218 protein-coding genes, 1 pseudogene, 2 riboswitches and 1 other annotated feature (2 of these 222 running past the window's edge) are annotated in these 230,686 nt (G+C 43.5%); of the genes and pseudogenes, 184 read left to right on the forward strand and 35 right to left on the reverse strand.

The features are described 5' to 3' along the window. Nucleotides 1–1,590, forward strand: the 3' portion of a protein-coding gene (locus MKY52_RS18230; RefSeq protein WP_341052686.1) for a collagen binding domain-containing protein. It extends 1,854 nt beyond the left edge of the window; 1,590 of the gene's 3,444 nt are visible here — the last part of the coding sequence; its start codon lies off the left edge, out of view; it ends in the stop codon at nucleotides 1,588–1,590. 81 nt (nucleotides 1,591–1,671) lie between these two features. Here the strand turns inward: MKY52_RS18230 and MKY52_RS18235 are convergent, their stop codons facing one another. Then, nucleotides 1,672–2,775 (reverse strand): sensor histidine kinase, encoded by a 1,104-nt coding sequence (locus MKY52_RS18235; RefSeq protein WP_341052688.1) that lies wholly within the window; start codon nucleotides 2,773–2,775, stop codon nucleotides 1,672–1,674. Beyond that, a pseudogene (locus MKY52_RS18240) lies at nucleotides 2,772–2,939 on the reverse strand (winged helix-turn-helix domain-containing protein); the annotation flags it as partial. The pseudogene MKY52_RS18240 and the gene MKY52_RS18235, both read right to left, overlap by 4 nt. A 316-nt stretch (nucleotides 2,940–3,255) precedes the next feature. Between MKY52_RS18240 and mscL the strand changes: the two are divergent. From mscL to MKY52_RS18345, 21 genes are all read left to right on the forward strand, one after another. After that, complete coding sequence (mscL, locus tag MKY52_RS18245) at nucleotides 3,256–3,660, forward strand: large-conductance mechanosensitive channel protein MscL (RefSeq protein WP_076299560.1); 405 nt, start codon at nucleotides 3,256–3,258, stop codon at nucleotides 3,658–3,660. Between the two features lie 244 nt (nucleotides 3,661–3,904). Then, nucleotides 3,905–4,080: riboswitch (FMN riboswitch) on the forward strand. A gap of 216 nt (nucleotides 4,081–4,296) precedes the next feature. After that, nucleotides 4,297–5,397 carry a bifunctional diaminohydroxyphosphoribosylaminopyrimidine deaminase/5-amino-6-(5-phosphoribosylamino)uracil reductase RibD gene (ribD, locus tag MKY52_RS18250; RefSeq protein WP_341052690.1) on the forward strand — a complete coding sequence of 367 codons (1,101 nt, stop codon included), beginning with the start codon at nucleotides 4,297–4,299 and terminating at the stop codon, nucleotides 5,395–5,397. A gap of 100 nt (nucleotides 5,398–5,497) precedes the next feature. Continuing rightward, entirely contained in the window at nucleotides 5,498–6,166 is a 669-nt protein-coding gene (gene ribE, locus MKY52_RS18255; protein WP_149646793.1) for a riboflavin synthase, read from the forward strand. Between the two features lie 62 nt (nucleotides 6,167–6,228). Then, nucleotides 6,229–7,482, forward strand: a complete 1,254-nt coding sequence (locus MKY52_RS18260) for a bifunctional 3,4-dihydroxy-2-butanone-4-phosphate synthase/GTP cyclohydrolase II (protein WP_076284543.1) — start codon at nucleotides 6,229–6,231, stop codon at nucleotides 7,480–7,482. Between the two features lie 36 nt (nucleotides 7,483–7,518). Further along, a complete protein-coding gene (gene ribH, locus MKY52_RS18265) occupies nucleotides 7,519–7,986 on the forward strand; it encodes a 6,7-dimethyl-8-ribityllumazine synthase (RefSeq protein ID WP_042194286.1) in 468 nt (155 codons plus the stop codon). Between the two features lie 135 nt (nucleotides 7,987–8,121). Next, the gene (locus tag MKY52_RS18270; protein ID WP_149646795.1) at nucleotides 8,122–8,913 is read left to right on the forward strand and encodes a segregation and condensation protein A; all 792 of its coding nucleotides are present in this window, start codon (nucleotides 8,122–8,124) and stop codon (nucleotides 8,911–8,913) included. Continuing rightward, nucleotides 8,882–9,484 (forward strand): SMC-Scp complex subunit ScpB, encoded by a 603-nt coding sequence (gene scpB / locus MKY52_RS18275; protein WP_042190273.1) that lies wholly within the window; start codon nucleotides 8,882–8,884, stop codon nucleotides 9,482–9,484. The genes MKY52_RS18270 and scpB overlap by 32 nt, the downstream gene beginning before the upstream one ends. 186 nt (nucleotides 9,485–9,670) lie before the next feature. After that, nucleotides 9,671–10,384, forward strand: coding sequence for a DUF2953 domain-containing protein (locus MKY52_RS18280; protein ID WP_341052693.1), 714 nt, complete (start codon nucleotides 9,671–9,673; stop codon nucleotides 10,382–10,384). An 84-nt stretch (nucleotides 10,385–10,468) separates the two neighbouring features. Continuing rightward, nucleotides 10,469–10,972 (forward strand): GerW family sporulation protein, encoded by a 504-nt coding sequence (gene ytfJ / locus MKY52_RS18285; RefSeq protein WP_076284545.1) that lies wholly within the window; start codon nucleotides 10,469–10,471, stop codon nucleotides 10,970–10,972. Between the two features lie 166 nt (nucleotides 10,973–11,138). Next, nucleotides 11,139–12,338 (forward strand): D-alanyl-D-alanine carboxypeptidase family protein, encoded by a 1,200-nt coding sequence (locus MKY52_RS18290; protein ID WP_341052694.1) that lies wholly within the window; start codon nucleotides 11,139–11,141, stop codon nucleotides 12,336–12,338. Nucleotides 12,339–12,373: 35 nt separating this feature from the next. After that, the gene (locus MKY52_RS18295) at nucleotides 12,374–13,039 is read left to right on the forward strand and encodes a nucleoside recognition domain-containing protein (RefSeq protein WP_076284546.1); all 666 of its coding nucleotides are present in this window, start codon (nucleotides 12,374–12,376) and stop codon (nucleotides 13,037–13,039) included. A 52-nt stretch (nucleotides 13,040–13,091) separates the two neighbouring features. Further along, on the forward strand, nucleotides 13,092–13,580 hold the full coding sequence (locus MKY52_RS18300; protein WP_042190265.1) for a spore maturation protein: 489 nt from the start codon (nucleotides 13,092–13,094) through the stop codon (nucleotides 13,578–13,580). A 66-nt stretch (nucleotides 13,581–13,646) separates the two neighbouring features. Next, nucleotides 13,647–13,991, forward strand: coding sequence for a peptidoglycan recognition protein family protein (locus MKY52_RS18305; protein ID WP_341052695.1), 345 nt, complete (start codon nucleotides 13,647–13,649; stop codon nucleotides 13,989–13,991). A 20-nt stretch (nucleotides 13,992–14,011) separates the two neighbouring features. Continuing rightward, entirely contained in the window at nucleotides 14,012–14,770 is a 759-nt protein-coding gene (locus MKY52_RS18310; RefSeq protein ID WP_036676166.1) for a pseudouridine synthase, read from the forward strand. Between the two features lie 120 nt (nucleotides 14,771–14,890). After that, nucleotides 14,891–15,412 (forward strand): redoxin domain-containing protein, encoded by a 522-nt coding sequence (locus tag MKY52_RS18315; protein WP_042190261.1) that lies wholly within the window; start codon nucleotides 14,891–14,893, stop codon nucleotides 15,410–15,412. Beyond that, a complete protein-coding gene (gene resB / locus MKY52_RS18320; protein ID WP_341052700.1) occupies nucleotides 15,412–17,097 on the forward strand; it encodes a cytochrome c biogenesis protein ResB in 1,686 nt (561 codons plus the stop codon). The genes MKY52_RS18315 and resB overlap by 1 nt, the downstream gene beginning before the upstream one ends. After that, the gene (ccsA, locus tag MKY52_RS18325) at nucleotides 17,094–18,356 is read left to right on the forward strand and encodes a cytochrome c biogenesis protein CcsA (RefSeq protein ID WP_341052701.1); all 1,263 of its coding nucleotides are present in this window, start codon (nucleotides 17,094–17,096) and stop codon (nucleotides 18,354–18,356) included. Before resB ends, ccsA begins: the two co-directional genes overlap by 4 nt. 77 nt (nucleotides 18,357–18,433) lie before the next feature. Continuing rightward, nucleotides 18,434–19,150 (forward strand): response regulator transcription factor, encoded by a 717-nt coding sequence (locus MKY52_RS18330; protein WP_036676174.1) that lies wholly within the window; start codon nucleotides 18,434–18,436, stop codon nucleotides 19,148–19,150. Further along, nucleotides 19,151–20,587 carry an ATP-binding protein gene (locus MKY52_RS18335; protein WP_341052702.1) on the forward strand — a complete coding sequence of 479 codons (1,437 nt, stop codon included), beginning with the start codon at nucleotides 19,151–19,153 and terminating at the stop codon, nucleotides 20,585–20,587. A gap of 118 nt (nucleotides 20,588–20,705) precedes the next feature. Further along, complete coding sequence (gene glpK / locus MKY52_RS18340; protein WP_341052705.1) at nucleotides 20,706–22,199, forward strand: glycerol kinase GlpK; 1,494 nt, start codon at nucleotides 20,706–20,708, stop codon at nucleotides 22,197–22,199. A gap of 14 nt (nucleotides 22,200–22,213) precedes the next feature. After that, nucleotides 22,214–22,429, forward strand: a complete 216-nt coding sequence (locus MKY52_RS18345) for a DNA-binding protein (RefSeq protein ID WP_341052707.1) — start codon at nucleotides 22,214–22,216, stop codon at nucleotides 22,427–22,429. A 70-nt stretch (nucleotides 22,430–22,499) separates the two neighbouring features. On the opposite strand, the gene MKY52_RS18350 is transcribed toward MKY52_RS18345, so the two are convergent. The 6 genes from MKY52_RS18350 to MKY52_RS18375 form a co-directional block, all read right to left on the reverse strand. Continuing rightward, nucleotides 22,500–23,492 carry a 3-oxoacyl-[acyl-carrier-protein] synthase III C-terminal domain-containing protein gene (locus MKY52_RS18350; protein WP_042190247.1) on the reverse strand — a complete coding sequence of 331 codons (993 nt, stop codon included), beginning with the start codon at nucleotides 23,490–23,492 and terminating at the stop codon, nucleotides 22,500–22,502. A 51-nt stretch (nucleotides 23,493–23,543) separates the two neighbouring features. Further along, entirely contained in the window at nucleotides 23,544–23,894 is a 351-nt protein-coding gene (locus MKY52_RS18355) for a hypothetical protein (RefSeq protein ID WP_042190245.1), read from the reverse strand. Nucleotides 23,895–23,932: 38 nt separating this feature from the next. Further along, complete coding sequence (locus MKY52_RS18360; protein WP_042129622.1) at nucleotides 23,933–24,301, reverse strand: carboxymuconolactone decarboxylase family protein; 369 nt, start codon at nucleotides 24,299–24,301, stop codon at nucleotides 23,933–23,935. 13 nt (nucleotides 24,302–24,314) lie between these two features. Continuing rightward, entirely contained in the window at nucleotides 24,315–25,958 is a 1,644-nt protein-coding gene (locus MKY52_RS18365) for a thiamine pyrophosphate-binding protein (protein ID WP_052404378.1), read from the reverse strand. A 118-nt stretch (nucleotides 25,959–26,076) separates the two neighbouring features. Next, nucleotides 26,077–26,174: riboswitch (cyclic di-GMP riboswitch) on the reverse strand. A gap of 190 nt (nucleotides 26,175–26,364) precedes the next feature. Continuing rightward, nucleotides 26,365–27,615, reverse strand: a complete 1,251-nt coding sequence (locus MKY52_RS18370; RefSeq protein ID WP_042190241.1) for a methyl-accepting chemotaxis protein — start codon at nucleotides 27,613–27,615, stop codon at nucleotides 26,365–26,367. Between the two features lie 122 nt (nucleotides 27,616–27,737). Next, nucleotides 27,738–28,694 carry a helix-turn-helix transcriptional regulator gene (locus MKY52_RS18375; protein WP_341052710.1) on the reverse strand — a complete coding sequence of 319 codons (957 nt, stop codon included), beginning with the start codon at nucleotides 28,692–28,694 and terminating at the stop codon, nucleotides 27,738–27,740. Between the two features lie 173 nt (nucleotides 28,695–28,867). Between MKY52_RS18375 and MKY52_RS18380 the strand changes: the two genes are divergently transcribed. Continuing rightward, nucleotides 28,868–29,701, forward strand: coding sequence for an SDR family NAD(P)-dependent oxidoreductase (locus MKY52_RS18380; RefSeq protein ID WP_341052711.1), 834 nt, complete (start codon nucleotides 28,868–28,870; stop codon nucleotides 29,699–29,701). A 73-nt stretch (nucleotides 29,702–29,774) separates the two neighbouring features. Here MKY52_RS18380 and serA read toward each other — a convergent pair whose 3' ends face one another. Continuing rightward, nucleotides 29,775–31,367, reverse strand: coding sequence for a phosphoglycerate dehydrogenase (serA, locus tag MKY52_RS18385; protein ID WP_076284555.1), 1,593 nt, complete (start codon nucleotides 31,365–31,367; stop codon nucleotides 29,775–29,777). Between the two features lie 245 nt (nucleotides 31,368–31,612). Continuing rightward, nucleotides 31,613–31,843, reverse strand: a binding site (T-box leader). 110 nt (nucleotides 31,844–31,953) lie between these two features. Then, nucleotides 31,954–32,865: a hypothetical protein gene (locus MKY52_RS18390; RefSeq protein WP_341052713.1), complete on the reverse strand. Its 912-nt coding sequence runs from the start codon at nucleotides 32,863–32,865 to the stop codon at nucleotides 31,954–31,956. A 115-nt stretch (nucleotides 32,866–32,980) separates the two neighbouring features. Between MKY52_RS18390 and MKY52_RS18395 the strand changes: the two genes are divergently transcribed. From MKY52_RS18395 to MKY52_RS18405, 3 genes are read left to right on the forward strand one after another with little or no spacing between them, the layout of a single operon-like run. Continuing rightward, nucleotides 32,981–33,574 carry a CPBP family intramembrane glutamic endopeptidase gene (locus tag MKY52_RS18395; RefSeq protein ID WP_339242740.1) on the forward strand — a complete coding sequence of 198 codons (594 nt, stop codon included), beginning with the start codon at nucleotides 32,981–32,983 and terminating at the stop codon, nucleotides 33,572–33,574. Continuing rightward, nucleotides 33,571–33,939: a hypothetical protein gene (locus MKY52_RS18400; protein WP_341052717.1), complete on the forward strand. Its 369-nt coding sequence runs from the start codon at nucleotides 33,571–33,573 to the stop codon at nucleotides 33,937–33,939. Before MKY52_RS18395 ends, MKY52_RS18400 begins: the two co-directional genes overlap by 4 nt. Continuing rightward, nucleotides 33,933–34,778: a metallophosphoesterase gene (locus tag MKY52_RS18405; RefSeq protein WP_341052719.1), complete on the forward strand. Its 846-nt coding sequence runs from the start codon at nucleotides 33,933–33,935 to the stop codon at nucleotides 34,776–34,778. Before MKY52_RS18400 ends, MKY52_RS18405 begins: the two co-directional genes overlap by 7 nt. Nucleotides 34,779–34,875: 97 nt before the next feature. On the opposite strand, the gene MKY52_RS18410 is transcribed toward MKY52_RS18405, so the two are convergent. Further along, nucleotides 34,876–35,784 carry a polysaccharide deacetylase family protein gene (locus MKY52_RS18410; protein ID WP_445667127.1) on the reverse strand — a complete coding sequence of 303 codons (909 nt, stop codon included), beginning with the start codon at nucleotides 35,782–35,784 and terminating at the stop codon, nucleotides 34,876–34,878. A gap of 85 nt (nucleotides 35,785–35,869) precedes the next feature. Between MKY52_RS18410 and MKY52_RS18415 the strand changes: the two genes are divergently transcribed. The 51 genes from MKY52_RS18415 (at nucleotide 35,870) to MKY52_RS18665 (ending at nucleotide 81,774) form a co-directional block, all read left to right on the forward strand. Next, a complete protein-coding gene (locus tag MKY52_RS18415) occupies nucleotides 35,870–36,241 on the forward strand; it encodes a hypothetical protein (protein WP_341052721.1) in 372 nt (123 codons plus the stop codon). Nucleotides 36,242–36,504: 263 nt separating this feature from the next. Further along, nucleotides 36,505–37,119 (forward strand): genetic competence negative regulator, encoded by a 615-nt coding sequence (locus MKY52_RS18420; RefSeq protein WP_042190227.1) that lies wholly within the window; start codon nucleotides 36,505–36,507, stop codon nucleotides 37,117–37,119. Between the two features lie 152 nt (nucleotides 37,120–37,271). Beyond that, complete coding sequence (gene prsW, locus MKY52_RS18425; RefSeq protein WP_042129603.1) at nucleotides 37,272–37,967, forward strand: glutamic-type intramembrane protease PrsW; 696 nt, start codon at nucleotides 37,272–37,274, stop codon at nucleotides 37,965–37,967. A 360-nt stretch (nucleotides 37,968–38,327) separates the two neighbouring features. After that, complete coding sequence (ypeB, locus tag MKY52_RS18430; RefSeq protein ID WP_341052723.1) at nucleotides 38,328–39,686, forward strand: germination protein YpeB; 1,359 nt, start codon at nucleotides 38,328–38,330, stop codon at nucleotides 39,684–39,686. 129 nt (nucleotides 39,687–39,815) lie between these two features. Beyond that, complete coding sequence (locus MKY52_RS18435) at nucleotides 39,816–40,469, forward strand: flagellar brake protein (RefSeq protein ID WP_042190221.1); 654 nt, start codon at nucleotides 39,816–39,818, stop codon at nucleotides 40,467–40,469. 207 nt (nucleotides 40,470–40,676) lie between these two features. Next, entirely contained in the window at nucleotides 40,677–41,387 is a 711-nt protein-coding gene (cmk, locus tag MKY52_RS18440; protein ID WP_231573321.1) for a (d)CMP kinase, read from the forward strand. Beyond that, nucleotides 41,384–41,971 carry a lysophospholipid acyltransferase family protein gene (locus tag MKY52_RS18445; protein ID WP_042190219.1) on the forward strand — a complete coding sequence of 196 codons (588 nt, stop codon included), beginning with the start codon at nucleotides 41,384–41,386 and terminating at the stop codon, nucleotides 41,969–41,971. The genes cmk and MKY52_RS18445 overlap by 4 nt, the downstream gene beginning before the upstream one ends. Before the next feature lie 175 nt (nucleotides 41,972–42,146). Beyond that, a complete protein-coding gene (gene rpsA / locus MKY52_RS18450) occupies nucleotides 42,147–43,469 on the forward strand; it encodes a 30S ribosomal protein S1 (protein WP_256716304.1) in 1,323 nt (440 codons plus the stop codon). 169 nt (nucleotides 43,470–43,638) lie between these two features. After that, the gene (der, locus tag MKY52_RS18455; protein WP_042190218.1) at nucleotides 43,639–44,964 is read left to right on the forward strand and encodes a ribosome biogenesis GTPase Der; all 1,326 of its coding nucleotides are present in this window, start codon (nucleotides 43,639–43,641) and stop codon (nucleotides 44,962–44,964) included. 12 nt (nucleotides 44,965–44,976) lie between these two features. Then, the gene (gene plsY / locus MKY52_RS18460) at nucleotides 44,977–45,594 is read left to right on the forward strand and encodes a glycerol-3-phosphate 1-O-acyltransferase PlsY (RefSeq protein ID WP_042129592.1); all 618 of its coding nucleotides are present in this window, start codon (nucleotides 44,977–44,979) and stop codon (nucleotides 45,592–45,594) included. Beyond that, nucleotides 45,587–46,627, forward strand: a complete 1,041-nt coding sequence (locus MKY52_RS18465; protein ID WP_042190215.1) for an NAD(P)H-dependent glycerol-3-phosphate dehydrogenase — start codon at nucleotides 45,587–45,589, stop codon at nucleotides 46,625–46,627. The genes plsY and MKY52_RS18465 overlap by 8 nt, the downstream gene beginning before the upstream one ends. A 66-nt stretch (nucleotides 46,628–46,693) precedes the next feature. Then, nucleotides 46,694–46,969 (forward strand): stage VI sporulation protein F, encoded by a 276-nt coding sequence (locus MKY52_RS18470; protein ID WP_042190213.1) that lies wholly within the window; start codon nucleotides 46,694–46,696, stop codon nucleotides 46,967–46,969. A gap of 195 nt (nucleotides 46,970–47,164) precedes the next feature. Next, nucleotides 47,165–47,344 carry a DUF2768 family protein gene (locus MKY52_RS18475; RefSeq protein WP_042129589.1) on the forward strand — a complete coding sequence of 60 codons (180 nt, stop codon included), beginning with the start codon at nucleotides 47,165–47,167 and terminating at the stop codon, nucleotides 47,342–47,344. Between the two features lie 34 nt (nucleotides 47,345–47,378). Then, entirely contained in the window at nucleotides 47,379–47,747 is a 369-nt protein-coding gene (locus MKY52_RS18480) for a 2Fe-2S iron-sulfur cluster-binding protein (RefSeq protein WP_341052725.1), read from the forward strand. 30 nt (nucleotides 47,748–47,777) lie between these two features. After that, the gene (locus tag MKY52_RS18485) at nucleotides 47,778–48,524 is read left to right on the forward strand and encodes a hypothetical protein (RefSeq protein ID WP_341052726.1); all 747 of its coding nucleotides are present in this window, start codon (nucleotides 47,778–47,780) and stop codon (nucleotides 48,522–48,524) included. A gap of 256 nt (nucleotides 48,525–48,780) precedes the next feature. Next, nucleotides 48,781–50,832 (forward strand): serine hydrolase domain-containing protein, encoded by a 2,052-nt coding sequence (locus tag MKY52_RS18490; protein ID WP_341052728.1) that lies wholly within the window; start codon nucleotides 48,781–48,783, stop codon nucleotides 50,830–50,832. Between the two features lie 396 nt (nucleotides 50,833–51,228). Further along, nucleotides 51,229–52,707, forward strand: coding sequence for a stage IV sporulation protein A (spoIVA, locus tag MKY52_RS18495; protein ID WP_042129583.1), 1,479 nt, complete (start codon nucleotides 51,229–51,231; stop codon nucleotides 52,705–52,707). A gap of 376 nt (nucleotides 52,708–53,083) precedes the next feature. Further along, a complete protein-coding gene (locus tag MKY52_RS18500; RefSeq protein WP_036676223.1) occupies nucleotides 53,084–53,356 on the forward strand; it encodes an HU family DNA-binding protein in 273 nt (90 codons plus the stop codon). A gap of 117 nt (nucleotides 53,357–53,473) precedes the next feature. Beyond that, the gene (mtrB, locus tag MKY52_RS18505; RefSeq protein WP_042190204.1) at nucleotides 53,474–53,722 is read left to right on the forward strand and encodes a trp RNA-binding attenuation protein MtrB; all 249 of its coding nucleotides are present in this window, start codon (nucleotides 53,474–53,476) and stop codon (nucleotides 53,720–53,722) included. Nucleotides 53,723–53,816: 94 nt separating this feature from the next. After that, the gene (locus MKY52_RS18510) at nucleotides 53,817–54,359 is read left to right on the forward strand and encodes a hypothetical protein (RefSeq protein WP_341052729.1); all 543 of its coding nucleotides are present in this window, start codon (nucleotides 53,817–53,819) and stop codon (nucleotides 54,357–54,359) included. A gap of 30 nt (nucleotides 54,360–54,389) precedes the next feature. Next, the gene (locus MKY52_RS18515; RefSeq protein WP_231573320.1) at nucleotides 54,390–55,343 is read left to right on the forward strand and encodes a heptaprenyl diphosphate synthase component 1; all 954 of its coding nucleotides are present in this window, start codon (nucleotides 54,390–54,392) and stop codon (nucleotides 55,341–55,343) included. A 3-nt stretch (nucleotides 55,344–55,346) separates the two neighbouring features. Beyond that, the gene (locus tag MKY52_RS18520) at nucleotides 55,347–56,099 is read left to right on the forward strand and encodes a demethylmenaquinone methyltransferase (protein ID WP_341052730.1); all 753 of its coding nucleotides are present in this window, start codon (nucleotides 55,347–55,349) and stop codon (nucleotides 56,097–56,099) included. Further along, nucleotides 56,092–56,967: a UbiA-like polyprenyltransferase gene (locus MKY52_RS18525; protein WP_042190197.1), complete on the forward strand. Its 876-nt coding sequence runs from the start codon at nucleotides 56,092–56,094 to the stop codon at nucleotides 56,965–56,967. Before MKY52_RS18520 ends, MKY52_RS18525 begins: the two co-directional genes overlap by 8 nt. After that, on the forward strand, nucleotides 56,964–57,566 hold the full coding sequence (locus tag MKY52_RS18530) for a UbiX family flavin prenyltransferase (protein ID WP_042190195.1): 603 nt from the start codon (nucleotides 56,964–56,966) through the stop codon (nucleotides 57,564–57,566). Before MKY52_RS18525 ends, MKY52_RS18530 begins: the two co-directional genes overlap by 4 nt. A gap of 4 nt (nucleotides 57,567–57,570) precedes the next feature. Continuing rightward, nucleotides 57,571–58,431, forward strand: a complete 861-nt coding sequence (locus MKY52_RS18535) for a menaquinone biosynthetic enzyme MqnA/MqnD family protein (protein WP_341052732.1) — start codon at nucleotides 57,571–57,573, stop codon at nucleotides 58,429–58,431. Next, the gene (locus MKY52_RS18540; RefSeq protein ID WP_340971565.1) at nucleotides 58,428–59,396 is read left to right on the forward strand and encodes a polyprenyl synthetase family protein; all 969 of its coding nucleotides are present in this window, start codon (nucleotides 58,428–58,430) and stop codon (nucleotides 59,394–59,396) included. The genes MKY52_RS18535 and MKY52_RS18540 overlap by 4 nt, the downstream gene beginning before the upstream one ends. Nucleotides 59,397–59,495: 99 nt before the next feature. Beyond that, nucleotides 59,496–59,939 carry a nucleoside-diphosphate kinase gene (ndk, locus tag MKY52_RS18545; protein ID WP_339242717.1) on the forward strand — a complete coding sequence of 148 codons (444 nt, stop codon included), beginning with the start codon at nucleotides 59,496–59,498 and terminating at the stop codon, nucleotides 59,937–59,939. 27 nt (nucleotides 59,940–59,966) lie between these two features. Further along, nucleotides 59,967–60,770 (forward strand): CheR family methyltransferase, encoded by an 804-nt coding sequence (locus tag MKY52_RS18550; protein WP_341052733.1) that lies wholly within the window; start codon nucleotides 59,967–59,969, stop codon nucleotides 60,768–60,770. Between the two features lie 107 nt (nucleotides 60,771–60,877). Then, nucleotides 60,878–61,039, forward strand: coding sequence for a hypothetical protein (locus MKY52_RS18555; protein WP_170880309.1), 162 nt, complete (start codon nucleotides 60,878–60,880; stop codon nucleotides 61,037–61,039). A 213-nt stretch (nucleotides 61,040–61,252) separates the two neighbouring features. Next, a complete protein-coding gene (gene aroC, locus MKY52_RS18560) occupies nucleotides 61,253–62,422 on the forward strand; it encodes a chorismate synthase (RefSeq protein ID WP_042190184.1) in 1,170 nt (389 codons plus the stop codon). Nucleotides 62,423–62,424: 2 nt separating this feature from the next. Then, nucleotides 62,425–63,519 (forward strand): 3-dehydroquinate synthase, encoded by a 1,095-nt coding sequence (gene aroB, locus MKY52_RS18565; protein ID WP_341052737.1) that lies wholly within the window; start codon nucleotides 62,425–62,427, stop codon nucleotides 63,517–63,519. A gap of 2 nt (nucleotides 63,520–63,521) precedes the next feature. Further along, nucleotides 63,522–63,896, forward strand: a complete 375-nt coding sequence (gene aroH / locus MKY52_RS18570; protein ID WP_042190180.1) for a chorismate mutase — start codon at nucleotides 63,522–63,524, stop codon at nucleotides 63,894–63,896. A 332-nt stretch (nucleotides 63,897–64,228) separates the two neighbouring features. After that, on the forward strand, nucleotides 64,229–65,794 hold the full coding sequence (gene trpE / locus MKY52_RS18575; protein WP_341052739.1) for an anthranilate synthase component I: 1,566 nt from the start codon (nucleotides 64,229–64,231) through the stop codon (nucleotides 65,792–65,794). Between the two features lie 39 nt (nucleotides 65,795–65,833). Next, nucleotides 65,834–66,874, forward strand: coding sequence for an anthranilate phosphoribosyltransferase (gene trpD, locus MKY52_RS18580; RefSeq protein ID WP_341052741.1), 1,041 nt, complete (start codon nucleotides 65,834–65,836; stop codon nucleotides 66,872–66,874). After that, complete coding sequence (gene trpC, locus MKY52_RS18585; protein WP_341052743.1) at nucleotides 66,864–67,694, forward strand: indole-3-glycerol phosphate synthase TrpC; 831 nt, start codon at nucleotides 66,864–66,866, stop codon at nucleotides 67,692–67,694. Before trpD ends, trpC begins: the two co-directional genes overlap by 11 nt. Beyond that, complete coding sequence (locus MKY52_RS18590; protein WP_341052746.1) at nucleotides 67,687–68,364, forward strand: phosphoribosylanthranilate isomerase; 678 nt, start codon at nucleotides 67,687–67,689, stop codon at nucleotides 68,362–68,364. Before trpC ends, MKY52_RS18590 begins: the two co-directional genes overlap by 8 nt. After that, nucleotides 68,361–69,560: a tryptophan synthase subunit beta gene (trpB, locus tag MKY52_RS18595; protein WP_042190170.1), complete on the forward strand. Its 1,200-nt coding sequence runs from the start codon at nucleotides 68,361–68,363 to the stop codon at nucleotides 69,558–69,560. The genes MKY52_RS18590 and trpB overlap by 4 nt, the downstream gene beginning before the upstream one ends. Beyond that, nucleotides 69,557–70,381, forward strand: coding sequence for a tryptophan synthase subunit alpha (trpA, locus tag MKY52_RS18600; RefSeq protein ID WP_042190168.1), 825 nt, complete (start codon nucleotides 69,557–69,559; stop codon nucleotides 70,379–70,381). Before trpB ends, trpA begins: the two co-directional genes overlap by 4 nt. 59 nt (nucleotides 70,382–70,440) lie before the next feature. Then, nucleotides 70,441–71,538 carry a histidinol-phosphate transaminase gene (hisC, locus tag MKY52_RS18605; protein WP_341052752.1) on the forward strand — a complete coding sequence of 366 codons (1,098 nt, stop codon included), beginning with the start codon at nucleotides 70,441–70,443 and terminating at the stop codon, nucleotides 71,536–71,538. A gap of 47 nt (nucleotides 71,539–71,585) precedes the next feature. Beyond that, nucleotides 71,586–72,680 carry a prephenate dehydrogenase gene (locus MKY52_RS18610; RefSeq protein ID WP_341052754.1) on the forward strand — a complete coding sequence of 365 codons (1,095 nt, stop codon included), beginning with the start codon at nucleotides 71,586–71,588 and terminating at the stop codon, nucleotides 72,678–72,680. Nucleotides 72,681–73,441: 761 nt separating this feature from the next. Beyond that, the gene (locus tag MKY52_RS18615) at nucleotides 73,442–74,029 is read left to right on the forward strand and encodes an RNA polymerase sigma factor (RefSeq protein WP_042190156.1); all 588 of its coding nucleotides are present in this window, start codon (nucleotides 73,442–73,444) and stop codon (nucleotides 74,027–74,029) included. A 5-nt stretch (nucleotides 74,030–74,034) separates the two neighbouring features. After that, nucleotides 74,035–74,625, forward strand: a complete 591-nt coding sequence (locus MKY52_RS18620; protein ID WP_042190154.1) for an anti-sigma factor family protein — start codon at nucleotides 74,035–74,037, stop codon at nucleotides 74,623–74,625. Between the two features lie 179 nt (nucleotides 74,626–74,804). Further along, on the forward strand, nucleotides 74,805–75,392 hold the full coding sequence (locus tag MKY52_RS18625) for a histidine phosphatase family protein (RefSeq protein WP_042190151.1): 588 nt from the start codon (nucleotides 74,805–74,807) through the stop codon (nucleotides 75,390–75,392). Nucleotides 75,393–75,481: 89 nt separating this feature from the next. Further along, on the forward strand, nucleotides 75,482–76,564 hold the full coding sequence (locus tag MKY52_RS18630; protein ID WP_341052755.1) for a hypothetical protein: 1,083 nt from the start codon (nucleotides 75,482–75,484) through the stop codon (nucleotides 76,562–76,564). A gap of 245 nt (nucleotides 76,565–76,809) precedes the next feature. Then, nucleotides 76,810–76,989, forward strand: a complete 180-nt coding sequence (locus MKY52_RS18635) for an IDEAL domain-containing protein (RefSeq protein ID WP_042129535.1) — start codon at nucleotides 76,810–76,812, stop codon at nucleotides 76,987–76,989. 204 nt (nucleotides 76,990–77,193) lie between these two features. Beyond that, nucleotides 77,194–77,613 (forward strand): DUF2487 family protein, encoded by a 420-nt coding sequence (locus MKY52_RS18640; RefSeq protein WP_149646826.1) that lies wholly within the window; start codon nucleotides 77,194–77,196, stop codon nucleotides 77,611–77,613. A 239-nt stretch (nucleotides 77,614–77,852) separates the two neighbouring features. Then, a complete protein-coding gene (locus MKY52_RS18645) occupies nucleotides 77,853–78,407 on the forward strand; it encodes a QcrA and Rieske domain-containing protein (protein WP_042190144.1) in 555 nt (184 codons plus the stop codon). Between the two features lie 6 nt (nucleotides 78,408–78,413). Further along, a complete protein-coding gene (gene qcrB / locus MKY52_RS18650; protein ID WP_042129529.1) occupies nucleotides 78,414–79,085 on the forward strand; it encodes a menaquinol-cytochrome c reductase cytochrome b subunit in 672 nt (223 codons plus the stop codon). 26 nt (nucleotides 79,086–79,111) lie between these two features. After that, the gene (locus tag MKY52_RS18655; protein ID WP_042190142.1) at nucleotides 79,112–79,984 is read left to right on the forward strand and encodes a menaquinol-cytochrome c reductase cytochrome b/c subunit; all 873 of its coding nucleotides are present in this window, start codon (nucleotides 79,112–79,114) and stop codon (nucleotides 79,982–79,984) included. A 93-nt stretch (nucleotides 79,985–80,077) separates the two neighbouring features. Next, nucleotides 80,078–80,719, forward strand: a complete 642-nt coding sequence (locus MKY52_RS18660) for a DUF1405 domain-containing protein (protein ID WP_256716306.1) — start codon at nucleotides 80,078–80,080, stop codon at nucleotides 80,717–80,719. Nucleotides 80,720–80,874: 155 nt separating this feature from the next. Then, a complete protein-coding gene (locus tag MKY52_RS18665) occupies nucleotides 80,875–81,774 on the forward strand; it encodes a sporulation protein YpjB (RefSeq protein WP_341052757.1) in 900 nt (299 codons plus the stop codon). Nucleotides 81,775–81,914: 140 nt separating this feature from the next. Here MKY52_RS18665 and MKY52_RS18670 read toward each other — a convergent pair whose 3' ends face one another. Further along, nucleotides 81,915–82,784 carry a YitT family protein gene (locus tag MKY52_RS18670; protein WP_042190138.1) on the reverse strand — a complete coding sequence of 290 codons (870 nt, stop codon included), beginning with the start codon at nucleotides 82,782–82,784 and terminating at the stop codon, nucleotides 81,915–81,917. Nucleotides 82,785–82,952: 168 nt separating this feature from the next. Between MKY52_RS18670 and MKY52_RS18675 the strand changes: the two genes are divergently transcribed. The 27 genes from MKY52_RS18675 to MKY52_RS18805 all read left to right on the forward strand — a co-directional run bounded on the left by MKY52_RS18675 (nucleotide 82,953) and on the right by MKY52_RS18805 (nucleotide 107,930). Beyond that, nucleotides 82,953–83,282 carry a nucleotide pyrophosphohydrolase gene (locus tag MKY52_RS18675; protein WP_036676271.1) on the forward strand — a complete coding sequence of 110 codons (330 nt, stop codon included), beginning with the start codon at nucleotides 82,953–82,955 and terminating at the stop codon, nucleotides 83,280–83,282. Nucleotides 83,283–83,341: 59 nt separating this feature from the next. Further along, nucleotides 83,342–83,863, forward strand: coding sequence for a tetratricopeptide repeat protein (locus MKY52_RS18680; protein WP_076284574.1), 522 nt, complete (start codon nucleotides 83,342–83,344; stop codon nucleotides 83,861–83,863). A gap of 33 nt (nucleotides 83,864–83,896) precedes the next feature. Beyond that, a complete protein-coding gene (gene dapB / locus MKY52_RS18685) occupies nucleotides 83,897–84,700 on the forward strand; it encodes a 4-hydroxy-tetrahydrodipicolinate reductase (protein ID WP_042190132.1) in 804 nt (267 codons plus the stop codon). A 15-nt stretch (nucleotides 84,701–84,715) separates the two neighbouring features. Next, nucleotides 84,716–85,138: a methylglyoxal synthase gene (locus tag MKY52_RS18690; protein ID WP_042129517.1), complete on the forward strand. Its 423-nt coding sequence runs from the start codon at nucleotides 84,716–84,718 to the stop codon at nucleotides 85,136–85,138. Further along, entirely contained in the window at nucleotides 85,135–85,845 is a 711-nt protein-coding gene (gene bshB1, locus MKY52_RS18695) for a bacillithiol biosynthesis deacetylase BshB1 (RefSeq protein WP_042190130.1), read from the forward strand. The genes MKY52_RS18690 and bshB1 overlap by 4 nt, the downstream gene beginning before the upstream one ends. A gap of 20 nt (nucleotides 85,846–85,865) precedes the next feature. Continuing rightward, nucleotides 85,866–87,023 carry an N-acetyl-alpha-D-glucosaminyl L-malate synthase BshA gene (gene bshA, locus MKY52_RS18700; protein WP_341052760.1) on the forward strand — a complete coding sequence of 386 codons (1,158 nt, stop codon included), beginning with the start codon at nucleotides 85,866–85,868 and terminating at the stop codon, nucleotides 87,021–87,023. Nucleotides 87,024–87,033: 10 nt separating this feature from the next. Beyond that, entirely contained in the window at nucleotides 87,034–87,774 is a 741-nt protein-coding gene (locus tag MKY52_RS18705; RefSeq protein WP_341052762.1) for a CCA tRNA nucleotidyltransferase, read from the forward strand. A 239-nt stretch (nucleotides 87,775–88,013) separates the two neighbouring features. Next, a complete protein-coding gene (locus MKY52_RS18710; RefSeq protein ID WP_341052763.1) occupies nucleotides 88,014–88,397 on the forward strand; it encodes a hypothetical protein in 384 nt (127 codons plus the stop codon). Then, the gene (locus MKY52_RS18715; RefSeq protein ID WP_341052765.1) at nucleotides 88,387–89,187 is read left to right on the forward strand and encodes a biotin--[acetyl-CoA-carboxylase] ligase; all 801 of its coding nucleotides are present in this window, start codon (nucleotides 88,387–88,389) and stop codon (nucleotides 89,185–89,187) included. The genes MKY52_RS18710 and MKY52_RS18715 overlap by 11 nt, the downstream gene beginning before the upstream one ends. A gap of 335 nt (nucleotides 89,188–89,522) precedes the next feature. Further along, the gene (gene panB / locus MKY52_RS18720) at nucleotides 89,523–90,389 is read left to right on the forward strand and encodes a 3-methyl-2-oxobutanoate hydroxymethyltransferase (protein WP_042190123.1); all 867 of its coding nucleotides are present in this window, start codon (nucleotides 89,523–89,525) and stop codon (nucleotides 90,387–90,389) included. Nucleotide 90,390: 1 nt separating this feature from the next. Then, nucleotides 90,391–91,281: a pantoate--beta-alanine ligase gene (gene panC, locus MKY52_RS18725; protein WP_341052767.1), complete on the forward strand. Its 891-nt coding sequence runs from the start codon at nucleotides 90,391–90,393 to the stop codon at nucleotides 91,279–91,281. Beyond that, on the forward strand, nucleotides 91,274–91,657 hold the full coding sequence (panD, locus tag MKY52_RS18730) for an aspartate 1-decarboxylase (protein ID WP_042129504.1): 384 nt from the start codon (nucleotides 91,274–91,276) through the stop codon (nucleotides 91,655–91,657). Before panC ends, panD begins: the two co-directional genes overlap by 8 nt. A gap of 111 nt (nucleotides 91,658–91,768) precedes the next feature. Further along, nucleotides 91,769–92,410 carry a tetratricopeptide repeat protein gene (locus MKY52_RS18735; protein WP_341052769.1) on the forward strand — a complete coding sequence of 214 codons (642 nt, stop codon included), beginning with the start codon at nucleotides 91,769–91,771 and terminating at the stop codon, nucleotides 92,408–92,410. 136 nt (nucleotides 92,411–92,546) lie between these two features. Continuing rightward, the gene (dinG, locus tag MKY52_RS18740) at nucleotides 92,547–95,408 is read left to right on the forward strand and encodes an ATP-dependent DNA helicase DinG (RefSeq protein WP_341052770.1); all 2,862 of its coding nucleotides are present in this window, start codon (nucleotides 92,547–92,549) and stop codon (nucleotides 95,406–95,408) included. A 131-nt stretch (nucleotides 95,409–95,539) separates the two neighbouring features. Next, nucleotides 95,540–96,193 carry a redox-sensing transcriptional repressor Rex gene (locus MKY52_RS18745; RefSeq protein WP_341052772.1) on the forward strand — a complete coding sequence of 218 codons (654 nt, stop codon included), beginning with the start codon at nucleotides 95,540–95,542 and terminating at the stop codon, nucleotides 96,191–96,193. Continuing rightward, entirely contained in the window at nucleotides 96,180–97,481 is a 1,302-nt protein-coding gene (locus MKY52_RS18750; RefSeq protein WP_042190113.1) for an amidohydrolase, read from the forward strand. Before MKY52_RS18745 ends, MKY52_RS18750 begins: the two co-directional genes overlap by 14 nt. Before the next feature lie 169 nt (nucleotides 97,482–97,650). Further along, complete coding sequence (locus MKY52_RS18755) at nucleotides 97,651–98,169, forward strand: cell wall elongation regulator TseB-like domain-containing protein (protein ID WP_149646834.1); 519 nt, start codon at nucleotides 97,651–97,653, stop codon at nucleotides 98,167–98,169. 409 nt (nucleotides 98,170–98,578) lie between these two features. Next, a complete protein-coding gene (locus MKY52_RS18760; protein ID WP_042190109.1) occupies nucleotides 98,579–99,121 on the forward strand; it encodes a hypothetical protein in 543 nt (180 codons plus the stop codon). Further along, complete coding sequence (locus tag MKY52_RS18765; protein WP_076284584.1) at nucleotides 99,114–100,616, forward strand: AAA family ATPase; 1,503 nt, start codon at nucleotides 99,114–99,116, stop codon at nucleotides 100,614–100,616. The genes MKY52_RS18760 and MKY52_RS18765 overlap by 8 nt, the downstream gene beginning before the upstream one ends. 133 nt (nucleotides 100,617–100,749) lie before the next feature. Continuing rightward, nucleotides 100,750–101,622: a 3-hydroxyacyl-CoA dehydrogenase family protein gene (locus MKY52_RS18770; protein WP_042129488.1), complete on the forward strand. Its 873-nt coding sequence runs from the start codon at nucleotides 100,750–100,752 to the stop codon at nucleotides 101,620–101,622. Then, entirely contained in the window at nucleotides 101,619–102,827 is a 1,209-nt protein-coding gene (locus MKY52_RS18775) for an acetate/propionate family kinase (RefSeq protein WP_042190106.1), read from the forward strand. The genes MKY52_RS18770 and MKY52_RS18775 overlap by 4 nt, the downstream gene beginning before the upstream one ends. 21 nt (nucleotides 102,828–102,848) lie before the next feature. Next, on the forward strand, nucleotides 102,849–104,147 hold the full coding sequence (gene asnS / locus MKY52_RS18780) for an asparagine--tRNA ligase (protein WP_036676308.1): 1,299 nt from the start codon (nucleotides 102,849–102,851) through the stop codon (nucleotides 104,145–104,147). A 26-nt stretch (nucleotides 104,148–104,173) separates the two neighbouring features. Then, complete coding sequence (locus tag MKY52_RS18785; protein WP_339242672.1) at nucleotides 104,174–104,926, forward strand: DnaD domain-containing protein; 753 nt, start codon at nucleotides 104,174–104,176, stop codon at nucleotides 104,924–104,926. A 42-nt stretch (nucleotides 104,927–104,968) separates the two neighbouring features. After that, a complete protein-coding gene (locus MKY52_RS18790; RefSeq protein WP_256721643.1) occupies nucleotides 104,969–105,604 on the forward strand; it encodes an RNA polymerase sigma factor in 636 nt (211 codons plus the stop codon). Further along, nucleotides 105,601–106,086, forward strand: a complete 486-nt coding sequence (locus tag MKY52_RS18795) for a hypothetical protein (RefSeq protein ID WP_341052774.1) — start codon at nucleotides 105,601–105,603, stop codon at nucleotides 106,084–106,086. Before MKY52_RS18790 ends, MKY52_RS18795 begins: the two co-directional genes overlap by 4 nt. Before the next feature lie 18 nt (nucleotides 106,087–106,104). After that, nucleotides 106,105–107,208 carry a hypothetical protein gene (locus tag MKY52_RS18800; protein WP_341052776.1) on the forward strand — a complete coding sequence of 368 codons (1,104 nt, stop codon included), beginning with the start codon at nucleotides 106,105–106,107 and terminating at the stop codon, nucleotides 107,206–107,208. Further along, nucleotides 107,205–107,930 carry a hypothetical protein gene (locus MKY52_RS18805; RefSeq protein WP_341052778.1) on the forward strand — a complete coding sequence of 242 codons (726 nt, stop codon included), beginning with the start codon at nucleotides 107,205–107,207 and terminating at the stop codon, nucleotides 107,928–107,930. The genes MKY52_RS18800 and MKY52_RS18805 overlap by 4 nt, the downstream gene beginning before the upstream one ends. 68 nt (nucleotides 107,931–107,998) lie before the next feature. Here the strand turns inward: MKY52_RS18805 and proC are convergent, their stop codons facing one another. Genes proC through proB form a run of 3 tightly spaced genes read right to left on the reverse strand, consistent with a single transcriptional unit; the run spans nucleotide 107,999 to nucleotide 111,305 of the window. After that, nucleotides 107,999–108,868: a pyrroline-5-carboxylate reductase gene (proC, locus tag MKY52_RS18810; protein ID WP_341052780.1), complete on the reverse strand. Its 870-nt coding sequence runs from the start codon at nucleotides 108,866–108,868 to the stop codon at nucleotides 107,999–108,001. Nucleotides 108,869–108,918: 50 nt separating this feature from the next. Continuing rightward, entirely contained in the window at nucleotides 108,919–110,166 is a 1,248-nt protein-coding gene (locus MKY52_RS18815) for a glutamate-5-semialdehyde dehydrogenase (protein WP_341052782.1), read from the reverse strand. Nucleotides 110,167–110,201: 35 nt separating this feature from the next. Further along, nucleotides 110,202–111,305 carry a glutamate 5-kinase gene (gene proB, locus MKY52_RS18820; RefSeq protein WP_042190091.1) on the reverse strand — a complete coding sequence of 368 codons (1,104 nt, stop codon included), beginning with the start codon at nucleotides 111,303–111,305 and terminating at the stop codon, nucleotides 110,202–110,204. 432 nt (nucleotides 111,306–111,737) lie between these two features. On the opposite strand from proB, the gene MKY52_RS18825 reads away from it, so the two are divergent. Beyond that, nucleotides 111,738–111,944, forward strand: coding sequence for a hypothetical protein (locus tag MKY52_RS18825; RefSeq protein WP_341052783.1), 207 nt, complete (start codon nucleotides 111,738–111,740; stop codon nucleotides 111,942–111,944). On the opposite strand, the gene MKY52_RS18830 is transcribed toward MKY52_RS18825, so the two are convergent. Further along, nucleotides 111,916–112,827, reverse strand: a complete 912-nt coding sequence (locus MKY52_RS18830) for a LysR family transcriptional regulator (RefSeq protein ID WP_076284590.1) — start codon at nucleotides 112,825–112,827, stop codon at nucleotides 111,916–111,918. The two genes, MKY52_RS18825 and MKY52_RS18830, sit on opposite strands and share 29 nt — an antisense overlap. A gap of 189 nt (nucleotides 112,828–113,016) precedes the next feature. Further along, nucleotides 113,017–114,366 carry an FAD-binding oxidoreductase gene (locus tag MKY52_RS18835; protein ID WP_341052785.1) on the reverse strand — a complete coding sequence of 450 codons (1,350 nt, stop codon included), beginning with the start codon at nucleotides 114,364–114,366 and terminating at the stop codon, nucleotides 113,017–113,019. 257 nt (nucleotides 114,367–114,623) lie between these two features. On the opposite strand from MKY52_RS18835, the gene leuC reads away from it, so the two are divergent. The 17 genes from leuC (at nucleotide 114,624) to mglC (ending at nucleotide 139,429) form a co-directional block, all read left to right on the forward strand. After that, nucleotides 114,624–116,048: a 3-isopropylmalate dehydratase large subunit gene (gene leuC, locus MKY52_RS18840; RefSeq protein ID WP_042190084.1), complete on the forward strand. Its 1,425-nt coding sequence runs from the start codon at nucleotides 114,624–114,626 to the stop codon at nucleotides 116,046–116,048. Nucleotides 116,049–116,077: 29 nt separating this feature from the next. Beyond that, nucleotides 116,078–116,680 carry a 3-isopropylmalate dehydratase small subunit gene (gene leuD / locus MKY52_RS18845; RefSeq protein WP_042190082.1) on the forward strand — a complete coding sequence of 201 codons (603 nt, stop codon included), beginning with the start codon at nucleotides 116,078–116,080 and terminating at the stop codon, nucleotides 116,678–116,680. A gap of 186 nt (nucleotides 116,681–116,866) precedes the next feature. Continuing rightward, a complete protein-coding gene (locus tag MKY52_RS18850) occupies nucleotides 116,867–118,435 on the forward strand; it encodes an N-acetylmuramoyl-L-alanine amidase family protein (protein ID WP_341052788.1) in 1,569 nt (522 codons plus the stop codon). Nucleotides 118,436–118,582: 147 nt separating this feature from the next. Next, nucleotides 118,583–120,022: an N-acetylmuramoyl-L-alanine amidase family protein gene (locus tag MKY52_RS18855; RefSeq protein WP_076284593.1), complete on the forward strand. Its 1,440-nt coding sequence runs from the start codon at nucleotides 118,583–118,585 to the stop codon at nucleotides 120,020–120,022. Nucleotides 120,023–120,136: 114 nt separating this feature from the next. After that, the gene (locus tag MKY52_RS18860; protein WP_341052791.1) at nucleotides 120,137–120,796 is read left to right on the forward strand and encodes a GerMN domain-containing protein; all 660 of its coding nucleotides are present in this window, start codon (nucleotides 120,137–120,139) and stop codon (nucleotides 120,794–120,796) included. 87 nt (nucleotides 120,797–120,883) lie between these two features. Beyond that, nucleotides 120,884–123,616, forward strand: coding sequence for an S-layer homology domain-containing protein (locus MKY52_RS18865; protein WP_341052793.1), 2,733 nt, complete (start codon nucleotides 120,884–120,886; stop codon nucleotides 123,614–123,616). Nucleotides 123,617–123,833: 217 nt separating this feature from the next. After that, entirely contained in the window at nucleotides 123,834–124,514 is a 681-nt protein-coding gene (gene nth / locus MKY52_RS18870; protein WP_042190074.1) for an endonuclease III, read from the forward strand. Between the two features lie 25 nt (nucleotides 124,515–124,539). Beyond that, complete coding sequence (locus MKY52_RS18875; RefSeq protein ID WP_042129455.1) at nucleotides 124,540–124,806, forward strand: hypothetical protein; 267 nt, start codon at nucleotides 124,540–124,542, stop codon at nucleotides 124,804–124,806. A gap of 404 nt (nucleotides 124,807–125,210) precedes the next feature. Further along, entirely contained in the window at nucleotides 125,211–128,897 is a 3,687-nt protein-coding gene (locus tag MKY52_RS18880; RefSeq protein WP_341052794.1) for a dynamin family protein, read from the forward strand. Between the two features lie 149 nt (nucleotides 128,898–129,046). Further along, nucleotides 129,047–130,237 (forward strand): formate-dependent phosphoribosylglycinamide formyltransferase, encoded by a 1,191-nt coding sequence (purT, locus tag MKY52_RS18885; RefSeq protein ID WP_339271732.1) that lies wholly within the window; start codon nucleotides 129,047–129,049, stop codon nucleotides 130,235–130,237. After that, on the forward strand, nucleotides 130,227–130,691 hold the full coding sequence (locus MKY52_RS18890; protein WP_231573317.1) for a GNAT family N-acetyltransferase: 465 nt from the start codon (nucleotides 130,227–130,229) through the stop codon (nucleotides 130,689–130,691). Before purT ends, MKY52_RS18890 begins: the two co-directional genes overlap by 11 nt. Before the next feature lie 158 nt (nucleotides 130,692–130,849). Then, the gene (locus tag MKY52_RS18895) at nucleotides 130,850–132,502 is read left to right on the forward strand and encodes a response regulator (protein ID WP_339266128.1); all 1,653 of its coding nucleotides are present in this window, start codon (nucleotides 130,850–130,852) and stop codon (nucleotides 132,500–132,502) included. A gap of 2 nt (nucleotides 132,503–132,504) precedes the next feature. Beyond that, complete coding sequence (locus tag MKY52_RS18900; protein WP_341052796.1) at nucleotides 132,505–134,334, forward strand: sensor histidine kinase; 1,830 nt, start codon at nucleotides 132,505–132,507, stop codon at nucleotides 134,332–134,334. Further along, nucleotides 134,331–135,353: a substrate-binding domain-containing protein gene (locus MKY52_RS18905; RefSeq protein WP_076284597.1), complete on the forward strand. Its 1,023-nt coding sequence runs from the start codon at nucleotides 134,331–134,333 to the stop codon at nucleotides 135,351–135,353. Before MKY52_RS18900 ends, MKY52_RS18905 begins: the two co-directional genes overlap by 4 nt. A gap of 282 nt (nucleotides 135,354–135,635) precedes the next feature. Next, nucleotides 135,636–136,712, forward strand: a complete 1,077-nt coding sequence (locus MKY52_RS18910; RefSeq protein ID WP_143764073.1) for a galactose ABC transporter substrate-binding protein — start codon at nucleotides 135,636–135,638, stop codon at nucleotides 136,710–136,712. Nucleotides 136,713–136,857: 145 nt separating this feature from the next. Further along, complete coding sequence (locus tag MKY52_RS18915) at nucleotides 136,858–138,369, forward strand: sugar ABC transporter ATP-binding protein (RefSeq protein ID WP_341052798.1); 1,512 nt, start codon at nucleotides 136,858–136,860, stop codon at nucleotides 138,367–138,369. A 52-nt stretch (nucleotides 138,370–138,421) separates the two neighbouring features. Further along, entirely contained in the window at nucleotides 138,422–139,429 is a 1,008-nt protein-coding gene (gene mglC / locus MKY52_RS18920) for a galactose/methyl galactoside ABC transporter permease MglC (RefSeq protein WP_076284599.1), read from the forward strand. An 873-nt stretch (nucleotides 139,430–140,302) separates the two neighbouring features. Here the strand turns inward: mglC and MKY52_RS18925 are convergent. Then, the gene (locus tag MKY52_RS18925) at nucleotides 140,303–140,572 is read right to left on the reverse strand and encodes a hypothetical protein (protein ID WP_341052799.1); all 270 of its coding nucleotides are present in this window, start codon (nucleotides 140,570–140,572) and stop codon (nucleotides 140,303–140,305) included. 237 nt (nucleotides 140,573–140,809) lie between these two features. Between MKY52_RS18925 and MKY52_RS18930 the strand changes: the two genes are divergently transcribed. The 8 genes from MKY52_RS18930 to MKY52_RS18965 all read left to right on the forward strand — a co-directional run bounded on the left by MKY52_RS18930 (nucleotide 140,810) and on the right by MKY52_RS18965 (nucleotide 152,427). Next, complete coding sequence (locus tag MKY52_RS18930; RefSeq protein WP_341052801.1) at nucleotides 140,810–142,774, forward strand: WG repeat-containing protein; 1,965 nt, start codon at nucleotides 140,810–140,812, stop codon at nucleotides 142,772–142,774. 258 nt (nucleotides 142,775–143,032) lie between these two features. After that, the gene (locus MKY52_RS18935) at nucleotides 143,033–143,788 is read left to right on the forward strand and encodes a CAP domain-containing protein (protein WP_341052803.1); all 756 of its coding nucleotides are present in this window, start codon (nucleotides 143,033–143,035) and stop codon (nucleotides 143,786–143,788) included. A gap of 248 nt (nucleotides 143,789–144,036) precedes the next feature. Beyond that, nucleotides 144,037–144,873, forward strand: a complete 837-nt coding sequence (locus MKY52_RS18940) for a GDSL-type esterase/lipase family protein (RefSeq protein ID WP_341053459.1) — start codon at nucleotides 144,037–144,039, stop codon at nucleotides 144,871–144,873. 108 nt (nucleotides 144,874–144,981) lie between these two features. Next, nucleotides 144,982–145,962 (forward strand): ABC transporter ATP-binding protein, encoded by a 981-nt coding sequence (locus MKY52_RS18945; RefSeq protein ID WP_341052804.1) that lies wholly within the window; start codon nucleotides 144,982–144,984, stop codon nucleotides 145,960–145,962. Further along, the gene (locus MKY52_RS18950; protein WP_042190048.1) at nucleotides 145,955–146,944 is read left to right on the forward strand and encodes an ABC transporter permease; all 990 of its coding nucleotides are present in this window, start codon (nucleotides 145,955–145,957) and stop codon (nucleotides 146,942–146,944) included. The genes MKY52_RS18945 and MKY52_RS18950 overlap by 8 nt, the downstream gene beginning before the upstream one ends. Before the next feature lie 168 nt (nucleotides 146,945–147,112). Continuing rightward, nucleotides 147,113–149,095 carry a DNA topoisomerase IV subunit B gene (parE, locus tag MKY52_RS18955; protein WP_042190046.1) on the forward strand — a complete coding sequence of 661 codons (1,983 nt, stop codon included), beginning with the start codon at nucleotides 147,113–147,115 and terminating at the stop codon, nucleotides 149,093–149,095. Nucleotides 149,096–149,349: 254 nt separating this feature from the next. Next, nucleotides 149,350–151,791: a DNA gyrase subunit A gene (gene gyrA, locus MKY52_RS18960; RefSeq protein WP_042190043.1), complete on the forward strand. Its 2,442-nt coding sequence runs from the start codon at nucleotides 149,350–149,352 to the stop codon at nucleotides 151,789–151,791. A gap of 204 nt (nucleotides 151,792–151,995) precedes the next feature. Beyond that, a complete protein-coding gene (locus MKY52_RS18965) occupies nucleotides 151,996–152,427 on the forward strand; it encodes a MarR family winged helix-turn-helix transcriptional regulator (protein WP_076284605.1) in 432 nt (143 codons plus the stop codon). A 43-nt stretch (nucleotides 152,428–152,470) separates the two neighbouring features. Here the strand turns inward: MKY52_RS18965 and MKY52_RS18970 are convergent, their stop codons facing one another. Next, nucleotides 152,471–153,217, reverse strand: a complete 747-nt coding sequence (locus MKY52_RS18970) for an RluA family pseudouridine synthase (protein ID WP_341052805.1) — start codon at nucleotides 153,215–153,217, stop codon at nucleotides 152,471–152,473. Nucleotides 153,218–153,220: 3 nt separating this feature from the next. Beyond that, nucleotides 153,221–154,084: a class I SAM-dependent methyltransferase gene (locus MKY52_RS18975; RefSeq protein WP_042190039.1), complete on the reverse strand. Its 864-nt coding sequence runs from the start codon at nucleotides 154,082–154,084 to the stop codon at nucleotides 153,221–153,223. Nucleotides 154,085–154,312: 228 nt separating this feature from the next. Here MKY52_RS18975 and MKY52_RS18980 point away from each other — a divergent pair, with 228 nt between their 5' ends. From MKY52_RS18980 to MKY52_RS18995, 4 genes are all read left to right on the forward strand, one after another. Next, on the forward strand, nucleotides 154,313–155,173 hold the full coding sequence (locus MKY52_RS18980; RefSeq protein ID WP_341052806.1) for a helix-turn-helix domain-containing protein: 861 nt from the start codon (nucleotides 154,313–154,315) through the stop codon (nucleotides 155,171–155,173). Between the two features lie 92 nt (nucleotides 155,174–155,265). Further along, nucleotides 155,266–155,631: a VOC family protein gene (locus MKY52_RS18985; RefSeq protein ID WP_341052808.1), complete on the forward strand. Its 366-nt coding sequence runs from the start codon at nucleotides 155,266–155,268 to the stop codon at nucleotides 155,629–155,631. 169 nt (nucleotides 155,632–155,800) lie between these two features. Beyond that, the gene (locus MKY52_RS18990; protein WP_042190032.1) at nucleotides 155,801–156,253 is read left to right on the forward strand and encodes a flavodoxin; all 453 of its coding nucleotides are present in this window, start codon (nucleotides 155,801–155,803) and stop codon (nucleotides 156,251–156,253) included. A gap of 25 nt (nucleotides 156,254–156,278) precedes the next feature. Then, nucleotides 156,279–157,034: a hypothetical protein gene (locus MKY52_RS18995; RefSeq protein ID WP_156113157.1), complete on the forward strand. Its 756-nt coding sequence runs from the start codon at nucleotides 156,279–156,281 to the stop codon at nucleotides 157,032–157,034. A gap of 78 nt (nucleotides 157,035–157,112) precedes the next feature. Here MKY52_RS18995 and MKY52_RS19000 read toward each other — a convergent pair whose 3' ends face one another. Together MKY52_RS19000 and MKY52_RS19005 are read right to left on the reverse strand one after the other, a co-directional pair. Beyond that, nucleotides 157,113–157,958: a GNAT family N-acetyltransferase gene (locus tag MKY52_RS19000; protein ID WP_076284608.1), complete on the reverse strand. Its 846-nt coding sequence runs from the start codon at nucleotides 157,956–157,958 to the stop codon at nucleotides 157,113–157,115. An 83-nt stretch (nucleotides 157,959–158,041) separates the two neighbouring features. After that, a complete protein-coding gene (locus MKY52_RS19005) occupies nucleotides 158,042–158,335 on the reverse strand; it encodes a GNAT family N-acetyltransferase (protein WP_042190028.1) in 294 nt (97 codons plus the stop codon). An 883-nt stretch (nucleotides 158,336–159,218) separates the two neighbouring features. Between MKY52_RS19005 and MKY52_RS19010 the strand changes: the two genes are divergently transcribed. The 20 genes from MKY52_RS19010 (at nucleotide 159,219) to MKY52_RS19105 (ending at nucleotide 183,262) form a co-directional block, all read left to right on the forward strand. After that, nucleotides 159,219–160,121, forward strand: coding sequence for an ArsR/SmtB family transcription factor (locus MKY52_RS19010; RefSeq protein WP_341052810.1), 903 nt, complete (start codon nucleotides 159,219–159,221; stop codon nucleotides 160,119–160,121). 234 nt (nucleotides 160,122–160,355) lie between these two features. After that, nucleotides 160,356–162,104 carry an ABC transporter substrate-binding protein gene (locus tag MKY52_RS19015; protein ID WP_341052811.1) on the forward strand — a complete coding sequence of 583 codons (1,749 nt, stop codon included), beginning with the start codon at nucleotides 160,356–160,358 and terminating at the stop codon, nucleotides 162,102–162,104. 55 nt (nucleotides 162,105–162,159) lie between these two features. Beyond that, entirely contained in the window at nucleotides 162,160–163,113 is a 954-nt protein-coding gene (locus tag MKY52_RS19020; protein ID WP_339242616.1) for an ABC transporter permease, read from the forward strand. 16 nt (nucleotides 163,114–163,129) lie between these two features. Further along, complete coding sequence (opp4C, locus tag MKY52_RS19025) at nucleotides 163,130–164,053, forward strand: oligopeptide ABC transporter permease (protein WP_341052812.1); 924 nt, start codon at nucleotides 163,130–163,132, stop codon at nucleotides 164,051–164,053. Nucleotides 164,054–164,064: 11 nt separating this feature from the next. Next, nucleotides 164,065–165,048, forward strand: a complete 984-nt coding sequence (locus tag MKY52_RS19030; protein WP_341052813.1) for an ABC transporter ATP-binding protein — start codon at nucleotides 164,065–164,067, stop codon at nucleotides 165,046–165,048. Then, nucleotides 165,041–166,006 carry an ABC transporter ATP-binding protein gene (locus tag MKY52_RS19035; RefSeq protein ID WP_341052814.1) on the forward strand — a complete coding sequence of 322 codons (966 nt, stop codon included), beginning with the start codon at nucleotides 165,041–165,043 and terminating at the stop codon, nucleotides 166,004–166,006. Before MKY52_RS19030 ends, MKY52_RS19035 begins: the two co-directional genes overlap by 8 nt. Nucleotides 166,007–166,216: 210 nt before the next feature. Continuing rightward, complete coding sequence (locus MKY52_RS19040) at nucleotides 166,217–166,825, forward strand: 50S ribosomal protein L25 (protein WP_052404365.1); 609 nt, start codon at nucleotides 166,217–166,219, stop codon at nucleotides 166,823–166,825. A gap of 322 nt (nucleotides 166,826–167,147) precedes the next feature. Continuing rightward, complete coding sequence (locus tag MKY52_RS19045) at nucleotides 167,148–168,995, forward strand: fibronectin type III domain-containing protein (RefSeq protein WP_341052815.1); 1,848 nt, start codon at nucleotides 167,148–167,150, stop codon at nucleotides 168,993–168,995. Nucleotides 168,996–169,414: 419 nt separating this feature from the next. Next, complete coding sequence (locus tag MKY52_RS19050) at nucleotides 169,415–169,960, forward strand: hypothetical protein (RefSeq protein WP_341052816.1); 546 nt, start codon at nucleotides 169,415–169,417, stop codon at nucleotides 169,958–169,960. Between the two features lie 18 nt (nucleotides 169,961–169,978). Beyond that, on the forward strand, nucleotides 169,979–170,407 hold the full coding sequence (locus tag MKY52_RS19055) for an HIT family protein (RefSeq protein WP_149646869.1): 429 nt from the start codon (nucleotides 169,979–169,981) through the stop codon (nucleotides 170,405–170,407). A 236-nt stretch (nucleotides 170,408–170,643) separates the two neighbouring features. Further along, on the forward strand, nucleotides 170,644–171,288 hold the full coding sequence (locus MKY52_RS19060; RefSeq protein WP_341052817.1) for a YhbD family protein: 645 nt from the start codon (nucleotides 170,644–170,646) through the stop codon (nucleotides 171,286–171,288). Nucleotides 171,289–171,299: 11 nt separating this feature from the next. Next, nucleotides 171,300–171,983 carry a hypothetical protein gene (locus MKY52_RS19065; protein ID WP_042190007.1) on the forward strand — a complete coding sequence of 228 codons (684 nt, stop codon included), beginning with the start codon at nucleotides 171,300–171,302 and terminating at the stop codon, nucleotides 171,981–171,983. Further along, nucleotides 171,980–172,636 carry a hypothetical protein gene (locus MKY52_RS19070; protein WP_341052818.1) on the forward strand — a complete coding sequence of 219 codons (657 nt, stop codon included), beginning with the start codon at nucleotides 171,980–171,982 and terminating at the stop codon, nucleotides 172,634–172,636. Before MKY52_RS19065 ends, MKY52_RS19070 begins: the two co-directional genes overlap by 4 nt. Nucleotides 172,637–172,681: 45 nt before the next feature. Next, nucleotides 172,682–174,220, forward strand: coding sequence for an MDR family MFS transporter (locus MKY52_RS19075; protein ID WP_076284618.1), 1,539 nt, complete (start codon nucleotides 172,682–172,684; stop codon nucleotides 174,218–174,220). Nucleotides 174,221–174,510: 290 nt separating this feature from the next. Further along, nucleotides 174,511–175,470 carry an ABC transporter permease gene (locus MKY52_RS19080; protein ID WP_341052819.1) on the forward strand — a complete coding sequence of 320 codons (960 nt, stop codon included), beginning with the start codon at nucleotides 174,511–174,513 and terminating at the stop codon, nucleotides 175,468–175,470. A 17-nt stretch (nucleotides 175,471–175,487) separates the two neighbouring features. Beyond that, a complete protein-coding gene (locus tag MKY52_RS19085; RefSeq protein ID WP_042190000.1) occupies nucleotides 175,488–176,384 on the forward strand; it encodes a carbohydrate ABC transporter permease in 897 nt (298 codons plus the stop codon). Nucleotides 176,385–176,476: 92 nt separating this feature from the next. Then, nucleotides 176,477–178,312 carry an ABC transporter substrate-binding protein gene (locus tag MKY52_RS19090; protein ID WP_341052821.1) on the forward strand — a complete coding sequence of 612 codons (1,836 nt, stop codon included), beginning with the start codon at nucleotides 176,477–176,479 and terminating at the stop codon, nucleotides 178,310–178,312. 141 nt (nucleotides 178,313–178,453) lie between these two features. Beyond that, nucleotides 178,454–180,199: a sensor histidine kinase gene (locus tag MKY52_RS19095; protein WP_341052822.1), complete on the forward strand. Its 1,746-nt coding sequence runs from the start codon at nucleotides 178,454–178,456 to the stop codon at nucleotides 180,197–180,199. Then, complete coding sequence (locus MKY52_RS19100; protein ID WP_341052824.1) at nucleotides 180,192–181,595, forward strand: response regulator transcription factor; 1,404 nt, start codon at nucleotides 180,192–180,194, stop codon at nucleotides 181,593–181,595. Before MKY52_RS19095 ends, MKY52_RS19100 begins: the two co-directional genes overlap by 8 nt. After that, nucleotides 181,592–183,262 (forward strand): extracellular solute-binding protein, encoded by a 1,671-nt coding sequence (locus MKY52_RS19105; protein WP_341052825.1) that lies wholly within the window; start codon nucleotides 181,592–181,594, stop codon nucleotides 183,260–183,262. Before MKY52_RS19100 ends, MKY52_RS19105 begins: the two co-directional genes overlap by 4 nt. A gap of 357 nt (nucleotides 183,263–183,619) precedes the next feature. Here the strand turns inward: MKY52_RS19105 and MKY52_RS19110 are convergent, their stop codons facing one another. Next, nucleotides 183,620–184,039, reverse strand: coding sequence for a MarR family winged helix-turn-helix transcriptional regulator (locus tag MKY52_RS19110; RefSeq protein ID WP_341052826.1), 420 nt, complete (start codon nucleotides 184,037–184,039; stop codon nucleotides 183,620–183,622). Nucleotides 184,040–184,203: 164 nt separating this feature from the next. Between MKY52_RS19110 and MKY52_RS19115 the strand changes: the two genes are divergently transcribed. Next, nucleotides 184,204–185,667: an MFS transporter gene (locus tag MKY52_RS19115; protein WP_339266085.1), complete on the forward strand. Its 1,464-nt coding sequence runs from the start codon at nucleotides 184,204–184,206 to the stop codon at nucleotides 185,665–185,667. Between the two features lie 28 nt (nucleotides 185,668–185,695). Here MKY52_RS19115 and MKY52_RS19120 read toward each other — a convergent pair whose 3' ends face one another. Both MKY52_RS19120 and MKY52_RS19125 read right to left on the reverse strand, forming a co-directional pair. Further along, entirely contained in the window at nucleotides 185,696–186,769 is a 1,074-nt protein-coding gene (locus MKY52_RS19120; protein WP_341052827.1) for a glycosyltransferase WbsX family protein, read from the reverse strand. Nucleotides 186,770–186,782: 13 nt separating this feature from the next. Next, nucleotides 186,783–187,820, reverse strand: a complete 1,038-nt coding sequence (locus MKY52_RS19125) for a glycosyltransferase family protein (RefSeq protein WP_341052828.1) — start codon at nucleotides 187,818–187,820, stop codon at nucleotides 186,783–186,785. A 206-nt stretch (nucleotides 187,821–188,026) separates the two neighbouring features. On the opposite strand from MKY52_RS19125, the gene MKY52_RS19130 reads away from it, so the two are divergent. Continuing rightward, nucleotides 188,027–188,437, forward strand: a complete 411-nt coding sequence (locus tag MKY52_RS19130) for a hypothetical protein (RefSeq protein WP_341052829.1) — start codon at nucleotides 188,027–188,029, stop codon at nucleotides 188,435–188,437. Between the two features lie 90 nt (nucleotides 188,438–188,527). On the opposite strand, the gene MKY52_RS19135 is transcribed toward MKY52_RS19130, so the two are convergent. Continuing rightward, nucleotides 188,528–189,883, reverse strand: a complete 1,356-nt coding sequence (locus MKY52_RS19135; protein WP_256716384.1) for a PFL family protein — start codon at nucleotides 189,881–189,883, stop codon at nucleotides 188,528–188,530. A 13-nt stretch (nucleotides 189,884–189,896) separates the two neighbouring features. Beyond that, nucleotides 189,897–190,166, reverse strand: a complete 270-nt coding sequence (locus MKY52_RS19140) for an ACT domain-containing protein (protein ID WP_341052830.1) — start codon at nucleotides 190,164–190,166, stop codon at nucleotides 189,897–189,899. Nucleotides 190,167–190,383: 217 nt separating this feature from the next. Here MKY52_RS19140 and MKY52_RS19145 point away from each other — a divergent pair, with 217 nt between their 5' ends. The 6 genes from MKY52_RS19145 to map all read left to right on the forward strand — a co-directional run bounded on the left by MKY52_RS19145 (nucleotide 190,384) and on the right by map (nucleotide 200,557). After that, nucleotides 190,384–192,015, forward strand: a complete 1,632-nt coding sequence (locus MKY52_RS19145) for a diguanylate cyclase (RefSeq protein ID WP_341052832.1) — start codon at nucleotides 190,384–190,386, stop codon at nucleotides 192,013–192,015. Between the two features lie 21 nt (nucleotides 192,016–192,036). Then, nucleotides 192,037–192,411: a response regulator transcription factor gene (locus MKY52_RS19150; RefSeq protein WP_341052833.1), complete on the forward strand. Its 375-nt coding sequence runs from the start codon at nucleotides 192,037–192,039 to the stop codon at nucleotides 192,409–192,411. Further along, nucleotides 192,398–195,655 (forward strand): ATP-binding protein, encoded by a 3,258-nt coding sequence (locus MKY52_RS19155; protein WP_341052834.1) that lies wholly within the window; start codon nucleotides 192,398–192,400, stop codon nucleotides 195,653–195,655. Before MKY52_RS19150 ends, MKY52_RS19155 begins: the two co-directional genes overlap by 14 nt. A 267-nt stretch (nucleotides 195,656–195,922) precedes the next feature. Next, the gene (locus MKY52_RS19160; RefSeq protein ID WP_341053461.1) at nucleotides 195,923–197,785 is read left to right on the forward strand and encodes an assimilatory sulfite reductase (NADPH) flavoprotein subunit; all 1,863 of its coding nucleotides are present in this window, start codon (nucleotides 195,923–195,925) and stop codon (nucleotides 197,783–197,785) included. Between the two features lie 45 nt (nucleotides 197,786–197,830). Next, the gene (cysI, locus tag MKY52_RS19165) at nucleotides 197,831–199,555 is read left to right on the forward strand and encodes an assimilatory sulfite reductase (NADPH) hemoprotein subunit (RefSeq protein ID WP_341052835.1); all 1,725 of its coding nucleotides are present in this window, start codon (nucleotides 197,831–197,833) and stop codon (nucleotides 199,553–199,555) included. A 255-nt stretch (nucleotides 199,556–199,810) separates the two neighbouring features. Beyond that, nucleotides 199,811–200,557, forward strand: coding sequence for a type I methionyl aminopeptidase (gene map, locus MKY52_RS19170; RefSeq protein WP_042129378.1), 747 nt, complete (start codon nucleotides 199,811–199,813; stop codon nucleotides 200,555–200,557). Between the two features lie 81 nt (nucleotides 200,558–200,638). Here the strand turns inward: map and MKY52_RS19175 are convergent, their stop codons facing one another. Continuing rightward, nucleotides 200,639–201,043 carry a CBS domain-containing protein gene (locus tag MKY52_RS19175; RefSeq protein ID WP_042189973.1) on the reverse strand — a complete coding sequence of 135 codons (405 nt, stop codon included), beginning with the start codon at nucleotides 201,041–201,043 and terminating at the stop codon, nucleotides 200,639–200,641. Between the two features lie 181 nt (nucleotides 201,044–201,224). Here MKY52_RS19175 and MKY52_RS19180 point away from each other — a divergent pair, with 181 nt between their 5' ends. The 5 genes from MKY52_RS19180 (at nucleotide 201,225) to MKY52_RS19200 (ending at nucleotide 205,993) form a co-directional block, all read left to right on the forward strand. Next, nucleotides 201,225–203,333 (forward strand): methyl-accepting chemotaxis protein, encoded by a 2,109-nt coding sequence (locus tag MKY52_RS19180; RefSeq protein ID WP_076300542.1) that lies wholly within the window; start codon nucleotides 201,225–201,227, stop codon nucleotides 203,331–203,333. A gap of 284 nt (nucleotides 203,334–203,617) precedes the next feature. Next, entirely contained in the window at nucleotides 203,618–203,818 is a 201-nt protein-coding gene (locus tag MKY52_RS19185) for a cold-shock protein (RefSeq protein ID WP_036685790.1), read from the forward strand. A 121-nt stretch (nucleotides 203,819–203,939) separates the two neighbouring features. Further along, nucleotides 203,940–204,167 carry a helix-turn-helix domain-containing protein gene (locus tag MKY52_RS19190; protein WP_042189969.1) on the forward strand — a complete coding sequence of 76 codons (228 nt, stop codon included), beginning with the start codon at nucleotides 203,940–203,942 and terminating at the stop codon, nucleotides 204,165–204,167. A gap of 204 nt (nucleotides 204,168–204,371) precedes the next feature. Next, nucleotides 204,372–205,463 (forward strand): LCP family protein, encoded by a 1,092-nt coding sequence (locus MKY52_RS19195; RefSeq protein WP_341052836.1) that lies wholly within the window; start codon nucleotides 204,372–204,374, stop codon nucleotides 205,461–205,463. A gap of 44 nt (nucleotides 205,464–205,507) precedes the next feature. Beyond that, the gene (locus MKY52_RS19200; protein WP_341052837.1) at nucleotides 205,508–205,993 is read left to right on the forward strand and encodes a DinB family protein; all 486 of its coding nucleotides are present in this window, start codon (nucleotides 205,508–205,510) and stop codon (nucleotides 205,991–205,993) included. 18 nt (nucleotides 205,994–206,011) lie between these two features. On the opposite strand, the gene MKY52_RS19205 is transcribed toward MKY52_RS19200, so the two are convergent. Next, entirely contained in the window at nucleotides 206,012–206,221 is a 210-nt protein-coding gene (locus tag MKY52_RS19205; RefSeq protein WP_341052838.1) for a hypothetical protein, read from the reverse strand. Nucleotides 206,222–206,344: 123 nt separating this feature from the next. On the opposite strand from MKY52_RS19205, the gene MKY52_RS19210 reads away from it, so the two are divergent. Both MKY52_RS19210 and MKY52_RS19215 read left to right on the forward strand, forming a co-directional pair. Beyond that, nucleotides 206,345–207,496, forward strand: coding sequence for a GntR family transcriptional regulator (locus MKY52_RS19210; protein ID WP_341052840.1), 1,152 nt, complete (start codon nucleotides 206,345–206,347; stop codon nucleotides 207,494–207,496). Nucleotides 207,497–207,722: 226 nt separating this feature from the next. Further along, nucleotides 207,723–209,831, forward strand: a complete 2,109-nt coding sequence (locus MKY52_RS19215) for a DUF5054 domain-containing protein (RefSeq protein WP_341052841.1) — start codon at nucleotides 207,723–207,725, stop codon at nucleotides 209,829–209,831. Between the two features lie 77 nt (nucleotides 209,832–209,908). Here the strand turns inward: MKY52_RS19215 and MKY52_RS19220 are convergent, their stop codons facing one another. Next, the gene (locus MKY52_RS19220; protein WP_341052842.1) at nucleotides 209,909–211,216 is read right to left on the reverse strand and encodes an ATP-binding protein; all 1,308 of its coding nucleotides are present in this window, start codon (nucleotides 211,214–211,216) and stop codon (nucleotides 209,909–209,911) included. Continuing rightward, nucleotides 211,209–211,946, reverse strand: a complete 738-nt coding sequence (locus MKY52_RS19225) for a LytR/AlgR family response regulator transcription factor (RefSeq protein ID WP_052404359.1) — start codon at nucleotides 211,944–211,946, stop codon at nucleotides 211,209–211,211. The genes MKY52_RS19220 and MKY52_RS19225 overlap by 8 nt, the downstream gene beginning before the upstream one ends. A gap of 194 nt (nucleotides 211,947–212,140) precedes the next feature. On the opposite strand from MKY52_RS19225, the gene MKY52_RS19230 reads away from it, so the two are divergent. The 8 genes from MKY52_RS19230 (at nucleotide 212,141) to MKY52_RS19265 (ending at nucleotide 219,336) form a co-directional block, all read left to right on the forward strand. After that, nucleotides 212,141–213,052, forward strand: a complete 912-nt coding sequence (locus tag MKY52_RS19230; protein WP_076284638.1) for an ABC transporter ATP-binding protein — start codon at nucleotides 212,141–212,143, stop codon at nucleotides 213,050–213,052. A gap of 3 nt (nucleotides 213,053–213,055) precedes the next feature. Continuing rightward, the gene (locus MKY52_RS19235) at nucleotides 213,056–213,853 is read left to right on the forward strand and encodes an ABC transporter permease (RefSeq protein WP_341052843.1); all 798 of its coding nucleotides are present in this window, start codon (nucleotides 213,056–213,058) and stop codon (nucleotides 213,851–213,853) included. 157 nt (nucleotides 213,854–214,010) lie between these two features. After that, entirely contained in the window at nucleotides 214,011–215,798 is a 1,788-nt protein-coding gene (locus tag MKY52_RS19240; protein WP_341052845.1) for an ABC transporter ATP-binding protein, read from the forward strand. Then, complete coding sequence (locus tag MKY52_RS19245; protein ID WP_341052846.1) at nucleotides 215,749–217,167, forward strand: radical SAM/SPASM domain-containing protein; 1,419 nt, start codon at nucleotides 215,749–215,751, stop codon at nucleotides 217,165–217,167. The genes MKY52_RS19240 and MKY52_RS19245 overlap by 50 nt, the downstream gene beginning before the upstream one ends. Beyond that, on the forward strand, nucleotides 217,164–218,225 hold the full coding sequence (locus MKY52_RS19250) for a TIGR04066 family peptide maturation system protein (RefSeq protein WP_341052847.1): 1,062 nt from the start codon (nucleotides 217,164–217,166) through the stop codon (nucleotides 218,223–218,225). The genes MKY52_RS19245 and MKY52_RS19250 overlap by 4 nt, the downstream gene beginning before the upstream one ends. A 14-nt stretch (nucleotides 218,226–218,239) precedes the next feature. Beyond that, on the forward strand, nucleotides 218,240–218,467 hold the full coding sequence (locus MKY52_RS19255) for a hypothetical protein (RefSeq protein ID WP_341052848.1): 228 nt from the start codon (nucleotides 218,240–218,242) through the stop codon (nucleotides 218,465–218,467). Nucleotides 218,468–218,561: 94 nt separating this feature from the next. Beyond that, nucleotides 218,562–218,705: a hypothetical protein gene (locus MKY52_RS19260; protein WP_280786537.1), complete on the forward strand. Its 144-nt coding sequence runs from the start codon at nucleotides 218,562–218,564 to the stop codon at nucleotides 218,703–218,705. Nucleotides 218,706–218,976: 271 nt separating this feature from the next. Further along, nucleotides 218,977–219,336, forward strand: coding sequence for a hypothetical protein (locus MKY52_RS19265; RefSeq protein ID WP_341052849.1), 360 nt, complete (start codon nucleotides 218,977–218,979; stop codon nucleotides 219,334–219,336). Nucleotides 219,337–219,369: 33 nt separating this feature from the next. On the opposite strand, the gene MKY52_RS19270 is transcribed toward MKY52_RS19265, so the two are convergent. Further along, nucleotides 219,370–220,632, reverse strand: a complete 1,263-nt coding sequence (locus tag MKY52_RS19270) for a serine hydrolase domain-containing protein (RefSeq protein WP_341052851.1) — start codon at nucleotides 220,630–220,632, stop codon at nucleotides 219,370–219,372. A 66-nt stretch (nucleotides 220,633–220,698) separates the two neighbouring features. Between MKY52_RS19270 and MKY52_RS19275 the strand changes: the two genes are divergently transcribed. From MKY52_RS19275 to MKY52_RS19290, 4 genes are all read left to right on the forward strand, one after another. Next, nucleotides 220,699–221,382: a response regulator transcription factor gene (locus MKY52_RS19275; RefSeq protein ID WP_076300532.1), complete on the forward strand. Its 684-nt coding sequence runs from the start codon at nucleotides 220,699–220,701 to the stop codon at nucleotides 221,380–221,382. A 2-nt stretch (nucleotides 221,383–221,384) separates the two neighbouring features. Next, nucleotides 221,385–222,653, forward strand: coding sequence for a HAMP domain-containing sensor histidine kinase (locus MKY52_RS19280; RefSeq protein WP_341052853.1), 1,269 nt, complete (start codon nucleotides 221,385–221,387; stop codon nucleotides 222,651–222,653). Between the two features lie 165 nt (nucleotides 222,654–222,818). Then, a complete protein-coding gene (locus tag MKY52_RS19285; RefSeq protein WP_042189939.1) occupies nucleotides 222,819–223,592 on the forward strand; it encodes an ABC transporter ATP-binding protein in 774 nt (257 codons plus the stop codon). 2 nt (nucleotides 223,593–223,594) lie between these two features. Beyond that, the gene (locus MKY52_RS19290) at nucleotides 223,595–225,937 is read left to right on the forward strand and encodes an ABC transporter permease (protein WP_341052855.1); all 2,343 of its coding nucleotides are present in this window, start codon (nucleotides 223,595–223,597) and stop codon (nucleotides 225,935–225,937) included. A gap of 87 nt (nucleotides 225,938–226,024) precedes the next feature. Here MKY52_RS19290 and MKY52_RS19295 read toward each other — a convergent pair whose 3' ends face one another. Both MKY52_RS19295 and MKY52_RS19300 read right to left on the reverse strand, forming a co-directional pair. Continuing rightward, entirely contained in the window at nucleotides 226,025–226,453 is a 429-nt protein-coding gene (locus MKY52_RS19295; RefSeq protein ID WP_042189935.1) for a VOC family protein, read from the reverse strand. Between the two features lie 189 nt (nucleotides 226,454–226,642). Then, on the reverse strand, nucleotides 226,643–227,041 hold the full coding sequence (locus MKY52_RS19300) for a DUF2871 domain-containing protein (protein ID WP_042189934.1): 399 nt from the start codon (nucleotides 227,039–227,041) through the stop codon (nucleotides 226,643–226,645). Nucleotides 227,042–227,390: 349 nt separating this feature from the next. Here MKY52_RS19300 and MKY52_RS19305 point away from each other — a divergent pair, with 349 nt between their 5' ends. After that, nucleotides 227,391–227,606 (forward strand): hypothetical protein, encoded by a 216-nt coding sequence (locus MKY52_RS19305; protein ID WP_234532155.1) that lies wholly within the window; start codon nucleotides 227,391–227,393, stop codon nucleotides 227,604–227,606. Between the two features lie 116 nt (nucleotides 227,607–227,722). Here the strand turns inward: MKY52_RS19305 and MKY52_RS19310 are convergent, their stop codons facing one another. After that, a complete protein-coding gene (locus MKY52_RS19310) occupies nucleotides 227,723–228,688 on the reverse strand; it encodes an NAD(P)H-dependent flavin oxidoreductase (RefSeq protein ID WP_339242522.1) in 966 nt (321 codons plus the stop codon). A gap of 208 nt (nucleotides 228,689–228,896) precedes the next feature. Here MKY52_RS19310 and MKY52_RS19315 point away from each other — a divergent pair, with 208 nt between their 5' ends. Both MKY52_RS19315 and MKY52_RS19320 read left to right on the forward strand, forming a co-directional pair. Then, a complete protein-coding gene (locus MKY52_RS19315; protein ID WP_341052856.1) occupies nucleotides 228,897–229,559 on the forward strand; it encodes an MgtC/SapB family protein in 663 nt (220 codons plus the stop codon). A gap of 505 nt (nucleotides 229,560–230,064) precedes the next feature. After that, nucleotides 230,065–230,686 carry the 5' portion of an ROK family transcriptional regulator gene (locus MKY52_RS19320; RefSeq protein WP_341044248.1) on the forward strand. Its footprint extends 542 nt past the window's final position, so 622 of the gene's 1,164 nt are visible here — the first part of the coding sequence; its start codon is at nucleotides 230,065–230,067; its stop codon lies beyond the right edge, outside the window.

A 230,686-nucleotide genomic window follows, 5' to 3' on the forward strand; every position in this document is an offset into this window, starting at 1 on the left:
TGGACATTAGGGGTCAATTATAATAGCAAAACGGTTGCAGAGCCAGAAGTCGTGGATATTTTGAAATCGGGTCAAACCCTGGTTCCTGGATCGCTGAAAGTATACACCATGAATGTTGCTAAGAATGGAGACCCAACGAAAGGTGTCGAGGTAAACAGTAGCAAATACACTTACAGTGTTAATGGTAATAATGAGCTGAAGCTCTCTTTTACAGATGCTATTCAATCCGCTTATTATATAGAATTTCATACAAGTCTTGAAGGCAAAGTGATTGGCACTTCTATTGATAATAAAGCCAGTCTCTATGATGGGGCAAAAAAGGTATCCAAGGATTTGAACGCTACCGTAAAGATTCCTTATGGAGACGAATATCTCTTGAAAAATGGTGTTCAGAATGGCGAAAAAATCGATTGGAGCATTCAAATTAATCGTAGTCAGTCTACTGTGAAGAATGCGTTAATCAACGATACTCCTAGCGCTAATCAGATTCTGCTGCAGGATTCATTCCACCTGTATCCTACAATCGTAGCTGAAAACGGGGATGTAACAAAAAGCGGACCTGAATTGATTCAGGGTATCGATTACAGCTTAGAAATAAAAACGGATGTAGACGGCAAGCAGTCGTTTGATTTAAGCTTCGCCAAGGAGATTAGTAAACCTTATATTCTCGACTATCAATCCCTGATTATGGCGAATACAGGAGACAAAGTTATTAATACTGTTCGTTTCAGTGGATTTAATGTTATCGAAATAAGCAAAGATTCTTCTAAAGAAATTATCGTCGGTGTGTCGAGTGGATCAGGATCAGGCAGCGGGGTTAGAGGTTCCTTGATGATCAAGAAGCTGGATGCAGAGGACAACTTGAAGACGCTGGCAAATGCAACTTTTGCACTCTATCGCCTTAACGGCTCAGACCGGGTATTTATTAATAGCTTAACCACAGATTCCGCTGGTACAGCAACATTCAATAAATTATGGTTGGGTAACTACGTATTGATTGAGACGACAGCTCCTAGTGGCTATGTACTTGATCCTAAAGAGCATCCAGTGTCCATTCATTCTTCATCAACGAATCAACTCGTAATTACGAATCAAAAAGCAGTGGAGCCTACACCTACTGCAACGCCAGAACCAACTATAGTCCCAACCGCAACACCATCAGCTTCATCGGAACCGACGGCTACTCCGTCAACAGAGCCGACATCAGGACCTGCGTCTACACCAACCTCAGGAACCCCAGGAGGTCCATTGATACCTACACCTACGAGTTCGCTGGTGCCAGGAGTAATCATCAATGATCCGGCAGTACCTGCTGGCCCTGGGAATACGAGCGATCTGGAATCCGCGACATCAGAAGAAGTAGGAACTCCTGATTTAGTTATTACAGATGAAAATGTTCCTTTGGGTGAAGTCGACATTGTTGATGAGGAAGTTCCGAAAGGTACAGTCAACAACAGCACTTCAAGTGCCCCTCAGCTTCCAAAGACGGGAGAAAGTAGCCCTGCGCCGCTCTACATGACAGGTATTGGATTAATAGCCATAGGATATATTCTAAACCGTGTGTTTAGACGTGGAGGAAACTTAAAGTAAGTGAATAAGTATGATTTGAAATTGAACTGAAAGAAGCACCCGGCGTGATTATAGTCGGGTGCTTTTGTTTATGTTCAGAACCTATTCACTTGCAGGGAAGGAAGTCTCAAATTCGGTTTGTTTACGTGAGCTTTTGGCTGAAATCGTTCCACCGTGGAGCTCTGTGATGCTCTTGGCAATCGCGAGTCCTAAGCCGCTTCCGCCAGTCTCTCTGGAAAGTGACTTATCTACACGATAAAATCGCTTGAATAAGTGGGGGAGATCCGTGGCAGGGATCGGGTTACCGTAATTCGTGCATGTAGCAATCACTCTGCCGTCTTTTCTATAAACGGAAATATCTAGAATCTTACCTTCTTTACCGTATCTAACCGCATTGGTAAATAGATTCTCATATAATCGTACTAACTCGTCCGCATCACCATGGATAATCAAAGGGCTCATATCCGTATGAATACGGCAGGTCATATCCGCTTGCTCCAATACGGGAGCGAATTCCTCGACAAGCTTTTCGAGCAGCTTGCCGAGATCTACAGGCTCCATATTAAGGGGAAGCCCGTTGCTGCTAACACGTGTATAATCAAATAAATCGTCGATTAGCTTTTTAAGAGTCAGGGATTTCTCATAGGCGATATTCACATAATAACGCAGCTCAACCTCGTTCTTATAACGATCCTTCTCTACATATTCCAGGAATCCCAGTACAGAAGTTAGAGGGGTTCGAAGATCATGGGATACACCAGTGATTAGGTCGTTTTTGGCTTTTGCTGCTGCTCGTTCTTCATCTATAGCGGATTTTAGCTTGCCCGCCATGAGGTTCATATTTTCCGCGAGTTTACCGAGTTCATCCGTTCCTGTTACTGGTATCTTGAAAGATAAATTGCCGTCAGCAATCGCTTGAACCCCGCTTGAAATGTTATGAAGATGGCTTGTTGTATTTCTGGATAGCTTCAGGATGAAAAAAATAAATAAAGGAACCCCAATAAGAATCACTATAGGAGTAGAACCAATGTTATTGGTCACCCAGCGGATGAGTTTAACGCCCCAGAAGGAATGAGAAGGATTGAGCCATAGCAAAAGGGATGTCCCATAATAGCAAACCAATAAAATTGCTGCTGTAAGAGCTAGACTTGTTAGGCTAAAGCCAACTATTTTCCAAGATAAGGCATCGAATCTTTTAAAGTTCATCTAGAACAACCTCCTTTTTCCAGTTTGTAGCCAACGCCCCATACGGTCTTTAAATACTGTGGTTTTCTCGGATTAGCTTTAATTTTTTCTCTGATTTTTCGAATGTGTACGATGAGTGTATTACTGAGTCCAGTGATTTTATCTAGTTCCTGACCCTTGGCAGATCGGGAATTTTTGTGTTTCTCGAATTTTTATACAGGCCTCTATACCGTCCGTACTACAAGAAGTATACAATATTCTCGATTGAAATCCTTATTTGAAAGCCGGCGAGGATCGATGGGAAACAGTTTGTTTAGCTCTTTGAAAAACTTAAAGCTATCATAAAGCCGTCCACATACCAAAGATGAGACAGGCGAATCTCCCAATGGCGGCATGTAAAAGTAAAAAGTAAACTTAATAGTTTCTTAACAAGCCTTAAGATTTGGGAAGCGGCTATGCTATAATAATTTCAAATTCAATAGGTTGGAGGAGAATTGGAAGATGTGGAAAGAGTTTAAAGCTTTTGCCCTGAAAGGAAATGTACTAGATTTAGCCATTGCTGTAGTTATCGGAGCAGCTTTTGGTAAGATTGTGACTTCATTAGTATCTGACATCATTATGCCAATTGTTGGCTTGATAACAGGTGGTATAGATCTGAAGGATCGGGCTCTAAGTGTTATGGTTATGCATAATGAACTGCTTATCCCTTATGGGCAATTTTTGCAGGCGGTAGTTGATTTCTTTATTATTTCCTTCTCAATCTTTATGGTTATTAAACTGGCTAATAAATTCCAGCGCAAAGAAGCCGTTAAAGTTGAAGTGGTGGAGACGCCAGCACCCGCAGAAGATATCGTGTTGCTAACGGAAATTCGTGATTTGTTGAAACAACAAGAACGCGGATTGTAAAAAGAAAAAGCGCCTGGAGATACAGTCCAGACGCTTTTTCTTTTTTTTTATGTAAATGTATGGAATGGGTTTTAACTGTACATTTGCAGACTATATATAACCATGTCATTTCTTCTAGTAATCACCATACCTCTCAGAATTAAGTTACAAATTTTAAGTAAATATATAAAACGCACTTGCATTTCGAAGGTGTAAGTGATAATTTTGTTAGTAAGGAAAACTTGAACCTCAATTAAATAAAGGATCAATCCTTCAGGGCAGGGTGCAATTCCCTACCGGCGGTGATGTTGTTGTAGAGTGCTTATTTATTAAGTTTATCTACCACACTTAGTCCGCTACCCGGCTCGCGTTGTTGACGCGAACGGTGGACCCGGTGAAATTCCGGGACCGACAGTATAGTCTGGATGGAAGAAGGAGAGGTTAACCGCTTGTCTGTAATAGACAGGTGGACTGCAGTGTTTTCATTTATTATGTGCGATATTTCACAATTGCCGTCGATTGACGGTTATTTACGCACACTTTTATTTGGACTGCCGATAAACTCTCGCATAACCCATCTTTACTCCTCCTGGAGAATGAGATGGGTTTTTCTGTTTTTACGCATCAGATAGACAGTAAGTGGATAGGAGGAACGAGATGGATAATATGAATGACGAGTTTTATATGTCGTTAGCGCTGGATATGGCAGAACGGGCCCAAGGACAGACAGGAATTAATCCTGTTGTTGGCTGTGTTGTTGTAAAGAATGGAGCGATGATTGGACTTGGGACTCATTTGCAGCGCGGAACAGGTCATGCTGAGGTTCATGCCTTGAATATGGCGGCTGGCCAAGCACAGGGCAGCACTGCCTACGTAACACTGGAACCATGCAGTCACTATGGCAAGACTCCGCCCTGCAGCCAAAGGCTGATCGACGAGGGAGTAGCCAGAGTGGTAGTCGCTTGTGAAGATCCTAACCCTCAGGTTGCGGGTCGCGGCGTTCAAATGCTGCGTGAGCATGGCATTGAAGTAGAAGTAGGGTTGCTGCGTGAACGTGCGCTGCGGTTGAATGAGCGTTTTATCAAGTATATTTTGACAAAACAGCCTTTTGTTACGCTCAAGAGTGCCAGCACGCTGGATGGTAACCTAGCTACCAAATCTGGTGACAGTAAATGGATTTCAAATGGTGTAGCGCGGGAGATCGTACATACGCTGCGGCATCGGCATCAGGGAATAATGGTCGGTGTGAACACAGTGATTGCAGATAATCCTTCACTAACTACAAGAACGGAAGTGCCGGGTATTCATCCGATACGGATTGTGATTGATTCTGGACTACGTATTCCTTTGGATTCAGCAGTTGTAAGTGACGGTCTAGCGCCTACTATCATCGTGACAACTGAAGCCGCAGATGATGAAAAGAAAGCAGCACTTCTTCAAGCAGGTGTGCAAATCATTGTTAGCGGAGCAGGACCACGGGTGGATTTGAAGGCTGCTATGGTAACACTCGGTGAAATGGAAATCGGATCAATTTTACTTGAAGGCGGAGGCACGCTAAATGGTGCGATGCTGGAGAGTGGGCTAGTTGACCGAGTGATTCTCTTTTTCGCTCCAAAGATTGTTGGCGGTGGTGCTGAAGCGAAAGGGACGTTCGTATTTCCTGGTATAGAGCTAATGAAGGATGCGATTTCTCTGGAGGGATTGGAAGTAAAAGTGCTCGGAGATAATGTATGTATCAGCGGTACTCCGGTACGCTAAAGTGAATGGTTACAAAACTTAATCGTGTGCTTCCGGAGCAGTTTTGTTCGGAGAGATAGCGGAGAAGTGTTACTCACATAAAACTCCTAGGAGGGAAAGCATGTTCACTGGATTAGTCGAAGAAGTTGGCACTCTGAGAAGTGTCTCCACCGGTGGAGAAATGATGGTGCTGAACATTGCCGCTTCCGTCATCATGGATGATTTGAAGATTGGTGATAGCGTATCGGTTAATGGCGTCTGTCTTACAGCGACAACTTTAGGCGAGAACTATTTTACAGTGGATGTCATGCCTCAGACCTATCGAAACAGTAATCTGAAGGAGCTACGTCCTGGCAGTCGGATGAATCTGGAGCGAGCAATGGCAGCCGGTGGTCGATTTGGAGGTCATATTGTTCAGGGACATGTAGATGGCACTGCTGTCATCAAAAGCGTAAAACGTGATCAAAATGCAGTAGTCTATGAGATTGCGCCGGATCGTAAATCGCTGTTTAAATATATCATCCCTAAAGGGTCGATCACGATTGATGGCATTAGCTTAACAGTAGTAAAAACGACGGCTTCATCGCTTACTGTATCCATTATTCCGCATACGTTAGGGGAAACTGTGCTAACTTATAAGCGGGCAGGAGATAGTGTGAATATTGAGTGTGATGTCCTGGGCAAATATGTAGATCATCTTCTTCATTATGGCTCAGCTGCACAGGATGAAGAAAGTGATAGCAGTTCCGGGATTAGCCGCGATTTCTTGGCGGCAAACGGATTTGTTTAAATAATGAGTAAGCTTACGAAGAAGGGAATAATCCTTCGTAAAGCTATTAGGAGGATAGGATCATGAGCGAACAATCGAAGAAGGATAGTGTCTTGGATCCGATTGAAGAAGCGATATATGATTTAATGCGCGGCAAAGTCATCATCGTGGTGGATGATGAAGATCGTGAGAATGAAGGGGATTTTATAGCTCTTGCTGAACGGGCGACACCAGAAGTCATCAATTTTATGATCACTGAGGGACGTGGTTTGGTCTGTATGCCAATTACCGCTGAGCGTGCGGAAGAGCTTGAACTACAGGCTATGGTCAGTCACAATACAGATAATCACGGCACAGCCTTTACTGTATCGGTTGACCATATAGATACAACTACTGGTATATCAGCAGGGGAAAGATCCTTGACTGTAAAGGCCATGATTGACCCTAAAGCGAAGCCGTCTGATTTCCGTAGACCTGGCCATATGTTCCCGCTGATTGCGAAAAAAGGTGGCGTACTGCGCCGTTCCGGACATACAGAGGCTGCTGTTGATTTAGCCCGTATGTGTGGTGCATATCCAGCCAGTGTGATTTGTGAAATTATCAAAGAAGATGGCTCGATGGCCCGGTTGCCTGATCTGGTTGAGATTGCTAAGAAGCATGATCTTAAGTTGATCAGCATCAAAGACCTCATTCACTATCGGAACGAGAAGGAACAGCTCGTCAATCGCGAGGTGTCTGTACGTCTGCCTACCGATTTCGGTGAGTTTCAGACCATTGCCTATACAAATGAAGTGGATGATAAAGAACATGTAGCATTGGTGAAGGGCGATATTTCCGGTGATGAGCCAGTGTTAGTACGAGTACATTCCGAATGCTTGACGGGTGACGTATTCCACTCCCATCGCTGCGATTGTGGTCCCCAGTTTGAAGCAGCGCTTCGGCAGATCGAAGCTGCTGGTAGAGGCGTATTGCTCTATATGCGTCAAGAAGGCAGGGGCATTGGTCTTATTAATAAGCTTAAAGCCTACAAGCTTCAAGAAGAAGGACTCGATACTGTAGATGCCAATCTAAAGCTTGGTTTTCCAGCAGATTTGCGTGATTACGGGATTGGAGCACAAATTCTGAAGGATCTAGGTATAAGTCAAATTCGTCTCTTAACGAACAATCCTAGAAAGATCAAAGGGTTGGAAGGTTATGGATTGGAAGTTGTTGAGCGAGTGCCAATTCAAATGCCGGAGAATAAGGATAATACTAATTATCTCCATACGAAGCAGGCGAAACTTGGGCATTTGCTGTCTTTTGACGACATTGAACAAAATGAGGATTCGAAAGTATAATCACACACAATAAAAAACGAAGGGTAGATGAATGATATGCCGAAATATTTAGAAGGACATTTAGTTTCCGAGGGGTTAAAATACGGAGTTGTAGTAGGACGTTTTAATGAATTTATTACAAGCAAGCTTTTGTCAGGTGCACTTGATGCATTTAAACGCCATGGTGCTAACGATGATGAAGTAGATGTTGCTTGGGTTCCAGGCGTGTTTGAAATTCCGTTAATCGCTCAAAAAATGGCGGAAAGCGGTAAATACGACGCTGTAATCACTTTAGGAACTGTTATCCGTGGCTCTACAACGCACTATGATTATGTATGTAATGAAGTTGCAAAAGGGGTAGCTGCAATCAATCTTAAAACCGGCGTGCCGACGATTTTTGGTGTAGTAACTACTGAGAATATTGAACAGGCCATTGAGCGTTCAGGAACCAAAGCAGGGAATAAAGGCTGGGATGCTGCGACTGCTGCGATTGAAATGGCGAATCTTAACAAACTGTTTAAGTAAGACAGCTATTGACGAATCAGTCGAATTCGTGCTTATTTATAGTATAAGAAGAAAGCATGGATTATAGAGCCCTTTCTACTTGTGTAGCGTCCTTTAGGGCGCTGCACTTTACTTTTTTTGGCGGGAGGATGCTTCGTGACTGTATTGTACAAGCTGGAAACGTTTGAAGGTCCGCTGGATCTGCTTTTGCATTTAATTGATAAGGCGGAAATCGACATCCAGGACATTCCGGTCGCCGAGATCACCGAACAGTATATGGAATACCTGCGAAGTATGCAGGAGCTTGAACTGGATATTACGAGTGAATTTCTCGTGATGGCCGCAACCCTATTATCTATAAAGAGCAAGCTATTGCTGCCCAAACCACCGGTCATTGAGATCGATGATTTTGAATATTACGAAGAAGATGAATTTGATCCACGAGCTGAACTCGTTCAGCGACTGATTGAGTATCGTAAATTCAAGAGTATTGCTGTTCATTTAATGGATATGGAGAGCGAGCGGAGCTTGATTTTTACGAAGGAGCCGGAGGATCTGGGTCCATACGTGCCTGAAGAGATTGACCATACGCTAAAAGGACTACATACTTCCGACCTTATAGCTGCTTTCCGTAAAGCACTTAGTAAGGCGGCAAGAAGGTCATCTTACCAGCGGATCACCCGGGACGAAATATCGGTAAAAGATCGTATACGTGATGTATCGGATGCGCTGCAGCGCAGAGGAAAAGGTGGAAGGCTCCATTTCTCAGCACTGCTTCACGATGAAATGGCGCGACACGAAATCGTAGTTACTTTTCTTGCGATTCTGGAACTGATGAAAATGAAGGCGATTTTTTGCTATCAAGAGAAATTGTTTGATGACATCGTAATGGAGTGGAGAGGAGGAGAACACTTCAATGGATTACAAAACGCTGAAATCGATTATTGAGGGCCTGTTGTTTCTATCAGGTGATGAAGGGATCTCCGTACGGCAAGTCGCCGAGATTACAGAGCAGCGGCCAGAGCTTGCAGCTGGGGCATTAGAAGAACTGAAAGAGGATTATGTAACACAGGAGCGGGGATTGCAGGTAGTCCAAATTGCCGGAAACTATCGGCTGGCTACATTACCTGAGCATGCCCATTATTTTGAACGCTTGGCTTATTCCCCATCCAGATCAACCTTGTCTCAGGCCGCATTAGAGACATTGGCGATCGTGGCCTATCGTCAGCCCATTACACGGGTGGAGATCGAAGAGATTCGAGGCGTGAAATCCGAACGTGCTATTCATACGCTGAATAACAAGGATTTGATCCATGAGGTAGGTCGTGCGGAGGCCGTAGGGCGTCCAATCTTATATGGGACGACTAAATCATTCTTGGAGAGCTTTGGCCTAGCAAGTCTGAATGAGCTGCCAGAACCATCTAACTTCGAATCCACTGATAATTTGGAAGAGGAGACACAGCTATTGTTCAATAAGCTGGATACTCAAATGACGTTCGAGGATATAGAGCAACCTTAGTTTTTTTTGTTATTCCGCAATGATTTGTATTGCTGGGACTGCCCATAAACCATTCGTAATGGTTTATGGGCAGTCCCTATTTTTTTGTAGAGCCACATTTTTTAGCCAAACCCCGAATTTTTTCCAGATTAAATTGCCATACTAAACCAAAGGTTCCCATTATTAAGGTTTCTTGGAGGTAAATACGTGACGTTATGGCTTGGAATACCCCTCGGATTGCTGGTACTGGCAATGATCCTGGTTCTGTCTTCATCTATCGATTTCCGCATCCGGTGCTATAAACATGACAAAAATGATCTGATCGAGTTAGATGTTAAGACACTTTTTGGTCTGATCAAACTCCACTATGAACTGCCTCGATTGGTCTTTAAGGGATTGGAGCAAGGCGTGCTTGGGAAGTTTAAAGAGACGGGTACCGCGACTATAGGTGTTGACACTGTAAAGGAAGAGCAATTCGATAAAGAAAGAATTGAGCGCTGGCGGGACAATATACAGCTAGCAGTGCAATCCACACGTGGATTGAAGAAGTGGTTCAAGGAAACTGTATCACATGTCAAAATATCAAAGCTCGACTGGTCCACAGACTTCTCACTAGGTGATGCGGCAGACACTGCCATAGTATCAGGAGCCGTCTGGGGATTGAAATGGAGCATTGTTGGATTTATTTCGCAGAGGGTCAAATTGAAACACAATCCACGAGTGTTTGTGAAGCCTGTTTTTCAAGATGAGCATTCTTTTTCAATGGAGTTCGTATGTGAGGGTAAATTGTCCGTTTCCTATGCCGTATACGCATCATTGCAGCTTATTCTTCGTGTCTTGAGGGAGGCGGGGGGAATCAGTAAGTGGAGAAAAATACTAAAACGGATGCGTAGGGAGTCTCATGGGCAAAGTTTAGAATGAAAGTTACATACAAATGCGTGGATGTGGGGATGATAAGCGCTGTAGAAGCAAGAGAAATCGTACTCAATTAAAGGAGGAAACAATATGAGCGACCATCCTATTCAGGGTCTAATGCAAACAGCGATGGAAAATATCAAGGGTATGGTAGATGTTAATACGATTGTTGGAGATCCAGTACAAACACCTGACGGAAGTATTATTCTGCCGATTAGTAAGGTGGCCTTTGGGTTTGCTGCAGGGGGTAGTGATTATCGAGTAGAGGATTCTATAAGTGGATCAAGCTCCCAAGGCGGTGTCAAAATGCTTCCTTTTGGTGGCGGTAGTGGGGGCGGTGTCTCCATCAGACCGATCGCTTTTCTAGTGGTTGGTAAGGATGGGGTAAACATTGTGCCACTCGACAATCAAACGCATTTGTTCGAAAAAATTATCGATGCCACGCCTGGGCTTATCGACAAAATCCAGACCATGTTCCAAAGCAGCAGTTCTTCAGGTCAAGCTGGGTCAACTGCTACACAAGCACCACAAGCACAAGCACCACAAGCACCTGCTAAACCCGATCCAAGTACATCCCAATCTTCAACACATTAGGTACACATAATTCAACAAATAGCCTCGGGGATATCGCCTTACATCAGGCGGTGTCCCTTTTTGTGTAGAGAGGACATACCCTAAGGCTGGTCCGCATACACTTGTACAACATAAGCATGAAATGAATGACTTTACTTAAGAACCGATAAGAATCCGGAGGATAAATATGAAGACAATAACCCGTAAATTTCCAATCGCCTTATTACTGAGCATTTTGCTGCTGTTTCTGACACCGCTAACTTTGATTCATGCGGAGAACAGCTCCATATCTACGCATGCAAGGGCAGCGGCGCTGATTGATGTGGAATCCGGGCGTATTTTGTATAGCAGTCGAGGAGATGAGCCGATGCTTATTGCCAGCCTGACTAAAATAATGACCGCCCTCGTCGCAATTGAGAATGGTGATTTAGCATCCAAAGTCAAAGTTGGTAAAAATGCTTTCGCCAAAGAAGGCTCCTCTATTTATTTACAGCAAGGTGAAGAGATGACGCTGGAAAATATGCTGTATGGTCTAATGCTGCGCTCTGGGAATGATGCGGCAACAGCGATCGCTGAACATATCGGCGGTTCTGAAGAAGGGTTTGTATACCTGATGAACAATAAGGCTGAAGAGCTCGGATTAAAAAATACTCATTTTGCTAATCCGCATGGTCTAGATGCTGAAGGTCATTATTCGAGTGCTAACGACTTAGCTGAACTGACGGCGTATGCTCTTCATAATCCTGTATTTAAACAAATTGTGAAGACACAGGAGAAAACTGCGGACAATCCAAATGAGAAATGGGATTACAAGTGGAGAAACAAGAATAAAATGCTGTACTTATATGAGGGCGCAGATGGTGTGAAGACAGGATATACCAAAAAAGCGCTACGCTGCCTGGTCAGCTCAGCGACCAGAAACGGCCAGCAGCTTGTCGCAGTGACTATAAATGATGGGGATGACTGGAATGATCATGCCTCACTGCTAAACTTCGGGTTTAATCATTATCCACTAAAAACAATGATCGAACGCGGGGATCCCGTTAGTGGTTATGACTTCGTGACAGCCAAAAAATTTGCCTATCCGCTTGGACAAGGCGAGCAGGATAGAGTGACCACTAAACTTGTCTTGAATCAGATCCCTGCGGCGTCAGTCAAAGCTGCAAGATCAAACTTTGGATTGCAAGGGGTTCTCGTTCTAGATCTAGGTGGCAAGGAGATAGGCCGGGTTCCAGTGTATACACGAGAGTCCTTACCTCCTGAGGAATCCGCTTATACTAAAAAATATAGTACAACGCAAGCACACACTTATCCTGCTGATAATTGGTTTCAGGCTATAGGGAGTGCACTGAAGGCGTTATTTAAATTGGGTGAAAGTTCCAAGTAAGCAGATAGCTGAATAATGAAGAGGGAGGCGTATCCATGATTAACGGGATCTGGCTAGGAATGATCATCATCGGTTTTCTGTTCGCCGCCGTTAACGGCAGAATGGATGAATTTACAGCCGCCGTATTCGACGGAGCCAAGAGTGGGGTTACAGTAAGTTTCGGCTTAATAAGTGTGCTTGTATTCTGGCTAGGAATCATGCGGATCGCAGAGGATGCGGGTTTGCTTAAAAAAATAGCCAAAATTCTTGGACCAATCGTAGCCTTCCTCTTTCCAGATGTGCCGAAGGGCCATCCTGCAATCGGATATATTCTCTCCAACATGAGCGCTAATTTGCTTGGACTTGGCAATGCGGCTACACCTATGGGGATCAAGGCGATGCAGGAGCTGCAGAAGCTCAACCCGGATAAAGAAACGGCCACACCAGCCATGTGTACCTTACTGGCGCTTAACACAGCAAGCATTACGCTAATTCCCGCGACGCTAATTGCGATCCGATTGAATTACAATTCGGCAGATCCTGCGGGAATAGTAGGCACAACCCTCGCCGCAACGGCTGTGGCGACTCTTGCGGCTATAGTGGCTGACCGGTTTTTCCGAAGGATGACGTTGCTGCGCAAACCTCCAAAGCCGCCGTCAGCAAAGTCTGGTTCTGCTCCATTGGCCAAGACGTCGCTGCCTAATTCTTCATTGAAAGGGTGAGCATGACTTGTACCAGTTAATCAGTCTCCTATCGGCATGGGCGATTCCGGTCATGATTACGTTCATCCCGCTCTATGCTTTTACGCGTAAAGTCCCGGTGTATGAGTCATTTGTCGAAGGGGCGAAGGATGGATTTGGAACGGCAATCGCGATTATTCCTCATCTTGTGGGAATGCTTGTGGCGATCAGCGTCTTTCGCGCATCGGGCGCACTCGACTTCCTTATGGGATTCATATCTCCTGCTCTGCGGGGACTTGGCGTACCTCCAGAAGTACTGCCGCTCGGCCTTCTGCGGCCCCTCACTGGGACAGGCTCGCTTGCTTATACCACGGATCTGATTCGCGTTCATGGTCCGGATTCTCTAATCGGCATGATTGCCTCCACCATACAAGGCAGCACGGACACAACGCTCTATGTATTAACGGTTTATTTTGGAGCCGTTGGTGTGCGTAACGGACGTTATGCACTTAAGGTAGGTTTATTCTCCGATGTTGTTGGCTTCGTCGCCGCGATCGCGGTCTGCCTCCTGCTTTTTGGGTAGGAGGCGTCACCCCCTTTCCTTCCTCGACATATGCTATTGCAGCAATGTGGAGGGAGGCAATCCGCTATGAACTACAAAGGTTTTATTCTGCATCAGTCTCGCTGTACTTCCATCAATGGCAAAGGCTTTGATTTCTGGGTTGGTGTGGACGGAGCCATTTATGCAGCACCGCTGCTGACCGATCCGGAGTATATTCACATTTGCTTGGAAGGTGATTTCAGCTGGGAAGATGGTATTCCTCCATTATCTGGAAGGAAGGATCAGCTATTTGCCACAGGTAAACTCATTTTAGAACTGGTAGAGCGATACCAAATCTCTCCTTTAATCATCGAACCCCACAATAATTACTGCCCAGGCGCATTTTTTCCATGGAATGAACTTGTGATTTATCCCTCTGATGGTTATCATTAATCTGAGGTGACTAGTCGAAAATGGAAAGATTACAGAAAATTTTGGCGCAGGCAGGTGTGGCGTCCAGACGTAAGTGTGAAGAAATGATTTTGGCCGGTAAAGTGGAAGTCAACGGGGAACTCGTAACTACGCTTGGCACGAAGGTGGACCCCGCAACAGATATTATTAAAGTCTCCGGTAGACTGATCCGGGGCGAGAACAAAATCTATATTATGTTCAACAAACCTAAAGGAGTCATTACAAGTGCTTCCGATCCAAAGGGTCGCAAGGTTGTAACAGACTACCTTAAAGGAATTACAGAACGGGTTTACCCTGTAGGCCGTCTGGATTATGATACGGAAGGACTGCTGCTGTTAACGAATGATGGAGATTTCGCTAACTTGCTTACCCATCCTAAGCATCATGTACCTAAGACGTATCACGCTACGGTCAAGGGTATCCCGCACGGTACTGCACTGGACAAGCTAAAGGCTGGGATCAAGCTGGAAGATGGTATGACAGCGCCTGCCGAAGTAGAGTACAAAGATATTGATGAAGCGAATAAAGAAGCAGTAATCAGCATTACGATTCACGAGGGACGTAACCGTCAGGTACGACGCATGTTTGATGCGATTTCACACCCCGTTCTCCGTCTGAAGCGGATTTCATTCGGGGATATTATGCTGCAAAATCTTAAACGTGGATCCTACCGTCATTTGACAAAAGATGAAATTAACCATCTGCAGCAAATTGCCAAAGCAGGATTACTCAAAGAAAGAACTCCACGTAAAGAGTCATAAAGACACACAATATTCACAATTAAACCCCCTAATACTGTGACGAAATTCGCTATAATGTTCATAGGATGTTCACACCTTACAACATAAGTATGAGTTGCGTCACAGAAGGGGGCTTTACATGTGGGTAAAGCGAGAAAACCAATTCAAATCGTAATTCTGTTTCTAATCGTTCTAGTGGGTGGTTATGCAATTGGTTCCTCTGTATTTGGTGGAAGCGGAAAACCAGAGGAAGGTAGTAAAGCGCCTGCCATTGATTTGCTGGGTCTTGATGGACTTGGGCATACGTTAGACGAGTATAAGGGTAAGGCTATTGTGCTGAATTTCTGGGGCTCATGGTGCACGCCATGTGTAAAAGAAATGCCGGCTCTCCAAGCACAATGGGAAAAATGGAAGGACAAAGATGTAGTCGTTATTGGAATCAACGTAGGTGAAGATCAGATGACTGTCGAGAATTTTGTGAAGCAAGTCAATATTGATTTTCCGATTTTGATGGACACGGGACGAGACGCTGTACGAAGTTATGGTATTTCTCCACTCCCCACTACTTTTTTTATTAATGCAAAGGGTAAAATTGACAGCATTCATATTGGCCAGCTTGATTTAGATTCACTAGATGATCAAATTGGGAAGCTGGTGGATTGATGAGTGAACGCGAGGCTTTTATAACCAATACCAAATGTGAATGTGGCCATCAGAACCCTGTAGGCACTGTTCTATGTGAAGCATGCGGAAAGCCGCTTGGCAAAGAATCGGACTGGGGCGAGAATCTGGAAATGCGTTATGATGGTGTAGCCCGTCGTTCGCAGCGTGTTAATCCAAGCATTATTGATCGAGTTTGGAACTTTTTTTCATCTGTCAAAATAGCGATATATCTAATCGTTTTGACACTGTTAGGCTCTATGCTGGGAACCATTTTCCCTCAGGAGAGTACTTTCCTTAATATTGATGCATCGAGTTATTATAAGCAGGAGTACGGAACAGCTGGGGACATCTACTATAAGCTTGGACTTTCACATACATACGAATCCTGGTGGTTTGTGACTCTACTCGTAATGATTGGTGCTTCATTAGTCATTTGTAGTTTGGACAGAGTACTTCCGCTATATAAGGCATTAACTAGGCAGAAGATTCGGAAACATCGTCAGTTCTTAACTCGGCAAAAGGCTGTGCTAGTTACTGAAGTGCAAGAAGAACCAGAAGCTTGGGTTGCTCGGGTGGTTCAGCCTATGCGTAAAAAGGGCTACCGAGTCAAGACGGATGGAGGAGCTCTGCTGGCAGAGAAACACCGCTTCAGCCGCTGGGGGCCTTACGTAATACATATTGGTTTGATTATTTTTTTACTTGCTGTACTGGCAAGAGGATTGCCTGGTCTCAACATGGATCAGCATCTTGCTTTCCCGCAAGGGGAGATTACACAGATTCCGGATACTACCTATTATTTAAAAAACGAGAAATTCACCGTAGAGTTCTACACAGATGAAGAGATGCCTGAGGAGTTTCGAGGCAAAAAGATCCTTCCAAAATTATTCCAAACTAAAGCAGTGCTATATAAATGTACCGCGGATTGCGCAGATCCTACTAAGGAACCGCAGCTTACCGAGGTGACAACGCATAATATCCAAGTAAACTCACCTTTGGATTATAAAGGATTGAAAGCGTATCAGTTTGATTATGATCTAACGCCTGTGCTGCGTTCTGTACAGCCAGTGCTTAAGAATTCCACCACTGGGGAGTCGTACGGTAAATTCAAACTGGATATGAAGAATCCGCAGCGTACAATTACAGTGGGACCCTATACGATGACTTTAAAAGAGAAGTATATGGATTTTGGACTGAATGAGGATGGTCAGCCGATATCTAAGTCGCCTTATCCGAATGCACCAGCATTCTTATTCTTGATTCAAGGACCAAATTTGCCTGCGGAAGGGCAGCAGTACTTCTATTTTCCTAAGCAGGTAGATAAGTCTCAGTTTCAGCAGGTGGCTATTAACGATAAGCTTGGTGGCAGTAATAGATTTCTTGAGCTTGAAGTGGACAACATGAGCGATGTTGATTTTTCGGAATCGACTACATACTTGAATATACGTATTGATCGTGCAATGCCTTTTGTATGGTTAGGTTCAGCAATCGTGATGCTGGGTTTAATCCTTGGATTTTACTGGCAGCATAGACGCATCTGGCTTACCGTTGTAAACGGAGAGCTAATACTCGGAGGACATACGAACAAGAATTGGTTCGGTTTCCGTCGTGAGATCGTTTCTATTTTAGAAAAAGTAGATATGGTAGTCGATGAAAAATCAATAGATAATGGAGGAGGCCTTACATGAGCTTGCTCGATATCAGCAGTGCCGTCTTTATTGCCGCATTCTTATTATACAGCGGGTCGTTTATGTTATTCACTATCGCTATCATGGGTCGCAAGTGGTCGGGCCGCAAGCCAGAGGAACATACTGCTCGATGGGGTAAAATAGCTTTTATTGTTTCTTCTATAGGTCTTATCTTTCATCTTATTTATTTCTTTACACGTTGGTTTGGTGCAGGACATATTCCGGTCAGCAATATGTATGAGTTCATGACTTTCTTATCCATGATGGTTATGGTAGCCTTTACAGTGATGTACGCGATCTATCGCAAAGTTATTCTCGGTCTGTTTGCAGTTCCAATTAGCATTATTTTGATGGCGTACGCAGCTGTATTTCCACAGGAGGTTCAGCCGTTAATTCCATCCCTGCAATCGAACTATCTCAAGATTCACGTAACACTGGCAGCACTAGGTGAATCCTTTTTCGCGGTAGGTTTTGCGGCAGGGCTGATGTATCTGCTACGGACTGTTAATTTTTCCAGTAAAGAGAAGGCGGATCGTAAGCAACAGAGACTGATTGAATTTACTCTCTTTTCAATCATTGTTATAATTGGGTTTCTGGGTTCAGTTTTTGCTTTCCGCGGAGCAGGTTATGAGACTGTTTTTGTCCGTCCCAACGTTACGATTGACAGCGCAGGGCAGGAAAATAGTACAATAGAGAAAGTGAGTTATCGAATGCCGCCGATTGTGGCTCCTCACAATAGCGAAATTGAAAGCTTCCAGTCGTTTCTTGGCATGAAAGAACCTCTCTTTGAAGCTCCTTCATGGATGAATGGTGTGAATGCTGGCCGGAAGTTTAATACTGTAATCTGGTCGATTCTTTCCGGATTACTCCTTTACGGAATTCTTCGCTTGATCGTACGCAAGCCACTAGGCGCAGCGATTCACCCGGTTATGGAGGGGATTGATGAAGTCGATCTAGATGAGATAACGTATAGGGCGATAGCCATTGGCTTTCCTATTTTCACATTAGGCGCTTTGATTTTTGCAATGATATGGGCGCAAATAGCCTGGGGAAGATTCTGGGGATGGGACCCCAAAGAAGTCTGGGCACTCGTTACTTGGCTCTTCTATAGTGCTTATCTTCATTTACGATTGGCTCGTGGATGGCAAGGGCGAAAATCTGCCTGGCTTGCCGTTCTAGGCTTTTTGGTCGTAATGTTTACCTTAGTTGGCGTTAATCTAGTCATCGCCGGACTTCATTCTTATGCGGGGACGGACTGAGCATAGTTTACCTGCTAACACAGCACAATGGATTTAAGGTTACGTTCTACTGTATTTGATGAAGGGGTTGTTGTGAAATGGCAGATCATTTAAACAGAATTCTGGTAGTGGATGATGAGGAACGCATTCGCCGCCTGCTAAAGATGTATCTTGAAAAAGAAGGTTATGAAATCGACGAGGCTGAAGATGGCGAAATCGCTCTTCGCAAAGCAACAGCAAATGACTACGGTCTAATTTTGCTGGATGTTATGCTGCCTGGCATTGATGGAATGGAAGTGCTGACCCGACTCAGAGGGGTCAAATCGACACCTGTCTTAATGCTTACAGCTAAAGGCGAAGAGATTAATCGTGTACAGGGCTTTGAAATGGGCGCGGATGATTATGTCGTGAAGCCATTTAGTCCTCGCGAAGTGATTTATCGCGTGAAGGCCATTATGCGCCGTTCTTCAGCAACAGCATTTTTGTCCAAAGAGAGCAACTCCAGTAATAACATTGTATTCACTCATCTTATTATTGAGCATGACGCACACCGAGTAACTGCTGGTGGTGAAGAAGTGAGTCTGACACCGAAAGAATACGAACTGCTGCATTATTTGGCGATTTCACCGGATAAAGTGTTCTCTCGTGAAGAACTACTTAAAGATGTTTGGAATTATGAGTTTTTCGGAGATTTGCGTACAGTCGATACCCATGTTAAGCGTCTTCGTGAAAAACTGAATAAAGTATCACCGGAATCCGCGGCGATGATTACAACTGTATGGGGTGTAGGCTACAAACTTGAGGTACCTAAATAAGTGAACTTCTGGAGAAGTCTTGTCGGCAAGCTGTGGGTCACGATCATCTGCCTGGTCGCTGTCGTGCTTATTACACTCGGGTTGTTTCTACTTCCCTATATCGACAGCAACTTTGCTAATTCCGGCGATATCAAACGTTTATTTATGTATACGTGCATGATCGGATTTTCTTTGACGACATTCTTCGCGTTGTTCTTGTTTACCAAGATCACTCAACCGATGCAACGTGTCATCGAGGCTGCAAACAACATTCGACGTGGTGAATACGGAACAAGGCTGACGCTGGTCACAAGTGACGAGATTGGCCAATTGGCGACTTCCTTCAACCATATGGCTGAGGAGTTGGAAGAGAATATTCGCAGTCTGCACCATGAGAAGGGCCATCTATCCAGTGTATTACGCAGCATGAGTGATGCTGTAATCACCTTTGACATCGAAGGTCAGATTATTCTGACCAATCCGCATGGTCAATCGCTACTTGAGAGCTGGAGCGATTTAGAGTGGGAGCAAGAGAGTGACATTGAACCTCATACGGAAACGGCTGAGAGTAATGTTCCACCTCCCCTGCGTCCTTTATTTTTGAGCACGTTGAAACAAGGCGGCGATGAGCGTTCTAATGTACATGTCCGGCAGGGCGTGTGGTCCGTCCATATGGCACCTTTATATTCTGAGGGTAGTATTCGTGGAGTGGTTGCTGTTCTGCGTGATGTGACTGAAGAAGTACGACTCGAAAAAATGCGCCGTGACTTCGTGGCAAACGTCTCTCATGAGATTCGGACGCCATTATCGATGATGCAAGGTTATAGTGAGGCTTTACTTGACGGCATGGCTTCTTCACCAGAGGAAAGCAGTGAACTGATTCAAGTCATTCATGATGAATCGCTCCGTATGGGACGTCTTGTAAAGGATCTGCTCGACCTTGCACGAATGGAAGCTGGACATACGGATATGTTGAAGGCAGAAGTAGATATGAACGAACTGCTGGAACGAGTGTATCGCAAATTTTCCGTACGTGCGAAAGAGCGTGATATTCATCTGCAGCTAAATAAAGAGAGCGATGTCCTTGTTCTTAAGGCGGCGGATGAAGATAAGCTTGAGCAGGTCTTAACCAATTTGCTCGATAATGCTTTTCGTCATACGCAGGGTGGCAAGAAGATTACAGTTCATACAGGAACTTGTGTCTTAGAAGGGCGTCGCTATTTTGAAATTAAAATTCAGGATGAAGGCGTCGGCATTCCGCAGGAAGATCTGCCTTATATATTTGATCGTTTCTACAAAGCCGATAAGGCACGTGTACGGGGAGAATCAGGTGGAACGGGACTCGGGCTTGCGATTGTTAAAAATATTGTTGAGTCGCATCACGGAACCATTTCAGCTTCCAGTAAGTTAGGCGAAAGTACAACCTTTACGCTAAGACTTCCTGTCGAAAAACAGTAATTCCAAACACAATGTGTGATAGCGCCTCTGACAGCAGAGGTGCTTTTTGTTGAAACAAACACATTAATCTTGTTCATCGTGGAACATATCTCATTGTTTATGCTTGGGAGGCCATCAAATGATTTTATCTTTAGACCAAGGGACTACCAGTTCACGAGCCATAGTGTTCGATGAGGACGCTAGAATCGTCTCACAAGGGCAATATGAGGTTGAACAATCTTTCCCACACCCTGGCTGGGTGGAGCATGACCCAGAGCAAATTTGGGCGTCACAGCTTGCAGCAGCAAGAGATGCGATTACTCAGGGCGGGATAACGAATCAGGAAATATATTCCATTGGAATTACAAATCAGAGGGAAACGGCCCTGATCTGGGATAGAGCAACAGGCAAGCCGATTTATCCTGCGATTGTGTGGCAGGACAGACGTACTGCAGAGCTGTGTGAAGAGATCAAGAGTAAGGGCTTAGAGGGACTCATTGCTAGCAAGACGGGACTCGTTGTGGATGCTTATTTTTCTGCAACAAAATTCTCCTGGATTCTCGATCATGTAGACGGCGCACGAGAGCGGGCGAATAATGGCGAGCTACTAGCTGGGACAGTAGACAGCTGGCTAATCTGGAAGCTTACTGGCGGGGCTGTACATGCTACTGATGTAACTAATGCATCGCGTACGATGCTATATAATCTACATGAGCGCTGCTGGGACGAAGAGCTAATGGAGGAGCTTCGTGTACCACGCACCATCCTGCCAGAAGTGAGGATGTCCGGTAGTGAATTTGGAGTAGCAGACGCGCAGTGGTTCGGGACAGAAATACCTATTCACTCTGTATTGGGGGATCAACAAGCTGCTTTGTTTGGACATACTTGTCTTGAACCCGGCAGTGCCAAAAACACATATGGAACTGGATGCTTTATTCTGATGAATACAGGTACAGAAGCTGTAGTCTCCAGTCATGGGCTGTTGACCACTGTAGCTTGGGGAATGGGGGATGAACTCTATTATGCACTCGAGGGCAGTGTGTTTGTAGCCGGAGCGGCTGTACAATGGCTTCAGGAGGGGTTAGGACTCATAACGGAGCCGGCAGGCTCGGAAGACAAAGCACGGGAAGTAGAGGACAGTGAAGGGGTTGTCGTCGTACCTGCTTTTACTGGACTAGGTGCCCCTTATTGGGATATGTATGCACGTGGAGCAGTCTTCGGTCTAACTAGAGGAACCACCTCGGGGCATTTGGTAAGAGCAACGTTAGAGTCATTAGCATTTCAGTCTAGAGATGTAATTGGGGCGATGGAAAAAGATGCAGGCATGCCATTGACAGGACTTCGTGTAGATGGTGGAGCGGTTCGCAATGATTTGCTGATGCAGTTCCAGTCTGATATCCTCGGTAGTGAAGTTACTCGAACTACATATGCGGAGACGACTGCGCTGGGAGCAGCACTTCTGGCTGGATTAACCTCAGGAGTCTGGACAAGAGAGCAGCTAGAAAGCTTTAACAAAGCTGAGAGGGTCTTTTCACCTGTAATGGGTATAGATGAGCGTGAACGACGTTACAACGCCTGGAAAGACGCTGTAGCGCGTACCATGGGCTGGGAAAAACATGAAAGATATCAGTGATCAGGGAGATGCATATGTCTATGTTTAATGGAACAGAATCTGATCTACCGAGTGGACTATCTAAGCCTGCACTTCGAGCGCTTCATGGTGCTGGGTATACACAGATTCACCAAATCAGTAAGCTCACTGAGTCAGAGCTTCTGCAGCTCCATGGGATGGGACCAAAAGGGATTGATGTACTACGGCGTGCGCTCACTGCAAAGGGGTTATCCTTTGCCAGCGAGTCCTAAAGAACAGATCAACCTAAAAAGCGGCAAGCTAAGGATAATCCTTGGCCTGCCGCTTTTTAGGTTGTAACGCTTAATATTCAATAACAAATGCAACGTTTTGCCATCCAGCGCCCACTGTCCAGAACAGAACTTTATCTCCGCGTTCGATCTTTCCTGTAGTAATAGCTTTGTGTAGAGCGATAAACGGGCTACTGGTTGAGGTGTACCCGAATTCATCACCTATGTAAACCGCAACTTCACGGTCAATACCCACTTTTTCACAAACACCAACGATATTAGGCAGTGAAAGCTGTGAGAAACAGGCCGCTTTAATAGATTCAGGCGCTATGTTGTTATCAGATAGAAGCGTGCGAATCGATTCAGAAGCAGCATCTACGCAAATGGAATCATCAAATGGAATGAACTTCACATTGAATTCTCCAGCCGCTACGCCTTTTCTACCCAGATTAGCCAAGCCTTCAGCCGGGAACATGGAGTTGCCATAAACGCATGTGTCTGTTTGATAGACAGAATCAATGAAGCCTACCGCATTATCATCGCGCACAAGAAGGACTGCCGCAGCTGCATCACCGAAGTTAGCATAATAGACAGGATCATTCTTATCTGCATGAGGTGCTACATAATCGGATCCGATGACCAAAGCACGTTTAATTCTAGGATTGGCTTGCATTTGACGGCTCACCTGTTCTACGGAAGCAGTCATACCTGCACAGTTAGCGTTGCTATCAATACAAATTGTATGGGATGCGCCGTTAATTAAACGGTGAATCATTAAAGAGTTAGTAGGAAAGATATATTCAGGAGTTTGACTTGCATAGGCAATAAGATCGATATCAGCGCCAGTGAGACCATTTTTATCCAACACATTACTGGCAGCCTCAAAAGCCATCGTAAGAGAATTTTCTTCCTCATTCTTAATGCTATAGCGCGTATCACGACCTAAAGTGGTCAGTAGACCTCGGATATCAATACCCTTTTCGTCAAAATGCTTAATAAAAAAGTCGTTACCAACTTTATTACTAGGATGATAGATATCAATGTCTTGAATACGAATTCCGGTCATAAGAATGAATCCTCCTGAAAAACTCTATAGTTTTTTTAGTTATAAGAAGAATTAAGCTGTAACGGTGGAAATGATCTCGATGTTATCTAGTCCTGCTTTACGACCCAGACGAGCAAGCTGCATTTTAAGAATTGGGTTATTCTCAAGGGTTAGATTTACTTTTACAAATCCATCATTCTTAAACATTACGAAGCAACCTTCCAAAAGAGGCACAACATCAGGAGCAGTTACGTTTAGCTTTCTGCAGTCGATTTGTAATTCATAGTCAGCTGGAGTGATAGGATTAATAGTTTGTTGATAAGCTTGGATAGATTTCAGACCATCTTCTTCAGAAAATGTTCCTTCCAGCTCAATATTGATCACTTTTTTAGTAGTGTCTGTCTTTAAAATAAACTGTCCCACGTTAACATCTCCCGATATTTTAATTTTACTGAAAATAGTTACTTTATTTCTTCAATCGTTTCGAGAAGGATATTAAAAGCGGTGATGATTCTAGGTGCCCCTATAGCGGGTACTAAGTGTAATAGAATACCTTTGAGTTGTTCTACAGTAACACCCACACGAAGAGCCATGACATAATGGACACCCAGTTGATCAAACTGACCCATCGAAATCAGGGCAGAGATAACTGCGATTTCCTTCCAGTCAGCTTCGATTGTGTTGCGTTGAAAAATATCGCCGTAGGCATTCCCCATAATAAATTCAGCCAAATCGGGGAAATGTTCTTTAATCGGAGCCAGTGCTTTAGCTCCGTAGTCTCCTGAGAGATTCGTGAAGTGGTTCAGACCACTGTTTACATTGTCTTTCATAAGTGGTGACCTCCTAATTTAGGTTCAAAGTACGGTGAGCAGTCGGAGGGACCTCATCACGATCTGTTAGCAGTTCAATGACGGCAACACGGTTGATGGCAACAGCGTCCTTGATGGCTGTTTCGAACTCCTCCGCTGTCTCACATTTGTAACCCTTAGCACCTAGTGATTCTGCGAATTTCACAGCGTCCATAGGGACTTCGTAGATAGTTCCGTCAATACGTCCTGTAGTTTTTTCCATACCTTTTAGAGCCATATCTAGCTGTTTATTATTCACAACAATGAATATGACAGGAATATCCTTGCAGACAGCAGCGTTAATCTCTGCGCCTAGCATCATAAAGCAGCCATCTCCTGTAATGCAGAAAATCGTTTCTTCTGGAGCAGCAACCTTTGCACCAATCGCCATCCCGATGGAATTACCCATGCAAGCAAAGTAAGCATCGAAAACAAAACTGCCCGGTTTCTTAACCTTGTACCATTTCGCAGCATGGAAACCGTGACTTCCATCATCAACAAAGACTGTGCTGTTATAAGGAATCAAATCACTCATCGTACTCAAGACCGATGCAAGTGAAAGGTTTGGTAAAATCGGAGGCTCTTCGGTATAATCGGAATTTGTCGGTGCTTCGCGTTTTGTGATATTGTTCGTGTCAATATTATTGAGATAGTAAACTAGATTGTCGCGTAGATCTCCAGTCACTGGAATCGTTTTAGAGAACAATATTTTTCCGACAAAAGTCGGATCGCTATCAAACTGAATTAATGTTGCAGGATGATTTTCCCTTTTAAGATTACAAATAGTCATATCACTTAAACGTGACCCGAGAACGATAAATAGATCACTTTGATTCAGCAAGTCATCCCCATGGGTACAACCGCCTACTCCAATTGGACCGTGATAGAGTGGATGATCCCAAGCTATAGCCCCTTTACCACCTGGAGATGTAACTACAGGAATATTAAATGTTTCCGCTAATTGAATTAGCTCACTATGTGCTCCTGAGCGGTTAACGCCCTTACCTGCGATAATTATTGGATTCTTAGAGTTATTTATAGCATCAAGTACACGGTCGATATTAGCATGGCTAACCAGTGATTCGCGTTCAGGGATTACAATATTACATTCCTCTAGCAATTCCGTTTGTACATCAAAAGGAATACAAAGGTGAACTGGACCACGATTACCGCTCAAAGCAATGGATATGGCATGATTAAAGATTGTGTTAAAGTGATCTCCACGTTCAATAAGCTTGCTATATAAGGTGGCAGGTCTAAACATATCAGCTAAATCAGCTAGAAAAGAGGTAGAGTCCTGACATTGGGGAATTCCAAGCTCTTTAATAGATTGATGGCCAGTAATAAATAGGACAGGTAGGTTGTTAGCCTTAGCATGTGCTGCTGCAGTTAATAGGTTTGTTCCACCAGGACCTGAAGTACCAAAAGCTACACCTAGTTTTCCAGTTTTAAGCGCATACCCGGCTGCTTCGAAGCCGGAACTGGACTCATGTCTCCCAGGAATAAATTCAATACCGTAATCTACCATTTTAAGAACAATAGGACAAATGGATTTCCCGATAATACCAAAGGAATGGGTAACACCTAGGTTCCGTAGTGCTTCCGACATGTAATCTGCGACTGTCTTCAAAAAATACACCTCACAAGTTGATTGTTATTTTAAAATCAAACATTAGAAAACCTGTGCTCTGAATTAGGGCACAGGTTGGTGGCATAAATCGCCATAGAGACTGAACAATTGTTCAGTCGTTTTGGTTTTCTGCAACCTGGCAGTCATGGCCTCTGATTAAAAAAATGAGGCTGTAGATCCATGGTTTTGCGTCATCCTCTTTCGAAGATTTTGCCAATATTAATTTTAAAATTTATAAGAAGAATTTTCCTTTACAATATATTCCTAGAGAACCTTTGTCAATATATTTTCGCAAATTAACTCGAATTTTGACGAAAGTATTGTCCAACCTATGAAATAATAGATATAAAAAAACTCCCCCTAAGTCAAAACTTAGGAGGAGTTTTTGGACTTGTTTATATGATTTGCAAGTGACTTAAAACTTGAAAATATGGATAGTCTTCTGTAGATTAAACACAGCCTGTGTCATTTTCTCAGTTTCTTCAGCAACAGACTGCAGGGCATTAATTTGTTCATTCATAGCGGCGGATACTTCCTCGGTGCCGGCAGCGGTTTGCTGTGTGATCGCAGAGATATTCTCTATTGCACTTGAGATTTTCAAGGCACTTTCCAACATCAGATCACTTTCAGCAGAGAAGGAAGAGATTTGCTCGGTAATATACTGCACACTTTGCACAATTTGAGCAAAGATATGAGCAGATTGAGTGATCATCTCATTCTGTACCTGTACGACTTCTTCGTTGATAGCGATATTGTCAATCGCTTGTTTGATATCAGTTTCGATGCTCCGAACTAAGCCAAAGACTTCCTTCGTTGAAGCCGTTGATTCCTCGGCAAGTTTACGAACCTCCTGTGCGACTACAGCAAATCCTCGACCATGCTCTCCGGCGCGTGCTGCTTCGATGGAGGCATTCAGCGATAAGAGGTTGGTCTGCTCAGCGATCTCTGTGATGGTTTTTGTAATCATCGTAATTCCGCGAGCATTATGAGACAGGGCTTCGATAGTATCAGCTACTTTTTGAGTAGCCTGGATGTTTTTGCGCATGCCTTCAGCTTGAGTATCAACGGACTGCCGTCCTTGTTCAACTAGTTCTAATGTATGTATTGAACGTCTGTTCATTTCTTTCGTTGAGTTCGTATAATTGGATACTTTATTCTCAATATCTTTAATAGATTCTGTCATTTCAGCGATATCCGTAGATATTTCATTTGCACCAAGAGCTAGCTCGTTAGACGAAGAGGCTACCTGTGCCATGACAATTTTCAAATTCTGATTCTTATCTTCGATTCCACGGCTTGCATCCATAACTTGACGAGTGATTTGTGATGCTTCTGTCAAAATCTTCTTGAGCTTGTCAATCATAGTATTAAAGGAACGACTTACGTCCCCCATAGACCCGTTCTCATCGGCTCTACTAGTAAAATCCCCTTTTGAAATACTATGAGATACATTCGCGATGTCATCAAAAGAAGATGTAAGCGTTCTCTCGATAAAGCGGGCCACTGGGAAGGTTAGAGCAGCAAGAACAACGATTAGAACAATACCCAAAATAATGTTGCCTAAGATCATAAAAGTAACTAAAACAGGAATGGCAAATAGTGCGGCAACGAGGTAACATCCGGCAACAATTCTTTGTTTTAACGGAAGTTTATGCATCCAGTTCATTGGTATAATGTCCTCCTTATTAATATTATGTATTGGTGTTATTATATGGGATTTAAAGGTGATTGGTCTATAGTAAGAACTGACATAAATCTTCTTTTCGGAGTAGTTCTTTAGATTTCGTGTCAAAAATCCTCATAAATAGCGGAAATTTTTGCGATAGCAGACTTTACCATCTCTAAAAGTTCTTGCGGTGAAAGTACAATAACTGAGGGACTAAAAGAAAGGATTATCCGGCAGGCCGACTCGATCGTATTAAATTCGGCATCTACGTTCACCCACTCTGCATTGCTAGTTGGCTCTATCAATTGGACAGAGACGAATCTTTCTCGCTGTAATTCTTTTAAGACAGATGCTCTAACCCTTAGCTTTACTTGATACTTCGGCAGTGCTGCTTTAAAGGCCGTGGTGGACTCTTCCCAGTACTGTTTTAAATCAAAGTCATCAGGTCTTTTAAACCACTCATGTGTCTCCTCAACGTTAACTAATCTGGACACACGAAAGGTCCGTAGTTCATCTTTGCTTTTGGCTACGACATACCATACTCCACGTTTTGCAACTAACCCAAGAGGTTCAATGAAACGGACCGTTGTCTCGTTGCTCCGGAGATAAGTGATTTTTACTTTACGGTCCTCCCAAAGTGCTCTCTGCAGTACAGAAAGGAACGGATAAGTCTCATCCGAAGGATGCCAACTGGCGCCATCAATATGAATACGCTCGCTTAGGTAATTTGCTGGGTTACTAAGTCGATGTGAGGATGCAGCCTCTAGTTTGAGAAGAGCGGAAGAGTAGTCGTCTTGTATCCCCAGATCCTTCATTATAGATGCGTCAGCGGACAGAAGCAGTGAACCAATCTCTTGTGGCTTCATTCCCGTTAGGGAGGTTCGGTACCCTTCAGTAAGCATCCAGCCTCCTTCACGACCACGTTCAGCTAAAATGGGTATTCCTGAAGCACTTAATGCTTCCATATCACGAAATACAGTTCGTTCTGATACCTCGAGTGTTTGGGCCAATTCTCTAGAAGTCATTTTTCCACGATTTTGCAACAGAAGTAATATTGATAACAAACGGTCGGCTCTCATTAGGCTATTGTACCTCCTCGAATTAATGATTGGACGATCACCATTAATCATTTCTAAATTATGATTATATTATATATGTCAGTTGATGTCATATATACGGGCTATACTTATAAAACGTAAGGAATATTCACAGAATATTGAAATCCGAATTCATGTGGAAAGGGTTGAGGGCTATGACATTGAAAGGGAAAGTCGCATTGGTTACCGGGAGCAGCAGAGGTGCTGGGAGGGGGATCGCTTTAGAATTAGCGAGAAGAGGAGCTTTTGTCTATATTACAGGGAGGACCACAGATGTATCCGTCACAGAACATATTAAGGGGAGTATAGATAGCGTACTTAGAGAAATAAAAGAGAGTGGAGGTTCTGGTGCGGTAATACGATGTGACCATACGAAGGATCAAGAAACAGAAGCAGTGATCCGCCAGATCGCTGAAGAGCAAGGTCGGCTCGATATCTTAGTTAACAACGTATGGGGAGGCAATGATTTAGCTATCGAGCAGAAGCCTTTTTGGGAGCTGCCTACAGCTCATTGGGACAATATGTTTAATGCCGGTGTGAGAGCACAGATGATCACAAATTATTACGCAATTCCCTTGATGCGCAAGGCAAAATCTGGTGGTCTAATTATCCATACAACCTTCTGGGATCATTATAAATATTTAGGCAACTTTTATTATGATCTTTCTAAAAATGCACTTTTACGTATAGCTTTCGGATTGTCGAAGGAGTTAAAGGATGACGGCATTGCGGTTATTCCACTTTCACCTGGATGGATGAGAACAGAAGCGGTTCTAGAAGCCATGAATACAGATGAGGAACATTGGCAAGAAGTTGAGGAACTGAACATGAGTGAATCGACGACATATATTGGTCGAGCAGTGACTGCACTAGCCGCTGATCCAGAGGTTATGTCTATGTCCGGTGAGCCACAGCTGGTTGGAAAGCTTGCTGAAAAATATGGTTTTACAGATATTGATGGAAGGATAATCTCTTCGTTCATAATATAGGAAGAAAAAGATTCGTAAAATAATAAGAAAGGCCACTCCAATACATTCTGGAATGGCCTTTCTATATTATAGATTAAAGAAGGATGATTTCTTCAGCAGTGTTAATTTCTGGTAAACCAGCGAGTTTCACAAGGACTTGCTTAGGAACGGCTTTGTCAACGGTCAGCAGCATGATTGCAGCGCCCCCAACAATTTTACGTCCCACTTGCATGGAAGCGATGTTTACATCGTTCTCACCAAGCAATGTACCCACGAGTCCGATAATCCCTACTTTGTCGTTATGGGATACAAAGATTTGATGACCTTCAGGAGCAATATCAACTGGGAACTTATTCACTTGAACAATCCGTTCTCCGTAACCTTGCAGTAGGGTGCCGGCAACAAGATACTCTTGGTCACGATCAGCTTTTAGAGTAACAGTAATCAGGTTGGTAAAGCCTTTAGTTTTAGAAGCTTTAGTTATTACTACGTTCACGTCGCGTGTTTTCGCTAAATGCATGGAGTTTACGATATTAACGTCCTCTGCAAAGTGGCGGGAGAGCACACCTTTTACAATGTAGCGGGTTAGTGGTTGGGTATCTACATCCGAAAGATCACCAGCGTATTCAACATGGATCTCACGGATAGCAGCAGCTGCAATTTGGGTAACAAAGCTGCCCAGTTTTTCCCCAAGCGTGAAGTAAGGTTGAAGCTTATTCATTACACTTGGAGCCACTGGAGGAATGTTGACCGCGTTAATGAACGGTTCATTACGCAGAATATGCAACACTTGCTCCGAAACATCGATCGCTACATTTTCTTGAGCTTCAATCGTAGAAGCGCCAAGGTGAGGAGTCACGATGATTTTTGGATGAGACAGGAAAGGATGATCTGCTTGCGGCGGCTCTTTCTCAAATACGTCGAACGCAGCGCCAGCAACAATACCGCTATCTATAGCTTCTACTAATGCCATTTCATCAATTACACCACCACGTGCACAGTTGATGATGCGCATTCCCTTTTTCATCACTTCGAATTGTGGGCGAGAAATCATATGGCGTGTTTCCGGAGTAAGTGGAGTGTGCACAGTAATGAAGTCTGCTCCGCGAACAACATCGTCTACGGAAGCCAATTTAACTTCCATCTTTTCAGCACGTTCAGCTGTTAGGAAAGGATCGAAAGCAAGAATTTCCATACCGAAAGCTTTAGCACGTTTAGCCACTTCGCTACCGATTCTGCCCATTCCGAGTACACCTAAAGTTTTGCCACGAAGCTCTACACCTACGAATGTTTTTCTATCCCAGGTTCCACCGATTGTTTTTGCATAAGCTTGTGGAATATGACGGGCCAGAGCCATCATCATTGCGAAAGCATGCTCACAAGTCGTAATTGTATTTCCATCAGGAGCATTGATTACAACAATACCACGCTTTGTAGCAGCATCCAGTTTGATATTATCTACACCAACACCTGCACGACCAATTACTTTTAGATTTTTTCCTGCTTCGATGATTTTGTCTGTTACAGTAGTTTGACTGCGGACAAGGAGACCATCGTATTCACCGATAATTGCAATGAGTTCGTCTTCGCTGAGTCCTGTTTTTTTGTCAACAACTACATCTTCTGCGTCCATCAATTGCTGAATGCCCAAATCACTAATTGGATCCGATACTAATACTTTAAACATGGTTTCTTATCCCCCTTAAAGTTGAAAAGCTTTATATGTCGAGGACGCCTTTTTGGGCAATCCACAATACCTGAAGATTCACGAACTAGTAGAGAAAAAACATGTGATAATAGTAGATCAACGCGGTGTCGCATAAAAGAAACTGCGTGCAGAAGTGCCGCGAAATCGGTAACTTTGGGCAAAAAGATAGTATAGATTAGGTATTTAGAAATTAAAAAACTCCCGACCCCCATACTACTGCCGTAGTAAGGGACGAGAGTTATCTTCGTGGTACCACCCTAATTCACTGCAACTTGGAAGAAGCAGCCTCATTGGCCTGCAAAGGCCACACTGGTAACGGAGTTGATCCGATTGCACCTACTTTAAGGTTCGATACAATATCTCAGGAGCGCTAAAGACATCTGTTTGTCACCGGTTTGCACCAACCACCGGCTCTCTGAAGACTTCCAGAATCTTTGTTCCATCATCGTTTTTGATTGATTAATTTTTTCATAATGTAACACGGTAATGTAGATGTGTCAATAGGCTTTGAAAGTAGGCTTTCTTGAAGTGAACTTCATTTTTCGTTATGATTCAATGACTGGTTCTATTCATAAAAAAACGGGAGCTGTGGAATCGTCTCCTTGCTATAGTACTGCTCTCGCCACTTCATAAAATCCTCTACCTGTATAGCACCTGTGGAAATAAGCAGGGTTACTGAGGACTGAACATCCGTAAGATTCAATGAACTGGCTGTACCAGAATGTATCAAATCGTCTATTTTTGCAGTAATGTCCTGAGGATCGTAGGCTGCAAAAATTCCGCGATTTAACATCATATCAGCGATGGATGCGTTCTTTTGAAGAAAAGGCATTTTTTTCCACTGGATAAAGGACATGGTCTTTAGCTCACCAGCAACAGAAGGGATTTTCTGGTTTGTCTTAGAGCCCCACTTTAGCATAGAATCATAAAAGTTCTTTTGTGCGAGCAGTCCGAATTTAACCGCACCGGCAGTATAAGGATCATTTTTCAGCAATTTTGCCGTCTCTGCACCAGATGTACTTGCACTTATTTCACCAGAAGCTTTTGAGAATAAAGTTAAGCTTTTGAGTATGTTTAGCTGTGATTGATGTAATAAGGGAGAGTCGGAAAAGATAGAGTCCTGGTTAACTCTTTCATATTGTTTATCTGCTAGAAGGCTAAGATTCTTCATAGCTGCTGCATTTACACGGGCATCTGTACTGCGTGCTAACTTGTCCACTTGTGTGTTCCAATTCTGCTTGAATTCCCGATAAGGCAAAAATACGTTATGATAGAAAGTAACAAGATCCTTCTGTTGGTAAGAGCCCGTGAATTCTTCTAATCCATATCCATTACTGCTCTTTTGTTGCTCATATTTAGCTTCCGTTTTGTCTGCGCCAACCTTGACGCCTGTGAAAAATGCGGCGAAGGCGCAAATAAGGAAAAACAAAAAAAATAGAGTGTACAACATTTGTGTACGGGAGTTACGTTGGCTCATAATAAGTGCTCCTTTTTCTGGGGGAATTATCCTATGTATTATGTATTGATAGCAACATTATGGACGGTTTCTCTTTCGGAGCTGCCCCAAAAAATTAAAGAACAGGCAGGTCACGATGAAAAAATTCAAATTTGGCGAGATTAAGATAAAAAAAGTAGAGCCAGGTCAGTTAACAGACCGTCTTCTGCTCCTCAATCTCTACATTACTCAGGGGCTTACATTAATTATCGGTTTGATATGGATATTATTTCAGAAAAGAAATCCTTTTCAGCTATTAATTTTTCCAGAAAACGTACAATTTGTGGCATGGGGTCTTGGACTTGCTGCTGTAATGCTGGTAGTTGATTATTTATTGACTCATATTGTACCTGAAGAAAGCATGGATGACGGGGGAATAAACGACCTTTTATTTCGAAATCGGCCCGTATGGCACATTGTTGTAATTGCAGCTATGGTATCGATCTGTGAAGAGCTTCTGTTCAGAGGAGCCATTCAGTATTCCATTGGTCCTTATTGGACGAGTATTTTGTTTGCTCTTATTCATGTTCGCTATTTGCGCCACTTTGTACCTACCGGATGGGTATTCTTAAGCAGCTATGGTCTTGGATATATATACATTCAATCAGGAAGCCTATGGGCACCTATACTATGTCATTTCTTCATCGACCTTTTCTCTGGTCTGGTGATCCGCTACAGGAGGGAATCATGAGTGAGGAATTGAGCCGGTTGAAGTCTCGTCAGAAAAAGCGCAGTGGCGAAGGCAAAACTTCTGGCAAAAGTAAAAAAACGAATCCGCGATCGGAGGGGGCTCCTAGAAAGAGCAATCATTCCCGGACAACAACGGCAACTTTATCAAGGAAGGAGCGCCGTCCTGCGGCTTCTGCGAAGGGATCTAACGCTGGAAACAAAGAGCAGGAAGAATCTGTTCCATCACGTTCGAGTACGTATTCATCAGAACGGGTTCGGCTTAGTAAAATGTTTGTTAACTCTCTGATTTTCATTTTTGTAATATTGCTGGTAGCGCTCCTCTGGTGGGGAATTGAAGGGGCGCCGCCTTTGAGTACTTTATGGTGATTTTTTGGATTTGGGGATTGGTTGTGGTTGTGCTTTTGATCGCGCTAATCATTGCAGTGATTATGGTGAGTAACGCCTTTAGAAACAGAATTATTACCGAGGAAATAATTTTGAAGTCGCTCCCAGATGAGTTTGATGGATTTCGTCTCTTATTTATAACTGATATCCATCGCCGCCGCCTTCCAACAGCACTGCTGACTCCGTTAAAGGGAAAGGTGGGTGCTGTTTTATTAGGCGGTGATCTAACGGAAAAAAACAGTCCTCTGGATCGACTGACTGATAATATGACTTTAGTGACTTCTATTGCTCCTACCTATGTAGTACATGGAAATCATGATTATCGAGCTGATATTTCACTAATTGATCAGATTATCCGGGGCAGTGGTGCAAAGCTGTTAATGGATGAGAATGTGCGTATTGAACGTGAGGGAGCTTCTCTTTGGTTAACGGGAGTGGATTTTCCGAAAAAGGGTGGTAACACTTCTTATCAACCATTACCTGGATTAACGTCACATGCTTCTTCAATAAATAACACTTGTCGTATCATTCTTGTTCACGATCCGCTCTGGTTGTCCAAACGTCAAAGTGTGCCAGCGGATCTGATATTAGCAGGCCACACGCATGGAGGGCAGGTCATTCTTCCCTTTTTGGGTCAAAGGCATGTGGGAAATTTCTATCATAAATATGATGCAGGAATGTTTCAATGGCCCAGAAGAGATGGGACAGGAAGGGATGCGAAGCTGCTGATTAGCAGAGGGTTTGGAACCTCTCACTTGCCGATCCGCTGGGGAAGTCCTGCTGAGATGCACGTGCTAACGCTCCGTAAAGAGAAACATTAGAAAGCTGTCTTTGTACTGATTGAACGGGTGGACAAAAAAACAGGTAATCTCCTTTCCATCAAGGGGATTACCTGTTTTTATTTATCCTAATTAGGAATTAGCGCATCTTAAGCTCAATACTGCGAGGGTCTACAAAGCTATAGCCCTTGCCTTCAAGAGTAGTAAGCAGTTTATCCAACGCTTCAACTGTCCATGGTAGCTCATGCATCAGAATATTACTGCCGGAATGCAATTGATCCGTCACATTTTTGATTAACTTATCTGTTTTCTCGGTTTCTTTCTCTTTCATTTCCCAGTCCAGTGATCCATTGGACCAGGTCATATACAACATCCCATTCTCAGCGGAAATCTTCTTCCCTACATCTCCGCCAGCACCATGTGGGGGACGGAAAAACTGAGGGGCTTCACCAATAATCTCCTTGACCGCATTTTGAACGTCTTCGATTTGCTTTTTGACCTCAGTGTAAGACTTGTCCTTCAACACAATATGATCCCAGCTATGGTTGCCGATAATCCCTCCGCGGTTATGAATTAACTCTAGAAGCTCGGGATGCGCTTTAACGCGGTATCCATTCACAAAGAAGATCGCTTTGGCCTGATGTTTGTCCAGAACATCCATTAACGGATTAATCATTTCCGCATCTTTGGGACCGTCATCAAAAGTGAGCAACACGACTTTTTTATTTGTAGTTTCCTCATTTGGGACGATGTCGTAATTTTTGTTCATATGGTACAGCAGTGGAATTTCAGCGGAGGCTTCATCCTTACTGGCTGTATTATTACTACCTGTAGTTCCTCCATCTGCTGTCGCTTCAGGGGTAGGGCTGGCTGTAACTTCAGGGGAAGGCGCTGTAGTTTCTGCGCTCTGTGTAGCTACCGCCGTAGGCGTATTGTTTGTGGTGTTTGTATCCTCGGCTGTCTTTCCATTCGCACCGCTGTTACCACAGGCTGTCAGCAGTAAGGTAGCCAGTAGGAGCACTGATGTCATTTTACCCACTTTTTTCAACTCGCTTTCTTCTTATTAGGTTGCATGAGCGGCAATCTTTCCGCGAACACTAAACATGATTTTACCATACAAGGAGGCTGGAAATATGAATACTTCGTCATTTTTATGTGGGGTGCTGATGGGCGTCGCAGCCAGTATGATTATGTCCAAAAAGCGGAATTCTCTAATGTCTTCGCTGGGGCAATCGGGCGGTTCCATGAGTGGAGCAGCAGATAAAGCAAAAGAAAAAATAATTGGTATGGCTACGACAGGATTTGGAAACACTGCTGCTTCAAGCAGCAATGCTCAAAGTACTGGTTCGAACAGCGGAACCTCTGAGCATAAAACGGAATCACCGGCAAAATCAAAAGAATCCAATCTCAAATTACTGAAGGATTTCATTCGCAACAATCCTGAAGTGAAGAGCGAAGTGGAGCAAATTCTTAAAGAAACGCATACTGCCATACCGGGATTGTAACCGTAAAGGACTCCTTCAGAATCATTTTGAGGATGAAATATTCCGCAGAATGATTCTTTTTTATATTCAAGGGCTTGAAAATGGTTTATGAATTAGAATAAGCTCTTCAGTAGTGGCAATGCTTTAAGAGGATTTTATATATTTATTTTCGTGCATTTATCTCTGCAAAATGATAACATACATACATAGTAACCATTTTTGGCTCATTACTCGGGACTCATCATACATTATAATAAATGAGCTTGCAAAAGGAGGATCCTGTCATGAGAATAGAGCGATTAAGTCAAGATAAGATACGGATTTTCCTCACTTTTGACGACCTGAGCGAGCGGGGCATCCAGAAGGAAGACATGTGGCAGGAAGTTCCCAAGGTTCATGACCTGTTTACGGAGATGATGGACCAAGCATATAGTGAACTAGGTTTTGATGCTACCGGTCCGCTTGCCGTAGAAGTTTTCGCATTGCCCGCCCAAGGCATGGTCGTTATAGTGACCCGAGGAAAATATGATCACCATCAGTACGGTGCGTCCGGGGAAGAAGAATTGCCAGAAGAGATTTACGAAATGGAAGTTACTCTTGAACAAAGCGACTCCATTGTATATGCATTCCGCGATTTCGAGGTTCTTGTTGAAGCGGCCCATGTGCTCATTGGTAATATTACTTCCCAGGGGAAACTGTATTCTTATAACAATAAATGGTATCTGTACTTCGATCCTAAGGAATTTGAAGAAACAGCGTTGTCAGGTCTTGTTGGCGTACTAGCTGAATTTGGAGATTCCTCACCGGTTACTGAAGCTGTCCTCGATGAATACGGGAAGACAGTAATGCCGGAGAATGCAGTCCAGTTATTGTGCACTCATTTTAAGCGTCAGGATTAAATAGCATGATAGGGCTGATAAGCATTATTTTAGCTGATTAGCCCTATTCTTGTTCTTGATGGTATGGCGGTCAGTCATTCTTGAATTAAAGCTGTTATCTGCCTTGCTGTAATCAGCAGAATAAGGCGCTAGGGATATAGGGAGGTTATTCGGTGCTCGTGTTATCGGTTATTTCGTCGGCAGTAGCGCCGGGACTTGCTCTGCTGACCTTTTTTTATTTGAAAGATAAGTATGATCAAGAACCGCTTCATATCGTTATTAAGGTGTTCCTGCTAGGCCTTCTGATTGTATTCCCTGTTATGATCATTCAGAGAGGACTAATGCTGGGGCTGAATGGCGGTCCTTATGTGGAGTCGTTTCTCATATCCGCTGGCGTGGAAGAATGTCTAAAATGGTTTGTGCTTTACCATATGATTTATAATCACACCGAATTTGACGAGCCATATGATGGGATACTATACGCCGTAGCGATTTCGCTCGGCTTCGCAACAATAGAAAATATAATGTACGCTTGGTATAGCAATGCATCAATCGGTTCCATGTTCCTGAGAGCACTGCTTCCCGTTTCTGGACACGCTATGTTTGGTGTAATCATGGGCTATCATTTAGGGAGAGCCAAGTTCTCAAAAGGAGCTAAAACAAAAGGGATTCTGTTAATCTCTATCTTGCTGCCATGGTTGTGGCATGGGATTTATGACTTTATTTTGAGTACGACAGCTAACTACTGGATATGGTTTATTGTTCCTCTGATGGCTATTCTATGGTACGGAGGGATGGGGAAAGTGGATAGGGCAAATAGCCGGTCCCCTTTCCGCTTTCTGAAACGAGAAGAAGAGGTTAACCTATAATCGAGATGGACACACTTATATTCAAAGGATTGTTCCTTAGCGGGAGATTCCAGAGAGGAGAGAGGTGTCTTTTTTTGCGTATAAAAGTACGTATACTTTGCAAACAATGCGGTGAGACCTACATATTAAGAGGGATAAAAGAGCAGGGTGTGATTCAAACCGGCTTTAAGCAATGCCTTTGCAGTAATAGCAGTGGCTTTGAAATTGAAGAGAGAGCATAAGCGCTATGCTATGCAAATTTGGAGTGAATCCCCTCTATTCAAACACTTTAGTCATAATGTGTTACAGAAGGGTGCATAAGACTCCTAGTTTATTGTCAAACTAACGCCAATAAGCTATCGAAAGGAGTCTTGTAGCCTTATGTACAAAAGATTAAGTGCTGTAATGTTCCCGCTGACTGCGCTGCTGTTAATTGGAGCGCTCGTGTGGGGTTATCAGGAGAATCAGGAGAAGAATGCGATCCTAATTAAGGCGGAGAACCAATATCAGCGTGCCTTTCATGATTTGTCTTACCACGTGGAGCGTCTTCATGGAGAGCTGGGAAACACACTAGCTGTTAACTCCGCTTCTAACGGGATGCACCGCAAAGGACTTGTTAATGTATGGCGGATGACCAGTGAGGCGCAAAATGAAATTAATCAGTTGCCACTCACATTACTGCCATTTAGCAAAACGGAGGAGTTTCTGTCCAAAATCTCAAACTTTTCTTATAAAGCTGGGATTCGTGATTTCGCTAAGAAGCCTTTGACAGATGGTGAATTGAGCAATTTAAAAGCATTGTATAAGAGCTCTGGAGAAATCTCAAAAGATTTGCAAGATGTTCAGAATAAAGTGATTGGTAGCCGTTTGCGCTGGATGGATGTTGAAACCGCATTGGCTACAGAGAATAAGGCAGAAGATAATTCGATTATTGACGGCTTTAAGTCGGTGGACAAACGTGTCGAAGGTTACCCTGACTTGGATTGGGGTCCTTCAGTTGCAAGCATTTACGATAAACGCTCTGTAAAAATGCTTGGAGGTACCCCTGTTTCAGTTGAAGATATCAAACGTAAAGCCATTAAGTTTGCTAATGCAGGCTCGAATGCTAAGGTAGACGTTAAAGAAAACGGCAAAAATACAAAGTGGCCTTCTTATACGGCTACAGTCAGTGGTTCGAATAATAAGCAGATTATCAGTATGGATTTCACCAAAAATGGTGGTTTACTGATCTCTTATTACGATAACCGTGAGATAGGACCTGCTAAGGTGACCCTGGAAGAAGCAGTTACCAAGGCGGAGCAGTTTCTTAAGAAAAAAGGATATCCTCATATGACTGCGGTTAATGCTGACCGTTATGATAATATCGGGAATTTAACCTTTGTAACGAGCCAAAATGATGTCTTGATTTATCCTGAGAAAATGACGATCCGTATTGGACTTGATACTGGGACAGCGGTTGGATTTGAGGCTAGCGAATATGTCAATGAGCATAAGGACAATCGTAAAATTCCAAAGCCAAAGCTGACTCTGGCGGAAGCGAAGAAATTTCTGAATTCGGATTTCAATGAGAATTATCATCGCATGGCTTGGATTAAAAATGATGACTCCGTAGAAGTCTTGACTTACGAATTTGGCGGAGAGGTAAATGGTACTCAGTATCGTATTTATCTTAATGCGGACGACGGCATTGAAGAGTCCGTGGAAGAAATCAGGCCTTCTTCAGGGGGAGAACAAAAGTGAAAAAACAGGGCACATCCATTATTTGGATGGGCCCTTCTTTATTTTTGAAATTCAAATAATATTTATCTCATTGGGTGATATTCCCATGCTATAATCATTGTTAACTATACTGATTTGGCGGTGACATCTTTGTATCCTAAAATTAATGAATATCTATACATACAGGTTGCTTCCAGTGACGCTGCTGAAGCAGAAGTTGAATATAGATCGAGAATTGCAGAGACAGAGGACGACGCATTCCTGATTGAAATTCCTATGCAGGAGAGTGACGGTCGTCTGAAACGACTTTTTATGGGGGACGAGCTTTCGGTTTATTTTATTACTGAGGGTGGCATTAAAAATTACTTTAATACTCATGTTCTCGGGTTTAAAGAAGATGTAATTCGTATGGTCCGGATACAAAAACCAGAGGCGGATTCGATTTTCAAAATTCAGAGACGAAGCTTTTTTCGGGTGAATGCAGATCTTGAATTAGCTGTGAAGGATAGCTTTGGCAAAAGATTCCTTGTACGTACAGATGATATCGGCGGCGGAGGAACGTCTTTCTTGGTGGATCACCAAGTGAAGCTCGAGGTGGGAGCGAAATTATCCTGCTGGGTTCTAGTGCCTTATCGAAATGGTAGTATTGAGCATGTGGACTTTGAAGGTGAAGTGGTTCGGATTAAAAAGCTTGAAAACGGACGCCAATTGGCCATGCTGAAATTTGTGGCTATTACGGATAATGAGCGTCAGAAAATAATACGTTACTGCTTTGAACGACAGTTTGATTTCCGCAACCGATAGGCATTTTTCTTAGCTCTATTAAGTGTTCTGATTTTGCACTGAAGTATAAACTGTGGTATAATTTTATAAGTCGCAGGCAATGCCTGCTTTTTTCTTGATAATATCACCAAGCATATCCATTTGTATGTGCTCCTTGATATTGCAGGAACGAACTTGACATCGCTAGATGCTTTTCTTATGAAAGAGTGTTTGAGGAGGAATGCCCCGTTGGATAGGCAGGGTACACATACTTACGACAGAATTAACGTCGCCATCGACGGACCTGCCGGGGCAGGTAAGAGTACTGTAGCCCGATTGGTAGCCCAGAAGTTGTCTTATATTTATGTCGATACAGGCGCAATGTACCGGGCAATCACCTGGTATATGATCCGAGAAGGCATAGAACCGGAAGATCAGAATCAAGTGAACCAGAAAGTTCACGATATGGTTATTGAGCTTATTCCGGAAAAAGACATCCAGAAGGTGCTGATTAACGGGGAAGACGTAACGCCGCATATTCGGAGTCTTCAGGTTAGCGGCCTTGTGTCGCAGTATTCGAAGATCGAAGGTGTAAGGTCCAGACTGAGTCATTTGCAGCGTCAGATGGCGCTTCGCAAAGGCGTTGTAATGGATGGCCGCGATATCGGTACGACCGTGCTGCCCGATGCCGAAGTAAAGATTTTTATGACGGCAAGTGTGGAAGAAAGAGCTCTCCGTCGTTATAAGGAATTGAGAGACGCGGAATCGGTGACGCTTCAGCAGCTTGAACATGATATTGCACAGCGGGATCGTCTGGATGAAGGACGGGAAATTTCACCGCTGCGACGTGCGGAAGATGCGATTCTTCTCGACACGACCTTTATGGATATCGATCAAGTCGTGGAAGCCATTGTATCCCATTGTAGATCTCATGTTGACGGGGAGAGAAATCATTTATGATTTATGTATTTTGCCGAGGATTGCTTCGCTTGATTTACGCAATTGTTTTCCCGCTTAAGATTGTGGGGGAAGAGAATGTGCCAAAGGAGGGCGGGGTGCTGCTCTGTGCCAACCATATTAGTTTGCTGGATCCGATGACTATCGGGATTAAGTTAGACCGTCAAGTAAAGTATATGGCTAAGGCAGAACTTTTTGAGGTTCCTGTGCTTGGCTGGCTCATTAACAAATTGGGTGCTTTTCCGGTCAAACGTGGTGGTGTAAGCAAAGAATCCATTAAAACGGCCCTTAACACACTTCGCGGTGGTAATGTCATGGGTATCTTCCCGGAGGGTACGCGTAACTCTGACGCCGGAGTTGCCAAGAAAGGTGCTGCAAGCTTTGCACTTCGAAGCGGTGCTGCAGTTGTTCCAGCCGCTATTGTCGGTGAGTACAAACCCTTTCGACGGATGGTTGTAGTCTATGGGGCTCCTATAGATCTCAGTCAATTTGCCGGTGCAGGAAGTGAATCTCTCGAGGCTGTTACCGATGTCATTATGGAACGCATCAATGAGATGAAGAAGTCGGGTATACCAACTGTTGGTTAAGGGATAAACGGAATCACAAATTTCGTCCTGTGCTATGATTAAATAACGGCATAGTCGCTATTTTTTGGAACATACTATCTTTAAGTGTAATTTGTAATACCAAGCAATGCTTGTTTTGAACTCTGCTATACGCAGGTTTAAATAAATGGGGTTTTGAATCGAGGAGGCTAATCACATGTCTGAAGAAATTAAAAATCAGGAAACTACGGAGAGCAATGAAACCGTAGAAGCGGTGGAATCCGCTGTGACAGAAAATAACGGAGCTGTAGAAGAAGTTGCTGCCGTTAACGAAGAAGAAGTGACTAACCAAGCTGACTTGGAAATCATTTCTCTGAAAAAAGGCGATACCGTGAAAGGAACAATCGTCAAAATTGAAGATAACCAAGCTTATGTAAGCATTGGATATAAATACGACGGTGTGATTCCGATTCGCGAATTGTCCGCAGTACAACTGGACAACGCTGCTGCAGCAGTAGAAGTTGGACAGGAAGTAGAATGTAAAGTTGTTAGCATCAACGACAACAAGGAAAGCCTTGTTCTTTCCAAACGTGCTGTTGATAGCGAAAAATCATGGGAAGATCTTGAGAAGTACTTTGCTTCCCAAGAAGCTTTCGAAGTTACTGTGGCTGACGTTGTTAAAGGCGGTCTAGTAGCTGATGTTGGAGCACGTGGATTTATCCCAGCTTCCATGGTTGAGCGTCACTTCGTTGAAGATTTCAGCGATTACAAAGGCCGTACCCTTCGCGTTAAAGTGAAAGAACTTGACCGTGAGAACAGCAAAGTAATCCTGTCCGCTAAAGAAGTTCTTGAAGAAGAGTTCGAAGCTAATAAGCTTAAAATTATGGCTGAACTGTCTGAAGGTCAAATCATTGAAGGTACTGTACAACGTCTGACCCAATTCGGCGCATTTGTTGATGTTGGCGGAGTTGACGGTCTTGTACACGTATCCGAAATCGCTTGGAATCACGTAGAGAAGCCTTCTGATGTAGTTTCTGAAGGTGATAAAGTACGTGTTAAAGTACTTAAGGTTGATCCTGAAAAAGGAAAAATCAGCCTGAGCATTAAAGCTGCTGCTCCAGGTCCTTGGGACTCTGCTGCTGGCGAAATCAACATCGGTGATGTTGTAACAGGCGTTGTAAAACGTCTTGTGAACTTCGGAGCATTCGTTGAATTGCTTCCAGGTGTGGAAGGTCTTGTGCACATTTCACAAATCTCCCACAAACACATTGCTACTCCACACGAAGTATTGAAAGAAGGACAAGAAGTACAAGTGAAAGTACTGGACTTCAATCCATCCGAGAAACGTGTTAGCCTGAGCATCAAAGAAACTGAAGAAGCTCCAGCACCTACTGCTAGACCTGAACGCAGCAACAGCAGAGACAGAGCTCCTAAAGAAGTATTGAATAACCCTAACGTTTCTCTAAGCAACGAAGGCCTTAGCTTCACGCTTGCTGAACGTTTTGGAGACAAGTTGGACAAATTCAAAGGTAATAACTAATCCTGCTTTTTGAATATACGGGTAAAGTAATCGGCGAGCCCTCGATACGGGGGTTCGCCGATTCTCTTTTTCCAGTGACAGAAAGATTTATTGGAACTAACATGAGTGTTAGCCAATTTTAATGTTTTTTGCTATGATGAGTATCGTAAGGATGACAGGAGGAATGAATATGGCAAGACCCGTTGTGGCAATCGTTGGGAGGCCTAACGTCGGGAAATCGACGATTTTTAATCGGCTGATTGGCGATAGATTGGCCATTGTAGAAGATAAACCGGGGATTACACGTGACCGGATTTATGGTATTTCAGATTGGAACGGTAAGTCGTTCAGTGTGATTGATACCGGAGGTATTGAAATTGATGGAGATGACACGATTCTGAAATCAATCCGCGTTCAAGCGGAGCTGGCGATTGAAGAAGCGGATGTTATTGTATTTATGTGTGAGGCGAAGAGTGGTGTGACGAATTCAGATGAAGAGGTAGCTCAGATTCTGTTCCGTTCAGGTAAACCGATCGTTCTTGCCATCAATAAAGTGGATAATATGAAGCGTGCAGATGATATTTATGAGTTCTATAGCCTAGGTTTTGGAGATCCAATCGGAATTTCCGGTAGTCATGGTACAGGACTCGGTGACTTATTGGACGCTGTCGTAGAACGTCTGCCAGAGAAAATAGATGATGAATATGATGACGATGTCATTCGTGTAGCTTTGATTGGCCGTCCGAATGTAGGTAAATCCTCTTTGGTTAACGCAATTCTGGGTGAAGAACGCGTTATCGTTAGTGATATTGCAGGTACTACTCGCGATGCTATTGATACGCCTTTTGAACGTGATGGACAACGTTATGTGCTTATCGATACTGCAGGTATGCGCAAAAAAGGCAAGGTATATGAGAACATTGAGAAATACAGTGTTATGCGTGCGATGCGTGCGATTGAACGGGCTGATGTGGTTCTCGTTGTAATTAACGGTGAAGAGGGCATCATCGACCAGGACAAGCATATCGCTGGTTATGCACATGAAGCTGGTAAAGCATCTATTTTTGTTGTAAACAAATGGGATGCCATTGAGAAAGACGACAAGACTATGCAGAACTTCGAGTCTAAGATTCGTGACCACTTCTTGTTTATGAGTTACGCACCGGTTGTCTTCTTGTCGGCTTTAACTAAACAGCGCCTGCAAAAACTGCTGCCAGTGGTGCAGCATGTATCTCAACAGCATGCACTACGCATTACTACGCATCTGGTGAACGATGTTGTATCGGATGCCATTGCGATTAACCCTCCTCCAACTGACAAAGGCCGTCGCTTACGTATTAACTACGTAACGCAGGTTGCGGTGAAGCCACCGACGATCGTGGTGTTCGTAAATGACCCATCGCTGATGCACTTCTCCTATGAACGTTACTTGGAGAATAAAATCCGCGCGGCGTTTAATTTCGAGGGAACGCCAATCCGTCTCTTTACACGGCGCAAATCCGAAAACGAAGGTTAGGGGAGAAGAAGTGTGGCGCTTGAACTTCTGGTTATCGTTGTAAGCTATTTGCTTGGTTCTGTCAGCTTTAGTGTGCTGTTCGCCAAGCTACTAAAGGGAATTGATATCCGTCAATATGGGAGCGGCAATGCGGGGGCTACCAATACACTGCGTGTACTGGGAAAAGGTCCTGCGATATCTGTGCTAGTGCTGGATGTGCTGAAGGGTGTTGCCGCAGTTTGGTTAGGAACTTGGGTAGGCGGCTGGGGAACCTGGGTTGCTGCTCTTTGCGGAATCGCTGCCATTGTCGGACATAACTGGCCGCTTTACTTTCGTTTCCGTGGGGGAAAGGGCATCGCTACTACGATCGGTGTTATGGCCACACTGTGTTTATGGCCTGCACTGCTCGCTGGTGTTATCGCCATAGGATCTATCTTTATCACTCGTTACGTGTCACTTGGCTCGTTGATTTTTGTCGCGCTGACACCGGTCTTTCTATTGTTGACAGGATTTACACAGCCTGTGCTCTGGACCAGTATTATCATTGCGGTTTTTGCCTTCTGGCGGCACCGGACGAACATTGTTAAGATTGTAGAGGGCCGTGAGAACAAGATAGGCTCAAAAGTAAAAGGAGGGAATCGTGTTGTCTGATAAAGTAACCGTACTAGTAGCGGGGAGCTGGGGAACTGCGCTGGCAAGTGTGCTGGCTGCGAATCACTCGGAAGTTTATCTGTGGACACGTAACTCTGATCAAGCTGCCGAGATCAATGGTTCTCATATCAATAATAAGTATTTACCGGGGATTTCTCTGCCCGCAAACATCATTGCAACCACCGATCTGGAGACCGCAGTTTCCGGTTCTAAAGCGGTTGTTATTGTAGCCCCATCTTCAGGTATGCGACAGGTTGCTCGCAGTCTGAAGCCGTTCTGGAAGGATGAAATGCTATGCGTTCATGCTACGAAGGGCTTTGAGACTGAAAGCAAGAAACGGATGTCGATCGTTATTGCTGAAGAACTAGGCTGTGACGAAGGGCAGATTGTCGTTCTCTCCGGACCGAGTCATGCAGAGGAAGTAGTGCGCCTGTGTCCTACTACAGTTGTTGTGGCTTCACCTGATGATAAGCGTACTGCTGAAGCACAGGAATTGTTCATAAACAATGATTTTCGTGTATATACGAACCGTGATCAGGTAGGAGTAGAGCTTGCCGGCGCACTAAAGAATATTATTGCACTTGGTGCAGGTCTATCCGATGGTCTAGGATTTGGGGATAATGCTAAGGCGGCGCTTCTGACACGTGGACTGGCCGAGATTTCTCGGGTGGGCGTCGAGCTTGGAGCGAATCCTTTGACCTTTGCAGGGCTTGCAGGTGTTGGCGATCTTGTAGTGACTGCTACGAGCCAGCACAGCCGTAACTGGCGTGCTGGCTTTATGCTCGGGCAAGGGAAACCACTGGATGAGGTGCTGGAGTCGATGGGAATGGTAGTCGAAGGTATTCGTACCACGGAGGCAGCTTATGCCATTTCCATCAAGCTAGGGGTCCAAATGCCCATTACAGATCAAATTTATCATGTCCTTTTTAAAGGTAGAAGTCCACGTAGTGCTGTTGAAGCTCTGATGGGCCGTGATCGTAAACCTGAGCTTGAGGCAATATCTCAGGAAACTTGGGAGCAGTGGCATTCCTGATCCTGTTCACCTTTTTCCGCAAATTCTCATATGTTGTATTGGGGATTGACGGAGGAGGGATGAAAAGTGAGCAGAGATTTTTCCAAGGATGCATTGAACGCCATTAACAAAAAGGCGGGCAAGAACATTACGGAAAGTGCCGTCAAAAAGCTAGCCAGTACGGTCAAACCAGGAACTACGCAGAATGAAGCCCAGCTCCGCCAGTTAATTAAGCAGGTGTCATCGATGGCGAAAGTGCCGGTCAGTGAAGCTACTGTGCAGGAAATTATTAATGCCGTCAAAAAAGGCGGCGCAGGTTCCGGCACAATGGAGTCTTTAATGAAAATGATGCTTAAAAAATAGCTTTAGGTTGGGTGAGCAAAAGATTCAGAATCCATGAGATTCTGTTATCTTTTGCTCTTTTTTTATTTATTGTAAAACTCTCTCGGCTAAAATATCTTAATAATAATATATAAAAAATGATGTTTTTTTACAGAATAGGATAAGGTCATGATATAATAATCCCTAATATATTACAGGCGAATGGGGGCTTTGACCTTGGATCCGATGACAAAAATGTGGTTGTCCCTGATTGCAATGCTGATTATGGGACTGTCTGTATTTCTAATAACTTTTGCTCGGAGTAAAACAAAGGGACTGCTTAAAGCACTGCTGTCTATCCTTGCGTTTGTCATCATGTTAGTTGGCCTATTGGGCGGAGTTGTTTCGATTATGTAAGCAGTTACATAATGTTGAGGAAGGAAGTAACATCATGAAATCGCAAAATGGCGTCACCGTTATGTTTCAACCTGAAGGTCGTAAAGCTGTGGTGAATCGCGGTATCTCGTTACTGGAGGCAGCTCGTAAAGCCGGAGTGACGATTACCACTCGCTGTGGAGGCAAAGCAGGCTGTCTGATGTGCAAGGTTAAAATTGCGACTGAAGAGGCCACAGCGCTGAGACCGCCAGGGGATATTGAACGACGTAAGCTTGGAACTACGTTAGAAGAAGGAGTGCGTCTGGCTTGTCAGGCTGCCGTATGGAGCGATGTGACCGTTCAGGTGCCAGAAGATCCACTTAAGGCTGCTGTACGCCGTAAGCTTGAAGCTGCACGGCGTGGGGAAGAAGATGAGCTGTGGTAGTGTTAGATTGTCACCGTGGGAGGGACTCGGTTGGAGTTTATACGAAGAAAGAAGAAGCTAAAGGCAGGAGCAAGACTTTTTCTGGTAGTGATGTCAATCGCTCTTACTCTTTCCGGATGTCTGTATCCTGGAGAAGAAAAGCGTGCTAGCGTTAATTATCGAGAAAGTGTTAAACGGATACAAGCAGCCGTTGATGATTTTCAACAAAAGGAAGGTGTGCTTCCGATCCTTAATGCGGATGAAGCTACTCCAAGATATGAGAAGTTCCGGATAGACCTAGGCAAGCTGAACAATAAGGGATATTTGGATGATATTCCGGCTACGGCTTTTGAACAGGGCGGAAGCGCTTATTTTCTTATTTTGAATGAGGAAAGCGACCCAGTTGTTAAGGTGATGGACCTTGTTACCGTTCAAAAGGTGAATGATGTGCAGCGTCAGATCAATCGTTATAAATCAGCTCATGATGGCTCTTTGCCCGTACTTGATGAGCTATATCCTGGACTTTACACCATTGATCATAAGAAGGCAGGAACAAGCTCCATATCATTAACTAGCGTCTATTCCGGGCAGGTTCTTGATTTCATCATGGATAAGGCTGGAACGGTCTATGTAGATTATGTCTTTGATATTATAGCTGCCATCGAAAAGAATGGTGGGGAACATGACGAGAAAAAAGATTTGCGACTAGATCTGGAGGAAGCTTCTTATTACGTGCCCGTGAAGTCTTTGCCGTATCTATGGATTAACAATCAGCCTGTCCCGCAGTCTCCTAGTTGAAGTGAAAGTTAAAGCTTAAGAGCGTCTAAGCTTCGGTTATATCCGAAGGATTAGGCGTTTTTGTGTTGTTCAGATATTGCCTTAACAGAAGCTTAATTGTCGTACATAAATCGTAGATGGAATTAAGGTTCAGTTTAATGGCGCGTAAGACTGGATTGCTAGAATGAAGGTAAGAAAGGAGATTCAGTTCAGGCTAGAGATGAATCTTGAATAATTCATAATCGTTCAAAATTACAGACAAAAGGATGTTGATGAGATGAAACAAAAATTCATATGGACGCTTGCAGCGGCCTTAGTCCTGACCCCACTTATCCCTACAGGCGCGTTGGCTTCTAGCAGCGTAGTTGAGGTTCCTTCTAAGACGCTTGAGAAGCTCGCTTCTGAGAAAGCAGCGCTTCTAACTGAACAATATGGGATTACCAGCGTGCAGTATGCCTTGATCGACAATGGAGTGATCAAAGTATCGGGACAAAGTGGATTTAACGACGTAGAAGGGAAAATCCCTTTAACGAAGGAAACAATCTATGGTATTGGCTCTACGAGCAAAATGTTTACGGCGTCAGCGGTCATGAAACTAGTTGATGAAGGCAAGATCAATCTCGATACTCCTGTCGTACAATATATAACGGATTTTAAGATGGAAGATGAACGTTATAAAAAGATTACCCCACGCATGTTGTTGAATCACTCATCCGGTTTGCAGGGTTCGACTTTAACTAGTGCATTTCTATTTGATGATCCAGATACGTACGTACACGATACGCTGCTAGAGCACTTGTCTACACAGAAATTAAAGGCAGAGCCCGGAGCTTTCTCTGTTTATTGCAACGATGGATTCACGCTGGCTGAGATTCTTGTAGAAAGAGTCAGTAAAATGACTTTCACGGAATTCATTCATCACAATTTTGCAGTACCTTTGGGTATGAACCATACCATGACGCCACAAGATAAGGTAGATTCAAGCAAATTTGCCGGTCTTTACTCTCCTGCATATAAGGGCCAGCTCCCAACGGAGACGACCAATGCGATTGGTACAGGCGGAATCTACTCTACGGCGGAGGATTTGGTCCGATTCTCGCAAGTCTTTACTGGGAAGCGAGCAGATGTACTCTCAACCAAATCAGTACAGGCCATGGAGCAAGAAGAGTATAGAAAGGGATTTTGGCCCAAAGACGGGGATAATTCTGCTGACTACGGACTTGGTTGGGATAGTGTGCGATTATTCCCTTTTAACGATTATGGTATAAAAGCTCTTGTTAAAGGAGGAGATACACAGATGTATCAATCCTCCCTCGTCGTGCTTCCTGTACAGAATATGGCTGCAGCAGTCATTACCTCGGGCGGGAGCTCCTCAATTAATCAACTGCTGGCAAGTGAACTGCTCCTTCAGGCGATGAAAGAGAAGGGCGCAATTAAAGAAATCAAGCCAGATAAATCATTTGGCAAGCCAGTTAAGGCTGACATGCCAAAAGATCTTGTGAAATACGCAGGTTATTACAGTACTCTAGGCGATCAGTGGAAGGCAGCTATCAAAGACGGGGAACTCTTGTTATCTGGAATGACTGCTCCGGAACAAAAATTTATTTACACCACGGATGGAACTTTTGTTGATGAGGAAGGCAGCACAAAGGTTAATTTTGTAAAGGAAAGCAACGGACGGACTTATTTGTGGATGAGCCAGTATATTTCAGTTCCTGAATTAGGCCAGCTTGCGTATTCTGAATATAAGGCGGAGAAATTGGAAGTTGCAGCACTGAATAAACAAACCGCAGATGCGTGGGCAAAAAGAGAAGGTAAGTTATACTATCCAGTCAGCGAGAAATTCAGTTCCATCACCTATATGAACATGATTAGGCCAACAATACAGACAAGTGAGGGTTATTTCAAAGGTATGAAGATAACAGGTCCAAATACGGCTGGGAGCCAGCACCAAATTCCTGGCATCGCGGGCCGAGATACATTTGATATTCTTTTCTATGCCAAAGAGGGCGTAGAGTACTTTAATGCGGCTGGAACCTTGTATATGAGTGAGGACGGAGTGAAGCCGCTCTATAAAGGCAAATCGTCGATAGCTACTATACAAGCTGATGGTTATGCTAGATGGTTCAGTGTTCCCGAAACAGCGGCTGGAAAGAAAATGGTAGTTAAGATGCCAGCAAAAGGTGCTTTTATGGTATACGATGAAACGGGAGCCCTAGTGAATAACACGGTCATTAGTAGTAACAATGAGGTTGTACTACCTATTAAGGGCAATATTGTATTTGCCGGGAATGCCGGAGCTTCATTTGGTATTACGCTACTGAAATAGAGAGTAGATACGCATATATGGATTGGGCCAGCTATTATAGCTGGCTATTTTGTTAGTTCTATCAATGAACCCTACCTCATATGATGGATGAGAAAGCTTCCGGGCGTCAGACGCCTTGCGGCGCGCACAACTAATTTTTAGAAATTACATTGCAAAATGCGCGATTATGGGTCATAAATTCGTTCCGGATACATATGATGATACTAGTCCAAATGCATGTCCGAGCATTCGGAGTTTAGCGCGGGGCCAGTACGTCCCGGTCGAAAGCAGCTAGGCTTCGGGCGGGCATACGATAAGTCCGGTTGATGTCCTGCAAGGGTCAGATTACCGGCGGAACGCGAAGTCGATGCTCTTCAGGCATTTTTTCTTCGGAGTAATATGAGGAGGGGATCTCTTTTGGAAAAAGTGGATATTTTCAAGGACATTGCCGAGCGTACCGGCGGAGACATTTATCTTGGCGTCGTCGGCGCGGTTCGCACGGGGAAATCGACATTTATCAAGCGCTTCATGGAAACAATTGTCCTGCCTAACATCACGAATGAGGCAGATCGGGTAAGAGCTGTGGATGAGCTTCCGCAAAGCGCAGCAGGCAAAACAATTATGACCACTGAACCTAAGTTCGTGCCTAACAACGCAGTCCAAATCAAGGTTGCGGAAGGGCTTGAGGTTAACGTTCGACTGGTAGACTGTGTGGGTTACGCTGTAGAAGGCGCTAAAGGCTACGAGGATGAGAATGGACCACGAATGATCTCTACACCTTGGTTTGAGGAGCCAATTCCTTTTCAGGAAGCGGCAGAAATCGGGACCCGTAAGGTCATCCAAGAGCATTCAACGCTTGGTGTTGTAGTAACAACAGATGGTACGATTGCAGAAATTCCGCGGAACTCGTACGTGGACTCTGAAGAGCGCGTCATTGCAGAGCTGAAGGAAGTGGGTAAGCCATTTGTGCTTGTCATTAACTCCACTCGCCCACGCAGTGAGGAAGCACAGCAGCTCCGTAGCGAGCTAGCCATCAAATACGATATCCCTGTCATGACACTCAGCGCAGCAAACATGACCGAAGAGGATGTAACAGGTGTACTGCGTGAAGTATTGTACGAATTCCCTGTTCATGAAGTAAATGTGAACTTGCCAAGCTGGGTCATGGTGCTTGGAGAGAATCACTGGCTGCGTAGTAGCTATGAGAACTCCGTTCGCGACACGGTAAAAGACATTCGCCGCTTGCGGGATGTTGACCGGCTCGTATCTCAGTTCACAGAGTATGATTTTATCGATAAAGCAGGCCTAAGTGGTATGAACATGGGTCAAGGTGTAGCAGAGATCGATCTGTATGCCCCAGAAGAGCTGTATGATCAGGTTCTGATGGAGGTAGTAGGGGTTGAAATCCGCGGTAAAGATCACTTGCTCCAGCTGATGCAGGAATTCTCACACGCAAAAAGAGAGTACGACCGTTTCTCTGAAGCTTTAGAAATGGTCAAGACTACCGGTTATGGTATTGCTGCTCCTTCACTAGCTGAAATGGCGCTAGATGAACCAGAGCTGATTCGTCAAGGCTCTCGCTTTGGAGTTCGCTTAAAGGCCACCGCACCATCTATTCATATGATTCGTGTTGATGTTGAATCTGAGTTCTCACCAATCATTGGTACAGAGAAACAAAGTGAAGAGTTGGTCCGTTATTTGATGCAGGATTTCGAGAACGACCCGATTAAGATTTGGGAATCCGATATTTTTGGGCGCTCCTTGCATTCCATTGTGAGGGAAGGTATTCAAGGCAAGATCGCGATGATGCCGGATAATGCGCGCTACAAATTGCAAGAAACGCTTGGTCGGATCATCAATGAAGGCTCAGGCGGGCTTATTGCAATTATTCTCTAACTTAAATTTAAGCAGATTGGAAGAGTGGGAGAGATCCCACTCTTTTTATGCGTAAAAACAACGAAACTTGATTCCTAGTTCCTATAATAACGGTGAATCTGACTCAATTTTTTTTCTGAAAAGAAGAATTAACCTGGTCTTATAGGTCTATAAAATTAGATGGCAATTGGATGTTTATGCAAGCATAGATGATAATTTCTACTCCTTTTTTGTCTAACTGCTTGAATTTATGGATGGGCTGTATTACTATAAGTTTGTTGCGCTTCAAGGTCTATGGGCGCCAGTGTTCAGTAATAAACGGGATTATCACGTATATTTTACGTTTAAACGGAAACAGTGTATGATACCGGAAATTTACTCAGGGAGGTGAGAAAACATGAATAAATCTGATTTGATCAATGTAGTTACAGAAGCAACTGAACTTCCCAAGAAGGATGCTACTAAAGCTGTAGATGCGGTTTTCGAAGCAATTACAGAAGCGCTGCAAAGCGGTGATAAAGTACAACTGGTTGGATTCGGAAACTTTGAAGTGCGCGAACGTTCCGCACGTAAAGGCCGTAACCCACAAACTGGTGAAGAAATCGAAATTCCTGCAAGCAAGGTACCGGCATTCAAACCTGGTAAGGCGCTGAAAGACGGAATCAAATAAAGATTTCTACATATCAATCCCATAGTCTTTTTAAGTAACAACTATGCCGCCCTCCAAGGCGGCATTTGTTTTTTGGAATAGCATGGGCTGTACATTAGGTTTAGAGGAGGATCAGCGATGACGGATAAAAATACGAGCGAAAATCCGCTTCCGACAGGTAGCGACTATATTGTGGTTAAGGCCAAAGAAAATGGCGTTCAAGTCATTGGGCTAACTAGAGGTACGGATACACGCTTTCATCATACAGAGAAGCTAGACAAGGGTGAGGTGTTGATTGCCCAATTTACCGATCATACCTCAGCAATGAAAATCCGCGGAAAAGCTGAAATTTTAACGAAACACGGACAATTGGAAAGTGAAAGCTGAAAAGCAGGCATAGCCTGCTTTTTTTCAAAATATAGTAAGGGTGAATGATCATATCCACAAAAAAAGTGGGTACTATGGATAAGGGGGCGTGTCCATGAACAAAGCCTGGTTGATCGGTGCCGTATTACTCTTGACTGCGACCTCTGCTGTTATTTTGCCGAAACTGGCAGACTTAGACTCATCCGTACAGCAGAAAAATGGGACAGTGGAGACTTTTACTGGCAGCCATAACACAGTGCTGGGCAATGACAATCTTGTTGATGTTCTGGGCGCTCTTCCGTTGACCTTATCCATAGATAGCGTTGGCTGGGAAGATCATGTTCTGTCACTGGATCTGAAAGTGAGCGGGAACGATCATGAACCTGAGGAACTCTATCAAAATATGGCTCAGGCCATTTCCTTTGCTATTCAGGAAACCTCGAATGTGGATCAACTTCTACTTCGTATTGTGGTAGAAGATAAATGGCTTGGTAGCCGCCGACTGCTGTTAGCTGGTGATATCAGACGTTCTGAATGGTCTTATACGCTGCAAGATGAACTTCAGTCTGCGGGTAATCTTCCTATATCGGATCGTCTCAAAACGGGCTTCCGCATTAGTGAAACCGAGCTCTGGAAGAAACAGTTCATTTATCCTTGAATGGATTAAAAGAAACTCAGGCGTACCACAGTGCGTGACAAAAAAACATGTGATATAATAGACAAGATTGTGAACAAACGAATTATTATTATGTCAATGGCTTCGGAGGCTGAAATGAAACCGTACTGCATACCGCAACTGGCTAAACCCTACACCGACTACGACATGATTCAGAAGCATACGGATTTGCCGCCGTTTTCTGATGGCCGGGGTCATTTGTTATATATTTTTCTAAATCATGCTTCTTCTGCAAAAGGAAGTGCCGGAGAGTTGTACACGCTTGTGACAGCGCTTGTTCAACTAGGTCTGGACACGCATGAGGTTATTGACCGTTCGAATGATAGACGGGGGGGAGACCCTATGCGTTCCCGTCAATTGAAGGTTCTAGCTGGCGATTACTTCAGCAGCTGGTTTTACCATTTGCTTGCAAAGAGTGATCAGATCGAGATGATTGGAATCTTGAGTAAGGCGATTGCAGATTTCAATGTCTTGAAAGCGAATCTCTACGTGAAGATGAGAGGCATACGCCTTTCGGCTGAACAATACTTGCGGCACATGGTACAGCTGAATATGCGGCTGTTCCTTTCTTTTACGCCTATGATTGAGAACTCCTTAGTGGAGCTGTGGGAAAAACTGCTGGCAGAATTCAGTCAGTGCGAGACCGTTGCTATTGAGCTTCTTCGTAGTGATGATCCTGCGAATGCAGGGAATGGCTATTGCTACTGGAAGATGATGGAGACTGCAACGGAGGAAGAACGTAAGCAACTTCAAGACCTGAACCTTGATCAGAAGGAATGGAAGATGCTAAAAATGAAATATAAATGTGATTCGCAACTGACGGACAAGCTTCATCAATCGCTTCAGTCTATTCAGGGGCTATTGCAAAGCGTTAAAGACGAGAGTTTACTTAGAGAGCTAGAGATCGCGCTGGATCGTTTTCTCCTGCAGATGAAGGTCACAGGACAAGCAGCCGTGGAGGGTTAAGGGATGACTATGGAAAAAACGACAACTGCTGTGGGTGACAACAGCAAACCAAAAGAGCAGTTTGTACATTCCGTATTTGAGAGTATTGCTGGAAAATACGATTTGATGAATGACATCCTAAGCTTTCGCCGCCACAAGGCATGGCGTAAATTCACGATGAAGAAGATGGGGATGAAGCGCGGGGATTCGGCCGTTGACCTATGTTGCGGAACCTGTGATTGGAGCATCGCTTTGGCGGAAGCCTCGCAGACTGGCAATGTAATCGGACTGGATTTCAGTGCAGGTATGCTTGAGGTAGGTCGCCGCAAAGTGGAAGAGCGCAAGCTTCAGGACCGTATTTCGCTGGTGCAGGGCAATGCTATGGAGCTGCCTTTTGAAGACAATGCATTTGAATATGCAACGATTGGATTCGGTCTACGCAATGTGCCAGATCCTGTTCAAGTGCTTAACGAAATGAAGCGGGTAGTAAAACCTGGTGGAATGGTTGTATGTTTGGAGCTATCCAAGCCGATGAAACAGCCGTTTAAAGGTGTATATTTCTTTTATTTCCAGCGTGTACTTCCATTGCTGGGTAAGTTATTCGCGAAAAGGTACGAGCAATACAAATGGCTGCCAGAATCATTGGCAATGTTCCCAGACCGGGAGCAACTGGCCACTATTTTCCGTGAAACCGGACTTCAAAAAGTGGAATCCTTCCCCTTGACCGGAGGCATCGCGGCATTACATATTGGGCTCAAGGAGAACGGGAATGTTTAAGAAAATCGGTATCTTTTTACAAATGATTAAGTTTGAACATACGGTATTTGCTTTACCTTTTGCCTTTATGGGTGCTTTACTGGGATCCGTTGTCATGAATGATAGCCTCCCATCCTGGAGTCAAATTGGCTGGATTGTAATCGCTATGTTTGGAGCACGCAGTGCAGCTATGGGATTGAATCGATTGATAGACCGAATCAGTGATGCCAAGAATCCACGCACAGCGGGAAGAGCGATTCCTGCAGGGTTACTTAAGATCGGTGAAGTTGTCATTTTTATAGGCATTTCGTTTTTCTTGCTCTTTTGGGCAGCCTTTAAATTGAATCCTTTGTCAGCTAAGCTGTTACCTATCGCTGTATTCCTTCTTGTTATTTATTCATTCACTAAGCGCTTTACATGGGCATGCCATCTTATCCTCGGCCTCACCATTGCGCTTGCACCACTGGGCGGCTGGGTAGCTGTGACCGGTAGTGTGAATTGGACTTCAATGGTATTTTACTTCACAATTGTGTTTTGGACGGCTGGTTTTGATGTTATATACTCTTGTCAGGATGTTGAATTTGATCTTAAAGAAGGCCTGAAATCCATTCCAGTGCGATTTGGGGTTCAAGGTGCACTTGTTATTGCCCGTGTGTTTCACATTCTTACGGCGATTGGATTCGTATCGCTGCTGTTTTTGACGGATTTAAGCTGGTGGTATGTGGCTGGTATGATCCTCGCATATATTATTCTCTTTTATGAGCATTATATTGTATCTCCGAGTGATCTCAGTCGTTTACAGACCGCTTTTTTCACTATGAACGGCGTGCTAAGCATCGTGGTGTTCTCTTTCACTTTGATTGACTTGGTGGTGCATTTCAAAAAATGACGCTTACTAAACCGAAAAACTTCGTGGTTGGAATTACAGGGGCAAGCGGTGCTATTTATGGTATTCGTCTGATCGAAACGTTGCTATCGCTAGGCTACTCCGTTCATTTGGTAGTAAGTAATGCGGGCTGGCGCGTTTTTAAAGAAGAACTAGGTTATATCGCATCAGACCGGGAAGGCTTTTTGAACGAAAAGTTCAAAGGCTATCCCGGTTCTCTACTTTATCATCCTGTCGCTGATATCGGTGCATCTATTGCAAGTGGTTCGTTTCGTGTGGAAGGGATGATTATTATGCCTTGTTCTATGGGAACATTGTCTGCGGTTGCTAATGGAACCTCCGACAATCTGATGACTCGTGCTGCTGATGTTATGCTTAAGGAAGGACGTCCACTGGTCCTTGTTCCTCGTGAGACACCTCTGCATGCTATTCATCTTGAGAATATGTTGAAGCTGTCCCGTCTGGGGGTTCGGATCATTCCGGCAATGCCGGCGTTTTACTTTGGACCACAAAGTATGGATGATCTGATTAATTTCATGGTGGGTAAAGTGCTTGACAGCTTTAATATTGAACATCAATTATTTCGCAGATGGGGGGATTGAAAGGATGGAGAATAACAGCCACACCATCATAGGTAAAATCAGCTATACTAACTCATGGCCGGTATTTCACAATTTTCATCCCTCTGCACTGAAATATCCGGCAGAGATGGTGAGTGAGGTACCTGCCATTCTTAATCAGGGGATGAGTCGTGGAACGATTCATGTGGGTGCATTATCCTCTTTTGCGTATGCTGAAGCCAGTGATAAGTTATTGCTGCTACCTGATTTATCGGTAAGTGCGGACGGTCCTGTGAGGTCTATTTTTCTTTTTTCTCGAGTGCCTCTTGCACAGATAGGTGCAGGTACGATTGCTGTTACGAACACTTCTGCAACATCGGTAAATTTGCTGAAAATTTTAATGGAAAAGGCTTTTGGCAATAAACCAGAATATATTAGCGCTAATCCTGATTTGGATGCTATGATGCATCAAGCAGATGCCTGCTTACTCATTGGTGATCATGCGATTAAAGCCTCTTGGCAGAATCAAGGGTATATCGTTACGGATCTGGCGGAGCTTTGGAAAGAATGGACGGGCTTAGGGATGACCTTTGCGGTCTGGGCAGTGAATCGAAAAGCTGCGAATGACAAACCGGAAGCCATTGCGGAGATTGCAGAAGCTTTTGCTGAGAGTAAACTGCGGGGATTAAGTGATTTAGATCCTATAGTACTTGCAGCCTGTACGACAATTGGAGGAACTAAGTCTTATTGGGAAGGGTACTTTCGCAATTTAAGCTATGATTTTGGAGAAAGGCAGCAGAAAGGTCTGAACCTCTATTTCCGCTATGCCTATGAGATGGGTCTGCTGCCGCAGGCAGTGAAGATGGAGATTTGGAGTCATAAACTGTTGACACGGGTGAAGGAATGAAACGACTGCAAATATTCGGATTACTGAACAGAGACATGGATCAGATTGAAAAAGATTTGTACCGTAGCGTACAGGGTGATGACGACCTACTAACCGAGACTTCTCTGCATTTACTAAAAGCTGGCGGTAAAAGATTGCGTCCCGTATTTGTTTTGATGGGTGGGAAATTTGGAAAGTATGATCTTGAGAAGCTGAAGCGTGTGGCGATACCGCTAGAACTAATTCATAGCGCTTCACTAGTTCACGATGATGTCATTGACGATGCAGAACTGCGCCGAGGTGAACTTACTGTTAAGGCCAAATGGGGCGATAAAATTGCCATGTACACCGGTGACTACATATATGCGAAAGCACTGGTGATGACGACGGAGCTGAAGAATCCGCGAATTCATCAGATTTTGTCCAAGGCTATGATTGAAATGTCGATCGGTGAGATGGAGCAGATTCGTGACTTCTTCAACAGTGAGCAAAGTGTGCGTCATTACCTGCGGCGGATTCGCCGTAAAACAGCGCTGTTGATTGCAGTCAGTTGCCAATTAGGTGCACTTGCTGCTGATGCTGAACCAGAGGTGGCTCGTCTACTTTATAATTATGGATACAATGTAGGGATGGCTTTCCAGATTCGTGATGATTTACTTGACCTCTCAGGCACCGAAAAACAAATCGGTAAACCACCAGGAAGTGATATGCGGCAAGGGAACATCACCCTTCCTGTCATTTATAGCCTGGAGGATGAAAGATTGCGAGCTCCGCTTCTTGAGGAGTTGAAGTCTATTCGTGAAGGGCACAGCACAGTAGGGCGTGCTATTGATCTTATTCTTTCTGGAGACGGAATTGCCCGTTCCGAGGAGCTGGCTTCGCGATATATTGCGAAGGCACTTGCTGCACTAGATCAGTTGCCTAACAACAAGACTAAGCGTAATCTGCGCGATATTGCCTTTTTTGTAACAGGTAGAGCTTATTAGTATTTTGGTGATCATGAAATTAAACGTTTCCAGAAAGCTCGGTTTCTGTTAAGATAGCGTCAAAACAACCCAACTAATGGGAAATTGGAGAGTGCCTCTATGGAAAAGACGTATCTGATGGTCAAACCGGATGGAGTACAACGTGGATTAATTGGGCGTATTGTCTCACGCTTTGAAGATAAGGGCTTTAAGCTGGTCGCTGCAAAGCTGATTACAGTTAGTGAAGACCAAGCAAAAAGACATTATGCGGAGCATGCTGGCAAGGACTTTTTTGGAGAGTTGGTTTCTTTTATTACTTCAGGTCCAGTGTTTGCAATGGTATGGGAAGGTGATGATGTTGTAGCATTATCCCGTACGCTCATTGGTAAGACTAAAGTAGGAGAAGCCTTGCCGGGTACGATTCGAGGCGACTTTGCCAGCCATACACCGCTTAATTTAATTCATGGATCAGACTCGCCTGAAAGTGCAGAACGAGAAATTGCTAATTTCTTTACTCCAGATGAATTGAATCTTTATAACAAAGAGATCGCAGTCTGGATGTAGGAGCCAAGCGGGAGGCGGGGGATTAACATGTCTGATCGTAATGTTGCAGCATTAACAGCAGATTCAGATTACATCGGGTTTATTCATCATGTTAAGCAAAGCACCGGAATTGATCTGGCACAGTATAAAGAAGCGCAGATGAAGCGGCGTTTAACGACTCTTCGTGTGAAGAATGGATATCAAACCTTTAGTGATTTTTTTGCAGCAATGATGAAGGACAAGGAATTATTTTATGAATTTTTGGACCGAATGACGATTAATGTCTCCGAGTTTTGGCGGAATCCGAATCGGTGGGAAGTACTGCGAGATATCATTCTTCCTGACATACAACAATCTGGTCGCAGATTGAAACTGTGGAGCGCTGCATGTTCCACTGGAGAAGAGCCCTATACGCTGGCTATGATTTTATCGGATAAGAATTTATTGGGACAGACTGGTATTCTGGCTACGGATATTGACGACGGTGCGCTTTCCAAAGCAAAGCAAGGTTTGTATCTGGAACGTTCTTTAAAGGATGTGCCTAAGGATGTTGCTGCGCGTTATTTTAAACCCGAGGGTCATTTATTCAAAGTTAGCGACACGCTTAAGAAAAACATAGATTTCCGTAAACAGAACCTACTGCTGGACAAGTTCGATGAGGGTTTTGATCTTATCATTTGTCGCAATGTAATGATCTATTTTACTGAAGAGGCGAAGAATAAGCTCTACCATAAGTTCTCGGCTAGTTTACGTTCAGGCGGGTATTTGTTTGTAGGTAGTACAGAGCAGATCTTTACGCCAGCGCAATATGGCTTTGAATCGACGGAAACCTTTTTCTATCGTAAAAAATAAATACTTCTTGCTCCTTCGTCTGTGTACTTTTATAGGTATACTTTCGCTATCGTTCAGTGATACTGGGTAGTAGAATCTGTAAGCTAAGCGAAAGGATCGTTAAACCGATGGACAAAAGCAAGGTCATTGCCGCGTACAAACGAGGCTTTATTACCGTTCGTGAGTGCGGGCAAATTCTCGGTGTAGAAGAAATGCAATTGAAGCGCCTTCTGCAACTGGAAGAGCGTAAGTCTACATTTCCTTCAACAAGTCAGCGGATCGGAAGCTAACAAGTGCCGGACCGAGCCGAGGAGCGCCATTTATACTCTATTGAGTATGAATGGCGCTTTTTCTTTACACAAAAACCAATTCATTTTGTCGCGAATGGAGTCGTTTTAGGGAGATCCCTTTCTTGTCAAAGAGGATTGCCTATACTATAATGAGCAAAGATCATTAGGATTTTAGCGGTTTACAGTTTAAAAGTATAAAAGGGGGAACGCAGCATGAGTTTGCGCTATTTAACAGCGGGGGAAACGCACGGCCCCCAGCTTACGGCCATTATTGAGGGATTGCCAAGTAATTTGACATTGGATTTTGAAGAGCTTAATTTTCAATTGCAGCGTCGACAAAAGGGTTATGGACGTGGACGTCGCATGCAGATTGAGAAAGATACGGCACAAATTGTAGGTGGAGTGCGTCATGGCTATACTACAGGTGCTCCAGTAGCCTTGGTAGTAGAGAATAAAGACTGGACCCACTGGAAGAACATCATGAATATCGAGCCTATTCCTGGCAGTGACGAAGAAAAACGCCGCGTAAATCGGCCGCGTCCTGGCCATGCAGACTTGAATGGCGGATTGAAGTACAACCATACAGATCTTCGTAACGTACTGGAGCGCTCCAGTGCTCGCGAAACAGCAGCCAGAGTCGCATGTGGCGCTGTAGCCAGACAGCTGCTTGCAGCTTTTGGCGTGAAGGTAGCAGGGCAAGTTATTCGTATCGGTGAAATTGAAGCACCTGCTAACGATCTGCCTATCGATGAGCTGATTGAGCGGACAGAACAGTCCTCTGTCAGAGTTGTCGACAAAGAAACGGAACAGAAGATGGAGGCTTACATAGATCAGATTAAGGAAGAGGGCGACTCCATCGGTGGAATCGTTGAATGTATCGTCGAAGGACTTCCTATCGGACTTGGCAGTTATGTACAGTCTGATCGGAAGCTTGACGGAGCAATCGCTGGGGCGGTAATGTCGATTAATGCATTCAAAGGCGTTGAAATTGGCATTGGGTTTGAAGCTGGCAAATTGCGTGGATCGCAAGTCCATGATGAAATTATGTATGAAGCTTCTAAAGGATACTACCGTGCAAGTAATCGCTTAGGTGGTTTTGAAGGTGGTATGACTAACGGCATGCCTGTTGTAGTTCGCGGTGTCATGAAGCCGATCCCTACCCTTTATAAACCGCTTCAAAGTGTGGATATTGACACGAAAGAACCATTTACAGCGCAAGTTGAACGCTCCGATGCTTGTGCAGTTCCAGCGGCGTGTGTTGTTCTGGAAAACGTAGTGGCTTGGGAAATCGCAAAAGCATTCCTTGATAAATTCGGTGGCGACTCACTTGAAGAAATTAAAGCGAACTATGAAAATTACCTATCACAGCTGGAGAGCTACTAATTATGCGTACTATTAATGTAGATTTGGGCGACCGCTCGTATCCTATTCTTATCGGTAGTGGTTTACTAAAGGACATCGCCCATTATTGTGCTGAGGCCGGATTTTCGGAGCGTAGTCCACTGTTAGTAGTGAGTGATACTGAAGTAGCGCCAAGGTACTTGCCGGCTCTTGAAGAAGCTTTGCGTTCTCACGGCTATACTGTGGTTAGTCACATAATGACGGCAGGTGAAGCCTCTAAATCATTAGCCGTGTATGAAGAAGTCATGACAACCGCGATTCAAGCAGGATTAGATCGCAATTCAGCAGTTTTAGCTTTAGGCGGCGGCGTGGTTGGCGATTTAGCAGGATTTGTAGCAGCAACTTATATGCGTGGAATCGGCTTTCTGCAAATTCCGACGACGATCTTAGCTCATGATAGTAGTGTGGGTGGTAAAGTGGCGGTCAATCATCCATTAGCCAAAAATATGATAGGGGCTTTCTATCAACCGTCAATGGTACTCTACGATTTAGATACACTACGTACTCTTCCAGCACGGCAAGTGTCATCAGGTCTGGCTGAAGTGGTAAAGCACGGTCTCCTCGTGGACAAAGAGTTCGCATATTGGTGTCGTGATCATGCCGAAGAGCTGCTAGAGCTGAATGTCGAAGCCTTAGGTTATGCTTTAGAGCGTGGCTGTGCAATTAAGGCAGATGTAGTGGCGAATGATGAGCGTGAGCATGGACTTCGAGCGATATTGAACCTTGGACATACGATCGGACATGCCATTGAAGCAGTTGGTGGGTATGGTGTGTTTCTGCACGGAGAAGCGATTGCGATTGGGATGGCGGGTTCAGCGCTATTGGCTGCGAAGCTTGGGCGGGATACTTCCATTTATGAGGATACTGTATCTATGCTGACCGCGCTGTCACTGCCTGTACGGCTTCCTTCCGAGTATGATGAAGATGAACTGATGGACGCTATGATGCATGATAAGAAATTCAAGGAAGGCAAGATGACCTTTATCGTGCCTGATTCCATAGGCTCTGTAAGCATTGTGAACGATGTGCAGGAGTCGCTTGTGCGAGAGGTTCTCGCAGAGCTTAAGAAGGAGGGATGACCGTGGTAAACCGAGGAATTCGCGGAGCAACAACCGTGACTAAGAACGAAGAGGCAGAGATTTTACGTGAGACCGTTATATTACTGCGGGAGATCGTAGAACGTAATGATGTTATAGCTGAGAATATAAGCAATGTATGGATTACGATGACCAATGATCTGGATGCTACTTTTCCTGCAAGAGCTATTCGTGAGATTGAAGGCTGGGAAATGGTTCCACTTATGTGTTCAACGGAAATCCCGGTTAAAGGAAGCTTGCCGATGTGTATCCGGTTGATGGTACAGATTAATACGGATAAATCGCAGCGTGAGATACGCCACGTTTATCTGAATGAGGCTCAGAAGCTACGTCCGGATTTATCAGAGAGCAAGTCTTAAATTATAGTTGTGGGTTGTCAATGACCCTCGTCATCATGTATAGTGTAGTTAGCCGAGTATAGAAGAGTTTAGTTTAGTTGAGATGAGTATAGTTGAGCAGAGTGCGAGAAGTTTTTTAGATTAGCATGTATCGTGTAAGCAGAGTCTTTATTTTGATATGCACTGAAGTCATTTATCAGTGATATATCTTATTTAGGGATAAGTCTGTAAACACTACATAATTATGCTAATCCATGCTCAAAAATATATACTTACTTACACAAACCCTCTACTTCGGTAGAGGGTTTTTTTGTATTTCGGAACCATTCATATATCTAAGGGGGCATCTAACAATGACGAATCCAAGTGTTCAAGAGGTGGTAAAGCTGTCGAGGGATTATAATCTGATTCCTGTTGTAAAGCGACTGCTCGCGGATATGGAAACACCTATCCGGTTATTCCAACGTTTCGCTGAACGTGATCGCGTGTTCTTACTTGAAAGTGTAGAGGGTGGAAAACAATGGGCACGGTATTCGTTCATCGGTAGCGATCCCTTTTTGATGATATCCGGTAAAAAGGGTGCAATTAACGTTGAAGTCGGCGGAGAGAAGAAGCAACTATACGGAAAGCCGATTGAGGAGCTTAAAGCATTACTTCGTTCATACCGTAGTCCTAAGCTTGACGAAATGCCTCCATTTACTGGAGGGGCTATCGGATTTTTCGGATATGATCTGCTGCAATATTATGAGAAGTTACCTCAGCATCCTGTGGATGATCTCCAAATGGATGATATAAGATTTATGTTTTGCGATCGGATCATTGTTTTTGACCATGTGAAGCAACAGATTCTGCTTGTTGGTAACCTGCATGTAAAAGACGGAGATACAGATTCGGATATCAGATCCAATTATGAAAGCCTGAGTCGTAAGCTGGAGGCTATGGCCGAAGATCTGCAAAAAGAAGGCCCTAAGGAAAATGTGAATCGTCGCAGCATTCCGCAGGATATCGAGCTTGGAGAGATTCATTCTAATCTCACTAAAGAGCAGTACATCAACAATGTAGAACAGGCGAAGGAATATATTCGCTCAGGCGATATTTTTCAAGTGGTATTGTCACAGCGGTTGCATATTGAAACGGAAGTTTCTCCATTGCATGTATACCGGATGCTCAGAACTCTTAACCCCTCTCCATATATGTACTATTTGAAAATGGACGAGGAGATTATTGTTGGCACTTCACCTGAAGCACTCGTAAAGGTAGATGGAAATCGTGTGGAGACACGGCCGATTGCTGGAACTAGACCAAGGGGTGACAGTGAAGCATCAGACCGGGCGTTTGCTGCGGAGCTCCTGGAGGATGAAAAAGAACGTGCGGAACATCTGATGCTTGTTGATCTGGGTCGTAATGATCTAGGGAGAGTATCCAAATTTGGTTCAGTAAAATGTGATTCCTTTATGGAGATTGAAAGATACTCCCATGTCATGCACATGGTATCGAATGTGTCAGGCACGCTCAGTGAGGATAAAGATTTCTTTGATGCCTTTCTCTCCTGTCTGCCTGCCGGAACGGTTTCTGGGGCACCGAAGCTGCGAGCTATGGAGATTATAGCAGAGCTGGAAAAAGAAGCTCGAGGTGCTTATGCCGGAGCAATTGGATATTTAGGGTTCTCAGGAAACATGGATTCTTGTATCACCATTCGTACCATCATCTTCCGGAAAGGTCGTGCGTACGTACAGGCCGGAGCGGGTATCGTTTGGGATTCGGTTCCCGAGAAAGAGTATGAAGAAACGGTGAATAAGGCGAAGGGCATGCTGAAAGCTATTCGTATGGCAGAAGCTATGTTTCCATCCGAAGTGAAAGAGAAACAAGTTATCAACCAAGATTATATGTACGAATATACCCCTGAACAAGTGGTTTGATTTATATAGTAACTCATTAAGGCTGGGAGGAAGAACATTATGGATGCAACGAAATTAATTCAATCAGGAATCGCGGGACTAATCGAAGGCAAGAATCTGACACGTACAGAAGCACGGGATATAATGGGTGCTATAATGCTAGGAGATGCTTCACAAGCGCAAATCGGTTCACTGCTGACCGCCTTACGAATTAAAGGAGAAACCGTGGAGGAGATTACTGGTTTTGCAGAAGCTATGAGAGGGTTCGGCACATCCGTACTGACTGATCGCGCACGCTTGTTAGATACTTGTGGTACGGGCGGTTCCGGCATCCATAAATTTAATATTTCAACCGCCTCAGCAATTATTTCATCAGCGGCTTCTGTAAGAGTTGCCAAGCATGGAAATCGCTCTGCTTCAGGCAGAGCGGGAAGTGCGGATGTACTTGAAGCCCTTGGCGTAAACATTCATCTGAATGCAGACCAAGCCCGAGAATGTCTGGATCGTATCGGCATTTGCTTTTTATTCGCACAAATTTATCATCCTTCGATGCGGCATGCAGCAGCTCCTCGCAAGGAGCTTGGTGTACGTACGATCTTCAATATGCTGGGTCCTCTTACGAATCCCGCTGGAGCTGACCGTCAGCTCCTAGGGATTTATGACCGAAATAAGACGGAGACGGTGGCTAATGTACTGAAGGAGCTAGGTTCCAAGCGGGCAATGGTTGTAAGCAGTTCGGATGGTCTGGACGAGATCAGCATCTCTGCCTCTACATTAGTGTCTGAATTAAAAGAGGGTGTAGTGACCACTTATGAAATTACTCCGGAGGGATTAGGTCTTAACAGACATCCACTTGAAGCTGTTTTGGGTGGAGACGCAGCAGAGAACGCAGCAATTATTACCTCTGTGCTCCAAGGTGAGATCAATCCCTACCGAGATATCGTGTTAGCTAATGCAGGAGCATGTATATATGTTGCGGGTCTGGCGGATACCATGGCCGTAGGCGTCGAGAAAGCTAAAGAAGTAGTGGATTCGGGTAAGGCATTATCCAAGCTGAAACAGCTTGTTGTGATGACGGAGGAGCTTAATTATGTATCTTGATAAAATTGTCGCTACAAAGATCAAAGAGGTGGAGGCGCTCAGTAATAGCTTTTCTCTAGCTCAAGCTGAACGTGATATAGCAGCACTCCCTCAGACTAGAGGCTTTCGTAAGGCTCTGACCCAGGGGAAGAACAGGGATATGGGTTTGATTGCGGAGGTAAAGAAGGCATCTCCTTCAAAAGGGCTGATTCGTGAGGATTTCGATCCTGTTTCCATTGCAAAAGGTTATGAAGCGGGCGGCGCTGATTGTTTATCTGTTTTGACGGATACAGATTATTTTCAGGGCAGCGCTGCTTACTTGCAGCAAGTGAAAGAAGCTGTAAATCTGCCGCTGCTACGCAAAGATTTTATTATCGATGAGAAACAGATTTATGAAGCGCGTATTCTTGGAGCAGATGCGGTGTTGTTAATCGTTGCTATTTTGACACCGGATAAACTGTCTCATTTTATAGAAATAGCTACTGAGCTTGGAATGGATGTATTAATCGAAGTTCATGATCAGAATGAGCTTGCGGTGGTATTAAGTACAGACAAGATAACACATCCTAATATTCTGCTGGGTATTAATAATCGTAATCTGCGTACCTTTGAGACGTCCTTAGAGACAACGGCAGAGCTGGCAGCACTAGTACCTCAAGGGGTTCCTGTGATCAGTGAAAGCGGAATTGCAGGGACAAGTGATATTGACTACTTAAGAACGACTGGCGCTCACGGGGTCCTCGTAGGGGAATATCTAATGCGTCAAGCAAATGTAGAAGAGGCGGTAAATGGATTGCTAGGAATGCTTCCAAATGGAAAGGATCGTGTCCGGCATGGCTGAGACATTGGTAAAAATCTGTGGACTTCAGGACGTTGAAGTGCTAAAATCTATGTTACACTTACCACTAGATTATATTGGATTTGTATTCGCTCCTAGTCGTCGCAGGGTTACTCTGGAGCGTGCTTCCGAACTGATTGCTGAACTTTCGCAATGGAAGACTAGTGAAAAACCTAAAGCTGCTGGGGTTTTTGTTAATCCAGAGCTGGATGAGCTGAGCGAACTGCTCTCCGTTGTGTCATTAGATGTCATTCAGCTACATGGGCAGGAAAGTCCAGCCTTTTGTCAAAAGGTTCGGCAAGCTTTCCCACACGTTCAGGTGTGGAAGGCATTGTCTGTTGCTGATAAAGAGCGTGATGACGCGGATAACAAATATACATTGGAACAATATGCAGGCTTCGTTGATGCTGTATTGTTAGATACTTATGATCCTCAGCAGAGCGGCGGCTCTGGGCGCACGTTCGCTTGGGAGAGGTTGCCTGATTATCAGGAAATCGCGCTACGAAATGGTTTGCCGTTATTTGTGGCTGGCGGACTTCATCCTAATAACGTAGGAGAGTTGCTAGATACTTATGCTCCGTACGGAGTAGACGTATCTAGTGGAGTAGAGAGTGAAGGCGTTAAAGATATTATTAAAATGACAGCTTTTGTGGAAAGGGTGAAGCAATCATGACACAAGTACCGGACCAGCATGGACGTTTCGGTTCATTCGGAGGGCGCTTCGTGCCCGAAACTTTGATGACTGCATTGATTGAGCTGGAGGAAGCCTATGAGAAGTATTCGGCAGACCCTGCTTTTCAAGAAGAAATAGATTATCTATTAAAGCAATATTCCGGACGGGAGACCCCACTGTATTATGCGGAACGTCTAAGTAAACATCTGGGAGAAGCAAAAATATATTTGAAGCGTGAAGATTTGAATCATACGGGTGCTCATAAGATTAACAATGCGATTGGTCAGGGGATTCTGGCTAAAATGATGGGTAAAACCAAGGTGATCGCTGAGACTGGAGCTGGTCAGCATGGTGTAGCTACTGCTACGGTTGCAGCCCTACTTGGTATGGAATGTAAGGTGTTTATGGGGGAAGAGGATACTCGTCGCCAGGCACTCAATGTATTCCGTATGAAGCTGCTTGGTGCTGAGGTGATTCCCGTTACTTCCGGATCGCGTACCTTAAAAGATGCCGGCAACGAAGCGCTTCGCTACTGGGTTAGCAATGTGGAAGATACTTTTTACATTCTCGGTTCTGCCGTAGGCCCACATCCTTATCCAATGATGGTTCGTAACTTTCAGCGGGTTATTGGTGATGAAACGCGGCGCCAGATTCTTGAGGCTGAAGGAAGACTGCCAGATGTGCTTGTTGCTGCAGTAGGTGGCGGTAGTAATGCTATCGGCATGTTCTATCCATTCGTAGAGGATAAAGGTGTCGGTATGATTGGTGTTGAGGCAGCAGGCAAGGGAATTGACACACCATTTCATGCGGCGACGATGAGCAAGGGGACTCATGGCGTATTCCAGGGTTCGATGAGTTACCTTCTGCAGGATGAACATGGTCAAGTAACGGAGGCTCATTCCATCTCCGCAGGACTGGATTATCCAGGCGTAGGTCCTGAACACTCCTATTTAAAAGATATCGAACGCGCAAAATATGTTCCGATTACGGATGCTGAGGCGCTTGATGCACTGAAGCTGCTATGTGTAACGGAAGGTATTATTCCAGCTTTGGAGTCAGCACATGCGATAGCCCATGTAGTGAAGATGGGTCCAACCCTTACCAAGGATGATATTGTTGTTATCTGCCTGTCAGGCCGGGGAGACAAAGATGTGGAATCGATCATGGCGTACACAGAAGGGAAGGGAAATGAATGACAACCGAAACTACAAACCGGATGGATTTGGTATTCCGGAAGCTTAAAGCTGAAGAACGGACGGCATTAATTCCTTTTCTGACGGTTGGAGACCCTGATCTGGAGACTACGCTTGCCATCATCGCAGAACTGGAGGCGGCAGGTGCAGACATTTTGGAGCTGGGAGTACCTTACTCTGATCCGCTAGCAGATGGCCCTGTCATTCAGCGAGCGTCTGCACGAGCTCTGCGGGGGGAGGTTCACCTGCGTACCTGTATGGAGACCGCGTTAAAAGCTCGTCAAGCCGGAAGCAGCCTGCCCTTTATTTTGTTTTCCTATTACAATCCTATCCTGCAAATGGGGCTGGATACATTTTTCGCAGAACTGAATGCTCATGAGATTAGTGGTCTTATTATTCCAGATCTTCCTGTCGAGGAATCAGAGGAGATGCGTCGCCGCAGTAGTGAAGTTGGCGTTAATCTCATTCCACTGGTTGCACCGACCTCAAGTGAACGTATTGCGAAGATTGTCTCAGGTGCGAGTGGGTTTATCTATTGTGTATCCTCGTTAGGTGTGACAGGGGAACGATCCACTTTCCATGCTGATGTAGAGGCGTTTATTGATTCCGTGCGTCAAGCTACGGATCTGCCGGTGGCTGTAGGATTTGGGATCTCAACTGGCGAACAGGTTGCCCGCTTTGCTCAGATTTGCGATGGCGTGGTAGTAGGTAGTGCGATTGTTCGTAAAATAGAAGAGGTCATTCCGCTGCTCGATAATCCCGCTACACGGAATGAGGGGCTGTTGCAAATTCGAGAATTTGTGGCACAATTAAAAAGACCATAACAGTGTCATTTTGACCTGTGTATAGTGGAGTAATCAACTATGGAGAGCGAGGACTATTCATGAATCCAAAACCGAATATAGTTAATCTCCCTGTCTACAAACCAGGGAAACCTATAGACGAAGTTAAGAAGGAGCTTGGCTTAAGTGAGGTTATTAAGCTTGCATCCAATGAGAACCCGTATGGAGCTTCCCCGAGTGCTAAAGAAGCTATTCTAGCAGAGCTTGAGAATCTTTATCTATATCCAGACGGATCGGCCGTTGAGTTGACGGCAGCACTTGCCAACCGTCTTGGTGTGAACAGCGATAATATTATTTTTGGCTGTGGTTCTGATGAGATTATTGCTCTTATTGCTCGTGCCTTCTTCTTGCCAGGTGATGAGACAATCATGGCTGACCAGACCTTCTCTGTGTATAAGAGTAACGCAGATATCGAAGGCGCTGTGTCCATCGAGGTACCACTTGTAAATGGTACACATGATCTGGATGGGATGCTGGCCCGTATTACGGACCGTACGAAGGTTATCTGGATTTGTAATCCGAATAACCCAACAGGAACGATTGTACCAGAGGAAGCCTTGGTTTCTTTCCTTGATGCTGTTCCTTCCAATGTAATGGTTGTTCTTGATGAAGCATATTGTGAGTACGTAACAGATCTATCTTACTCCAACGGTATCCAATTATTAAATCGTTATACGAATTTGGTTGTGCTTCGCACATTCTCCAAAATTTATGGCTTAGCTGCATTGCGTATTGGTTATGGCGTTGCTAGTCCTGAGATTATTTCATTGATCAACAAGGTACGCGAGCCTTTCAATACCACTCGTCTTGCGCAAGCCGCGGCTCTTGCTGCCTTGAATGACCAAGAATACGTGGAGGAATGCCGTCGTCTTAATAGCGCGGGTATTGCCCAATTACAAGGTGAATTCAAACGTCTGGGCCTTGAATCTTTCCCTGCACACGGGAACTTCATTATGGTAGATGTTCGAAAACCTGCAACCGAGGTTTTCGATGCTTTGATGCGTAAAGGAATCATAGTAAGAGCGGGTCATCAAGTTTACCCTACTTATATTCGTGTTACTGTGGGCTCTGCTGAACAGAACACAGCGTTTATAACTGCGCTGGAACAAACGCTTATAGAGTCTGGTGTGCGCGCTTAGTAATAAACAGCAAGACTAGACTAAAAAAGGCAGGTAGTTCAAAGAACATGACGACAAAAATAGCTATATTCGGTGTCGGTCTGATCGGAGGCTCACTGGCCCTTTGCTTTAAAGGCAAGGAGGGCCTGACCGTCGTAGGACATGCCCACCGTCCTGAATCCGCGAGTAAATATATAAGCAGAGGTGTGGTTGATCAAGCCACGCTTTCTGTTGAAGAAGCGGCACTTGATGCTGATTTCATTTTTTTATGTGTACCGGTAGGGATGTTAGAGGATTATCTGCAGCAATTAAGTAAGTTGCCTCTAAAACCCGGCTGCATTATTACAGATGTAGGAAGCACGAAAGCTAGTATTGCCGCATGTGCGGTCTCCTTAGATATTCCTGGAGTACATTTTATCGGCGGACATCCAATGGCAGGATCAGAACGCTCAGGTGTTGAGGCAGCTTCATCACTGCTATTTGAGAATGCCTATTATGTGTTGACGCCCCCTCCAGGAGTGCCAGATGAGGCTTATCATGCACTGGAGTCTTTACTACACCACACAAGAGCGCAGATTGTACGCCTTGATCCAGAACGCCATGATGAGATTGTAGGTGCCATTAGTCATTTACCGCATATTATTGCTGTTGCTTTGGTAAATCAGATTCGTGCCTATGACGATACCGACTCCTTATATAGCACGCTAGCTGCAGGGGGCTTTCGGGATATCACTCGGATTGCGTCCAGCGATCCTATAATTTGGCGAGACATTTTGCTGAACAATCGTTCCGTAATGCTTCGTTTATTGAAGGATTGGAACGAGGAAGTTTCTTCTTTTGTTCATCTCCTGGAAAGTGAAGATGGCGTAGGAATTGAAGAGGCTTTCAAAGAAGCGAATGGCTTCCGCGGTCAGTTGCCTGAACGGCGTAAAGGCATGATCGCACCTTTATTTGACCTACATATTGATGTACCGGATCATCCGGGGATTATTGGTCGTATTGCAACTGAGCTGGGGGACCAAGGCATTAACCTTAGCAACGTACAAATCATCGAGAGTCGTGAAGATGTGCCGGGAATTATGCGCCTATCTTTTCGTCAGGAGAACGATATGGAACGTGCGAAGGTGCTTCTGCAGCAGCACGATTATACCGTATATGTGTAGTTAGTAGCCCTTCCAATATGGAGGGGCTTTTATTTCGTTATGGGATCTGAAAGAGCATAATGCTGAAAACAGCTACTGCTTCAAGTGGATGAAGAAGAGGGTATTAATAATGAGTGGGGCTAATACAGCGCTTACAGGACAAAAAAAGACCGCTTACAAAGTAAGCGGCTACAGTTCACAATAAATTGGAACCGTGTAGTATTTGGATAGGAGTGGAGAGAAACCATACTGTACTTTTATTATATGTATACGTTTACATTTTGTCAACAGTTTATTGAAAAGAGATTAAAGTCACATTACAGTGATCAAAGTCTTATGGTTGAACTTCATGTTCGTTTATAATCTGTTGTCAGGTCATGCTGACGAGATTACTGCTCTGAAGTCTATTAATGTCATCCTATGAGAATCTGTGATACAATAGATCTGGTATATTTCTAGATTCGTTATAAAATTTATATGCTCATAGAAATATGCCATTTTTCTTTTTATATTCATCACAATCATCATGCCTTAATTATTGGGTGTTTGAATATACATAGGTGTATTTCAAAATTGAAGAACGGATAAGTTGCACGTCATATATTTTTCCTTAAATTCCCACAAGGAACGTTTGTCTTACATAAAGGTCGACAATATCGTTTCTTCTTGTAATAAACTAAAAAGTTGTAGTAAACCAGCGCAACTTTTAAAGCCCAAACCGGTATAATAAGTACGGACCGGACGGGAAAAGACGTGCAAGGGCGAGGAGGGCCAATCTCACCATGACGGATTCCCAGTTGATCCAGGAAATTAAACAAGGCAACACAGAATTATATTCAGAATTAATGCGTCGTTATCAACGAAAAATATTGGCATTTGTATATCATATGCTTAGAAACTCACAAATGGAGCTAATTGCAGAGGACCTTTGTTCGGAGACTTTCTACAAGGCATTCCGTAGCTTGCATTCCTTTCGAGAGGTAGATGCTTCCTTTTCAACGTGGTTGTACACTATTGCTCGTAATACCGTGCTGAGTGAGCTTCGTAAGAATCGTGCCGGAAATGTATCCCTAGAAGAGAGTGGATATACTCCCGTTGCACCGTTTGAAGTAGCGCCTGAGCAGGCTGCATTGCGTAAAGAACGGATGAATTTGGTTCGTGAGGCAATTAATAATCTTCCGGAGAAACAACGCTCTGCGCTAATCCTGCGTGAATACGATCAGATGGATTATCAAGAAATTGCAGAAATTTTGGATCAGAGTGTAAGCTCCGTGAAATCATTGTTGTTTCGTGCCAGAAGTAGTGTGAAGCTTCAACTCGAATCCTATTTCAATGAGCCTGAAGTTGAAGAGCAGGTTGAGAGGGTGTAAGGCGAATGAATTGCAGGGAAGCGCAAGAATGTATTCCGCTCTTGTGGGACGCTCCCCCCACACATCCTAGGCGGATTTTGCTCGAACAACATATTGAAACTTGTCCTTACTGCGCGGCTGAATGGTCTCTGTGGCAAGAGAGTAGCCAGCTTATGCATGATTTGAAAGAAGAGATTAGTGAAGAGCGTGCAGAAGTTATAAATGTTAAAGTTATGGAGCGGATTTATCTAGAGAGTCCTTGGTTGATGCCAGGGGATGGGAAATCCGCAGGGACATCTGCCATTGTTCGTCATAGGCTTAGTCTCTGGATCGCTTGCTTTCTGGCGGTATTTTTGTCTAGTGTTCTTTACTTTACTATGTTTAGAACACCTGCAGATATCACTGTGGCTCAAAGTGGAATTGTAGAGACTGGCGTTGCTGGCTCTATGGAATGGACTTCTACTTATCCCATTTTAGGCTCTGAAGGTGGGATTATTGAACCGCTTGTAGTAAATATGGGACCTACTCATCCTCAATATTGGATGATGTTATCCATGCTTGGCGTGGGTTTTGCAGTGTTTTCGTTAACCCGGCTGAATCGATATCGCAGATCATAAAGGGTCTATTGATGTATGACTTAGCTATTGCAGTATATAATAGTGTTAAGAATGATGTAGGAGTCCCTTTATGTAAAGATAAGGGGCTTTTTTGTATTCTAATACGCATAAAAGAAGACTTTTTATTTCATCCATGTTACATTAAGAGACAAATACTTGGGTGAAAAGGGGGAGGCAATATGCTAATCGGCTTGATACGCCATGGATTGACGGACTGGAACGCAATTGGAAAGATACAGGGGCAAAGTGATATTCCGCTTAATGATGAAGGACGCATGCAAGCTGCTATGCTTGCTGACCGCTTATTACAAGAGCCGTATCGCTGGGATTATTGCATTACAAGTAACCTTTCCCGGGCAGCAGAGACAGGCAAGATCATCGCTGATAAATTAAATGTACCGTTGCTTGATCCTGATGATCGGATCCGGGAACGTGCCTACGGGCAAGTAGAAGGGCTTACTGCCGCTGAGCGTGAAGAGAAGTGGGGGAAAGATTGGAGTCAGCTTTCACTTGGTCAAGAAACTGACGAACAGCTTCAAGCACGTGCACTTGCCTTTATGGAGGATATTTCTGCACAGCATCCCAATCGGAACATACTAGTTATATCTCATGGAGGGTTCCTCGCTCAACTGTATACTGCATTTTACAAAGATAAGTATTCTGAGCGAATTGGAAATTTATCCCTGACAATTTTGGAGAAGAAAGAACGGGAATGGAACCCTATTCTATATAATTGTACTCGCCATATCCTGCAAAATCAGCGTTAACCCGTGCATCGGGTTATTTTTTTTGCGCAAAGGGGAATAAAAAGGGCTGTATTTCCCATAATGGTAGTAAAACGGTGAGGCGATAAAACATGAATCTGGCGGATATGCTCACTTATGCAGATATTGGACAGTTGACCGCCATAGCGGGACGCTACCGGTGTGAATGCAAGCAGAATTCCAAACATGACTTGATCCAGAGTATTTTGATTATGCTTGGAAGCAGAAGTTTTATGGAGTCTCATATCCGGGAATGTGCTCCGGAGGATCTACGGTTTCTGAATACATTACTTTTTGATGAACGCAGCTACTTTAGTCTGGAAGATTTGTTGGCAGTAGCTAGACAGGCTTCTTTTGATGCTCCAGAAGGAAAGACCGGAGGCTTCCGGGAAATGGTTTCTCGTTTCAAAAGCGGAGGCTGGCTCTTTAGCGGTTCCTCCCAGCAAACCAGATACTTGTTCCAAGTGCCTAAAGACTTGAAAGATCGCTTTCGTGAGACGATGAGCGCACATATCAAGGATAAGGTTGCGGTTAGCTCTGAACCAGCCATGTATCGAAATGAAGGAGAATTGTTATTAAGTGATCTGGTTATGCTTCTGAGATATATCAAGGAAAATGAGCCAGAGCTTAATCAGGAAGGGGCAATGTATAGGCGGTATCAGCAAGGAGTGATGAATGCACTTCATATTCCGGAGGATCTTCTTAGCAAAGGCGGCTGGAGATTTGGCTATGGTAGGGCATGTGAGCATTATCCGCCTAGATTAGCGCTCCTGTATGATTATGTTCGTCATCGCCGCTGGATCACTGAAGAAGGTTTTCGGCTAAGGCTTACGGCGACAGGAGAGTCAGTGTTAGCCGACGGAAAATGTGACTCGTTGATGCAGATATTCTCTTTTTGGTTAAAACTATATAAGGGGGCTGTACCAAACCTGCCTTCACTTGTGTATTGGGTAAGCATTAGTGCTGGGAATTGGGTGAGCGTACCTTCATTAGTGGATGGTATTGGGTGGTTAATTAAACCGTTCTATTATGACAATGCTGCCTCTATTCTGGAGCAACGAATTATTCGGATGATGGTGCACCTTGGGATGCTTAAATTAGGGGAGACTACTGCTGGTCTCACTGTGATGATGACGCCGTGGGGGATGGAGATAGCCGTGCCTAAACATCTATAGTAGTATGAAGGCATACAGCCAAATGCTTATGGGGATTACATACGTAGATGAGGACTTCGCTTTGGTTGTTAATAGGAACAATAGATGAAGTATTAATCAGAATGGGTAAATATGTAGAACGTAGACAGGATTGTTGAATATGATTTAGTAGGTGCCGTCACTTTTGAAACCGAAAACAAAATCATCTTGATGGATATCAAAATATTAAAGCAATAAGGATCTCTTAAACAGCGGAGGTGTATCGAATGGACAAAATGAAGGCTACGTACGAAGTGATGCTAGGACTTGCGGCAGAAATGGTGTGGGATGAAGCGCTGCGAAAGCGTCGCTCCGACATCTTGCACCGTGAGATTGACACGGCGCTGGCTACAGGAGATAAATTGGCTTTTCGAAATCTTACAGAAGAACTTAAAAGTTTGGCATAAAGAAATGCGCTTAGCGCATTTCTTTTTTTATTAAATAGGTACCTGTTCAACTCACTTTCTGTATCAATTAGAGGTGAAGGAAGACGGGTCAAAATCTAAATCTAGACGTTTGTCTTCCTCTTTCAATATAATGGGATTTATAACATCGGGCAAATTTGTGAAAAGTGGACGCGAAGAAGGATCGCAAATAGGGAGATGACATTAATGAAATTCAGTGATTTTGAAGTTGAACAGTGGGAAGAAAATCGAAAGTTCTATGATACATGTCTCATACCTTTTACAGGATTAAGTGGGTCCGAGAGTCCCCCTGAGACGGTTCAAGCATTAGAAAGATTACGTGATTTTATGGATTTGGTGGAAATACCGTTTAAGGGACGGATTGTAACTTACCCGGCGATTCAGTATGGAGGGGAAGGATATGTCGATCTAATTAATGAGGTTTGCCGAAAAGTCAAATCCAGTGGTTTCCAGTATGCCGTGGTGTTAACAGCAGATATAGCACTTCTGGAACAAGAAATTTTTGAAAGCGATTTAGTACTCTCTCTGCCTATCATTGAGGGCTCTCTGGAAGGTAAGATTAATAGTGATATTGGTATGAAAATTCAAAAGATGTGGGGACGGTGAGTCTCTTTTAAATGTGACAGAAAATCAACAATTGTAAGTGAAAATCACTTTTTGGCCTGTCACAAATTAGACAATATTCTTGACGGGTTTTAGTGCCTAAGCTATTATTAGGTTGAATCGAAATGGTATGTGATGTATTTCATTGAAAAGATTTGAAAACGGATTATTTATAGTAAGGCATCTCTGATCGGACACCTTAGATACTTTCTTATATCTTGAGAAGGGGGTTATATAACAGTATGAGCAGCCATAATGATCAACAGGATATTTGGCCTGAACAACCACCCAGCCGTAAAGAGATGTCGCGCAGGCAATTTTTGACCTACACGCTAGGTGGCGCTACTGCTTTTATGGGGGCAGGTACAATTCTCCCAATGGTCCGTTTTGTCGTGGACCCAATATTACATAAGAAGGGCGCAGGTGATTTTATAAAGGTTGCTGAAATTAGCAAAATCACCGAAGAGCCCCAAGAGTTTACGTTTGAATTGAAACAGAAAGACGGATGGTACGACAGCACAGCGACGCTGACTGCGTGGATCCGTAAAGACGCAAAGGGTGATATTTATGCGCTTTCACCCATTTGTAAACATTTAGGATGTACGGTTGGATGGAACAATGATAAGGCACATCCGGACGAGTATCACTGTCCTTGCCACGGTGCGCGTTATACCAAACTCGGCAAAAATCTCGAAGTAGCTCCAAAACCGCTTGACCAGTATAAAACGAAATTTGATAACGGGTGGGTTCTTTTGGGTGATATTGTGCCTAATACAGTAGCTAGTGAGGAGGCGTAGGTTCTAATGTTTAAAAATGTCTATAACTGGATTGACGAACGTTTGGATGTTACGCCAATTTGGAGAGACGTGGCCGACCACGAGGTTCCTGAGCATGTTAACCCGGCCCATCACTTCTCTGCGTTTGTGTATTGTTTTGGCGGACTGACCTTTTTTATTACAGTGATTCAGATCTTATCGGGTATGTTCTTAACGATGTATTATGTTCCAGATATTATCAATGCTTATGCAAGTGTTGAGTATTTACAATCTAGTGTTGCCTTTGGACAAATTGTTCGCGGAATGCATCACTGGGGTGCCAGTCTTGTCATTGTTATGATGTTCCTTCATACGATGCGTGTCTTCTTTACAGGCTCTTATAAAGCTCCGCGTGAGATGAACTGGGTAGTTGGAATGCTCATCTTCTTCGTAATGTTGGGGCTCGGTTTAACGGGCTACTTATTGCCTTGGGACAATAAAGCTTACTTTGCGACTAAGGTAACACTCGAAATTGCTAACTCTGTTCCAGTGATGGGACCCGTATTGAAAGAACTTATGCAAGGCGGTACGATTGTTGGTGCAGAAACGTTGACTCGGTTCTTCGCACTACATGTATTCTTCCTCCCAGCGGTGCTTCTTAGTCTGCTCGTAGGACACTTTATTATGATCCGCAGACAAGGGATTTCTGGACCGTTGTAAGTTAATCTGAGAGAGGAGGAATACGGATGGCACATGGAAACAATTCTAAGGAAAAGGTTGTATATGTCGGTGATACCAGAGTTCGTAAAGGCAATGGATTTATCACACCTCCAGACTATTCAGCCTATCCTGGTAAATCGGAAGCCTTTATCCCTAACTTTCTACTGAAAGAATGGATGGTTGGCGTCGTTGTACTTGTAGGAATATTAGTGCTTACTATTTCAGAGCCAGCGCCGCTAGGGTTTCCAGCGAATGCGAGTGCTACGGTTATCCCAATTCCTGACTGGTATTTCTTGTTTCTCTATCAGTATTTGAAGCTTCCTTATGCTTCAGGTGATTATATCGTTCTGGGTACGTTAGGTGTAACCGGTGTAGCTTTTGGTTCACTTCTTTTAGCACCATTTCTTGACACGGGCAGAGAACGTCGCTTCTATCGTAGACCGATCGCTTCATCTTTGATGTTCTTATCGCTAGCGGCGATTGTGTACTTAACAAATACCGCTTGGACTGAATACAAACATGAAATGGCTGAAACTGGTCAAATTCCTGAAGATGTTCAACGGGAGGAGAAGGCGGCAGAGAATAGGGCGAAGGGGCTTCCAACCTCGAGTGCAGTTAAGGCAAAGGAAGTAGCGATTGTAGATAAGGATGATCCGGCTATGGGGCTGTTTAAGCAAGCTACTTGCATCTCTTGTCATGCGGCGGATTTGAAAGGGGCAGGCGGGCCTTCACTTCGCGGCGTTGGGGACACCCATGATAAAGAAGCAATCCTTACTATTATAAAAGAGGGTCAAGGACAGATGCCGAAGATGTATGATATTGCTCTGGGAGCGGGGCTTTCGGATCAAGACATTGATGCCTTGGCAGACTGGCTTGCCAAACAAAAAAGCGAACAGTAAAATAAAAATAACGCAAAACCTGATCGAAACTGCGGTCAGGTTTTTGTATGTCTAAATGTAAAGTTGCCACTACTTGGGAGGTTAATGATCTGTATGTCCGTTCTTGATAAACTGTTTAAGCACCGAGGAATCATTTGGTTGTTATTTATTGTGAATCTTCTCGGTACCATTTATGGCTACATATGGTATGGCAATCAATTGGAGTTCACGGCGGCTAACTTTCCGCTTTGGTTGCTCCCGTTTGTTCCAGATAGTCCAACCGCGAGCTTGTTCTTTACCTTGGCGCTGTTGCTAATGCTCTTTCCTCCAAAAAGCTATACGGGAAACAATGTAAGGGAGCTTATTGAGGCGTTAGCGGTTGTGACGTCTGTGAAGTATGGGATTTGGGCAGTAAGTATGATTTTTGCTGGAGGTTATCAAGGAGATATTCTGGTTTGGAAAGACTGGATGCTGGTGATCTCTCATTTGGGGATGGCGGTAGAAGCTTTGATCTATGCACGATTCTTTTCTTTCCGCAAAATGATTCCGCTAGCGCTGTTCTGGACCCTTGCTAACGATATGCTGGACTATTCCTATGGAATATATCCATGGTTACCTTCTGTACTGAATGATGATGTCACACAGGTGCAATATTTCACGATGGCGCTTACGGTGTTTAGTGTAATTGTTGCTTGGTTGTTTAGTAGTAGACAAAGACCAGTAGACTCTATCTATCAGTTTAAGAACAGGTTCTAGTAAGCAGTTCTAACCCTTGTCCGCCTGCCATACATTTAGAATTATAAGAAGTATAAGTTTTATACTATACTTTATCCTTATAATTTTACGAGAAACGAATATCGTCTAATAAAGACGACAACGTCGTTTCTTCTTAGGTAGGAGGGGGATGTCTCATGCTCCGAGGGAGATATTATGTGTTGGTTATTCTAGTGTTTTGCTGGTTATTGACCAGCATGAATGTTGAAAAAGCTTCAGCAGCGCAAGGGAATGCTGGTGAAGGTTCAGGCAAGGTTTCGAAGCAAAGCGCCGACGTTAGTTCGGGCAACGGTTTGACAGTGATGAGCGGAAAGACTGGAGCACAGCAGCTAGAACAAGCCGCTGAGGCATTGTATGGGTATGTCTTGGAAGGGGATGTGATGAAGGTCCGACAAGAGACCGAAGAGATCTCAAGGATCATAGTGTCCTCTTCTTTTGAAGGAATGACCTCTGTAGAGGGCATTAATGCGTTGTCAGGGGTCATTATGGACCTGAAGGCTGCTGTGGCAAGTGCAAAAGTATCTCAGCAGCAATTGGAGGCTACAGCTTCCAGGTTACGATTAGCTGCCAACAGTCTGAATCACCCCGGACAACCCATTTGGCTTCAGTATTATAAGCTAATTCGCGAGGATTTAAATGCGATGGAGCAAAGTGGTGCTACAAATGATCTGGCGGGATGGAAAACGGCTGTAGAGAGGCTACAGGGCAGGTATGAAAATATCCGGCCAGCGGTGATCGTCTCTCGGAAACCTGAAGTTGTAAATGCTTTTGATTCTTGGCTCTCTTATGCCGCAGGCATTCCTTCTTCCTCACAAAAAATCGAACGGGCCCGGTTGCTTGAAATCGTGTCTTATGGTCAGGATACTGTGCGGGTAATGTTCGGAAAAGAGAAGGATGAGCCGGCTTTGTCAGTACCCCTGGCCTCACAAGAATTTGGGATTTGGGGAGGGCTAGCCGCAGGGTTTATTATCGCTGTATTAGCTTATGCGGGTTATCGTAAGTACCGTGGAGAGAATCAGAACTTCAAACCAATTTAGTGGAATGGTTATATAAATAAGCAAAAGGAGCGGGGAAGAGTCCCCCGCTCCTTTTTTAACGAATCAAAACTTATATATTTGGGGCCCCCGCAAAGTACCTGAGTACGTATCGAAGCAAGGCCCCACTTTGTGGGGATATTTTATGTTTCTCTGAATCCCTCGCCTTGTACGTCGTGCACATCGCTAATAATTACGAACGCGTGCGGATCAATCGATTTGACCAGTAAACTAAGACGGCGAATTTCCTGCCTTGAAACTACACAGTACACCATATGTTTGGCTTGCTTAGAATACGCACCGATTGCGGGGATGAGTGTTACCCCTCGTTCTAGTTCAGCAGTTATTAGATCAGCAATTTGGGGTGCCTCATCACTAATGATTGTAAATGCTTTGGCGGCATAAGCGCCTTCCTGGATAAAATCGATGACACGGGATGCTATGAACACTGCAACGAGTGTGTATAGAATTTTTTCTTTGGGAATATAGAAGATGGAAGAGCCGATAATGAAAATGTCGATGGCCAGAATAATCTGCCCCATACTCCAGCCGAAATTCCGTCCCAGAATTCTTGCCACAATGTCTACGCCACCTGTAGTGCCACCAAAACGGAACACAATCCCAAGTCCGGTTCCAAGGGTTACCCCTGCGTATAGTGCAGCAAGAATAAAGTCATGTTCGGTACTGAAAGGAACAATCCATCCAGCAGAGATCAATCTTTCGAAGATCCACAAGAAAAGGGACAAAGATCCGATACCTACCCCTGTGTATACAATTTGGCGGCCGCCTAGGACTTTCCAACCGAGCAGAAACAATGGGAGATTGATTAGAAGTGTTGTTAAAAAGATTGGAATGTCAAAGGCATAATTAAGCAGCAGTGTGATTCCCGTTACGCCGCCTTCCATTAGTTGACTGGGAATGATGAAATACAATAGTCCGAATGCATATACTGCGGTTCCGAGCATGATAGGGGCAACTGTTTTGCTGATTGAAATTACCTTGTTTGAATTCATGGAATCCCTCGTTAGGCCTTGTTAAGGCAGTTTTTCTTTTCCTATAATAAGTATACCTTTTCTTGCAGGTGTTAAAATATTCAAAAAAGATTTGTCTTCAAAACGTCTTTACGATAACATAGGGGCAAACAGAAGGCAAGATATACAGAGGGGGCAAAGATACATTTTATGGACAAAAGTCTTGGTGACATTCAGCGTGAAGTAGACGCTTATATATCGCAATTTAAAGAAGGATACTTCAGTCCGCTGTCTATGTTAGCCCGCATGTCCGAGGAAGTCGGAGAGTTGGCGCGGGAAGTCAATCATGAATTCGGTGAGAAGCCGAAGAAATCTGATGAAGCAGAGAATTCTATAGAGCTTGAACTGGGAGATATTTTGTTTATTACTGTTTGTTTTGCAAATTCTCTTGGGATTGATCTGACTGAAGCACATAATAAGGTCATGCATAAGTTTAATACCCGAGACGCTGGTCGTTGGACACCAAAAGACACCGATTAGGCCTCTATAACATATGCTGTACCAAACGAACGGGATTTAGCCGTGAGGATGGTGAGGATATGGATCAAAGGGATTATGTAAGAGAAGCCTATCGCTCTATATTGCGTAGTGACTTTGCAGAAGCTATTGTTTGCTTTGAAGCCGCGATTGCAGCAAGTCCGGCTGATGCTGAAGTCAGATATCGTTGTTCCATAACGTATGCCCGCAGTGGTATGCTAGATAAAGCTTTAGTTCATGCTCAGGTGGCTATGAAGTTAGATGGCAGCAAACCTGAGTATAGTCTACATCTACAGCATCTTCAAGCTATGATGCATGTACAGGAAGCTAAGCGGTTGATAGAAGATGAAGATAACAAAACTCGTAACCCGTATCATCCGATTACGCTACTTAAAGAGGCCATCACCCTTGATCCATTATATGGGGATGCTTATGTATGGCTTGCCATCGCACATAGTCGGGTGAATGAACATATGCAGGCTATGGCCGCCTTGAAAGAAGTGATTTCTTTACATCCGGATGATTCTGGCTTGCGAGAATTGATGGTAGACCTTCAGAAATCCATACAATCGTATATGCAGTAACTATATAACTAGTGAAAGCGAGGATGAAAAGATATGAGCAACAAGATCAGAGTTATCGTATCCGGTGCAGGCGGGAGAATGGGTAAAGAGGTTGTTAAACTTGTGCTGCAGGACGAAGAGTTGGAACTAGCGGCTGCGGTAGATCGTTCAACAATGGATATAGATGCAGGCCGTCTAGTAGGTCTCGAAGACTCAGGAGTTATTGTAACTTCAGATCTTGAGGCTGCCCTCGCGGGAAGCAACGGAGATGTTGTGGTCGATTTCACTACACCACAATCAGCATATATGAATACAGTGCTAGCCATTAAATATGGAGTGCGTCCGGTTATAGGTACAACCGGATTCACACCGGAGCAAATTGTGGAACTGGACAAGCAGTGTCAAGACCAGGGGATAGGTGGACTTATTGCTCCGAACTTCTCCATAGGGGCTATTCTGTTGATGAGATTTGCGGCTCAAGCTTCAAAATACTTTCCACATCTGGAGATTATCGAGTATCATGGTGACCAAAAACTGGATGCTCCATCCGGAACTGCAGTCAAAACAGCAGAGATGATTTCAGAAGTACGGGAAGAGCTTCGTCAAGGAAACCCTAAAGAAGAAGAAACGATTGAGGGTGCGCGTGGGGGTTACTATAATGGATTCCGGATACATAGTGTCCGTCTTCCTGGTGTGTTTGCCCAAGAAGAAGTGATTTTTGGTGGGTTCGGACAATCCTTAAAAATTCGGCATGATTCTTATGAGCGAGCAGGCTATATGCCAGGCGTTAAGATGGGTATTCAAAAGGTAATGGGATACACTGGCTTGATCTATGGATTTGAGCACTTTATAGAATAGACAGGGGAGAACACCATGTTAAAGATCGCATTTATTGCACATGATCGTAAAAAAGATGAAATCGTAAATTTTGTATTAGCCTATGAGCATGTATTTGTAGGTCATGAACTATTTTCTACGGGGACTACTGGCCAACGGATCATGGATGTGACTAGCTTGAAGATTCATCGCTATATGTCAGGACCATTGGGTGGAGATCAGCAAATTGGGGCAATGGTAGCCCAAGATGAATTGGATCTTATTATTTTCTTGCGCGACCCATTAATGGCACAGCCACATGAACCAGATATTACAGCTTTACTTCGTCTATGTGACGTATATGGTATCCCTGTAGCAACGAATATCGCAACAGCTGAGGTGCTTGTGAAGGCGATTGATCGCGGTGACTTTGCTTGGCGTGAACTCGTCCATAAATACAAACCAGGTGTTGATGAATGAAGCTGGACATTCTTGTATTTGGGGCTCATGCGGATGATGCGGAGATCGGAATGGCAGGTACGATTGCTAAGCATACCGCTGCAGGACTAAAAGTAGGTCTGTGCGATTTAACAGCTGCGGAAATGTCCTCGAACGGTACTGTAGAGCTACGCAAGGAAGAGGCACAGCAAGCTGCTGATCTGCTTGGCGTGTCTGTGCGGACGAATTTGGGTTTATCTGACAGAGGGCTGTTTATAACAGAAGAGCATGTGGCCGCTGTGACAGCAGAAATTCGCCGGTTTGCTCCTGCGATTGTTTTTGCTCCTTATTGGGAAGATCGTCATCCGGATCATATTGCGTGCAGTAAGTTAGTAGAAGAGGCTGTTTTTAATGCTAAACTACGTAAATATATGCCGGACAAGCCGGCAGTTCCGGCTCCACAGCTGTTTTTTTATTTTATAAATGATCTAGGACGTACGGATCTTATTGTAGATGTTACTAAACAATATGGGCTGAAGGAGCAGGCGTTGTCCTGCTATCGCTCCCAGTTCACCAAGCCGCTCGGTGCCGATGCTGTATCCACACCGCTAACGGAAGGTTATATTGAACGTGTTCGTTCCAGAGACATGTTGCTTGGACAGCGGAGACTTATTCCCTATGCGGAAGGTTTTGCAACAAAAGTTCCCTATGCAGTAGATCTGTTTACTGCAGGGGATCAAACTATATAAGGTATAGAAGGGGACGGAATATGGATCGTTTGAAAATAGGCATCACTTGTTATCCGTCTCTTGGCGGCTCAGGCGTAGTAGCGACTGAATTAGGAAAACTCTTGGCCGAGAAGGGACATGAAGTTCATTTTATTACACACAGCATTCCGTTTCGGCTAGGGAAATTCCAGAAAAATATATTTTACCATGAGGTAGAGGTTAATGATTATTATGTATTCAAATATCCTCCTTATGATTTAGCACTTGCTACGAAGATGGCTCAGGTTGCCAAAATGCAGAATTTAGATCTGTTGCATGTTCATTACGCCGTTCCGCATGCTGTTTGTGCTTTCCTTGCTAAGCAGATGCTTGGTAATGATATAAAAGTTGTAACGACTTTGCATGGCACTGATATTACGGTACTTGGACAGGATGAATCGCTAAAAGATCTAATCCGTCTTGGAATTAATGAAAGTGATGCCGTAACAGCCGTATCGAAGGATCTCATTAGAGAAACACGAGAAGTGCTGGATATTACGCGCCAGATCGACCTCACTTATAACTTCGTTGATCATCGTGTCTATTATCCACGGGATGTATCGAATCTGCGAGAAGATTTTGCTTCTCCTGAGGAGATGATCTTGATGCACATCAGTAACTTCCGCCCAGTTAAAAGGGTAAGCGATGTTGTCGATATCTTTGCTAAAGTGAATCGTGAAATCCCTTCACGTCTGCTGCTTGTTGGCGAAGGGCCAGATCTTCCTAAGATTCAAGCTAAGATCAGTGAAATGGGTCTGGATGATAAAGTCCGCTTCTTAGGAAGACAGGATGAGATTGCTCAAGTTATTTCGTTGGCTGATCTTCTTCTGTTACCTTCTGAGAAGGAAAGCTTTGGTCTGGTCGCCCTGGAAGCGATGGCCTGTGGTGTTCCGACTATTGGTTCGCAAACCGGAGGCATTCCGGAGCTCATAGAACATGGCAAGACAGGATTCATTGCTCCAATTGGTGATACAGAAACTATGGCGAAATATGCAATCAAACTCCTATCGGATGATCGCATGGTGGAGCAGTTCAGACAAGCTTGTCTGGAAACGGCCTGCAAAGATTTCTGTAAGGATTCGATTACAAGTCAGTATGAGGATATATATTACCGTGTGCTCGGGCGCAAGGTACCTAGACTGGATACAGTCAGGGGGTAAGGAGTTCGTAATGAAATGGAAAATGGCGCCATCTGCTATGGCTCTTGCGGCGGAAAATGTAATTTCTGAGCTAACGCAAAACGGCCATGAGGCTTTTTGGGTTGGAGGCTGCATTCGCGATGAGCTATTGGGTAGGCCAGTGCATGATATGGATATTACAACTTCAGCAGTGCCGGAGGAAGTGATAGCCATCTTCGCACGCAGTATTCCGACAGGACTAGCACATGGGACGGTCACCGTGCTTCAGGATGGGCATGGATTTGAGGTGACGACATACCGAACTGAAAGCGGATATGTCGATCATCGTCGTCCGGACCATGTTGAATTTGTTAGTGATGTGAAGGAAGATCTTCGTCGTCGTGATTTTACGATTAACGCGATATGCTGCGGGCTGGGTGGAGATTTGATTGATCCCTTCGGAGGCGAGAAGGATCTAGCTCTCCGTGTGATCCGCTGTGTGGGTGATGCAGAGGAACGGTTCGATGAGGATGCGCTTCGCATGCTTCGCTGCGTTCGTTTCGCATCGGTGTTAGATTTCTCCATCGCTAAGAATACGTGGAGAGGGCTCCTGCGTCAGCGAGATAAGCTGGCGCATATTGCTGTGGAGCGTGTCCGCGCGGAGCTGGACCGCATCGTAGAGGGGCCGCATCCTCGGCGCGGCCTTGCTATGCTAGCGCGCTGTGAGCTGCTCGCGCGCGGCAAAGCCCCGTTCCCCTGGACCGGAACCGATCTGGCGGCTGCTGCGCCTTAACGGCCGGGATAGGGGAACTGGAGAGCGCCCACCTGCGGTGGGCGCTTCTCCTCCATGCCCTGAAGCAGTCGGCCCAGGAGGCCGATGAGCTGCTGCGGGCATGGACGTTCTCTGGGACGACGCGTACCAGCGTCGTCCAGGTGCTGCGGGTCCGCGAAGCTTGGACCGCTGCCCTGGAGGCTATGCCGCCGGGGGAACCGGGCGGCATGGATCTACTGCGGCGGCGCTGGATCGCCGCCGTGCTGACCTTCGGCGTGGAAGCCGCCGAAGGGTGGCTCTCGCTGCTGGCGATCCTGCCAGCAGCTGCCCTTCCCGCTGCGAACTCGCCAGCGGACATGGAAGTCTCACCCGCTGTCAACACCCAAGCGGTCTCAAAAGACTCGCCCGCTATCACCACCCCAGCGGTGCCTGCAAAAGAGTGGATCGCACAAATGCCATTGAAGAGTCTCTCGGAGCTTGCTGTTACAGGCAATGAGTTGGCGGAAGCGCTTGAGAAACGTCCAGGACCTTGGCTTGGCAATATGCTGAGTGCACTTCTGCAGGCGACTGCTTCGGGAGATCTTCTTAACAATAAACAAGAATTGCTGCTTGAAGCAAAAAGGATGGATGGACATGAGCTATGAAAAAGCGCTGTCGCTAACCGGGTTGAAGCAGGAAGCTTCTGATTCGAATTGGCTAGACAGAGTTCAGCTCCTGGAGTCTGTCGTATCTACTCAGGAGGAAGCCAAACGATTGGCGGAAAACGGTGCGCCAGAAGGAACAACCGTAATCGCTGAAGAACAGACCGGAGCTAGAGGGCGAATGGGTAGAAAATGGTTTTCTCCTCGTGGCAAAGGCATTTGGATGAGTATTGTATTGCGTCCGAAGTTACCTTTGTTACAGACTCCTCAGTTAACACTGCTTGCTGGGGTTGCTGTCTGTAAGGCAATTCGCCTTGTAACCGGGGTAGACGCCGGGATTAAATGGCCAAATGATTTGCTTGCGGGCGGTCGAAAGATATGTGGAATTTTGCTCGAGTCTTCGCTAAGAGAAGGAGAGCTTCATTATTGCATCGCCGGGATTGGAATTTCTGCGAACTTGACTGAAGACGATTATCCTGATCATCTGAAGGAAGTAGCGACTTCTCTTCGGATTCAGCGGGGCGGTGTCCCTATTGACCGTTCGGAGCTGATAAGAGCTGTATTGAATGAGTTAGAGCTGCATTTCAATCTATACATGGAACAAGGTTTTAATCCTATCAAAGAGCTGTGGGAGTCGATGTCAGTTACTTTGGGTCGCCAAATCGCTCTGAATAGCCCTCAGGGACGCTCTGAAAGCGTTGTGGTAGGCTTGGATGAGTTAGGTGGACTAATCCTTAAAAACAGCGCAGGAGAGATTTCTAGCGTATGCTCAGGTGAAATCGAGCTTTTATAAATCTTTTTTATATGACAGGGTGTCATCCCCTGTCATATTTTTTTCGTGTATTTCCGAGTCCTTTTTGTTATACTATGGGGCAGAGGCGGTATCGTTTTGCGAACTGTACTCTTGATCTGATGAACTTATAATGGTTTTATTATTGGAATCACCTTCATAACTGCGTTAGACGGTTACGTTGGATTCTGCTCTGAGCCGTAAGGACCGAGACAGAAGGGACGATCGCGAGTGACTCTTTTTTGCCCTTCGGACCTTTTTAGCAAATCGTTGCTAAAAGGTTTTTTTGTTGCGATTTTTACGGGGATGTAATTTCAAAAAGGAGGACGAAGAGAGAAATGGCAAACAAACAAGCACTTAATATTGTAAAAATGAAAAAAATGAAAGCAGATGGTGAGCGGTTAAGCATGCTGACTGCTTATGATTACCCATCGGCTCTACTTGCTGAAGAAGCCGGTATCGATCTTATTCTGGTGGGTGACTCCCTGGGAAATGTGGTACTTGGATATGATACAACTTTACCTGTTACGATTGACGATATGGTCTACCACACTCGTTCGGTAACTCGGGGCGCACAAAAAACATTCATTGTGGCAGATATGCCATTTATGACCTACCACGGAAGTATAGATGAAACCTTGCGGGGTGTGCGCAGACTGATGCAGGAAGGGCGGGCTCATGCCGTCAAAATGGAAGGCGGTCTCGAAATTTGTGAGACAGTTACTGCGGTTGTAGCTGCGGGAGTTCCTGTGCTGGGGCATATTGGACTTACACCACAATCGGTAAATATGATTGGTGGCTACCGCATTCAAGGTAAGGACGCCAAAGATGCAAAACGTCTGATGGATGAAGCTAAGGCCCTTGAAGCAGCAGGTGCTTTTGCAGTGGTACTGGAGCTGGTGACAGAAGAAGTAGCACAAGCAATTTCTGAGGCACTGAGCATTCCGACCATTGGGATTGGTGCAGGTCGTTATTGTGATGGACAGGTATTAGTTTTCCATGATTTGTTGCGTTATGCCTCACCCTACCGTGAGAAACGTTTTGTCAAAACCTATGCGGATGTGGGTAGCCTGATTCGTGAGGGTATCAGCCAATATGTGCAAGAAGTGAAGGATCGCTCGTACCCAGATGAAGGTCATGTTTTTAAAGCAGATGAAACCGTTCTGGAATCTTTATACGGCGGTGCCGGAAAGGATGGGGAATAAGATGAGAGTCGTCAGAAGCATTAAGCAGCTGCGCGAAGCTTTGGAATATATGAGACAAGGTGGGCATACCCCGATTGGGTTTGTTCCAACCATGGGATACCTGCATGAAGGACATGCCAGTCTGCTTCGGCGGGCAGGAGAAATGAGCAACACGGTCGTTATGAGCATATTTGTGAACCCGCTGCAGTTCGGACCGAATGAGGATTATGATTCCTATCCGCGCGATGAAGAGCGTGATTTGGAGCTTGCGGAACGCGAAGGTGTCGATATTGTATTTATCCCCAGTGTGGAAGAAATGTATCCGCAGCCTACCCGGACTACTGTCTCGGTATCAGAGCTTACCACTCGACTTTGTGGGGCTTCGCGTCCAGGGCATTTTAATGGCGTAACAACAGTTGTTAATAAACTATTCAATATCGTGCAGCCAGATTATGCTTTCTTCGGGCTAAAGGATGCTCAGCAAGTAGCTGTGCTCCGCAGAATGGTATCTGATTTGAATATGAATGTTGAAATTGTACCTTGCCCTATCGTTCGTGAAGGAGATGGACTTGCACTTAGCTCGCGTAACGTATTCTTATCTCCAGAGGAACGTTCTCAAGCACTGGTGTTATCTCGTTCCTTGCGTGAAGCACGTCAGTCCATTGAAGAAGGAAAAGTAAGAACCGTTGCTGAAGTGCGGGAATTGTTGACCTCGGTTATTTCCAGCTCTCCTTTGGCGGTCATTGATTATGCGGAAATATTGACTTTCCCTAATCTGGAAGGCTTAGAGAACGAAGTTTTATTAACGGATGTAAATGGGGAAATTATTATAGCGCTTGCCGTGAAGTTTGGCAGAACGCGCTTAATTGACAATAATGTATTTATTCCAAAGGAGGTTGCCGCTCTTGTTTAGACATATGATGAAATCCAAAATTCACCGCGCGACGGTGACAGAAGCGAATTTGAATTATGTGGGGAGTATTACAATTGATGAGAACTTAATGGAAGCGGCAGATATTCTTGAGAATGAAAAAGTGCAGATCGTGGATAACAATAATGGTTCACGGTTAGAAACCTATGTTATTCCAGGGCCTCGCGGCAGTGGTGTGATCTGCCTAAATGGTGCAGCTGCACGTCTTGTTCAACCGGGAGATACAGTAATTATTATTTCGTATGCGATGCTGTCTTCGGAAGAACTGGAGTCGCATAAGCCAACGGTGGTATTCGTGGATGAGAACAACAGACCAGTGAAGCTGGCTGATCATGAATTGCATGCTACAATCGCTTAAATTATGGACTTACGCCATGTAATGAATGGCAGGGATGAAAGACCCCGTTCTCGCAGAAAATGAAGTCAGGCAAGCTGAACTGATATCATCTTCAGTAAGGGGGGATAGCCCATGTTTCAACATTTGTTTGCTGAAATGAACAAGGTGCTTCAGGAGATCGTTACAGATTACCCTACAGCGGAGGGTGCCCGCCGGAATGAGCTTTTATGCAATTATAATATGCTGCATCGACTTAGTGATAAAGTGATGGATGAATGGCTGGCCTTTGCAGAGAAGCTAAGTCACTTTCGTGAAAGTGTAGATTTTACGACTGTGGTTGAAGAGGAAGTGCCAGTGCAGGAAGCACCCGAGCTGTGCATGGATACTTTTGTTAGAGGTCAGGGGTATTATAAGCTGCTGATGTATGGGAAATGTATTGAACAGTTTAAGGAAGTTATTGTGCAATATCCGGATAGCTTGGCAGCTCGATTATATTTAGCCATCTCTTACCTGCAGGAAGGGGAGGGGGAAGCTGCTTGGAGCCATCTGAACCATATGCTCGGTTTGATACGGGAAACCAAGCTGAAGGCAATGGTTTATAACGCTTTAGGTTGCATCAGGGCCTCTCAAGAACGTTTCAATGAAGCGCAGGAGCTGTTTGGCCTTTCTTTGCAACTTGACCCGGCACTTCCTGAACCAACCGTTAATTTGGAGGTTTGCCGCCGCCGAGGAGGTAAGCTTCATTTCGGAAATCAGCTTGTTTCATTATTGTAAATTATTACGTTTACGGTTTATTATTCCGCATTTTCATTCAAGCGATGCATCCCCTGAACCAGTGGTGTGCATCGCCTTTTTTCGCAACTTCTGTTATGCTGATTAAGAGTCTCAATTGAAAGGGAATAGAATTATAATGAAATTTGCCGTGCTTGATTTTGAAACAACGGGAACCCAATCCGTGGGTGAAATTATCCAGGTTGGCCTTGCAATTATAGAAGAAGACCGGTCCATCTCCCGGGTATATGGTTCCTACGTCAAGCCCGGAACGCCGATACCTCCTTTTATAACTGGTCTAACGGGGATTACCGACGATGATGTAAAGGATGCACCTGAGCTGGATGAGATGATGATGGAGCTTGTCCCACTCTTGGATGATGTTGTGCTTGTAGGGCATAATGTCGCATTCGACTTCCATTTTTTGCAAAATGCTTTAGACCGATGTGGGTATTTACCATTTCAAGGGCGGATTTTAGATACGATTGATTTTCTGAAAATCTGCTTTCCTTCCCTCACATCCTATCAACTAGGATCAGTTAGTGCACATTTTGGAGTGACGCATGATCGTCCGCATCAGGCAGACAGTGATGCACTCGCAACTGCTCTTGTATTGCTGAAATGTCTGGAGGAGCTCTACGATTTGCCTCTGCTGACGATTCAGAGACTCTGTGAGCTGTTTACGGAAGAGGATAGTGATTTAGGTTGGTATTTTGATGGTCTGCTGCGTGAACGGGAAGCGGAGACGCTTCAGCCCGAAGGTGATCTGACTTTCTATCGTCAATTAGCGCTTGCAGTAGGAGACTGGAACGAATTAGCTCCACCTCGAGACGAGCATGCTGAGAATCCACTACACAATTTATCTTTTACAGATTATATGGATGAAGTAACGAAACGACTTAAAGAAACTTTGCCACAGTATGAAAGCCGAGAAGCTCAGGATATTATGATCAATGAGGTGATGACGGCACTTGCCGAAGACAAGCATCTATTGATCGAAGCAGGGACAGGAACCGGTAAATCCCTTGGTTATTTATTGCCTGCCATATACCAAAGCGTACGCACTAATGAAAAAGTCATGGTCAGCACTCATACTATTAATCTGCAGGATCAATTGCGTGAGCGTGATATTCCTTTGTTAACGCAGGTAGTTCCTTTTCCATTTAAAGCTGCAATTTTTAAGGGCAGAGGGCATTATTTGTGTCTTCGTAAGTTCGAACATAAAATTAATAAAAAAGACTTTATAAGTCCGAGGGAAGATGCGCTTACTGCGGCTCAGATGATCGTTTGGCTGACACAAAGTGAATCAGGAGATGACGAAGAGCTCAATCTAAGTGGACGTGGCGGAGATTTTTGGGAGACGGTGGCAAGCGATACCGATTCTTGTCTGGGTCGCTCGTGTCCTTGGTTCCGTAAGTGTTATTATCATCGGGCTAAGCATGAAGCTGGTATTGCAGACGTGGTTATTACGAACCACTCTAAGCTTTTCGCAGATGTTAAGGCTGGGCATCAACTACTTCCGGCTTATGAACATCTTGTAATAGATGAGGCCCATCATCTGGAGGACGTGGCTGGCAAGCATTTAGGCATGCATATGAAGCATTTCACGGTGGCACATACACTATCGCGTCTTTATAAGGATAGTCGAAATGGCCAACTTCCTACACTTCGCCAAATGCTTCAGTCATCAGGCAGTGAGGAAGCTTCTGAATGGAGCGGAGTGATCGATAGAATCTATCCGGACCTTCTTACCGTAAAAGAAACCTGGGATCTGCTTAGTGATAAACTATTCACCCTCTTGCCGGAACGCAGCGATGCAGCGGCGGGAGAAGCCGGCCAGTTAGTCATGCGGTTACTTCCTACCCGTAAACCGAAAGATTGGGATGAATTGGTTGCTTTAGAGAATACTATGAATCTGACATTAAGCGAAATTATCCGTAAAGGTGATAAAATGCTTAATGAGATGCGAGATCAAGAAGGTCAATCTTCCTCAGATAGCCTAGTTACCGATATTAGCGGCTTATTTAAGGATTTAGCTTCTATACGTGAGCAAGTACGGTTTTTTATGGGATTAAATGATGAGAATGTAGTATATTGGCTGGAGGCGAATGGAAATTATCGCAGTAAATCGCTACAGTTGTATGCCGTTCCTGTTGATGTTAGTACTCAGCTTAAGGAGCTGTTTTTCGACAAGAAGAAAAGTATCGTACTAACTTCGGCGACACTCTCTGTCGATAAATCTTTCCAGTTTATGATTGATAATCTCGGACTTAATGAAGCTGCGGAAGAGGGGCGTCTGATGACATCACTCCTGCCTTCTCCCTTTAAGTATCGGGAGCAGGCGCTGTTAGTTATTCCGCGGGATTTCCCAAGTGTGAAGGGTAGTGTAGGCGATGCCCGATTTGTCGATACACTCGTACAGTCACTAGCAGAAGCAGCTATTACAACACGTGGGCGGATGCTTGTCCTGTTTACTTCTTACAAGATGCTACGCCAGGTTTACGATCCTCTGAAAGAGGCTCTAGCCTCACAAGAGATCACGGTGTTAGGTCAAGGCGTGGAGGGGGGCAGCCGTAGCAAGCTGATCCGCCGTTTTCAGGACAGTGCAGCTTCTGTACTGTTAGGAACAAGCAGCTTTTGGGAGGGTGTAGATATTCCAGGTGAAGCATTAACATGCTTGGCCATCGTGAGACTCCCATTTCAACCGCCAAACCACCCCCTAGCGGAAGCGAAGTCTGAGTTATTACAAGCCCAGAAAAAGAATCCGTTTATGAAGTTGTCTGTTCCTCAGGCGGTTATTCGCTTCAAGCAAGGATTTGGGAGGCTGGTACGGACAGCGCAAGATCGGGGTATTGTTATTGTGTATGACACAAGGGTGATCGAATCTCACTATGGGAAGTATTTCCTCTATTCGTTGCCTGGCCCGAAAATGGAGCATATGCTTACGGATCAAATGGTTCCTCGTATAGCGGAGTGGTTGGAAGACGGAGGCGTTTCTTGAAAAGAACGTCATCGATCTTATTAATCACTCTACAAGGAAGGGCGGTATAAGAATACCGCTCTTCCTTGAGACGAGGTGCAGATATTTCGATAGGATTTGAACAGAATATCACTTAAATTAGGAGGTAAATTATGAAATCGGATAAAATATCAGAAGCCGTTGTTCGCAGACTTCCTGTGTACTTGCGTTTCTTGAATGATCTCCAGAAACGTGAAATATTAACCGTTTCCTCACAAGAACTAGGACAAAAACTTGATTTGAATCCTGCTCAAATTCGTAAAGATTTAGCTTATTTTGGAGACTTTGGTAGAAAAGGTATCGGGTATGACGTAACTTATCTTATTGAAAAAATCCGTCATATTCTGAAGCTGGATCAACAATTGAATGTGGCTTTAGTAGGTGCCGGTAACCTTGGACATGCATTATCTAATTACAATGCTTATCTGAAAGATACTATGAAGATTACCGCTATATTTGACTCCTATGCACCTAAGGTAGGGCGGAAAATCAACTCTCTTACCGTTCAACCGATGGAGGAGCTTGGTCAGACGATTCGTGAGCAAGGTATTCGAATTGGGATAATTACTGTGCCTGATTCAGAAGCGCAGAATGTAGCAGATATTCTCATTGAGTCTGGCATCGAGGCGATTTTGAATTTTGCACCAGTGATTCTAAAAACACCATCGAATATCCGGGTTCATGCTGCCGATTTTACAACGGATTTGCAAAGCCTTGCTTATTATTTGAAAGACGGAAAGGAAGAAACCGGAAATGAAGAGCAGTAAAACGATTATTAAGGGCGGGCGTTTTCTTATTCCGGGAACGGATGAGCCGGTTCTGAATGGATATATGACTATTGAAGATGATTTGATCACTTACATAGGAAAAGAAGAGCCTTTAATGGAAGATGATGTGCAAGTTGTTGATGGCAGTCGTCTGCTGTTTATGCCAGGTCTGGTAAACACACATGGCCATGCGGCAATGTCATTGCTTCGTGGTTATGGAGATGATTTAGCACTTCAGGTGTGGCTTCAAGAGAAGATGTGGCCGATGGAAGCGAAATTCACTGGAGAAGATGTATACTGGGGAACCTCCTTGTCGGTACTGGAAATGCTAAAAGGTGGTACTACAACCTTCTTGGATATGTATGATCATATGGATCGAGTAGCAGAGGTAGTCGAATTATCAGGCATCCGTTCCGTATTGATGAGAGGCGTAATCGGATTATGCCCAGAGGAAGTACAAAATCACAAGCTTGCGGAAGCGATTTCTTTTGCACGAAATTGGCATGGTAAGGCTGATGGTAGAATTACGACGATGATCTCGCCACACGCCCCATATACTTGCCCACCGGACTTCTTTGTTAAGTTTGTTCAAGCGGCACATGATTTGGATTTACCGATGCATACCCATATGTCCGAGACCAAACGCGAAGTGGAGCAGAATGTGGTGGATTACGGACTTCGGCCAGTAGCGCATTTAGAGAAGCTTGGAATGTTCACACGTCCGTCTATTGTTGCACATGGCGTTCATTTGAATGATGAAGAGATCGAGATACTGGCGCGTCATGATGTAGGCGTGTCTCATAACCCAGGAAGTAATCTGAAACTTGCTAGTGGAGTGGCTCGGGTTACGGATCTTCTAAAGGCTGGTGTGAAGGTATCACTGGGTACAGATGGTGCGGCAAGCAATAATAACCTGGATATGTTTGAAGAGATGCGTCTTGCAGCCCTCATCCATAAAGGTGTAAGTGGTGATCCGACGGCTGTTCCAGCTCCGGAAGCGCTGCGTATAGCTACAGAGTATGGCGCAAAGTCTATCTTTTTAAATGATGTGGGTAGACTCGCTGTTGGCATGAAAGCGGACTTTATCGCGATTGATATAGACCAGCCGCATTTGCTACCACACACAGATCTGTTGTCTCATGCTGTATACTCTGCCAGTGCCAAGGATGTTGAGCATGTATGGGTGAATGGTAAACAGGTTGTAAAACACGGAGAATGTGTAACGCTAGATGAGGAAGCAATCCGTCGTAAGGCACAAGAATCATTTGATGGACTGCTTAAACGGTAGTCTAAGATCATAACGAATAACTGAAAGGCTGTGACTTTCTGCGATTGCAAAGTTACAGCCTTTTGTGTTTCTGATAATTAGATCATTGAATTGGATATGAAACTTTGGATAAACACACAGGTGTGTTATATAATCAAAAAAGATATATTACTAGAAAGGGAGCTGTACCTTGAAGAAAAGGAAAAAATGGATCCTCCTGGGGTCAGTTCTGATTCTGCTCCTTCTGTTCGGACTTATCCAGTTCTATGCTTATATTATGAAAGATCAATGGAACGAGCGAGATATCGCTAAGGATGTCGCTAAAACCAGTGCTGGTCTGACAGAGGTAACCAAAGCGCAGAAATCCGTGTGGGATGAAAATGCGGTGTACTGGGTCTTAACAGGGAAGAATGAAGCCGGGACCGAGTTGATGGTTTGGGTACGTTTTACTGTAGACGGGAAGTTTGCTGAAGGAACCGACGCAGTATATGCTGAAGAACTAAGTAAAGGAACCTCTGAAGCGAAAATGCGTAGCCTTATAAAAGCCGATCTTCCGGACATCAGCATTGAGCGGTTGTTGCCAGGAGTATATAACGGGGAGTATGCTTGGCAGCTTTTTTATAAACAAAGCGGTCGATATTATTATCAATTTTATCGGTTCTCAGATGGGGCTCGAATGGGTGAAGGTTACAGTTTACCTAGCCGCTAAATTAAACAAAGGCATTATTAGGGAAACAAGCGGACCGTTTATGGTTCGCTTGTTTTTGTTCCGATGACATATTATTTGATATACTATAGGTATACGAAATATGATATACTATAAGAGTGGTTTTTATATATTGGGATTTAAAGATTCATGCGAAAAAAGGCCTGTTAGTTAAGAGTAACAGCCCTTTTTTGTCGAATTAAATCAATAAATTTAATAAAATGGAAAGAATTAAAAAATAAAATTTTAAATATCTTCACACTTTTTTTCAATATAGTATATACACCTGTGATATACTACTGTTTGTAATTAGAACAGTGTTAGTAGAACGTCAGGCTCTGATGAGCTCTTAGCAGCTATGACTTTGGATCATTCTGTTTACATTTTTTCATCTTTGAGAGGAGGACGTTTCTTGAAATTACGTCTTGTACCTGTACTGATAACGTCTCTACTGTCGGCTATGCTATTATTCGGAGGATTCTTTTTGTATCGTCAGTTTGCTTTACAGGAACCGCTCCAAAAGATTGTAACCGGATTTGAGGGAGTAAATACTTCACATATTAGTATTAACCGCGATGAGGTCACTTTGAAACTTGATTTGCAGCCGGGCACGAATTTACGTGATCTAGTATCGTATGTATCCAAAGAAGGAAAATCAGTGATTGAAGGACGTAAACTTAAACTCGATGTGGAGCAAAATTCAAGTGAACTATTGGATGATTACTGGGATAAAGCGATGTTCTCTGTAGCTGAAGCCATGGAGAGCCGTAAATATACGATTATACCTACAGAACTTGATAGATTGAAACAGCAAAATACGGAATTTAAAGATGTGATAGCATCTACTGATATCGACGACAACAATGTGTACGTAAGCTTGAGTAATGGAAAAGAAAGCAAATTTATTATTTTGCCGCGAAAACCTGCGACCTTGGGGGTATGGAATAATGCCTAAGTACCTTAAAGAAATTTTACTCGGATTTATTCCTGTGCTGTTTATTTTCATGGCTTTTTTAGGTATTAATATATTCCCGATTGTTATAGCAGCTGGAATGCTTACTGCATTACTTATAATTGCTCATTTGCGTGGCGGGCTTACGGTGAACGCTGGTGCGGGGAAGAAACGCCAGAAGGAAGGGCCTTCAAAGCTCACTTTTGAAGAAATTGGTGGGCAAGACAATGCGAAGCAAGAGCTTCGTGAGGCACTCGATTTTTTGATCCGGCACGAGGAGATTAGTAAATTTGGGATTCGTCCTTTGAAAGGGATTCTACTCACTGGCCCTCCAGGAACAGGTAAGACCCTTATGGCCAGAGCAGCTGCGCATTATACAAACTCTGTATTCGTGGCTGCATCAGGCAGTGAATTTGTAGAAATGTATGTAGGTGTCGGGGCCGGCCGGATCCGCGATTTGTTCAAGGATGCTCGTAACCGTGCTGTTAAGGAAAATAAACAGAGTGCCATTATTTTTATTGATGAAATTGACGTAATTGGCGGTAAACGTGAAGGCGGTCAGCAGCGTGAATATGATCAGACCTTGAATCAGCTGTTGACTGAGATGGATGGTATTTATAATAACGAAACACCGCGTATTCTACTGGTAGCTGCAACAAACCGGAAAGAAATGCTTGATTCGGCATTGCTACGTCCTGGACGCTTCGACCGTCATATTCAAGTGGACATGCCTGACAAAAAGGGCCGCAAATCGATTCTCGAATTGCATGCGAAGAATAAGCCTCTTCATACAGAGGTGAGTCTCGACAAAATCGCTGAAGAAGCCTATGGCTTTTCCGGTGCTCAGCTTGAAAGTGTCATGAATGAGGCTGCGATTTATATGATGCGTGAGGACTTGACGAAAGTGGAGCAGCGGCATCTGTCGATGGCGATTGACAAGGTAATGATGGGTGAAAAAACGGATAGAGAAACAAATCATGAAGAGAAAAAGAGAGTCGCCATTCATGAATTGGGACATGCCATCATGGCAGAGCTCCTTCGTCCCGGAAGCGTTAGTCAGGTTACGCTGACTCCGCGTGGGCAAGCCCTTGGTTATGTGCGACATAATCCTCAGCAAGAGCAGTATTTGTACACCAAAGATTATCTCGAAGATCAGATTATGATTGCACTTGGTGGAGCAGCTGCTGAAGAAATGTATTATGGTGGACGAAGCACAGGTTCACGCGGTGATTTCGATCAGGCGCTGAATATTGTGGAAACGATGATGAAGTCAGGTTTAACTTCGCTGGGTATCGCTAAGCTGGAAATGGTTACCACTGAAGAGCTTATGAAGGAAAATAGTAAGATATTGGATGAGCTGATGACACGCACTCGTGAGCACCTTGAAAAGCAACGAAATGTATTTGATTACTCTCTTGACATTTTAATGAAGGAAGAAGTACTCTCTGGAGAGCAATTTCGATGTCAATTTCGTGACAGCGTCCTTTTACCAGCATAAATATTTATGCTGGTTATTTTTTTTTACTTTTCAGGCATGCTAAGATATCATTATATGTCGGGCTTTATAAATTTTTGCGACAGACAAGGTACAATACAAAAGTATAGATACCTGAAAGGATGGAGACTTTTTTATGAATTTCAAAAAAATAGGTGTCATCGGCGGTGGCACAATGGGACAAGGTATTGCTGAAATGTTAGCAGCCAAAGGCCTGGATGTATTACTAGTGGAGAAAACCGCGGAGAAACTGGACTACTCTTACGAAATGATCGAGACAAGTCTAGATAAGCAACTGGAGAAATGGGCGATCACTCAAGCTGAGAAGAAGCTGATTCTTAGCCGCATTCAAAAAGTGACACATTTCGCGGAGCTCAGCTCTTGTGACATGGTTATCGAAACCATTGTTGAGGATTTGGAAGAAAAGAAAAAGATTTTGAATCAATTGGATCAAGTATGCCCGAACCACATTATTCTTGCCAGCAATACATCAACACTTAGCTTGACTGAACTTGCAAGTTCTACGATGTATCCGGAACGCGTGATCGGAATGCATTTCATATATCCTGTAGCTAAAGTGGATCTTGTAGAAATCGTACGTGGTCTGAAAACTTCAGATGCTACTTTTGAAGATACAAAATCCTTTGTTGATGAGATTGTTGAGAAAAAAGGTGTAATGATTTATGAATCCCCAGGATTTGTAACATCACGCCTCATTTGCTTGTTTATCAATGAAGCTATGCATGTGCTGCAAGAAGGCGTTGCCTCCGCACAGGATATTGACGATGCTATGCGTATTGGTTATCAATTCCAATATGGACCACTTGAAATGGCTGACAGATTTGGCCTGGATTCGGTACTTGCGGCACTCGAAAATATGTTCCGTGAATACGGAGAACTGAAATACCGTCCTTCTACAATTCTTAAGAAGATGGTACGTGCAGGACAACTAGGTATGAAATCAGGAGAAGGCTTCTTCAAGTACGACAAGGATGGTGACCGTGTATGAATATTTTAGTTATTAACTCAGGTAGTTCTTCTTTGAAATATCAGCTGTATAACATGACCGATGAATCGGTTTTGGCTAAGGGTTTGGTTGAACGTATCGGGATGGATTCCTCCATTCTGAATCATAAACCTACTGGCAAAGCGGAAGTGACAGAAGTAAGCGAAATTCTGGAACATAATACTGCGATCCGCAAAGTCCTTGCTTGTCTTACAGACAAAGAGCATGGTGTAATTGAATCTATTAAAGAAATTGATGCTGTAGGTCACCGCGTAGTGCATGGTGGAGAGTTCTTCAAATCCTCCGCACTTGTGGATGCTGACGCAAAAACGAAAATTCGTCAATTGTTTGACCTTGCACCACTGCATAACCCAGCAGCAATGATGGGGATTACGGCTTCTGAAGTAAATATGCCAGGTGTACCGCAGGTTGTTGTATTCGATACTGCATTCCACCAAACCATGCCTGAAAAAGCTTATATGTACGCTATTCCTAGAGTATTGTACAATAAATATAAAGTTCGTCGTTATGGCGCACACGGTACATCACACGACTTCGTAAGCAAGGCTGCTGCGGAGTACTTAGAGCGTCCACTGGAAGATCTGAAGATCATTACTTGTCATATCGGTAACGGCGGTAGTGTAACTGCAGTTCAAGGTGGAGTGTCCGTGGATACTTCCATGGGTATGACCCCTCTGGAAGGTTTGATGATGGGTACTCGCAGTGGTGATCTTGACCCAGCAATTGTCCCTTACGTGATGAACAAGGAAGAATTGTCCGTAGGCGAAGTTAACTCCATGTTGAATAAACATAGTGGCCTCTTAGCAATTTCGGGCGTAAGCAGTGACATGCGCGATATTATTGATGGTATGGAAAAAGGTGAGCCTAATTCCACACTAGCTTTTGAAATGTATGAGTACCGCTTGCGCAAGTATATCGGTTCATATACGGCTGCTATGAACGGTGTAGATGCGATCGTATTTACTGCCGGTGTTGGTGAAAATGCTTCATTGCTTCGTGAGAAACTGCTAAATAACCTTACGTTCCTGGGTATTGAGTTGGATGCTGAAGCTAACAAAGTTCGTTCCGGCGATCCACGTCGTATCTCTACGGAAGATTCCAAGGTACAAGTGCTAGTAGTTCCGACAAACGAAGAACTTGTCATTGCACGTGATACACACCGTATTGTGCAAGGAATTAACGGCTAAATTAGAGGAGAGATTGAAGGCATGGCTAACAAGAGTGTAATTAAGAACGTGAATGAACATGTTGGAGAGAGTGTTGTTATCGGTTGTTGGGTAAACAACAAACGCTCCAGTGGTAAAATTCAGTTCCTGCAGCTCCGCGATGGTACAGGTTATATTCAGGGAGTTGTAGTGAAATCAGAAGTGCCTGAAGAGGTATGGGATGCAGCTAAGAGCCTCACACAGGAAAGCTCTTTGTATGTGACCGGAATTATCCGCGAGGAACCTCGCAGTCAATCTGGTTTTGAAATGACTGTAACTGGAATTGAAGTCCTGCATCTTACAGAGAATTATCCAATTACTCCGAAAGAGCATGGCGTAGATTTCTTGATGGATCACCGTCACCTCTGGCTGCGTGCCTCGAAGCAGCGGGCTGTTCTGGTAATTCGTGCGGAAATTATTCGTGCAATCCAACAGTTCTTCAACGAGAGTGGATTTACAAAGGTGGATCCTCCGATTCTGACGCCAACGTCAGCAGAAGGAACTACTAACTTGTTCCACACGAAGTACTTCGATGAGGACGCCTATCTAACACAAAGCGGACAGTTGTATATGGAAGCTGCGGCAATGGCACTAGGCCGTGTATATTCCTTTGGACCAACTTTCCGTGCAGAGAAATCTAAGACTCGTCGCCACTTAATTGAGTTCTGGATGATAGAGCCAGAAATGGCCTTTACAGATCACGAAGAAAGCTTGAAGGTTCAGGAAGAATTTATTAGCTTCGTAGTGCAATCTGTATTGAAGAATTGCCGTGCGGAGTTGGAAGCGGTAGGTCGCGATATTTCCAAGCTGGAGAATATCAAAGCACCATTCCCACGCATTACTTATGACGATGCGATCAAGTTCTTGAACGATAAAGGCTTTGAAGATATTGCTTGGGGTGATGATTTCGGTGCACCTCATGAAACAGCAATCGCAGAAGCATACGATAAACCTGTATTTATTACTCACTACCCTGCTTCTTTCAAAGCGTTCTATATGAAGCCAGATCCAAACCGTCCGGAAGTCGTACTGTGTGCGGATATGATCGCTCCAGAAGGCTACGGAGAGATTATTGGTGGTTCACAGCGGATCGATGATCCTGCGCTGCTTGAAGAGCGTTACAAAGAGCATAATCTTTCGATGGACTCTTACAAATGGTACATGGATCTGCGTACTTACGGATCTGTACCTCACTCTGGATTTGGACTTGGACTTGAGCGTACTGTAGCTTGGATCTGTGGCCTTGACCATGTACGTGAGACTATTCCATTCCCACGTACACTGTACCGTCTCTACCCATAAGTTCTTATATTTGAAGGGGGACGTTCATGGACGGCAAAGGATGGAGTACCTGGGGCGAAGGCGTCTCCTTCGGTCTGGAGAACGGAATGGCCGTCATACCTTACGCATTACTGAAGTATTACCGGAAGCTGAATTTAAGCGGAAGTGAAGCTATGCTGCTGATACATCTGCTTTCTTTCAGGCAGGTGGAAGGGATTGACTTCCCTTCTCTTGAGGAGCTTCAGGTTGTAACTGGCCGTAGCATATCTGTACTAGCAGGAGAGTTGCAGAAGCTTATGAAGGAAGGTTTTATTAGCATCGATGGAGACAACGATGAGCTAAGAGACATCCATTATGAACGCTACAATTTCTCAGGGTTATACGGAAAGCTTGGTGCTTATCTAGCGACAGTTGTACAAGAGCATGAGCAAGATAAGCACGTAGGTGGCTATGCAACGTCGGCACCGCGGGCTGCTTCAGGGGGTGGATTCGGCGCAAAGCCCCCCTCATCTCCTTCTCAACTTGGGGCTGAAGAGGAAAGCCGAAATCTGTTCAGTATTTTCGAAAAGGAATTCGGACGTCCGCTATCTCCAATGGAGTGTGAGACGATATCCAGTTGGGTGGATCAAGACCGGTATCCCGAGGAGCTGATTCTGTTAGCGCTGAAGGAATCTGTATTTGCAGGAAAGGTTCATTTCCGTTATATAGATCGAATATTGCTGGAATGGGCCCGCAACCGAGTCAAGAACGCTCAGGATGTTAAGAACTATACACAAAAATTCCGCAATGGCGGAAGATAGATTAGGAGAGAACCGCACTGCTTTAGCCCATCGCTAAAGTCAGTGCGGTTCTTTTTAATATTTTTATTAAAAAGTGCAGGGGTAGTTGTAATCGGGCGCGTCTATTGCTGTGGGAAGGAGGGGAGAGTCATTGAAGAAGAGGTATTAATCCAGCGGATTTGCCAAGGTAACGAGGATGCGTTCCGTCAATTTGTAAATACATACAGTCAGCAAATTTACAAAATTACTTATTCTGTATTACGCGATGTCAAAATGGCTGAAGATGCTGCTCAGGAAGCTTTTTTACAAATGTACAAATCTCTCCCTGACTACCGCTATCAAGGCTTAAAGTCATGGATTACACGGATCGCCTTAAATAAGGCAATTGATGCGAAACGTAAACGAGATCGACTTAGGGAACTTCCTGTTGACTATGAGCTTGTACTGAGCCAGACCGCTTCCAACGAAGAGGATGTGTTGTCAGGTGTTATACGCCGTGATCGGATGGATCGGCTGCTCGGTGAAATCAATAGCCTGCCTGAAACTCATCGTGAAATTATGGTGGCTTATTATCTGGAACATAAAAAATATGATCAGATTGCTGCAGAGCAGGGAATCTCCCTGAAGACGGTAGAGTCCAGATTGTATAGGGCGAGACAATGGATCCGAAATCATTGGAAGGAGGACGAATGGCTATGATGAAGCGTGGAGACGATCCAATCCAACGTGAACAAGCAAAAGCTTATATCGAAGGTCACATGGAAGAGGCGATTAGAGAAGATTGGGAACAGTTGCTGCTGGAAGATACGGAAAGTTTTACTTCATACATGGAAATGTTGGATCAGCTACAGGAGGATCTGCCTTCATTGGGGAATTCGTCTATTTTTACAGAGAGAGTTATGGCTGATTGGGCTAAAATGACGGAATCTTCAGCAGCATTGGAACAAGTGACGGTTGAAGAAGGGGGACGGCGATATCGCTGGTATGAAAAGACAATCTTTCATTATGCGGTTGCCGCGTCACTTACGCTGTTGATAATGTCATCTGGTATGTTTGATAAGCTGCACACAGGTCAAATGGAGCTAATGATCCCTAAAAAAGATAATTCCCTATCATTTAGCGAGCAAGTCATACAGGCAACTAGCGGATGGTTGGATCAGCTAATGGGCAGCAGAAAGTGATGAGAGGAGAAATGAAATATGCAACAGCAGCGTAGTAAATTAAAAGCTTTTTTTCTTAATTTGATTCCTGGAGCAGGTCATTATTATATGGGAAAACGCCCACAGGGAATTGTTTATCTTCTGTTAAGCTTTGGCATCTTATTTATGTCATTCTTAATAGCCGTGGCTGAAGGTGCCGAGGATATTCTATTAATGGGTGTGATAGGGTTCCTACTTATTGGGACGGTTTCGATGGTGCATCTGGTGGTTAAAATGCTGCAGATGCCTGCTCCGATAATGACTCCAGATGGATCGAATTTTGATTTTTCTTCAATGCCCGTTAAGACAGACGATAATGAGCGTGTACATGTAATTTTATTATCGTTCATTCCAGGATTGGGTCATTTTCATATGGGGTTGATGCAGCGAGGATTGTCTTTCCTCATTTCTTTCTTCGGTTTCATGACCGTGATGTTATTCCTGGCAGGGATTACGTCAAGTGATGTTTTCCTTCTCCTGTTTGGCGTATTACCAGTGATTTGGTTATATTGTATGTTTGATGCAGTTCAGTTAATCCATCGTAAGCAAGCTGGAGAAGAAATGGTAGATCGTACTTTATTCGAAGAGATGGAGGCTGGTCGTGAGGAGGGGCGCCGTAGCAAAGTTTTGGCTACACTGCTTTCTGCTTTTCCGGGTGCCGGACAAATGTATCTAGGGCTGCAAAAAAGAGGATTACAGCTCATGCTGCTATTTCTAGGGAGTATTTATGTCATGGACCTACTGCGTTTAACGCTGCTATTCTTCCTCATTCCAGTCATTTGGTTTTACAGTTTGTTCGATGGCTTACAGCTTGTCAGCCGACATGGACGTGAACCTTTACAGGATAAGCCAGTCATAGAAGGATTTTTAAATCATCAAGGATGGCTTGGAGCTGCTCTGATGTGTCTAGGACTGTATTACATTGTAGTTAATGTCGCAGTTCCTGCACTTGATATCAGATTTCCTGAATGGCGTTTGGAGTATAGAGTCAATGAATATTTCAGGACCATTATCGTATCTGTGTTATTGATTGGCGGTGGTTTGAAGCTGATGACGGGAAGCAAGAACAATAAAGGGAGAAAAGGGACAGGTGGTCATTCTTGAATAATCCGACAGAATTACAGCAAGGAGTTATTGTTTCAAGTGAGCGTCCGGTTGCTGAAGATAAAACAAGACGCTGGCGTGTGGGAACGTTGTCGATGGGATTGAGCCTTTTATTTCTGGGAGCTCTAATTATGGTCTCGCAGTGGAGGGGCGCGGAGGTGTTCGAGACGACGTTAGCTTGGTGGCCGATCATTTTTATATTATTAGGCTTAGAAATTGTAATATACACTTTATGGTTTCGTGGAAAAGGAATAATGTATTATGACGTGCTAAGCGTTCTGTTTGTTGGGTTTATAGCTGTATGTTGTCTGGTTTTTGCAGCATTTAGTTCTTTAGGATTAACACAGGAATTTCGCCGTACCGTTTCAGCAGTGCAAGAAAGTTACGCATTGCCAGATTGGAAGGGAGCCGTTCCAGAGGGCGTTAGTACCATCATTATCCAAGCTGCAGAGCCTTATGGGATTAAAGTAGATCAAACGGGTGGAAACGAGCTGAATGTATTCGGGAGTTATTCTTCAAATAAAGGAAAGCTACAAGAAGCACAAGAGCAACAGCTGCTTCAAACTAAGCATGTTGGGAATACGCTATACATCATTTTAGGGGAAACTCCTAGAAATCTGCTATTCGATAATTCTCGGAACACACTGGACGTGACTGTTGGGGCTCCGGCTAATGTTAAAGTGATTGTTCGAGATACTTATGGAAATGTTGTAACGGGCTAATCATGGCCTTAAATTGAAAAAAAAGATCGCTTCCTGACCAATGTGGTATGGGAAGCGATCTTTTTATTTTACGAATGCAGCTCTTTCTCAAGCGCAGCGCCCATTTCACGGGAACGTTCGGCACAGCGATTTACTGCCGCGATGACAGTTTCAAAAAATTCTCCCTGCTCGAGTACTTCTATCGCTGCTTGTGTAGAGCCATTCGGGGATGTGACCTTTTTACGAAGTGCAGCTGGATCCTCGCCCGTCTGTTGTACCATTCTAGCAGCGCCAAGAACCGTTTGAACGGTTAACTCCGTGCTTTGATCAAGCGGCAGTCCGCCCCGTATACCAGCAGCGATCATTGCCTCCATCATGTAATAAATGTAGGCAGGTCCACTGCCGGAAATACCTGTTAAGGTCTCCATGCGTTCTTCATCAATGACTGTTGTTAGTCCGACAGCTTCAAAGATGTTGAGTGCAAGGCGTCGTCCTTTCTCATCTACTTCTTTGGAAAAGGCTATGCCAGTGGCACCAAGACCTATGGAACTAGAAGTATTCGGCATAGTACGGACGATGGGTTGCTCTTTGCCAAGCAGACCTTGCATCGTTCGAATGGACAGCCCAGCAATTACAGAGATTATGATCTGATCAGGTGAGAGAAGTGGGCTGAGTCCCCGAAGTGCTTCTGCAGCGTCTTTTGGTTTCATAGCCAACACGATTACTGGTGAATTCCTTAGATAATCTGTTTTTTGTTCAGGATCATTTGTACCTATTACGCCGTAACGGCTTCTTAGTTCTGACAGACGTTCACTACTGCTACGGTTAAGCATAATAACATTATCGGATTTTACGATGCTACGGCTAATCATCCCGCGAACGATGGCTTCTGCCATAGAGCCTGCGCCATAAAATACAATATTATGATTCATAAGTGGAATGGAAGGTTGCTGACACATGGCTCAAAATCCTCCTAAAAGTGGTGTAATTAAAAACGGATGCATAGACACTAACCCCGAATTTGACCTGTTCCGTAAATCTTATATTTGGTTGAAGTAAGGGCAGGCAGACCCATCGGTCCACGGGCATGGAGTTTCTGTGTACTAATGCCGATCTCTGCACCAAATCCAAATTCAAAGCCATCTGTGAAGCGGGTTGAAGCATTGTGATAAACAGCTGCAGCATCAACCTCCTGTAAGAAGCGTGAAGCGTTATCCGGATCTTCTGTTACGATACATTCCGAGTGCTTCGTGCCATACTGGGCGATATGCTTCATAGCTTCGTCTAAATCGCTGACGATTTTGATATTCAAGATATAATCATTATATTCTGTGGCATAGTCCTCTAATGTTGCAGGTAATGCCCATGGGACAAAGGTTAATGTTTCCTGGCAGCCACGTAATTCAACGTTAACATCACGGAAAGCTTCGGCCAAAGTAAGCAGATATTCGTTTGCGTAATCCCGATGAACGAGTAGCGTCTCCATGGAATTGCAAACCGAAGGGCGCTGTGCTTTAGCATTCAGACTAATGTTCTGAGCCATTTCTGGCAAAGCGCTTGCGTCGAGATAAGTATGGCAGATGCCTGCACCTGTTTCAATGACGGGCACGGTTGCGTTAAGCACAACATTTTGAATAAGTGAACTACCTCCGCGAGGGATAATCACGTCAAGTAGTCCGTTGAGCTTAAGCATTTCATCAACGGAGGAACGGTTGGGATCTTCGATCAACTGTAGCGCATTTTTCGGCATTGAAGTATTTGCTAGAGCGTTGTGAAGAACCTCGACAATTTGTCGGTTGGAGGACAGGGCGGAGGAGCCACCACGCAACACAACAGCGTTACCAGTCTTTAGACACAGACCAGCGGCATCAACAGTTACGTTTGGACGTGCTTCATAGATGATGCCGATGACACCGAGTGGAACACGGAGTTTCTGGATGTTGAGACCATTTGGACGTTCAATAGTTTCTAGCGTGTCACCAATTGGATCAGGTAATACAGCGATTTGTTGAAGTCCTTCTGCGATACTGTTAATTCGGCCAACATCTAACGCTAGTCGATCAAGCATGGACTCGGGAGTACCACTTAAGCGTCCGCGTTCCAGATCTTCCCGGTTGGCAGCAATGATAGCTGGAGCTTCACGACGCAGCGCATCAGCCATAACTAAGAGTGCTTCATTTTTTTGGCCGGTAGTTAGACTCGCTAATACTCCGGTGGTTTCCTTGGCTAATTTTACTTTATTGACAACTTCACTCATGACGATTCCTCCTTAATTTTGTATGGGCAAAATTTTTACCTCAATGTAATCCATTCGTCACGGTGAATGACCTCCAGCCGGTGTACTTCTCCCAGCTTCGGTACAATCTGACGGCTGGGTAAACCTTGAATACTGCGCAGCTGAGTGTCATCGTAATTCACAATCCCGCGTCCCAGCAATTTGGAGTCTGGTCCAAGGACTTCTACAACATCCCCAGCGTGAAAGTTACCTTCGATCTGCTTGACGCCGACAGGCAGCAGACTATGACCGCCATGAAGCAGCGCTTCAACGGCGCCTTCGTCAACGTACAGGGAGCCGAGTGGGGTGGACATGAAGCCAAGCCATTGCTTTTTAACAGGTAAAGAAGATAACTTGGTTGCAAAATAAGTACCTCGGCCCGAGCCTGTCGCTGCGAGTTGTAAATCCCCTGGTTCGGTAGCTCTCCCAACAAAGACGGGCACACCGCCTCGTGTAGCGATCTTGGCAGCATCGATTTTTGAACGCATGCCACCTGTCCCCACACTAGAGCCAGCTCCACCAGCAATAGCATAAATCTCCGGCGTAATATCATCAACGAACTGATAGCGAACAGCGTCGGGATGTTTCCGAGGATCTCCACTATATAAGCCATCCATGTCAGTTAAGACTAGCAATCTGGTTGCTTTCAGCAGGTTAGCTACCAGCGCGGACAAAGTATCGTTATCACCGAATTTTAACTCATCAACGGAGACGGTGTCATTCTCGTTAAATACGGGTACCGCTCCTAGGCGAAGCAGCTCTTCTACCGTCATCATTGCGTTGTTCATAGCTCTGCGACTACAAAAGTCGGTACGGGTTAGTAGGATCTGTGCTGTGGTTATTCCATGCTCAGCAAAGGCTTCCTGATATGCCTGCATGAGCAGTACTTGGCCTACAGCTGCAGCTGCTTGCTTCTCATGCAGCAGCTTCGGACGTGTAGGATAACCGATACTGCGAAAGCCTGCGGCTACAGCACCGGAGGTTACTAATAACACCTCGCAGCCGTTTCTCTTCAATTCGGCAATCTCTGAAGCGAAGAAGGACACGGCTTCGCGATTCAATCCGCCTTCTGTTCCAGTCAGTGAGCTGCTGCCTATTTTGACTACGATTCGTGTCGTCATATCTGTTCACTTCCTCAGTATTTTTATAGATGCTGAAAACGACAAAAAGCCCCCATCCTTAGACTTAGCAAAGGACGAAAGCTTGTAAACTTCCGCGGTACCACCTTCATTGATGAGGGATCATCCGACTTCATTCTCGTAACGGGAGGATCCGTCCTGCTTAGCACAGGCCGCTCGGGGGTAGGATTCGGAACGAAAACCGCGGTAAATTCTTTCAGCCTGTCGGAATTTACTCTCTAGGCGCGGTTAGACTCATTCTTACTGGTCCCGTCTGCACGTTTCACTTATTTTCAATAGAATACCATGGAGATGGTTGCTTTGCAAAGGAAAAACGAAGGAACTATTTCTCGCATTAGAAAGCTTTGATTATTCTGTTTAACCTCTAAGTAAGGGGGGGAATACTTATAATCTGTTACCAAGAGGTGGATTAAATTGACTAAAGACAACAATCCTGAGCAGGCGCAGAATCAAGATCTAAACGAAAAAGCAGAGTTTCAGAATAGTGTAACTGGTGAATTTGTGAAAGATCATACAGGGACACCTAACGATCATGGGCCAGTTAATGAAAGTGCGGCTCGGTGTCAGATGATCAGAGCAGCCTTCCAAGGGTCTATTCTTCGGTTAATTCAGATACCGTAGATTTAAATGTTTCTACAAAAGCCTTAGCAGCTTTAGATAAATAACGTCCGCGTCGATAGGCTACGACAAGAGTTCGGCTAGGGGCAGGATCAGTGAGCGGTAAGTAGACAGGGACGAATTCACTCCGCGGTGCACGGGCAATAAAATGAGGCACAAGAGTTACACCCATTCCAGTGGCGACCAGTGACTGAACTGTTTCCATGTTATTGCTCTCAAAAACAATTTTTGGTTCGAAGCCAGCGTTTCGGCACAGATCCATAGTCATTTTACGGAAGCCTTGGCCTTCTTTAAGTACGATAAATGGCTCGTCCTTTAGTTCTTCCAAAGAGGTCTTAGTTCCATCTAAGCTACGTTTAGCTAGCGGGTGTTCGGGTGGGACTGCAAGATCGATCCTTTCCTCACCCAGTTCTTCGTAAGCAAGAGCCGGAATTTCGAGCGGCAATGAGAGCAGGCTTAAATCAGTCTGACCACTCGCAGTGAGCTTCTCTAGGTTCATGGAGGAGTCTTCGAGCAGAGTGATTTCTACTTCCGGGTAATTTTGTTTAAAAACCGGAAGCACATGCGGTAGTAAATGTGCACCAGTGATCGGCATACTGCCTACAACGACGCGCCCGGTACGTAGTTCAGAAATATCAGACATTTCTTGTCGCAGCAGTTCTACGCCATCAATGATGATTTGGGCTTGCTCTACGAATTTAGATCCAGCATAGGTCAGTTCAACAGAGCTGGTATTTCGCTGGAACAGCATTACACCGAGCTCTTTTTCCAGCTTGGAAAGCTGCTGGCTGAGTGATGGTTGGGCAATGTGCAGCTTGTCCGCTGCACGGGAGAAGTTTTTTTCGGCTGCGATTTGCAGTACATATTGTAGTTGTCTCAGTTCCATGTATAAACTCCTTTGGGAGATTGTTTTTACTTATAAGTATAACCTATGAAACTGAAGTTTTATATAGGTTCGCATGTAAGTTCGTGCGCGAACGCACTGACCGGCAAATAGGAAGGTGTGGTTTACCAGTATTCGCTGGAGTCCTTTATGTTTGCCGGTCTAATTTCGATGCTACGCTATTACGTCTTACTATACTTTGCGGGCTGGAGAGATGCTTTGAGGGTTGTTAAATATATTTCCCGGGTCATATTTAGCTTTGACTCTCCGTAATCTAGGATAGTTCGCTCCATAATATACTGGTCCGGAATTTTTAATTCCCTGGTCTGGAACGTTGATGTAGCTCCCCACGATAAATGGCTGCAGCTTCCGACGTGTATTTCGTACTACGAATATATTTCTGGCAGCTTCCGATTTTTTGATCCATGAGCTATTCCACTCAACATAGAATTTCGCTTTACGCCAGTAAAAGGCTGTAGATTTGGGAGACTTTCGGCTCACAGCTCCACCCCAGTTGAGGAAAAAGAAACCTGCGAATTCTCCCTCCACTTTCTCTAAGAATTCACGCATGGACTTAATTGCCTTGTCCGGGAAGGGTTTTCTTACGAAACCGCTGGAGAACTGGTTGCTGACTCTTTGAGTTAGCACTGGATCAGGCGCTAACATAAAACTCACTACTTTTGTATAGGGCAAAGAGCGGATGATTTGATTCGTAGGCGTTCCAACGCTCGTAACGGGCTTTAAGAGGCGGGAAGCCTCTGCCTTTGATCCGAGGAACAGCCCCGTCATAGTGACATTACCGCCTTTTTTCGGACCAATGGATAATTCACTTCCCAGTTTGGTATTAACGCAAGGAGCCCAGAGTTGCCAAGCTTTGAATACCTTCTCGAACTGATCCCAAGGCCAGGTGATACGAAAAACGGTAGCCGAAGCTGGAGCAGGACGTACTTTGAATTTGTAACTGGTGTAAACTCCGAAATTCCCCCCGCCACCTCCGCGGGAAGCCCAGAGGAGATCAGAGTTATTATTCTTATTGGCACGAATAATTTTCCCTTTGGCATCAACCATTTCGAGTTCGATTAGATTATCACTAACAAGGCCCACGGTTCGCTGGAGCGGCCCGATACCCCCGCCTAGGGTGATGCCTCCGATTCCAACCGTAGGGCTATCGCCGAATGGAGCCATATATCCTTGCCCAGCTAGCGTGTGTGCAATTCTCCCCACTGTATTTCCGGTACCCACAACAACAGTTCCTAATTTTTTATTTAGTTTGATTTTCTTCATTTCACTTACATCGATGACAATACCTCCGGTGACCTGTGAAAGATTAACCTCCAGAGAATGTCTACCGCTTCTTGCACGGATGGGGACTTTATTCTCGTTAGCCCATTTTATGGCGTTCGCAACATCTTGTGTTTTTTGTGCGAAAACGAACACTTTCGGGAATTTGTCAGTATGCGGATCCCAATTCTTACGTGCCGTTTCATACCCTTGATCACCTTTGAAAATAACTCGCCCGGTAAGTCTCGTTCCTGACTTCAATTGTTCCAACTCCTTCTGCGCTAACAAATGCACTGCATTTCAACAACCAGGACCCGATATAGTATGAAGGGCATTCGTCTAAGGAGTGGGCTGACTAGGGTCTCAGCAAAAAAATCATCTTCAATTTATAGGTTAAACCTATCACTTCTATAGATATCATATCTTGGAATTATAAAGATGGTGATGTTATATTTAGATCATTCAAGAGAGACTCCACGCTCTCTTCCAATGAACGATTCTATTAATGAGGTGAAATTATGAGCAACAAGACAATGTTTGAAAAGATTTGGGATAATCATGTTATTCATCAAGAGGAAGGTAAACCTAGCATTATTTATATCGATCTGCATTTGGTTCATGAAGTAACTTCTCCACAAGCTTTCGAAGGACTTCGCCTCAGTAACCGCAAGGTTCGCCGTCCTGAGCTGACTTTCGCTACAATGGATCACAACGTTCCTACCAAGGATCGTTTTAATATTAAAGATCCAATTTCCAAGCAGCAAATTGATACACTTTCTAAAAACTGTGCTGATTTTGGTGTTAGATTGTTCGACCTGAATGATATCGATCAAGGCGTTGTACACGTAATGGGACCTGAGATCGGCTTGACGCACCCTGGTAAAACTATCGTTTGCGGTGACAGCCATACCTCCACACATGGAGCATTTGGTGCGCTGGCTTTTGGTATCGGTACTAGTGAAGTTGAACATGTAATGGCTACCCAATGTTTGCAGCAATCCAAAGCTAAGACTATGGAAGTTCGTTTCACAGGTAAACGCAATCCTGGTGTAACAGCAAAGGATATGATCCTTGGTGTTATTGCTAAGTATGGTACTGATTTTGCAACAGGTTATGTAATTGAATACACAGGTGAAGCTATTCGTGAGCTGTCGATGGAAGAACGTATGACCGTCTGCAACATGTCGATCGAAGGCGGAGCAAGAGCAGGTTTGATCGCTCCTGACGAAACTACTTTTAACTATCTGCGTGGACGTCAATATGTGCCGCAAGGCGAAGCATATGACGCTGCTGTTGAAGGATGGAAGAGTCTTGTTAGTGACGAAGGTGCTCAGTATGATACGGTGGTTGAATTCGATGTGGAGACATTGATTCCACAAGTGACTTGGGGTACTAGCCCGGGCATGGGTACAGATATCAACTCTAGCGTGCCAAATCCGGCTGACTTTACCACTGAAAATGAACGCAAAGCTGCTGAAAAAGCGCTTGAATATATGGACTTGACTCCTGGAACTCCTATTTCTGAAATTCCAATTGATTATGTATTTATCGGTTCTTGTACTAACGGACGGATCGAAGATTTGAGAGCGGCAGCCGTGGTAGCAAAAGGCCATAAAGTCTCTGACAAGGTTACTGCCATTGTTGTTCCTGGATCTGGTCGTGTTAAAATGCAGGCTGAGAAGGAAGGGCTTGATAAAGTCTTTACTGACGCGGGCTTTGAATGGCGCGAAGCGGGATGCAGCATGTGCCTTGCGATGAACCCTGATGTACTGCAACCTGGGCAACGCTGTGCATCTACCTCGAACCGTAACTTTGAAGGACGTCAAGGTCGCGGTGGACGCACGCATCTGGTATCCCCAGCAATGGCTGCTGCAGCTGCGATAAAAGGCCGTTTCACTGATGTACGTGATTGGAACTATAAGACGGAAGCTGTCAGCTCATAGAACTAGAGAGAACACGGGAGGATAAAACTATGGATGCTTTTAAAAAATTAACAGGAATTGTTGCACCAGTAGATCGGGTGAATGTAGATACGGATGCAATTATCCCAAAGCAGTTCTTGAAACGGATTGAACGGACAGGATTTGGACAATTTTTGTTCTACGAATGGCGTTTTGATGAAGCTGGTAACGATAACGCTGCCTTTGAAATGAATAAGCCACGCTATAAAGGTGCTTCTGTCTTGATCTCACGTGCTAACTTTGGCTGTGGTTCCTCACGGGAACATGCACCTTGGGCGATTATGGATTATGGGTTCAGAGTTGTCATTGCACCTTCTTATGCAGATATCTTCTACAACAACTGCTTTAAGAATGGCATTTTGCCGATCAAGCTTTCGGAAGAGCAAGTGGATGAGCTGTTTAATCGGACAGCCGAGCATGATGGCTACCAATTGACCGTGGATCTTGAGAGCAATACACTTCACGATGAATTTGGACTGAGCATCAGCTTTGATCTGGATGAGCACCGTCGTCAGTTCTTGCTGCAAGGTCTGGATGATATCGGATTAACCCTTCAGCATGCAGATGAAATTGCTGCGTATGAAGAGCGTCATGCGGCTAAGTTATTCTCTTAATAATAGGATATAACTGGTTTCATTCTTAACTTTTACAAAAATTACGCAAAACTTCTATTTCCGGGTGTCGGAAATAGAAGTTTTTTTGCTATAATCGAAATATTGATTGGTGATAAAGGAAACATTTGGTGATTTCTGTCGTCTTAATACTTATCTAGATCTATTACTTGCAGAAGGAGCGGGAAAATGAGAAGAGTTGGCTATCGAACGTTGCTACTATTGTTGCTGCCATTATTATTACTATCATTCACTGGACGTGAAGCTGCCGCAGCTGGTAGCAGCTCAGGCAGAATTATTATGGACAATCAAGAGCTTGCTTTACCAAAAGGAATTAAACTTGAGAACGTCAATGGTAGCGTTATGATTCCTGTCAGAGTGGTAGTGGAGAATCTTGGATTTGAGGTATTGTGGGAGCAGCAGGCCCGCAAAGTAACGGTTCACCAAGATGGAAAAAGCATTGAGCTGGCTGTAGGAAAAAAAACAGCTGATGCGGATGGAGTAACGTTTGATTTAAATGCAGCACCCAAGCAAAGTGGTGGTACAGTTCTCGTTCCGATTCGCTTCGTAAGTGAACAGTTCGGTCTAAAGGTTGGCTGGGATAATAGCGATAAAACGGTCTATTTGACGGGTGGACAAGCTTCGGTGGCTACACCTGAGGGAACCGTTACTAGTCCAACAGCAACAAGTACTCCTTCTCCAACTCAGATGACTACACCCGGCGTGGATAATGGCACAAGCGCTGGAAGTGTTTTGCCCTCACCGACACCACAATCATCCTCAGTACCAGGAAGCACTGGTGTGAATGCAGCAGGTCCGCTTGTAAATGGGGCAGCCTTCACTGAGAATCGATTAATCATCGCTGTTTCTGGGGCTCCTAAACCTAGCATCACAAAAATGAGCAGTCCAGATCGAATCGTCGTAGATTTTCCCGGTGCAGCTTTTGCTCCTGATTTCGTAGGAGGTCTACCGAGTATTACCACAAACGGAAGTCCGCAAGGGAAGCTGGATGTTACTGGTTACCCTCTAGTTTCTGAGATCCGGTATGCGTTGTTCAGTGTAAGTCCTTCTACTGTTAGGTTCGTGATTCAAACGGTCGGGAGCCAGCCTTATCAATTAAGTACGGATGAAAGTACTGGACTGGTGACACTGGATTTGAATGTTACAGGCAGTGAAGGGAACACCTCAGGTGGTAGTGGAATGACTGGAAAGCCAGTTGTAGTTCTCGACGCGGGTCATGGAGGGACACAATCAGGAGCAGTCAGTCTCACGGGTAAGCTGGAAAAAGACTTCAATCTAGCAGTTATCCGTAAAGTACAAACACTACTTATGCAGGAAGCTTTGGTTGACGTCGTATTTACTAGGACTGAAGACATTACGTTGGGTCTTCAGGATCGAGTAAATATCGCAGAAGCAGCAAAGGCTAATCTATTTATTTCAGTGCATGGGAATTCACTAGAGCTGGGTTATCCGAATAGAGATAAAATAAATGGCAGTGAAACGTACTATTCGCGTAGTGGGAGTCTGCCGCTTGCTCAGGTCATGCACAAACATCTGATAGCAGGTACTGGATTCAAGGACAACGGAGTAAGAACGAAAAGCCTGCATGTTACAAGAGAAACCAGTATGCCGGCAGTACTTCTAGAAGTGGGGTATCTTACTAATTCAGGAAATGAATCAGGGATGTATAGTGAGCAGCTTCAAGACAAATTAGCGAGAGAAATTGTAGCCGGTATTAAGGAATATCTAGGACTTTAATGCTTAATGTTGGTGAGATTTCTCAATTTTTATGGAATATATTCGCAACCTTTATAGATTATTAGCGTCTAATAGAGGTCTGAGGTTGACGTAGACAGGCCATCACGATCGCCATTCACAGGCGAATACTAGATTTAGAGGTGAAGAATGAAGAAATTCAGTTTGATGTTGTTTTTGTTGCTCTTAGTATTTGTTTTGCCTGAGAACGGACATGCTGCTGCCGGGAATAGCAAGATTTTTCTGGACGGCAAGGAGCTGACCGCAGGGCAAAATGTCCCGGTTGAGAATGTGAATGATACAATCATGGTGCCGTTAAGGTTGATCTCTGAAAGCCTTGGATATAACGTGGGTTGGGATCAGAAGAGCAAGACGGTAACGATTGAACAGCAAGGAAAGGTCATCAAACTGGTTGTGAATCAAAAGATAGCCTCAGTTGATGATAAGACAGTAACACTTACCACAGCACCTATCCTTCGTAGTAATACGACACTTGTACCGATTCGGTTCATTAGTGAACAGTTTGGACTAAATGTCTCGTGGGACAACGTGAAGAAGAGTGTGTATCTTATTACCCCAGGATCCTCAAATGATAACGGTAGTTCAGGTGGAAATACTGAAAATGGTGGATCTGAGGTTGTACCTCCGGTAGATCCTTCTAAGAATTTAACGATGGTAAATGGTGTGAGCTTTAGTGAAAATCGTTTGAGCATTGCCATGGAGGGTAATTCAGTACCGAAAGTGACAGTGATGACTGGGCCGGATCGGTTAGTTGTTGATTTACCTAATGCCACCTTCTCAGACCTATTTGGCACAGGACAGATCCTTGATCCTGACCTAAACGGTAGCTTGGAAGTGAAAGATTATCCCGATGTATCAGGAGTACGTTACTCCCTTTATAGCACGAATCCTTATACAGTACGTTTTGTAATCGATTTGAACTATGCTAAGAATTACAACGTTAGCGTAACTGGAGACGATTCTAAGCTGGTTGTAATCGATCTAAATGCGGAAAGCACTGATGATACTACTACACAACCAGGAAATAATGGCAGAAAGCTAGTAGTATTAGATGCAGGGCATGGGGCTAAAGATTCTGGAGCAGTGGGTGTTACAGGTAAATACGAGAAGAATTTTAATTTGGCCATCGTACTTAAGACAGCTGAATTGCTGAAAAAAGAAAGTAATATTGACGTCGTGTTAACACGAAGTAATGATACTTTCTTGGAGCTTAAAGAAAGAGCAGCTATGGCGAATAATTTAAAAGCTGATATCTTCATATCTGTACACGCCAATAGCTCAGGTTCCTCATCAGCTAGTGGAACAGAAACGTATTATCAACGGGAAGCCAGTAAAGCATTGGCGAACGTGATGCATAAATACCTTGTTCAAGCTACAGGGCTTAGCGATCGCGGTGTACGTTATGGGAATTTCCATGTTATCCGTGAAACGAAAATGCCTGCAGTATTACTTGAAGTGGGATACCTTAGCAACAAAAAAGATGAAGCATTGCTCTTTACAGATGCACTTCAAAACAAAGTTGCGGCTTCAATAGTGAGTGGGATTAAGGAATATTTGGGTATAAAATAACAGACCAGTGGCAGACGAGCGCCGCAAAGTCAGCTTTCTGCTTTTATTTTAAAAGGCAAGAAGTGGTTTTGCGGTACCTGTCTGCCCGTATTCATCTAGAGGAGGCGTTTATTAATGATGAAACAAAAATGGAGTACAATTGGGATCGCTACACTGCTTCTGCTAGTGATTGCTGGCTGTGGAGACAAGCCTACTGCGGCTCCAGCAAATGGTGTGGAGCAAGATACTTCAAATGTTGTAAGTGGTGCGGGGGAAAGTACACCGGCTCCAAGCGATGAACCAGGAAATGAAGTGACTAGCACTCCGCAACCGACAGCAGATAATAGCAACACAGAAACTCAGGCAACTGCAAAGCCAGTAGCAGATGAGAAGCAAAAACAGAGCCAGAGTATCGATGCATATTATACGGATTCACAAGTTATGGATCTGATTCCTGCTAAGACTAGCATTAGCTTCTCTGACGATGCCCAGAAATATACAGAGACGTTCAAAGCATTGCAAAGCAACGAGAATACTGACCTTGTATCATTATGGGGCAAAATTGAACTGAAATCGTTAAAGTTTGTTGATGGTCAAATTGTGATGGATCTTCATAAACCTGAAGAAGCACAGCTGGGTGCTGGTGGGGAGTCCTTAGCGATTTCATCACTTGCCAAAACCTATTTTCAATTTGAAGAAGTAAAAAGCATCGAAGTTTTGGTGGATGGTGAAAAGGTTGAAAGCTTGATGGGTCATGTTGACCTAATGCATCCTATGACTAGAGATAATAGCTAATTGTTATTACAACAAAGGATAAAAGCATCTAACTGACGAACTTTAAACTATACTATTTATTTGAGTCATAGAGAGGGGAATAATCTATTGTCCGCGCAAAAAAGGTCAAAACGTCCATTAAAGGCTTATTCTACGAAAGCAGTATCGGCTGTTATGGCTGGAACCATGATTTTTAGTGGCGCAAGCGCAGTGTTTGCAGATACAGCCGCTACAGCAGCAACAACTACTACACAATCTGTAGGCATTTTTAGCGATGTGAAGGCAGGCTTTTGGGCTGAAAAGCATATTTATAAATTAGCATCACAAGGGATTGTGGTTGGAAATAATGGTTTATTCCGCCCGGGAGATTCTGTAACTCAGCAGGAAGCCGTGCTTATGGCATTACGGTTTATGAAGTTGCAGGATAAAGTGGATACTTCTTCAACGGTTGCCTTACCTAATGATTTTAAGGTTACGAATTATTACAAGGATTATGTAGTGTTGGCCTTTCAACAAGGTCTACTTGATAAGGCTACTGAAATGGCTCCAGATAATCTGAAGACTTCTTGGGGAGAGCGTAAAGCCTCCCGCGAATGGATTGCTGAACTCTTAATTCGTGCACTAGGAAAAAGTGCAGATGCAGCCGTAGCAGCTAGTGCGCCGACAGGCTTTGCGGATGATGCTAAAGTGTCTGCAAACAAAAGAGGGTACATCAACGTTGCGGTTGATCTGAAACTAGCCAATGGTCTTGACGGTAATCGCTTTGATCCACAAGGAGCCGTGACCCGTGCTCAATTGGCGACCTTTTTCAGCCGTGCGGAAGCTCACAATACGGTTGAATATGACAACACGGTATCAGGAACAATCAGTCAACTAGCAGATGGGAAACTATCCGTTTATAACAACGGAAAGACTTCTACATATACCCTTGGAGCGAGCACCGCTTATTACACAAGCGCTTCTGAAAGTAGAATAAATCTAAGTGATATCCAACCTTACACAAAGGTTACTGTAATTGGAGCGACATATAACGCAGCCTATGTTGAAGTGACTGACCCTACACAACAAGTGGAGAGCCTTTCCGGAAGCTTCGCAATGGTAGCACCTGGTAATAAGCTATGGCTGAAATCAGCTACTGGGTTCACTGAATATTACTACGATGAAGCGACTACCTTTGTAGATGCGAATGGGACTCCAATTGAATCTGCTTCGCTGGTAGCAGATAGTGTAGTTACGTTGCAACGTGAAACTTATAGTGGGTCACATAAAGTGGTCAAGGTTCAAGTGACTTCAGGCGTTGTTAACAAAACGACGACAGGTACCGTTCAAAGTATAGATCTTACTGGGAAAAGCATTACGTTTAAAAATGCTGCTGGTACGGTGGAAACCTTTAAATGGGAAGATGGAACTTCATTATTCAGCTCGCAATCATCAGTGCTGCAGCCAGCAGATTTAAAGACAGGTGCTGCTGTTAAATATACGATTAAGGAAAATGTGATACGTACTGTAGAAGTGACAGAAGGTGTTGAACGGACAGTTCAAGGTGTACTTACCGAACTGAGCAATTCAACAGTTGTGTATAAAAAAACGGACGGAACACGTGAAGTTAAACTGTTAGGCACGAAGCCGGTGATTGTTATTCCGAATATGAATAGCGCTGTGGCTGATGATCTTATAGCTGATACAGTAGGTGGGGACAAAATTCAGCTTACGCTGAACAGCAGTGATCAAGTCATAAAGATTGAAGTGTTAAGCCGTCAAATTGAGCAGTATAGTGGAGCGACGGTTATTGACTATAATACTAAAACACAGCTGTTGACAGTTATGGATACTGAAAAAAAGGCACATGTCGTTCAGTTGGATGAAAAAACAAAATTGTTGATTGAAGGCGTACTTCCTAACTTAAGTAATGTCGGTACGAAACTTGTTGAGAACCGTAAAGTGAATTTAACGGCAATAGGTCAACGGGCTCTGTCTTTGGAAATTGTCACAAAGTACGAAGGAACCCTGTCTGCTGTTAATTCTTCTTTTAAAACAATTGTATTGAAGCTTAAGGACAGTGGGCAAACTATAACAATGCCTTATCCACAATTAGTTGATATTTTTGGGAAGACTAATCCAACCTTAAGTGATGTTCCTGTTGGTAGTAATGTGACAGCCTCACTGACAACTAGTCAGGATCTAATTGCAGTATTGAAAGTAAAGACCGTTCTTCAGGTTGAAGCAGCAACCGTTAATTCTGGAACCAACCGTATAAGTATTAAATGGAATGGGGGGACCAGTGAGATTAATACTGCGGCGCTCCCAATAACAAATGAAGCCGGTGAGAGCATTAAGATAACCGCTTTGAAATCGGGAGATTATCTGAATGTGACTTTTGATGGAAGCACACCGCTCGCTATTCAGGCAGTTAAGCTTACAACGGGTCAGATTAGTTCAGTAGGAGCTGCAACGAATAGCTTAATTGTGAAGGAGTATGCTGGAGCAGCACAAAACTTTACTGTAAGCGGTGGGGTTAGAATCGTACGTGATGGCGCCACAACAACTGCTCTTAGTAACTTAACAACAGCGGACAGAGTGGAGATTCGTAAAGACACGGATGGAGCGACAGTCATTCGTGTGTTACCACAGTTAACTCGTTCATTCTCTCGCTATGACAGTACGACGAACTCATTGGTGACTAAGAGAGCTAATCTGAACGATAAGTATCAGTTCACTCTTGCTTCAAATGTATATATTCATCAAGGAGATACGACATTGTCCGTGCAATCTTTGAAGGAAAATGATAATATTATAATGTATTTCAATAATGATATCGTGGTTGAAATTGTGAAACAATAGTAGCAATGGTGGATTTCTGAGTGAATCACCGTCTTGACACAGGAGCTTTGCCTGCGTCAAGACGTTTTTTTTGAAATATAAGAAAGTTTAAGAGTTGTATTTTCTTGAAATGTATGAAACCATACGTTATAATACAGACTTTGCTTATATTTCTTTACATTAGAGATGACGCTCATGTGAGTTTTAATGAGCGTAATCGCTCCGTGGAGGGGACACTATGAAAGTTGCAGAGGTCCGCCACATTTTGGATACGATTGGAGACTTGTTCCCTGATGCTCATTGCGAGCTAAATCACAGTAACGCTTTTGAATTAACGATAGCGGTACTGTTATCAGCCCAATGTACGGATGCAACGGTGAACAAAGTGACCGTGGACCTGTTCCAAAAGTACAAAGCCCCCATCGATTATATTTCTGTACCGCTGGAGGAATTGGAGGGGGATATCCGGCGCATCGGCCTATATCGTAACAAAGCTAAGCATATCCAAAGCCTATGCTCTATACTCATAGAACAGTATGGTGGCGAGGTGCCTGAGGCTCATGACTTGCTTGTAACTTTACCCGGTGTAGGTCGTAAAACTGCAAATGTAGTAGTATCCAATGCTTTTGGAGTTCCTGCCATTGCAGTGGACACGCATGTGGAGAGGGTTGCTAAACGACTTGCATTAGCAGGCTGGAAAGATTCTGTGCTGGAAGTGGAAAAGAAGCTGATGAAGGCTGTGCCACGTGACGAATGGACGATCACTCATCACCGGCTTATCTTTTTCGGACGATATCACTGCAAGGCACAGAACCCAAAATGTCAAGTTTGCCCGCTCCTTGATGTATGTCGAGAGGGCAAAAAACGTATGAAAACAGCTGTTGTCAGGAAAGCTAAAGATCATACGCCAAAAAGTTAGAGTTGAAGAAGAGGATGGGATAGAGATGAAATGCATTTCTGTATACACAGATAATTTTGAAGTGTTCTCGGATATTTTTGATCGCGTAGTGGAAAGCCCACTCGAAGAGAACGAAGAGCAAGAAGTAGAAGGTATCACGATCAGTCATTCCGGTGACGTTCCTGAACACTATTTTGAGCGTATGTCAGTGAAACCCGAGGTTGTTGTAATGAGAGATAAATCTCGTGGTTTGACTATTCTGCAACACGGAAAAGTATTCGAAATTCTGTTGCCTGTTTCGGAAACTGCATAAATTTAGAAGTGATAAAAGGAGTCGGCCCTAGAGCTGGCTCCTTTTTTGCTTCTTACTTTTCTAGCGAAAAAGCAGAAAGATGTTTGAATAACCTCATTTCGTAAGAGATGATAGGTTATTTTGTAAGTAGTGTGTATTTAATTTGTGTCAAACTGGTGATAAACTGTAATTATTATTTATAAAAAAGGTTCTGCGTGACATCACAGAAATTACACCTGTATAAACATTGAATAAGCATAAACGTCTTCGGCGTCCTTATAAGGACGGTAAGCGTTTAAGCGAGAAATATAAGGATAATGTGAAGCTTTTACTTTCTTATATTTTAAAAATGAGTCTGATTTCGTATTCTTGAATGGGTTATATTCAAAGCATGATTAGATGGTAACAGTGGAGGTGGAGATTCAGTGAGAGCGGAACAGGTTAGAATCGAGAAAGAGACATTAAGTGAAACGGCATCGCTGCTTTTCCAGTTGCGTGGATTAATGCATCGCTGGGGTGATGAAAGCTCTGAACGTATATATGAAGATTTACAACATAAAGAGGGTGGGAATGAGCTGACCCTTGCTTTTTGCGGACATTTTTCGGCAGGAAAATCCAGTATGATCAATCTTCTTTGCGGCAGTTCAGTGTTGCCTTCTGGACCTGTGCCGACTAGTGCGAATATTGTCTCTATTCGCAGTGGAGTTCCACGAGTGCTTATTTATCCTAGAGTTGAAGGAAGTAAAAATGATCCTGCTCCTATAGAGACAACTCCAGAAAGATTACAAGAATACTGTCGAAATGGTGGTGAATATTCCGCAATTGAAGTGTGGAATGAGATACCACTGCTAGGCAAGGATGGCGTACTATTGGATACACCTGGTGTAGATTCGACGGATGATGGTCATCAGGCGGCCACCCGGTCTGCGCTGCATTTAGCTGATGTCGTATTTTATGTAATGGATTATAACCATGTACAGTCAGAGAATAATTTGGCCTTTGCTAAAAATCTTAGTGACTGGGGTAAACCTTTGTATCTGATTGTTAATCAGATCGACAAGCACAGGGAACAAGAGATTTCCATTGAGGAATATAAACGTCAACTTGAAAATGCTTTTGAACAATGGGGGATTCATTGTGCGGGAATTCTATTCACCTCTCTCAAAAAGAAAGAGCATCCTCTTAATCATTGGGATCATCTACTCAGCCTTATAACCGAACTGTTGGAACAAAAGGAGCAGCTGCTTCAATATAGCTTGTCTCGTTCCATTCATCATACAGCGGATTCTTCTCTAACTGCATTCCGTGAAGATCAGCAGGAGGAAAGAGCTGCTCTTCTTGAAGAACTAGAAGGTACGAATGCTGAGACAGTGACGAATGAACTGAAGTCACTCGAAGAAGAGAAGGAACGACTTGAGGCGTTGCCTCAGCAGTCACGAGCGAGTTTGCGAACTGGCCTAGACACCTTACTTAATAATGCTAATCTAATGCCTGCAGATGTAAGAGAGGCGTCGGGAAGCTATATGGAAAGTGCTAGCCCTACGTTTCGATTAGGGTTATTCTCTACGGCTGCACGGCGGGAGAAGGAACAAAGTAAACGATTGGCAGTCTGGCAAGGACTGTTGACCCGAGAGGTTTCTGCTCAGCTGGAATGGCATTTGATTCAGCTGGTACGTGATTGGGCGGAGAATCTCGGGCTGTGGGAGGAGGAGGCGGAGACGACTCTGAAGCAAGGATTCCCGGCGGTGAGCCAGGAGTGGCTGGCGGCTGCAGTTAAGCCGGGAACGGGGTATAGCGGCGAGGCGCTGCTCAATTTCTGCCGCACACTTGCGGCTGATATTAAGAGCCAGTTCCGCCGTGCCGCGTTAGCGGTGAGCGATGAGCTGTTAGCGAAGCTGCCGCCGCTCATGGAGGAGCAGCGTGCCGAACTCCAGCGCCGCGAACTGGCTCTTGCGCGGCAGGCGCGCGCCATTGAGGCGCTAGCCGCGCTAGACCGCGCGGCAGCTGCCCGCGCGCACGAGCTCGCGGCGCTTCTGCCGCCGCGCCGGCCCCTCACCCCCGGCATCCTGCCGGAGGTGAGGGTAACCCCGCGAGCGGCTGCGCAGAGCGCCGCACCGCGGGAGGTCCAGCCGCCGCAAAACGTCGCGGCTGGAAGTGCCGCCGCCGCAAATTGGGCGGCGGGAACGGCTTCGCCGGCGGGCGGCCGCCGCCGGCTATCGGCAGCCGCTGACGCGCTAGCGGCTGCGGCAGAGCTGCTGCGCCGCGAGCCAGCGATGGCATCGGCGGCGCGGAGTCTGGCCGCACGGGCGGAGGATCTCGCCGGCGGCCGCTTTACCCTCGCGCTGTTCGGTGCATTCAGCGCGGGTAAGTCCTCCTTCGCCAACGCTTTGCTCGGCGAAGAAGTGCTGCCCGTGTCTCCACATCCTGCCACGGCTGCGGTCAACCGCATATTGGCGCCGGAAGGTGACTTCCGCCATGCCAGCGCGGTTGTCACAATGAAGACGATGGCAGATTTCTGGGATGACATCTGCCATTCCTTCAGTGTGCTGCAACTAGGAGAACCACAGCAAAACTCATGGACAACAGTTCTAGCAAGCTTACCTGCAAGGGGAGTTCATCCCTCTGCGTTGCCACATGCTGGATTTCTAAGGGCAGCAGCGGCTGGCTGGGCAGAAGCTGAGCCCTTGCTGGGAACGGTGCGAACGGTTGATTTAGAAGAATACCGAGGCCTTGTAGCGGAGGAGACCCGAGCCTGTTTTGTGCAAGGGATTGATTTGTATTATGCCTGTCCATTGACCGAAAGCGGAATTGTACTCGTGGATACACCAGGAGCCGACTCATTGCATGCTCGTCATACAGGCGTAACCTTTAATTACATGAAAAACGCAGACGCGATTTGTTTTGTTACCTATTACAACCACGCCTTTTCAAAAGCAGATCGAGGTCTGCTTGCGCAGCTAGGCCGAATTAAAGATAGCTTTGCACTTGATAAAATGTTCTTTATTATCAACGCTTCTGATCTTGCTTCAGGCGAAGATGAATTGGAAGAGGTACGAGAACATGTTGCTCAAAATTTACGTGCAGGCGGCTTACGCTCGCCGAGAATTTATGCACTCTCTAGCTTGCTTGCTCTGGAAGGCAAAACCCAGCATGATTATGCACGCTATGAGGCTTCCCGTTTCCATCATTTTGAGCAAGCCTTATCAAGCTTTGCGGGAGATGAACTTCCTCAGCTTTCACTTAACGCAGCTGCAGAGAGCATCGCATCTGTTCGCCGCAGGGCGGAAGAGTGGCAGAATCTCGCTTCTATGGCGGCAAACGAGCGTGAAGCAGGATTAAAAGAAATGCAAGAACGTCGTCAGCTAGCTATGAAGAGACTTTCCCTATTGGAGACCGAAGAACGTCCTAGCAGAGATCTTGTTCATGAAGGTGAGGAACTGATCTATCATGTCTGTCAACGAATTAGCTTCTCCTTCACCAGAAATTTTCAGGAATCTTTCCACCCCTCATTATTACGTGAGGACGCAGGAAATTTAAAAGCTATCTTCGCTGCGTGTGGTGCAGAGCTGATGCGTACCACTAAACGTGAATTGGAGCAAGAGCTGTGGGCGACAACGCTGCGACTAGAAAGTACCGGGCGTAGACTTGTTCATGAAGCGGCTGAAGCGGCTGCTACTGAGCTGTTTTTCTCTACTCAAGAGTTTCATCTGATGGAGAATGAAGAAGCAGCATGGCCTTCTCCTAGTGAGCTGGAATGCCAGCTTCAGTCCGTGGAATGGCCAACCTTATGGGGACATTTCAAATCCCCTCGCTATTTCTTTGAAGGCGCTGGCCGGGAGCAAGTCAAAGGTGCAGCTGAGCCTCTTGTGAAAGAAGCTGTTAATGTTGCGGCGGCAGAGCAGAAGAAAAAATTGCTTGCGCATTATGTTGATTGCATAGCCAGAGAATTAAAGGTTGCTGCAGAACGCCTACAAGAAGGGTTAGCGGAGCAAGAGAAAGCGATGTTAGATCTCCTTAAAGGGGGTGAATCCGCAGATCATTGGGGTCAATTAGGTCACCAATTATCTCTCTTGGAACAATCTTTCGTTGATAGATTAGACAAAAATCTTTGAAATTTGTAGGAAATTGTCGAAGAACACTTGCAATCTGGCGTATGATGGATGAAAATAAAGAAGCCTGAAAATATACAATGAAACTGTTTTGTTTTCAGAAATTTATGGAAACGAGATAGTCAATTTGCCGAAAGAGGTTGAAATCGACAATGTGGGGAGCTCCTTTTTCAGCTCAAAGCCGCAAGCTGCTGCTACTGGGCAGCGGGGAACTGGGTAAGGAAGTCATAATCGAAGCTCAACGTCTTGGCGTAGAGACCGTAGCTGTAGACCGTTATAGCGATGCACCAGCGATGGGTGTAGCTCATCGTTCACATGTTATTGATATGCTGGATGCAGAGGCGCTTAAAACGCTTATTCGCTCAGAAAAACCGGATGTTATTGTTCCGGAGATTGAAGCAATCGCTACTCATGCTCTTCAAGAGCTTGAAGAGGAAGGTTTCTTCGTTGTTCCGACCGCACGAGCGGCTCGTCTGACCATGGACAGAGAAGGCATTCGCCGACTTGCTGCTGAAGAACTTGGATTGCCAACAGCGGATTATCGTTTTGCAGATAGTCTGGAAGAACTGCATCAAGCCGTTGCAGAACTAGGCACTCCTTGTGTCATCAAGCCGATTATGAGTTCTTCCGGTAAAGGTCAGAGTGTTTGCAAAAGGCCGGAGGATGCAGAAGAATGCTGGAACACTGCTTTGGATGGAGCGAGAGCTAAAGGGACTCGTGTTATTGTAGAGGCATTCGTTACCTTTGAAAGCGAGATTACACTTTTAACGGTGCGGTCCGTGTCTGGCACGATATTTTGTCCACCTATTGGGCATATTCAGAAGGACGGGGATTATGTCGAATCATGGCAGCCTCACTTTATGAAGGCGGAACTTCTGGATGAAGCTCAGTCTATTGCTAAGGCAGTAACCGATCAGCTCGGAGGTTTTGGTATTTTTGGAGTGGAGCTTTTCTTGACGGATCGAGGCGTATTGTTTAGTGAAGTGTCCCCTAGACCTCATGATACGGGGATGGTAACGATGGCAACGCAGGATTTATCTCAATTTGCAGTGCATGTCAGAGCTATTCTTGGTTTTCCAGTCCAGTCAGTACAATTACTGACACCAGGTGCCTCAGCTACGCTGAAGGCTGAAGGAGAAGGACGAGCTTTTGTTGTGACCGGAATTGGTGAAGCTTTGGAACTACCTAGGACTCAGGTTCGGGTGTTTGGTAAACCAGAAGTCCGTCCAGGGCGGCGGATGGCTGTAGCGTTAAGTGCGGCGGAAAATGTGGAAATCGCGCGGACGGTAGCCAAGCAGGCAGCGTCTATGCTAAAAGTGGAGGTAAATGAGGATGAACAGTAGTACCATGGCACCTGTACTGGAAATTCGCAAATGCGGCTTGAATGATCTGGAGAGAGTGACAGCGCTTCTGCGTGAATTCGGCTATCCAACAACGCTTAGCGTGATGAAAGAGAGACTTGAAAGCATGGAGAATAACCATCTCCAATGCACGCTTGTTGCAGAACTAAACAATGAAGTTGTGGGAATGGTCGGTCTTAGACAGGTAATCTCGTATTACAAACAGACAGATTGTATCACTGAGATTACTGCACTTATCGTATCAGAAGAACTCAGAGGAAACGGACTCGGTAAAAGACTTGTGGCCGCAGCTGAAGAATGGGCACGTGAGCAAGGTTGCTGTCAGCTCTTCTTGAGAAGTGGTAACCGCGTAGAACGCGCACCGGCACATGCTTTTTATCGTCATCTAGGTTTCGAAAAGACAGCAGGCTATCGCTTTAACAAAGCGTTGCTATAATACTTATAGGTTCCGATCATCCCCATCCCAGCTACGGCGGGATGGTTTTTTTTTGCTCAAAATCTATTTAAATAACTTAACCATAGATGGAATAGTTTGAATCATATAGAATGAATTTTATGACAGTTAAATAAATCGTGTCCAAAGAGGGATGAGAAATGTACAAGTTAATACTTGCTGAAGATGAAGAAGATGTAAGGGAAGGGGTCATCAGTCAGATTGATTGGGAGCACTATGGCTTCGAAATTGTAGAACAGGCGGAGAATGGACGAGAGGCAGCGGATGCGATAGATCGTTTGCTCCCGGATGTAGTTGTGACTGATATTCAAATGCCTTTTATGAACGGGCTGCAGCTGGCGGAATGGATTCGCGAGCGGCATCCTAATACCAAGATCATTATTCTGACAGGGTATGATGAATTTGAATATGCACAGAAGGCGATTAAACTGCAAATCGATGAGTATATTTTGAAACCGTTTTCTTCACAGGAGTTGATTGATGTTCTGCTAAAGGTCAGAGCCACTATAGAGGCTGAAATTGCAGAGAAGGAGAATGTTTTTGTACTCAGCGAGCATTATCGGAAAAGTCTGCCTGTGCTGCGTGAGCAGTTTTTATCTTCTCTCGTTTCACGCAAGTTACGAATGAATGAAATAGACGAGAAAAGTTCGGAATACGGAATAGATCTACATGGAAAATGGTTCCAAGCCTCGGTAATTAGTGTGGATTATATTCGTCCAGAACGGGAAACAGTTAGCCTTACCGCAGGTAAGCAAATTTCTTTGCGAGATACGGGAGAGAGAAATTTACAGCTCTTCGCAGTGCTGAATATTGCAGAAGAATTATGTAATAAGCATAATTTTGGCAGGGTGTTTATCCATCGTGACGAGGTAGTGCTTCTTTCCATTTGTGATGCAGGAGAAGAAACTGAAATTACGGGGAAAACTTTTGAAATTCTAGAAGAAATCCGCCACAATGTGCAGCGGTTTCTTAAGCTAACGGTAACCGCTGGTTCTGGAACGGTTTGTCACTCGCCTGCTATGTTATTTAACTCCTTTGGAGATGCCATGCAAGCGTTAGATTATCGTCTCATTCTTGGCAATAACAGAGTCATTTGGATCGAGGATGTGGAGTCACGTTCGAATACACTCTTGGCCTATGATGAATTGACCCAGCAGTCCTTAATCCGAACGATTAAGATGGGAACCGTACAGGAGCTTAAGGAGGTCGTGGAGGAGTTATTTGGCGGATTGAATGCTGAGCAGGTATCTACTCAGGATTATCAGATTTTTTTGCTGGAGATTATTACATCCATCCTGCGTGTAGCCAAAGAGTCCGGTAGTGATGCTGCTAAGTTCGTTGGATCTGGCATTTCCTCATTAACTGAGATGAATAAATTCAATAGTATGAGTGAAGCCAAGCAATGGATTATTACGATCTGCAGCCGGCTAATGGACTCTATTGCCTTAGAACGCCAATCTAGCTATAAGCTGCTCATTGATGAAGCTAAAGATTACATCCGTAGCCATTATGAGGAATCGGATATTTCTATCGGAAAGGTCTGTCAGCATTTACATATCAGTACGGGTTATTTTAGCAGTATTTTTAAGAAGGAAATGAAGATGACTTTCGTTAGTTATCTCTTGCAAATCCGATTAGAGGCAGCAAAGGAACTTTTACGCTCCACGGAACTGAAGGCTTTTGAAATCGCCGAGAAAATTGGCTTTGCTGATCCTAACTATTTCAGCTTTTGCTTCCGTAAAAAATATGGTCAGTCTCCCAAAGAGTATAAAAATAGCTCCAGAGGAGGGTAGTTATGCGGCAAGAAAAGCCCTATTCTTTTCGACTGCGGCCGCAGCATCCAACAGGGGGAAAACGTCGATTGTCCTCTAAGCTGCGTAGTATTCAAGTAACGATTACGCTCACTTTTACATCCGTTGCCGTTCTTGTAGCCGTCGTTGTCAGCCTTATGCTGTATAACAAGTTTGCGAAGACAGCAGAAGAGAATGCCAATATGAATATGCAGCAGATTATTGAGCAAGTGAACTACAATTTGGAGCTTTATGTAAAAGGAATGCGAAATATTTTTGAAACTGCAGAAGATCAAATTACGAATAGTCCCTCCGTGGACTCCGCTTTACTGATGGAAAGAATGGCCATGTTAATGGGAAGTAGAGAGGATCTGGTTTCTGCTGCGGTTTTTACTCCTCAGGGGAAATACGTCGTGGGTACAGCAGGACAGAAGTTGCGCAGCAACACACAGTTAGAAACCCAGAGCTGGTTTACAACGGCCAAAAGAACATCTGAGATCTCCTATTCAGCGCCCCATATTCAGAACTTGTTTAAAGGTCAATATATTTGGGTTGTGTCGATCAGTAAACTCATTCAATATCAGGAAAATGGAGTCCTAAAAACGGGTATCCTCCTGATGGATTTTAACTTTCGCACCATAGACGAGCTGAGTAAGCAGGTTAAGCTTGGTAAAAGAGGATACGCTTACATCCTCGATCAGTTAGGCAACATCGTGTATCATCCGCAGCAGCAGCTTATTTATGCTGGTTTAAAGTATGAGAATGTGGAGCCGGTATTGGAATATGCTTATCGTAGCTATTTGGATGAGTCTACAGGTGAAAAACGATTTATTACAGTACGTACGTTAGAACAGACCGGGTGGAAAATAGTAGGTGTTGCCTATTATGACGAAATCGTGACCACCAAGCGTGATCTGAACACCTTTTTATCCTGGTTCTTAGCGGTAGTTATTTTATGTGTAATTATCGTATCTGTCGTTTTGTCTGCGCGAATTGCCCGCCCGATCCGTAAGCTGGAACGGACACTTCAGCAGGTAGGAGAAGGGGATCTTAATACTCGAATCGATGTGAGTGGCGCCTATGAGGTAGAACAGTTGTCTAAACGCTTTAACCTCATGCTACAGCGTATTCGTCAATTGATGGATCAAATTATTTATGAACAAGAGACGAAACGTAAGGGTGAGCTTGAAGTGCTGCAATCCCAGATTAATCCACACTTTTTGTACAATACTTTGAACTCTGTGATCCGGCTTGCTGAGCGTGGTAAGACGGAGGAGGTCGTTACAATGATTCAATCTTTATCTAAGTTTTTCCGAATTAGTCTAAGCAAAGGGAATAATATGATTACCGTGCAGGAAGAGCTTGATCATATTCGTCATTATCTCGTCATTCAGAGCTTTCGTTTTAAAAATAAATTCCGCTACGAGATCATTGCACAAGATGAAGTACTGCAGTGTCAGACGATTAAGCTGATTTTGCAGCCGATTGTAGAGAATGCCTTGTATCACGGAATAGAAATGATGCCTGATGAAGGCTTTATCTCTATCCAAGCAGAACTGAAGGACAATCTTGTCATTATAAGGATTAGTGATAATGGATTAGGAATGTCCAAGGAGACTATGAAGGTTATTTTGACAGGCGGCAGTAAGAGTATGAGTGGTTCCGGGGTAGGCGTAAGAAATGTGAACGAGCGTATTGAGCTGTACTATGGCCGTGAATATGGACTTTCTTTTGAAAGTGAAATTGAAGAAGGCACTACGGTTACCCTTATCTTCCCGGCACTAGCAAAAGGCGAAGGCAATGAAGGGCTTAAGGAGGATGAGACATCGTCATGAAAACCTTTCGTTTTTGGCTAACCTTGTTAATGTGTGCGGTGTTATGGACTACAGTTACCTCTTGTTTTAATTCAGCGCCCAATTACATCAATACAAATAAGACCCGTAATATTCATCTTATTGTGAAAATGAACAGGGGCGATTACTGGAATACGGTTAAATTGGGAGCAGAAGCTGCAGCGCAGGAATTCAACGTCAAACTAACCTTCAAAGCTCCGGACTCCGAGAGTGACATTACAGAACAGGTGAAAATGGTGCAGGACTCCATAAAAGAAAAAGCAGACGTGATTATTTTAGCTGCAAGTAGTTACATGGGGCTTGCTCAGGTTGTAGATCAGGCGGCTTATTCCAAAATTCCTGTCATATCCGTAGATGCGGAAGTAGGTTCAGCAAGAGTAAGGACATATATTGGTTCGAACGGCTATGAGGCGGGTCAAAAATCTGCTGAACGATTGATCAAGCTGTTAAAAGGATACGGAGAGGTTGGTATTATTAACTTCACCAATTCAACGCAGAGTGAGAAGCTGGAGTCTTCTAACGGCATTGAGTATGGTGCAAGAGACGCGGAGGAGCGGGAAAAGGGTTTTTTAAATTACACTGCACGTTATCCGAATATACAAGTGGTTGAGATTTCATACACGACCTCCAGTATTAAGGATGCAGAAGATCTTACACAACTGATGCTGCTGAAGCATCCGAATCTTCGGGGAATCGCGAGCCTGAATGAGACTGCTTCACAAGGTGCAGCAATGGCTATCCAAAGTCGGGGGCTGCAAAATATAAAAATGGTAGCCTTTGATAGCTCTCCTTCCATGATGGAATTGCTGCAGGACGGTACTGTTCAAGCAACAGTGATCCAAAATCCTTTTAGCAACGGGTATTTAGCAGTAAAACATGCCGTAGAAGTGATCGAAGGAATCGATGTACCAGAACGTGTCGATACAGGAACAAAGCTAATTGATTTGGACAATATGCTGTGGCCTGAGAATCAAAAGCTGTTATTTCCATTTGTTAGATAGGAGCTGTTTAAAATAGGCACCGAAGGCGTTTATGCTTATACGTTTCGTGTAACGGATACCATCCTTGAATGGGGCGGTATTCGTTTTTTATTTTAGAATATAAGAAAGTATAAATTTTTAATGAAAATCATCCTTATATTTCTTCTTGGGTTCATTAGAATTTTTATAATAATGAGTAGGATTTTATATTCGCAAGCGTTTTCAGGTAAGGCATAATATGAATGTACCCGAGACGATCAGGGGCAAACAAAAAAAGAAGTATAAATAGGAGGTCAATGAATAATGAAAAAAATCACTTCCGTTCTATTAGCTAGTGCTTTGCTGGGTGCTGCTCTGACAGGCTGTGGTGGCAACAACAAAACTACAGATAGTGCTACAGACAAGGCAACTAACGCTCCAAAGACTGAGAACTCGGGCACTACAACAGAAACGCCTAAAGTTGGGGTCGCCATTTACAAATTTGACGATACTTTTATGACAGGTGTTCGTAACGCTATCGATAGTGCTGCTAAAGGCATCGCTACAGTAGATATCGTAGATAGCCAAAATTCACAACCCACACAAAATGACAAGGTTGACTTATTCATCACTAAAAAATATAACGGGATGCTGATTAACCCAGTTGACCGTACAGCTGCTGGCGTCATTATCGAAAAAGCCAAAACAGCAAACATTCCAGTGGTATTCCTTAACCGCGAACCGCTTCCTGAAGATATGAAGAAATGGGATAAAGTTTATTATGTAGGTGCGAAAGCAGAAGAGTCCGGTACAATGTCCGGCCAACTGATTGTTGACTACTGGAAAGCACATCCTGAAGCGGATAAGAACGGCGACGGTGTACTCCAATATGTAATGCTGAAAGGTGAACCAGGTCACCAAGATGCTGAGCTTCGTACTACTTACTCTATTCAAGCTATCGAAGATGCCGGAATCAAGGTAGAGAAACTGGCTGAAGATACAGCAATGTGGGATCGCGTAAAAGGACAAGAAAAAATGGCTGCATTCCTTGGCTCCCACGGCGACAAAATTGAAGCTGTTCTTGCTAACAACGATGATATGGCCCTCGGTGCAATCGAAGCTCTGAAAGCTTCTGGCTACTTTACGGGTGACAAATTCATGCCGGTAGTAGGTGTGGATGCAACTGCTCCTGCGATTCAAGCGCTGGAAGATGGAACAATGCTCGGTACGGTGCTGAATGATGCGAACAACCAAGGTAAGGCTGCCATCACAGTTGCTGCTCTGCTTGCTAAAGGCGAAACGCCTTCGAAAGATAATGTAGGCTTTGATATCACTGACAACCAATACGTATGGATTTCCTACAAAAAGATTACGAAAGACAACATAGCTGACGCTAAGTAATTAACCTCGGCTACAGAGTTAATCATGATCATATGACAGCACGGGGAGCGGATAACCGCTCCTCGGTATTTCTTTTAGGCAGGGAACAGGATGGAACCGCTGTGCCTCTCATAAAAAAGAAAAAAAGCGTAGGGGGCGTAACAACATGGAAAAAGCTGAGTTTTTGCTGGAAATGAACAACATTACTAAAGAATTCCCCGGCGTTAAAGCGCTGGACGATGTTAGTTTAAAAGTAAGACCGGGTTCGGTGCATGCACTTATGGGTGAGAATGGTGCAGGTAAGTCCACACTTATGAAATGTCTTTTTGGTATTTATTCACCGGATGCCGGTGAGATCTTTTTGGATGGTGAGAAGGCTTCTATCAGCAGTTCAAATGATGCGTTAAAAAGTGGTATTTCGATGATTCACCAGGAGTTGCATCCCGTGCCGTTCCGAAGTGTTATGGAGAATATCTGGCTAGGACGTTTTCCAACTAAGGGAATCGGACCGATTCAGTTTATTGACCATAAGAAAATGTTCACTGACACGGAAAATTTGTTTAAAGATCTGGATATCGACCTGAATCCCGAAACATTAGTGGGTAAGCTTTCCGTATCCAAAATCCAATCCATTGAAATTGCGAAGGCTGTCTCTTTTCACTCCCGAGTTATTGTAATGGATGAACCCACTTCTTCCTTAACCAGTGTGGAGGTGGAACATTTATTCCGGATCATACGGGATCTCAGAAGTAGAGGCGTAGCTATTATCTATATATCTCACAAAATGGAAGAGATTCTCGCAATCTCTGACGAAGTTACTATTATGCGTGACGGTAAAAAAATCGGAACCTGGCCAGCGGCGGAATTAACTACAGATCTTATCATTTCAAAAATGGTGGGCCGCGATTTGACCAGCCGTTTCCCTGAACGCTTCAACGTACCTGGTGAAGTATACATGAAAGTGGAAGGCTTAACCTCTCCGGAGGAAAGATCTTTTAAAGATGTGTCTTTCGAATTAAGACGTGGAGAGGTCCTTGGTGTTGGGGGTCTGGTAGGTGCCCAGAGAACTGAAGTAATTGAGGCGTTGTTCGGTCTGCGAGCCTTGAAATCCGGAACGATCTCTATTAAAGGCAAGGTTGTTACTATCAATTCTCCGAAAGATGCTAAGAAACACGGAATGGCTTTGCTTACCGAAGAGCGTCGTGTAACAGGCATATTTCCAGTCTTGTCTGTTCATGAGAATGGTGCGATTGCTAATCTCCATCGTTACCAAAAACCGTACCTCTTGCTGAATAGCAAGAAGAAAAAAGTTGAAGTAGATAAAATGATTGAAAAATTACGAACTAAAACACCTACAACCAAAACGTTAATCATGAATCTTTCTGGTGGTAATCAGCAAAAGGTGCTACTCGCCAGATGGCTGCTTACTGAGCCCGAAATCCTGCTTCTGGACGAGCCGACCCGTGGTATCGACGTAGGGGCTAAATTCGAGATTTACTCCATAATTGCCGACTTGGCCCAGCAAGGGAAGAGTATCATTATGATCTCCTCTGAAATGCCGGAGCTGCTCGGAATGTCTGACCGTGTAATGGTCATGTCGGAAGGACGGCTTACAGGAATATTAGAAGGCGAGCAAGCTACGGAAACCGAAGTTATGCGTCTCGCTGCACAGCATTAAGGAGTACGGATAGGAGAATATGCTTGCGTAATTTTAAGGGGGATCACTACTAATGAACGTTAAAAAAGCTCAATCCTTTGTGACTCAAAACGCAATTTACATTGTGCTGGTACTGCTGATTATGGGGATCATCATATACGATCCAAACTTTATGTCCATCAACACCCTGCGTGACGTACTGATTCAGTCGTCTACACGCGTTATCATCGCACTTGGGGTTGCCTTTATCCTTATTACGGCAGGTACTGACTTGTCAGCTGGACGGGTGGTTGGTTTTACGGCGGTTATCTCCGCTTCGATGCTGCAAATCCCAGACTATTCTCGTCGTTTTTTTCCAGATCTTCCGCAAGTGGAAGTAATCCTTCCTATAGCAATTGCTATCATTGCTGGTCTTCTCTGTGGACTTATAAATGGTATTGTCGTTTCCAAGCTTCACGTTCCGCCATTTATCGCTACCCTGGGGACAATGCTCATCGTGTACGGGCTGAACTCCCTGTACTTTGATATGGACCCGAACCAATCCCAGCCGATTGGTGGTCTGCGTCCTGACTTCACCAAAATTGGTTCCGGCTTTATCGGAAGCGGTCAATATTCAATCCCCTATATCGTGCTGATAGCCCTGGCGGTCGCCGCCATTGTGTGGGTGGTATTCAATAAAACCAAGCTGGGTAAGAACATGTATGCGATTGGCGGAAATATGCAGGCAGCTAAAGTATCCGGTATCGATGTTTCCAAGAACCTGATTTACATCTATGCCATTGCTGGTGCGCTTTATGGTCTGGCAGGTGTTCTGGAAGCTGCTAGAACAGGTGGAGCAACTAATAACTACGGTAACATGTATGAGCTTGATGCCATTGCAGCTTGTGTAGTTGGTGGTGTATCTACAACCGGGGGTATCGGTACTGTGCCGGGTGTTCTAGTGGGGGTTATCATCTTTACTCTCATTAACTACGGTCTGACCTTTATCGGTATTAGCCCGTACTATCAGTTGATTATCAAAGGTTTGATTATTATAGCAGCTGTCGCATTTGATATGCGGAAGTACTCTTCGAAGAAGTAGCAGTGTGTTGATTAGGGAGTAACGTGATAGAGAATTAGAGATTTAGGCGTAGTGATTAAGGGATAACTCCGGGGAATATTGGGCTTACGATCGCTGTTGTTCTCAGATTCCTTGATTGATACTGCGTTAGCTCCGTTACCTATATCACCTCGCTGGGTAGGGCAGAAAAAGCGTTTGCTAGTTATCGCAAACGCTTTTTGGCATGCCTTTTTCGATGGCTTCGCTTCGAAAAAGTAGCAGGTAAAACAAACAACTAACACTGTCACAACCAACATCACTATATCCAATACCGCTACAACAATATCGTGCGAACACCTTCTCCTACTGCCGCCAGTAACCCTATAGCGATTTAGCCACGTCTAAGCCCACTTATATTACATGAAGACACTTCACTTGTTTTTGTTTGAAATGTGGCAAATGAACGGTATAAATCCCGTAGAATCAGCTGAAATGAGCTACAAGTGGTAAAAGAACGGTAAAAATCCCGTAGAATCGGCGGAAATGAGCTACAGGTGGTAAAAGAACGGTAAAAATCCCGTAGAATCGGCTGAATTGAGCTACAGGTGGTAAAAGAACGGTAATAATCCTGTAGAATCGGCGGAGTTGAGTTATTTGAAGCGGATGCATGAAGAAACAAGGGCATAAATACCCCAGAAATAGCGGAAAAGAGCCAAAGTGGAAGAATAAAGGGTATAAATACCCCAGAAATAGCGGAAAAGAGCCATAGTGGAAGAATAAGGGGTATAAATGCCCCAGAAATAGCGGAAAAGAGCCATAGTGGAAGAATAAGGGGTATAAATGCCCCAGAAATAGCCGAAACGAGCTACTGTGGAAGAACAGGAGGTGTAACTGCCTTGAATCGATAGAAACGAGCTACATAGTGAGATAGTGTTGGCGAAACACGCTGATAGCAGCGGAGAGAACGGAATGATTGCGTACAAGCGGTAGCGTTCGCCTTTGTCTCCGAATTTCATCCGAAACTGAGGTACAAATCAAGAAATTTGGAGACAGCAGCGATGGGAGCAACATTCCGTTCGTGGAGCGACCGCTCAGCACATACCTCATCATCACATCAATCGCACTTCCGTGCTCACTCAGCACATCTCGCACAAAATCAAACCCACCCACATACTTACTCTGCACATCCTACGTTACTCCTCGCTCCAGGCGTGCTCCACCCAGTCCCTCCGCCCGTTAGTCCGCTCACGCAAGCCCCGCCTCACCAATTGTACAGCTTTCAGTCTCGCCGTCACGTTCTCCCTCACGCCCCACCTATTACACACCCTAACCTTCCTCCCACACCTCAAAGATCAAAATCACATAAACCAACTTTCTCCCATATTCTATAGGCAAATGCCTTTGTTAAAGGGGAGCGACTCGATGTTAAGGATTAGATTGAATGAGCTGGGGAAAGGGAATGACAATGGTCCATTGCAAGCGGATGTATGGAGATGGGACGGCATTGGCTGGAACGAATATATTACGCAGCAAGAAGAAGATTTCATACGCACAGAAGAGGAGCTGTTCGTTACGATCCCGGCAGAGGCGGGATTATATCGTGTAGACTACTCTAATAAGCCTTATGAGACGCCGTATGTATTACCGGAGTGGGTTGATGACGAATTAAGGAATACTGGGCTACATCCGGCGCCTTTTAATCTTAAAGAGGGTATGCTCTGGGGATATATTAACGACGAAGGTCGTGCTCAAATTGAACCTAGATACGAATATGCTGAGGATTTTCAGAAGAACGGGCTAGCAATTGTACAACGAAAAAACAGTAGCGGACTGATCGACAGCTCTGGAAGGGAGCGGGTGAAGCCCATTTACTCGTTTATTGCCCCTTTTTCGGAAGGACGCGCAGTAGTATCAGATGCGAAAGGGTATACATTTATCGATGAAAAAGGTAAAGAGGTGACTCCAGCCCGTTATGATTATCTAAACTCATTGCATGAGGGACTTGCATTATTTTCGAAACAAAATACAACGGGTGGTCCATCACTATATGGGTATGTAGATGCGCAAGGCAAAGAGGTTTTGCCTGCAATTTATGTGGACGCCAATGATTTCATGAATGGTGTGGCTTTGGTCAAGATTAAAGAGGGAGAGTACGCACTCATTGATCCTGAAGGGAAGATTCTCTATACGTACAATCATCCATTCGTAGGGAGTCCGGGTGATGGGCTGCTCTCCTATCAAGCGACTGAGAACGGTAAGTACGGCTATTTAAACACGGATGGAACAGTAGCTATTCAGCCACAATTTACTTCTGCCTTACCTTTCTCGGAGGGGCGTGCAGTGGTGAATACCGCTGAGAACTATGGCAACGCCTACGGGCTGATTGATAAACAAGGAAAAATGATTATCCCCGCGAAATATTATGAAGTTCTGCAGCTTGGTGAAGGTAGAGCAGCTATAGGAACACCAATATTCCCTAGTCAACCTTATCGAGGCTCACGTTACATTATCGCTGATGCAGAGACAGGAGCAATTCTGAGCAATCATACCCTGCTTGGTGTGAATAATTATCAGGACGGACTGGCATCTGTATATGATGCTAAGGAGACTTTTTTTATAGATCGAACTGGAAAAAGAGCAGCTCAGCCTCCAGTTATTCAAGGGGCGGGAACACTTACCCTCAGTGGACGCCTAATTAGAGCAGATATAGATCAACGTACAGCATATTATGATCGTCAAGGGAAGCAGATTTGGAGGCAAAATGGAGTCATCCCACTGAGACCTCCATATTCAGTAGTCGAGAAGAAGTATAAACCGAACAGGGATTATCTGGTTTACTATCCGGTTGTTGAAGGAATTGCAAGCGCTGAAGTTTCTAGAGAGGTTAATGATAAATTACGGAAGCTTTCGCTAGTCGAAGACCCAGGTAGTAATGGAGCAACACAGGATTTCAGTTATAATGGTGATTTTTCAGTGTCCTTTTTCCGCAAAAACCTTCTAGTGCTGGAGTTAACGGGTTACCGTTATCCTTTTGGAGCAGCCCACGGCATGCCTACCAAAATCTATACACATACTAATGTACGTAACGGAAGGTTCTATAAGCTAGGTGATTTGTTTAAGCCAGGAAGTAGATACGTGGAGAAGCTCAGTAAAATCGTAGGTAAGCAGATTGAGAACGATCCTGAGTACTCCTATGTTTTTCCGGATACGTATAAAGGAATTTCCTCAGATCAGCCTTTCTTTGTAGATAATGAAGCGTTATATCTTTATTTCGCACCTTATGAGATTGCTCCTTATTCTGCGGGTTTTCCTACTTTCCGTATTCCTTATGCAGAAATTATGGGACTTATCTCTACTGAGGGAGAATTTTGGCAATCGTTTCACTAGTTACTTATTATCTATTAGCACACAGAAGTTGCTATTCTCTCGAGAATGGCGACTTTTTTTGCTTTTTAACGCCAATATCGAATGCAATTCATGCTCAGGAAACTTACAATCAAGACTAGTAAATGTTAAAAATTAGAAGAGCACAGCTGATAGATTTATGCTACAATGACTGAGGAACAAATTACAACTTTGTAACATTTGTAGCTGGTCACTCTAAGCAGGAACATATATTACACACAAGAAAGAGGAGATGGCAGAATGAAGAACAAGAGATTAAGAGCAATTATTGGTGGTAGTGTAGCAGCTGTTATGGCACTTAGTATTTCTCTTCCACTCGAAGCGAATGCGGCCTCAACTGAAGTAACAGTAATTAAATCAGGTACTAGCTATGAGCAGGTTTTACAATATTTAAAACAAGCTAACCTACAGGGATTCCCTATTTTTAATAGCACAATCGTGGTGTCCAAGCCTCAAACAGGAACGGTTCCAAATAAAGATACATCTACCGGAACTCCGGTTACTAAGCCTTCGGATACAACTACTGTAACTAAGCCTGTAACTAAGCCTTCGGATACGACCACTGTAACTAAACCTGTAACTAAACCAACTGATACTACAACAAATACAGGTGCTGTGAGCAATAAAGGAACTTATGTTCAACAGATCGTAACACTGGTAAATAAAGAGCGTGCAGCAGCTGGTTTGAAGCCTGTTTCTGGGTTGGACAGCCTTCATAAAGTAGCAGCTACAAAAGCTACGGATATGCGTACTAATAACTATTTTTCACATACTTCACCTACGTATGGTTCACCATTCGATATGATGAAATCCTTTGGGATCACTTATAACGCTGCAGGCGAGAACATCGCTATGGGCCAAAAAACACCAGAAGAAGTAATGAAAGCATGGATGAATAGTCCTGGTCACAAAGCTAATATTTTGAATGCTAATTTCAATTATATCGGTGTAGGGTATGACAATAACTACTGGGTTCAAGAATTCATTGGTAAATAATTAAAAAAATGTTGCTGGAATCAAACGTTCTCCGATGAAAATCGGGGAACGTTTTTTTGTACCCAAACTTTAATCGCTAAATTTTTTTGAGAATTTTCGTATTCAGATTCGGGTTAAATAAGCGGATTAGCTGGATTTATTTCTATTTTAGACATTTGCAAAACCGGTATGGAAGATTTATGTTTATGTACATAGTTAAGATCTTTGTAAAATGTGGAACAATACATAATAGAACGGCACACGGAGGGATGGCTTTGAATGATTCAAAGTGGACATGGCGCACGGTCAGCCTGATTTCCATAGTAACAACAATAATTCTAATTGTAGGTTTAGTTTATGCGGTCAGAGACATCATCTATCCGGTTGGAGAAGCGTCAGGGACCAACTTACCTCAGCAAACAGCCGCTCCAGTGACGGAGACGGTTAAGAAGCTCAAAGTTGTTGCTCTCGGAGATTCGCTAACCAAGGGAACTGGTGATAACACCGGAGAAGGATTTGTTAAGCGTACGGTTAGTGGTTTATCCGCTAAAGGTGTCGAAGTTGATTTACTGGGTAATATGGGAATTAATGGTTTAACAACTGCTGGACTGCAAAGCAAGCTGGATGAAGATGGTATAGATTACGCGCTGCATATGGCGAATGTCATTCTGCTCTCGATCGGAGGGAATGATTTATTCAAGGACTCCAATATTTTGCAGAATAGTGGCGCACTTCAAAGTGAATCCACGACTGATCAAGAGCTGACTCCAGAGTCTTTGCTAGCAGCCCTTCCGGAAGCAGTAGAAAGATTAGGTAAGATTCTGGAGAAAATCACGGAAATCAATCCAAATGCTCAAATTTATTATATGGGGTTATACAATCCCTTTGGTGATATACCAGATCTACTTGTACCAGGTAATCAGGCGGTTGCGAAGTGGAATAATGCGGCAATGGATATTATTAATAAGCACAGCAATATGACATTGGTTCCAACCTTCGACTTGTTTAACAAGCATTTGGACAAATACTTATCAACGGATCATTTTCATCCGAATGGGGATGGCTATCAACGAATTGGAGAGCGATTCATTCAGGCTATACACTAGAACAGAAGTGAGAGCCAGCTTTCTAAGAATGATGATTTGTATTAGATAAAATATCCTTTGAGCAAGTACTAGCTGAGGAAATGACAGTAACAAGGAGCTAAGGAGAATATGACAAAAGCGAACAGTGGAGAATTCAGCCCGGTCGTCTTGTCTGTAGACGGGGTACGGAAAAAAATAGGGCGAAAGTGGATTATAGATGATGTTACGTTTGATGTGAGAGAAGGAGAAATTTTTGGCTTCCTCGGACCCAATGGAGCTGGGAAGACAACTACGATTCGAATGCTTGTCGATTTGATTCGTCCAAGCGAGGGCAAGATTACGGTATGTGGTTACAATGTGAACCGAAATCCGGAAAAAGCGTTGCAATTTGTCGGCTCTATCGTTGAGAATCCTGAGGTATATACCTATTTGACGGGATGGGAGAATTTACAGCATTTTGCCCGAATGCAGCCAGGTATAGATAATGCACGTATTAGTGAAGTCGTAGATATCGTTCGGTTGGATCAACGAATCCATGATAAGGTAAGTACATATTCGCTTGGGATGAGACAACGACTTGGTATAGCGCAGGCTCTTCTGGGACGTCCGCGTCTGCTTATTCTGGACGAGCCTACAAATGGCTTAGATCCAAAGGGAATTAAGGAGCTGCGAGAATTTATACGCAAACTAGCAGATGAGGGTTTAGCGGTATTTGTATCGAGTCATTTACTTAGTGAAATCCAGCTTCTCTGCGACCGTGTTGCGATTATTAGTAAAGGGCGAGTACTTGCAGTGGGTGCGGTAGATGAGCTGATCGCTCGAAATTCTCCGTATGTACTTTGGGAGCTGGAGCCTTTTACTGTAGCTAGGGCATTACTGGCTGATCGCCCAGATATTCAGATTCAGAATCTGGAAGACGTTACCTTGGATGATTCAATAATTGCAGGTATGGGCCCGAATTCTTTAATCACAATTATGGAGCAGGATTTGATCCCCGAGATTGTGGCTGTTATGGTGACTGCTGAAATCGAAGTTAGGGCTGTGCATAAAATCAATCCGACACTGGAACAGCTATTCTTGAAACTAACGGAGGGTGAGAACGTTGAATAATATGCTTCCGCTAATCCGTAATGAATGTTTAAAAATCATAAAAAAGAAACGGTTTTATGTTATACTGCTGATTCTGATTGTACTGGTGCCTATGTTCACCTACGCTCAAATGCGCTCAGCTGAGCGTAGCCGAGATAAATTCAACTCTGATTGGCGCCTGGAGATCCAGCAGCAGATCATTGATAATCAAAATTCTTTGGGTAGCGACCGAATTCCAGAGGAATGGAAGACTTATCGGCGAATATTTGTACAGCAGCTTCAGTACTACCTTCACCATGATGTGAATCCGAACGAGCCAAGTGGCGTTACCTTTACCCGTGAGTTTATGGATAATTCCGTTACTTTATTTATTCCGCTGCTCATTATGGCGGTAGCCTCGGATTTAGTTTCTGCGGAGCGAACTACAGGGACGATCAAAATGCTGCTGACAAGGCCAGTTAAGCGTTGGAAAGTTTTGTTTAGCAAATTAGCGGCTCTGCTTATGTTTGTCTCGCTTATTGTGCTTTCCACCTTTGTGATCAGCTACCTTATCTCTGGTCTTGCTTTTGGATATAAGGGCTTTAATATCCCTGTCTTTACAGGCTTTAAGATCAGTGGAGACTCAGTGGATATGTCTACTGTGCATGCAGTACCACAGTGGAAATATATGCTTATGCAAGGTGGATTGGTCTGGTTCGTAAGTGTCGTAGTTGCCCTGCTTGCTTTTATGATCTCTGTACTTGTAAGGAGCACTGCTGCTAGTATAGTGGTCATGATGGCAGCGCTGATCGCTGGAAATATTCTGACTAATATGGCCTCAGCCTGGACAACTGCGAAATATTTATTTATGGTAAATCTTGGACTGACCGGTTATTTGTCAGGAACTCCCGCACCCATAGAGGGGATGTCCTTGTCATTTTCCATGGCTGTACTGGCTGTATGGGGGGCTGCTTCGGTGATCATTTCATTCGCCGTCTTTACGAAAAGGGATATTTTGAATTAGAATGTACAAAGTGACGAAAACGTTTGTTTGCATTTCTAGAGATATAAGAAAGTATAAGTTTTGCACTTATACTGTATGTCTTATATTTCTCGCTTAAAGGCTTACCGTCTTTATAAGGACGCCGAAGGCGTTAATGCTTGAGTATAGAGAAAAGAAGGAGGAGCATGAATGCTCGAACAGATCGATATGTTTGCTGAAGTTTCTAATAACGGCGAGAATAGCCGTACTGGATACGATGCTGACGACATTCAAGTGCTCGAAGGTCTGGTTGCAGTACGCAAACGACCTGGCATGTATATCGGCAGTACAAGTTCTTCGGGACTACATCATCTAGTATGGGAAATTGTAGATAATGCTGTGGATGAGCATTTAGCCAAGTATTGTACGAAGATTGACTTACTGCTTCGCAAAGATGGCTCAGTAACGGTAACGGACAACGGTCGTGGGATTCCAACTGGAATGCATAAGACAGGAGTGCCAACGCCGCAAGTTGTATTTACAATTTTGCATGCAGGCGGTAAATTCGGTGGATCTGGTTACAAGAAATCAGGCGGTTTGCATGGCGTAGGGGCTTCAGTAACGAATGCTTTGTCTGAATGGCTTGAAGTAGAGATTTATCGTGAAGGCAAAATCCATCGTCAACGTTTTGAATATTGGGTGGACAAGAAGGGGAAAGAGCATGTTGGCGAACCAGTAACGGGCCTTGAAATTCTGGGCAACACCAACAAAACCGGTTCGAAAATTACTTTTAAACCGGATATTCGCGTCTTTCCAAATGGAATTGCCCTGAATTATGATACGCTGGCAGAGCGAGTACAGGAGATTGCCTTTCTGAATTCCGGTCTGCGTATTACGCTGCATGATGAGCGGAGCAATCGTCAGGACGAGTTCTTTTACGAGGGTGGAGCAAGCCAATTCGTACAGTTCTTGAATGAGGGCAAGGATGTTCTACATGATGTTATTCACTTCAGCGCTGAAAAGGACGATATCGAAGTGGAAGTAGCCCTTCAGTACAATGGAGGCTATACAGAAACCTTGGCTTCCTTCGTTAACTCCATTCCTACTCGTAGCGGCGGTACTCATGAGACAGGCTTTAAGACCGCGTATACTCGTGTGTTGAATGATTATGCCCGACGTACACAGCTGCTTAAAGAAAAGGATAAGAATTTAGAAGGAAATGATTTGCGCGAAGGTATGATGGCTGTCATTAGTGTCAAAATGTCCGAGGTTGAATTTGTTGGACAGACGAAGGATCAGCTTGGTAGTGCTTCTGCTCGTAGTGCAGTAGACTATATCGTATCTGAGAATATGGCTCGTTTCCTGGAAGAAAACCCACAGGTAGCACAGAGCCTTCTGAAAAAATCAATTCAGGCCTCGAAGGCTCGGGAAGCAGCTCGCAAAGCCCGCGATGAGATCCGTACAGGTAAGAAACGTAGCGAGAGCTCGAATCTTGGCGGAAAATTATCACCTGCGCAGTCTAAGGACGTTACACGAACTGAGCTGTTTATCGTAGAAGGTGATTCAGCTGGTGGATCAGCGAAGCAAGGCCGTGATTCAAAGATTCAGGCGATCTTGCCGCTAAAAGGGAAACCGATGAATCCGGAAAAAGCCAAGCTGCTGGATATCCTGAAGAACGATGAATATAAAGCGATCATTTCCACGATTGGTGCAGGAATTGGTCCGGATTTTACCGTCGAAGACAGCAATTATTCCAAAATTATCATTATGACCGATGCGGATACAGATGGAGCGCATATTCAGGTGCTGCTGCTGACATTTTTCTATCGTTATATGAAGCCGTTAATAGATGCCGGAAAGGTTTTTATCGCTCAGCCTCCGCTTTATAAGCTGACCCGCAAAACGGGCAAGCTGGAAACCGTAAGGTATGCATGGAGTGATGAAGAACTGCAAAATTACTTAAAGGAATTCGGCAAAAACTTCGAGCTTCAGCGTTATAAAGGATTGGGTGAGATGAACCCTGATCAGCTGTGGGAAACAACGATGAATCCAGAATCGCGTACACTGCTTCAGGTGCAGATTGAGGATGCTGCTAAGGCTGAGCGTCGAGTTTCTACACTGATGGGTGATAAAGTCGATCCACGTAAACGCTGGATTGTTGAAAATGTCGATTTCACTGAAATTGTAGAGTAGTTGCAGTTAGTAGTGCTGCAAGTGACGAATACTTCCACTGTTTTTAATTTTTTGGTGATAGGCAAACGGAGTGGCGGAATCGTTCTGGAGGAGCGTTAGCGTTCGCCTTTGTTTCCGGATTTTATCCGCTAACAGCGGTATAATCAAAAAATCTGGAAACAACAGCGACCGGAAGAATGATCCGCAAAGCGAAGTGAAAGAATATCACCAATCTTTAAGAAAGTGGACAGATTGAGGAACAGAAGGTGAGCCAAGTGAGTAGTTTATCAGAACAATTTTTGCCGGCTTTTCTGGAAGAGGTCGTCGGTGACCGCTTTGGTCGGTATTCCAAATATATTATTCAGGACCGGGCGATTCCCGATGTCCGCGATGGACTTAAGCCTGTACAACGCCGTATTCTTTATGCGATGTACGATTCTGGCAACACGCCTGACAAGCCGTACCGCAAATCAGCCAAAACCGTCGGGGATGTAATGGGTAATTACCATCCACATGGTGACTCCTCGATTTACGACGGTATGGTTCGTATGGCACAGCCATGGAAGATGGGGCATGTTCTCGTTGACGGTCATGGCAACTGGGGCTCGATGGACGATGACCCAGCTGCGGCAATGCGTTATACAGAAGCACGCTTATCTCCGATTGCAATGGAGATGATGCGTGATATCGAGAAGCGGACGGTGCTGTTTAAGGACAACTTTGACAATACAGCCAAAGAGCCTGTGGTTGTTCCTTCCCGGTATCCGAATCTACTCGTAAACGGCACGAGTGGGATTTCCGCAGGCTTTGCCACTGAGATTCCGCCACATAACCTACGTGAGGTTATTGATGCTTGTATCGCAGTGATGCAGAAGCCGGATATTGAACTTGAAGATATCATGACCTTTATGAAAGGTCCGGATTTCCCTACAGGCGGCACTATTATGGGCGGAGACGGCATCATGGATGCTTACCGCACTGGTAAAGGCCGTATTTATTTACGCTCCAAGACTGAGATTGAAAATATGCGTGGAGGCAAGCAACAAATCGTGATTACGGAAGTTCCATTCCAGATTGTAAAATCACGACTAGTTACCTCCATGGAGAATATTCGATTAGAGAAGAAAATCGATGGCATTGCTGAAGTTCGTGATGAGAGTGGACGAGAAGGACTTCGGATTGTAGTTGAACTGAAGAAAGAAGCGGATGCCCAAGGCGTTTTGGCGTATCTGCTCAAAAAAACCGATCTTCAAATCACCTATAACTTCAATATGGTGGCGATTGTCAACAAGGCTCCGCAACAGCTTGGTCTTAAAGCCATCCTGGAGGCTTATATCGCGCATCAGCGTGAAGTAGTGACTCATCGCACCCAATTTGATCTGGAACGCGCAGAAGACCGTGCTCATGTCTTAGAGGGCTTGGTTAAGGCGCTGAATATTCTGGATGAGGTCATCGCTGCCATCAAAGCATCGAAGAACCGTCAGGATGCTCAGAACAATCTCGTGTGGATGTTCGGGTTCAGTGAACGTCAAGCGGATTCTATTCTTACCTTACAATTGTATCGTCTGACGAATTTGGAGATTACTTCACTCCAAAAAGAATTGGATGAAATGATGGCAAAGATTACACATCTGCGTGGCATTTTGGAAAGTGACAAGAAGCTCGTAGCTGTAATCCGTAAGGAATTGCTGGAGATCCGCGACAAATACGGGATCGATCGCCGTTCGCTGATCCAAGGCGAAGTGGAGGAGCTTAAGGTTAGCCTTGAAGCGCTGGTTAACGCAGAGGATGTGCTAGTAGCACTTTCCGCAGACGGTTATATTAAGCGTACAAGTATGCTTTCCTTTACCCGCTCTGGTGGGGAACGTCATACATCAGGCGTTAAAGAAGGCGATCATATCGTTAAGCTGCTCGATGTGAATACCCGTGACAGTCTGCTGGTATTTACGCGCAAGGGGCAGTACTTCTTACTTCCGGTTCACCAGATTCCAGAGTTTAAATGGAAAGAACCAGGTACTGCGATTGTTAACGTTATCGGATTGTCTAAAGGGGATGGGATCATTAGCGTGATTCCGGTCAATAATCTTGATGATCCACAGCAAAGCCTCGTGTTTATCACCCGCAGAGGTCAGGTTAAGCGTACAGAGCTCAAGGAATACTCTACAAGCCGCTCTGGAGCCGTAGCAGCCTGTAAGGTAGCAGACGGTGATGAGATCATTACAGTGGCTACTAGTACGAATGACAAGGACATTGTACTCGTGACTCGTGAAGGAATGAGTATTAGATTCCATGAGAATGAAGTTAATCCTATGGGCCGTGTTGCATCCGGTGTAAGAGGCATTCAGCTTCGTGAGGGCGATGAGGTGATTTCTTGCTTCTGGGTCAGTGAAGATGAAGGTGAGATCCTTTCTATCTCCGATATCGGATATGCGAAACGTTCATTACTAGTGGATTATCCATCTCAAAGCCGCGGTGGCAAAGGGATGCCAACCTTTGAATTTAAGGAAGGCAAGCGAGTACGACCAAATGGCAGTAAATTAGCAGGGGCTTTCTATTGCAGAGAACCGCTGGAACTTAATGCAATTACACGGGAGAATGCACATCATACATTCTCTTCTGAATCTGCACCACTTGGAGAGCGTCGTTCTACAGGCAAACAGATTGTTCCTGTGGAGAAAAAGGATGAGATTGTTAATCTTTTCCCAGCAGTTAAGTAAAACAAACTAGTAATAAACAGATTTATTAAAATATCTTATCAAGGTACTTAGTCAATTCTTCTTGAGAACTGACTAAGTGCCTTTTTTTAATTTTCCCGCTTATCAGTTTAGAAGATTTATTTTTCTTCTTTTGCAGGAAATGGAATTTGTTTCGCGAAAATGTAGTTATACCGGATAGAACCGCAAGGAAAGGAAGGAATCAGTGTGCACGCTTCTGAATTCAGTAAAATTTGGCATAAAATTTTAAAAGATTACAAACTACATATGGACAGTAATCTTGCCCCATCGCTAACGGATGCCCAACTCACAGTACTTGAACTGCTTCAGGAACGTGATGCCATGAAGCCTTCTGATCTGGCTCCACATCTGGCGACCAGTCCTGCAGCGGTTACTATGTTACTTGATCGGATGGAGAAAAATGGGCTTATCATTCGGGAGAGAGATGCTGCGGATCGCCGTATTGTATGGGTGAGTATAACGGAAATTGGAACGCAGGAGACTGTACGTGGTTTGAAGATCCGCAGTGATTTTTTTGCAGAAGCGCTTGATCCGATATCCTCTCATAACCAACAGCTACTACTCTATTTAATGGGCAAAATGGTTGTTACAACTGCACCGGAAGGTTCTACACCATGAATATATACAACAACACTTTATTTCAAAAAAAGAAGGCCATCCATTAACGGATAGCCTTCTTTTGTAATTCCTTGGACCATAAATCCCAAGGATGGGTTTGCGGGGGCAGGGAAATAAGTTCTACTTCTTCTTTAGTAACAGGGTGGGGAAAGCCTACAAGTGCAGACCACAGTGCAATTTGCTGTCCAGGTCTGTTCACCGAAGCCCCATACTTCTGATCACCGTATAAGGGGCAGCCGATGGAGCTAAGCTGCACTCGAATTTGATGTGAACGACCGGTAAGTAAATCGATCTTGAGCAGGCTGTAACCCTCAGCGCTGCCAAGTACTGTGTAATCCAGAATGGCTTCCTTACCGCCGGGTGTTCCTTCCCGGACTACAGTGACGGTATTGCTCTTGGCGTCTTTAAGCAGCGTATCGGTAAGACGGCCATGAGATGCTGGTGGTTTTCCGTGCACGACCGTTAAGTACACCTTATGAAAGCTGTGAGTTCTGACACACTCGGATAGTCTTGAGGCTGCTTTTGATGTCTTGGCAAAGATCATTGCACCCCCAACCGGACGATCCAGGCGGTGGACTAGCCCCATATAGACGTTGCCAGGCTTGTTAAAGCGTTCCTTCACATTTTCTTTGAGCAGGTTGAGCAGATCAGGATCTCCAGTAGCATCCTCCTGAACAGGAATATTCACGGGCTTCACTATGCCTAGAAGATGATTATCTTCGTATAACACTTCAAAGCGCTTCGACATTCCGTCTAGCGGCTCGTTGCTGCCAGATAAATGCTGTGTCATGGCTTACGCCTCCCAGCGTCCCAGAATACCGCATGGCAGGTTCATGCCGGAGGAAGTGATCGGAAGACCGATTTCACCGGAGGTGAGCTTCCCGCCATAACGTTTACCCATGGTCATCGACAACATATTACGTAGGACAGTTGGAGAAATCCCAGTGGTGTATGAATTGATTAGCATAAACAAAGGTTTGTCGCTCATTATTTGCATACAGCTCTCAAGGAAAGGATATAAGCTGGATTCCAGCTTCCACATTTCTCCGCCAGGTCCTCTTCCATAGGAAGGCGGGTCCATTATAATCGCATCATACTTACTACCACGACGTTGTTCACGTTGTACGAATTTGAATACGTCATCCGTGATGTAGCGAACTGGACGCTCGCCCAGACCGGACAGCTGGACATTTTCTTTGGCCCATTGCACCATTCCTTTGGCTGCATCCACGTGAACAACAGAAGCGCCGGCACTTGCGGCGGCTACAGTAGCTCCACCAGTGTAAGCAAATAGATTCAGTACTGAGATCGGACGGTTAGCAGCCGCAATCTTGTCCATCATCCAGCTCCAGTTGGCCGCTTGTTCAGGGAATAACCCTGTATGCTTAAAATTTGTAGGACGCAAATGGAATTTTAATTTTCCGTAACTAATTTTCCAATCATCCGGAATTGTTTTCTTCATTTCCCATTGTCCACCACCGGCTGAGGAACGGTGATAATGACCGTGTACATCACGCCATTTCGCTGTCTCATTGGAGAGTGGCCAAATAATTTGTGGATCCGGACGGCGCAGGATAATGTCACCCCAACGTTCAAGCTTCTCTCCACCGCCAGTGTCAATTACTTCATAGTCTTTCCAGTCGCTAGCTATATACATTTTTTAATCCATCCTTCAAAAATTCATTTAGCCTTTATTGTACATCATTTCACCATATAGCTACAAACAAAATACGCACAAGCCCAACACTCTACTTATTTTATCCAATGAAGATTATGTGTATAATATTTCCATGCTCACAGCTAATATTCTGGCAGATCAAGCAATGATTGTGTATGATCAGATATCAGAGTCTTTACAATATTTATGATCGGAGAATAGCAGCTTATGTTCAATCTCGCGCCTCTATATTTCCCTATAACTGCAAATCCAGCACAAACTAGTGAATTTCTACCCAGTCAAGCTTTGCAGCCATATATTCGCTGTTTCTGGGGTTCTGTTACACCGCGTATTCCTACAGAGGCATCCGTTCACGTAGTGGACAAGACATCTGGTTACGAACCTCGAATGGAAACAATTATTCCAGATACATGCATGGACATTATTTGGAATCTGAATGAGTCGACAGGCTTAACAACTACCGTTTTTTCCGGCATCAATGATGCTCCTTTTGAAGTCCCTTCAGACAGAGGGGAAGGTATGATCTCAACCTTTGGTATCCGATTTCATTTCTGGGCCGTTCATTTTTTTGCAGATGACCATCTCCGGGATGTCCTGAATGCATTTGTAGATGTGGACCAATACTTTTGTACTTTTAAAAAAGAGCTAGGACTTCTGCTGGAACAAGCAAATTCTATGAATGAAAGGATAGCGGCAGCTGAGGCTTATCTTTTTCAGCGTCTTGAGCGTGGTGGACGGACTAATGATCGGATGATGAATGCAATTTATACCCTAATTAGACAAAAGGGTGTGGTAACAGCTGAGGATTTGGAAACCAGCTCTAATCTAAGCAGACGTCAACTAGAAAGACTGTTTCAAGAATACATAGGTGTATCGCCTAAAAAAACAGCTGATCTTGTTCGATTTCAGAATGTATGGCGGGAAATGTATCAACTGCCTGTGCAGATGAAGAATATGCAGGATCTTATTTTTACGTATGGATTCAGCCACCAGCCTCATTTTATAAACAGTTTCAAGAAATATGCAGGAAGAACACCACTTGAGGCGTTAGTCTATGCGGGCAGATAAATGTCGCAATTTTGCAATACAAAGGGTGCTAGCCTTGTTAAACTCAAGTAAGAAATGGGCACTATGATGATGAGAATGAAAGGGGACAAATTATGATTTCGTCTTTTGAAGGTACTAACATCTACACTAAGGATACTGCTGCGTTGGCTGCATTTTATTCGGAGGTGCTAGGGATTTCAATTCCGTTCGAAGGCTACGGCAATTTTGATGGCGCAAAGATTGGATTCGACAAGAAGCAGCCTGGAATCATCATTTGGGATGAGACGAAATGGGAAAAGCTCACGACTGGCTTTGTTAATTTAGTATTCGGCTGCGATAATCTCGATGAGACGTACAAGCAGTTAAAGGCAAAGGGACTGGATTGTCAGCCACCGGTTACGATGGCGTATGGCGGAAAAGAAATGAATTTCCGCGATCCAGATGGTAATCACATTACCTTGCTCGAAGGAGCATACTAAATAATTTTGAACAAAAAAGGGATTGAACGCAAACATCAACCGTGTGAATAAACGGGAGTTTGCGTTTTTTTATTTTTATTCATTTGACAATGATAATCATTATCAAATAGAATGAGGGTGAAGCACACATCATTTAAATTTTATGTTTAGTAATGGGAGGAACAGAAAGATGACTAAAGTGCTAGTGGCATACGCCAGTCTAACTGGAAACACTGAGGAAATGGCAGAATTAATTGTAGAGGGAATACGCCAAGCAGGCGGTGAAGCCGTTTTGAAATCGGTCACTGAATGTAACGCGGTTGAGATAAATTCATATGAAGGCGTTCTGTTAGGAGCATACACTTGGGGAGATGGCGAGCTACCTGATGAAGCTCTTGATTTCTATGAGGAGATGGATGAGCTTGATTTGACCGCTATGAAATCAGCAGTTTTTGGCAGTGGAGACACAGGTTACGCGATTTATTGTGGAGCCGTGGACTTATTCGTGGAGAAGTTAAAGGAACGTGGAGCTGTGATATTACAGGATAGTCTTAAGATTGAATATGGCCCGAACGCTGCTGAAAAAGAAGCTTGCCGTCAATTCGGTCGTCAATTTATCGAAGCTTGTATGGTGGCATCATAGGATGGGCGGGCCAGCGGGAAGTTGGATGAAGAAACAAGTGAATTTACATACGCCTCCATATAAACGACTGCATGATTATCGAGTGGAGCACATTATGCTTGGAGGGGCCGAGAATTTATCAAGCGGAGCTCCAGCGACCGGGCTCCCACGCTGGCGCCAGCAGGTTCAATATGCTGTAGGGCATACACTTAACGACTTTTATAGTTTGCTGCCTGAAGTTCGAAGGGAGACACCGATACAATTTCTGTTAGAGCGTCGTTGGCCACCTAGGGGGGATGCTTTTCCTTCATTACTGCAATATTGGGATATCAAGACGAGTATAGCGGATGAACTAATGCGTATCGTTTCGACCAATCATTTACTGGAAATTCCGGTAATGCTATACGAGCAGTGGTATGTGCCAGTCCCGGAGCTGAGCTTGGAGCTTTCGATGATTACTCAATTAGCTTGGAATTCTACTCAGAATGGTCGAAGCCTGAACATTCAGAAATTTATGGTGAATGGCAATGAGGATACTATTGCGGGCTTTTTGCATATGACAAACGTCTTTTGTTATGCGGCTTACGGTGAACCTGCGGAGACCGTGGAAATCTACTCCTTGCTAGAGGGTCGTAAATACTCTTACAAGGGAAATGCAGTCCCGTATAAGGAGTCTTTGGATTATGTTCGATTGTTATCTGTATTTCTGGAGCAGGAAGTGCACGCTGATGGCTCATTAAACTGTAGTGACCGTAGAAATGATAGAGGCGAAGCTAATGTTGGAGGCTTTGGGCTTATGTGAGTACTCCTAATAATAAAATAAGGCCTCCTGCTCTACAGGCGAGAACGCCCATTAGACAGGAGGCTTTAATTCTATGGATTAGCCGATATAACGGTAATAATCCTGTTTATTCTGAATGATAAAGCCACAGCTTTCATATAGCTTAAGCGCATTGGGATTATCTAGAGCGACCTCGAGATTAATTCCATTATAGTTTTTACGTTCTCGTTCGATCGTTTGAAGAAGTGCACTTCGTCCAATGCCTAGCCCCCGTAGCTTCTTGCTGACAGTAAATCCATAAATCCAGGTTTCATTATCTTCGGTCCACAGCCGCATTTTACCAACAGGTTGTCCGTCCATTTCGATCATAATATGTTCTTGCAGGCCTTCCTGTTTCTGCAGGTCATAGAGTTCGGCAGCATCTTCAGTCTTTATGTCAAAGCCTCCACAATCCAGCTCAACGAGAATTGGGGCTTCGTCTTCACGAGCAGGGCGTAAGATCACAGTCCCTGTGGCTGAGCTTGCTTCAGAAGAAGCAACCGAATTTCCGCCCCATTTCATTTGGTATTCCGCGTGATTAAACTCTAGTGGTAGCGTTTGAAGGAATGCTACACCAGATGATGAGGCAGCAGGAGCGTTTAGAAGTAGGGTATCAACATTGCCTCGTTTGATAATAGTTTGCGCTCGGTTCCACAGTGAGGTGAAGATGCCCCGTCGGCGGTAGCCTGGTCGAACCATGCCACAGACCTCCATATCGCTTCCAAATCCATAAAGTCCTAAGAAGCCGACGAGTAAATCATCTTCATATGTCACGAGCCATTCCGTATCTCCTACGCTTGATGGCTGGCGAAGCATATCCCAATTCAATTTCAGTGAAATTCCATCATATTGCTCACAGCGTTCTTGTAATTCTTCTATATTTCTCAAAGTATCAGTAGTAGTCAAACCCGTTTCCTCCTAAAGTGTATTTGAACTAAGTGTATTAGTTCGAATAGGTTAATAAAGCTTCACGGAAACGGGAACGGAGATCAGTCTCGCTCGCCTGTGTTCCCGCTCAGCACGTCCTTATACTCCGGATGCTTCTCAAATTGATGAGCTGCATAGGAGCACACAGGAACAATTTTCAAATTTTCATTTCGAGCCTTATCTACAACAGCCCGTACAAGTTCTTCACCGGTACCTTGACCGCGCAGTTCTTCAGAGACACGAGTGTGGTCAATGACCAATTCCCCAGCATCTTTATCCAAACTGTATGTGATCTCGGCAAGGTCCTTACCGTCATTCGCAACAAAAAAACGTCCTGTTCCAGTTTGAATTTGCATCTTATGGCTTCACTCCTAAAATGTTATTGCCTATATTTTACTACCACGATTTGCAAAAAGCGAGGAACGAAGCAGATTGATTGCTCGCCTTGGACGTTTGATGGCTTTCCATAGATGGATTTATCGAGGAAGTTAGGATTATTGGTGTGAATGATGCGCTCATGTTACTAAAGGCAGTTGCTTTGTAATGTTTGTTCTGCAAGTAGTCTGGCTTTGCGGAATGGGGATAGGAGGCAGACGTGATGGAGTGACTTTTGGCGAGCCGAGAAGGTGGAAGGGGTTGAATTTCTGGACAACCTAGTGTGCTGGATACGCAAGCCGGCCCAGACATTCCCGGCACTCTGACGCAGGAACATCCAGGACAGCCGGACTCATGGGAATTCTTGAGACCTCAGCGTGCCCAAAATTCCTGTTATCATAATCATCCATTGGAGCTTTCGGACTCAGTACGTTATTTGCAAATTTTTAGCCGTTTGAGTAAAGTTTCAGACTCCATTGCAGCTATTCCTTAGGAAAAAGCACAAATTAGGCGATTTCTATGCCAATAGCGCCTATGGAGTCCGATAGAACCCCAAATTGGGGGGAATACTGCTTATAAGGTCCACTGTGCCCGATAGCAACTTCGTGAGGGTATGAGTTCACCGATGGAGCCGCACTGTAATGTCCTGCTGCATATGAGTAGCAATTCCCTTGCTTAGACTCTCGCAATCTCAAAATCAAAGTGAGATGCAAATAAATTCTTCATTCAAACAGTAGTCAAGCAGCAGTCAATGAATTTTTATACACTCCCGTTTATAAAGTAGCTTGCGTATTCTCAGGATAATACAATAAGATTAAGAGAATATCTCACTACTGAAAAGAACCGCTAGCAGGAGGAATCATTGTGGAATACAAAGTTGAGGTTGAATTTGGATCGATTTATGAGTTATTGAATAGCTTACATACTTATCTATGCAAAAAATCCTATAAGAAGATTGACCTAGGGGTAGCGTGGGTTACTGAAATTGAAAGCACTCTAAGTGAGGAACTATTATCCCGTCTGAAGGAAACCGAACTAAATAATGAATGGAAAATGTTGAATCTGCTCATTTACTGTTGTCCATTCAAGGATGATGTAGACAGTGTATTGAACTGGATTGAAGGGTTAACAGTTGGCGAGTTATATGAGACCTTATCAAAATATGTAAAGGTATTTCCAAGCCATATGGAGGATTACCGTAATCGCGTAGTATTTTTACTCTTCGAATGGAACCGCCAGTACTTTAGTCAATGCAATCCTGCGATTCTAAGCAAATTACAGCAGCATACGGATTTGAAGAACATGGAGTTTAATGCACTGGAAACTGCTGATTTTGTGAACAAAACGACCAACGGATTTTATTTCATGCCTACTGATGGGCTTAAGAAGCTTGTATTAATTCCACAGTATCATTTTCAGCCTGCTAATATCATCTATTGCTACGGTGAACTAACAATCTGTCATTATGCGGCCTGGATTTCGATGGAGAACGAGGAAATTTCACCTTTTATGTATAGAGCCATTCGTAGTCTGGGTGAAAAAAGCCGCCTGAAAATTCTCCAAGCTCTTAGCGGTGGTCGCAAAACATTCACCGAAATTGTTAAGCATGCGGGAATCTCGAAGGGGATTGTTCACGATCATATTTTTAATCTTCGCTGTGCAGGTTTGCTTCATGCCTATATTGAAGGGGAGAATGTCACCGGGTACAGTCTGCGTCTGGAAGGCATTCATCGGATGAATGAGCAGCTATTTGATTATTTGAAATAATCATTTTACAAAAAAATATAACGATCTAAAAGTCAGAATTCTCTTATACAGAGAGGGTTTTGGCTTTTTTTATTTGTCTTAATTTCCATTTGATTCTGTTTATAGAGAATTTTTTTAAAGTTCTCTCTTTACAGAACTCGAAAACCTTTCTATAATGAACATCAGAAGTTATTCATACTTAACAGGTAGGAATTATAGTTATTATTCTATTAGAGAGAAAAGGGAGATAGGTACATGAGAAAAAATGCGATTGTAATCACTTCATTACTACTTACGGGTTCACTGTTACTTTCTGCTTGCGCTAACAACAGTAATAACGAATCCTCGTCTGGTAACAACGCGGCTGCAGGGTCCAATTCAACCAATGTGGAAGCAACAACTCCGGCAGAGACTGTTCCTGCGGGTGCGCTAAGCGAGCCTTTTACCGCAACCGATTTGTCCAAACTTCCAGCAGTTGCACAGAAACGTACAGACACCATTATCGTAGGGTTAACGGACCCAAGCGGAGCTTTTACTCCGTATTTTCAGCAAAGTGGTTATGATGGCAATGTATCTTCACTGCTATACGCTTCTCTCGTAACTGTAGACGATAAAGGCGTTCCAACACCGGAGCTTGCAGAGAGCTGGGATGTTTCGGATGATCAGCTTACATACACGTTCCACTTGAGAAAAGATCTGAAATTCAGCGACGGTTCACCATTGACAGCAGATGACGTGGCTTTTACTTGGACGATCCAATACGACAAATCGTATGACGGTAGCTCCCAGCTTCCATCCCTAAATGTTAAAGGCGGCAAAGCCTATAAAGATGGTTCTTCTACAGCAATAGAAGGGATTAAAGTGATTGATCCACAGACGATCTCAGTGACACTTGAGCAACCAAACGCAACAGCGCTGGTACAGCTCGGCTCGAATGTTCTGTCGAAAGCTTACTATGGCAAGGACTATAAATTTGGAGATCTTGAATACATCAAGAAGCTGCATGAGAAGCCACTTGGAGATGGACCTTACAAGCTGGAGAAATTTATTCCGGGGCAAGAAGTACGTTTTGTGGCGAATGAGAATTATTTCAAAGGTAAACCAAAAACGGAGCATTTCATTTATAAAACTACGGAAGGCGATGTATGGCAGTTCGTAGAAACAGGTGAGGTAGACTACGCTTCTTTTAGTGCGACAGACGAGAATATCGAGAAGCTGAAAGCGCTCGGTTTTGTGAATATTATTCCTTACACTCCAAGTACCTATGGTTATTTGCAAGTCAATCTGAAGCATGAACAGCTCAAGGATAAGCTTGTACGTCAAGCCATTGTGTACGGTCTGGATCGTCAGAGTATTTATGTAGATGCAGCGCAAGGTGCAGGCTCAATTGCCAACATCCCGGCATCCCCTATCTCTTGGTCTTACACGGAGGAAGGCATTAATCCTTACAAATATGATCCGGAAAAAGCAAAACAATTGCTCGATGAAGCAGGCTGGACAGTAGGCGCGGGTGGTATCCGTGAAAAAGATGGCAAACCGCTCACCATTCATTATCTCGGTTCCAAGAGCAAAAATACAGATATTTTCATCGCTGTAGCTAAAGAGAACTTTGAAGCACTGGGTATCGATTTCCAGCCTGAGGTTTTTGCAGACTTTAACTCTTTGGTATCTAAGGTAGAAGGCGGGGACTACGATCTCGTATCCTTCTCCACTAGTATGTTAACTGATCCAGCTGACGGGTTCATGCAATTCTTCGATGGAGAAATCACGGATTATGACAATCCGAAATTCCTGGAGCTATACAATAAAGCCTTGGCTACTACTGATATTGAAGCACGCAAAGCGGTATACAAAGAGCTGTATCAGCTCTTCAATGATGAACTGCCTATTATTTTCACAAGTTACAAAAAGACTGTATACGCCTATAACGGACGTATTGAGAATCTATCGGTCAGCCCGTTCATCGGTCTTGCTGGCAGTCTGCCAACTTGGAGCCTGAAATAAATAAAACAGTGTCCCCTGCTCTGATGAGCAGGGGACAAATCATAAGGAGTCTGTCATGAGCGCTTATTTATCGAAAAGACTGTTGTACATGGTCATTATCTTATTTGCGGCATCATTATTGATCTTCTGCCTGTATGCTTCAACTCCCGGGGACTTCATAACCGGAAATATCAAATTGACTGCAGAACGTAAAGCTGAGCTGCGAGAGATTTACGGCTTAAACAAGCCGATGCTTGAGCGGTATGGAATCTGGATGAAGAATGCGCTGCATGGCGATTTCGGTTATTCCTTAGCCCAACAGAAGCCTGTTCTGCAGCTTTTTAATGATTATATTTGGAATTCCTTTCTACTGGCTGCCGTTTCCACGTTTCTGACGTGGGTGATTGCAGTTATTATTGGTGTGATTTCAGCCTATAAGCAATATTCATGGTTCGATACACTCGTGATGATCGCTATATTCGCAGCAATGTCGCTGCCGTCATTTTTTATAGGCTTATTCCTGATCAAAATTCTGGCCGTCGATCTGAAGTGGCTGCCTCCGGGTGGAATAATCACTACGGGCAGTAATGCTACGGGTCTGGCGTATTTTAAGGAGATTGTAACGCATATGACCCTTCCGGTTGTTGTTATGACCCTCCTTGGATTAGGATCGCTTACCCGTTATTTTCGAAGCAATATGATCGATGTCTTAAAGCAGGATTATATTCGTACCGCCCGTGCCAAAGGCTTAAAAGAACGCAAGGTGCTATTTACACACGCCTTACGTAATGCCTTGCTGCCCGCAATTACACTGGTTGGTTTCGAGCTTCCAGCACTATTCGGCGGATCACTTATTATTGAGAAAATATTCAATTGGCCTGGGATTGGCCAGCTGTATATGCAGTCCTTCGGACTAAGAGATTATCCTTTGCTGATGGGCTTTACGATGTTTATTGCCATACTTACCGTCATAGGAACGTTGCTTTCGGATGTTTTGTACCGGATTGCCGATCCTAGAGTTCGGCTATAGAGAGGAGGAAGCTGACGTGGCAGTTCAAAGTAATGTAGCGGGTATCTTGAAACCCCAGACCACCAAAGGAAAATCCTCTTTATTCCGGCAATCCCTTCGGAGGTTGCTGAAGAACAAGCTGGCGGTATCCGGGTTTGTGGTAGTGATCTTTATGTTTGCGCTTTGTTTTATTGGTCCTTTGTTCTCACCCTATACGGATAACAAAATTAATATGGCATTGATGAACAAGGCCCCTAATATCAAGCATTGGCTTGGCACTGACGCGCTGGGCAGAGATATTTTGACCCGGGTGATGCAGGCAGGACGTATTTCACTAACCGTAGGACTGGCATCAATGGTTCTTTCGGTGTTTATTGGGGCTCTTTTGGGAGCCATAGCTGGGTATTACCGCGGAATCGCCGATCAAATCATAATGCGGATTGCGGATCTTTTATTGACGATTCCGAGTTTGCCGCTGCTTTTTATTTTTGGAGCATTATTATCAGAGTGGAAGATTCCAACGGACTACCGGATGTATATCGTTATGCTTATGCTCAGCATTGTGAGCTGGCCAGGTATGGCGCGTATGGTACGGGGGCAAATGCTTAGTCTGCGAGAACGTGAGTTTATGCAAGCAGCTGTAGTATTAGGCCTTCGGGATCGCCGTAAATTATTTAACCATTTGCTGCCGAACATTATCCCGCTGCTGATCGTTATGGCAACGCTCAACATCGGTGGTGCTATTCTGAGTGAATCGGTTCTTAGCTTTTTTGGGCTAGGTGTTATGCCGCCAACACCAACCTGGGGCAATATGATTGACGCAGCGAATAATATGATCGACTTCAAGGATCGGCCGTGGCTGTGGATTCCGCCTGGGCTATCCATCTTCGCGACAGTAATCGCGATCAATATTTTTGGTGACGGACTCCGGGACGTACTTGATCCTAAACAGAAGAGGTAGGTGACCCTTACATGAGTGATTTAATGAATATAGACGGTCTAAGTACATACTTCTTCACGGAAGAAGGAAAAGTGAAAGCCGTTGATGATGTAAGCTTCCGTGTCCGTGAAGGAGAGACGGTCTGTATCGTCGGAGAATCGGGCTGCGGCAAAAGTGTAACTGCGATGTCCATCATGGGTCTTGTTGAAGAGCCAGGGGGCAAGGTTGCCCATGGCAAAATTGATTTTCAGGGTGAAGATTTGTTGCAAATGGACAAAAACACACTGCGAGCCATCCGTGGCAACGAGATCGCGATGATCTTCCAGGAGCCCATGTCCTCTCTTAATCCTGTAATCAAGATCGGTGAACAAATTATGGAGCCGTTGATCGTGCATTTGAAGATGAATAAGAAGCAGGCGCTTATCCGGGCGATTGAACTAATAAAACAGGTAGGCATATCACGACCTGAGCAAATTGCTGATAGTTATCCACATGAATTAAGTGGAGGGATGCTGCAGCGGATAATGATCGCTATTGCTATCGCCTGCAGTCCAAAGCTATTGATTGCAGATGAACCGACAACGGCGCTGGATGTAACGATTCAAGCACAAATTCTGGATATGCTTCGTGAAATTAAAGACAGCTCCGGCATGTCTATTCTATTAATCACCCATGATCTGGGTGTAGTCGCGGAGATGGCTGATTACGTGATTGTTATGTACTCCGGAAAGATTGTGGAGGAGGGGGAGGTTGTTGAATTGTTCAACAATCCCAAACACCCTTATACGAAAGGGCTGCTCAAATCGAAGCCAGTTATCAATCAGCGGCAGGATGAGCTGTATTCCATACCAGGTCAAGTGCCAAATCCGCTAGAGCTGGTACCCTCTTGTTATTTTCATGACCGCTGTGAGCATTGCATGCCTGTATGTGTCAGCCAGCAGCCCCAGCTTAAAGAAGTGGCCAGCAGACAAAAGGTAGCTTGCTGGTTGTATGAGGAGGCGGTTGTTCATGCCTGAGGCATTGCTTGAGGTCAATCATCTGAAGAAATATTTCCCTGTTACCAAGGGATTGCTTAACCGCACGGTTGGGCATGTAAAAGCCGTTGATGATATTAGCATCACGCTACAGCCAGGGGAGACGTTTGGGCTTGTAGGGGAATCCGGGAGCGGAAAGAGTACGGTCGGACGGACGATTTTACGGCTAACGGATAAAACGGCAGGCGAGATCAAATTCAAAGGGATAGACATTCATTCCTTGTCTCCTTCTGAATTGCGAAATATCAGACCCCAAATGCAGCTAATCTTTCAAGACCCGTATAGCTCACTTAACCCTCGGGTCCGCATAGGGGATGCTATCGGAGAAGCTTTACTGGATCATGGGTTATGCTCAAAATCAGAGGTTCGTGATCGGGTGCTTGAGGCGCTTGAGGCATGTGGTTTATCCTCTTATCATATTGATCGCTTCCCGCATGAATTCTCAGGAGGACAGCGACAACGGATCGGAATCGCGCGTGCGCTCGTGCTGAATCCTGAGCTAATCATTGCAGACGAGCCAGTCTCGGCCTTGGATGTGTCCATCCAAGCACAGATTATTAATTTATTCAGTAAGCTGCAGCAGAGCCGTGGGCTCACCTATTTGTTTATCTCCCATGATTTGAGTGTGGTTGAGCATTTATGTTCAAGAATCGGTGTTATGTATCTGGGATCTATGATGGAGACGGCTTCTAGAGATGAATTATTTAAGAATCCGCTCCACCCGTATACCAAGGCATTGCTATCAGCTGTTCCAATACCTATTCCCAAGCTGAAAAGGGATAGAATTGTCCTTAAGGGGGATATTCCGAGCCCAGTGAACCCTCCTTCTGGCTGTAAATTTCATACCCGGTGTCCCTATGCTCAAGAGGTTTGCAGATCTGAAATCCCGGAATTCCGGTCTGCTGGCAATAACCACTTTGTAGCTTGTCATTTGGTCTGATAGCTGTCAAAGATATAATGACGATTCGCTCCTAAGTCTTGAATAATTAAAGTTGAATTGTATAATAATACAATTTGACCTTATTTTTGCCTGTGCTCAAAAAGTTTTTAAGGGTTTCGAAGCCAGGTTAATGGGGTAATAGAGAGTGGTTAGGTTAGACGTACATATCTAATCGGTCTAGTATAAAATCCCTACTTAGGAGGAATCATCGTGAATACAACAGTACGTTTGACAGAAAGATCCGGCTCGACTTCTTCACAGCGCAGAAAAGGCTTTGTACCGGTAGTCGTGTACGGTGCAGGTTCAGATAGCCAGTCCTTTACAGCGGATGCTAAGACAATTACCGGGATTTTGGCTAATAACCCTCGGGCAGTATTAACCTTGGAATTACCAGACTCGGGTAAAAAGAACGTTGTCATCCAAGAAATCCAGCGCCAGCCAGTATCCAAACAACTGCTGCATATTGATTTTCAACAAATTGATATGAAGGCTAAATTGGATACAAAAGTGGCATTCCACTTTACAGGTGATCCAGTAGGTGTGAAGAGTGGCGGCGTGCAGCAAATTGAATTGCATGAGCTGGATATTCGCACACTTCCAGATAAATTAACGGCATCCTTTGAGGTGGATCTCAGTGGACTAGATATTGGTGACCAATTGCTGGTATCTGATCTGCCGAAGCATGAAGGCTGGGAAGTGTTGACGCCTGAGGACACTTTAATTGTCCGGATCGCACCTCCAGCAGCTCAAGAGCCAACCGATGAAGATGCTGCTGAACCAGCTGCAGTTGAAGCTTCTGGCGAAGATAAAGCAGAATAGAATAGTGATTAAATCATAAGAGCAGATGGAATCCTTCCCAAGGAGCTGTCTGCTCTTTTTGTTTTGTCTTCGTAAACACGAATTAATAAAATAAGTGCGGTCTTTCGTATAGTTTCTTAAATGGGATTTATGGTTGTTTCGCCTCATTTAGTTAAAATTTTACAGAAAATCGTTGACGAATAGGCCACGAAGGCTGAAAATGAGGACAATTACCATGGTAAAGAATTCAAAAGTTCCTGTTGTCGCTGTTTGAAAACGCTTTAGTATTATGCTTCAAAGAACTCTCATTGCCCAGTTCATCATGAATATGAGGAGGAAAGTTATGAAGATGAGGAAGCTGTTTTCGATCTTAATGACAAGTCTGCTGGTTATTGGAGTAGCTCTACCTATGGGTGGAAAAGTGAGTGCAGATGCTGCAAGTGACGCTTCAAATCGTGCTTTAATCTGGTTGAAGACCCAGCAGGATGCAACAGCGGGGTATGCTTTTGAGGGATTGGTAGATAGCTTTGAGGATTTCTGGGGTCCAAACAACCCCAAACAGATTGTATACACGTATGATCAAGCTGTTGCAGCCATTGCCTTTATTGTAAAAGGTGAGCGGACACGGGCAGAGCAGGTGTTGAACAAAATGCGGGACATTCAGGACCCTTCGGGCTTCTGGCTGAACTCTTATTGGTATAACAATGGCTACGGAGAAGAAATTCGTAAACATGTGGGGCCGGTTGTATGGATGGCAATGGCAGCTATGGCTTATGAAAAGCAATATAATGACACGCGATATCGTCCGATGGCGCTCAAAGCGCTCGATTGGAGCTTACAGTATAAAAAAGCAAATGGCAGTATCGCAGGAGGATGGAGTGCTTGGAGTAACTCTGATGAACCTTGGAGCTCTACCGAGCACAATATCGATATTTACCGGGTGCTGCAGTATTATGCTTCGGTGGATTCCTCAAAGGCTGCCACATACAATAGCGCAGCTACTGGAGTCAAAACCTTCCTGGATAATTATGTGTGGGATGACAGTGTAAAACGCTTCAAGGGAGGCTGGAAAAACGATACGAATCTGATCGACCCTAAAATTCCATTGGACGTGAATCCATGGGGAGTACTGGCTTTAGGAGTATCCGGAACGCATAACTATGGAGCAAGCTTAGCCTATGTTGAAAATGCCTCCGGCACCCCGGGGACCCTTGCAAATCCGCGTTACAAGCAGACGCTTACTTACAATGATGCTGGGAATACACTGACCGGATATGATTTTGACTGGACGGATGAAGTTTTGCCAGCTTATGACGATAACGGGAATCAAATTGGCAATACAGGTGCTGATGTATGGTTTGAAGGAAGCGCATTTATGTCGCTCGCTTACTTTATGCAAGGCAATGTATTCAAAGCGGATGCCATTAACACTGAAATTATTAAAAAGCAAGGCACAAGAGGCGCTTCACTAGGAGGAATCCCCTACTCGCTGAAAGGGACCAGCAACAGCTATTGGGTGATGGCACAGCAAAACTGCGTGTCTAGCACGGGTTGGTTAATTCTATCCCTGCATCGATTTAACCCATTCACAGGTCAATACTTGACGGGTGGTGGTAATACTGGAGATACAACAGCACCCACTACACCCACTAATCTGACAGTAACCAGCAAGACGGATACAGCAGTTAACCTGAGCTGGTCTGCATCAACTGATAATGTTGGTGTAACGGGATATCTTGTTTATCGCGGAACACAGCAGGTAGCCTCTGTGGCGGGAACTACAGCAACTGTTAGTGGACTTACTCCGAGCACAGCCTATACGTTTACTGTAAAAGCTACGGATGCAGCGGGTAATCTATCATCCGCCAGTAATGCCGCAACGGTTACTACTAATCCATCTGGAGGCAGCGGAGGCGGTGATCATGTGACGGCTGACTTTACAGCAGGGGTAACGAGACTTTCTTCGACAGAAGCGAGTATTTATATTACACCTGTAACCAGTGCTCTATATGTAGATGTGCATTATAAGGTTAACGGGGGGCCTCAGCTTAATTACCGGATGATCAATAGCTCAGGTACATGGAAGCAGACTGTGAGTGGGTTAAGTGCTGGCAGCAGTATTGAGTACTGGTTCACTTATGAGAAATCCGGTCCACAATATGATTCAGCGCATTATACCTATGTGCAGTAAGGTTAATGAAAGACTTAAACGATAAGATTTGTAGATAGAGCAAGTAAAATAAAGAAGGCTGTCCCAGATGCCATAGTATTGGCTTGGGAGGGCTTTCTTTTCTTTGTTTTAGGCTATGTTAAATCACATTGTTGATATTTGAGTTTTACGAACGTTTGTTCTGTTATTAAGATGACACTATGGTAAGGAGTTGATTACCCATTGGATTTGAAGGAAATGAAGTAAATTCCAACGGAATCATTCCAAGGTATCGTCGAAATGGACGAGGGGTTTAGTGCAACAAATTTACTTTTACAACGTATATATAGTGCTTCCATATTTAGGGATATTAAAGGGATTAAGAGGAATGTTACTGAAGTATATCTACGAACTAACAAGGTTTTCCATTAGTATTAATTCAAATAATTAGAGGTGATTTCATGAACAAATCTGGATTTATATTTTTTATTGCAACAATTATATTTTTAATATCAGGATGTCAAAAGGCTGGTTCCAACGATGAATTAGCTAAAGCGCAGGTGCAGGTTAGTGCATTAGGATCATCATTTAGTATTCCTCCACTGGATGGATATGAAGTTAGTTATGTACAACATAAATTCCCTCCAAAGGACAAACAAGGCAACTTTATTGGAGATAATCAAGAAGTTTTAGTCACATATACGAAAAATAAAGGGAAACTGGAGAAGTTAACAAAGGAACAAAAAGCGTCCAATGAAAGAGAAATCATCTACGGACCTTATCAAGGAGAAACACTCATTGAAATAACCTATAGCAATAATCAAGTTGATTTGAACGATGCTGATTTTATTGATATTAGCGGCAATCAGGTGCAAAAGATAAAAAAAAGTGATTATACGTTTTTAGCATTCAATGCTTCAAAAGGTTCAATCACTTTAAAGTTCAACAGTTTGGATGAGGATACAATTCTAAGCATTGCTCAACAAGTAGTAAATGAAAATAAATAGGATGGAGTGCTGCTGTACATGGAATGCTTAGGATGTAGAATCGCTAACGGTATTGAACCTGACTTGAATATTGTTTATGAAAATGAATTTATTACTTGTGTGCTTGATATTGCTCCTTTTAATGAAGGACATACTCTAATCCTCCCCAAAAAGCATTACTGTGATATCGAAGAGATGGAGTCAGAGACTGCTTATGCTATCATGGATGCTTCGAAAAAACTTTCAATTGCTTTGAAGAGCTTGTTTAAACCTGACGGAATAAGAATTTGCCAAGATGGAGGGAAGTTTAACGACCTTACCCATTACCATATGCATCTCATTCCGAGGTACGAAGGCGATGGATTTATCTGGGGTGAACCATTGAATCCACATGGTGCTGAAAAACGATTAAGCCAAACCAAAAAAAAGATTCTGAAGACATTAAGTGAGGAAAAGAGAAGGAGTTGATAAAGACTCCTTCTCTTTTTCTCATAAATTAATATGTATAGCTTAAATCAAAGAATACAGTGCGGGTAAAAGAGCGCAAATCCTCCTCAAGACGGAGGTACGCTCTTTTTTTATGCCGTAAAATCTTGGAGGGAAGCTTTAATGCAATGATTTGTTGCAGTAGGAGATTTAAGGGGGAGTGTTTTGTTTACAACGTAACAGTGTTATGTTACGATGTTTTCGAGGAGTGATCGCACATGGAAGATGATTTGATTTCGAAGAAGCAACTGCTGGATTTAACCGGTATTTCATATGGGCAATTGTATCGCTGGAAAAGGAAGCAGTTAATCCCCGAGGAATGGTTTATCCGCAAATCTACCTTTACTGGACAAGAGACTTTTTTTCCTAAAGAGATGATCTTGTCGCGAATTCACAACATTGTGAATATGAAAGATGGGCTTTCTTTGGATGAAATGGCTGATAAGCTATCGGATAAAGCATCCTTTGAGAAGGTGAGTTTAACTGCTAAGGAAATTATAGAACGTAACATTGTTTCGACAACAACACTGAGGAAATTTGGAAAAAGTCTCGGTGATGAAAGTAAATATACTTTTGAGGAGCTCGTTCATTTATTCGCTGTAGACCGCCTGCTTAGTGCTGGGGAAATGAGTATGGAGGAGGCGGAGCTTCTGTTTCGCACTTTGCAGGAGAAAGTTTCAAGGCTCGAGAGTGGAAGCTGGGAATTGTTTTTTGTCCGGAAAATGGGGGTTTCATCTTTCATTCTGGCACAAGCGCCTGCGGAGTTATGGTTTGATGAAGGGGTTAGATTAGTCAGTAAAATGACATATGCAGATTTGATCGAACAATTGAAAGGTAAGCTTGCCTACAAGCTAGTTGAATAGGAGGAAGAGCAATGGACAAACATCAGCTGCCTGATTTGATAATAAACGGGGTTAGTGGTGGGGCCGGAGGTACTTACAACAACGTAAACATGGATGGTGTAGGTAAAGTAGTCGGACCGATTGTGGCGCGAATGTTTAAAGGAAATGGGCATATGAATTTGAATGATGATCTCGCAGCAGAAGAAGCAGAATGCAACGGGGTCATCAAAGTGATGGGTAATATGCGTTTTGGCACCCTAAAGGTGGATGGGGTTCTTAATGTAGGTAAGAGTTTTCGAGGTGAAAGCTGTACCCTTAACGGAATGGTGAGTGTCAAAGGGGATTGTGAACTTGAGGATTTTGTAGGTGAAGGTAGCTTTAGTGTTGGTGGTTTACTAAGTGCCGGTCATGTGGATTTCAAACTGCAGAGTCAAGGGAAGGCTAATGAAATTGGTGTGGAAAGCCTCGTGATACGGCAAGTGAATAATGGGTTTTGGAGTAAGATGTTTAGCGGAATCATCCCTAAACTTCGACCTGAGCTATGTGCTCGAACGATCGAGGGAGATTTTATAGATGTAGAATATACAACTGCGGATATCATCAGAGGAAATATTGTCATTATTGGCCCAGGCTGTACACTCGGACGGGTAGAGTATCGCGAACAAATTACAGTGCATCCAGAGGCTAAGGTTGGAAAGGTGGAGAAGGCCCTGTGAATGATAATCTGAAAATAATTGGAACGACATCTTCAGCCGGTGGTTCTTTCAAAGATGTTAAGATCACTGGAGAATGCAAATTCGCTGGAGATGTGAATTGCGAAAAGATGAATCTGACTGGAAATGCCAATATAGCTGGAAATCTGCATATGAAGCAAATGAAAATCACTGGCGAAATTGCACTCGAGGGTAATCTTGAAGGGGATTCCTTACGTGGACAGGGTGAAATAAAAGCAGCCTCCGTAAAAATCGATGAGCTTCATCTCTACGGAAATTTGGATGTGAAGGGTGATTGTGAAGGGGAAAAATTGCAAATTTCCGGTGCCATAAGCGTAGCTGGATTACTTAGTGCTGAGCATTTGGAGATTAAATTGTTTGGTCCAAGTAGTGCGAAGGAGGTTGGGGGCAGTATCTTAACCATTAAGAAGAGTAAAACGGGGAGACTGCTGCATATGATGAAGCCAACTTCGAAAATACTGTTTGAAGCGGGGCTAATCGAAGGCGATGCTATTGATCTGGTCAATACAAAGGCTAGTATGGTAAGGGGAGAACGTGTAATCATTGGTCCGGATTGTGAAATAGAAACGGTGGAATTCCGCGATACACTAGAAGTTCATAAGCACGCAATAGTGAAGCATCAAGTGAAGATATAAAGACAATTGTATAGTTATTTTTTGAGAAAAAGAGGAGTGGAACATATGAGTGCTGCCAAATCGCCCAATCTGGGTATTGTTATCGCAGGTCTCCTATTAGGAATTTTGATGGCCTCCATGGACAGCACCATCGTTGCAACTGCAATGGGTAATATTGTTGGGGAGCTTGGCGGAATGGACAAATTTGTCTGGGTGACATCAGCCTATCTCGTAGCCGAGATGGCGGGTATGCCCATTTTCGGCAAGCTGTCTGATATGTATGGTCGTAAGAAGTTTTTTATTTTTGGAATTATCGTATTCATGGCGGGTTCGGCTCTCTGTGGAACGGCTGATACAATAACTCAGTTAGCTGCGTACCGGGCTATTCAGGGCATTGGTGGCGGGGCGCTTGTGCCAATCGCTTTTGCCATCATGTTCGATGCTGTTCCGCTGGAGACGCGGGGCAAGCTCGGCGGGGCATTCGGAGCAGTATTTGGATTGTCGAGTATATTTGGTCCATTACTGGGGGCGTATATTACCGATCATATTGCTTGGCAGTGGATATTTTACATTAACTTACCCCTTGGACTGTTGGCTTTTGCGATGGTCGTGTTCTTTTATAAAGAATCGCATGAGCATTCTAAACAGCCCATTGACTGGTTGGGCGCGGGTACGCTGCTTGGTTCAGTCATTTGCTTAATGTTTGCGCTGGAGCTAGGCGGGAAAGAGTATGCTTGGAATTCTTCCATGATTCTTGGTTTATTTGCAGCCTTTGCCATCCTTGCAGCAGTGTTTCTTGTTGTAGAGACTAGAGCGAAAGAACCGATTATTTCCTTTGCCTTGTTTAAAAAAAGATTATACGCGGTAAGCATTATCTGTGCACTATTTAGCGGTGCAGCCTTTATTGTGGCTTCTGTGTATATTCCGATCTTTATTCAAGGGGTATTGGGCGGATCAGCTACAAATTCAGGACTTGTATTGCTGCCAATGATGGTTGGCTCAGTGGTTACAGCTACGATGGGCGGATTTCTGATGTCAAAAACCAGTTACCGCAGCCTGCTGATTCCTACATTCGCACTTTTGGTGATCGGTACTGGACTTGTAGCGACACTCACGCCGGATGCTTCACGACTGCTTGTTACTTTATATATGATTTTAATTGGGCTAGGGATTGGTGCTTCATTCTCAGTGCTAAGTACGGCATCTATTCATGGATTGACGGCACAGCAACGCGGCTCTGCCAGCGCAACGCTGAATTTCATTCGTTCACTGGGCATGACCATAGGCATTACCACCTTCGGTATCATTCAAAGTCACTATTTCTCAGGCAGTCTTACCAAGTTACTCTCGGCTAATGGTGGAGGAGCGGCTCCGGCGGGAGCTATGGATTTTAAAGATCCGCATGCTTTGCTCTCACCTGAGACTAGGGCGCTCATTCCACCTGAAATTCTGGGTAAGATTACAGCTGGGTTATCCTCATCCATTGTAAACACCTTTGCTTGGGCGGTGATTCCTGCAGCTTTAGCGTTATTGGCTTCGTTCTATATGGGACGTCAGAAGATGGATGCCTCTGCGGAGGGGGATGTTCAAGCGTCTGGGCATTAGCATGTAGACTAGATAATATTCGTTTGATTATGTTTCAGTGAAAATAGACATATAAAAAACGACCACCACTTCGGGTACTTCCTAAGTGGTGGTCGTTTTTTGTCTAAAGACATATATGCCCTCCATCACTAGTCCCGCAAACAGGTAGAAAATGGTCGATTGTACTGCGAATTTGGTTCACAAGTATCTGACGGTTTCCCTGATAAGGCGTTCTGCTCTCTATCTCGCCAGAAGCTCAGATTCTGATACTCTGAAAGCGTAATCAAAATCTGGGTATAGGAGATTCCGATATGGGGGTACCTGCTGGCGAACTGCTTCCCAGCGTCGATCCGGTTCATCGATCCCGCTGGAAGATGAAGAACAAACATAAGTTGTTCTTCATAGCTTTTCCATTTCTTGTTGTCACCTTTATTTTCTATTATCTGCCGATCAGCGGATGGATTTATGCCTTTTATGATTTCATTCCCGGAATACCGTTGTCAGACACGCCTTACGTTGGTTTGAAATGGTTCAAGACGATTGTATCTAATCCGACGCAGACCGCAGAGGTTCTGCGGGTGCTGAAGAACACGCTTGCCATGAGTTCACTCGGATTAATTACATCCATCTTCCCAGTGATCTTTGCCATTATGTTGACTGAGATTAAGTCAGGCTGGTACCGCAAGTTGGTGCAGACATTAACCACGATTCCAAACTTTATCAGCTGGATTCTGGTATATGCATTGGCATTCTCGTTGTTCTCTGTAGATAACGGTGTCATCACTCACATTTTAGTGCAGCTTGGAGTGGTTGATGAAGGGTATAACTTCTTAGCCTCCAGCTCAAATATTTGGGTCACGATGATCGTTTGGTACTGGTGGAAATCGTTAGGCTGGGGTGCCATTCTCTACCTTGCTGCAATCGCAGGCATTGATCAGGAATTGTACGAAGCTGTTGAGGTGGATGGTGCAAGTCGGTTCCGCAAAATTTGGCATATCACCATTCCAGGTCTGATTCCAACCTTTTTTGTACTGCTGCTGCTCTCCATAGGTAATCTAGTCAATAACGGGATGGAGCAGTACTTTGCCTTTCAAAATGCGATGAATAAGGATTCTATTGAGGTGCTGGATCTTTATGTATACAACATCGCCTTCGCGAACAACTTTCCTTTTGCCACGGCCGTCAGCATGTTGAAATCGGTTGTCAGTGTAATTCTACTATTCGCAGCGAACACGTTGTCTAAGATGGTGCGTGACGAATCTATCATTTAAGTCAGGGGTGATCCCATTTGAGAAAGAAAAAACTAACGGCTGGAGAACTTATCTTCCAGATTATGATCTATACGCTCTTTGGATTGTTCACCCTGTCATGCATCTACCCATTTTATTATTTGTTCATCAATACGATCAGCTCGAATGATCTTAGCGCAGCGGGAGATATCAAATTTTATCCAAGACAGATCCATTTTGATAACTATAGTAAGGTGCTAAGAATCAGCGGTTTAGGACATGCGGCAACAGTCTCTGTGTATAGAACGGTTGTCGGGACGTTGCTTACTGTGGGGTCTTCAGCTTTTTTAGGATATTTGTTCACCAAAAAGGAAATGTGGGGCCGGAGTATTTGGTACCGGAGTGTCGTGGTTACGATGTATTTTAGCGCAGGTCTGATCCCTTGGTATATTACAATGCACAATTTGCATCTGACCAATAATTATCTGGCTTATATTTTGCCTACGATTATTACGCCATTCAACATCATTCTGGTCAAAACCTTCGTTGAAGCCATTCCTCCATCCCTTGAGGAGTCAGCGTCTATGGATGGCGCTGGTTACATGCGGGTGTTCTGGAGCATTATTGTACCGCTTACTACGCCAATTTTGGCTACGATTACGATTTTTTCTGCAGTGAATCAGTGGAACTCATTTATTGATACGGCATTTCTGATGACAGATACGAAGTACTTTACGCTCCAATTCTTGTTATGGCGTTATTTGAACGAGTCCAGCTCGCTCGCAGCTTTAATTCGTAATTCACCGGATATGGCCGCTAGTGTAGCGAATATGCAGACTCCAACCTCTGTACGGATGACCGTAACGATGATCGTCGTATTGCCGATTCTAATCGTGTACCCATTCTTCCAGCGCTTTTTCGTCAAAGGGATTATGATCGGTGCGGTTAAGGGCTAATGAGCTACCGGATCGGTAATGAAATGGGGTTTTCCTCTGCTAGGAGCAGAGCTGAACTATAAGTGAAGATACGAAAGGGAGGGTATAAAGCAATGAGACTAAGAAGAGCATCGCTTGTCATGCTATCCGTAATCCTGGTCTTTGTTCTGGCAGCATGTGGCGGGGGGAATAATACGGCTAACTCGGGTAAAAACACGAGCACAGAGAAGCCTACGTCCGCTGCAACGAATGCGCCGGCGGAAGAAACAGCAGCACCGGATGACGGAGCACTTGATCATTCCAAGCCGCTGAAGCTGACCGTATTCTCTACAACAGCTAACTATGCGGGTCCACAAACCGGGTGGTTTGCCAAAATCATCAAAGATAAATTCAATATTGAGATGGATATTGTAGCTTCAAACCTGACAGGTGGAGATACCAAAATCTCTGCAATGATGGCATCGGGTGATCTTGGAGATATCATTATTTTCGGTGATGATAAGAACCATTATCCAAATGCGATCAAAGGAAAGCTTCTCCTAGACTGGATACAAGAAGGGCTTCTTGATAAATACGGAAAAGACATTGCTAGTACGTTCCCAAAAGCTATTGAGAAAGCAAAGGTTGCTTTTGGTGGTGGATCATCCGTTTTTGGCATCGGAAACAGCGTAGCTTCTAATCCATCTGGACCTTCTGAAGGGAAAGATATGACTTGGGGGCCAGACCTGCGATGGGATCTTTATCAGCAAATCGGAGCACCTGAAATTTCAAAGATTGAAGATTATCTGCCCGTGCTGAAAAAAATGCAAGAGCTTGAACCAAAAAATGAGCAGGGAAAGAAAACCTATGCCTTCTCGATGTGGTCTGACTGGGACGGCAACTATAAAATGACACTGGCGAAACAGTTCGCCAACATGATGGGCTATGACGAAATTCCTGATACCGCTGTATATGTTAAAGCAGACGAAGAGAAATATTATGACTTCTTATCCGAAGACAGCTGGTATATGAAGTCGCTCAAACTGTATTTTGAAGCTAACCAAATGGGTCTGGTGGATCCAGATTCTATGACACAAAAATTCGATGATGTTGTAGCGAAATACAAGGATGGTCGTCTGTTGTTCTCTTGGTTCCCGTGGCTAGGGGCAGCAAACTACAATACACCGGAAAGAACAGCAGAAGGTAAAGGTTTTGCATTAGTTCCGTTCAAGGATGAGCTGATGTATTCCACTGGCTTCAATGTATACGGTGGTAACGGTATTATAGCAATTGGTGCAAAAGCTAAAGAACCTGCTAGAATTATGGAATTTATTAACTGGATGTATACTCCGGAAGGTGCAATGATCTCTGCAGGAAGCGGAACAGCGGTGCCTAACGGACCTAAAGGTCTAACCTGGGATATGGATGCAAGCGGTAAACCTGTCGTGACTGACTTTGGTTGGAAGGCTTATGCCGATCAACAGAATACACAAGTGCCTGCAGAATATGGTGGTGGTGACTACTACTACGGCTCTAATCAAATGAACTTCTCTTTTGTAGTTCCGGCGATGGTGAATCCAGACAATAAAGAGCCATACGATCACAATCTATGGACGACAACCCTAGAGCGTAATCCGTCTAAGCTTGATAGTGACTGGAGAGCGAAGATGGGCGTTCTGACGCCTAAAGAGTATTTTGAGAAAAATAATCTATTGGCCGTAGCACCACAAGGCTTCACTGGAAAAGAACCATTGATGATGGACAAAACACTGGAGCAAAAGAACAAACAAATTGGTACGGTCATTCAACAAATTTCTTGGAAAATGGTTTTTGCTAAAGATCAAGCTGAATATGACAAATTGAATAAAGAAATGCATGATAAGGTGAATGGCCTCGGCTATGCCGAAGTTATGGATTTCTCGATTAAAAAGGCTGAGGAACTGTTCGAGGCTCGTAAAAGCGTGAAATAAGGTGTGATTAGAAAAATACAAATAGGGCGGGGCGGCGTGGAGGCTGTTCTGCCCTATTCTATTCAATTAAGGATAAATGTGGTATTCTCACATTGATATATATATAGAACGCTTACAGGAAGAAGGAAGAGGATCATTCGGATGGTAAGAGTACTTAAGCGTAATCATACCCCAGTTGTCAAATCCTTACGGAATACCTTATTCATCTATCTAGTTATCGGAACACTTCTTCCGCTTCTCTTAGTAGGATTCGTAACCTACACCTCTATTTACTCTATTCTTTCAGGGAAAATTGGCAATGGTATAAGTGCAAGCTTGAAACAGGAAGCCTCTAGCTTGGAGAATGCCATCGACAATATGGATTTTGCCTCTAAACAGTTTGCGCTGGATGGTCAGATTGTGGAAGAAATGTCCTCATTTATTCAGGAAAAGCAAATTTATCGCAAATCGCAAATGATGAACTCCATCAACCAGAAGATCAACCTCGTTAATTTCACGAATCCCTACATTGGACTTACAGCCTACATTATGCCAAGCAGTGATGATCCGGTTCTGTTCACGAATATGAGTGCGCGCAGAAATTTCGATATCAGTACGTTACCTTCTTTTATGCGATATAACGGAGCTGATTATTATGGACCTCATTCTACGATGTATGCCGTCGGAGATAATCTCGTGTTCTCAGAACAGCGCATTGTACGCGTACCAGGTGAGCATAAGCTATTTATTTATTTAGAGACGAATTATAGCCTGCTTCGCAAAATATTTAATCAGGAATCATACGGGATGAAGGTTAACCACCTGCTTGTGAATCAACAGGGCACTAGCACTTATGTCATTGATGGTAAATTACCTCAAGGAATTATCAAAGCTGCTGGAAGCAACTCTAATCTATCACATGAAACACTTACCGGATATCATCTGTTTCGATACGCTAGTCCACAGGGATGGAAGCTTATTGCAGTAGTTAAAAAGTCCGAATTCAACAGTGAAATTTATTCTTGGTTCTATAAAATGATCCTGCTCGCGTTCTCGACACTACTCTTTGCCGGAGTTCTGGCTTTGATGATCTGGAAAAAGATTTATGGTCCTTTGCGCAAGGTTAACCTTGAAATTAATCGAATGGCGGAAAATGTTACCTCTCCGGTTGCCTACACGAATGTGGAAGAGTTTGATTTTGTGCTTAGTAACTTCCAGCAGATGAAGAAACAGGTGAATGAGCTGATTGTTGCGGTAGCCCATAATGAGAAGCAGAAAAGCCAATTCGAGATTGAAAAGCTGCTTAGCCAGATTAACCCTCACTTTTTGCATAATACATTGAATACGGTGCAGTGGATGGCAAGACTTAACGGTCAGAAGGAGATCGACAAGCTGGTTACCCTTCTTGTAAAGGTGCTGCATTATAATCTGGGCAAGCAAAGCATCATTGTTACCCTTGGAGAGGAAATTGAAGCGATCCGAAATTATATGGAACTGCAGCGCATCCGTTATGACTATGAATTCGAATTTAACGTGGAGGCTGATGAGGATGTATTGTCTGTGTCTGTCCCCAGATTCTTACTTCAACCTCTTGTTGAGAACTCGATTTATCATGGACTAAGCGATAATGGCAGGGTGGACGTCTTGATTACAGAGCATGGTGAAGGAGAAGTTCAGCTGTGTGTAAGAGACAATGGGGCTGGAATGGATGCGGATACGTTAGATCAACTGCTGTCAGAGGATGGCGCTAAGAAACGGGGGCTCGGAATCGGATTCTCGTACGTGAACCGGATGCTCAGAACCTACTATGGAGAACAAATGAAGCTAGAGATGTACAGCAAGCTAGGGGAAGGTACGGTTGTATCTATCGTGATTCCGAGGAAAGGTAAGGAGGACTTCGATGATTAAGGCTGTAGTGGTTGATGACGAGAGACTTGTGCGGAAAGGATTCATATCTCTAATTGATTGGTCATCCTTAGGGGTTGTGATTGTCGGCGAGGCGGGAGATGGCAAATCGGCCTTGGAGCTACTTCAACAACAGGATGTGGATCTGTTATTTGTAGATTTGACCATGCCCGGCATTTCTGGGTTCGAGCTAATTAAACTAGTAAGGCAACGTTTCGCAGGTATTCGCTGTGTTGTGCTTACTTGCCATCATGAGTTTGACTATGTGCAGGAGGCTATGCGTTTAGGAGCCGTTGATTATATTGTCAAAACTCTATTGGAGATGGAAAATGCGGACGAGACTATACGTCGCCTGGTCGATCGCATCAAATGGGAGGACAATACAAGGGATGCACTGGTTCATGGTGAAGGTAAAAGGATAGCTGCAGACAAGGCACTGCTCTATTTACCATTAAGCAGCCACTGTAATGAAGAAGAGTTATTTCACCTATCCTTCGTGAAGAATAATCCGCTGATTACCTTTCATGAGATGTGGATGTCGCCCTTGCTTCACCGGTTCTCGGAAGAGGAGGGGAAGCGTGAGCTTAAGAACCAGCTTTCTGGGAGATGGCAGACCGCGCTCATCAGTGGGTTAAGAGATCAGTCACTACAGGAATTGGAGGAGCAGCTCACCACGAAGCTTCGGCATATGCTATTTTATCATTCTAGTGCTGAAGAACTGACCTTTCTGAATTATGAGGAACTAAAGAAGGAAATAGCGGTTCCCCAATTAAAACCGGATGAAGCTGATCTATTCGTGCAAGCTCAAAATCTCAAGTGGACGATTGATGGAAACGAATGGGAGAATTTTGTAACGAATATACTCCTGCAGAAGCCAAGGCAGGATAGATTTCTAACGTTCGCCCATTCCCTTTTGCAAAGCTGGAGTTCTTTACTTTTGAAGTCAGAGGATGCTGTTCAACTGGAACGGGATATTTCGTTTAATTTGAACTGGTGCCATTGGAAGACCTGGCTGCGCCGATTTTCTGATCATGTGGGACGGAGAATGCTCGAGCTAGGATTGACTAAAGAGGTGATGTCTTGCCTTATTCGCGCAGTTCGTTACATGCAGAGCCATGCAGGTGACAAAATCAATCAGAGCGACGTAGCGGCGGAAATTAATATGAGCCGTGGTTATTTCAGTCAATGTTTCGCTCGTTTTGCCGGGGAGACATTCGGTGAATGTTTACGGGGAATGCGGCTTGAGTTGGCTAAATCATTATTGCGGGAGACTTCATTACCCGTCTGTGAGATTGCTTCAAGGTCTGGCTTTGAAGATGACCGTTATTTCAGTAGACTGTTCAAAGAACGTATTGGTCAACTCCCGAGTGAATATCGTGCGGAGGGGAAGGACCAATGATGAGATTGTGTAAATCTATCCTCTTACTTGTAATGATGATCGGACTTACATCATGCCGTGACCAGAACAAAACAGTAGATTCTACTCGAAGTCCTCAGGGTGAGGTCGAAGATGCTTCTGTAGCGTATAGCAAATACGAAGATCCGATCGTGATTCGTGTAGGATTTAAGGTTCCCGATTCCAGGCTAAATACAGGTGACAGCAACGACAACAATCCAATCACCCGTTATTTGGAGAGCATTACGAATATCAAGGTAGTTCACTCTTGGGAAGCGAAGGGTGAAGATGCTTTTAATCAAAAAGCACAGCTTGCGATCGATAGCAATGATTTGCCGGATGCGATGGTTGTTGATCGAGATCAATTGAAGAAACTCATTGATAATGACATGATAGAGGATCTTACAGAGACCTACAATGTATATGGCTCTGATTTAATTAAGGATATGTACAATTCTACTCAGGGTGAGGCATTATCCGATGCTTCTCGATACGGCAAATTATACGGATTGCCTAATGTAGCCATTGATGCGGATTCGCCTGTTCTGCTCTGGTTGCGTCAGGATTGGCTGGATAAACTGGAGCTGCAGGCACCGCAAACCTTCGAAGATATTGAGAACATAGCGAAGGCTTTTATTGAGAAAGACCCCGACGGCAATGGCAAAAGAGATACGGTCGGACTTAGCGGCTACAAGAATATCATCTATGGGACGAAGCCATTAGTAAATGGTCTGGATGCTGTGTTTAGTGCATTACATGCTTTTCCCACCAATTGGATCAAGGATAACGCTGGGAATATTGTATATGGATCCATTACACCTGAGACCAAACAAGCACTTGCCAAACTGGCTGATTGGTATAAAAGAGGGTTGCTGGACCCTAATTTTGCACTTTATAAAGAAACGCAAGAGCCTATTATTACAGGGAAATCAGGCATGTTCTTTGGCCCGTGGTGGATGCCATATTATCCTTTGTCAGAGGCGGTTGCTCTAGATACGAAGGCAGAATGGAGAGCGTATGCTGCTCCACTTGATGAGTCTGGTAAGTTTGTTGCTCATTTGGCTCCGGTAACAGACCGTTACCTTGTTGTACGTAAAGGTTTCGAGCATCCAGAGGCGATTATGAAGCAGTTGAACGTGTTTACAAGACTTGAGAGAAGACAAGACCCTAATTCGGAGGAAGTTAAGAAGCTGGATGATTTCTCTGCGCAAACAGGAATTCAGCTGCGTGCTTATTATCCGTTTGACCTTTTAATTGATTATTCGGATGCGATAGAGAAACATTATGCAGATATCCAGCAAGCTTTGCATGGCAAAATAGACCCGGATACATTAAATCCAGATACCCGTCTCATTTATGATCAATGGGTGGAGGACACTGAACAACCAAAGAAAGATCTGGAAGGCTGGAAAGCAGCGAATGCATATAAATATGGAGTTGCCGTCTTAACCTCAACTGCTATTGAGGGAGTGCGGGGAGTATTTTACGGAAACACCCAACTAATGAAGAGTAAGTGGACGGAGCTGCAAAATCTGGAAAGCGAGACATTTTTGAATATCATCGTGGGCGATTCACCGCTTAGTGACTTTGATGTTTTTGTAGCGAAATGGAAGAGCCTCGGCGGGGAGGCGATTACGAAAGAAGTTGCTGAAACTGTAAAGGTGAAGTAAGTACGGGATGATATAGATTTTTTCTCTAAAAGTAGCGGAGTGAATGGACTGATTGTGGAAAAGTGGAGTGTCCTCACCAAGGAAACGGGAGCACTGATCGATAATTAGGGAATTCCTCCCTGTAATTCTGAGATTTCTGCTCATCTGACTAATAATTAGGGAAAAACTCCCTATAATTTTGCTGATTTGTTGGCAAATACCGATATTACTCTGATTTTTAGGGAGGATTTCCCTCTTTCTATTCATTTAAAACATTTACCAGCTATTTTCAGGGAGTTTTTCCATAATAATTCTCAAAAAAAAGAAGCTGTCCTTTAAGTAGCCTTTACTACTTTTGAGACAGTTTCTTTTTTTGTCCTATTCTTCGTCAGTGCTGATTTTTTGAAGTAAGTAGCGAAGCTGCTCTACTTCCTCGCTGGTTAATTTACCAACTAGGCTCTTGTTATAATCATCTAAAATAGACTGAAGAATTGGCGAGAAATCGATAGCTTTAGGCGTTGGATATAGTAGGTGAGAGCGTCGATCATTAGGATCTGGTTTACGTTCAATATAACCCGAATTCTCTAATTGCTTCACGGAGCGTGCGGTGGTAGCTTTATCGAATTTTAGTTCAGAAGTTAGTTGATCTTGTGTAATCCCTGGTCTGGAAGTAATCAGTTTTAGAAAACTATGTTGCCCGCCACTACCTATTCCATAGGGCATGAATTTTTTTACCAATTGCTTTTGATTTTGACGATGAAAATAGGAAATCAACTTTCCTATAGGCTCTTTTTCCAAGATATAGACACCTCTTTGGGTTTATAGTTCGCGTATTTGCTACTCTGAGACAAAGTGTACAATAAAGTCGTTGCGTGCGCAACTAAATTGATGTACACTGGGTAAGTAAGTTTTGTTGCGTACGCAACTAAACGTTGATTTTATATTCAATGAGGTGTTAGTTTATGAGTTCTATTAGCGCAACTTATCAGGAAGACAAGGAAATTCAGAAGAAACGCTGGATGATTTTAATTGTTCTGAATATTTTTACCTTCATGTCCACACTTGATGGTAGTATTGTCAACATCGCTCTGCCAGAATTATCGAAACAATTGAAGCTGCCTATGGCACAAATCGAATGGGTAACCACAGGATATTTGATGGCGATTTGTGCTGCGATTCTTTTCTTCGGGAAGCTTGGAGATATTGTCGGGAAGATTCGAATCTTTAAGATTGGTACGATAGTTTTTGTTATTGGTTCTATGCTGTGTGGATTTAGTTTAAGTTTACCTGCATTACTTGCTTCGCGTGTCATTCAGGCTATCGGAGCTTCGATGACAATGGCGAACAGCCAGGGAATCGTTACGGATATCTTTCCTGCCAATGAGCGGGGTAAAGCGCTTGGTTTCATAGGTACATTCGTGTCTCTGGGAAGTATAGCTGGTCCTAGCTTAGGTGGGATTATGGTTTCGACATTAGGCTGGGAGTATATTTTTTGGGTGAACATTCCTATTGGAGTGATCGCTATCCTGTTAGGCTGGAAGGTACTGCCTAAGGATTTAACTAGGACGAAATCTACAATAGACGTTCCGGGTAGTTTACTCTTCGCTATTTTTATCATAAGTTTGTTCGCAGGGCTTTTATTGGGACAGCAGCTCGGTTATGGCGATAGCTTAATTGTGACGTCTTTAATCGTAGCTATAGCCAGCTTCATTGCTTTCTTATGGACGGAGCTTCGCCGGAAAGAACCTCTACTACAATTATCATTATTTAAGAATCCGTTGTTTTCTTTAAGTATTTTATGTGGGTTTCTCGTGTTTACAGCGAACTTCTGCTTTAATATCATCGCGCCGTTTTATGCACAGAATATGCTGAATCTATCGCCCTTTGAAGCGGGATTCCTGTTGATGTTATTACCGATATGTATGGTAGTCGTAGCACCAATAAGCGGTGCTTTATCGGATAAAATCGGGTCTGAATTCCTAACTTTTGCAGGGCTGGTAGTCATGGTTATTGCTCAGTTTGGATTAGCTGAGCTTCATGAAGGAAGCTCTGTTGTGCTGGTAGGCGTGTGGATCGCTATGTTAGGAATAGGGAGTGGTCTGTTTCAGTCGCCAAATAATTCGCTTGTGATGTCCAAGGTGCCTAGAACTCAGCTTGGTTCTGCGGGCAGCGTCAACTCGCTTGTTCGTAATGTGGGGATGGTCGTCGGTATTACGATAGCTACGACGATTCTCTTTCATGTGATGAGCAGTGAAGCTGGTTATCGGGTAACAGGTCTAGTTCCAGGTCGACCAGAGTTATTTATCAGTGGGATGCATGTAGTGTTCATGACTTCGGCATCCATATGCTTTGTGGCTGCACTGCTAACGGGTTGGAGAATGATTAGTGCAAGAAGCGCCAGAGTGCAGACTTCGGAAAGACCATAAGGAATAAAAGAAGAAGATCCTTCTGACGCTACGGCGTGGAAGGATCTTCTTTGTGATGATATTGAAGGGCTTTCTTAATGGCTTGCAAGTATTGATACCGATAATGATCATCCGGTTCTAAATAGGCACCCTCAGCCCATTCGTTCCAAGCGTTAATATAAATAAAATCACTTTTGAACATCTTCTTGGTCCTCTCAATTTGTCGTGACAGGTATTGACCGAATTTGTGAGGATTTGCACCTAAAGTACTTTGTCCGGCAGCACCTTTGCGTGGTGTATTATCCCAGTTAACAAATGCTCCCGGATATATAATTTCCCCATCCCTATGAGGGGTCCGTTCTAACATAGATTCCCATAATTCGTCGTAATCAATGACAATATGCTTTTGATCCTCCACCTGCTTGGAACTCCATAAGTGCTTTACACCACCATGTGCGAATGTGTAGTGAGGCTCGAATTCTAGACTGGCGTCGAACCCGTGCTCTGTCTTTAGGGGGAATCCGCCCAGTGTCCGGACAAGATGAAGCCCCTTAAGTCCGTTTTGCTGAGCTAAATCACGCCAACATTGAAGCATTTCATCACACCGAGGGATGCTGGAGGATCTATAGATAATAAATACTGGTTTGCCGTCTACGCAAATATATCGTTCATCTTTGAAGGCCTCCAACAAAGCATAAAAATGCATTCGCCAATCCCGTTCTTCTCCATATTCTTGTGGCATCAAGACATCTTCTTCAGTGCCATCCCAGCTTCGTGTCCAAGGTTCGTTAGCCCAAGACAGACAAAAGGGGAAGTCAGGCTCTTTGCTGGCAAGAATCTGCTGAACCGGTTGTTCCAGAAGTCGCCTGCCATTGAACCAATAGTGATAATAACAAAAACCGTAAATGCCATGAGCTTTTGCAGTTTCTGCCTGCCATTGTTTCACATTAGGGTCCGTTAAATCGTAGTAGTTATTATTTAATGGTTTTTTCGGTTGATCATGTCCAGGATAAAGGGCTGCAGCCTTCCTGACATTTGTCCATTCTGTAAATCCCTCTCCCCACCAGGAATCGTTCTCTGCTATCTGATGAAACTGAGGCAATACAAAAGCGATGCATTTCAAGTCAAGTCACCCCCTATGGTTCCGTGAATATTTTTTTGAGAAGCAGCTTTCCCTGCTGAAGATAAGAATGATTGTACTTCACTTCCTTTAGAGCACGAGAGGCCCAACTTCTCCTTGCATCACTATGGGCAATATAGTACTTGAAGCTCTCAGAGAGCTCTTTAAAGTTCTGGAAACGAATAGGACCTTCTTCTGTGATGGGGTAACTTTGAAGATGGGGATGATCTTCCACGAACTGAAATACGCCGCAAGCAGCGACCTCCATAATTTGCTGCACAGATCCTGTGCAATTGATGATGATTCTTGCTCCATTATAATAGTTAGACATTTCTGCTTTATCGTAGGTGATGTCTATGAAATTTTTGGTGGGCTCCCACCCGCTACCAATGGTCAATATCTTGAGGCCATGAAGTAGTTCTGAATGAGCTAGGGTGTCCAGAACACTATTCATTTGAAAATGGCCGAGAATGAGTACGTCACTGTGGTAACGTTTCTCCACACGTCTTGGATAATAGAGTTCTGTATCTGGAGCATAAGGGAGGTAGCTCGAATGTTTCTCACGTAAACCTTGATAATAGATTAGATTAGCTATGTTCTGTGTGAAAATATAATCGAATAACAGCGCTAGATTACGTTCTGTTCGGGTAAGGCAGGTCGCGTCTGCCATCCATACGGCCTTAGGAGCTTTGTAAGCTTTGAGGGCAGGAATATTCTCCTCAGGGAACAGGGATTCTGATCCCAAGGCTAATATCAGATCAGGCTGATACTGGGCTAAATATTCTTCTAGATTATGATGTAACTTAATGGCAAGCACTTCTTTGACCAGATGCCTTAGCTGATCTTTAAAAAGTCGTACGTTAGGCATTTTATCACTTATCTCTGAGGGAACCAGAAGCAATACTCTTAATTGCTTTAGTTCCCGTGTTATGGTTTCCGCTCTATAAGAGTTCTCGAGAATGAGATTACGGTGTTGCGATTGATGAACTTGGCTGATGGAGACTTCGTGAGTTGAGGGCCTTTGAGGAGTGAGCCTAGTAGCTGTCTTCTTCATAATTCCTCCTGTATTCATTGGAGCCAGTCATTCGCTCTAGCACCTAGTCTTGCTAATCATTATATGTGTAGGGGGTTCATTTGACTTTAGGTATAAGACCATTAATCTGAATCTCGAAGGAAAAAGCGGATTTAGTAAAAGATGTATATCTATCTATGACCGGATTGTCTTGTCTAACATAAAATATACTATAAAACCTGAAAGGGATGATCGTCTTGCCAACCTTCGATAATATTCTTGTTACAGGAAGTCAGACCATTCAAAATGATCTGCATGTTAACGGGAATGAGACTATCGATTCAAATCTGCACTTGAATGGTAGTCAGACGATAATGGGAAGCCTTAATGTGAACGGTAGTGAATCTATACTTGGTCATTTGGGTGTAACCGGTGAAATCAGTGGTGCAGGTACCATCAAAACTGCAACCCGTTTGATCGCGGTGAATCAGGCTTTATCACCTGTTTCAGCACCTACGAGCCTTCAACAAGTCAGATATTTCGCTATAGGAGTTGCAGGTCAGACAGGGCTTGTGCTGAAGGGTACGGATGGAAATGACTATGTATTATTTATCGATTTGACCGGGGGAACACCTAATATTGGGATTCAGCGGGCTTAATTCTGATAACATTAACATCTTCAAGCTCTGAACAATAAAAAACAGCAAGTCGCCTAGGTACAAATAGGGACTTGCTGTTTGAGGTTTCTATTAGTTCTTAAAGCTGTGAATTGGAGCAGGAATTCGTCCGCCTCGGTTGATGAAGTTGGCACAATTGAAGCCGTTAACAGCCATGACAGGCGCATATCCAAGGAGACCGCCAAATTCTACGATTTCGCCCACATCCTTACCGATGACAGGAATGACGCGAACTGCGGTTGTTTTGTTATTGACCATTCCGATAGCAGCTTCATCGGCGATGATGCCAGAGATCGTCTCTTTGGTGGTACTTCCCGGAATAGCAATCATGTCCAGTCCTACAGAACATACACAGGTCATGGCTTCTAGCTTCTCGAGCGTAAGCGCACCACGCTGTACGGCTTGAATCATTCCGTGATCTTCACTAACTGGAATAAAGGCTCCACTGAGTCCGCCAACATAGGAGGAGGCCATCACGCCACCTTTTTTAACATTGTCATTTAGAATCGCCAGAGCGGCTGTTGTTCCTGGTGCGCCAGCTTCTTCCAGACCCATGACTTGAAAGATCTCCGCAATGGAATCCCCAATTTCTGGTGTTGGAGCCAGAGATAAATCGATAATCCCAAAAGGCACGTTCATCCGTTTCGATGCTTCCTGCGCAACTAGTTGTCCCACACGTGTAACTTTAAACGCAGTCCGTTTGATCGTTTCACACAGGGTTTCGAAGTCCTGACCTTTCACTTCCTCTAATGCACGCTTGATTACACCCGGGCCACTGACGCCAACGTTAATGACACATTCCCGTTCACCAACCCCATGAAAGGCTCCAGCCATAAAAGGATTGTCCTCGACAGCATTACAGAAGACAACCAGCTTAGCACAGCCGATGGAATCCCGATCCTTGGTGCGTTCCGCAGTTTGAATAATGATATCACCCATTAATTTCACAGCATCCATATTGATTCCACTTCTGGAGGAGCCGACGTTGACGGACGAACAGACTCTTTCAGTGACTGCGAGTGCTTCTGGGATACTGTCGATTAGAATACGATCACCTTTGGTGCACCCTTTTTGCACAAGCGCAGAGAAGCCGCCAATAAAGTTAACCCCAACTTCTTTGGCAGCCTTGTCCAAAATTTCCGCTACAGGCACATACGTATCCGTCTTCACGGCACCAGCAGCAATAGCTATAGGAGTCACAGAAATTCGTTTATTAACAATTGGTACACCGAATTGTCTTTCCAGATCTTCACCTGTTTTGACGAGCTTCTCGGCGGATCTAGTGATTTTGTCGTATACGTTTTGGTTAAAAGTTCTCATATCTGTATGTGCACAATCCATGAGGCTGATCCCCATCGTTATGGTACGTACATCCAGATTCATTTCACGGATCATCTTATTCGTTTCTTGTACTTCCACCAGTGATATCATGGTCATCCTCCTAAATGCGGTGCATAATATTAAAAATATCCTCATGCTGAAGCTTGATTTCCACGCCGATCGCTTCTCCGATCAAATGTAAATCCTCAACAATATCCTCAAATGCTTTAGTCGCGCCAGAAATGTCTACAATCATCATCATGTTAAAATAATCTTGTACAATCGTCTGAGAAATATCCAGAATGTTCAAATTGTGCTCGGCAAGATATGTACATATCTTGGCAATAATCCCTACTTTGTCTTTTCCTAATACAGTAATAATCCCCTTCATAAATACAGCCTCCCTTTGTATATGGTGATTACGCCGTGTAAACGGAATGAACCATTCCAATCATTATTACAAATGCTGAAGCAAGCTTCAACCAAAGGTTTTTTGTCCGTTTGATCATTTTTATATAAAGTCCTATGAATTTAAAGAAAATTCGATTGACAGTATATGAAAAATATGATGAAGTGAGAGATTGATACGATACTCTGAAGGAGTAAATATGACTACACAAAAATATAAAAATATGGTTGAAGAGCGGACCAAACAAACCCTCCAGGAATGGTCGGAACTGTCGGAAGTTAACGAGAAGGACATTTATCGTTTTTTGCATAATTTGAAAGGTACGGCAGGAACAGTGGGGTTACAAGAAGTTGAACAGTTTGCCGATGCAACGTTGCCCTATTTCATGGAAAGTAGCCTTAAGAACTGGTCTATTGAAGAGTGGGGCGATTATTTGTATCCGCTTATTCCACTGTTTAATCAAGATTCATCGGTTTCTCTAGGTTCAGTTAAGACGTTAGACAAAAAAGGAAATGATGATTCGCTCCCACATAATGATATTTTGCTTATTGATGATGATGTAGAATTAGTGGCTTATTTAAAAGAATCATTGGAGAAGCAGAACTATTATGTAAGCATTGCCTTGTCCGCTGAACGAGGTCTCAAGATTTTTTATGAAACCAAACCGGATCTAATTCTTCTGGATATTCTTTTGCCTGATATCAGCGGAATTGAGGTCTTGAATCAAATTATCGGCAAAGCCAAAAAAGAACGTATTCCAATCATCATTATAAGTGGGGAGTACTCCAAAGCGACTCAACTGCATGCGTATAGGCTGGGTGTGATGGATTTTTTATCGAAGCCTGTAGATATTGATTTATTTCTGGCTTTGATTAAAAACCGCTTTGAGTTAAAGCGGGAGTGGCAGGAATCCATCATTGTGGATGAATTGACGGGTGCGTTTAATCGAAAACACTTTAATCAAGTGATGAAGCAGCTGATTTGCGATTTTAAGCGCACGGAACGGGTGTTTTCTTTAGCACTGATTGATCTGGACTATTTCAAAAAGATTAATGATACATATGGTCATCTAATCGGAGATGAGGTATTACAGTCCTTGTCTGAGCTTGTAAAGGGTTCGATTCGTATGGAAGATACCTTTTGCCGCTTCGGTGGAGAAGAGTTTGCTGTGTTCCTGCCAAATACGGATGCGAGTTCTGCATTGACAGTAATAAACCGTATTAAGGAGCAATTTGCTGCCACTGACTTTTTTGCGAAGAATGAAGTCTTTCATGTGACCTTCTCGAGTGGGATATCAGAGGTAACAGAAGCTGAGAATATTGCCGATAAAATTGTAGAAGAAGCAGACCAAGCTCTCTATGCCAGCAAAGATGCCGGAAGGAATCAGACTACACTCTACACGGACCATTTATCGTCGAGTAAAAAGCATTCGGTTCTAAATGTAATTGTTGTGGATGATGATGCGTTGATTCGAAAAATAGTGACTCATCAGATTGATACATGGGAGCCGGAGGATATTACTGAGGTGAATATCAGTAGTTATGCGAATGGGCTGGATTTCTTGCAATCGGATTGGTATTCCATAGATGAGAAATATATTATTCTACTGGATGGTGTGATGCCGGATCTTGATGGCGTTGAAGTCCTGGAAAGAATTCGCAAGACGTATCCGGAAGTGAATATATTAGTGATCATGCTGACAGGGAGAAATAATCAGGCGGATATTGTACATGCCCTGCAGATGGGTGCCGATGATTATGTAGTAAAACCTGTCCATATGCCTGAGCTGTTGTCCCGAATGGAACGGTTGGCTCATAGATTTTTGTTCTAACACGAAGGGAATTGTGCGAATATGCAAAAAATAATGGTAGTGGATGATGAAGAAGTATTACGGATGTTAATCGAGGATACATTGGAAGATTTGGAGAATGTTGAGATTCACACAGCGGAGAATGGGTTGGAAGCTCTATCTAAGCTGTCTACGGATCCTTATGATTTGGTGATTCTCGATTATATGATGCCGGAAATGACAGGGATTGAAGTGCTTCAGCAGCTGGATGAGGAGAAAAAGAAAACTACAGCTATATTAATGTTAACGGCCAAAGCTCAAGATGTAGATCGAATTCGAGCAGTTGAAGCAGGTGCGCGTTACTTCATGCCGAAACCATTTAGTCCGATGGAACTCTTGCAGATTGTGGAGGGGATCCTGAGTGGTGAAGAAAAGTAACGCTAATCACAGCATCAAAAATAAATATTTCCGCATCATTGTATTAGTGTTTTCTTTAATCATTCTTATGGGAACTGTTTTTTTTATTTTCATAAACTATGAACAAGATGAATTAAGTAGAGAACGTGAAAGTTTGCAGTATAAAGCAGACACGATCAGTGAGATGGCGAGCACGTTAAATGAGGTGTTTTTCCGAGCTAGGGGATTCACTTTGCTTAAGGACGAGAATGAATTAAAGCTCTTAAATGCAGCCCTAGTAAAATTTGATCAAATTCTGGATACGTATTCTAATCTTAATTTATCCGCCGAAGAAGCCTTGTTTAGAGATGGTTTAAAATCATTTTATGTCCAGTATAAAAATAAAACGCTACCGGAAGCGATTCGGCTTGTCGAGGCTGATGATTATGCTGCTTTGAGAGTACTATCCGGAGATGGTATTACTAAATCAGTGAATGATTTTCTAACGTATACGAAAGAGTATAGACAGCGATCCGATGCAGCATTAAATACCATGGCTATGGATTATATCAAACGAGCTAACGAATTCACCTTTATCGCCTTCTTTTTTAGCACGATTATTCTACTGTTCTTTACCTTTATGATCTGGCGGATTCTTAAGAATTTGATTAATCCTATTTTGAAGCTGGAAGGGGCCACTCATTCCTTGGCTGCCGGTGAGGAAATTCTTCTCGGCAAGCTTAAGCATCAAGATGAGATTGGTCGGCTTTATAATGCATTTCTAAATATGGCCAGAAGTATTCAGGACAAAGAAGAAGAATTGATGATGCAGAATGAAGAGCTGCACGCGCAGCAAGATGAACTTCAGGATCAGCAGTACAGACTGCAACGTTCGCTTAGTGAAATAGAGAGTATGATGAAGGCACTCGATCAATCCTCAGCGGTGGGGATCCTTACAGATAAGGGCGTATTTACCTACGCGAATGATAATTTAAGCAAATATACCGGCTATAAAAATTCTGAAATTATCGGTTTTACCTATAAGTTATTTGAACTCTATAATATATCTAGAGAACAAATGCAGAAGATCTTCAACAAATTATATACGGGCGGGGTATGGAGCAATGAACTCCAGATTCTGACTAAAGACGGATTGCCAATCTGGATGCATCTGACTGTCGTGCCGTATCTGAACAATGAGGGTGTGATTTATCAGTACATTTTTATCGCGTATGATGTCACCTCTATGAAAAGTGTACAGCTGGAGCTAGCGGAAACGCTGAAGAATACAGAACAGACCAAAAAAATGCTTGAGCTTAATAATCAGCTGAATCATGACATTACATACACCTTAGATAAACAAGAATTTGCAGATAAGTTTATTCAGTTCATGCATCACCTGTATTCATTTGATTCGAGTTTCTTCCTTCTTGTAAAAGATAAGATCGCAGCTGTTAAAGGGATTCCTCAGGAAAATGTAGCGCGTTATCTCGATAATGAGAACAATGAAATGTTATATCGTTTGAAGACGGAAAAAACCTATCTGATTAAGCGTCTAGCTACGCAATCGGAACAGGGAATTTCTGCGAATGAGGTCTACTGTTATGATTTCTATACCACTGTTGTAAATGCAGAAGATGAGATTCTAGCTGTATTTTGCGGAACCCGGATTGGACATTCTTTCAGTAAAGAAGAGATTAATGAGGTTCAAGGAATGATGAACCGCGTAGCTCTGGCGATTGAACGTTTATTCATGTACGAAGAGATTGAACATGGGCGAAAGCTGAACCGCGATATCGTGAATAACGTAAACGAAGGCATTCAGTTCGTGAGTACAGAAGGCGTGATGCTTCAGATGAATAAGGCGCTGTGCAACATCGTTAACTATGACTGGATTGAAGGTACACTGACTCCTAGAAAAGAATGGATGGATTATTTCATCGAACGCTCGAATGAGAACCATGAGCTTCGGTCGTTTTTTGAACAGGCAATCTCTGAGGATGCTCTGGAGTCCAGCAGTATGCAATACTCCATTGGAACGGAATCCAAGAAGCATATTGATGTTTATGCGATTCCTGTTTTCCGCCGGGAGCTTAGAATTGGTACATTGTTTGTATATAGAGATATCACTAGGGAGTACGAGCTGGATCTTATGAAATCTGATCTTGTCAGTACGGTAAGTCATGAGCTGAGAACGCCATTGTCGAGTGTATTAGGATTCACGGAACTGCTATTGTCCAAAACCATGAAGCCTGAGAAGCAGCTGAAGTATTTGGAGACGATTCATAAGGAAGCGAAGCGGTTGACTGAGCTTATTAATGATTTTCTGGATCTGCAGAGAATGGAGTCAGGGAAGCAGCAGTATATCACGGAGCATGTAAATCTTAGTGAAATTGTCCTTGGGGTTATCGATCAATATAAACTTAGTAGCACGCATCATGTGCTGTTGGTGGATGAGGCTCTGAATGCGGAGGTAGATGTGGACCAGGATAAGATCGTTCAAGTTCTAACGAATTTGTTAAGTAATGCGATCAAGTTCTCACCGTCTAACAATGAAGTGAAGGTACTGCTGCATAATGAGCCGGATCATATTATTGTGCGTATCCAGGATAATGGTCTGGGCATTCCAAAGGATCAAATCGGACAGCTATTCCAAAAATTCAGAAGAGTGGACAACAGTGCCTCCAAAAGAATTGGTGGAACAGGTCTCGGTCTTGCCATCTGTAAAGAAATTATTGAGAAACAAAAGGGAACCATCGGTATTGATTCGGTAGAGGGTGAAGGGACAACCGTTTGGTTTAGCCTCCCAATCCTTAATGCAGAAGCAAGCCGGCAGCAAGATGAGCTGAATAAATGGAATGCTGATAAAGAGCTCAAACCGAATGTAATGATTGTTGAAGATGATTATAGTCTTTCGTTGCTTTTATCAGAAGAGCTTAAAGGGAAGGGGTTCCGTGTTACCCATCACTATCATCCACAGCAAGCTTTTGATCAAGCCTTGAAAACACCATTTGTTGCGATCGTGGTTGATTTGATGCTTGGTGAAGAACTGGACGGTTGGGATTTGATCCGAATGCTAAAAGAGGATTCGAGAACAGAGAATATTCCGATTGTTATCTCTTCTGCTCTGGATCAATCAGACAAGAACCAATTGAATGATGTGATACAGAAGTATTTAACGAAGCCTTATCCGCCAGGTGAGTTATCGAATACGCTTGAAGAGATTGTGAAGATAAAGACAGGGGTAGGCGAGGTATTATTTCCCGAAAGTAAGAAGGATTTATAGTTTTTATTTATCACAATATTTTATAAATAGTATCATTTTTTATAATGAAACCGATCAAAACAGGGCAAATCATACTGTTTTGATCGGTTTTTACGTACTTTATTGATACTTTTTCAATAATTAACAATTTTTAGGTGAAAATGACTTCATTGATCGTTTACAAATATTGTGATAGCCTGATTTTATGAGGTTCTAAAAAAGGCTCAGATAAATTCAATTGAGGCACGGATCATAACCAGATTTCATGTTTAGGAGAGGTGGATATTGTTGCAACTACAGGTAACGAACAGTCCTTTTAACGAGAACCAAGTCGAGCTTCTCAATCGTCTTCTACCAACCTTAACGGAGACGCAGCAAATATGGCTCAGTGGATTTTTGTCCGCGATTGGACGTACTACGGCGGCAGCGCCAGCAGGTGCTGAACTTCAAGTGCCATCGAATACGATTGGAAACACAGAGGTTGGCGCTGCCGTAACGAGCCAACCAGCAGCCTCACGGGAAGTGACCATATTATTTGGTTCGCAAACGGGTAATTGCCAGCGACTTGCGGGGAGCTTGTCCCGCAAGCTGGAAGAGCAAGGATTTCAGGTCACACTCTCCGCGATGAACAATTTCAAACCTACAGCGCTTAAAAAGGTTGAGAATCTACTTCTATTGGTGAGTACTCATGGAGAAGGTGAACCACCTGATAATGCAAGGATTTTTCATGAATTTCTTTACAGTAAAAGAGCCCCTCAATTACAGAACCTGCGGTTTTCAGTTCTGGCTCTGGGAGACACCTCTTATGAATTTTTCTGTCAGACGGGTAAAGAGTTCGATCAGAGGTTAGAGGAGCTTGGTGGTAAGCGCCTAAGTCCACGTGTAGATTGTGATCTCGATTATGACGATTCCGTTGCCGAATGGTTCGAAGGTGTAATTGCTGCATTAAATGCAAATTTAAATGCTCCAGCCATTGCTGCAAAAGCGGTTCAAGCCGCGGAGGACGCAGAGTCACAAGAACCTCTATATACTCGTAATAATCCTTTTAAGGCAGAGGTACTGGAGAATCTGAATTTGAACGGACGCGGCTCGGACCGGGAGACTCGCCATTTGGAACTATCGCTTGAAGGCTCTAATATACAGTTTGAACCTGGGGATGCACTGGGAGTATACCCAGAGAATCATCCTGAACTGGTGGACGCTATTATTCATACTATGGGCTGGAATCCTAATGATAAGGTTCCGTTTAATAAGAAAGGTGATGAAGGAGCCTTACGTGAGGCACTTCTGCATCATTATGAAATCACTGTATTGACCAAACCTTTGCTGGAGCAAGCGGCAAAGCTGTCTGCTTCAAACAAGCTGAGTGAGTTATTAGCTCCAGATCGTGCTTCGGAGCTTAAAGAGTATATTCAAGGACGCGATCTACTCGATTTGATCCAGGACTTCTCACCGTGGGAAGGTCCAGCCAGCAGTTTTGTGACGATTTTGCGGAAGCTTCCTGCACGCCTATATTCTATCGCTAGCAGTTATAAAGCTAACCCGGATGAGGTTCATCTAACCGTCAGAGCTGTACGTTATGAGGCTCACGGTAGGGAACGTTACGGTGTCTGCTCAGTGCATTGCGCAGAAAGAGTAGAGCCGGGAGATACATTGCCTATTTACATTCAGCATAATCCTAACTTTAAGCTACCGACTAATCCGGATGCACCGATGATCATGATCGGACCAGGCACAGGTGTTGCACCATTCCGCTCTTTCCTAGAGGAACGTGGGGAGCTGGGAGCGGAAGGGAAATCTTGGCTGTTCTATGGGGATCGGCATTTTGTAACAGATTTTCTGTATCAGACTGATTGGCAGAGAATGCTAAAGGATGGCGTTCTAAGTAAGCTGGATGTCGCCTTCTCACGTGATACCGAAGAGAAAGTATATGTACAACATCGCATTTTACAAAAGAGTCGTGAGGTTTATGAATGGCTGCAAGAAGGTGCTCATATCTACGTTTGCGGTGACGAGAAGTACATGGCGCATGATGTTCATTCTGCACTGCTTACGGTAATTCAGAGTGAGGGCGGACTGAGCCCTGAAGCGGCAGCGGCTTATCTGGAAGATATGCAACAGACGCAGCGTTACCAGCGTGATGTCTATTAATGGATAGATGGAGTTATCGAATGACTTCGGGGGGAGATAACAACAATGGCAAACAATGAGAAGGTTAAGCCGATCGGCGGGCCTCCAAGTGATGTTGAGCATATTAAATCGGAGAGTAACTATCTGCGGGGTGCATTAGTTGAGACACTAAGCAATCCGATTACGGGTGGTCTACCTGAAGATGATAATCGCCTGCTTAAATTTCACGGAAGCTATATGCAGGATGACAGAGATTTGCGCAATGAACGGGAACGTCAGAAGCTGGAGCCAGCATTCCAGTTTATGCTTCGCGTAGTTGCCCCAGGTGGTGTAGCTACACCGGAACAATGGCTGGTGATGGATGATCTGGCACAGAAGTATGGTAACGGAACCTTACGTTTGACTACAAGACAGGCATTTCAAATGCATGGCGTTCTCAAATGGAACTTAAAAAAGACCATTCGAAGCATCAATGATACGCTAATGACAACCCTTGCAGCTTGTGGGGATGTCAACCGTAACGTAATGAGCAATCCGAATCCTTATCAATCTGAGGTGCATGCAGAAGTCTATGAATGGGCGCGCAAAGTTAGTGATCATCTATCCCCACGCACTCCCGCTTACCATGAAATTTGGCTAGACGGTGAAAAGGTAGTGGATAGTTTAGGAGATCGGGCAGAAGTTGAACCGATCTATGGTCCGGTATATTTACCGCGTAAATTCAAGATTGGTCTTGCGGTGCCCCCTTCAAATGACGTAGATGTGTTCTCGCAGGATCTAGGCTTCATCGCTATTCTTGAGAATGATAAGCTGGTAGGGTTCAACGTTTCTGTAGGCGGCGGTATGGGAATGACGCATGGCGATAACAGCACGTATCCTCAGCTTGGCCGTATCATTGGTTTTTGCCGTCCTGATCAAATGATCGATGTAGCGGAGAAGACAGTAACGATTCAGCGGGATTATGGAAATCGTTCTGTCCGTAAAAATGCACGGTTCAAGTATACGATTGACCGCCACGGTCTGGAATGGTTTGTCGATGAGCTGCATGAAAGACTCGGATGGCAGCTTGAGGCGGCACGTGAGTACCATTTCGACCATAATGGAGACCGCTACGGCTGGGTGAAGGGTACGAATGGAAAATGGAATTTGACGCTTTATATCCAAAGCGGACGGATTCATGACCAAGAAGGGTACACATTGATGACTGGACTGCGGGAAATTGCCAAGATTCATACCGGGGATTTCCGGCTTACGCCGAATCAGAATTTAACGATTGCTAACGTAACCACTGCCAAAAAGCGAAAAGTGGCTGAGCTGGCTAAACAGCATGGACTTACGGACGGAGCTCATCTGTCTGCGCTACGACGCAGTTCGATGTCTTGTGTGGCGCTACCAACCTGCGGACTTGCAATGGCTGAAGCAGAACGTTATTTGCCTTCGTTGATTGATAAGCTAGAGCTTGTCCTTGATGAAGCTGGTCTACGCGATGAGGAAATCGTGATCCGGATGACAGGCTGTCCTAATGGGTGTGCAAGACCGGCACTAGGCGAAATCTCGTTTATTGGTAAAGGTCCAGGCAGATATAATATGTACTTGGGAGCAGGGTTTACGGGAGATCGCTTGAACAAAATGTATAAAGAAAACATAGATGAAAAAGAAATTCTAGAGACGCTGGAGCCAATTCTTCATCGTTATTCGAAAGAACGTCTGCATAGCGAGCATTTTGGAGATTTCGTGATCCGTGCAGGTTATGTCAAAGCGGTTTCGTCAGGTCTTAATTTTCATGACTAATCTAATTTAGACTGAAATGGGTGTCCCAGAGCCTGCATTATGGCTGCTGGGACACCTCTTTGTTGGTTGGCCTTACCCTAACCACATTTTTATAAGAATAAAGGGAGTTTTTTAGTTTCAGACAGGAATAAATATTTTTTTTGCTTAATGATTTGGATTTCTCGTGTTTTTCTTTCATAATATAAAGGGGAAACTAAATACAAAAGAAGAGCCATTGCCCGAGAGTGATGTGTTCTGTACAGAAGAGGCGATATTATGATTATCATGAAAACGATGGAAGAGATCGAAAAAATGCGTGCGGCGGGAAAAATTCTCGCTGAATGTCATCGTCAAATTGCACAAATTCTACAGCCGGGAATTACTACCTGGGAGATTGATGAATTTGCAGAAAAATTTATACTGTCTCAAGGAGCAACTCCTGAGCAAAAAGGATATAACGGATATCCGTACGCAACCTGTGCCTCTGTAAATGATGTAATCTGCCACGGATTTCCGAAAAAGGAACCACTTAAAGATGGAGATATAGTAACCATAGACATGGTAGTTAACTTAGATGGCTGGTTGGCAGATTCCGCTTGGTCATATGGGATTGGCAACATTAGTGAGCAGGCGACTAAATTGCTAGACACCACAAAGGAATCTTTATTCCGTGGTATCGAGCAGGCAGTTGCAGGCAACCGTATCGGGGATGTCGCTCATGCTATTCAAGTTTACGCAGAGTCTAATGGTTTTTCAGTTGTGCGTGATTTTATTGGTCATGGGATTGGTTCAGAAATGCACGAAGCACCAGAGGTACCTCACTATGGTCCGGCTGGCAGAGGACCTCGTCTTAAAGAGGGGATGGTATTTACCATTGAACCGATGCTGAACACAGGTAGCTACAGAACAAAAATTGATGCGGATGGTTGGACTGCACGTACCATTGACGGCGGTCTGTCAGCACAATATGAACATACATTAGCTATCACCCCTCAAGGAACCATTATTCTGACTGAACTATAATTTAGGGTAGAAAATAGACCTGATTAGCTTCATCTTCTCATGATGTTGCTGATCAGGTCTATTTGTTGTTCAATTAATCAGTTAATCAGTAATGTTGCGAGTATAATATTCAATGATATCTTTTCGACGAATAATTCCGACAAACACGCCTTCTTTATCAATCACAGGTACAAAATTTTGATCTGCGGCGAGCGTCAGCATATCCTCCATTTCGGCATTTATGAGAACGCTCTCGTTATGAACATGCTTCTGGATATCGCTTACTGGAACTTCTCCTATATTGTCAAAAGTTAGACCTGCTGTGTTTTTCAGCTTCCACAATAGATCACCTTCCGAAAGTGTTCCTACATATTTTCCTTCATTATCAATAATAGGGATAGCCGTATAATGGTGCTGCTCTAATTGTTCTAAGGCTTCCAGCATGGATAGTGAGTTAGTGATATAGGCAACTTGATCTTTAGGCAACAAAAAAGAGGATATTTCCATCGGCATGAACTCCTTTGTATTGAGATTTTTTTAGTTAGGCTACTTTTATTTAAACATACTTTTTGAAGGGATAGGTGTTTTAAATTTTATTATTTAATTATAGGTGAAAAGACCTATTTAATGATAGTCGTATTTTGTCGATTAAAGATAAGGTATATTATCCTAGAGTGGAGTTGTTCAGATGGCGTTATATCGTAGGCTTTCTTTAACGGTTAAATTTGTTCTGGTAGTAAGTTTAGTTATCATTGTTATCTTTTTCTTTAGTCTAATCGCGAATCTGCTTAATCTTCGAAGTGTGAGCATATCGAACGGTGAACTAGAGGCGGAAGTTGCTGGGCGAAGTTATGCGGAAACTATTCAGAATAGTATGGTAGACATAGAGTCGGCAGCAAAGGTATTCACAGATGTACTGGTTGAATCAAGAGAACATCAAACTTTGAGTCGTGAAGAAGTTATTTCTACAATGAAATCGATGCTTGAGAATAGACCCGAGCTTTTTGCAATTAGTACATTGTGGGAACCCAATGCCTTCGATCAAAACGATCAGGCTAATATCAATAAGACGCCATATGATGATGGTACGGGGCGTTTTATTCCTTATGTTCTTAGAAATCAAGGTTCAATAACGGTTGAACCCTTAAAGAATTACGATGTAGAAGGTGCGGGTGATTATTACCTTTTACCTAAAAAAGAGAAAAAACCGATCTACATTGAACCCTATTCCTATGAGACGACTGGTGGGGCTATAGAGATGATTTCGGTTATGCTGCCCATTTTGGACAAATCGGGCACTTTTCTTGGGACGGTAGGATTTGATGTTTCGTTATCAAAGCTTCAGGAGGATGCTGATAAATATAAACCTATGGGTGGATACGTTTCTCTAGTCACGGGTAATGGTAAATATGCAGCTAATCCTAATGATCCAGAAAGTGTACTTAAAGATTTCGGTGATACGGAAGAGAAAGCTGCACTGTGGAGACAAGTGAAGAATGGAAAGTCGGTTCAGGGGTACACCAATAATTCCAAAGGAGAAAATGTACTTCGTATTTTTGTTCCGATTCCACTGCCAGAAAGCGATCAGGTATGGTATACGCAGACTGCGATTCCTAAAGCTACAATCATGGCTGATTACGAACAATCGAAAACAGAATCATTTATTATCATGCTTGTTGGGATGCTGATTTTAGGAATAGTTATAGTCTTACAATTATGGTTAATGGTGATCAAACCGCTTCGAGTATTATCTGAGAAATTGCAGCTTATGGCTCAAGGGGACTTAACACAAACATTGCAGGTTCGAAATGATGATGAATTCGGTAAGATGTCTTCACATTTTAATCAGATGACATATAAGCTTCGAGAAATGTTTGGACTTGTGGCTGATTTATCGATGTCAGTGGGTGCGACTTCTGAAGAGTTGACAGCGAACGCGGAACAGACAGGGAAAGCTGCTGAACAGATTGCTGTGGCTATTGGACGAGTCGCCGAGGGAGCGCAACTGCAGAATGGTTATGCAGGAGAATCTTCTCTGGCGATGAGCGATCTTAGCATTGGAGTGCAACGTATCGCTGACTCTTCATCAGCGGTGTCTGCATCTGCAGACGAAGTAACCGATCAAACGAAGAGAGGCAGTGCACAGCTTCAAATGGCGGTGAACCAGATGACAGAGCTTAAGCAATCCGTGGACGAGACCAGTCTGGCGATTGAACGACTAGGTGAAAGATCTGTACAGATTAGTGGGATTATTGGTCTGATCTCGAATATCAGTAAACAGACTAATCTATTGGCATTAAACGCAGCAATTGAAGCATCCAGAGTGGGTGAACAAGGTCGTGGATTTGCTGTAGTAGCTTCGGAAATACGCATGTTGGCGGATCAAACGAAACAAGCTGCCGAACAAGTTACTGAATTAGTCGAACATGTGGTCCAAGATACTAATCAAGCCTCACAGGCTATGGCTGTTGGTAATGAGCAAGTACGTATCGGTGTGCAGGGTGTATCTGACAGTGATCTTTTGTTTACATCGATTCTTGCTGAAATGACACAGGTTACAGATCAGATTCAGGAAGTATCTGCAGCTGCACAGCAGATGACTGCTGGTACAGAGCAAATTTCAGCTAGTGTAAAAGTATTAGCTGAACTTGCATCAGAAGCGTCCGCAGATTCACAAAGTGTTGCAGCAGCCTCAGAGGAGCAGCTTGCTTCTATGGAAGAAATCTCAGCTTCGACGGAATCCCTCAGCTCAATGGTGCAAGATTTGCTGGACAAATTGTCTTATTTTAAAATTTAAACTGATGTGATATCGTGATTACAGGTGGGAAACCCTGTCCTTTTCTAAAGGATTAGGGTTTTTCCATTTATTACATAATCTAAAAAGGTATCTACATGCCATCGGATGTGCTATAATCAATATATCGAAAGTAGTTACCTGCTAATTCACATAGCGTAGAGGGTTATTCTTAAGATGACAATAACCTTGTACCATATGTGAATTTTTATTTTTTTAGAGATTTTGTAAGAGATTTTTTTGGGATAAGAATAACATGTAAATTAAAAAAAGGTGGTAATTATATTATGCAAACAGGAACAGTGAAATGGTTTAACGCAGACAAAGGCTTTGGTTTTATCGAGGTTGAAGGCGGAGAAGACGTATTCGTACATTTTAGCGCAATCACTGGTGACGGATTCAAATCTTTGGATGAAGGACAACGTGTAGAATTTAACGTAGTTCAAGGCAATCGTGGTCAACAAGCTGAGAATGTTGTAAAACTCTAAAGTTGTGAAAAAAATCCCCAAACTTATAGTTTGGGGATTTTTTTAAATATAAGAAATTATAAGTTTCACACAATACTTTATGTCTTATATTTCTCGCTTAGTAGAAAGGTGGCGGATGTAAGTGCAGGTGTTTGAAGACTGGAATTTAAAAGTGAAGAAAACCTTTAACGCTACAAGCAACAAAGAAGTATTGACTGTGTCTGAAGCCGGTAGCTTGCTTGGTCTGTCTAAAGATCAAATGAAAAGCTATGTAGACCAGCATAAGTTAACCAAAGTCCCAATTATGAGAAGTGTTGTCAGGTATCTTTTACTGAAAAGTGAAATCGATACGATCCTGAACAAAACCTAATGTAACCTCAATAAACTTTGCAGACCCATCCTTGATAGGATGTGGTCTTTTTTTTGCCTCAAAAATTTCTTATAAAAAGAAACTTATCGATCCAATGATCGTCTATAATAATGGGATATTTAGGTAATGGAGGGTAGGCAGAAATAAAAAGTGATGTTCATTAATGGTGAGAAGTCGCATAAACAGAAAGGGTAATTCATTCAAATGAAAAATAAACAGAGCACTCATCCACCTGCTTCATTTGCTTTAAGTAGAATCGAGAAAAAGAAAGTGAAAAAGAATAAAATCAGCAAGAAAATGAAGATTTGGTACTTTTCGATCGCTACCTTACTTCTTGTTGGGCTGGGATCCTTTATTTTCCGTAAAGAACTAATGATTTTTGGGTTTGATAATGTTGTAGCACCAACTATTGAACACACCCTTGAAGAGTCCTATGTGCCGTTGAAAGACACTGAAGAATCTGGATTACAAGCAACGGCGGAAAATAAAGACCGTCCTTTCTCTATCCTTCTACTAGGCACCGATCAGCGTGGCAAAGAAAACGGACTTTCTGATTCCATTATTTATACAGTTATTCGACCTGTAGACCATAAAGCACTGCTCGTCTCCATTCCCCGTGATTCATATACTGAAATTATTGGAGCAGAAAATATCAAAGGAGCAAGAAAAGAAACCAAGATTAATGCAGCGCATTCCTACGGTGGTCCTCAGATGAGTGTGGATACCGTTAAGAATCTACTGAACGCACCTATTGATTACTATGCTACTATTAATTTTAATGGGCTTGTGGGTGTTACAGATGCTCTTGGAGGAGTGGTGCTTCCAATCACCAAGGTGATAGAGAATAAGAGCCCCGATCATGAGAAACTAAGAATTGAGCCGAACAAACCGATCTATTCCGGTAAGGAAGCTCTTATGTATGTAAGATATCGGGAAGATTCTGATTTTAAGAGAACAGAGAGACAAAGGATTTTCCTAAAAGCAGCGCTTGATCGGATGAAAAGAATAGATAATATTCTTAATATACAGAACATTATTGAAATTGCTGGCAGTAACTTTAAAACCAATATGAAGTCAGATTTTATTTTGGATTTGGCTAAGAAGGTAATTCTTGAAGGTGGAACCCCTGAAATAACGAGTCATATGCTCCAAGGGGAAGGAAAACATACGGATCAATGGTATTATATACTCGATGAAAATGATGTAAAGCGTACCCATGATATGATTGAGATTTGGCTGAATCCAGAATCTACTGAGGCTGATCTAATAACTGCTTCTAAGGATGATGCTGCATAATATTTTTGCTATTCTATTTTATATTCACACGGAGGTTAGCTTCTATGGCAGTAAAATCAAAGGAGCAAATGATACTCGAATTTAAGTCTCTTATTCCATTCGTGAAATCATTAGAAGAGGTGCCAGATAAACATTGGGATAAGCCCATAGCTCCTGGTAAATGGACCGTGAAGGATATTCTCTGTCACCTCATGCTTTGGGATAAATATTTCTATGAAGGTGCTATTAAGAAGATTATTTTGAAAGAACCACTAACAACGAAACATTTGGATTTTAACGAATTTAATGCTAACGCGATTGAGTATGCCAAATTGTTATCCAAGCAAACCTTGATAGAACAATTTGTGCTCTACAGATCTAGAATTTTAGATACAGTCTCTGGATTAACGGATGAAGAATGTGATTTGGAATATAAGGATGGAGACCGCAAGAAGTTCAGTGTTCGCAAGTATATGAGAAGTTTTATTCCACATGATAAGCATCATAAAAAACAGATTGAACAATTTCTAAAATACATACAGCAAGGTTGAAAGCTTGCCTTTTATGGTTTAAGCTTTAGCGCGATTCTGAACCAATTTCATGGATTGGCGAATGAGTAATGGGCCGAACATGCTGCCGGCTGAGGCGGCTATAAAGGAATGTAAGGGAAACCTTATGGCAAAGTAAATGACCGTTCCAGCTACAAAGTCAATAAGAATGAATTTCTTGATCTCGGATAGTGGGATTGTAACGAATACAAATGATTCTTTATTTTTCAAGTGGTTGACCTCCTAATTGATAACGCAGCATATAAATCCACTGTTCATTCTATTTTGAGAACAAGATGTCCCATTCGAAATATTTAGACTAACGGCATAGAAGAGTAAAGGGTGAAGACTCGAATGGATAATCAGGATCATCAAAAAGAGCGGAAACCGCTATTATATATACAGACAGCAAATCATGTTATGGAAGAAATCAGGAAGAGAAAGCTTCAGTCACATGATCTTGTCCCATCTGAAGGGGAGATTGCGAAGTTGTACGGTGTCAGTCGCATGACGGCGAAGCTTGCTTTGCAGATCTTGGAGAAAAAAGGGATCGTTTATCGCCATGCCCGTCGTGGGACATTCATATCCGCTGATTACCACCATACACTTTCCGGTGAACAGATGCTGGAGAAGGCGATCGAGGAGAAGAAACCGATACGAAGGATTGCATTGGTGATTCCTAATATGGATGATTATATCGGTAGAATAATTACTTCCGTCGAAAAAGAAGCGCGTGAAGCGAATTGTCATTTACTCATTCGAATGACTGGGGACAAAGAAGACGAAAGCATATGCTTGCAAGAGCTGTACGATGATCAAGTGGAGGGTATTATTTTATATCCGCGTGGGAGTTCGCAGTGCAGTGAGAAAGTATTGGAGCTTAGTCTATTAAACTACCCTCTAGTTATCATCGATCGTATCTTTCGAGAGGTGCAGATTGACTGTGTCTACCATGATCATTACCATGGGGCTTATAAAACCACCCAGTATTTGATTGAGAAAGGCCATCAGGAAATCGGATATCTTTCAATGGCATTTGATGGTGTGACGAGCAGGGAAGACCGGTATAGAGGTTATCTTCAAGCTATGTTGGATCATGATCTGCCCGTAAACAGTCGTAATATTTACTTGAGCTGCTCAGAAGATTATATGCATCAGTTGAATGCTCCGAATGTGCAGTTGGCGTCGTTTTTAGGTAATAATTCCGCATTAACGGCAGTCGTATGTGCAGACGACTATATCGCTACATCATGCTTATATACGGCAATCTCCATGCAAATATTGGTTCCGGATCAATTGTCTATCATAGGGTTTACCGACATTCAATTGGCGAGCTTGCTGCCGGTTCCATTAACTACAGCAAGACAAGCTACAGAGAAACTCGGACAAGCTGCTGTCCAGCGAGTTGTTAAACGGATGGATAATTCACGTGAAGGAGCGCTAACGATTAAGATTGATACCACCATCGTCGAGCGAAGCTCCGTTAGACCCAACGTTATTAAATGATCCGCTTGAAAATTACCTTTTGAGGCTCTTTCCCCACATTTTTGTGGAGGGAAGAGTTTTTTATATCAGTGACATAAAAGCGAGATAATGTATTTTTCATATTATTTAATGATAATATTTCAGACTATTTGGTTGTATAGATCAGTGACATATACTAGTCTGGAAATAGATCGTTGGAAATTCCAGTTTTCAATAAGCCATAATCTAATGGAAGCAGGTCGGGAAAATGAATAACACTAAGAAGGTCCATGTTGTATTTAAAACGCATTTGGATATTGGGTTCACGAATTTGGCTGCGCATGTATTAAGACAATACATGGAAGAGTATATTCCGAAAGCGATCGCTTTGGCCGATACATTAGAGGCTGAAGGTGGTCGCGCGCAATTTGTATGGACGACTGGATCCTGGCTAATTCGTTATTATTTGGATCACGCACCTGCTTCGGAAAGAGAGGCGATGGAGAAGGCAATTCGTAAGGGACATATAGTGTGGCATGGGTTACCGTTCACTACACATACTGAGCTTATGGATAAGGAGCTTTTCCGATACGGGCTAACGATCAGCCAAGAGCTTGATCAACAATTTGGGAAACAAACGATAGCCGCCAAAATGACGGATGTGCCAGGTCATACCCTGTCCATGGTTCCGTATATGCAGAAAGCAGGCATTCAGTATATGCATCTCGGAGTTAACCCAGCCTCTATGCGTCCTGATGTACCAAAGCTGTTTCGCTGGCAGGCAGGGGATGGCAGCGAATTAATTGTGAACTATGCCGGAAGCTACGGAGAGCCGGTAGAGATTGAAGGGATCGACGATATATTGCTATTTGCGCATACGGGTGACAATTGTGGGCCGCCAAGTGCTGAGGAAATCGAAGAGCAATTCCGTGAAATCCAAGAACGATACCCTGACGCTGAGATTATTGCGTCTTCACTAGATGCATTTGTTAGAAGTCTTATACAAGTTCGCGAGCAGCTTCCTGTGGTTAGTGAAGAAATCGGTGATACTTGGATTCATGGTGCAGGGACAGATCCATTAAAACTTGCCAAGCTTCGCGAGCTTCAACGTTTGAGAAGCAAATGGCTGTCCGAAGGAAGCTTAGACGAGCATAGTACTGCCTATAAAGGGATGAGCGATGCTATGTTGATGGTTGCAGAGCATACATGGGGTTTAGACGTAAAGAAATGGCTTCCTGACTTTCGAAACTATGCGAAAAAAGATTTCAATGATGCTAGAATCAAGGACGAGATTGATGTAGACGATATTCCTGCGAAATTCAATTATATTGGTGCATTCGCCATGGATGAATTCGATAAACATTCTAGTGGTTTATTTGCCTCAGAACAGAGCGTCCGGAAGTATTCGATGATCGAACGTTCCTGGGCGGAGCAACGGGGCTATCTGGATCAGGCAGTCGCATGCCTGGATAAAGATAAACAAGCGGAGGCAAAGGAAGCGTTCGGTAGGCTAAAGCCTACGAGGAAAGATTGTTCCGCTGATGCTGAGCAGGTTAGTGTCCAAGAGGTGTACGCGGTTGAAGGTTTTAAACTGACCTTTGGCGTGAATGGCTCACTTGTTCATTTATCGGACGCTAATGAGAAAGTATGGGTAGACGAAAGCCATCCCTTCGGCGTTTACGCCTATGAGACGTTTGGAACGGAGGACTATGCCAGATACTTCCGTACCTATATGCAAAATTTAAGCTTCACCCATCCATGGTCTGATGCCGACTTTAATAAGCCTGGCTTTGAATTCGTTCGACCATTACCTAGTCATCGGCTATATGAGCCCATCGTGACTGATATGAAGCGAGTAAACGGCAAACGTTTCTTGCTACGTTTACGCATGCCGGTACAAGCGTATGAATTATATGGTGCGCCGAAGGAACTTGAATTAGTGTATGATTTTGAGCATGAAGGTACGGTTGACGTATCACTGCAATGGTTCGGAAAAGAAGCCAACCGCCTTCCAGAAGCAAGCTGGTTCGGTTGTGCATTGAATGTCGATAATCCTAATCTTTGGATGATGGATAAGATGGGCTTGCCAGTCTCACCTTTGCGTGTAGTGAAGGACGGGAATCGTAATCTTCATGCAATTGGATGTGGCGTTAGTTATCAGGGTGCAGATGGGAGCGCCTTTATCGAAACTATGGATGCTGCTTTGGCTGCACCGGGTCAAAAAAGACTGCTACAATTCGATAATTCTTTTGTTTCTCTAGATAAAGGATGGCATTTTAATTTGCACAACAATATCTGGGGTACGAATTTCCCTATGTGGTACGGTGAAGATGCAGTATTTCGTTTTCGTCTAAATTTACAATCGAACCGTAAGTAAAATATTAGAAGTATACTTGTGACTGAAATGCACCCCTTAGAATAAACATTGGAAAACCCTTTGGGTCCGATGTCTATCTATGAGGTGCATTTTTGCTCAGTTTCTGCAACTGATAAGATCTCAATGTTAAAAAGACAAATTTCCACTTGGAAAATTTGGTTTTCATAGGTGATATCCCATATTCCGCCGATTTCTTCTACCGCATTTTTTACGCTTTTTAGACCGATACCATGAAAATGCTTGTCTCGTTTTGTTGTGGCTAATTCTCCGAAATGATTCGTACGTATTGAATGCTGATATGGATTCTGTATTCTGATAAATAAAGTACCCTTATGATAATGAAGTTGGAATTTAATATAAGGCTGAGTCACACCTGGATGCTTACATGCTTCTATGGCATTATCAAGGGTGTTCCCTAGAATAATGCTAAATGCATAAGCATCTAGGTCAAGCTGAGGTGGAATCTTAATATCCGTTTGAAAGGAGATACCCAGCTTTTTGGCAAATTGCGACTTGTAATTAATGATAGAGTCGATTAGGATGGAGCCGGTATTACTTTCACCTGAAGAGAGTTCTATTACTCCAAGAAGCTTATCCACATCATTCAGTCCGGCTTCTTTTTCCCCAGCTTGTAACTGAGACCTCAGGCCGAGCAAGATATTCCTGAAATCATGTTGAAACGTAAAGACTTCTTGCTGCCTTTCTTTCGTGAGCAGATACTGGTTCATATAGTAGGTGTTCTGCTGTTCCAACAAGTAGTTTTTATTCTGTGCCGATTGTATGGTTAATACACGATCACACAAAAGAATGATCAGGAAGTTGATCAACAGCATTCCTCCGGACAAAGTCGGATACAACGCCGGATATTCCCGCAATGACAGCTCGCCCGATAATTTTGCAATACTGAGAATGCTGATAAACGGAAAGCAGAACAGCCCGATCCAATACCAACTGCTTAGACTGCCCTCACCAAAAGCTTTGGTAAAACGAAGCGTGATCTGTACCAGTATAAACATCAGAATCTTAGACAAAAACAAGGTAAAGATGTATCCGCTTGTCGTATACACAGGTGCAGTAGCTGCATCTGAAAGAATAATCAGTGCGACTATAAATAAAGCAGCACCAATACGCCATTGTATTTTTCCTTTATACAAAAAGGACAAGAGAGCGATCCCCACTATATTAAGCCCTAGCATCCATAAGCCGGGAAGTGGGCTGTAATGAAGGAGGAGTACGAAAATATAATAAGCAGTGTAGACGGAATAAAGGATTACTTTGGATTCCCAAAGCCGTGGGAAACAATGATCATAGAAATAATGAATGATAAATGGGAGAGCTGCCAGTGTGAGGGCATAGAACAGCTCATCCAGTAGAATATTATTCAAGCAGACTCCCCCTGAATTGCAAATAACTCTTTTTCACTACGGTGCTTTGCTTATCGCTAATCGGAAGTTCTTCCCCACTCGTTAATACAATTTTTTTGCCCTGAATTTGTTTTATGTAATCGAAATTCACAAGATACGATTGATGAATCCGCACAAACTGCTTCGAAGGTAGCTTTCCTTCTTCTATAGATAAAGTACTGTAATATTCCGTTTGATCTTCCGTTGTTTGCAAAATGATTTTTCGGCGATCACTTGCCAAGTACATAATATTACGGATTGGAATAAGTAGTTTAGTTCCACTTTGGTGTACAGGCAGTAATTTTGGTTGGTTTTGCTGACGCTTGACCTTTATTTGCTGAATCATAGAGATTAGTTTTTTTTCAAAAGACTCGTTATGTATAGGCTTCTTTATAAAACCGGAAGGTTGAACGTCAAATAGTTGAACATGATACTCTTCGTGGCTCGATACGTAAATCAACCGAACTCTATCATTATCACAATCTCTCCGTAATATATGACCCGCTGTTATTCCGCTTATTCCCTTCATTTCTATATCCATAAAAATAAGATCAAATGGACAACCATGTTGAATGGCTTTCGTGAAACTTTCACCAGAATAGAATATGGATACCTCTATCTTTACAGTCTGCTGAATGGGATGGTTAAGGATCAATCTCTCAATATATTCTGTTGCCTTGAAATCATCATCACAAATAGCAATATGTATCATGTGAAATTCCCCTCCTGTGTTATAAATAATAATACATTATATGGGAGTATAATCAACCTTTATCCTTTTAGGGATCACTTGGAAGCGGCGAAAGTTACATTTATTCCCGTGTTTTTTACCATTTCGATTAGTAATTCTAGTAAACATGCTAATTTAATATCAATTAGTAGCAGACGGTATGGAGGAGTTGAAAAATGAATACAACAATCTTTGAAGCTGAGGGATTAACTAAACAGTACGGCAGTGCAAATGCGCTTCATAATATAAATATGCAGATTAAACAGGGTGATATCTATGGCTTTGTAGGTGAGAATGGAGCAGGTAAAACCACACTCATGAAAATAATTAGTGGATTAGTTTACCCTACAAAAGGGACTATCCAATTGATGGGTAAAAGTAGTGAGAAGGACATCGCACGGGTCAGAAAAAAAATGGGGGTTTTAATAGAGCTACCTGCCCTCTACCCCCATATGAATGCTGAAGAGAATTTAAGCTTTTATTGCAAGATTCATGGTATTTCGGATTTCAAAAGAATTAAAGATGTGCTGAATTTAGTGGGACTAACGGATGTTGAAAACAAAAATACAACGGAATATTCTCTGGGCATGCGTCAACGCTTAGGGCTGGCAATCTCCCTTCTCAATGAACCGGAATTTTTAGTGTTGGATGAACCGATTAATGGACTTGATCCTACAGGAATTGTAGAGATGAGAAAATTATTGGCTAAGCTGGCACATGAAAAAGGGGTTACCATCTTGATTTCCAGCCATATCTTGAGTGAGCTCCAATTGTTAGCTACCAAATTCGGGTTTATTCATAAAGGGCAGTTCATTAAGGAAGTCTCTGTGGAAGAACTCTTGCAATCAGCCGAAGCACAAATTTGTATTAAGACCGTTGAAATAGCTGCAGCAATAAACGTGCTTAAGAACGATCTTAATATTCATTCGATCACATTGTCAGAAGCCGGAGAAATATTGGTTCCCAAGGATTTGACAGATCTTGAACAGTTAATGTCAACGTTAATTAGAAATGGAATTCCACTTGAAGGAATCAACCTGTCCACAGCAAATCTTGAGCATTATTATATGGATCTGATAGGAGAATGAGCAATGAGGGATTTTCTGAAAGCTGAGTCTTACTTTATAAGAAGGGATATCATGTTTAAGGGAATTTCTCTTCTGTTCCTTATAGCAAGTCTGGTACTAGCAATCTGGATTGGCGGTAAAGGTGGTTTTGAAATCGGTAATCTCGCGGAACCCTTAACTATTGTGACACCTTTATCTTTATTTTTTTATTTTATTATTCCAGTTTACGTATGTTTTTTTGCAACCGAAGGATTTGAATATGGATCTATCAAAGTTATCCTGGCTTCCGGACAAAGTAGGTTTATCTATATCACGGGGAAATACCTTTCTGTTTTTAAAATTATTATATGGTGGATTTTACAATTTACAGTAGTGTTTTATCTCGCTTATATGATAGCTGCTTTGATAATCGGGACTGACATCGGTAATCGTAATTTTTCTGCTGACTTGATTCAGGTTTCCCGTGTACTGGGATTAAATATCCTTTATTTATCAGCTTATGCTGCTCTAATCATTATGGTAGGTATTCTTATTAAAAGAACGGCTTCAGCAGTGGTTGTAACTTTTCTAATTATATTCGGAGACTTCATGATATCCGGTTATTTCCGTGATGCTTCCTCCGCATTGTTAAGGGGGATTTCAGACCATGCTTTAACGACCCAAGTTATGAAGTTTTCCGGAATCTACGTCGTTAATTCACAACATATAATCCTAACCGGAGCAAAGAGCTTTATGGAAGTGGTGCTGATTCCTGTGATTATCATAGCTATTAGTTTGTCTGTCACCTATATTTCGTTTGGAAAAAGAGATATACACGCGTAGATAAAAGGAGGAATTGAAATGGACAGGGGTAATAGATCACCAAAAACGATCGTTATTGTAGGTGCGTTGCTAGCTATTGTAGTTTTTGTTGTTCTTTTTGTTGGTATTGAGATGGGATGAGGCTAGTCTCAGTATATGTCGCGGGGAGTTATGTGAAATGAAATACAATGTAGTATGGATCAGCATTAAAGAGTTATTTCATCCTTACCGTAAAAACATTTGGATAATCAGTATTGTTATGTTGGTGACTTCTATAGGGAGCTTTTTGACTCCTTGGTTTACGAAGCAACTTATTGACATTGGTATTCTAGGTTTGGATTTTTATCGAGTTATTCAATACGTAGGGCTAATTTTTTTAGTATTCCTTATCCAACAATTACTTGGTATTTTTCAATTCTATTACTATAAGGAAATAAGTGTGAGAATACCATATGACTTGAATAAGAAAGCTTGTAAACATGTGTTATCCGTACGCACGAAATTTTTTAAAGACAGAAATTTCTCAGTAGTGATGTCTGAGCTTTTTCAAGATATCGCCAACATATCGTCTTTGACAGACACGCAATTTTTAACATCTTTCGTTAATCTATTTAAAGTTTTCGCCGGCTTAACAGCATTGTTTTATATTAACTGGAAATTAACTCTAGTTATGCTCGCTACAATTCCAGTCAAAATGCTAATTAGCAGTTTTTTATATAAAAAGCAAGTAAAGGTATATGAAATCATTATGCACTTGCAATCAAATTTCTCAGAATGGTTAGGGGATGCAATTAGTGGCATTGAAGCGATAAAAGTATGGGGGATTACTGGAAAACGACTAGCGAAACTGAAAGTGAATCTGGATGGAAGTAAAAATGCTAAATCCAAGTTAATGCGTTATGGATTTATTGATAGTATATCGGGTTCATTTATGACGACATTGTTTACTTGTGGTCTTTACTTGTACGGTGCTTGGTTAATCCAAAAAGATGAAATCACTATTGGCGGTCTGGTATCTTTCATTTCGTACTCATCATTGGTATTTGAACCAATTACTATCATATCGTATTTGATTACTCAATTATCCAGCGTGAAGCCAGCTTTTGAGCGGTTTTTAAAATTTCTAAATACGGATGCTGAAATTGATAAACCGGAAGCGAAGGAATTATTAGAATCAATATCTATCAATGATCTGAAATTCGAAAACGTATCCTTGGTTTATGAGAATGAAAAAGCTCTGGATCAAGTGAATTTCACCATTCAAAAAGGTGAGAAAGTAGCGATTATTGGTTTGAATGGCAGTGGCAAATCATCCGTTGTAAATCTGCTGCTAAGATTCTATGAGCCTACTGAAGGCAGCATCAAAATAAACGATAAAGATGTGAAAGAGTATACTTTTGAATCCTATCGCTCAATATGGAGCTTGATGGCTCAAAACAATTATCTTTTCAATGATACTGTGGCGAACAATATCAACATTTCTGAAGAGCTTACACTTACTGAGATATTGGAAAGCTGCAAACAGTCAGGGGCATATTCATTTATCCAAGACCTGCCCGAAAAAATGGACACTCGAATTGGTTACAATGGCGCTAAACTATCGGGTGGACAAAAACAAAAAATAGCACTCGCCCGAACATTAGCACGTAAGGATACAAAAATTCTGCTATTGGATGAAGCCACCTCAAGCTATGACTATTACTCGGAGCAGGTTTTTAACGAGGAACTGTTATCTTCAGATCGTTATATGATGACTATCATTATCACGCATCGACCGGAAGTGTTAAAGAGATTAGATAAGATCATTTATTTAAATGGTGGCAAGGTTCTTGGGATAGGAACTTTTGATGAGTTGTATACATCTCAGGAGAGTTTTAGAGATATGATTACTAGTACTCAAAGGGAGGAAACCCCGGATGCCTTTTATTCCTTTTCAAACGAGAGCGAATCTACATTACGTCTATGACATGAATAGAAACAGTATTTATAAAATCAAACAGAATCAGTATGAAGCGTTAAGTCATATTTCTGAAGGCAGTTACGAGGAAGCTGATGCAAATGTGCTTAAAGATTTTCAAAAGAGAGGGCTTCTAGCTGAATCTCCGATTCTACAAATTGAGCATCCGGCAAGTCAAATGTTGGAGTACCAGTTAGAGCGCTGTGTTAACTCAATCACTTTTCAAATGTCTCAAAATTGCAACTTGCGTTGTGGTTACTGTCCTTACTCAAGCAATGAAATTTATAATAATCGTTCACATTCTGCCCTGAATATAACCTGGGATACTCTGCAGCAAGGGATTGATTTCCTTGTAGCCCATTCTAAAGACGTGGACCACTTGCATGTAGCTTTTTATGGTGGGGAGCCTTTGATTGAAAAAAAACTCATCATAGATACTATGAAATATACACAGGAAAAAGTCAGTGGCAAAGAAATTTCCTTTGGTATGACTACTAATGGCACACTTCTGGATGATAGTTTTGCAAGGGAAGTTCGTGATTTTAACATATCCATTATGATTAGCCTGGATGGACCGAAGGATGTTCATAATGAAAATAGGACGTTTGTAAATGGACGTGGTTCCTATGAGATTGTATATCGTAATGTTGTACATATTCGAGATAACTATCCTGATCTATATCAAAAACTGAAGTTCAATACAGTTATTAGTCCAGATGGTAAGTTCGAAGAGATCTTTGATTATTTTAGAGCGGGAGAAGGAGTTAGTGACCTCTCTAAAGTTAACTTTAATACACTATCCATGAACTATACAGAGACGGAATTCGTTTATGGTGAGGCTTATTTTGAAGAACGAAATTACGAAGCATTGAAGGCATATCTATTGCTGCTAGGAAAAGTAAAAGAAGAGCCTGTGGCCAATCATAAACGTGATATTGAAACCATTTATAGCTACAAAGAGTTTCTTTCGCCAATCAATGAGACCCCAAAAATTGCTCATCCTAGCGGGACTTGTATACCAGGCTTGAAAAAACTTTTTGTAGATGTAAACGGTAACTTATTTCCTTGTGAGCGTATAGATGAAAATTCTTCACTGATGAAAATGGGAAATCTTCAGGATGGTTTTGATATTAAAAAAGTTCGAGAAATTTTGAATGTTGGAGCAGTTACGGAACAACACTGTAAAGAATGCTGGGCCTTTCATTGCTGCTCTATATGCCCCGCTGCAGCGGATAATGGAAAGGATGAACATTATTCAGAAAGCTATAAGCTTAGCAAATGCAACAGGGTTAAAGCGTCGGCATTAGAGAATTTGAAGAACTATACGATGATGAGGGAATTTAAATATCAGTTTAAAAGAGAGGATATTTCACTGTGAAGAAAAAACTGGCGGTTTACCCTTTTCACAAAGGTCTGATGCCTTTATTGCTAACAGAAAGTGAGCTTCAGAATTTCGAGCTGACGTATGCCGTAGTTCCAAAAGGCTGGGAGTCATTCGATGAAGTGGACGACACTAAAAAAGCTTTAATATGTGATGAAGAGAGCTTTTATTTAAATGATCTGATTAACTCAGTTGATGTACTGTTATTATGTAAGCCTCAATTTCAAGTTGATGAATCAGGTTACTGCCGGTTAACTTCTCTTGCAGAAGAGAAGGGAAAGCATATTATGTACGTGGCTGAATTAAAAACTGTATTAAACCAATCAACCATAGAGGGTTGGGAGTGTCTGAATCTAGAGCATCCTTCTATATCGAAACAGAATGCATTAGCGAGTATCGACGTCCCAGTTATTTTAATTATGGGGATGGGGGAAAACTGCGAAAAATGGAATTTGCAGCTTAAACTAAGTGAAAACTTTCGCAATTTGGGATATAAGATGAGTTTGATTTCCAGCAATGCACTATCGAGGTTATGGGGATACCACACAATCCCAGACATTATAGACGGCAATGATCTAACGTTTTCAGAACAGGTCGAGAGTATGAATGCCTATATTAAATATATAGAACAAGCTGAGAATCCAGATGTCATTATTATTGGAGTTCCAGGAAGCATTCTTAAGTATAGCACTTCAGTTCCCAATGGATATGGGTATATACCTTTCCTAATCAGTAATGCAGTCACACCAGATATCACAATATTAAGTTTGTATAACGGAAATTACGAGGAATCTCATTTGAAAGAAATGAAGTCCACTTGTTTATACAAATATGGCGTTAATATTGATTACTATCATATTTCTGAGAATGTTTGTTTATATAATCCAGAAGCAAGACAACTAGAATACTATTCTGTAGATTATCGAGACTCAGTGGGGAATAATTCCTATTCTCAAGAGGGGATGTATACTTTTAATCTTTCTAATTCTACAAGTCAAGAAGATGCTTTTAGAAGAATTGTAAGTGAGCTGCAAAATAATATTCCGATGATTTAAAGGAGGAGAAGGAGTTGTTGCATCTAAACGAACAGGTTATAGAAGAAACAGTCAAAAATTATGTTAAAGAATTCGATAGAACGACCAATCTATTAGGTGTAACTTCTGTTAGAAATATCATTTATATTTTAACAGATCTCGAGAACGAACTTGGATTCCAAATCAATGATTCTTTTGTCCGTGAAATCAAAGACTTAACTGTAGAAAAACTTATTGAAGTTATACCGAAACATCTAAAGTAGTGGCATAGAAATTTCGCTCTATCATTCTCAATGCTGACATAAGAGATGTATTCAAAACAGACCCTATGACAAACTGAAAGGAGGGGACTAAACAATGGAACTGAATAAAAACGCTTCTCAACAAGTAGCTCCTATGGTCTCTACATTTGCAACTTGCTGGTGTATGTGCCTATGCCTTATTTTTACAGAAAAAAGACATAGTGACCAATTAGATGCTTTGAATGCTGTTAAAAATTAGTGGATTTATGCATCATTAATTGAGATCCTGTTTTTGACGAAGTTTTATTAGAAAATTGGCTGTTTTGGATACATCCTTTATGTCAGCATTTAAACTATAATATAAAATCTCCGGCAACAATATTGCCAGGAGATTTTTTTGTTCAGGGCTTGTTTTGATTGGGCTGATATCGGAAGAGTACTGAAAGTCACAGAGGATTATTTTAATTATCGATATAATGAAAGCGTTATCTTTTTTATTGCAGTTTACTTAAATTAAAAGGAGATAAGCTATGAGAGTGAGCAAAGTTTCTTTTAACCAGCTTGTGTTTATTTGTTTAGGGATTCAATACATGTTAATGCATTTGTTCTCTGCAGGCGAGGCGATTGTCATCACATCCATAGAGCTTGTTATATACATGGTTTTTACCGTTGTTGGCCTTGTAGGATTATTTATGCGGAGCAGAAAAGTGGATAGTGAGGCTATTTCCGGATTGGTCGCATTATTCTTCAGTGTATTATGGATGGTATCTTTATTCTCGCAATTTAAGAAAGAAAGCTACCCAGATGCTTTAACGGTAATTAATTCGCTTGGCGTAGCTACTGCCTTACTTGTGCTTCTGACTGAGTTCATCATTATAGCTAAGGCCTAGCGTAAACACGAACAAAAAACAAGACAGGTCTATTTAAGACTTGTCTTGTTTTTTGTGCATTCCCAGAAATGAAAGCACACCCTGAGCATTCCGCTTAAATTCATATTCCGAATCATGCTTCGTATGATGGAATCTTGTTTCCGAGATTGGATAAAAGGGAGTGACCTCTACATCATTCCAGACAAAATAGTAATCTTGGCCACTACGCTCCACGCTCGCTTTGCAGCCAAATCCCTCGTACGTTCCCATATAACCAGCATAAATGCTATCATCAAGCGGGTAGGCTTGCGGAGAGATCGGCACCCTTACAGGTTCGCCGAAGACTAATCCAGCTAGCGATTCCGTTAACTTAGTGACGGGTACGCAATCATAATTAGTCAACATGATTACGCTTGTTTGATCTTCAGGGTATCTATGCAGTTCACTTCGGAAGCCGCGATAGGCACCGCCATGATACATTCTTTTTCGATCAAAACGTTCGTCCAAGAACCAACCAAATCGATATTTGAGATTACTGGAATGAAAAGCCATCTCTAGGGTGTTATGAGACACTAATTGATCGGAGTACAAGGCTTGATCCCACAGGAAAAGATCGGCAGCCGTCGAATACATCCCGCCAGCGGATAAGATAGAGCTCATATCTATGTATTCCCCCTGAGTATACTCTCCCCAAGAAGAATGATAAGGTGAGGCTAATTTCGGAATAATCTGCTGATTGTTATAAACTCCTGTATTTACCATGCCTAGAGGCTGTAATATAAAAGTAGTGATATAATCTTCAAATGTCATCCCTGTAATCTTCTCAATAATCATCCCCAGCAAATAATAACCTGAGTTGTTATAGGCAAATGAAGTGCCAGGCATAAATGCAGGGGGCTGACTCACAAATAGCTGAAACATCTCCTGTGGAGTCAGCTTTAGCTTATTTAATTTTTGATTATATTCGGGTATGGAAGTGTAGTTGGCTATACCAGAGGTATGTCCCAGCAGGTGAAGGATGGTAATCCCCTCTAGTGCATGCTGCTGAGGAAGATATTTTAGGATTGGATCTTCCAGTCTAAGACGTTTTTGTTCTTTTAGCATCAGGATAGCCATGCCAGTGAATGATTTGGTAAGTGACCAGATCCGGAATTTGGTATCTAAAGTGTTCGGGACCTGATGTTCAAGATTCGCATATCCGTACGCTTTATGTAACTTGATTTCTCCACGCTGAGCTATTAAGACTGTGCCACTTAATGGCCAGCTTTGTTCGTATTTATCTAAATAGTGCTCCAGACGCTGGAACTGTGTATCCACAGGTAACCCCTCCTTAAAGGCATATTCTAACATAATAATAAATTCAGTTGAAGCGGAGAGAAATCGATGAGATATGATTGTTTGATTATTGATGATGAAATTGAGCTTGCGGAGACCACCTGCGAATATTTTAATTTGTTTGATGTTCAAACCGCATTTGTTACGAGTGCCGATGCCTGTCGGAGCTTTTTGAGTGAGCATCAGGTGTCGATGTTACTCCTAGATATTAATTTAGGCGGTGAATCCGGCTTCCAGTTATGCAAAGAACTGCGTCAGACGACCGGGATTCCCATCCTGTTTATTAGTGCCCGCTCCAGTGAGGATGATGTATTAATTGCGCTAGATATCGGGGGAGATGATTATATTCATAAGCCGTATACCCTGAGAGTGCTGCTGGCAAAAGTAAAGGCGGTGCTTAAACGTTACAACAACGAAGTTGTAGCCGAGTCCTCCCTTCTTGAATCCGGACCCATCCAGATTGATCCCGAGCTCAGAAGGGCAAGTCTTAACGGCGTACCCCTCAAGCTGAAAACAATGGAATATAAATTGCTAAAGTTTTTAATCCAGCATAAAAATCGGGTAATCCCTAAAGAGGAGCTATTTACAGGGGTATGGGGGGATGTTTTTGCGGGAGATGGCACCTTAAATGTACATATCCGTCATCTTCGTGAGAAGATTGAGCAGAATCCTAACGATCCGCAGTACATCCGTACCGTATGGGGCATCGGTTATGCTTTTGAGGATAAATAGTGATGACTAAAAAATTGCTACTGGCGCTAATGCTCACTATATTCGCTGCAAGTATAACTCTCTTATTCCTGATATTTAATTTGAAGGTGGAGACCCCAACAGACCGAGTGGCGATCAATACCATTGTTAAGCTTACAGAGCAGCATTGGGATAAGCTTGAGCCGAAACTGTACAAGGAAAGCCCCTATGATTTCGCCATTATTGATACCTCTGGTAAATTAAAATATCAGACTGAAAATGCGATTTCCGTTAGCGTTAATGAAGCTATCAATAATCGGGATACCTTAGTCGACGTTGTTGTTCAGGATCAGCTGGTGGGTAAAGTAATTATTAATAATGATTACCGTACGATTTTTATACATATGAAACAACAATTTATACAAGTTTCTGTTGCAATGCTGCTTTTGCTTACAATTCTAGGCATCCTCTATATTTGGTTCCTGAATAGATCCATTCTTCGTCCATTTCGCAAAATGCAGCTATTCGCGAACCATATCGCAAGAGGCGATCTTGAAGTGCCTCTGGAAATGGATCGTAATCATCTATTTGGTGCTTTTACCGAAAGCTTCGATATGATGCGGGAAGAGCTTGCGGCGGCTAGGCACAGTGAATATTTAGCGAATAAGAGTAAGAAGGAGCTGGTTGCTAGTCTCAGTCATGATATTAAGACACCCGTCGCTTCGATGAAGGCGATTACGGAACTGATGTTATTAAGCGCAAGAGATGAGAAGACAAGCAGACAGCTAAATACCTTGTATTCCAAAGCGGATCAGATTGATCGTCTGGTCACAGACATGTTCCATTCCACCTTGGAGGAACTGAATGAACTAAAAGTCAGCTTAACGGAGGAGCATAGTCACCTGCTGACCCAAATTATAAATAATGTGAACTTCTACGAACGGATTTCAGCTGCATCTGTGCCAGACTGCATCATTATGGTGGATCCCTTACGGATACAGCAGGTCATCGATAATGTGGTGAACAATTCCTATAAGTATGCCTTCTCCGGTACACCCATCGATATTACATTCGAGATTAGGGATCATTATCTGGAGGTTGATATTCTGGATTATGGTCCTGGTGTTCCTGAGGAGGAATTGCCTTTAATATTCAATAAATTCTTTCGGGGCAGTTTGGCCGTGAGCCAGAACGGTGCAGGTCTAGGTCTGTACATTTCTCGTTATATGATGCAAAAAATGCAGGGCGACATTGTATGCTCCAATCGGGAGGATGGATTTACTGTAAAGCTGCTGATTCCTTTAGCAGGATAGAATTAAGAATTCGCTAAGGATTGCACAAAGACATGTTAAGAACATTTAACGTACGATTAGGTTGCAATTACGAATGAGTCTGTGATTGCAGCCATTATATTGTGCGTAGAGCTAGGGTTACTATTAGCGTAATTAATGAGCATGAACGTAAATGGAGTGTTCAACATGAACGAAGTGAATAATAAAGTATTGATGCAGACCCATAAGCTTGGAAAAACCTTTTCCCATGGAGGAACTCAGCAGCATGTATTAAAAAATCTAGATCTGACCTTATATCATGGTGATTTCACGATTATCATGGGCAGCTCTGGTTCTGGTAAATCAACACTGCTGTATGCCATTTCGGGAATGGATAAGCCAACGCTTGGAGAGGTCTTGTTTGAAGGTCAAGATATTACGGCGATGAGTAATGATCAGCTGGCGATATTCCGGCGGAAGAATTGTGGATTTGTGTTTCAGCAGATCCATCTGCTCGATTCAATGAGTGTCCTCGACAATGTATTATCAAGTGCTTTTCTTGTCCAAAAGGATAGAGCTGGGGCTGTGGAAAAAGCCAAAAAGCTGCTTTTAGATGTAGGCCTGGATGACACCATCTGGGGTAAGTTTCCAGCGCAAATCTCAGGAGGAGAAGCTCAGCGTGCTGGTATTATCCGGGCCCTTATCAACAGTCCAAAAGCGGTCTTTGCGGATGAGCCGACTGGAGCGCTAAATAGCTCAGCAGGAATAGGGGTACTGCGTGTCCTAACCGAGGTAAATAAGCAGGGGCAAAGCATAATTATGGTAACCCATGATCTCAAAACTGCGCTGCGTGGTAATCGGATCTTGTATCTGCAGGATGGAGTAGTCATCGGAGATTTGCGCCTTTCCCCTTATAGCGAAGATAGTGGACCTGAACGGCAGCAGCAATTACAGTCCTTTCTGACCGAATTGGGGTGGTAGGGATGAGAAGCTTAATAGGAAAGCTTGCTTGGTCCAATATTCGTAAAAGAAAAAGTGCAACGATTACGCTCTTCGTATTGATTATGATTGCTGCGCTGCTGCTGAACATTGGCCTCACGGTCAGCTTGAAGCTTAATTCTTTTCAGCAAGAAAAAATATCGAAGCTAAATACACCTGATATCACCGCTTATTTTCCTTTAAATGAGAATGTGAAGAATTATGAATCTCTGGTGGATAGCTATCCTTATACTGAAACATGGGAGAATGAGGCGGCGCTTCTGCTACCTGATGTAAAGATAAACTACGGGGGAAACAATACAGCTATTGCTTTCTTGATTCTTAATAAGGATTCGCAGCGCTCTATGGGACTATTTAATACCACTTCTCGGTTGGAACCTGCGGATCAAAATACAATTTATTTGCCGTATATCTTTCACGGAGGCTCAGGGTATAACCTTGGGGATACGATCTCGTTTGAATACGATAACAACAAATTCACTTATACCATCGGTGGATTTACGGAGGAACCCCTTTTTGGGACATTGACGAATGGGGCTTTGAAAATATTTTTAAACGATGAAGGTTATAAGCAATTAGAGGAACGGCTTGGGAAAGAAGTTCAATTTAATTTTTTATCTGTACAATTAAACGAACGGGCGAATGAAGTCAAGCTGGAGCAAAAGTTGAGTGAACAGATTTTTGGATCTGGAAACACAAGTTCATTTTTAGTCATGCGAACTGATGTGGGGCTCGAAGGTAACCGCGTTTTTGTGAATATTTTAGCCGCTATTCTGATTGTATTTGCTTTGATTATGGTTGTAATCTCGTTGATTGTGATCAGGTTTCAGATCTTCGGGAATATTGAGGATAACCTAACCAACATCGGTGTTTTGAAAGCGAACGGTTATACGTCAAGGCAGATCATATCCTCATTTCTGTTACAGTTCGTCTCAGTATCTATAATGGCCTCCATACCGGGAAGTTTGATTTCTGTTCTAGTCATGCCCTTAGTAGGTAATATGATTTCGTCTTCGGTTGGACTGTTGTGGCCGACAACTTTTGAATTATTAAGTGCTTTGTTGAGTTTGCTTATCGTTACGGTGCTGATTCTCTTAGTTGCCTACCTGTCTAGTAGAAAGATTCGAAGGATTACTCCGATAGCAGCTCTTCAGAGCGGGCTTCTTACCCACAATTTTAAGAAAAATCATTTTCCGCTAGCGAGCACTTCATTGAATTTGCAATTCGCCTTAAGTCTGAAGTCTTTATTTAGACAGACCAAGCAGAATTTTATGATCGTGCTGATCGTTGCAGGGTTGACCTTTTCGAGTATATTTTGCTCCATCCTTAATTTTAACTTTAAAGGGGATACTTCAGCCGTTTTAGATTTAGTGGGTTTAGAACGTACCAATTTGCAACTTGATCTAAAAAAAGCTGGTCATGATCCGGGAATATTTGCTGAAGTCGAAGCCATGCCTGAGGTTCAAAAGATCTCCATATTGGAAGGTAGAGTAGCTTCTATAAATGATTCCAGTTTTATGCTCCGTGTATCTGATGATTATGCCAAGCTGGAAACACAGACGGTCTACAAAGGTAGGCAGCCCATTTTTGATAATGAAATTGCGGTATCCGGTGTAATTGCAAAAATGAAAAATAAATCGATTGGGGACGAGATTCCAGTTACGTTTAATGGGGTAACCCAAAATTATTTGGTGACTGGTCTTAGCCAGCAGATTAATCAGTTAGGTATGGTTGCTACCATAACAGAAGATGGAATGAGAAAAATGCAGCCGAATTATTCCGTCCAGTCCATTAATGTGTACTTAAAGGAAGGGGAAGATCCTCAAGTCTTCATTCAAAAGCTTGAAGAACGTCTCCCTGGACAATGGAACGTAACGAACATTTTAGACATGTTAGAAAGCACGCTCAGTACATTCACTTCAGCAGTATCTTCTATGACAGCAGTCATTACCGCGGTCACAATTATAGTGGTCAGTCTAATTTTGTATTTAGTGATTAAGACGTTGATTATGAAACGTAAGCGGGAATTCGGTATTCTCAAAGGTATCGGATATACCACCTTTAATCTGATGACACAGATTACGTTCAGTCTTTTTCCGGTGATTGTAGTTGGAGTATTATTGGGGAGTTTAGCAGGTTATTTTTTCTCGGATTCGGCGTTTGTATTATTGCTTTCAAGTCTAGGCATTTACAACGTTCAGCTGGCGGTTAGTCTGCCTCAAGTGCTTCTACTCTGTGCTGTCATTCTAGTGGTTGCTTATGTGGTATCCATGTTAGTTGCAAGACGGATTCGGAAGGTCAGTGTATATGATTTGATTATGGACTAAGCGCTTGAACAAGAAACAACGAGCTGGAGGTAGGCCGCACCTGTATTAATAGGTTTCGCAGCCACTCCATACTCGTTGTTATTTTTATTACATATTCATTCGTCCGTCATCATAATTGAATTGCCAATCGATGCCGAATTTATCTTTTAGACTACCATAACACGAGCTCCAGAAGGTTTCTTGTAATTCCATACCTACTTTGCCGCCTTCTTTAAGCTTATGGAAATATTTTTTTATGCCATCCAAATCCTTACTAACTACCGAAAGACTAATGTTATTTCCTTCCACAAAAGGCATGCCCGGAAAAACATCAGAGAACATTACATTACTGCCTTCGATATTCAAGCGAGTGTGCATAACTAAATCTTTGGCTTCTTCAGGAAGAGTGAAATTGGGATCAGGTGGTGTTTCGCCAAAGGTCATGATTTGTGGACGTTCAACGCCAAATACCTCCGCGTAAAATTCTGCGGCTTGACGGCAATTCCCGTTGAAATTCAGATAAACATCAATAGACATTTACTTCACTCCTTAAAAGTTTTATTGGCAACGAAAGCATAGTTTAAAGTTAAAATTTAAGATATCTCGCGACTTCCATATTGTATCATTTACCAGTGTATAAACAAATATACTTATAGTCTCATTTGGTATGAACTTAAATATGACTAACCAAAAAAGCCGCTGGAATATGATCCAGCGGCTTTTTTCCTATGATTTAATTCGTTTACCGAGCAGAACTAGTAGCCAAATGATACCAGCACCTACTATGGCATGACCGAGACCGGCAATATGCGGTAAGAAGCTGATATCAGTCCCGTTAATTTGCAGCATCCCGCGAGTGGCCATAGTACCGATCGTGATCAGGAGACCAATGTTATATACAATGTACCATGCGCCAAAGGATTTAGCTTCATGGATATTAAATAACTTGGCTAGGATCAATGCGATTATAAAGAAGAAGAAGCCCAGTACAAGGATATGAGTATGAAGTGCAACTAAGATGGTGTTTCCTTCGAAATCATTCATTTTGGTAATTTCACGATAAGCAACACCTGCTATCAAACCAAGAATGGCATAGAAAAAAGACGTGTAATACAATTTTTTCATGATCATGACTCCTTTATGTTTATTGTTATATTGAAATCATATCTTTCAAATAAGAACGCAGTATGAACAAATGATTATATAGTGATTAATTTCACGGAATTGACAAAAATAAATCTTTTAAGCATGTCCCACATAGTTTCCACACAATATTCATCTATAATCATTAATATTATTGAACCCCACTATTCATTGAATTCAGGGTGTTCGATGGCACGGGAGGATGAATATGAAAAAAGCGGATTGGATCATAGCCATTCTAGTTATGGGAATGGGTCTGATGTGCATGTTGGTTTCAGCAAATTTTTTTCGTATTGATTTTTTCCGTATTATAAAGTAGGAGATGGTTTTTTTGAAAAGAGGAGTATTTGCAGTAATCTGTGTTGTTATTTTGTCATTTGGAATTGGAACAGCAGCTTATGCTGCCGGGTTTGCTCCAAGCACTTTTAAAGAGATGTTGCCCTTTATGAAAGAAAGACATCCTAACTTAGGTGATTCTGAGCTAGAACAAATGTATAAGAGCTGTCATCAACAAGAGGGCATTTCTAATACTCGTGGAATGATGTAAGGCTATGCTGATATAGAGTCAACTATAAACAACGCCTTTTAAAAAGAACCCTTTGTTGCATACAACAAAGGGTTCTTTTTTTATCTTTATCATCGCATAAGTATCGTATTACAATCTTAAGTTGCGGGGTTCAATGCTCCCTGATACTCATACATTAAATTGTCAATAATCTGCTGTACGGACAATATCTCTTTAATCTCATGAACTCTGGACCCTGCAAACACTAATCCGTTCTTAACATCTCCTCTAAGCGAAGTTAGCAGGGATTCCATGGTACAGAAGCGATGCGAACATACCTTTAGACAATTAGAGCATTTGGCTATTTTTAATTTGGCATCATCACTAATACGTTCTGTGAATTCATTACGAATCGCTCTGCCATCTAGCCCAACTGTAGACTTAATTAGAATAGTATCACCTTGCTGAGCATCTACATATTTTTGCTTAAAGGCCAGAGGAGCATCACATTCATGGCTCGCCACGAAACGAGTCCCCATCTGAACACCAGAAGCGCCAATCCGAAGGGCTTTTGCGATATCATCTCCCGTCAGAATCCCACCAGCAGCAATAACCGGAATCGAAACGGCTTCTACAACCTCAGGAAGAATTTCGAACATGGATCTCTCTGTGCCCAAATGGCCCCCGGCTTCAAATCCTTCCACTACGACTGCAGAGGCACCAAGTCTTTCGGATATTCTGGCTAATTTGGCGGAGGAAACAATAGACACCACAGGAGTACCATACTCTTTACCCCAAGCATAAATATCTCTGGAAATCCCAGCTCCAGAAATAATAAAGTCCACTTTTTCTTCCAAAGCGACCTTCATTTTATCAGCAAAATCCTTCATCGCGAATAGAACATTCACACCGATATATCCAATCCCTTTTGAGAGCTCTCTTGTTTTGCGAATATGCATTCTCAGTTCATCGGTGGTGATTCCTGTACCAGAAATGGTGCCGATCCCGCCTGCATTGGCTACAGCAGCAGCTAAGCCACTTAAGGATATGCCTACGCCCATACCCCCTTGAATTACAGGAACCTTGGATTTAATATGCCCAAATTGGATTGTTGGCAGTTTCATATACGCACCTCTTTCACTAGTTGTAGACCGTTAAATAATGTCTACTGGAGTAACAACTATAAAGGTATCACAGCTAAATCTTTGCAGATGTGACTGTGCGCATGCTCAAACTATGTTAAATATCATGTCCATATTATAGGTGGGGGAAATATAGAAATCCGTTTATGATACAATAAATAGCAATATCATAAGGAGAGAAGGACTATGTATGGAGTTTGAATATTTGCTTCGTGTAGTTGGAGCTGGAATTTGTGGTGTTTTAGTTGGCTTTGAACGAAAAAGTCGGATGAAAGAAGCGGGAGTTAGAACGCATTTTATTGTTGCTTTAGGTGCTGCACTTATGATGATCATTTCAAAATATGGATTTCAGGATCAAGCTGATTGGTCCTATGTTAAGCTCGATCCCGCACGTATAGCTGCCCAGGTAGTAAGTGGAGTGGGATTTCTTGGTGCAGGAATGATTTTCATGCATAGACACACTGTGAAGGGTCTGACAACTGCAGCGGGGATTTGGGCAACGGCGGGACTAGGGCTGACGATTGGATCGGGCCTATATATTCTTGGTGGAGGAGCAACGATTATTATCTTACTTGGGCAAAAGATTTTGCATGGCCGATACAGTTGGCTGGCCTCACCGAAAACGCAACAGATTGTGATCTGTCTGACTAATTCAGAAGGAGCCGTGAGTAGAATTCAACAGCTACTTGAAGAAAAAAATATTACCATTTTAAGCTTTCACGCTGAAAATAATAGTCTTGCCTCCGAATTGAATTTAGAAATTATCGTAAAATTTCCTGAATCGTTTAATGCTGTGAAATTGTTGTCACTGATACAAGAGGACACTTCTGTTAAGGCAGTAGAGTTTCAATAATTTTTTTAACACTCCGCATCAAAAGTTGGTTTCTATAATGAAGAACTTGCTTTTGATGCGGGTTCTATCTCCATTTCACTATCAATCCGCGCACGATGCTACCCTTTTTCCAATATTCAGATTCACAAAACTTCTGCATCGATCCCAAAAATTCTTTTTGTTTTTTAGATATTTCCTCCACCTCTAAATTAAGTTTTTCCTATTTATAGTTTCCGCTCGGTCTATTATGAGAGCGGTTTTGGTCTTTGATGTTATATTTGTGTTATGTATTTGTTGGAGATTGTTATAAAAATCACATATCAAACGCTTTCATTTATTTCGAATAAAAAAATATGTCATTTATATTGACATACATTCAATGAGCCTTTATTATTAATCCCATCACTGGAGAAACTAAACTGAAATTTAATCAAATAATACATTAGAGCAGCTTAATTGGCAAATTCTTTCTTATTTTTATAGTTATATTAGTTTGATTAATGCACTGAAGAAAATAATTAGGAGAATGTCTGTGAAAAAGCACGATCAGGATTTTATGAAGCGGCAAAATCGTTTGACGGTCTTCGAAATCATAAAAAATCAACAACCAATTTCTCGCGCTTCCATCGCCAAACAAACGGGTATGAGTCCTACAACTGTAAGTCGAATTGTTGGGGAATTAACTGAACAGGGCTATCTACTGGATTCGGATCAGGTATCGTCAGGATTAGGTCGGAAATCAACGTTGCTAGCTATGGTTGACGCTTCTGTATTGTCGGTTGGGGTTGAGCTGGACCGCAGTCTTATGATTGTAGGTATCGTAGATTTGCAAGGTAAGCTTCTCTGCAGCAGGCAATACCCGCGTACTCCGGACGAGAGTCCAGATAAGACACTGGAACGAATCAATGAAGCGATTGAACAACTGACGCAGCAGCATGTGATTGACAGAACGCGTATCGTCGGTATTGGCGTTGGACTTCCTGGCATTGTGAATAACGAAGAAGGAATTGTTGTCTTCTCTGTTCAGCTTGGATGGAAGAATGTTGCCTTAGCAAAACGCCTAAAGGAACTAACCGGTTTTGAAATTGCTGTAGATAATGAGTTGAAAGTTAGAGCTCTTGCTGAACACCTCAAAGGCGCTGCTGTTG

It is taken from the genome of Paenibacillus sp. FSL P4-0184, from assembly GCF_038004625.1.
In the GTDB taxonomy this organism is placed as follows: Bacteria; Bacillota; Bacilli; order Paenibacillales; family Paenibacillaceae; genus Paenibacillus_AQ.

Excerpts from the sequence above, each read along its gene's own strand:
- MKY52_RS18235 (WP_341052688.1), bottom strand. The coding sequence starts at position 2,775 with ATGAACTTTAAAAGATTCGATGCCTTATCTTGGAAAATAGTTGGCTTT.
- mscL (WP_076299560.1), top strand. The coding sequence starts at position 3,256 with ATGTGGAAAGAGTTTAAAGCTTTTGCCCTGAAAGGAAATGTACTAGAT.
- ribD (WP_341052690.1), top strand. The coding sequence starts at position 4,297 with ATGGATAATATGAATGACGAGTTTTATATGTCGTTAGCGCTGGATATG.
- ribE (WP_149646793.1), top strand. The coding sequence starts at position 5,498 with ATGTTCACTGGATTAGTCGAAGAAGTTGGCACTCTGAGAAGTGTCTCC.
- MKY52_RS18260 (WP_076284543.1), top strand. The coding sequence starts at position 6,229 with ATGAGCGAACAATCGAAGAAGGATAGTGTCTTGGATCCGATTGAAGAA.
- ribH (WP_042194286.1), top strand. The coding sequence starts at position 7,519 with ATGCCGAAATATTTAGAAGGACATTTAGTTTCCGAGGGGTTAAAATAC.
- scpB (WP_042190273.1), top strand. The coding sequence starts at position 8,882 with ATGGATTACAAAACGCTGAAATCGATTATTGAGGGCCTGTTGTTTCTA.
- ytfJ (WP_076284545.1), top strand. The coding sequence starts at position 10,469 with ATGAGCGACCATCCTATTCAGGGTCTAATGCAAACAGCGATGGAAAAT.
- MKY52_RS18290 (WP_341052694.1), top strand. The coding sequence starts at position 11,139 with ATGAAGACAATAACCCGTAAATTTCCAATCGCCTTATTACTGAGCATT.
- MKY52_RS18295 (WP_076284546.1), top strand. The coding sequence starts at position 12,374 with ATGATTAACGGGATCTGGCTAGGAATGATCATCATCGGTTTTCTGTTC.
- MKY52_RS18300 (WP_042190265.1), top strand. The coding sequence starts at position 13,092 with ATGATTACGTTCATCCCGCTCTATGCTTTTACGCGTAAAGTCCCGGTG.
- MKY52_RS18305 (WP_341052695.1), top strand. The coding sequence starts at position 13,647 with ATGAACTACAAAGGTTTTATTCTGCATCAGTCTCGCTGTACTTCCATC.
- MKY52_RS18310 (WP_036676166.1), top strand. The coding sequence starts at position 14,012 with ATGGAAAGATTACAGAAAATTTTGGCGCAGGCAGGTGTGGCGTCCAGA.
- resB (WP_341052700.1), top strand. The coding sequence starts at position 15,412 with ATGAGTGAACGCGAGGCTTTTATAACCAATACCAAATGTGAATGTGGC.
- ccsA (WP_341052701.1), top strand. The coding sequence starts at position 17,094 with ATGAGCTTGCTCGATATCAGCAGTGCCGTCTTTATTGCCGCATTCTTA.
- MKY52_RS18330 (WP_036676174.1), top strand. The coding sequence starts at position 18,434 with ATGGCAGATCATTTAAACAGAATTCTGGTAGTGGATGATGAGGAACGC.
- glpK (WP_341052705.1), top strand. The coding sequence starts at position 20,706 with ATGATTTTATCTTTAGACCAAGGGACTACCAGTTCACGAGCCATAGTG.
- MKY52_RS18345 (WP_341052707.1), top strand. The coding sequence starts at position 22,214 with ATGTCTATGTTTAATGGAACAGAATCTGATCTACCGAGTGGACTATCT.
- MKY52_RS18350 (WP_042190247.1), bottom strand. The coding sequence starts at position 23,492 with ATGACCGGAATTCGTATTCAAGACATTGATATCTATCATCCTAGTAAT.
- MKY52_RS18360 (WP_042129622.1), bottom strand. The coding sequence starts at position 24,301 with ATGAAAGACAATGTAAACAGTGGTCTGAACCACTTCACGAATCTCTCA.
- MKY52_RS18370 (WP_042190241.1), bottom strand. The coding sequence starts at position 27,615 with ATGAACTGGATGCATAAACTTCCGTTAAAACAAAGAATTGTTGCCGGA.
- MKY52_RS18375 (WP_341052710.1), bottom strand. The coding sequence starts at position 28,694 with ATGAGAGCCGACCGTTTGTTATCAATATTACTTCTGTTGCAAAATCGT.
- MKY52_RS18380 (WP_341052711.1), top strand. The coding sequence starts at position 28,868 with ATGACATTGAAAGGGAAAGTCGCATTGGTTACCGGGAGCAGCAGAGGT.
- serA (WP_076284555.1), bottom strand. The coding sequence starts at position 31,367 with ATGTTTAAAGTATTAGTATCGGATCCAATTAGTGATTTGGGCATTCAG.
- MKY52_RS18390 (WP_341052713.1), bottom strand. The coding sequence starts at position 32,865 with ATGAGCCAACGTAACTCCCGTACACAAATGTTGTACACTCTATTTTTT.
- MKY52_RS18395 (WP_339242740.1), top strand. The coding sequence starts at position 32,981 with ATGAAAAAATTCAAATTTGGCGAGATTAAGATAAAAAAAGTAGAGCCA.
- MKY52_RS18400 (WP_341052717.1), top strand. The coding sequence starts at position 33,571 with ATGAGTGAGGAATTGAGCCGGTTGAAGTCTCGTCAGAAAAAGCGCAGT.
- MKY52_RS18405 (WP_341052719.1), top strand. The coding sequence starts at position 33,933 with ATGGTGATTTTTTGGATTTGGGGATTGGTTGTGGTTGTGCTTTTGATC.
- MKY52_RS18415 (WP_341052721.1), top strand. The coding sequence starts at position 35,870 with ATGAATACTTCGTCATTTTTATGTGGGGTGCTGATGGGCGTCGCAGCC.
- MKY52_RS18420 (WP_042190227.1), top strand. The coding sequence starts at position 36,505 with ATGAGAATAGAGCGATTAAGTCAAGATAAGATACGGATTTTCCTCACT.
- ypeB (WP_341052723.1), top strand. The coding sequence starts at position 38,328 with ATGTACAAAAGATTAAGTGCTGTAATGTTCCCGCTGACTGCGCTGCTG.
- MKY52_RS18445 (WP_042190219.1), top strand. The coding sequence starts at position 41,384 with ATGATTTATGTATTTTGCCGAGGATTGCTTCGCTTGATTTACGCAATT.
- rpsA (WP_256716304.1), top strand. The coding sequence starts at position 42,147 with ATGTCTGAAGAAATTAAAAATCAGGAAACTACGGAGAGCAATGAAACC.
- der (WP_042190218.1), top strand. The coding sequence starts at position 43,639 with ATGGCAAGACCCGTTGTGGCAATCGTTGGGAGGCCTAACGTCGGGAAA.
- MKY52_RS18480 (WP_341052725.1), top strand. The coding sequence starts at position 47,379 with ATGAAATCGCAAAATGGCGTCACCGTTATGTTTCAACCTGAAGGTCGT.
- MKY52_RS18490 (WP_341052728.1), top strand. The coding sequence starts at position 48,781 with ATGAAACAAAAATTCATATGGACGCTTGCAGCGGCCTTAGTCCTGACC.
- MKY52_RS18500 (WP_036676223.1), top strand. The coding sequence starts at position 53,084 with ATGAATAAATCTGATTTGATCAATGTAGTTACAGAAGCAACTGAACTT.
- mtrB (WP_042190204.1), top strand. The coding sequence starts at position 53,474 with ATGACGGATAAAAATACGAGCGAAAATCCGCTTCCGACAGGTAGCGAC.
- MKY52_RS18510 (WP_341052729.1), top strand. The coding sequence starts at position 53,817 with ATGAACAAAGCCTGGTTGATCGGTGCCGTATTACTCTTGACTGCGACC.
- MKY52_RS18520 (WP_341052730.1), top strand. The coding sequence starts at position 55,347 with ATGACTATGGAAAAAACGACAACTGCTGTGGGTGACAACAGCAAACCA.
- MKY52_RS18525 (WP_042190197.1), top strand. The coding sequence starts at position 56,092 with ATGTTTAAGAAAATCGGTATCTTTTTACAAATGATTAAGTTTGAACAT.
- MKY52_RS18530 (WP_042190195.1), top strand. The coding sequence starts at position 56,964 with ATGACGCTTACTAAACCGAAAAACTTCGTGGTTGGAATTACAGGGGCA.
- MKY52_RS18535 (WP_341052732.1), top strand. The coding sequence starts at position 57,571 with ATGGAGAATAACAGCCACACCATCATAGGTAAAATCAGCTATACTAAC.
- MKY52_RS18540 (WP_340971565.1), top strand. The coding sequence starts at position 58,428 with ATGAAACGACTGCAAATATTCGGATTACTGAACAGAGACATGGATCAG.
- ndk (WP_339242717.1), top strand. The coding sequence starts at position 59,496 with ATGGAAAAGACGTATCTGATGGTCAAACCGGATGGAGTACAACGTGGA.
- MKY52_RS18550 (WP_341052733.1), top strand. The coding sequence starts at position 59,967 with ATGTCTGATCGTAATGTTGCAGCATTAACAGCAGATTCAGATTACATC.
- MKY52_RS18555 (WP_170880309.1), top strand. The coding sequence starts at position 60,878 with ATGGACAAAAGCAAGGTCATTGCCGCGTACAAACGAGGCTTTATTACC.
- aroC (WP_042190184.1), top strand. The coding sequence starts at position 61,253 with ATGAGTTTGCGCTATTTAACAGCGGGGGAAACGCACGGCCCCCAGCTT.
- aroB (WP_341052737.1), top strand. The coding sequence starts at position 62,425 with ATGCGTACTATTAATGTAGATTTGGGCGACCGCTCGTATCCTATTCTT.
- trpE (WP_341052739.1), top strand. The coding sequence starts at position 64,229 with ATGACGAATCCAAGTGTTCAAGAGGTGGTAAAGCTGTCGAGGGATTAT.
- trpD (WP_341052741.1), top strand. The coding sequence starts at position 65,834 with ATGGATGCAACGAAATTAATTCAATCAGGAATCGCGGGACTAATCGAA.
- trpC (WP_341052743.1), top strand. The coding sequence starts at position 66,864 with ATGTATCTTGATAAAATTGTCGCTACAAAGATCAAAGAGGTGGAGGCG.
- MKY52_RS18590 (WP_341052746.1), top strand. The coding sequence starts at position 67,687 with ATGGCTGAGACATTGGTAAAAATCTGTGGACTTCAGGACGTTGAAGTG.
- trpB (WP_042190170.1), top strand. The coding sequence starts at position 68,361 with ATGACACAAGTACCGGACCAGCATGGACGTTTCGGTTCATTCGGAGGG.
- trpA (WP_042190168.1), top strand. The coding sequence starts at position 69,557 with ATGACAACCGAAACTACAAACCGGATGGATTTGGTATTCCGGAAGCTT.
- hisC (WP_341052752.1), top strand. The coding sequence starts at position 70,441 with ATGAATCCAAAACCGAATATAGTTAATCTCCCTGTCTACAAACCAGGG.
- MKY52_RS18610 (WP_341052754.1), top strand. The coding sequence starts at position 71,586 with ATGACGACAAAAATAGCTATATTCGGTGTCGGTCTGATCGGAGGCTCA.
- MKY52_RS18615 (WP_042190156.1), top strand. The coding sequence starts at position 73,442 with ATGACGGATTCCCAGTTGATCCAGGAAATTAAACAAGGCAACACAGAA.
- MKY52_RS18620 (WP_042190154.1), top strand. The coding sequence starts at position 74,035 with ATGAATTGCAGGGAAGCGCAAGAATGTATTCCGCTCTTGTGGGACGCT.
- MKY52_RS18625 (WP_042190151.1), top strand. The coding sequence starts at position 74,805 with ATGCTAATCGGCTTGATACGCCATGGATTGACGGACTGGAACGCAATT.
- MKY52_RS18630 (WP_341052755.1), top strand. The coding sequence starts at position 75,482 with ATGAATCTGGCGGATATGCTCACTTATGCAGATATTGGACAGTTGACC.
- MKY52_RS18635 (WP_042129535.1), top strand. The coding sequence starts at position 76,810 with ATGGACAAAATGAAGGCTACGTACGAAGTGATGCTAGGACTTGCGGCA.
- MKY52_RS18640 (WP_149646826.1), top strand. The coding sequence starts at position 77,194 with ATGAAATTCAGTGATTTTGAAGTTGAACAGTGGGAAGAAAATCGAAAG.
- MKY52_RS18645 (WP_042190144.1), top strand. The coding sequence starts at position 77,853 with ATGAGCAGCCATAATGATCAACAGGATATTTGGCCTGAACAACCACCC.
- qcrB (WP_042129529.1), top strand. The coding sequence starts at position 78,414 with ATGTTTAAAAATGTCTATAACTGGATTGACGAACGTTTGGATGTTACG.
- MKY52_RS18655 (WP_042190142.1), top strand. The coding sequence starts at position 79,112 with ATGGCACATGGAAACAATTCTAAGGAAAAGGTTGTATATGTCGGTGAT.
- MKY52_RS18660 (WP_256716306.1), top strand. The coding sequence starts at position 80,078 with ATGTCCGTTCTTGATAAACTGTTTAAGCACCGAGGAATCATTTGGTTG.
- MKY52_RS18665 (WP_341052757.1), top strand. The coding sequence starts at position 80,875 with ATGCTCCGAGGGAGATATTATGTGTTGGTTATTCTAGTGTTTTGCTGG.
- MKY52_RS18670 (WP_042190138.1), bottom strand. The coding sequence starts at position 82,784 with ATGAATTCAAACAAGGTAATTTCAATCAGCAAAACAGTTGCCCCTATC.
- MKY52_RS18675 (WP_036676271.1), top strand. The coding sequence starts at position 82,953 with ATGGACAAAAGTCTTGGTGACATTCAGCGTGAAGTAGACGCTTATATA.
- MKY52_RS18680 (WP_076284574.1), top strand. The coding sequence starts at position 83,342 with ATGGATCAAAGGGATTATGTAAGAGAAGCCTATCGCTCTATATTGCGT.
- dapB (WP_042190132.1), top strand. The coding sequence starts at position 83,897 with ATGAGCAACAAGATCAGAGTTATCGTATCCGGTGCAGGCGGGAGAATG.
- MKY52_RS18690 (WP_042129517.1), top strand. The coding sequence starts at position 84,716 with ATGTTAAAGATCGCATTTATTGCACATGATCGTAAAAAAGATGAAATC.
- bshB1 (WP_042190130.1), top strand. The coding sequence starts at position 85,135 with ATGAAGCTGGACATTCTTGTATTTGGGGCTCATGCGGATGATGCGGAG.
- bshA (WP_341052760.1), top strand. The coding sequence starts at position 85,866 with ATGGATCGTTTGAAAATAGGCATCACTTGTTATCCGTCTCTTGGCGGC.
- MKY52_RS18705 (WP_341052762.1), top strand. The coding sequence starts at position 87,034 with ATGAAATGGAAAATGGCGCCATCTGCTATGGCTCTTGCGGCGGAAAAT.
- MKY52_RS18715 (WP_341052765.1), top strand. The coding sequence starts at position 88,387 with ATGAGCTATGAAAAAGCGCTGTCGCTAACCGGGTTGAAGCAGGAAGCT.
- panB (WP_042190123.1), top strand. The coding sequence starts at position 89,523 with ATGGCAAACAAACAAGCACTTAATATTGTAAAAATGAAAAAAATGAAA.
- panC (WP_341052767.1), top strand. The coding sequence starts at position 90,391 with ATGAGAGTCGTCAGAAGCATTAAGCAGCTGCGCGAAGCTTTGGAATAT.
- MKY52_RS18735 (WP_341052769.1), top strand. The coding sequence starts at position 91,769 with ATGTTTCAACATTTGTTTGCTGAAATGAACAAGGTGCTTCAGGAGATC.
- dinG (WP_341052770.1), top strand. The coding sequence starts at position 92,547 with ATGAAATTTGCCGTGCTTGATTTTGAAACAACGGGAACCCAATCCGTG.
- MKY52_RS18745 (WP_341052772.1), top strand. The coding sequence starts at position 95,540 with ATGAAATCGGATAAAATATCAGAAGCCGTTGTTCGCAGACTTCCTGTG.
- MKY52_RS18750 (WP_042190113.1), top strand. The coding sequence starts at position 96,180 with ATGAAGAGCAGTAAAACGATTATTAAGGGCGGGCGTTTTCTTATTCCG.
- MKY52_RS18765 (WP_076284584.1), top strand. The coding sequence starts at position 99,114 with ATGCCTAAGTACCTTAAAGAAATTTTACTCGGATTTATTCCTGTGCTG.
- MKY52_RS18770 (WP_042129488.1), top strand. The coding sequence starts at position 100,750 with ATGAATTTCAAAAAAATAGGTGTCATCGGCGGTGGCACAATGGGACAA.
- MKY52_RS18775 (WP_042190106.1), top strand. The coding sequence starts at position 101,619 with ATGAATATTTTAGTTATTAACTCAGGTAGTTCTTCTTTGAAATATCAG.
- asnS (WP_036676308.1), top strand. The coding sequence starts at position 102,849 with ATGGCTAACAAGAGTGTAATTAAGAACGTGAATGAACATGTTGGAGAG.
- MKY52_RS18785 (WP_339242672.1), top strand. The coding sequence starts at position 104,174 with ATGGACGGCAAAGGATGGAGTACCTGGGGCGAAGGCGTCTCCTTCGGT.
- MKY52_RS18795 (WP_341052774.1), top strand. The coding sequence starts at position 105,601 with ATGATGAAGCGTGGAGACGATCCAATCCAACGTGAACAAGCAAAAGCT.
- MKY52_RS18800 (WP_341052776.1), top strand. The coding sequence starts at position 106,105 with ATGCAACAGCAGCGTAGTAAATTAAAAGCTTTTTTTCTTAATTTGATT.
- proC (WP_341052780.1), bottom strand. The coding sequence starts at position 108,868 with ATGTGTCAGCAACCTTCCATTCCACTTATGAATCATAATATTGTATTT.
- MKY52_RS18815 (WP_341052782.1), bottom strand. The coding sequence starts at position 110,166 with ATGAGTGAAGTTGTCAATAAAGTAAAATTAGCCAAGGAAACCACCGGA.
- proB (WP_042190091.1), bottom strand. The coding sequence starts at position 111,305 with ATGACGACACGAATCGTAGTCAAAATAGGCAGCAGCTCACTGACTGGA.
- MKY52_RS18830 (WP_076284590.1), bottom strand. The coding sequence starts at position 112,827 with ATGGAACTGAGACAACTACAATATGTACTGCAAATCGCAGCCGAAAAA.
- leuC (WP_042190084.1), top strand. The coding sequence starts at position 114,624 with ATGAGCAACAAGACAATGTTTGAAAAGATTTGGGATAATCATGTTATT.
- leuD (WP_042190082.1), top strand. The coding sequence starts at position 116,078 with ATGGATGCTTTTAAAAAATTAACAGGAATTGTTGCACCAGTAGATCGG.
- MKY52_RS18850 (WP_341052788.1), top strand. The coding sequence starts at position 116,867 with ATGAGAAGAGTTGGCTATCGAACGTTGCTACTATTGTTGCTGCCATTA.
- MKY52_RS18855 (WP_076284593.1), top strand. The coding sequence starts at position 118,583 with ATGAAGAAATTCAGTTTGATGTTGTTTTTGTTGCTCTTAGTATTTGTT.
- MKY52_RS18860 (WP_341052791.1), top strand. The coding sequence starts at position 120,137 with ATGATGAAACAAAAATGGAGTACAATTGGGATCGCTACACTGCTTCTG.
- nth (WP_042190074.1), top strand. The coding sequence starts at position 123,834 with ATGAAAGTTGCAGAGGTCCGCCACATTTTGGATACGATTGGAGACTTG.
- MKY52_RS18875 (WP_042129455.1), top strand. The coding sequence starts at position 124,540 with ATGAAATGCATTTCTGTATACACAGATAATTTTGAAGTGTTCTCGGAT.
- purT (WP_339271732.1), top strand. The coding sequence starts at position 129,047 with ATGTGGGGAGCTCCTTTTTCAGCTCAAAGCCGCAAGCTGCTGCTACTG.
- MKY52_RS18890 (WP_231573317.1), top strand. The coding sequence starts at position 130,227 with ATGAACAGTAGTACCATGGCACCTGTACTGGAAATTCGCAAATGCGGC.
- MKY52_RS18895 (WP_339266128.1), top strand. The coding sequence starts at position 130,850 with ATGTACAAGTTAATACTTGCTGAAGATGAAGAAGATGTAAGGGAAGGG.
- MKY52_RS18900 (WP_341052796.1), top strand. The coding sequence starts at position 132,505 with ATGCGGCAAGAAAAGCCCTATTCTTTTCGACTGCGGCCGCAGCATCCA.
- MKY52_RS18905 (WP_076284597.1), top strand. The coding sequence starts at position 134,331 with ATGAAAACCTTTCGTTTTTGGCTAACCTTGTTAATGTGTGCGGTGTTA.
- MKY52_RS18910 (WP_143764073.1), top strand. The coding sequence starts at position 135,636 with ATGAAAAAAATCACTTCCGTTCTATTAGCTAGTGCTTTGCTGGGTGCT.
- MKY52_RS18915 (WP_341052798.1), top strand. The coding sequence starts at position 136,858 with ATGGAAAAAGCTGAGTTTTTGCTGGAAATGAACAACATTACTAAAGAA.
- mglC (WP_076284599.1), top strand. The coding sequence starts at position 138,422 with ATGAACGTTAAAAAAGCTCAATCCTTTGTGACTCAAAACGCAATTTAC.
- MKY52_RS18930 (WP_341052801.1), top strand. The coding sequence starts at position 140,810 with ATGTTAAGGATTAGATTGAATGAGCTGGGGAAAGGGAATGACAATGGT.
- MKY52_RS18935 (WP_341052803.1), top strand. The coding sequence starts at position 143,033 with ATGAAGAACAAGAGATTAAGAGCAATTATTGGTGGTAGTGTAGCAGCT.
- MKY52_RS18940 (WP_341053459.1), top strand. The coding sequence starts at position 144,037 with ATGGCTTTGAATGATTCAAAGTGGACATGGCGCACGGTCAGCCTGATT.
- MKY52_RS18945 (WP_341052804.1), top strand. The coding sequence starts at position 144,982 with ATGACAAAAGCGAACAGTGGAGAATTCAGCCCGGTCGTCTTGTCTGTA.
- parE (WP_042190046.1), top strand. The coding sequence starts at position 147,113 with ATGCTCGAACAGATCGATATGTTTGCTGAAGTTTCTAATAACGGCGAG.
- MKY52_RS18970 (WP_341052805.1), bottom strand. The coding sequence starts at position 153,217 with ATGACACAGCATTTATCTGGCAGCAACGAGCCGCTAGACGGAATGTCG.
- MKY52_RS18975 (WP_042190039.1), bottom strand. The coding sequence starts at position 154,084 with ATGTATATAGCTAGCGACTGGAAAGACTATGAAGTAATTGACACTGGC.
- MKY52_RS18980 (WP_341052806.1), top strand. The coding sequence starts at position 154,313 with ATGTTCAATCTCGCGCCTCTATATTTCCCTATAACTGCAAATCCAGCA.
- MKY52_RS18985 (WP_341052808.1), top strand. The coding sequence starts at position 155,266 with ATGATTTCGTCTTTTGAAGGTACTAACATCTACACTAAGGATACTGCT.
- MKY52_RS18990 (WP_042190032.1), top strand. The coding sequence starts at position 155,801 with ATGACTAAAGTGCTAGTGGCATACGCCAGTCTAACTGGAAACACTGAG.
- MKY52_RS18995 (WP_156113157.1), top strand. The coding sequence starts at position 156,279 with ATGAAGAAACAAGTGAATTTACATACGCCTCCATATAAACGACTGCAT.
- MKY52_RS19005 (WP_042190028.1), bottom strand. The coding sequence starts at position 158,335 with ATGCAAATTCAAACTGGAACAGGACGTTTTTTTGTTGCGAATGACGGT.
- MKY52_RS19015 (WP_341052811.1), top strand. The coding sequence starts at position 160,356 with ATGAGAAAAAATGCGATTGTAATCACTTCATTACTACTTACGGGTTCA.
- MKY52_RS19020 (WP_339242616.1), top strand. The coding sequence starts at position 162,160 with ATGAGCGCTTATTTATCGAAAAGACTGTTGTACATGGTCATTATCTTA.
- MKY52_RS19030 (WP_341052813.1), top strand. The coding sequence starts at position 164,065 with ATGAGTGATTTAATGAATATAGACGGTCTAAGTACATACTTCTTCACG.
- MKY52_RS19035 (WP_341052814.1), top strand. The coding sequence starts at position 165,041 with ATGCCTGAGGCATTGCTTGAGGTCAATCATCTGAAGAAATATTTCCCT.
- MKY52_RS19045 (WP_341052815.1), top strand. The coding sequence starts at position 167,148 with ATGAAGATGAGGAAGCTGTTTTCGATCTTAATGACAAGTCTGCTGGTT.
- MKY52_RS19050 (WP_341052816.1), top strand. The coding sequence starts at position 169,415 with ATGAACAAATCTGGATTTATATTTTTTATTGCAACAATTATATTTTTA.
- MKY52_RS19055 (WP_149646869.1), top strand. The coding sequence starts at position 169,979 with ATGGAATGCTTAGGATGTAGAATCGCTAACGGTATTGAACCTGACTTG.
- MKY52_RS19060 (WP_341052817.1), top strand. The coding sequence starts at position 170,644 with ATGGAAGATGATTTGATTTCGAAGAAGCAACTGCTGGATTTAACCGGT.
- MKY52_RS19065 (WP_042190007.1), top strand. The coding sequence starts at position 171,300 with ATGGACAAACATCAGCTGCCTGATTTGATAATAAACGGGGTTAGTGGT.
- MKY52_RS19075 (WP_076284618.1), top strand. The coding sequence starts at position 172,682 with ATGAGTGCTGCCAAATCGCCCAATCTGGGTATTGTTATCGCAGGTCTC.
- MKY52_RS19080 (WP_341052819.1), top strand. The coding sequence starts at position 174,511 with ATGGGGGTACCTGCTGGCGAACTGCTTCCCAGCGTCGATCCGGTTCAT.
- MKY52_RS19090 (WP_341052821.1), top strand. The coding sequence starts at position 176,477 with ATGAGACTAAGAAGAGCATCGCTTGTCATGCTATCCGTAATCCTGGTC.
- MKY52_RS19095 (WP_341052822.1), top strand. The coding sequence starts at position 178,454 with ATGGTAAGAGTACTTAAGCGTAATCATACCCCAGTTGTCAAATCCTTA.
- MKY52_RS19100 (WP_341052824.1), top strand. The coding sequence starts at position 180,192 with ATGATTAAGGCTGTAGTGGTTGATGACGAGAGACTTGTGCGGAAAGGA.
- MKY52_RS19105 (WP_341052825.1), top strand. The coding sequence starts at position 181,592 with ATGATGAGATTGTGTAAATCTATCCTCTTACTTGTAATGATGATCGGA.
- MKY52_RS19115 (WP_339266085.1), top strand. The coding sequence starts at position 184,204 with ATGAGTTCTATTAGCGCAACTTATCAGGAAGACAAGGAAATTCAGAAG.
- MKY52_RS19125 (WP_341052828.1), bottom strand. The coding sequence starts at position 187,820 with ATGAAGAAGACAGCTACTAGGCTCACTCCTCAAAGGCCCTCAACTCAC.
- MKY52_RS19130 (WP_341052829.1), top strand. The coding sequence starts at position 188,027 with ATGATCGTCTTGCCAACCTTCGATAATATTCTTGTTACAGGAAGTCAG.
- MKY52_RS19140 (WP_341052830.1), bottom strand. The coding sequence starts at position 190,166 with ATGAAGGGGATTATTACTGTATTAGGAAAAGACAAAGTAGGGATTATT.
- MKY52_RS19145 (WP_341052832.1), top strand. The coding sequence starts at position 190,384 with ATGACTACACAAAAATATAAAAATATGGTTGAAGAGCGGACCAAACAA.
- MKY52_RS19150 (WP_341052833.1), top strand. The coding sequence starts at position 192,037 with ATGCAAAAAATAATGGTAGTGGATGATGAAGAAGTATTACGGATGTTA.
- cysI (WP_341052835.1), top strand. The coding sequence starts at position 197,831 with ATGGCAAACAATGAGAAGGTTAAGCCGATCGGCGGGCCTCCAAGTGAT.
- map (WP_042129378.1), top strand. The coding sequence starts at position 199,811 with ATGATTATCATGAAAACGATGGAAGAGATCGAAAAAATGCGTGCGGCG.
- MKY52_RS19175 (WP_042189973.1), bottom strand. The coding sequence starts at position 201,043 with ATGGAAATATCCTCTTTTTTGTTGCCTAAAGATCAAGTTGCCTATATC.
- MKY52_RS19180 (WP_076300542.1), top strand. The coding sequence starts at position 201,225 with ATGGCGTTATATCGTAGGCTTTCTTTAACGGTTAAATTTGTTCTGGTA.
- MKY52_RS19185 (WP_036685790.1), top strand. The coding sequence starts at position 203,618 with ATGCAAACAGGAACAGTGAAATGGTTTAACGCAGACAAAGGCTTTGGT.
- MKY52_RS19195 (WP_341052836.1), top strand. The coding sequence starts at position 204,372 with ATGAAAAATAAACAGAGCACTCATCCACCTGCTTCATTTGCTTTAAGT.
- MKY52_RS19200 (WP_341052837.1), top strand. The coding sequence starts at position 205,508 with ATGGCAGTAAAATCAAAGGAGCAAATGATACTCGAATTTAAGTCTCTT.
- MKY52_RS19210 (WP_341052840.1), top strand. The coding sequence starts at position 206,345 with ATGGATAATCAGGATCATCAAAAAGAGCGGAAACCGCTATTATATATA.
- MKY52_RS19215 (WP_341052841.1), top strand. The coding sequence starts at position 207,723 with ATGAATAACACTAAGAAGGTCCATGTTGTATTTAAAACGCATTTGGAT.
- MKY52_RS19225 (WP_052404359.1), bottom strand. The coding sequence starts at position 211,946 with ATGATACATATTGCTATTTGTGATGATGATTTCAAGGCAACAGAATAT.
- MKY52_RS19230 (WP_076284638.1), top strand. The coding sequence starts at position 212,141 with ATGAATACAACAATCTTTGAAGCTGAGGGATTAACTAAACAGTACGGC.
- MKY52_RS19235 (WP_341052843.1), top strand. The coding sequence starts at position 213,056 with ATGAGGGATTTTCTGAAAGCTGAGTCTTACTTTATAAGAAGGGATATC.
- MKY52_RS19240 (WP_341052845.1), top strand. The coding sequence starts at position 214,011 with ATGAAATACAATGTAGTATGGATCAGCATTAAAGAGTTATTTCATCCT.
- MKY52_RS19245 (WP_341052846.1), top strand. The coding sequence starts at position 215,749 with ATGCCTTTTATTCCTTTTCAAACGAGAGCGAATCTACATTACGTCTAT.
- MKY52_RS19260 (WP_280786537.1), top strand. The coding sequence starts at position 218,562 with ATGGAACTGAATAAAAACGCTTCTCAACAAGTAGCTCCTATGGTCTCT.
- MKY52_RS19265 (WP_341052849.1), top strand. The coding sequence starts at position 218,977 with ATGAGAGTGAGCAAAGTTTCTTTTAACCAGCTTGTGTTTATTTGTTTA.
- MKY52_RS19275 (WP_076300532.1), top strand. The coding sequence starts at position 220,699 with ATGAGATATGATTGTTTGATTATTGATGATGAAATTGAGCTTGCGGAG.
- MKY52_RS19280 (WP_341052853.1), top strand. The coding sequence starts at position 221,385 with ATGACTAAAAAATTGCTACTGGCGCTAATGCTCACTATATTCGCTGCA.
- MKY52_RS19285 (WP_042189939.1), top strand. The coding sequence starts at position 222,819 with ATGAACGAAGTGAATAATAAAGTATTGATGCAGACCCATAAGCTTGGA.
- MKY52_RS19290 (WP_341052855.1), top strand. The coding sequence starts at position 223,595 with ATGAGAAGCTTAATAGGAAAGCTTGCTTGGTCCAATATTCGTAAAAGA.
- MKY52_RS19295 (WP_042189935.1), bottom strand. The coding sequence starts at position 226,453 with ATGTCTATTGATGTTTATCTGAATTTCAACGGGAATTGCCGTCAAGCC.
- MKY52_RS19300 (WP_042189934.1), bottom strand. The coding sequence starts at position 227,041 with ATGAAAAAATTGTATTACACGTCTTTTTTCTATGCCATTCTTGGTTTG.
- MKY52_RS19310 (WP_339242522.1), bottom strand. The coding sequence starts at position 228,688 with ATGAAACTGCCAACAATCCAATTTGGGCATATTAAATCCAAGGTTCCT.
- MKY52_RS19315 (WP_341052856.1), top strand. The coding sequence starts at position 228,897 with ATGGAGTTTGAATATTTGCTTCGTGTAGTTGGAGCTGGAATTTGTGGT.